At 58.3% G+C, this 174,200-nt stretch carries 156 protein-coding genes and 8 pseudogenes; 98 read left to right on the top strand and 66 right to left on the bottom strand.

The window, feature by feature from the left end:
* Window positions 1-186: 186 nt before the first annotated feature.
* The 3 genes and pseudogenes from dnaE2 to AC1DV9_RS24640 form a co-directional block, all read left to right on the top strand.
* Window positions 187-715 (top strand): annotated as a pseudogene (gene dnaE2, locus AC1DV9_RS24650) (error-prone DNA polymerase); the annotation flags it as partial.
* Window positions 716-963: 248 nt separating this feature from the next.
* The gene (locus AC1DV9_RS24645; RefSeq protein ID WP_112386889.1) at window positions 964-1,272 is read left to right on the top strand and encodes a type II toxin-antitoxin system TacA family antitoxin; all 309 of its coding nucleotides are present in this window, start codon (window positions 964-966) and stop codon (window positions 1,270-1,272) included.
* Entirely contained in the window at window positions 1,272-1,814 is a 543-nt protein-coding gene (locus AC1DV9_RS24640; RefSeq protein ID WP_112386888.1) for a GNAT family N-acetyltransferase, read from the top strand. The genes AC1DV9_RS24645 and AC1DV9_RS24640 overlap by 1 nt, the downstream gene beginning before the upstream one ends.
* 586 nt (window positions 1,815-2,400) lie before the next feature.
* Here AC1DV9_RS24640 and AC1DV9_RS24635 read toward each other — a convergent pair.
* The 6 genes from AC1DV9_RS24635 to AC1DV9_RS24610 form a co-directional block, all read right to left on the bottom strand.
* Window positions 2,401-2,802 (bottom strand): carboxymuconolactone decarboxylase family protein, encoded by a 402-nt coding sequence (locus AC1DV9_RS24635; protein WP_112446034.1) that lies wholly within the window; start codon window positions 2,800-2,802, stop codon window positions 2,401-2,403.
* A gap of 18 nt (window positions 2,803-2,820) precedes the next feature.
* Window positions 2,821-4,329, bottom strand: a complete 1,509-nt coding sequence (locus tag AC1DV9_RS24630) for a sugar ABC transporter ATP-binding protein (protein WP_477950363.1) — start codon at window positions 4,327-4,329, stop codon at window positions 2,821-2,823.
* Window position 4,330: 1 nt separating this feature from the next.
* A complete protein-coding gene (locus AC1DV9_RS24625; protein WP_477950362.1) occupies window positions 4,331-5,380 on the bottom strand; it encodes an NHL repeat-containing protein in 1,050 nt (349 codons plus the stop codon).
* Window positions 5,377-7,500 carry an ABC transporter permease gene (locus AC1DV9_RS24620; protein ID WP_477950361.1) on the bottom strand — a complete coding sequence of 708 codons (2,124 nt, stop codon included), beginning with the start codon at window positions 7,498-7,500 and terminating at the stop codon, window positions 5,377-5,379. Before AC1DV9_RS24620 ends, AC1DV9_RS24625 begins: the two co-directional genes overlap by 4 nt.
* A 73-nt stretch (window positions 7,501-7,573) precedes the next feature.
* Complete coding sequence (locus tag AC1DV9_RS24615; RefSeq protein ID WP_310300345.1) at window positions 7,574-8,590, bottom strand: sugar ABC transporter substrate-binding protein; 1,017 nt, start codon at window positions 8,588-8,590, stop codon at window positions 7,574-7,576.
* Window positions 8,591-8,639: 49 nt separating this feature from the next.
* A complete protein-coding gene (locus AC1DV9_RS24610; protein WP_310300348.1) occupies window positions 8,640-9,623 on the bottom strand; it encodes an ABC transporter permease in 984 nt (327 codons plus the stop codon).
* Between the two features lie 423 nt (window positions 9,624-10,046).
* On the opposite strand from AC1DV9_RS24610, the gene AC1DV9_RS24605 reads away from it, so the two are divergent.
* The 7 genes from AC1DV9_RS24605 (at window position 10,047) to AC1DV9_RS24575 (ending at window position 15,929) form a co-directional block, all read left to right on the top strand.
* Window positions 10,047-10,943: a MurR/RpiR family transcriptional regulator gene (locus tag AC1DV9_RS24605; protein ID WP_477950360.1), complete on the top strand. Its 897-nt coding sequence runs from the start codon at window positions 10,047-10,049 to the stop codon at window positions 10,941-10,943.
* A complete protein-coding gene (locus tag AC1DV9_RS24600; protein ID WP_442208284.1) occupies window positions 10,936-11,580 on the top strand; it encodes a cysteine hydrolase family protein in 645 nt (214 codons plus the stop codon). The genes AC1DV9_RS24605 and AC1DV9_RS24600 overlap by 8 nt, the downstream gene beginning before the upstream one ends.
* Window positions 11,577-12,896, top strand: coding sequence for a glutamine synthetase family protein (locus tag AC1DV9_RS24595; RefSeq protein ID WP_477950359.1), 1,320 nt, complete (start codon window positions 11,577-11,579; stop codon window positions 12,894-12,896). Before AC1DV9_RS24600 ends, AC1DV9_RS24595 begins: the two co-directional genes overlap by 4 nt.
* Window positions 12,893-13,642, top strand: a complete 750-nt coding sequence (locus AC1DV9_RS24590; RefSeq protein WP_442208286.1) for an N-formylglutamate amidohydrolase — start codon at window positions 12,893-12,895, stop codon at window positions 13,640-13,642. The genes AC1DV9_RS24595 and AC1DV9_RS24590 overlap by 4 nt, the downstream gene beginning before the upstream one ends.
* Window positions 13,643-14,072: 430 nt before the next feature.
* Window positions 14,073-15,095 (top strand): ribosome small subunit-dependent GTPase A, encoded by a 1,023-nt coding sequence (rsgA, locus tag AC1DV9_RS24585; RefSeq protein WP_442208288.1) that lies wholly within the window; start codon window positions 14,073-14,075, stop codon window positions 15,093-15,095.
* Between the two features lie 320 nt (window positions 15,096-15,415).
* Window positions 15,416-15,610, top strand: coding sequence for an MlrC C-terminal domain-containing protein (locus tag AC1DV9_RS24580; RefSeq protein ID WP_442208290.1), 195 nt, complete (start codon window positions 15,416-15,418; stop codon window positions 15,608-15,610).
* 97 nt (window positions 15,611-15,707) lie between these two features.
* A complete protein-coding gene (locus AC1DV9_RS24575; protein ID WP_112540874.1) occupies window positions 15,708-15,929 on the top strand; it encodes a hypothetical protein in 222 nt (73 codons plus the stop codon).
* Between the two features lie 196 nt (window positions 15,930-16,125).
* Here the strand turns inward: AC1DV9_RS24575 and dhaL (AC1DV9_RS24570) are convergent, their stop codons facing one another.
* The 10 genes from dhaL (AC1DV9_RS24570) to AC1DV9_RS24525 form a co-directional block, all read right to left on the bottom strand.
* Window positions 16,126-16,767 carry a dihydroxyacetone kinase subunit DhaL gene (gene dhaL / locus AC1DV9_RS24570; RefSeq protein ID WP_477950358.1) on the bottom strand — a complete coding sequence of 214 codons (642 nt, stop codon included), beginning with the start codon at window positions 16,765-16,767 and terminating at the stop codon, window positions 16,126-16,128.
* A 55-nt stretch (window positions 16,768-16,822) separates the two neighbouring features.
* Window positions 16,823-18,847 carry a bifunctional sugar-binding transcriptional regulator/dihydroxyacetone kinase subunit DhaK gene (locus tag AC1DV9_RS24565; RefSeq protein WP_112386895.1) on the bottom strand — a complete coding sequence of 675 codons (2,025 nt, stop codon included), beginning with the start codon at window positions 18,845-18,847 and terminating at the stop codon, window positions 16,823-16,825.
* A gap of 201 nt (window positions 18,848-19,048) precedes the next feature.
* Window positions 19,049-19,696 carry a dihydroxyacetone kinase subunit DhaL gene (dhaL, locus tag AC1DV9_RS24560; protein WP_477950357.1) on the bottom strand — a complete coding sequence of 216 codons (648 nt, stop codon included), beginning with the start codon at window positions 19,694-19,696 and terminating at the stop codon, window positions 19,049-19,051.
* A gap of 11 nt (window positions 19,697-19,707) precedes the next feature.
* Window positions 19,708-20,700 (bottom strand): dihydroxyacetone kinase subunit DhaK, encoded by a 993-nt coding sequence (locus tag AC1DV9_RS24555; protein WP_442208294.1) that lies wholly within the window; start codon window positions 20,698-20,700, stop codon window positions 19,708-19,710.
* 33 nt (window positions 20,701-20,733) lie between these two features.
* Window positions 20,734-21,507: an SDR family oxidoreductase gene (locus AC1DV9_RS24550; protein ID WP_477950356.1), complete on the bottom strand. Its 774-nt coding sequence runs from the start codon at window positions 21,505-21,507 to the stop codon at window positions 20,734-20,736.
* Between the two features lie 62 nt (window positions 21,508-21,569).
* Entirely contained in the window at window positions 21,570-22,556 is a 987-nt protein-coding gene (locus tag AC1DV9_RS24545) for a substrate-binding domain-containing protein (protein WP_112386871.1), read from the bottom strand.
* Window positions 22,557-22,639: 83 nt separating this feature from the next.
* Entirely contained in the window at window positions 22,640-23,644 is a 1,005-nt protein-coding gene (locus AC1DV9_RS24540) for an ABC transporter permease (RefSeq protein WP_112386870.1), read from the bottom strand.
* A gap of 54 nt (window positions 23,645-23,698) precedes the next feature.
* Window positions 23,699-25,177: a sugar ABC transporter ATP-binding protein gene (locus AC1DV9_RS24535; RefSeq protein ID WP_477950355.1), complete on the bottom strand. Its 1,479-nt coding sequence runs from the start codon at window positions 25,175-25,177 to the stop codon at window positions 23,699-23,701.
* A 333-nt stretch (window positions 25,178-25,510) separates the two neighbouring features.
* Entirely contained in the window at window positions 25,511-25,927 is a 417-nt protein-coding gene (locus tag AC1DV9_RS24530; protein WP_112446046.1) for a helix-turn-helix domain-containing protein, read from the bottom strand.
* A complete protein-coding gene (locus tag AC1DV9_RS24525) occupies window positions 25,863-26,096 on the bottom strand; it encodes a BrnA antitoxin family protein (RefSeq protein ID WP_112386867.1) in 234 nt (77 codons plus the stop codon). Before AC1DV9_RS24525 ends, AC1DV9_RS24530 begins: the two co-directional genes overlap by 65 nt.
* Window positions 26,097-26,217: 121 nt before the next feature.
* Here AC1DV9_RS24525 and AC1DV9_RS24520 point away from each other — a divergent pair, with 121 nt between their 5' ends.
* The 3 genes and pseudogenes from AC1DV9_RS24520 to AC1DV9_RS24510 all read left to right on the top strand — a co-directional run.
* Window positions 26,218-26,475 carry a hypothetical protein gene (locus AC1DV9_RS24520; protein ID WP_477950354.1) on the top strand — a complete coding sequence of 86 codons (258 nt, stop codon included), beginning with the start codon at window positions 26,218-26,220 and terminating at the stop codon, window positions 26,473-26,475.
* 221 nt (window positions 26,476-26,696) lie between these two features.
* Window positions 26,697-27,032 carry a helix-turn-helix domain-containing protein gene (locus AC1DV9_RS24515; RefSeq protein ID WP_477950353.1) on the top strand — a complete coding sequence of 112 codons (336 nt, stop codon included), beginning with the start codon at window positions 26,697-26,699 and terminating at the stop codon, window positions 27,030-27,032.
* Window positions 27,025-27,198 (top strand): annotated as a pseudogene (locus AC1DV9_RS24510) (type II toxin-antitoxin system HipA family toxin); the annotation flags it as partial. The gene AC1DV9_RS24515 and the pseudogene AC1DV9_RS24510, both read left to right, overlap by 8 nt.
* 87 nt (window positions 27,199-27,285) lie before the next feature.
* On the opposite strand, the pseudogene AC1DV9_RS24505 reads toward AC1DV9_RS24510, so the two are convergent.
* Window positions 27,286-28,251: pseudogene (locus tag AC1DV9_RS24505) on the bottom strand (AraC family transcriptional regulator).
* 77 nt (window positions 28,252-28,328) lie between these two features.
* Between AC1DV9_RS24505 and AC1DV9_RS24500 the strand changes: the two are divergent.
* The 7 genes and pseudogenes from AC1DV9_RS24500 to AC1DV9_RS24470 all read left to right on the top strand — a co-directional run bounded on the left by AC1DV9_RS24500 (window position 28,329) and on the right by AC1DV9_RS24470 (window position 34,213).
* Entirely contained in the window at window positions 28,329-28,982 is a 654-nt protein-coding gene (locus AC1DV9_RS24500) for an SDR family NAD(P)-dependent oxidoreductase (RefSeq protein WP_477950352.1), read from the top strand.
* Window positions 28,983-29,196: 214 nt separating this feature from the next.
* A complete protein-coding gene (locus AC1DV9_RS24495; RefSeq protein ID WP_477950374.1) occupies window positions 29,197-30,294 on the top strand; it encodes a nucleotidyltransferase family protein in 1,098 nt (365 codons plus the stop codon).
* Between the two features lie 153 nt (window positions 30,295-30,447).
* On the top strand, window positions 30,448-31,311 hold the full coding sequence (locus tag AC1DV9_RS24490) for an SDR family oxidoreductase (RefSeq protein ID WP_477950351.1): 864 nt from the start codon (window positions 30,448-30,450) through the stop codon (window positions 31,309-31,311).
* On the top strand, window positions 31,308-32,195 hold the full coding sequence (locus AC1DV9_RS24485) for a TIGR02587 family membrane protein (RefSeq protein WP_477950350.1): 888 nt from the start codon (window positions 31,308-31,310) through the stop codon (window positions 32,193-32,195). Before AC1DV9_RS24490 ends, AC1DV9_RS24485 begins: the two co-directional genes overlap by 4 nt.
* 7 nt (window positions 32,196-32,202) lie before the next feature.
* Window positions 32,203-32,613: a hypothetical protein gene (locus AC1DV9_RS24480; protein WP_477950349.1), complete on the top strand. Its 411-nt coding sequence runs from the start codon at window positions 32,203-32,205 to the stop codon at window positions 32,611-32,613.
* A 308-nt stretch (window positions 32,614-32,921) separates the two neighbouring features.
* Window positions 32,922-33,393, top strand: a pseudogene (locus AC1DV9_RS24475) (SDR family oxidoreductase); the annotation flags it as partial.
* 28 nt (window positions 33,394-33,421) lie between these two features.
* Window positions 33,422-34,213: an SDR family NAD(P)-dependent oxidoreductase gene (locus AC1DV9_RS24470; protein WP_112386861.1), complete on the top strand. Its 792-nt coding sequence runs from the start codon at window positions 33,422-33,424 to the stop codon at window positions 34,211-34,213.
* A 57-nt stretch (window positions 34,214-34,270) separates the two neighbouring features.
* Here AC1DV9_RS24470 and AC1DV9_RS24465 read toward each other — a convergent pair whose 3' ends face one another.
* From AC1DV9_RS24465 to AC1DV9_RS24440, 6 genes are all read right to left on the bottom strand, one after another.
* Window positions 34,271-34,639: a hypothetical protein gene (locus AC1DV9_RS24465; protein ID WP_477950348.1), complete on the bottom strand. Its 369-nt coding sequence runs from the start codon at window positions 34,637-34,639 to the stop codon at window positions 34,271-34,273.
* 136 nt (window positions 34,640-34,775) lie between these two features.
* Entirely contained in the window at window positions 34,776-34,898 is a 123-nt protein-coding gene (locus AC1DV9_RS24460; protein WP_310300418.1) for a hypothetical protein, read from the bottom strand.
* Window positions 34,899-35,869: 971 nt separating this feature from the next.
* A complete protein-coding gene (locus AC1DV9_RS24455; protein WP_310300420.1) occupies window positions 35,870-37,033 on the bottom strand; it encodes a zinc-dependent alcohol dehydrogenase in 1,164 nt (387 codons plus the stop codon).
* Window positions 37,034-37,076: 43 nt separating this feature from the next.
* Entirely contained in the window at window positions 37,077-37,952 is an 876-nt protein-coding gene (locus tag AC1DV9_RS24450; protein ID WP_442208303.1) for an SDR family oxidoreductase, read from the bottom strand.
* A 168-nt stretch (window positions 37,953-38,120) separates the two neighbouring features.
* Entirely contained in the window at window positions 38,121-38,648 is a 528-nt protein-coding gene (locus AC1DV9_RS24445; protein ID WP_477950347.1) for a DUF4142 domain-containing protein, read from the bottom strand.
* An 11-nt stretch (window positions 38,649-38,659) separates the two neighbouring features.
* The gene (locus tag AC1DV9_RS24440; RefSeq protein WP_310300430.1) at window positions 38,660-39,709 is read right to left on the bottom strand and encodes an alpha/beta hydrolase; all 1,050 of its coding nucleotides are present in this window, start codon (window positions 39,707-39,709) and stop codon (window positions 38,660-38,662) included.
* Window positions 39,710-40,081: 372 nt separating this feature from the next.
* On the opposite strand from AC1DV9_RS24440, the gene AC1DV9_RS24435 reads away from it, so the two are divergent.
* From AC1DV9_RS24435 to katE, 7 genes are all read left to right on the top strand, one after another.
* Window positions 40,082-41,158 carry a catalase family protein gene (locus AC1DV9_RS24435; RefSeq protein ID WP_477950346.1) on the top strand — a complete coding sequence of 359 codons (1,077 nt, stop codon included), beginning with the start codon at window positions 40,082-40,084 and terminating at the stop codon, window positions 41,156-41,158.
* A 77-nt stretch (window positions 41,159-41,235) separates the two neighbouring features.
* Entirely contained in the window at window positions 41,236-43,629 is a 2,394-nt protein-coding gene (locus AC1DV9_RS24430; RefSeq protein WP_477950345.1) for an FdhF/YdeP family oxidoreductase, read from the top strand.
* Window positions 43,626-44,894 carry a cation:proton antiporter gene (locus AC1DV9_RS24425; protein ID WP_477950344.1) on the top strand — a complete coding sequence of 423 codons (1,269 nt, stop codon included), beginning with the start codon at window positions 43,626-43,628 and terminating at the stop codon, window positions 44,892-44,894. The genes AC1DV9_RS24430 and AC1DV9_RS24425 overlap by 4 nt, the downstream gene beginning before the upstream one ends.
* 16 nt (window positions 44,895-44,910) lie before the next feature.
* A complete protein-coding gene (locus tag AC1DV9_RS24420; protein WP_112386852.1) occupies window positions 44,911-45,786 on the top strand; it encodes an alpha/beta fold hydrolase in 876 nt (291 codons plus the stop codon).
* A gap of 66 nt (window positions 45,787-45,852) precedes the next feature.
* The gene (locus tag AC1DV9_RS24415; RefSeq protein ID WP_477950343.1) at window positions 45,853-46,101 is read left to right on the top strand and encodes a hypothetical protein; all 249 of its coding nucleotides are present in this window, start codon (window positions 45,853-45,855) and stop codon (window positions 46,099-46,101) included.
* A 464-nt stretch (window positions 46,102-46,565) separates the two neighbouring features.
* Window positions 46,566-47,069 (top strand): YciE/YciF ferroxidase family protein, encoded by a 504-nt coding sequence (locus AC1DV9_RS24410; RefSeq protein WP_477950342.1) that lies wholly within the window; start codon window positions 46,566-46,568, stop codon window positions 47,067-47,069.
* Window positions 47,070-47,156: 87 nt separating this feature from the next.
* On the top strand, window positions 47,157-49,307 hold the full coding sequence (gene katE / locus AC1DV9_RS24405) for a catalase (protein ID WP_477950341.1): 2,151 nt from the start codon (window positions 47,157-47,159) through the stop codon (window positions 49,305-49,307).
* A gap of 59 nt (window positions 49,308-49,366) precedes the next feature.
* On the opposite strand, the gene AC1DV9_RS24400 is transcribed toward katE, so the two are convergent.
* Complete coding sequence (locus tag AC1DV9_RS24400) at window positions 49,367-49,534, bottom strand: hypothetical protein (RefSeq protein WP_477950340.1); 168 nt, start codon at window positions 49,532-49,534, stop codon at window positions 49,367-49,369.
* Window positions 49,535-50,060: 526 nt separating this feature from the next.
* Between AC1DV9_RS24400 and AC1DV9_RS24395 the strand changes: the two genes are divergently transcribed.
* The 3 genes from AC1DV9_RS24395 (at window position 50,061) to AC1DV9_RS24385 (ending at window position 52,345) form a co-directional block, all read left to right on the top strand.
* Entirely contained in the window at window positions 50,061-50,414 is a 354-nt protein-coding gene (locus tag AC1DV9_RS24395) for a response regulator (RefSeq protein WP_477950339.1), read from the top strand.
* A 530-nt stretch (window positions 50,415-50,944) separates the two neighbouring features.
* On the top strand, window positions 50,945-51,172 hold the full coding sequence (locus AC1DV9_RS24390; protein WP_442208311.1) for a DUF6894 family protein: 228 nt from the start codon (window positions 50,945-50,947) through the stop codon (window positions 51,170-51,172).
* Window positions 51,173-51,721: 549 nt separating this feature from the next.
* Window positions 51,722-52,345 (top strand): hypothetical protein, encoded by a 624-nt coding sequence (locus tag AC1DV9_RS24385; protein ID WP_477950373.1) that lies wholly within the window; start codon window positions 51,722-51,724, stop codon window positions 52,343-52,345.
* A 20-nt stretch (window positions 52,346-52,365) separates the two neighbouring features.
* Here AC1DV9_RS24385 and AC1DV9_RS24380 read toward each other — a convergent pair whose 3' ends face one another.
* Window positions 52,366-53,118: a sulfite exporter TauE/SafE family protein gene (locus tag AC1DV9_RS24380; RefSeq protein ID WP_477950338.1), complete on the bottom strand. Its 753-nt coding sequence runs from the start codon at window positions 53,116-53,118 to the stop codon at window positions 52,366-52,368.
* Window positions 53,119-53,593: 475 nt separating this feature from the next.
* The gene (locus AC1DV9_RS24375; RefSeq protein WP_112446052.1) at window positions 53,594-53,857 is read right to left on the bottom strand and encodes a hypothetical protein; all 264 of its coding nucleotides are present in this window, start codon (window positions 53,855-53,857) and stop codon (window positions 53,594-53,596) included.
* Between the two features lie 353 nt (window positions 53,858-54,210).
* On the opposite strand from AC1DV9_RS24375, the gene AC1DV9_RS24370 reads away from it, so the two are divergent.
* A complete protein-coding gene (locus AC1DV9_RS24370; protein WP_112386845.1) occupies window positions 54,211-54,414 on the top strand; it encodes a cold-shock protein in 204 nt (67 codons plus the stop codon).
* A 190-nt stretch (window positions 54,415-54,604) separates the two neighbouring features.
* Complete coding sequence (locus AC1DV9_RS24365) at window positions 54,605-55,054, top strand: hypothetical protein (protein ID WP_112386844.1); 450 nt, start codon at window positions 54,605-54,607, stop codon at window positions 55,052-55,054.
* A 31-nt stretch (window positions 55,055-55,085) separates the two neighbouring features.
* Here AC1DV9_RS24365 and AC1DV9_RS24360 read toward each other — a convergent pair.
* The 4 genes and pseudogenes from AC1DV9_RS24360 to AC1DV9_RS24345 all read right to left on the bottom strand — a co-directional run bounded on the left by AC1DV9_RS24360 (window position 55,086) and on the right by AC1DV9_RS24345 (window position 57,124).
* Window positions 55,086-55,781, bottom strand: a pseudogene (locus AC1DV9_RS24360) (SDR family oxidoreductase).
* Between the two features lie 217 nt (window positions 55,782-55,998).
* The gene (locus AC1DV9_RS24355; RefSeq protein WP_477950337.1) at window positions 55,999-56,637 is read right to left on the bottom strand and encodes a glutathione S-transferase family protein; all 639 of its coding nucleotides are present in this window, start codon (window positions 56,635-56,637) and stop codon (window positions 55,999-56,001) included.
* Window positions 56,638-56,717: 80 nt separating this feature from the next.
* Entirely contained in the window at window positions 56,718-56,945 is a 228-nt protein-coding gene (locus AC1DV9_RS24350) for a hypothetical protein (RefSeq protein ID WP_477950336.1), read from the bottom strand.
* Window positions 56,942-57,124 (bottom strand): hypothetical protein, encoded by a 183-nt coding sequence (locus tag AC1DV9_RS24345; RefSeq protein WP_477950372.1) that lies wholly within the window; start codon window positions 57,122-57,124, stop codon window positions 56,942-56,944. Before AC1DV9_RS24345 ends, AC1DV9_RS24350 begins: the two co-directional genes overlap by 4 nt.
* A 527-nt stretch (window positions 57,125-57,651) precedes the next feature.
* Here AC1DV9_RS24345 and AC1DV9_RS24340 point away from each other — a divergent pair.
* Window positions 57,652-57,753: pseudogene (locus tag AC1DV9_RS24340) on the top strand (pyridoxamine 5'-phosphate oxidase family protein); the annotation flags it as partial.
* A gap of 138 nt (window positions 57,754-57,891) precedes the next feature.
* Here the strand turns inward: AC1DV9_RS24340 and AC1DV9_RS24335 are convergent.
* The 4 genes from AC1DV9_RS24335 to AC1DV9_RS24320 form a co-directional block, all read right to left on the bottom strand.
* On the bottom strand, window positions 57,892-58,227 hold the full coding sequence (locus AC1DV9_RS24335) for a hypothetical protein (RefSeq protein ID WP_477950335.1): 336 nt from the start codon (window positions 58,225-58,227) through the stop codon (window positions 57,892-57,894).
* A gap of 561 nt (window positions 58,228-58,788) precedes the next feature.
* Complete coding sequence (locus tag AC1DV9_RS24330) at window positions 58,789-61,074, bottom strand: xanthine dehydrogenase family protein molybdopterin-binding subunit (RefSeq protein WP_477950334.1); 2,286 nt, start codon at window positions 61,072-61,074, stop codon at window positions 58,789-58,791.
* Entirely contained in the window at window positions 61,071-62,060 is a 990-nt protein-coding gene (locus AC1DV9_RS24325; protein ID WP_112386838.1) for an FAD binding domain-containing protein, read from the bottom strand. Before AC1DV9_RS24325 ends, AC1DV9_RS24330 begins: the two co-directional genes overlap by 4 nt.
* The gene (locus AC1DV9_RS24320; RefSeq protein ID WP_112386837.1) at window positions 62,057-62,590 is read right to left on the bottom strand and encodes a 2Fe-2S iron-sulfur cluster-binding protein; all 534 of its coding nucleotides are present in this window, start codon (window positions 62,588-62,590) and stop codon (window positions 62,057-62,059) included. The genes AC1DV9_RS24325 and AC1DV9_RS24320 overlap by 4 nt, the downstream gene beginning before the upstream one ends.
* A gap of 846 nt (window positions 62,591-63,436) precedes the next feature.
* Here AC1DV9_RS24320 and AC1DV9_RS24315 point away from each other — a divergent pair.
* The 5 genes from AC1DV9_RS24315 to AC1DV9_RS24295 all read left to right on the top strand — a co-directional run bounded on the left by AC1DV9_RS24315 (window position 63,437) and on the right by AC1DV9_RS24295 (window position 66,359).
* The gene (locus AC1DV9_RS24315) at window positions 63,437-63,619 is read left to right on the top strand and encodes a hypothetical protein (RefSeq protein WP_112446054.1); all 183 of its coding nucleotides are present in this window, start codon (window positions 63,437-63,439) and stop codon (window positions 63,617-63,619) included.
* A 174-nt stretch (window positions 63,620-63,793) separates the two neighbouring features.
* The gene (locus AC1DV9_RS24310) at window positions 63,794-63,982 is read left to right on the top strand and encodes a hypothetical protein (RefSeq protein WP_112386836.1); all 189 of its coding nucleotides are present in this window, start codon (window positions 63,794-63,796) and stop codon (window positions 63,980-63,982) included.
* Between the two features lie 229 nt (window positions 63,983-64,211).
* Window positions 64,212-64,421 (top strand): hypothetical protein, encoded by a 210-nt coding sequence (locus AC1DV9_RS24305; protein ID WP_112386835.1) that lies wholly within the window; start codon window positions 64,212-64,214, stop codon window positions 64,419-64,421.
* Window positions 64,422-64,710: 289 nt separating this feature from the next.
* Complete coding sequence (locus AC1DV9_RS24300; RefSeq protein WP_112386834.1) at window positions 64,711-65,067, top strand: hypothetical protein; 357 nt, start codon at window positions 64,711-64,713, stop codon at window positions 65,065-65,067.
* Between the two features lie 959 nt (window positions 65,068-66,026).
* Window positions 66,027-66,359: a sunset domain-containing protein gene (locus AC1DV9_RS24295; RefSeq protein ID WP_310300487.1), complete on the top strand. Its 333-nt coding sequence runs from the start codon at window positions 66,027-66,029 to the stop codon at window positions 66,357-66,359.
* A 198-nt stretch (window positions 66,360-66,557) separates the two neighbouring features.
* On the opposite strand, the gene AC1DV9_RS24290 is transcribed toward AC1DV9_RS24295, so the two are convergent.
* A complete protein-coding gene (locus AC1DV9_RS24290) occupies window positions 66,558-66,851 on the bottom strand; it encodes a DUF982 domain-containing protein (protein ID WP_112386831.1) in 294 nt (97 codons plus the stop codon).
* A gap of 1,188 nt (window positions 66,852-68,039) precedes the next feature.
* Here AC1DV9_RS24290 and AC1DV9_RS24285 point away from each other — a divergent pair.
* From AC1DV9_RS24285 to AC1DV9_RS24265, 5 genes are all read left to right on the top strand, one after another.
* Complete coding sequence (locus AC1DV9_RS24285; protein WP_477950333.1) at window positions 68,040-68,765, top strand: Crp/Fnr family transcriptional regulator; 726 nt, start codon at window positions 68,040-68,042, stop codon at window positions 68,763-68,765.
* 78 nt (window positions 68,766-68,843) lie between these two features.
* Entirely contained in the window at window positions 68,844-69,071 is a 228-nt protein-coding gene (locus AC1DV9_RS24280) for a DUF6894 family protein (RefSeq protein WP_112386830.1), read from the top strand.
* A gap of 422 nt (window positions 69,072-69,493) precedes the next feature.
* Entirely contained in the window at window positions 69,494-69,931 is a 438-nt protein-coding gene (locus AC1DV9_RS24275) for a DUF2231 domain-containing protein (RefSeq protein WP_112518308.1), read from the top strand.
* A 34-nt stretch (window positions 69,932-69,965) separates the two neighbouring features.
* On the top strand, window positions 69,966-71,270 hold the full coding sequence (locus AC1DV9_RS24270; protein WP_477950371.1) for a PQQ-dependent sugar dehydrogenase: 1,305 nt from the start codon (window positions 69,966-69,968) through the stop codon (window positions 71,268-71,270).
* A 120-nt stretch (window positions 71,271-71,390) separates the two neighbouring features.
* A complete protein-coding gene (locus tag AC1DV9_RS24265; RefSeq protein ID WP_310300502.1) occupies window positions 71,391-72,575 on the top strand; it encodes a low temperature requirement protein A in 1,185 nt (394 codons plus the stop codon).
* 692 nt (window positions 72,576-73,267) lie between these two features.
* Here AC1DV9_RS24265 and AC1DV9_RS24260 read toward each other — a convergent pair.
* The 4 genes from AC1DV9_RS24260 to AC1DV9_RS24245 all read right to left on the bottom strand — a co-directional run bounded on the left by AC1DV9_RS24260 (window position 73,268) and on the right by AC1DV9_RS24245 (window position 77,836).
* Window positions 73,268-74,467 (bottom strand): mandelate racemase/muconate lactonizing enzyme family protein, encoded by a 1,200-nt coding sequence (locus tag AC1DV9_RS24260; RefSeq protein WP_477950332.1) that lies wholly within the window; start codon window positions 74,465-74,467, stop codon window positions 73,268-73,270.
* 17 nt (window positions 74,468-74,484) lie between these two features.
* Window positions 74,485-75,846 (bottom strand): mandelate racemase/muconate lactonizing enzyme family protein, encoded by a 1,362-nt coding sequence (locus AC1DV9_RS24255; protein ID WP_477950331.1) that lies wholly within the window; start codon window positions 75,844-75,846, stop codon window positions 74,485-74,487.
* 66 nt (window positions 75,847-75,912) lie between these two features.
* Entirely contained in the window at window positions 75,913-77,079 is a 1,167-nt protein-coding gene (locus AC1DV9_RS24250; RefSeq protein WP_477950330.1) for a mandelate racemase/muconate lactonizing enzyme family protein, read from the bottom strand.
* Between the two features lie 46 nt (window positions 77,080-77,125).
* A complete protein-coding gene (locus tag AC1DV9_RS24245) occupies window positions 77,126-77,836 on the bottom strand; it encodes a GntR family transcriptional regulator (protein WP_477950329.1) in 711 nt (236 codons plus the stop codon).
* A gap of 204 nt (window positions 77,837-78,040) precedes the next feature.
* Here AC1DV9_RS24245 and AC1DV9_RS24240 point away from each other — a divergent pair, with 204 nt between their 5' ends.
* The 12 genes from AC1DV9_RS24240 (at window position 78,041) to AC1DV9_RS24185 (ending at window position 93,632) form a co-directional block, all read left to right on the top strand.
* Entirely contained in the window at window positions 78,041-79,519 is a 1,479-nt protein-coding gene (locus AC1DV9_RS24240) for an ABC transporter substrate-binding protein (protein ID WP_477950328.1), read from the top strand.
* Window positions 79,520-79,594: 75 nt separating this feature from the next.
* Window positions 79,595-80,554 carry a carbohydrate ABC transporter permease gene (locus AC1DV9_RS24235; RefSeq protein WP_477950327.1) on the top strand — a complete coding sequence of 320 codons (960 nt, stop codon included), beginning with the start codon at window positions 79,595-79,597 and terminating at the stop codon, window positions 80,552-80,554.
* Entirely contained in the window at window positions 80,551-81,441 is an 891-nt protein-coding gene (locus AC1DV9_RS24230) for a carbohydrate ABC transporter permease (protein ID WP_477950326.1), read from the top strand. Before AC1DV9_RS24235 ends, AC1DV9_RS24230 begins: the two co-directional genes overlap by 4 nt.
* Before the next feature lie 10 nt (window positions 81,442-81,451).
* Window positions 81,452-82,549, top strand: coding sequence for an ABC transporter ATP-binding protein (locus AC1DV9_RS24225; protein WP_477950325.1), 1,098 nt, complete (start codon window positions 81,452-81,454; stop codon window positions 82,547-82,549).
* Between the two features lie 30 nt (window positions 82,550-82,579).
* Window positions 82,580-83,743 (top strand): mandelate racemase/muconate lactonizing enzyme family protein, encoded by a 1,164-nt coding sequence (locus AC1DV9_RS24220; RefSeq protein ID WP_112386819.1) that lies wholly within the window; start codon window positions 82,580-82,582, stop codon window positions 83,741-83,743.
* 23 nt (window positions 83,744-83,766) lie between these two features.
* A complete protein-coding gene (locus tag AC1DV9_RS24215; protein ID WP_477950324.1) occupies window positions 83,767-84,513 on the top strand; it encodes a ribonuclease activity regulator RraA in 747 nt (248 codons plus the stop codon).
* A 225-nt stretch (window positions 84,514-84,738) separates the two neighbouring features.
* Entirely contained in the window at window positions 84,739-86,445 is a 1,707-nt protein-coding gene (locus tag AC1DV9_RS24210) for an adenylate/guanylate cyclase domain-containing protein (protein ID WP_477950323.1), read from the top strand.
* Between the two features lie 570 nt (window positions 86,446-87,015).
* Window positions 87,016-87,516 carry a hypothetical protein gene (locus AC1DV9_RS24205; protein WP_477950370.1) on the top strand — a complete coding sequence of 167 codons (501 nt, stop codon included), beginning with the start codon at window positions 87,016-87,018 and terminating at the stop codon, window positions 87,514-87,516.
* 82 nt (window positions 87,517-87,598) lie between these two features.
* Complete coding sequence (locus AC1DV9_RS24200; RefSeq protein WP_477950322.1) at window positions 87,599-88,756, top strand: efflux RND transporter periplasmic adaptor subunit; 1,158 nt, start codon at window positions 87,599-87,601, stop codon at window positions 88,754-88,756.
* A complete protein-coding gene (locus AC1DV9_RS24195; protein ID WP_477950321.1) occupies window positions 88,756-91,893 on the top strand; it encodes an efflux RND transporter permease subunit in 3,138 nt (1,045 codons plus the stop codon). Before AC1DV9_RS24200 ends, AC1DV9_RS24195 begins: the two co-directional genes overlap by 1 nt.
* A 21-nt stretch (window positions 91,894-91,914) precedes the next feature.
* Entirely contained in the window at window positions 91,915-93,168 is a 1,254-nt protein-coding gene (locus tag AC1DV9_RS24190) for an arsenic transporter (RefSeq protein ID WP_477950320.1), read from the top strand.
* A gap of 164 nt (window positions 93,169-93,332) precedes the next feature.
* On the top strand, window positions 93,333-93,632 hold the full coding sequence (locus tag AC1DV9_RS24185; RefSeq protein WP_112386813.1) for a PRC-barrel domain-containing protein: 300 nt from the start codon (window positions 93,333-93,335) through the stop codon (window positions 93,630-93,632).
* Window positions 93,633-94,557: 925 nt separating this feature from the next.
* On the opposite strand, the gene AC1DV9_RS24180 is transcribed toward AC1DV9_RS24185, so the two are convergent.
* From AC1DV9_RS24180 to AC1DV9_RS24160, 5 genes are all read right to left on the bottom strand, one after another.
* Window positions 94,558-94,989, bottom strand: coding sequence for a hypothetical protein (locus AC1DV9_RS24180; RefSeq protein WP_477950369.1), 432 nt, complete (start codon window positions 94,987-94,989; stop codon window positions 94,558-94,560).
* 92 nt (window positions 94,990-95,081) lie between these two features.
* Complete coding sequence (locus tag AC1DV9_RS24175; protein WP_112386811.1) at window positions 95,082-95,333, bottom strand: hypothetical protein; 252 nt, start codon at window positions 95,331-95,333, stop codon at window positions 95,082-95,084.
* Between the two features lie 726 nt (window positions 95,334-96,059).
* On the bottom strand, window positions 96,060-96,458 hold the full coding sequence (locus AC1DV9_RS24170; RefSeq protein ID WP_477950319.1) for a response regulator: 399 nt from the start codon (window positions 96,456-96,458) through the stop codon (window positions 96,060-96,062).
* 345 nt (window positions 96,459-96,803) lie between these two features.
* Window positions 96,804-97,172: a hypothetical protein gene (locus AC1DV9_RS24165; protein WP_477950318.1), complete on the bottom strand. Its 369-nt coding sequence runs from the start codon at window positions 97,170-97,172 to the stop codon at window positions 96,804-96,806.
* 149 nt (window positions 97,173-97,321) lie between these two features.
* A complete protein-coding gene (locus AC1DV9_RS24160; RefSeq protein WP_112515438.1) occupies window positions 97,322-97,861 on the bottom strand; it encodes a Pycsar system effector family protein in 540 nt (179 codons plus the stop codon).
* A gap of 112 nt (window positions 97,862-97,973) precedes the next feature.
* Here AC1DV9_RS24160 and AC1DV9_RS24155 point away from each other — a divergent pair, with 112 nt between their 5' ends.
* Both AC1DV9_RS24155 and AC1DV9_RS24150 read left to right on the top strand, forming a co-directional pair.
* Window positions 97,974-101,621 (top strand): FecR domain-containing protein, encoded by a 3,648-nt coding sequence (locus tag AC1DV9_RS24155; RefSeq protein WP_477950317.1) that lies wholly within the window; start codon window positions 97,974-97,976, stop codon window positions 101,619-101,621.
* Entirely contained in the window at window positions 101,621-103,600 is a 1,980-nt protein-coding gene (locus tag AC1DV9_RS24150; RefSeq protein WP_477950316.1) for a CHASE2 domain-containing protein, read from the top strand. Before AC1DV9_RS24155 ends, AC1DV9_RS24150 begins: the two co-directional genes overlap by 1 nt.
* Window positions 103,601-104,124: 524 nt before the next feature.
* On the opposite strand, the gene AC1DV9_RS24145 is transcribed toward AC1DV9_RS24150, so the two are convergent.
* Complete coding sequence (locus AC1DV9_RS24145; protein WP_477950315.1) at window positions 104,125-104,361, bottom strand: hypothetical protein; 237 nt, start codon at window positions 104,359-104,361, stop codon at window positions 104,125-104,127.
* A 634-nt stretch (window positions 104,362-104,995) separates the two neighbouring features.
* On the opposite strand from AC1DV9_RS24145, the gene AC1DV9_RS24140 reads away from it, so the two are divergent.
* From AC1DV9_RS24140 to AC1DV9_RS24105, 8 genes are all read left to right on the top strand, one after another.
* The gene (locus AC1DV9_RS24140) at window positions 104,996-106,933 is read left to right on the top strand and encodes a methyl-accepting chemotaxis protein (protein WP_477950314.1); all 1,938 of its coding nucleotides are present in this window, start codon (window positions 104,996-104,998) and stop codon (window positions 106,931-106,933) included.
* Window positions 106,934-106,937: 4 nt separating this feature from the next.
* Window positions 106,938-108,371: a chemotaxis protein CheW gene (locus AC1DV9_RS24135; RefSeq protein ID WP_477950313.1), complete on the top strand. Its 1,434-nt coding sequence runs from the start codon at window positions 106,938-106,940 to the stop codon at window positions 108,369-108,371.
* Window positions 108,372-108,373: 2 nt separating this feature from the next.
* Window positions 108,374-109,459 (top strand): protein-glutamate methylesterase/protein-glutamine glutaminase, encoded by a 1,086-nt coding sequence (locus AC1DV9_RS24130; RefSeq protein WP_477950312.1) that lies wholly within the window; start codon window positions 108,374-108,376, stop codon window positions 109,457-109,459.
* Window positions 109,459-110,325, top strand: a complete 867-nt coding sequence (locus AC1DV9_RS24125; protein WP_477950311.1) for a CheR family methyltransferase — start codon at window positions 109,459-109,461, stop codon at window positions 110,323-110,325. The genes AC1DV9_RS24130 and AC1DV9_RS24125 overlap by 1 nt, the downstream gene beginning before the upstream one ends.
* On the top strand, window positions 110,326-112,284 hold the full coding sequence (locus AC1DV9_RS24120) for a chemotaxis protein CheA (protein ID WP_477950310.1): 1,959 nt from the start codon (window positions 110,326-110,328) through the stop codon (window positions 112,282-112,284). It abuts the gene before it with no gap.
* A 346-nt stretch (window positions 112,285-112,630) separates the two neighbouring features.
* On the top strand, window positions 112,631-113,014 hold the full coding sequence (locus tag AC1DV9_RS24115) for a response regulator (protein ID WP_112386799.1): 384 nt from the start codon (window positions 112,631-112,633) through the stop codon (window positions 113,012-113,014).
* Window positions 113,011-113,649: a chemotaxis protein CheX gene (locus AC1DV9_RS24110; protein ID WP_477950309.1), complete on the top strand. Its 639-nt coding sequence runs from the start codon at window positions 113,011-113,013 to the stop codon at window positions 113,647-113,649. Before AC1DV9_RS24115 ends, AC1DV9_RS24110 begins: the two co-directional genes overlap by 4 nt.
* A 30-nt stretch (window positions 113,650-113,679) precedes the next feature.
* Window positions 113,680-116,040 carry a PAS domain-containing protein gene (locus tag AC1DV9_RS24105; protein WP_477950308.1) on the top strand — a complete coding sequence of 787 codons (2,361 nt, stop codon included), beginning with the start codon at window positions 113,680-113,682 and terminating at the stop codon, window positions 116,038-116,040.
* A 160-nt stretch (window positions 116,041-116,200) separates the two neighbouring features.
* Here AC1DV9_RS24105 and lov read toward each other — a convergent pair whose 3' ends face one another.
* Window positions 116,201-117,247 (bottom strand): blue-light-activated histidine kinase, encoded by a 1,047-nt coding sequence (lov, locus tag AC1DV9_RS24100; RefSeq protein ID WP_477950307.1) that lies wholly within the window; start codon window positions 117,245-117,247, stop codon window positions 116,201-116,203.
* A gap of 119 nt (window positions 117,248-117,366) precedes the next feature.
* On the bottom strand, window positions 117,367-117,537 hold the full coding sequence (locus AC1DV9_RS24095; protein ID WP_162698876.1) for a hypothetical protein: 171 nt from the start codon (window positions 117,535-117,537) through the stop codon (window positions 117,367-117,369).
* A gap of 257 nt (window positions 117,538-117,794) precedes the next feature.
* On the opposite strand from AC1DV9_RS24095, the gene AC1DV9_RS24090 reads away from it, so the two are divergent.
* The 8 genes from AC1DV9_RS24090 (at window position 117,795) to AC1DV9_RS24055 (ending at window position 130,751) form a co-directional block, all read left to right on the top strand.
* Window positions 117,795-118,943, top strand: coding sequence for a glycosyltransferase family 4 protein (locus AC1DV9_RS24090; protein ID WP_477950306.1), 1,149 nt, complete (start codon window positions 117,795-117,797; stop codon window positions 118,941-118,943).
* Between the two features lie 185 nt (window positions 118,944-119,128).
* The gene (gene glf / locus AC1DV9_RS24085; RefSeq protein ID WP_477950305.1) at window positions 119,129-121,360 is read left to right on the top strand and encodes a UDP-galactopyranose mutase; all 2,232 of its coding nucleotides are present in this window, start codon (window positions 119,129-119,131) and stop codon (window positions 121,358-121,360) included.
* Complete coding sequence (locus tag AC1DV9_RS24080; RefSeq protein WP_477950368.1) at window positions 121,353-124,592, top strand: glycosyltransferase; 3,240 nt, start codon at window positions 121,353-121,355, stop codon at window positions 124,590-124,592. Before glf ends, AC1DV9_RS24080 begins: the two co-directional genes overlap by 8 nt.
* Window positions 124,589-126,886 carry a glycosyltransferase family 4 protein gene (locus AC1DV9_RS24075; RefSeq protein ID WP_477950304.1) on the top strand — a complete coding sequence of 766 codons (2,298 nt, stop codon included), beginning with the start codon at window positions 124,589-124,591 and terminating at the stop codon, window positions 126,884-126,886. Before AC1DV9_RS24080 ends, AC1DV9_RS24075 begins: the two co-directional genes overlap by 4 nt.
* A 484-nt stretch (window positions 126,887-127,370) precedes the next feature.
* A complete protein-coding gene (locus AC1DV9_RS24070; RefSeq protein ID WP_112386791.1) occupies window positions 127,371-127,547 on the top strand; it encodes a DUF4167 domain-containing protein in 177 nt (58 codons plus the stop codon).
* Window positions 127,544-128,590, top strand: coding sequence for a fatty acid desaturase (locus AC1DV9_RS24065; protein ID WP_477950303.1), 1,047 nt, complete (start codon window positions 127,544-127,546; stop codon window positions 128,588-128,590). Before AC1DV9_RS24070 ends, AC1DV9_RS24065 begins: the two co-directional genes overlap by 4 nt.
* Window positions 128,591-128,687: 97 nt before the next feature.
* Complete coding sequence (locus AC1DV9_RS24060; protein WP_310300589.1) at window positions 128,688-129,788, top strand: extracellular catalytic domain type 1 short-chain-length polyhydroxyalkanoate depolymerase; 1,101 nt, start codon at window positions 128,688-128,690, stop codon at window positions 129,786-129,788.
* 87 nt (window positions 129,789-129,875) lie between these two features.
* Window positions 129,876-130,751, top strand: coding sequence for a transglutaminase family protein (locus tag AC1DV9_RS24055; protein ID WP_477950302.1), 876 nt, complete (start codon window positions 129,876-129,878; stop codon window positions 130,749-130,751).
* Between the two features lie 426 nt (window positions 130,752-131,177).
* Here the strand turns inward: AC1DV9_RS24055 and AC1DV9_RS24050 are convergent, their stop codons facing one another.
* From AC1DV9_RS24050 to AC1DV9_RS24035, 4 genes and pseudogenes are all read right to left on the bottom strand, one after another.
* The gene (locus AC1DV9_RS24050; protein WP_112386787.1) at window positions 131,178-131,453 is read right to left on the bottom strand and encodes a hypothetical protein; all 276 of its coding nucleotides are present in this window, start codon (window positions 131,451-131,453) and stop codon (window positions 131,178-131,180) included.
* A gap of 81 nt (window positions 131,454-131,534) precedes the next feature.
* Window positions 131,535-131,891, bottom strand: coding sequence for a DUF6481 family protein (locus tag AC1DV9_RS24045; protein WP_477950301.1), 357 nt, complete (start codon window positions 131,889-131,891; stop codon window positions 131,535-131,537).
* A 31-nt stretch (window positions 131,892-131,922) separates the two neighbouring features.
* Window positions 131,923-132,148 (bottom strand): annotated as a pseudogene (locus AC1DV9_RS24040) (hypothetical protein).
* Window positions 132,149-132,278: 130 nt separating this feature from the next.
* Complete coding sequence (locus AC1DV9_RS24035) at window positions 132,279-132,488, bottom strand: cold-shock protein (protein WP_037135461.1); 210 nt, start codon at window positions 132,486-132,488, stop codon at window positions 132,279-132,281.
* Between the two features lie 464 nt (window positions 132,489-132,952).
* Between AC1DV9_RS24035 and AC1DV9_RS24030 the strand changes: the two genes are divergently transcribed.
* From AC1DV9_RS24030 to AC1DV9_RS24015, 4 genes are all read left to right on the top strand, one after another.
* The gene (locus AC1DV9_RS24030; RefSeq protein ID WP_162698873.1) at window positions 132,953-133,129 is read left to right on the top strand and encodes a hypothetical protein; all 177 of its coding nucleotides are present in this window, start codon (window positions 132,953-132,955) and stop codon (window positions 133,127-133,129) included.
* A gap of 264 nt (window positions 133,130-133,393) precedes the next feature.
* Window positions 133,394-133,636 carry a DUF6894 family protein gene (locus AC1DV9_RS24025; RefSeq protein ID WP_477950300.1) on the top strand — a complete coding sequence of 81 codons (243 nt, stop codon included), beginning with the start codon at window positions 133,394-133,396 and terminating at the stop codon, window positions 133,634-133,636.
* Between the two features lie 521 nt (window positions 133,637-134,157).
* Entirely contained in the window at window positions 134,158-134,322 is a 165-nt protein-coding gene (locus tag AC1DV9_RS24020; RefSeq protein ID WP_477950299.1) for a hypothetical protein, read from the top strand.
* Window positions 134,323-134,370: 48 nt separating this feature from the next.
* On the top strand, window positions 134,371-134,841 hold the full coding sequence (locus AC1DV9_RS24015) for a pyridoxamine 5'-phosphate oxidase family protein (RefSeq protein WP_477950298.1): 471 nt from the start codon (window positions 134,371-134,373) through the stop codon (window positions 134,839-134,841).
* Window positions 134,842-135,530: 689 nt separating this feature from the next.
* Here AC1DV9_RS24015 and AC1DV9_RS24010 read toward each other — a convergent pair.
* From AC1DV9_RS24010 to AC1DV9_RS23995, 4 genes are all read right to left on the bottom strand, one after another.
* A complete protein-coding gene (locus AC1DV9_RS24010; RefSeq protein ID WP_477950297.1) occupies window positions 135,531-135,947 on the bottom strand; it encodes an organic hydroperoxide resistance protein in 417 nt (138 codons plus the stop codon).
* A gap of 157 nt (window positions 135,948-136,104) precedes the next feature.
* The gene (locus tag AC1DV9_RS24005) at window positions 136,105-137,430 is read right to left on the bottom strand and encodes an ATP-binding protein (RefSeq protein ID WP_477950296.1); all 1,326 of its coding nucleotides are present in this window, start codon (window positions 137,428-137,430) and stop codon (window positions 136,105-136,107) included.
* Entirely contained in the window at window positions 137,427-138,167 is a 741-nt protein-coding gene (locus tag AC1DV9_RS24000) for a response regulator (protein ID WP_112515398.1), read from the bottom strand. The genes AC1DV9_RS24005 and AC1DV9_RS24000 overlap by 4 nt, the downstream gene beginning before the upstream one ends.
* Before the next feature lie 118 nt (window positions 138,168-138,285).
* On the bottom strand, window positions 138,286-139,320 hold the full coding sequence (locus AC1DV9_RS23995) for an alpha/beta fold hydrolase (protein ID WP_477950295.1): 1,035 nt from the start codon (window positions 139,318-139,320) through the stop codon (window positions 138,286-138,288).
* Window positions 139,321-139,641: 321 nt separating this feature from the next.
* Here AC1DV9_RS23995 and AC1DV9_RS23990 point away from each other — a divergent pair, with 321 nt between their 5' ends.
* From AC1DV9_RS23990 to AC1DV9_RS23980, 3 genes are read left to right on the top strand one after another with little or no spacing between them, the layout of a single operon-like run.
* Entirely contained in the window at window positions 139,642-141,417 is a 1,776-nt protein-coding gene (locus AC1DV9_RS23990; RefSeq protein WP_477950367.1) for a cytochrome c biogenesis protein DipZ, read from the top strand.
* Between the two features lie 36 nt (window positions 141,418-141,453).
* On the top strand, window positions 141,454-142,215 hold the full coding sequence (locus AC1DV9_RS23985) for an alpha/beta fold hydrolase (protein ID WP_477950294.1): 762 nt from the start codon (window positions 141,454-141,456) through the stop codon (window positions 142,213-142,215).
* A gap of 56 nt (window positions 142,216-142,271) precedes the next feature.
* Window positions 142,272-142,670 carry a cupin domain-containing protein gene (locus tag AC1DV9_RS23980; RefSeq protein ID WP_477950293.1) on the top strand — a complete coding sequence of 133 codons (399 nt, stop codon included), beginning with the start codon at window positions 142,272-142,274 and terminating at the stop codon, window positions 142,668-142,670.
* 323 nt (window positions 142,671-142,993) lie between these two features.
* Here the strand turns inward: AC1DV9_RS23980 and AC1DV9_RS23975 are convergent, their stop codons facing one another.
* Complete coding sequence (locus AC1DV9_RS23975; protein WP_477950292.1) at window positions 142,994-143,767, bottom strand: SDR family oxidoreductase; 774 nt, start codon at window positions 143,765-143,767, stop codon at window positions 142,994-142,996.
* A gap of 88 nt (window positions 143,768-143,855) precedes the next feature.
* Between AC1DV9_RS23975 and AC1DV9_RS23970 the strand changes: the two genes are divergently transcribed.
* The 4 genes from AC1DV9_RS23970 to AC1DV9_RS23955 all read left to right on the top strand — a co-directional run bounded on the left by AC1DV9_RS23970 (window position 143,856) and on the right by AC1DV9_RS23955 (window position 147,265).
* The gene (locus AC1DV9_RS23970; RefSeq protein ID WP_112386772.1) at window positions 143,856-144,488 is read left to right on the top strand and encodes a TetR/AcrR family transcriptional regulator; all 633 of its coding nucleotides are present in this window, start codon (window positions 143,856-143,858) and stop codon (window positions 144,486-144,488) included.
* Window positions 144,485-145,009, top strand: coding sequence for a 2'-5' RNA ligase family protein (locus tag AC1DV9_RS23965; RefSeq protein WP_477950291.1), 525 nt, complete (start codon window positions 144,485-144,487; stop codon window positions 145,007-145,009). Before AC1DV9_RS23970 ends, AC1DV9_RS23965 begins: the two co-directional genes overlap by 4 nt.
* Before the next feature lie 298 nt (window positions 145,010-145,307).
* Window positions 145,308-146,096 (top strand): alpha/beta fold hydrolase, encoded by a 789-nt coding sequence (locus AC1DV9_RS23960; protein WP_477950290.1) that lies wholly within the window; start codon window positions 145,308-145,310, stop codon window positions 146,094-146,096.
* A gap of 8 nt (window positions 146,097-146,104) precedes the next feature.
* Complete coding sequence (locus AC1DV9_RS23955; RefSeq protein WP_477950289.1) at window positions 146,105-147,265, top strand: PAS domain-containing sensor histidine kinase; 1,161 nt, start codon at window positions 146,105-146,107, stop codon at window positions 147,263-147,265.
* A 66-nt stretch (window positions 147,266-147,331) separates the two neighbouring features.
* Here AC1DV9_RS23955 and AC1DV9_RS23950 read toward each other — a convergent pair whose 3' ends face one another.
* Window positions 147,332-147,835: a YciE/YciF ferroxidase family protein gene (locus AC1DV9_RS23950; protein WP_112515389.1), complete on the bottom strand. Its 504-nt coding sequence runs from the start codon at window positions 147,833-147,835 to the stop codon at window positions 147,332-147,334.
* Window positions 147,836-149,224: 1,389 nt separating this feature from the next.
* Between AC1DV9_RS23950 and AC1DV9_RS23945 the strand changes: the two genes are divergently transcribed.
* Complete coding sequence (locus AC1DV9_RS23945; protein WP_310300624.1) at window positions 149,225-149,473, top strand: DUF6894 family protein; 249 nt, start codon at window positions 149,225-149,227, stop codon at window positions 149,471-149,473.
* A 411-nt stretch (window positions 149,474-149,884) separates the two neighbouring features.
* On the opposite strand, the gene AC1DV9_RS23940 is transcribed toward AC1DV9_RS23945, so the two are convergent.
* Together AC1DV9_RS23940 and AC1DV9_RS23935 are read right to left on the bottom strand one after the other, a co-directional pair.
* Window positions 149,885-150,082 carry a DUF2934 domain-containing protein gene (locus tag AC1DV9_RS23940; RefSeq protein WP_112390616.1) on the bottom strand — a complete coding sequence of 66 codons (198 nt, stop codon included), beginning with the start codon at window positions 150,080-150,082 and terminating at the stop codon, window positions 149,885-149,887.
* A gap of 85 nt (window positions 150,083-150,167) precedes the next feature.
* Window positions 150,168-150,686, bottom strand: coding sequence for a hypothetical protein (locus tag AC1DV9_RS23935; RefSeq protein ID WP_112390617.1), 519 nt, complete (start codon window positions 150,684-150,686; stop codon window positions 150,168-150,170).
* Between the two features lie 536 nt (window positions 150,687-151,222).
* Between AC1DV9_RS23935 and AC1DV9_RS23930 the strand changes: the two genes are divergently transcribed.
* The 7 genes from AC1DV9_RS23930 to AC1DV9_RS23900 all read left to right on the top strand — a co-directional run bounded on the left by AC1DV9_RS23930 (window position 151,223) and on the right by AC1DV9_RS23900 (window position 159,594).
* On the top strand, window positions 151,223-151,372 hold the full coding sequence (locus AC1DV9_RS23930; protein ID WP_162698781.1) for a hypothetical protein: 150 nt from the start codon (window positions 151,223-151,225) through the stop codon (window positions 151,370-151,372).
* Between the two features lie 333 nt (window positions 151,373-151,705).
* Window positions 151,706-154,834: a type II toxin-antitoxin system ParD family antitoxin gene (locus AC1DV9_RS23925; RefSeq protein ID WP_112444608.1), complete on the top strand. Its 3,129-nt coding sequence runs from the start codon at window positions 151,706-151,708 to the stop codon at window positions 154,832-154,834.
* A 38-nt stretch (window positions 154,835-154,872) separates the two neighbouring features.
* Entirely contained in the window at window positions 154,873-156,381 is a 1,509-nt protein-coding gene (locus AC1DV9_RS23920) for a helix-turn-helix transcriptional regulator (protein WP_477950288.1), read from the top strand.
* A gap of 281 nt (window positions 156,382-156,662) precedes the next feature.
* Window positions 156,663-156,932, top strand: a complete 270-nt coding sequence (locus tag AC1DV9_RS23915; protein ID WP_477950287.1) for a BON domain-containing protein — start codon at window positions 156,663-156,665, stop codon at window positions 156,930-156,932.
* Between the two features lie 123 nt (window positions 156,933-157,055).
* Window positions 157,056-157,271, top strand: a complete 216-nt coding sequence (locus AC1DV9_RS23910) for a CsbD family protein (protein WP_477950286.1) — start codon at window positions 157,056-157,058, stop codon at window positions 157,269-157,271.
* Window positions 157,272-157,335: 64 nt separating this feature from the next.
* Window positions 157,336-158,238, top strand: a complete 903-nt coding sequence (locus tag AC1DV9_RS23905; protein WP_477950285.1) for a PhnA-like protein — start codon at window positions 157,336-157,338, stop codon at window positions 158,236-158,238.
* 195 nt (window positions 158,239-158,433) lie between these two features.
* Complete coding sequence (locus tag AC1DV9_RS23900) at window positions 158,434-159,594, top strand: GAF domain-containing protein (RefSeq protein WP_477950284.1); 1,161 nt, start codon at window positions 158,434-158,436, stop codon at window positions 159,592-159,594.
* A gap of 17 nt (window positions 159,595-159,611) precedes the next feature.
* On the opposite strand, the gene AC1DV9_RS23895 is transcribed toward AC1DV9_RS23900, so the two are convergent.
* Window positions 159,612-160,613, bottom strand: a complete 1,002-nt coding sequence (locus AC1DV9_RS23895; protein WP_112390624.1) for a sensor histidine kinase — start codon at window positions 160,611-160,613, stop codon at window positions 159,612-159,614.
* Between the two features lie 162 nt (window positions 160,614-160,775).
* On the opposite strand from AC1DV9_RS23895, the gene AC1DV9_RS23890 reads away from it, so the two are divergent.
* Entirely contained in the window at window positions 160,776-163,880 is a 3,105-nt protein-coding gene (locus AC1DV9_RS23890; protein ID WP_477950366.1) for a hybrid sensor histidine kinase/response regulator, read from the top strand.
* A 532-nt stretch (window positions 163,881-164,412) separates the two neighbouring features.
* On the opposite strand, the gene AC1DV9_RS23885 is transcribed toward AC1DV9_RS23890, so the two are convergent.
* The 3 genes from AC1DV9_RS23885 to AC1DV9_RS23875 form a co-directional block, all read right to left on the bottom strand.
* A complete protein-coding gene (locus AC1DV9_RS23885) occupies window positions 164,413-164,967 on the bottom strand; it encodes a fasciclin domain-containing protein (protein ID WP_477950283.1) in 555 nt (184 codons plus the stop codon).
* Window positions 164,968-165,102: 135 nt separating this feature from the next.
* Window positions 165,103-165,768 carry a ChrR family anti-sigma-E factor gene (locus tag AC1DV9_RS23880; protein ID WP_477950365.1) on the bottom strand — a complete coding sequence of 222 codons (666 nt, stop codon included), beginning with the start codon at window positions 165,766-165,768 and terminating at the stop codon, window positions 165,103-165,105.
* Window positions 165,765-166,286 (bottom strand): sigma-70 family RNA polymerase sigma factor, encoded by a 522-nt coding sequence (locus AC1DV9_RS23875; RefSeq protein WP_477950282.1) that lies wholly within the window; start codon window positions 166,284-166,286, stop codon window positions 165,765-165,767. Before AC1DV9_RS23875 ends, AC1DV9_RS23880 begins: the two co-directional genes overlap by 4 nt.
* 236 nt (window positions 166,287-166,522) lie before the next feature.
* Between AC1DV9_RS23875 and folE the strand changes: the two genes are divergently transcribed.
* The 4 genes from folE (at window position 166,523) to AC1DV9_RS23855 (ending at window position 170,002) form a co-directional block, all read left to right on the top strand.
* Window positions 166,523-167,125 carry a GTP cyclohydrolase I FolE gene (folE, locus tag AC1DV9_RS23870; RefSeq protein WP_477950281.1) on the top strand — a complete coding sequence of 201 codons (603 nt, stop codon included), beginning with the start codon at window positions 166,523-166,525 and terminating at the stop codon, window positions 167,123-167,125.
* Between the two features lie 4 nt (window positions 167,126-167,129).
* Complete coding sequence (locus AC1DV9_RS23865; RefSeq protein WP_477950280.1) at window positions 167,130-168,677, top strand: cryptochrome/photolyase family protein; 1,548 nt, start codon at window positions 167,130-167,132, stop codon at window positions 168,675-168,677.
* A gap of 22 nt (window positions 168,678-168,699) precedes the next feature.
* Window positions 168,700-169,392 (top strand): SDR family NAD(P)-dependent oxidoreductase, encoded by a 693-nt coding sequence (locus AC1DV9_RS23860; protein WP_477950364.1) that lies wholly within the window; start codon window positions 168,700-168,702, stop codon window positions 169,390-169,392.
* Between the two features lie 64 nt (window positions 169,393-169,456).
* Window positions 169,457-170,002, top strand: a complete 546-nt coding sequence (locus AC1DV9_RS23855) for a response regulator transcription factor (protein WP_477950279.1) — start codon at window positions 169,457-169,459, stop codon at window positions 170,000-170,002.
* Between the two features lie 614 nt (window positions 170,003-170,616).
* Here AC1DV9_RS23855 and AC1DV9_RS23850 read toward each other — a convergent pair.
* Window positions 170,617-171,150 carry a DUF992 domain-containing protein gene (locus AC1DV9_RS23850; protein WP_477950278.1) on the bottom strand — a complete coding sequence of 178 codons (534 nt, stop codon included), beginning with the start codon at window positions 171,148-171,150 and terminating at the stop codon, window positions 170,617-170,619.
* 901 nt (window positions 171,151-172,051) lie between these two features.
* Here AC1DV9_RS23850 and AC1DV9_RS23845 point away from each other — a divergent pair.
* Entirely contained in the window at window positions 172,052-172,219 is a 168-nt protein-coding gene (locus AC1DV9_RS23845; RefSeq protein WP_112390632.1) for a Thivi_2564 family membrane protein, read from the top strand.
* 750 nt (window positions 172,220-172,969) lie between these two features.
* Here AC1DV9_RS23845 and AC1DV9_RS23840 read toward each other — a convergent pair.
* Both AC1DV9_RS23840 and AC1DV9_RS23835 read right to left on the bottom strand, forming a co-directional pair.
* Window positions 172,970-173,710, bottom strand: a complete 741-nt coding sequence (locus tag AC1DV9_RS23840) for an outer membrane protein (protein ID WP_477950277.1) — start codon at window positions 173,708-173,710, stop codon at window positions 172,970-172,972.
* Window positions 173,711-174,065: 355 nt separating this feature from the next.
* Window positions 174,066-174,200 (bottom strand): annotated as a pseudogene (locus tag AC1DV9_RS23835) (IS5/IS1182 family transposase); the annotation flags it as partial.

The following is a 174,200-nucleotide window of genomic DNA, read 5'->3' as shown; positions in this document are numbered from 1 at the left end:
ACATGACGACTCCGAACATAAATGGCCTCGACCACGATGCACGTCGCTTGTCTTGCTTCCCAATGCTGACGTTCAGCTAGCATCCCAAGAGGCGACGACTGTCGCATCTCTAACTAGCCTATATGTCGCATCTCTAAAATGCCGCTACAACATCGTATCGCATAATCAACATTATGGAACTCACTGCAGCAGGAGCCGGCGGTGGCACGTCGGGAGATGACGGATGGCCATAACGTTATCTAGGATTGCAGCGATACCGGGCTGCCCCTGCGGCAACATCCGATTGCCTTCCTCCGCGAGGATCTTTCGGCGCGCAACATGATCACCTGCGCCGATGCGGTGAGCGCTCGCGACGTGCGATGGGTCTATACGACCGGCCTTGTCCTCGTGCGCCAAAAGCCGGGATCCGCAAAAGGCTTCATGTTCATCACCATCGAGGACGAAACCGGCCCGCCAACCCTGTCGTCTGGCCGACGCTGTTCGAGAAGCGCTGGCAGGTCGGTCATCTCGTTGCCCATCAGCTGTTCGACCTGTCTGGCGATCTCGACCTCGCCGATCGCGACGAGGCCTTCAGATTGCCGGCCGGCCGCGGCGACGCTTTTGCTGAGGGCCGGATCCGCGGGATACACCGAAGCCGGTCATCGCTCCGCGCGATATGTTCGTTCCGGACCTTCATATCGACACACTGAAGATCAAGGCGCGGAATTTTCACTGATAGCGGTGCGGTTGCGTGAATTAAGGACCCCTGCTGTTTTTCACGATTGCTGAACGTTGAAGTCGATGGTTCTGTTTCTTCGACGACAACAGCAGCGCTGCCGGAACAGCCGATCAAAAGAATCATGGACGCAGTTCGATCGTCATTGTACGTATGTATGACGTACAATGATCCATCTGCTAACTTGACGTGTACGTCGTTTAGACGTACATACATAATGACACTATTATCCTGACCAGGAGGCGATGATGGTTGCTTTCAAAGATATGACCGCAGAGATCGATGAGCCAAGCGACGCACGTATGGGCTTTCGTACGAAGGCGCGGATCAAGACAGCAATCCAACGTGCTGCTGCGCTGTCCGGTGTGGACGATTCGGCTTTTACCATCAACGCGGCTTATCAAGCGGCTATGACCACGATTGCCGCTCATGAACGGACCCTTTTGCAGCCGGCCGATCATGCTGCCTTTTTTGCGGCGCTGGACAATCCGCCAGAGCCGACAGATAGCCTTAAGGCAGCTTTCAAGCGCCATAGCGCGACTGTCGTCTCAAAATAATGCCGCAGAGTGAGGCACCAAAGCCGATCATCGAGCCGTTCGATCCTTCGAAGCACGATCGGGCGGCGTTTTCTTGCGGGATTGAGCAGGTCGATAACTTTTTCCAGAAGACGGCAAACAAGCTTCAAAAGAGCGACAATCTTCGTGTTTTCGTGATGACTCGAGACGGAGGCCTAGTGATGGGCTTCTACGCCATCAACAACCATGCCGTAGACTATACCGAGCTTCCGAAGAAGTTTGCCCGTGACCGCCCCGGACACGGCTCAATTCCGGCCGCCTACATCTCGATGATCGGTCGCGACCTGAAATTCGCGGGCAGCGGTTACGGCGGCGATTTGCTGATCGACTGTCTCATGAGAATAGCGCGGATCTCCGATGAGATAGGGACGGCTATCGTCATGCTCGATGTCCTTGATTGCGGTGATGCAGCGCGAACCGAGAGGCGGGTGAAGCTTTACAAGCGATACGGCTTTCAGCCCTTGGCCACCAACGCGATGCGGATGTTCCTCGCCGTCGCAACGATCAAGAAGATGTTCGACTAACGCCCTGCCGCTCAGACGTCCTTCGACGATTTTCCCGTAAAGATTCAATGCCAGTTTATAATGTGAGGCAGGGCGCCCGAACCGCCGCGTCGTAAACCCGGAGCACCATGCCACGCTAGTGCTACCTGATTTCGTTGCGCTCATTCTCCATGCTGGCAAAAGCTGCTGTCGCCGTAGCGTCGGCTGACCGAAAAGCTGGTTTGCACCGCTATCGATTGCCTGTGAGTGCCTCTACTTCCTGAAGGTATTCCTCAGCCTGTCTGGCCAGATCGGCAAAGAAATCCTTGGCGACGGCGGAAGCCGAATAAACGGCCGGTTCGGCGCCCAGCCGGATAGGCGATCTCACGTTCGAGCGTGAGGATCGTCTCGTCGCGCAGGTGGTGAAGAATGCCGAAGGTCTCGATATCGTTCCAAAGCGTCGAACACCAACAAACGCATCCGACGCTTCATGCCCGGGGACACGGATCTTGCCAATGTCACCCAGCAACGGTTGACCGACTTGGGGCGAAGCCTTTGCTGCCTATTTGCGGGAAAGTGGCTGATGCCCTACCCTCAAGGCGGCCATAATGCGCTTGGGTTAGCTTCTCTAGAGAAACGCCTCATCGACCGGAATTTGCATCGCGGTGACAAGATGATTTGTTTGCCCTGCGAGCCCTATCACCGCCAGCAGTTCCGCATGCTGAGCTTCAGTCATGCCACGCGCCTTCGCTGCGGCCGTGTGCGAATGGACGCAATAGGAACAGCCATTTGCGGTAGAGACCGCTATGTAGATCATCTCGCGCGTCAGCGGATCGAGGACGCCTTCGACAGCCATGACGGCCTTGAGGCTTTCCCAAGTGCGCTTCAGCAAGGGCGGATCATTGGCGAGGCCACGCCAGAAGTTGTTGATGAAATCCGACTTCCGGGTCGCCCGGATATCGTCGAAAACGGCCTTCGCAGCCGGGATCACTTCGATTTCGGCATCGGTCAGGAGTTTCACGGTCGCCATTGTCGTTCCTTTCGCTCGTCAGTGGACGGCAGCGTACATGATCTTTGCCTCGGTGGAATCGCCTGGCGAAAATTCCTCGACGATCCGGCCCTGCCTGCAGACAAGGATGCGGTCCGACAGGTTCATGATCTCTGGCAGATAGGATGAAATCACCACGACCGCCAATCCGCGATCGGCGAGCTCATTGATGATCTGATGGATTTCAGCGATGGCGCCGACATCGACGCCGCGGGTCGGCTCGTCAAAGATCACCACCCGCGGCTCCTGAACGAGACCCTTGCCAATCACGACTTTCTGCTGGTTGCCGCCTGACAGTTCAACGACGCGCGCGTTGTCGTTGATCGCGCGGATGTTCAGCTTGCTCGTCCACTCGACGGCAAGCTTGTGCATCTCGCTCATGCTGATGATGCTGCTCTTCTCGCGGTCGGCGGACAGAAGACCGCCGAAGATATTCTCGGCAATCGACATCGTTTCGAAAAAACCCTCGCTCTTTCGATCCTCGGTGACGTAGACGATGCCGTCCTTCACCGCCTCGCGGGGAACGTAATAGCGGACGGGCTTGTCATCGAGCTCGACAGAGCCGCCGCGCTTGAAGTCGCGCTTGTAGATGCCGGAGACGACCTTGAAGGTTTCGGTCCGGCCCGATCCGATAAGCCCGAAGACGCCGGTGATCTGTCCTTCGAAAATCGAGAACGAGTTGTTGCGCACAACATTGCTCATCGACAGGTCCTGAACCGAGAGCACCTTCTTGCCGGGCTTACGGATGGTGGATGAATCACGCTTGCGATAAAGCTCTCCGGTGAGCGTTCTGCCGACCATCGCCGCGATGATCTTTTCCCGGTCGAACTCCGACGTGTCTCCCGATGCGACGAGTTCACCATCACGAAGGATGGTGATGCGATCGGCGATCGCCAACGCTTCCTCGAGCGCATGGCTGATGAAGACGATCGACACTCCCCTCGCCTTCAACCGCCTCACGAGTGCAAAAAAGTGGCGCTTCTCTTCAGGGGTCAGCGTTGCGGTCGGCTCGTCGAAAATGATGATCTCGGCATTGTGGTGAACGGCGCGGGCAATCTCGACCATCTGCTTCTTGGCGGCACCCAGGGTTTCGACCATAGCTGTCGGATCGACAGGGAAGTTGAGTGACTGCAAAAACTGCTGAGCGGAGATGTAGATGCCGCGCAGGCGGTTCAGAAAGCCTTCCGTCCCCAGATAGAGATTTTGTGCCACCGTCATGGACGGTACGAGACTGGTCTCCTGGAAGACCATTGCGATGCCGGCGTCCAGCGCCTGGTACGGCGAGCCGTAGCTGACCTCCTTGCCATGGTGGGTCATGGTACCGGACGTCCGTTCGACGACACCGGCGATGATCTTCGCCAGCGTCGACTTGCCGGCGCCGTTTTCGCCCAGCAGCGCGTGGACTTCGCCCTTGCGCAAATCGAAGCTGACATTCTTGACCGCGGGAACGCCGCGATACTCCTTGGTGACGTTCTCCAGGTGGACGATGATCTCGTTTGCTGCCGCCATTCTATCTGACCTCCGCCACATCCATGGATACGAGCATGCCGGCGCCCTTGCAGGTGATGAATAGCCTGCCCTCGTGTTCGGCAACGCTGGTGGTGCCGTGCCTGATGCCATCGGCGCGGCTGTGCAGGCTTGATAGCGGTTGCAGCCGGGCATCAAGCTTGACGACCAGACCGTAGGAGCGGCTCGGTGACCAAGGCTTGTGGATTCCCATGGTCTTGATGCCGCCGCACTGCAGCGGCTCGAGAAAACTCGTTCCCGATGAGAGCGATGGCGCGATCCAGAATTCGGGCGGGACGCTTGCCATCATGTCTTCACGATACCGCTGCTCCTGAAGAACAAATTCGATCAGGCGGTTACGCGGAGCAAAGATCGAGAGCCACGCTCCCCCATCGGCGGCCTGAGAAAGCCGCGCTGGGTATCCGGGAAGATTGTCGACCACTGTCTCTATGGGGCCTGATGCCGAGATCCTGACGATCCGGTGATGCCAGGCTTCGCTGACGGCAACGCCATCGGAATTTGCCAGAAGCCCATAGGGGAATGCCAGGCCGCCGGCGACCTTGCGCGGCGCCCGGCTGCCGGGTTCGATCTTCCAGACGCTTCCTGAGCGCCCTTTTGACATGAGATCCCGTGCCCATTGATCCGGCGCGATGCGATCTGCACCATTTGCCAGCCACAATGCCCCATCGGGGGCGAAGGCAAGCGCGGTGATGCACCTGATCTCTTTAGGGAGCGGCAGCGCTTCGCGATCGAGAACGAGTGAGCCGGACACTAGAGCGATCGCCAGCGTCCCCGACGCCGACGCCGCCGTTGCGCAGATTTCCGCATCGAACTCCTGCAACACTTCTTGTTGCCCTGTGGACAAGATAGAAAGCAGTTTTCGTCCGGACGAGACGACGAGCCGGCCATCGTGCACGAGCGCATTGTCGACGTCAGGAAGTGTCGCGATCAGCGGCGCATCGTCGAGCGCCTGGTTCGGACGAAATGCACCGTCGAGCGGCGGGATGGTCACGGCCTTGCCGCGAAACAGATCGAGGATCGGATCGAAAATCATCGGGCGCTCCCCCAATAGGAGGACGGCCCGGTCCATGTCTGACTGCCGGTCGAAAGCTTGTAGCGGCCGACTCGGTTATTCAGGATGCCCCCGACGTATAGATAGCCCTTGTGTTCGCGCATCGACGTGACCATCGGGTGCGAGACGCCGGAAAGATCGGCCATGGCATCGCGGATGGTTCCGGTCTCGTCGAATTTGACGATGCCGCCGGTGTTGATGTTCGGAAACAGCCAGTCATCTTGAGGGAGACGCCGGGTCATGCGCTTGCGCATGCCTGGGTGGCGAAGCGACAAATCAAAGCTTGGTGTTCGCATGCCGAGCCAGGCCATCCAATAGGTGCCGTCCGAGGCGCGGTTGATATTGTCGGGATAGCCGGGCATGTCGGCGATCACGCATTCGGCGGTGCCCGCCTTCGGCCCGTCCAGCCAGTAGCGGTGAACACGACATGCCCAGCTTTCGGCAAAGAAGATCGACTTGCCATCATGGGCGACGCAGACGCCGTTGGTGTAGCGATATCCATCCAGCAGGGTCTTGGTCTTGCCGGTCTTCGGATCGTAGACCAGCAGGCGGCCTGTCGCACGGTTTTCGATCGAGTCCAGCGCCCAGTCGTGGGCGTCGTAGCGTTTCGTCGAGTCGGTGAAGTAGATCCGGCCGTCGGGCGCGATGTCGCAGTCGTTCGGGTCGCGCAGCCGCGCGTCGTCGACGACGGAAGTCCATGACCGCGATGTCTCGGCCGTGAGCTTGGTCACCGTGCGGTCCGGCGCGATCGAATAGAGACCCATCGCACCGACGCAGCTGATCAGGTTGCGGTCCTTGTCGAAGGCCAGCCCCAGCGGGAAGCCACCGACATGGGCAAACACTTCCGAGCGCTGGTAATCAGGCGCGAAGAAGCGGACGATCTCGCCGTGACGCGTGCCGCAATAGAGATTGTCGTCATCATCAAGGATGACATCCTCGGGACCTTCGAGCTCGCCAAGGCCGATATATTGCGTCTGCGACAACCGGTCGTCCAGCGCATAGGGCGTGCCCGAACCGGGGACGGCGGATTGCGCTTCCCCCATGCGCAGGTAGACGGGAGCGACATAGACTTCGTTCAAGACCTTGTGACGGTTCTTCAGCCATCTGATATCGATCGTGACGGCGACTGCCAGCATCAGGCCGAGTACCATCTGGTTGGTGCCGGTTCCGTAACCCAGCCGGATAAGACCGTTGGTCATGACGAGGACGATGATTGCGCCCATCAGGCCCTTGATGACCGACCCTCTTCCGCCGCCAAGACTATTGCCGCCGACGACCGCCGCCGTAAGCGCCAGAATCTCGAGGTTGAGGCCCGTGCCGGGCCCTGCCCCGCTCAGCCGGCAGGCAATCAGGAAGCCTGCGATCGAGGAGCAAAGCCCAGAGAATACATAGGTCAGGAACACGGTCCGCTTGACCTTGATGCCGGCATTATGCGCCGAGCGGCGCGAGCCGCCGACGGCGAGAATATGCCAGCCTGGGCGCGACCGCGTCAGGGCAATATGCGTCAGGACGATGAAGACGATCGCCGTCAGGACGGACACAGATATGCCGAGCACCGTGCCATCGCCGACGAAATCCCAGACGTCGGACATGGCCGAGGACATCTGGATCTGGGCGGCGAAATTGACGACGAGGATGTCGTAGACCGCTCTGCCGATGATGAAGGTCACCAGCGTCGTCAGAAATGCCCGGAGCCTGAGAAAACCGACCAGGTATCCGTTGATCGCACCGAAGGCGACACCCGTCGCGATTGAGGCCAGCAGGGCGACCAAGACGGGCTGCTCGAATATGAAGAAGGTGGAGACGGCCGCAAAGCAGGACAGCGCAAAAATCGAACCGACCGAAAGATCGATCCCGCCTCCCAGCATGACGACGGTCAACCCGGTGACGACGATCGAGAACTCGCCGAGCTGGCGGGTCGAATCCTGAAGCGAATTGATCTTGAAGAAACCCGGGATTGCCGAGCCAAATCCGGCGACGACGATCACCAGGGCAAGAAATGGTATCGCATTGTCGGTCCAGCGCTTGGTCAGGATCTCGCCGGCGAGGTGATCCGGGATCAAATTGTATCGCCACGCCTGCAAGCGTTCTCTGAATGTCATGTGTATGGACCGGATAAGATGGGGAAGACGTGCGAAGCCCCTCGGCCGAGGGGCTCCATTTGCAGACAGGTGCTTACTTCGCAGCTGTCTTCAGTGCCTTGAGGTCCCAGCAGCTGTCGGGCTTCAGGTCCGCCTTGGTCGTCGCCTTCTCCAGGGTGTAGATATAAGCCTTGGAGGTGCCGGCAGGCTGGCCGCTCTGCAACAGGAATTTGATGATGGCGTTGATGTCGCGCGACTGGTGATGAAGTTCGGTCATCACGACAGCGCCGTAGGTGCCGTTTTCCAGATTATCGCAGTCGGCAGCCTTTTCACCGCCGCCGGTGGTGACGAGGAACACCTTGTCCTGCAGCTTGGCGTCGCGAATGGCTGCAGCTGCACCCGAGGCGTCGCCATCCCAGAAATCGATGATGCCGCAAATATCGGGGTGCTGCTGGAGCATCGTCGTGGTGACGTTGCGGGAGGTCGTCGCATCCCAGTTGGAATCGGGTTTCGCGACCACCTGGAAATCCGGGTTCTTCGCCAGAACCTTGGTGATGCCTGCATATTGGTAGAGGCTGGAGGCATTGACCTGGTCGCCCTGGACGAGGCCGATCTTCTTCGAGGAATTGGGCCCGCAGCCCTTGATCACCGCTTCGGCTTCCAGCTGGCCAAGGCGGTCCCAATCGCTGCCGACGAAAGCGTCAGCGGCGAAGTTTGCAGGATTGTCGATCAGGATGACGTATGTACCGGCGGCTTGCGCCTTCTTGAGCAGACGCGCGTAGGAGTTCAGGTCCGGCGAATGGACGATGAGGACATCCGGCCGGGTGTCCGAGGAGATCGCCTCGGTGATCGCCTGAGCGCCGGCCTCGACGCTCCAGTTGGGGTCGCGGGTCTCGAACACGCCGCCGAAGGCCTCAACTTCGGTCTGGAGATAATGCGCCCAGCCCTGCGCGAGGTCGAAGCCCATGGCCATCGGAACGAGCATCACCCGCTTGCCATTGAGGGCCTGGGAATAAGCTGCCGGACCCGGATCTTCCTGCGCTGGAGCGGCGGTTACGAAAACCGACAGCGACAAAGTCGCTGCGGCAAAGAGTGCCTTCACGTATTTCATGGGGTCCCCCGATGAGTTGACGGATGAATTCGTTCGTCCCGCGCCACGTTCAGATGTCCCCCTGCTGGGCCGTCTGCTCGTCACGCGGATTGAGAAGCCCGTCGATTACGATGGCGACGAGCAGGATCGTGGATTTGATCAGGTTCTGGTAGATCAGCGGGATGTCGATGATGGTCATCGCGTTCAGCATGATGCCGATCAGCGCCGACCCGAACAGCACGTTGCGAACGCTCCCCTTTCCCCCCGAAAGGCCGATCCCGCCAATCACCGCGACCAGCACGATGTCATAGAGGAGCGTCGAGTTGACGACGCGCGTATTGATCGAGTGAAGGCTGGCGGCCGTCAGCAGGCCGGCAAGAAACGCGACGAGCGCGGAGAGGACGTAACGAAAGACCAGCATCGGCCGGACGGGCATGCCCGCGTTGCGGGCGGCGACCGGATTGTCCCCGGCATAATACACGTAGCGTCCCCATTTGGTGTAGCGAAGGAACAGGAAGATAACGAACGCGAGAGCGGCGAAAATGAAGACCTCGATCGGGATGTCGAGAAAGCGCAGGCCGCCCAACAGCTGCAGCCAGTTGTCGGGCGGAACCGGCACGGCATCCTGGGCGATCAGCTGCGAGCGCACGAAGCCGAAGACGAACGAACCGCTGGCAAGGGTGACGAAGATCGCCGGCACATCGGCATAAGCGACCAGAAAGCCGTTTAGCAGGCCGATACCGACGACCCCTGCGAGCACAAGGGCGAGCGCTTGCCAGCCGGAGCTTCCATCGTTGAGCAGCTGGAGATACCACGCGACGGACATCGCCATGACGGCGACGGCCGACAGATCGATGCCACGCCCGATGATGACGACGGCCATTCCAAGCGCCAGGATGCCGAGCACGGATACCGAGCGGATGATCGAGACGACGTTTTCGGCCGTGAAGAAACCAGGCAGAGTAGCCGACGCCACGATAAAGATGATGACGGCGATCGCGGCCACGATCGTCTCCTGGCTCAACGCCGTCAGATGCAGTCCGCTACGTTTCATTCCACGTCCCCAAATCACGCGAAGCCTGCCGGTGCGCGGGAAGATCGTCAAAGTTTGAAGCCCCCAAATACAGCCGGAGTTGGAGAAGGAATTTCGACGCAAAGATGCTTTCGCGCGAAATCAAATTCTCGGCGCTCCTCCACGCCAATGCGCGGAGCGGTGCATGCTGTACGGTGCTATTCGACTTGTTCCCACGCAGTCTGTTGCTGCGTTGCGAGAACGTTAGGCCTCTGCCCGCCGCGATGTCAATATCATTTCATGATGCGATGAAGCGCAAAGGCTTGAAATGAGATCGACAAGAAACGGGGACGGCGCCGCAGAAAGGACAATCTGAAAAATTCCTTTCACATTTTGCCATTTTACTGTATTTCGCAGATTGAACTTCAGGGGGAAGCAGCCGTGACGGACGTCAGGACATTGCTGTTGGATCAAAAGCTGGTGCTGACGCCGTCGGAAGAACGGATCGTGCAGATTCTGCTGGCCGACTATCCGGCGTCCGGCCTTGGTACGGCCGGAAATCTCGCCAAAAAGGCAGGCGTCAGCGATGCGACTGTCGTTCGTCTTGCGGTCAAGCTTGGCTTTGAGGGTTTTCCCGATTTGCAGAAGCGGTTGCTGTCGGAAGTCGAGGCCCGTCTCCATTCTCCATTGCTGATGATGGAGGCAAAGAGGCACGATGGCGCGGTCCAGGGCATTGCAGAGGCCTATCTTCACGCTGTCTCCGAGACCATCGACAAGACGATCGGCGCGACGCCCAGCAATACCTATGATAAGGTCGGCAAGATCATCATGGCGGCCAAGGGACGCGTCGGCCTGGTCGGCGGCCGCTTCAGCCGCCACATCGCCGGAATGCTGTCCGGATATCTGTCGCAGTTTCGGCCGAACGTGCAGGATATCGGCACGCTTTCCGCACAGTCGTTCGACATTCTGGTCGACTATGGCAAGCGCGATGTGCTGATCGCCTTCGACTACAGGCGATATCAGAACGACGTCATCGCCTTTGCCTCGCAGGCCGCCGATCGCGGAACATCCGTCATCCTGTTTACCGATCAGTGGCTCTCGCCGATTGCGGAACATGCCGAAGTCACGATCATCTGTCCTCTGGACGTCCCTTCGCCCTACGACACGCTGGCACCGGCCGTGGCCCAGATCGAGGCACTGGTAGCACAAATTCTCGCCTCGCTCGACGATGCGACGCGCAGGCGCGTTGAAAGCCTCGAAGCTGTGCGTGCCTACAATGCCGTCACGCTCGATGGCGCCGACAATGTCAGCTCCACCCAACCCGGCCCCAAGCGCACGAAAGGTACCACAAGCGATGCCTAGCCCACTTCTGAGGCGGGATGCCCCTTACGTCCCAGGCGAAACGGCGATCTTGCTCGTCGACATGCAGCGCATCTGGCTGGAACCGGGGCTCGATCCCGATCATCCGGAGCGTGGTCCCGATCACTATTTCTACCGCCAGACGGCATCGGTCACCATTCCGAACAACGAGCGCCTGCTTGCAGCGGCAAGAGCGAACGGCATCGAGGTGTTGCACACGATCATCCAGAGCCTGACGGATGATGGCCGTGACAGATCGCTCGATCACAAGCTGACGCCAATCCATATCCCGCCAAGCAGCCCTGAGGGCTTTCCTCCTGAAAATCTCGGCCCGAGGAATGACGAGATCCTCATCCCGAAGACGTCGTCCGGCGTCTTCAACTCGACCAACATCGACTACGTTCTCAAGAATCTCGGTATCCGCTACCTGATCATCTCTGGCATCATGACCGACCAATGCGTCGACATGGCCGTCAGAGACGCGGCAGATCGCGGTTACTACGTGACCTGCGTATCCGACGCCTGCGCCGCCGCGTCCCAGGAACGCCATGACATCGCCTTGAAGGCATTCGGTGGCTATTGCTGGGTCACCGACACCGATACGGTCGTCAACCGCCTGGCTGCGAGGTCGGCTGCATGACCGGCGCCGGGGCTCTGACCGGGATCGTCACGACCGACATTGCTGCGGTGACCCGGGGCCGCTTTGTCGCCAGCAGCGCGTTTGAAAAGATGCTTACGGGCGGCGTCGGCTGGCTGCAGGCGAACCTTTCGCTGACGCCGTTCAACGTCATTGCGCATCCCAATCCGTGGGGCTCTTCGGGCGATCTGCGATTGCTGCCGGACGCGACAGCCCGATTCCGCACCGCAAAGACCGGCGCGGACACGCCATTCGATATGGTGCCGGGCAACCTTGTGGAACTGGACGGCCAGCCCTGGGCATGCTGCACCAGAACCATCCTGGCCAATGCTCTCGATGACCTGAAGGCACAGACCGGACTGACGATCGTTGCCGCTTTCGAACACGAGTTCAAACTGCTGGACGCCGGCCTGCCACGCGAACATGTGATGTCCTTTGCCGGCTTGCGGCGCGTGGATGGCTTCGCCTCGCAGGTGATGGAGGCGCTCGACGAAGCCGGTCTCAAACCTGAAGTCATCATCTCGGAATATGGGGAAGACCAGTTCGAGGTGACGAATGCACCGTCAAACGGACTTGCAGCCGCCGACCGTGCCGTCGCTCTGCGAGAGATCATCCGCGAAATCGCCCGTAACCGCGGCTGGAAGGCGTCATTTGCCCCGAAGACATCGCCGTCATCGGTCGGAAACGGTGTCCATATTCATTTCAGTCTCGTCGGGGCCGATGGACAACCGGCCTCCTATGACGCTTCAGGGCCATCGGGACTGTCGGAAGCGGCTGGCGCCTTCTGCGCCGGCATCCTCAAGCATCTTCCAGCGATCACCGCATTAACGGCGTCGAGCGTCTCCTCCTACTATCGTCTGAAGCCGCACAACTGGAGCTCTTCCTACACTTGGCTCGGCGACAAGGACCGGGAAGCGACCCTCAGGATATGCCCGACGGTGACGATCGGCGGCAACGATCCGGCGAAAAGCTTCAACGTCGAATATCGTGCTGCCGACGCGACGGCAAATCCCTATCTGGCGCTGGCGGCCATTGTTCGCGCCGGTCTGGAAGGCCTGAAGGCGCGGCTGCCCTGTCCGCCCGTTCACTCCGGCGACCCCGACGAACTGATGGAAGCAGACCGCGCAGAGCTGGGTCTTCGACGGCTCCCGGAAACGCTTGAGGACGCCCTCAATGCACTGCAAGGCGATCAGGTCGTCACCTCATGGTTCCCGAAGATATTTCTGGACACTTTTGCGGGAATGAAGGCGTTCGAAATCAAGTCGCTTGAAGGCCTCGACGAGGAGGCGATCTGCGCCAGCTACAGGGCGGTCTATTGAACAGCCGCACATCAGATTTTCACGCGTGGCCAGATCCGGTCGAGGTGCTCAACGCCGAAGGCCAGTCCGAGATCGTGCTGATTTGCGAGCACGCCTCGAATTACATTCCGGAGGTGTTTGACGGCCTCGGGTTACCGCCCGAAGACCTGGTTCGCCATATCGCCTGGGATATCGGAGCAGAAGCCGTAAGCCGCGCGCTTTCATTGCATCTCGACGCCCCGTGTTTCATCGGCAAGTATTCGCGGCTTCTCATCGACCTCAACAGGCCGCCCGGAAGCCCGACAAGCATTCCCGAGCGATCCGAAGCAACCGATATTCCCGGCAATTTCCTGCTTGGGGCCGAAGACAGGCAACTCAGAACAGAAAGAATATTCACGCCGTTCCAGGCCGCAATTTCGCGGCATCTCGACCTGCGCCAGCAGCAAGGACGGCCAACGAAGATCATTGCGATCCATTCGTTCACCCCAGTGTTCCTGGGAGAGCAGCGTCCCTGGCACGCCGGCATCCTGTTTGGTAAGTCGTTCGGACTGGGACGGCAGATCATCGACCGCCTGACGGAGATCACCAAGTTGAGGATAGGAGCGAATGTCCCCTACGTGATCGAACGGATCAGCGACTACGCCATCCCTGTCCATGGCGAAGACCGGGGGCTGGATGCCGTGCTGGTCGAGATCCGCCAAGACCTGATCGGATCCGCCGATGGTCAATCGCGCTGGGCAACCTATCTCGCCGGGGCTTTGAGCTGAAACCGGCGTGTTGCCGACCCTTGGACAGCCGGGTCATGTGAGTGCCTGGCAGAGCGCTTACTTGAAATGTTCATCTTCGTTGCCGCGATGATTGATCGCATTTTGTGTCAGCAAGTGGTAGATGACAGCCGACGGGGCATGAGCTGTTGTGTATCATTCTCAAAACTGTGAAACGGTACTGGAGAACTTTTTGGGTTGGAAAACACCGAAGTTTGAATACGTGAACGGTTATAAGATCGTTGAAATTGATGGGCCTGCCTTCAAGGTCTATGACGGTGACCGTCAGCTTGGGGAGGATTTCCCCTATCCCGGCGAGGCTGCAGCTTACGCAACCTCTCTGCCAAAGCGGGATCAGCCACGCCGTTAGGCGATAAACCGCGAAACAGCATTGAGAAACGAATGTGACAACCTTACCCGATGCGGTGCAAGATTGACCAGCTTCCCCCTTTCGTCACCGCTTAAACTGCTTGGGTGGTCTGAGTTCTTCGCGAAACAGGTCCAGCCCGGCGAGGCGGACTTGATCCCCAGACGGATTGCTTCAGTTCACCGCGCACGTCTTGAGGCAATCGACGTCACTGGACCGGCCGGAATTGAACTTCCAGCCCACGCCAACACCGCTGAATATGCGGTGGGCGACTGGATTCTTGCCGATCCCCTGACCGGTATGCTTGTCCGCCGTCTCGATCGGAAGAGTGTCTTTCAACGATGCCCGGAAGGTGGACGTGGCCAGCAACTTGTTGCCGCCAACATCGACACGCTGTTCATCGTCACCTCCTGCAATGCGGATTTCAATCTCGCCCGGCTGGAACGCTACCTGATCATGGCGATCCAAGCCGGCAGTAGCCCGGTGATTGTACTGACAAAGGCCGACGTCACTGAAGACGCCGGCAGGTTCATGGCGGAAGCCGGGGCGCTACAACGGGATGTGCCTGTCGTCGCCCTGAACGGGCGCTCTGCCGATGCAGTGTCGCAGTTGAGACCTTGGTGCGGCGCAGGTCAGACCGTCGCGCTGGTGGGATCCTCCGGTGTCGGAAAATCGACGCTTGTGAACACAATGACGGGGTCGGAATCTGACGCGAAGCAAAAGACGGGCGCGATCCGGGAATATGATTCACAGGGCCGGCACACGACCACGGCTCGATCCCTGCACGCAATTTCAGGCGGCGGCTGGGTCATTGATACGCCAGGAATAAGAACACTTTACGTAAGCGATGTTGCCGACGGCATAGATACACTCTTTGCTGAAATCACCGAGCTGGCGCCGCTTTGCCGTTTTCGCGACTGCACCCATGCCCATGAACCCGGATGCGCCGTCCAGGCAGCTGTTGCAAGTGGCGCCCTGTCCGCCGATCGCTTGGAACGCTGGCGCAGCCTGCTTGCGGAAAACCGTGAGCGAACACCTGTCGTGAGCGGACCACGCGGCAACAAGATCGTTCGCAAGAAGAAATATTGAACGCTTGTGTGGGCGGCAATCGCGGGCGTCGCGTAAGCGGCGTTGGCAGGACCCGGCCTCGATTCGTATTTCGGCGGCTGCAGGGCAAAAGTTTATCAGCGCATCTTTCCCACCGTCATGCCCCGCCGGCACGGCTTATTTCTCGGCAGGGCCACGCAAGATCGGCAGCAGCAGATAATCGTTCCGGTTGGGATCGAAGGCAACGATCTCCAGACCGCACGAAAATGCCTCCTGCAGACCACCGCGTAGCGAAAGGAGATCGGAATCGTCAAACGTGCTGTTAACGGCAGGTGGCACGCGAACTCGCGTGCATTGGTCCCATGGCCGTCCCGCGGCGCGACCCTGCATCGCTGAAATTCCTGGTATTGAAGTCGATGCAGCATTTCCGCGCCGCCTTCGAGCCACTCGCCGGCCAGGTCGTCGTCTGCTACAGCGGCGCTCTGGCCACGCCGCGCGCGGAGTTGCGGCCCTACGTCAATGTAAAGCGGCCGATCTGGCCGCTGGATCGCACCTGAAGCCTCATCGCTCTCGAAGCAATGTGAAGCCATAGCGCGACAATTGCTGCAGTTTCCTCTACGTTCCCGCCGGAGATGAAGCGGGCAGAGAGTTGAGATGGGCCGATTTGAAGATACCGAAGCCGCAATAACCGAACGGCTCCGTGCGATGAAAGGAAATCCGGATGTGACGATCAACCTTTTCGAACTCGGGGTTCCCTTGAATGCAGCGGGGTTTACGCAGGATGAGATCACGGCGGTGCTCGAAGCCCTGGAGCAGGACCGTATCGTTGAGTTTGCACCTGGCAACAGGCTTCGGCTGATTAAGCCGCTGCCCTGACATCGTGCTGGTGCGTCCGAACCGGCGACAATCTTGCTCTGGCCCGCTTTCCTCTGCAATCGGTCATTTGGCGTATGTTCTCGCGCAAGCCCGTCGCACAAAGCCCTTTGCCTCCAGCCGCTGAAGCTGTGTTCCCGGTCCAATCGGATGGAGCATTGCTATCGGATGTCACGCGACAAATGCCGCTCTGATCAACTCAATCCGCGAATACTTCCATCATCGCTTTCAAAACCAGAACCGCAGAAGCCGCGCCCGGGTCGACATGGCCGAGGGATCGCTCGCCAAGCCGCGCCGCTCGTCCGCGCACCGCCACCATTGAACGTGTGGCCTCCGCCCCACCCTCGCCTGCCACCACCACGTCACGCCACAGTTCCCTTACCCCGCTTTTGCGCACGAGTGCTGCACGAGCCGCCTCGGCGGCCGGAATCCAGGCGTCAAGCATCGTCTTGTCGCCACGCTGGCCCTTCCCGCGTTCCTGTATGCCAAGCGTTATCGCCTCCAACATGGCGACTTGGCCCGCAGCGTCCAGAGACTGCCCGCCTTCCAGTGCCTTTGCGGAACGTAAAAACGCTGTCGCATAAAGAGGGCCTGTCGAGGCGCCGACGGCGTTGAGAAACACCGATGCTGCGGTTGTCATCACAACCGACGGCGGCATCTCGTCGAGATCGGACCGTGCCAATTCACCAGCGACGGCGCCAAAGCCAAGAGACATCGTTATCCCATGGTCGGCATCGCCAATCGCGCCGTCAAGCTCGGTGAGGTAGTCTTTTTCTGCCGCGATCAAGCTGGATATCCGATTGAACATCCGGTTGAGCCTGCGCGCATCGTTCTCTGCCATTGTTTCCCTCCCATGTGCACAAGACGCCCGATGATGAGGCCGGTGCATGCCGATCTTACGTTATCTTCAGCACCGCGGTGTCGCAGGGATGGTGCAAGAGTTCCGTCAGTTCCTGATCCAGCTCCATGATCGAGATGGACGCCCCGACCATGTCGAGCGACGTACAGTAGTGCCCGACCCAATTGGCTTCGATCGCAATGCCCTTGGCACTCAACCGCTGCTCGACACGTCTGAACAGGATATAGAGCTCCATCATCGGCGTCCCGCCGAACGAGTTGACGAGCACGGCGACGCGGCTGCCTTTGGCCGCCCTCATCTCCAGGAATATCCGATCCATCACCCTGTCGACGATCTCATCGGCGCTGATCATCTTTTCGCGAATGACGCCCGGCTCCCCATGGATGCCCATGCCGAACTCGATATCTTCGGCGCCGATCTCGAAATTGGGCCGTTGCGTCTGCGGCATGGAGCATGGCTCAAGCGCCACGCCGACCGTATAGGTCTGTAAATTCGCCTTGCGGGTCACGGCTTCGCAGGCATTGAGCGGCAGACCGCGATCGCAGGCCGCACCAGCTATCTTGAAGGTGAAAAAATTGCCCGCCACGCCGCGCCGCCCATCCCGGTCTTCGATCGGCGAAGAGGTGATGTCGTCGGTGGTAAGAACCGTTCGCACGGGAATTCCCGCAGCCTCTGCCATCTCCGCCGCCATTTCAAAATTCATCACATCGCCGGCGTAGTTGCCATAAACGAAAAGAACGCCGGCGCCGCCGGATGCAGCTTTCGCGCAATGCAGGATGGGTATGGGAGGCGGTGACGAGAAGATGTTGCCGATCGCGACGGCATCCGCCAAACCTTTGCCGACATAGCCCAGGAATCCCGGCTCATGTCCGGATCCACCACCGATGACCAGCCCTACCTTGCCCGGTCTTGGTCCGTCGCGCGCAACCAGCGCGCGGTGCGATTTTTCGATCGGCGAAAGATACTTGCGATGGGCGCGCACCACGCCATCCAGCATCTCTTCGACGACATTGTCGGGATCGTTGAGAAATTTCTTCACGCGCGTTCGCGCGGCCGGCGGTAGAGGCGTCTGGCTTTCCGGCCGCAGGCGCTGGGGCGATCGCTGATCGATATCGGTCACGCCATCGGCGTTGAGAATGCCGCGGCCGGTCGCCGCGTCGGTAATCAGCACGTTGACATAGCCGCCGCGCAACGCCGCAAGAATGGACGGCACCTTGTCGAAGCCGCCGGCGGCGGCAATGCGCAGATCGATGTTCTTCAGCATCTCAAGTGAAATGCCGATCGTTCTGTCGTCGAGCGGTCCTGCGATCGCGCGGCCTTGGCCGTCGATAAAGCGGCCCGCCACAACTCCGACAGCGCCCTTGGCTAGATAATCCTGCAGTGGAACAGATTCGAAGAAGCCACTGGTATGAATGGTGGAATTGGGGCGCAGCGACGAAATGCCAAAAAGCGCCTTGTTGGCACCAGCAAGAGCACCGAATTGGCTCTCGATCAGCGGCTCTTGCATAAACGACTCCCGCACGGCGTTCGCCGAGACGATGGCGGGTGCGGAGATGTTGATCAGCTTGCCGTTGACGGCGGTGGCCAGCGCCGCGGCGCAGAGTTCAGGCGTATAGGCGAAGCTTGCGCGCGTGCCGCCCGTTGCCTGCACAACGGTGACATCCTGCAATCCTGGAACCTCGGCGCGCTCGCTGATCGCCAGCACCGTGCGGCCCCACGACACTGCGACGGTATCGCCCGATTTGATCAATCGATGTAGCGCTTGGCCGCCGGCAACGCCGATCCTGTCGATCAGCGGCCTGGCGGTGTCCTCGCTCGGAACGACGAGGCAGTCGGCAAGGCCAAAATGCCGCTTGAGCGCTTGCGCAACGGTGAGCGATGCAAGCCGTGCCGGTTCGATAGCAATGTTGACGATGCCGCGATCACGTGCGTCGGCGAGATAGCTGTTCACCGTTGCGCGGGATATGCCCATCACCTCGGCGATATCGCCTTGAGTTAATCCGTCTTCGTAGTAGAGCCAGCATGCCCAGACATAGGGGTCGTCGCCGTAGCGCAACGGCATGGCGTCCGGCGCCTGTGCGAGGTCGTTCTTGCCTGCGCCTGCTTTTCGCGCCTGCTGGGTCTTAACCGCTGCCACTCTGGAATGAACTCCCGCTTAGATCTGCCGGGAAGATGCCGCCAATACCAACGCATTGCAACCGCGCGGCGCGCGGCCCGCCGCCAGGGGACGAGGCCGCGCTGTCTTGGGAGACAAACCGTCTGATCAGCCGCCCTCAAGCCGGCTGGCAACGCCGATTGAAATTTCGTTAAGTATGAGGGCGCAGGAGGTCGCGCCCGCATCCAGAACGCCGCGAGAGCGTTCGCCCAGGCGGCTGGCGCGGCCGATCTTGGCGACCAGATCGATCGTCGAATCGCGCCCCTTTTCGGCTGCTTCCGCCAAAGCCGCGAGCGCATCGGCGAAAGACTTTCCGGATGCTGTCGCCTCGTCGAAAGCATTGACCGCCGGGACAAAGGCATCAATCAGCGTCTTGTCCCCGACTTTGGCCGAGCCGATCGACTGAATGCCATCCAGGCCAGCATGCAGCATCTGGCTGAATAGCTTGGCATCGACGATATCCCTGCCCTCGATCGTCTCACCGAATTCGGTGAACATGACGCCATAGAGCGGGCCCATTGAGCCGCCGATTTCGGTCATCAGCAACGTGCCCAGCGTCTCGAACGCGCCACTGAGCGATGAGTCCTGCCCTTTCAGACGCTCGGCCGCCATGCCGAACCCCTTGGCCATGTTGACCCCATGGTCGCCGTCGCCAATTTTGCCATCGATCTCGCTGAGATAAGCCCGGTTTTCAACGATACGGCCGGCCACTGAAAGAACGATGGCGCCCGCCGAGGCATTCTTGAAACTTTGCATGTCAGCGTTCCCTAGAGCAAGATTGTGCAGGACGTTTCGAGGTCGAGCAGCGGCTTCGTCTCGTCATCGAGAGCAAAGACCGTCAGCGTCGCGCCGACCATCTCAAGCGACGTGAAGTAATTGCCGACATAGGTTTTGTAGACAACGAGACCTCGGCCGCTGATCTCGCTCTCGATCGTGTCGTTGAGAATGTAGAGTTCATTGAGCGGCGTGGCGCCCAGGCCAGAGACAAGAACAGCAACCTCGGTGCCTTCCGGAAGATTGTGATCGTCGAGCACGATCTTGCACATGTCCTTGGCCACCTCGACCGCAGTCTTGAGCGGCTCGACGCGCACGCCAGGCTCGCCGTGGTGGCCGATGCCGACTTCCATCGTACCCGGCTCGATCTGGAAATTCGGATGACCGACGGCCGGCAGGGTGCAAGGACCGAGACCGACGCCGATCGAGCGGCAATTGTCGATCGCCTTCTGCGCCGCGGCGCGAACCTCTTCGAGGCTGCCGCCCTTGGTGGCCTTGGCACTGCCGATCTTCCACATGAAGATCTCGCCCGCAACGCCCCGGCGCTTTTCGCGTTCGGACAGCGGTGCCGAGCAGACGTCGTCATTGGCAACGACGGTCGCGACCTCGATGCCGTCCTTGGCGGCAAGTTTGGTCGCCATCTTCACGTTCATATTGTCGCCAGCATAGTTTCCATAGAGGCAGACGACGCCCGCGCCGCCATTGGCTTCGCGAATTGCATCGTGGAAGCTCTTGGCGGTCGGCGACGAGAACAGCTCGCCCACGGCGACGGCGTCCAGCATGTTCTTGCCAGTGTAGCCCATGAAACCGGGCTCGTGGCCAGAACCGCCACCCGTGATCACGCCAACCTTGCCTTTCACAGGCGCGTTCTTGGCGACGACAACACGCGGGTTTTCGGCAAGCCGCACGATATCGGAGTGGGCCTTGATGAAGCCCTTGACTGTATCCTCGACGACGAGATCGGGATTGTTGACGAACCGCTGCATGGGATCTCCTTAAAAATGTCCTGGCGCTCCGGCTCAGAGAATGGTGTAGCCGCCGTCGATCAGAAGATCGGCGCCGTTGATCATGTTCGCGCCGTCCGAAACCAGAAAGACGGCAGCGGCAGCGATTTCCTCGGGATAAGCGAAGCGGCCGGTGGGGATCCGCTTCTTGGCGGCCTCCCCCTTTTCGCCCGCCCAGGCCTTCTTGCCGAGTTCGGTCAGGACCACAGTTGGCGAGATAGTGTTGACGGTTATGCCGTACTTGCCCCATTCGGCGGCAAAGGTCTTCGACATACCGATGACGCCGAATTTCGAGGCGCAATAAGCCACGTGCTCTTCAATGGCCACGGTGCCAGCCTGCGACGCAAGATTGATGATCTTGCCGCCTTTACCGGCGGCGATCATGGCGCGGCCGGCAGCCTGCGTGACAAGAAAGCTGCCCTTGAGATTGATGTTGATCGTCTTGTCCCAATAGTCGAGCGACAGGTCTTCAGCAGGCGCCAGGAACACGACGCCGGCGCTGTTGACGGCAATGTCTACCTGGCCGAAAGCGGCGACCACGTCGGATATGGCGCGATTGACGGAATCAGGCTGCGAGACATCACAGACGAAGAATTTAGCCCCATGACCAAGCGAAGCCGCCTTGGCGCTTGCGATATCGGCATTGATATCCAGGACAGCGACCGTCGCGCCCTTTGCAGTCAATGCATCGGATATCGCCGAGCCGATCCCGGACGCGGCACCCGTGACGACAGCGATCTTGCCGGTCAGGGGGAAATTGAGGTCAATCTGGGGAGAAGTGTCTGTCATCTCTTCAAGCCTTTGCGATGTGGATGCCGGGGCGGCGCGACGCCGCCCCGGCGGTGCATTTTTTACTTGCGGGATTCGAGCAGCTTGTCGGCATTTTCCTTGGTGACCGGCGTCCACGGGACGAGGTAGTCCTTGGATGCGCCCTCTTCCCACTTCATGTCAGGATACTGGGTCCAGATCGCCGATTCCGGCTTGGCGTCCTTGTTCGCAGCCTTGATGGCCACGTCGAGAGCACCCTGTGCCTGTGCGTTGGCGTCCTGCAGGATCGATGCCATCTCGCCACGCTTGACGGCATTGATCGCATCGGTAACGCCATCGACGCCAGCGATCGCGAAGTCTTCGACCTTCAGGTTGGCGGCCTTGATCGCTTCAATAGCGCCGAGCGCCATTTCGTCGTTCTGGCCGATGACGCCGTTGATCTGGCCGGGATGCGATGTCAGCCAGTTCTCCATCAGGGTCTGGGCTTCCGCACGCGACCAATTGGCTGTCTGCTTTTCGAGAACCTTGACGTCAGGGCACGCCTTCAGCGCCTTCTCGTTGCCTTCGAGGCGCTGGATCTGACCGGACTGGCCGATCGGGCCCTCGAGGATGACGAGGTTACCCTTGCAACCCATCTTGTCGAGAACGGCCTTGGCTTCCAGTTCACCGGCCTCGACGTCGTTCGATCCGACGTAGGAGGTCAGGAGATCGGAGTTGACGCGGGCGTTGGACCCGACGACCGGGATGCCGGCATCGTGGGCGGCCTGAACAGCTGCGGCACCCGCCTCGACGTCCATCGGCACAAAGATGATCGCGTCGAACTTCTGGGTGATCATGGTGTTGAACTGTTCCTGCTGGACCAGCGCATCATAGCGGCCGTCGAATACCGTCAGCTCCACCTGGCCGCTCTTGACCGCCGGATGCTGCTTCAGCGCGGCCGACCAGATCTGCATGAATTCGGCATTGAGGCCGTAAGTCGTTGCACCGATCTTCAGCTTCTTGTCCTGCGCCATCGCCGGCGCGGCAAGGATTGCAGCGCTAGCGACGAGGGCGAGCATCAGTTTCTTCATGTTTTTCTCCTCCTTAGAGATATCCGTCGCCGTTATGACGCGCGGTTGGTCGACGGACCGCGGATGCGATCCGAATGATGAGGTCAGAGACCTTGATTTCGCTTCTGATCCAGCATGACGGCGCCGACGATAAGCGCGCCCTTGAGCACCTGCTGGTAGTAGGATTGGATACCGAGCAGATCGAGACCGTTGTTCATGACGCCGATGATCAGCGCCCCGATCAGCGTTCCCGTCACCCGGCCAACACCGCCCGAGAGGCTGGTGCCGCCAATGACGACGGCCGCTATGGCATCGAGCTCGTAGGCGATACCGGCTTGCGGCAGCGCAGATCCCGTGCGGGCCGAGAGCATCATTCCGGCGAGACCGGCGAGCGAGCCCGAGATGCAGTAGACCGTGAAACGGATGCGGGTGACGTTGATGCCGGAGGTGATCGCCGCATGCGGATTGCCGCCGACCGCGTAGATGTAGCGGCCAAAGCGGGTGCGAGTCAGAACCCACCAGGACACGATGAAGACGACGGCCAGGATCACCACCGGCATCGGCACGCCGAGAATGTTTCCGGTACCTATCCAGCGGAACTCGGGGATCAGCGCCGGGACAGGCTTGCCGCCACCATAGATCAGCGTCATGCCGCGTGCTGCCGACAACATGCCGAGCGTGGCGACGAAGGCCGGGACGGCAAAGCGCGAGACGATGAAGCCGACGACAGCGCCACAGGCCAGACCGACCGCGATACCGGCAATCAATGCGACGATGGCAGGGTACGGGGCACCCGCAATGCCGGCCGTTGCCGACGTCGTGACGAAGCTGGCGCTGATGATGCCGGCAAGCGCCACCACCGAACCGACCGACAGATCGATACCACGCGTCAGGATGACGAAGGTCATGCCGATCGCCAGCACGCCGTTGATGGATGTCTGCAGCAGCACGTTCGAGATGTTGCCGGCCGTCAGGAAGTACTCGTTCGACACCGACAGGATCACGGACAAGAGCAGGAAGGCGAGGAAGATGCCATATTCCTGGATGAGCAGCCTGCGGCGATCCGAGTTGAACCAGCCCGTCGTTGGTTTGTTATCTGTAAGGGACACTGTTTCTACCCTCTTCCCATGCCGATCCGTATTGAGAAATTCGCGGCGCACCTGTTACGTCGACAGATGCACCAGCGCTTGCGCGTCGGTTTCCACCCGCGGGTAGACGCCCGCCGAGCGGCCGTTGCGCATCACGAGAATGCGGTCGGACATGCCGAGCACCTCGTCTATCTCCGATGAAATCATCACCACCGTGCCTCCCGTGGCTGCGAATTCGCAGATGATCCGGTAGATTTCGCGCTTGGCGCCGACATCGACGCCGCGCGTCGGTTCGTCGAGCAGAAGCACCTTCGGGTTGCGCAGGAACCACTTGCCCAGCACGACCTTCTGCTGGTTGCCGCCTGATAGTCCCGAGACCGCCATGGTGTCGCGTGCGGTCTTGATGCCGAAACGCTCGATCATCTGCTGGCTGGCCGCCTGCTCGCGGCCGCGGCGCATGACGAAAGCCGGGCTGAACTCCGGCAGGCTGGCAAGCGCGATGTTGCCCCTGACGCTATCGACGAGATTGAGCCCTGTCAGCTTGCGATCTTCGGTGACGAGGGCAAGCCCTTGCTCCATGGCCTCGACAGGCTTGCTGACGGTGATCGCCTTGCCATCGAGCCTGATCTCGCCCCTATCCATCCGGTCGAGACCGAAGAGGCAGTTGAAGATCTCCGATCTGCCGGACCCCATCAGCCCATAGATGCCGAAAATCTCGCCCTTCTTCACGGAGAACGATACGTCCTCGACCTTGCCGCTCGCCGTCAACCCTACGACCTCGAACCCCGTGACATCGGTGGGCGTGTTGGTCTTGATATATTCCTCGCCGAGTTCACGGCCGACGATCATCCGGATCAGTCCCGCGCGATCAATATCGGCAAGGTCACCCGCACCGATATACGAACCGTCACGGAACACGGTGTAGGCGTCGGCGATCTGGAAAATCTCCGACAGACGGTGCGAGACGTAGACCACGCCCTTGCCCCCGGCCTTCAACCGTTCGATCGTCTTGAAGAGTTGCTGTGCTTCCTTTTCGCCGATCGCTGAGGTCGGCTCGTCCATGAAGATCACTTCAGCGTCATGGCTCAACGCCTTGGCGATTTCGACCAGCTGCATCTGCGCAACAGAGAGATTCATCATGAACTGCGTCGGGCGGATGTTGAACTCGAGTTGCTCCAGCAGCCGCTGCGCATTCTGGTTCATGGTCTTGAAGTCGATGCCGCCGAAACGTCCTGACGGCTCACGGCCGAGATAGATGTTTTCGGCGACCGTCATGTGCGGCACCGGACTGAGCTCCTGCTCAATGATCGCGATGCCTGATGCCAAAGCCGCCGCCGGACCGGAGAATTCCACGTCCACACCCCGTCGCCGGATAGATCCCGCGTCGCGCTTGTGGATACCCATCAAAATCTTGAGGAAGGTGGATTTTCCGGCGCCATTGCCACCGCATAGCGCATGCACGGATCCAGCCTTGAGCTGAAACCGGCCGTCGCGAAGCGCCGCGACGCCATTGAAGGACTTTGCCAGCCCTTCGACTTCCAGAAGATGTTCCACCCAAGTTCCTCCCGCGATCGGGCCATCTCACGATGGACCAATCATGCATCACGCTCCATCTCCAATGGAGCGATTTTTACAAGTGTCAAATACATTTCGACAAATGTCAATCAAGCAATTTACCTTGTGCATATCCCTTGAAGACGAGCGGAGGCGGCGTCCTCCCCTTTCAGGTAAGGCCGGCTGAGAGAACCGCATTTGCTGACGAGTTGCCGTAATTTCACGGCTGCGGACTACATGATGAGTGCAATCACATACGCTTGCGGAGAAGCTAGCGTCGTCTGACTGAGATCAAACATCGATCGGTGAATACAAAGATCAGAACAGCCGCCTTCAGCCTTTTCGGGGTCGCCCGCTCTCCAAACTGCGCGCGATAGAACTCTGGGCCGGCGTGGAACGCGCCTGCCGTGGCGACAGGCCGCACAGGGTCTTGAACGCCCGGCTGAAGGCGGCCCCGGAATCGTAGCCGACGTGGCAGCCGATATTGCCGATGCGCAGGTTCGATTTACGCAACAGGTTGGAAGCGACAGCCAGCCTCCAGCCGTGCACGTATCGCAACGGAGACTCGCCAACAGAAGCGCATTCGACGCGCCTGATCCGTGCATAGGTCAGGGCTGCTGGCGCCGTCCAGCCGTCTATTGTCACCCTGACACGGACGGTAGGCCCATCATACCGGAAACCGATGTCATCGGCTGGCTTCCATGGTCTCGCGCAGCGCCGCGTTGATGCGGTCCTGCCAGCCGGGGCCATCTTCCTGGAAGAAGGCGAGCACGTCGGTGTCGATCCTGATCGATACCGGTTCCCGGGTGGAGGGGATTGCCTGCCGTTCTACAGGTGCAGCCGGGGCCTTGGTGGCGGGCTTAAACAGGGCTTCAGCAGCATCGAGCGGATTGGCCGGCCTGCGGGGTGTGCGGTTCATGGATTTCCTTTAAATTTGTTGCGTAGAAGGGCTCGCTCACCGAGACACTCGGTCATGAGCATGAAATATCAGACGATACGTCTAGGCGCAGTCGCGAAGCGCACGATAGGACAGATGTAGCATGGATCGGCTGGGTTCCGCCGTGTTTTCCGTGCGGGCAGGGAAGAAAACCGGAGAGATTGTAGGCGGCCCCTGCAGCAGAAAACGAGACAACTCGTCGAAGAAGACGGGAACAGCCGATCCGTGCATCCTGAGGAGCCGTCTGCTGGCCAAGGACGCCAGTTTCTGCGCGGATTTTGCGCAGGCTTATGGCATGGACGCTCTCGAGTGCGAGATGCGATTGCCGATCAATGATTGTCCGGCGCTTTCGACCGGATAGCGGCGCGCTCGCGTCGGGAGTGGTCACTGAAACAGGCGGCCGCGTGTAGACAATATCGCCGTCGCGAAAGTTCGAACATTCATACTCCTGTTGATTGGAAGTCGGGTAGTTAATAGGATACGAGCGCCGCTCATCCGCCAGTCGCGCGACGAAACATCCCTCTGGAGCAATTGTAAGCTTCGTGCTACATATCTAGCCGATTTGTAGTGCGAAGGTTGCAAATGCCAACACCTCATAACCCTCCTGCCGCTGTGCGGCGCGCGCTGCGCAAGTTGGGCGCGGACATCCACGACGCACGCCGACGTCGCCGCCTCCCTATGGCGGTGGTAGCCGAACGTGCCTTCACCTCACGCTCAACGCTTCAAAAGATCGAGGCCGGCGACACCAATGTGAGCATTGGCATCTATGCAGGCGTCCTCCAGGCACTCGGCCTGCTGGACGGGCTGAGCCAAGTCGCCGACATTAGTAACGACAGCGTCGGCCAGGCTCTGGCAAGTGCGGAGTTGCCCAAGCACGCTCACCCGAAGCGATCGCCAAGACCGTCACGCGATGGCTGACTTTGAAATTCACCTCGACCTTCACGGCCACACACGTCCGATCGGACTGGCGCGAAGCGATCGCGTCCGTGGTACCGAAACTATCTTGTTTGAGTATGATCGTGCTTGGCTTGAGGACTCCGACCGCTTCTCGCTTGAGCCAGCTCTAGCTCTGAGCCGCGGAGCGCACCGCGGTAGGACCGAACGCGAGCGTTTCTGTCGTCGGTTCTGGCCTAGCGCAATGTTTGGTACCGGCTTATGGCGCGCGCCATGCCTAGGGACGCATGCTACCCTCACCGAGATGCTGGCGGATCCACTTAAGCTCCTGAGATGCTGTTCTGCCGAAATGCCGTTTGAAATCGCGGCTGAACTGCGCGGCGCTGATATAGCCGAAAAAACGAGCCACTTCGGCAATCGTGCGGTCCGGTCGCGTCAACATCAACCGTGCCTCGTGAAGACGTATAGCCTTCAAGTATTGGATCGGTCTTGATCCCGTCAGGGCTTTGAAATGCGCGTGATAGGAGGCGATGCTCATTCCTGCTCCGCTGGCCAACTGCAGCGTCGAGACCTCTGAACGATAGGCATCGCGCAGCCGAACGAGGCTCCGTATGATTTTCCCGACAGGACCTTTTTGCCTTGTCGCCGCGAGCATTGTTTCACCTTGCGGACCCACCAGAACCCGGTAGTGAAGCTCCCTGAGAAGCGAGGCCCCGAGGACCGACGCTTCCACCGGATCGGAAAGCGCCATTAGAAGGCGCATCAACAAATCCTCGATCTGCGGCTCTAGCCTGCTCGATACCAGCCCCTTCGGCTGCCCCACGGCTTGGGCTTCCCGCTTGTTGTCAAGCTGCGCGGCGATCTCCGTCGCAAGCAGCATATCAAAGTCGACATGGACGGCGAGGAGAGGCTATTCCGGAGAGGCCGTCGATTGCATTCGGAAGGGAACGGGAAGCGAAACGGCCAGATAGTGATCTTCATCATAGATATAGACTTGGCCATCGAGGATGCCCTGCTTGCGCCCTTGCAGCACGAACACTGCGCCGGGCCTGTAGAGAACGGGAACGTCATCAAGCATCGCCTCGGCGCGAAGAAGCCGCACGCTATCAAGAGCCGTCAGGTTGTAGCCCTGACGCGTCGCCAGGCTCGACGCGAGATCAACGAGCTTCGATCTTTGATCTTTGATCTTTGATCTTTGATCGGAATTACGGCCGTCATTTGTAGGATTTGGCAAGAGAGGCATAGTTTCAACAATCGATCAGCGGTAATCTCAGTAATATTTGTCAATTGCCACGCTCATTCAAGGAGAGGATTTCGGCTATGTCAAAGACATTCTTCATCACCGGTGCCAATTCGGGCTTCGGTTTTGCCATTTCCGCAGTACATCTTGACCTCAACGACCCACAATCCCTGCAGGACGCAGCGCGCGATCTCGGTGAACGCTTCCCCACGCTCAATGTGGTGATCGCCAATGCCGGAATCTCGCGGACCGAAGATATGACGTCCGGCACATGGAATGTCTCATCGTCGGTGGACATGATCCAGACTAACATTGTCGGCGTGATTAGCACTGTTGCGGCTTTCCTGCCTGTTCTGAAGGCCCAGCGGAATGCCACCATCATGGCAACCAGCTCTGCTCTCGCCTTCCTGCCGCGGGCAGATTTTGCCACCTACTGCGCCAGCAAGGCCTTCCTGCATTCATGGCTGACGTCGTTGCGTCATCAGCTGCGGAAGTTGCCGATCGAGGTTCTCGAACCTTCCCCGCCCTATGTGCGGACGGAGTTGACCGGCCTTTCTCAAGCAGCCAATCCGCGCGCCATGCCGCTCGCCTCTTACATCTGCGAGGTCATGTCCATGCTTGAAAACGGACAGCACCCGCGTGGCGAGCTGCTCCTGGAGCGGGATCAATCCCGCCGCTTGGCCGAGCGTGACGGGACGTTCGACAGCATCTTCGCGGCCATGAATCCAGCCTGAGCTTGTCCGGGCGAGGCATATCCAAATGTAACAAGGCGCACAGTCACAACGCGCGTCTTGTGCACGCCATCGCAGGTTGTACGCGGGCAAGTTATAATGTTCCTGCCGAATCATTATAACCCCTCCGTTGACTTCTCGTATTGGCGCTATAATGTTTTTGTCAGAAAATTATAACTCCGGTTCGGTGCTGAGAAGGCTACAAGCAGGAACGGCGATGTCGAAAATCAAACAAGTCGATATTAGCTACCGGACAATGTTCGCAGAGCTCGTCGAGCGCTCGCTCGATGCCCAATTCCAGGCAGACTTTCCCTTGGAGGGCCGGTTCGTGACCGTACCGGTCAAGGATCGCAATTACTGGTACTTCGACCTGCCCACTCCTGGCGGCAAAGACAAGCGAAGCTATGTCGGCCCGCACCACGATGAAGCGATCACCGCCCGAGTGAATGCCCACATGGAACTAAAGGGTTCGATTCGTGACCGGAGGCGAATGGTAAGCACATTGCGCCGCGCTGGTCTTCCAGGCCCCGATCCGTTTGCCGGAGACGTCACGCAGGCGCTTGCAAATGCAGGGTTATTCCGCCTGCGCGCAGTTCTGACAGGGTCCGTCGCTTTCAGCGCCTATGCAGGCATTCTCGGCGTTCGCTTACCATCCTCGGCCATGCAGACCGGCGATGCTGACTTTGCACAGGACTTCGCGATTTCGGCGGAGGTGGGCGACAGCCTGCTTCCCGTCCTGGAAATCCTCCGGTCAATCGATAGCGGCTTTCGCCCGGTTCCCCACCAGGGGGACAAGGCCACGGTTATCGCCTTCCAGAATGCGAGGGGATACCGGGTGGAATTTCTCACCGGCAATCGCGGATCAGCCGAACACACGGGCAAGCCCTCGCCGATGCCCGCTCTTGGCGGCGCTTCCGCAGAAAATCTAAGGTTTCTCGACTACCTCATCTACGAACCGGTGCGCACCGTTCTCCTGCATCGAGAGGGTGTGAATGTGCTGGTTCCTGCTCCGGAGCGTTTTGCTGTCCATAAGCTCATCGTCGCTTCGCGGAGGCTCGGAGATGCGCTGGGGCGAGCAAAGGCCGACAAGGACCTGTCTCAGGCGGCCCTGCTGTTTGAGGCACTCGTTGAAACGCGACAGGGCGACGTTGTTGCAGATGCCTGGCAAGAGGCGTGGGATCGCGGCGCAGCCTGGAAAGAAGGCATCTCCAAAGGCTTTCTCAGGCTACCTGAAAACGGCGTCGCCGCTTTAAGAGCCGCGCTCGGCCCGCAGCAGCTCGAAGGCGTCATGAGTGGTGATAGTCCCTCCCCGTGACATACGATCGCATCGAAGGCCCGGTCGAACGCACGCATGTCGCCGTTGGTCGACAATGGCTGCGCGAGCCCAAACTCCGCTGATACCTCTCGATGGATTGTGGAACCAAGCCCTATCCGGTCCGTTCTCTCACCTAAAGGAGAGGACACAACCATGCCGGAAACCAATCGCCCAATACCGCCGCAACCTGAGCAGCAGCAACCGCCGCCTGGGCTGACAAGATTGATGAAGCCCGCGCCGGATCACGGCGAGGAGAGCTACAAAGGCAACGGCAGGCTCAAGGGAAAGGTAGCGCTGATTACGGGCGCAGATTCCGGCATCGGTCGTGCCGTGGCGATCGCCTTTGCGCGTGAAGGCGCCGATGTCCTGATCTCATATCTCAGCGAAGACGAAGATGCCGTGGAAACGGCGAGATGGGTCGAAGAAGCTGGTAGCCGTGCCTTGGCCGTTGCCGGCGACATCACCTCAGAAAGTCACTGCATTGCTCTCGTCGAACGAACCGTCAGGGAGTTCGGAGGAATCGATATTCTTGTCAACAACGCAGCCTTCCAGCGCACCTACGCTGCAATCGGCGACATCACCGAGGAAGAATGGGACGAGACTTTTCGCACGAACATATATGCCCCTTTCTTCCTCGCCAAGGCTGCCGTGCCTCACATGAAGCCTGGCGCCAGCATCATCAACACCACGTCCATCCAATCGCGCCAACCCTCCTCCCATCTTCTGGCCTATGCCTCCACCAAAGGCGCGGTTTCGAACTTCACCGCGGGCCTTGCCGAAATGTTGGCGGGAAAAGGCATACGCGTAAACGCGGTCGCCCCCGGCCCGATCTGGACGCCACTTATCCCTTCGACCATGCCGCCGGATAAGACCAAAGATTTCGGCAAAAAGACGCTGATTGGCCGCGCTGGTCAACCGGCCGAACTCGCCGGGGCATATGTGTTGCTGGCCTCGGCTGAGGGTAGCTATATGACCGGCGCCATTATTCCGGTCACGGGCGGCGAGATCATGATTTGAGCGCGGCACCGTCGTCAGAAAAGCTCAGGGGCAAAACCCAGCCGAAATTCGACAGTCTAGAGTTCGCCGCTGGAATAGCGCGCGGTTTTGCAGGCGCACTGCTTTTTGCCCTGCCGATGCTGATGACTATGGAGATGTGGGAACTCGGGTTCTACATGGACCGCACGAGACTGCTGCTTCTCCTCGTCATCAATATCCCGCTGCTCATCTTTCTGTCTGACCGCATTGGCTTCGAGACAACGTCTACCTGGAGCGAAGCGGTCCGAGACGCGAGCATCGCCTACGGCCTTGGCATCGTCTGCAGTGCTCTTATCTTGTCCGCAATGGGCATCCTCCGGAATGACCAGTCTGCGCACGAGGTCATCGGCATGATTGCCATCCAGGCAGTGCCGTCGAGCATCGGAGCAATGCTGGGGCGCAGCCAGCTTGGCGGGCAGTCCGATGAGATTGATGATCACGGTGACGGAGATGACTCGGTGGATAGCCGGGAGACGAGCTATGCAGGCGAACTGTTCTTGATGGCTGTCGGCGCCCTTTTCCTCGCGCTTAACGTGGCGCCGACCGAGGAAATGATCCTCCTCTCCTACAAAATGTCGCCCTGGCACGCATTGGCTATCATCGTGGCGTCTCTGGCGATAATGCATGGCTTCGTCTACACCCTGTCGTTCCACGGAAGCCATGACCTTGCCGAGGGGACGCCTGGGTGGCACGCCTTTGTCCGCTTCACCCTGCCAGGCTATGTCATCGCTCTCGCTATCAGCGGCTTTTGTCTGTGGACGTTTCACCGGATCGACGACACTTCTACGACACAGGCGTTGATGACAACTGTGATCTTGAGTTTCCCGGGCGCTATTGGCGCGGCTGCTGCGCGGCTGATTTTATGAGGCAGGCATGACCAAGATATCGAGATCTTCAAACATCGAAAATGCCGAACCGCATTGGATTGAATGGTTGACCGGCCTCGTCTCGGCAGCCCTCGTGATCGTGCTCATTACCTGGATCGGCAAGGACGCGCTGATGGATAGAGACAGCTCTCCTGACCTTGAGGCGGCTGTCGTCCGGACGGAACAACGCAGCACCGGCTATCAGGTTTTGTTCGAAATGAGCAACAAGGCGAGCGCAACCGCCGCCGACGTGACGGTACGAGGTGAACTACAGGACGGAAAAGCCATCATCGAGAGTGTCGAAACCGTACTCGCCTATGTTCCAGGCCGGTCTAAAACGAGGGGCGGTTTGATTTTCGAGAATAACCCTGCCGGAAAGACGGTAGTTGTCAAAGCCTCGGCCTACAACGAGCCGTAAAGCTGGTCACGCGGCGAGTTCGATTGCTTTCAGCTGAGTCCCAGGGCTGAACGCGGGACTGATGTTTGCGGGGTTCGGGGCATTGACGCGTGCGATAATCGAACCGATCGATATCACTCACGGATGCCGGCATCAGCTGGTCGCGCCAACGCCTTTACGAATCAATCTTGCTTGCCAGGAAGCGTTTTGCCAGCGCTACGGCGTTGCGCCAACCACAAGCGGTGGGTAATCTAAAAGGATAGCGCCCCCGCACGATCAGGTCGATCAACGCTCTAAAGACGTGGCACGAAGGGATCGACTGGCCCCCCGGTCCGGTCGAAAGCTGGTCGGAAGCAGACTTCGACAAGTCGTTCGCAACGAACGTAAAGGGTCCTTACTTCCTCATCCAGGCGCTTCTGCCGATCTTCTCGAAAGGCGACCTCGGTCGTGTTAAATACTTCGATCAACGCCCATATCGGCATGTCGAACTCGAGCGTTTACTCGCTAACCAAGGGCGCGCTTCTGATGTTGGCAAAGACGCTGTCGGGCGAGCTGGTCGGCCGCGGCATTCGGCTTAACGCCGTCAGGCCCGGCCCTATCGCGACACCGCTTTACGCAAAGCTCGGCATGTCGGAAGCGGAAATGAAGACAATGGCCGAAGGCGTGCAGAAGCAGATCCCGGTCGGTCGTTTCGGAGACGTGTCGGAGGTTGCAAAGACCGTGGTCTTCTTCGCATCCGACGAAGCCTCCTATATCGTCGGCAGCGAGCTCGTCATCGACGGCGGCATGAGCAATCTTTAACCGGCATCCAACTTCACAGGAGCAGAACATGCTAATCGATCTCAAAGGCAAGACCGCCCTGGTGACGGGGTCCACGGAGGGCATAGGCTACGCCGTCGCCCGTCAGCTCGCCAGAGCCGGCGCGGACGTGGTTGTCAACGGCAGGTCCGAAGACAAGACCGAGAAAGCGGCAGGACGGCTGAGAAGCGAAGGCGCCAAGGGCATTGTCACGGGGGTGGCGGCTGATCTCGCCACCGCCGAAGGGTGCGCAAAACTCGTGGTAAAGGTGCCGCTGGTCGACATCCTCGTCAACAATGCCGGCATCTTCCAGCCAAGCGATTTCTTCGACACCACGGACGAGGTCTGGGACCGTCACTGGCAGGTGAACGTCATGTCTGCTGTCCGGCTGTCCCGCGCCTATCTCCCAGGCATGCAAGAAGCAAACTGGGGCCGCGTCGTCTTCATCGCATCGGAATCCGGCTTCAACATTCCGGTGGAAATGATCCACTACGGCGTCAGCAAGACGGCCGACATCGCTGTCGCGCGCGGGCTTGCCAAACGAATGGCAGGCACTGGAGTTACCGTAAACTCGGTTCTCCCTGGTCCAACTCTTTCAGAGGGCGTCGAAGCAATGCTTGCCGCTGAGCGCGAAAAGACCGGAAAGTCGATTGAGGAAGTCGCTGCTGACTTCGTCAAGCAGCACCGGAGCAGCTCCCTCATTCAGCGCGCGGCCAGCGTCGAGGAGATCGCAAATATCGTGACGTATCTGTCCTCGCCATTGGCATCAGCCACGACTGGGGCTTCGGTGCGCGTGGACGGCGGCCTTATCGACACGCTCTGAAGATCAGACAAGCCGAAGCCAACCAGGGCCTCTGCGAACAGCACAGGCTTCCTCTCGTCATGAAATCGCCACGTCCCTACCGTGGAACTCGTCGCGAAAATCCTGTGCTCGCTTTTCGTCGGGCGCGGTGACGATGACGAACCGGCGGCCGGCCTCCGGCGTCTCCTGGTGCGCAAGATCGATCATCCAGATCGTGTTCGCCGACCTTTGGGTCATTTCGATGAGTTTCTCCATGACGGGGTCGTCTTCGTCCTCGATACCGAAGGTTGTCTCATAGGCGAAGGTTTCCTGCGCGGGAGAACCCCTAATCTGCTCCCGCAGCCAGTCCCAAAGGTTTTCGAAGTCAACCGGGAACGGAGAAAACTCCATGTTCACCTGGACAACATCTCGGGCAAAGACGACCTCGCCATCGTAGAAGGCATGCATTCCCAGGAAATATTCGGAAAGCTTTCTGAAAGGGCCTCGCGCAGCGTCTTGAGGTTAGAGGTTGTCTGGAACATTAAGGTCTCCCTGGCAAAGGTCTGGGATTGGCCGCGGCGAAATGCCGAGTAGCTTGCATAATCTATCGTCGCGTGATGTCGTACGGCCTCGGATAGGAAGCCTCGTGGCGGGAAGGCAGCAAATTGGCGGCAAGGACTGCCAGCATGAGCACGATGATCGAAGTGGCGATCAGAACGACCTTCATCAGGAATCTCCTATACCAATAGAACCGTCGTAAGGCTCGCTGGTTCCAACACCCCGCGCGCCGTGTCGCCTTTGCCTGTCTGATCGAGGAACTTGGTCTTGCTGCCGGAGTTCTCCTTCAGAATTCAGAAGGAGACCTGCAATGATCACGAAATCGATCCCCAATTCCGACGAGCTTCTCCCGAGGACCTTGAACAAAGACAGGCAGGACGAAGCAATTCCTCACTCAAGCATAGACGACCGCCGTGCTCCGCCCGTGAACATGGGCACCAGCCGCGTAGCCGGAGACGGCTTGACCGAGGCCGATTCGAAGACTGGCCGTGCAGATCCCAAGAGTCGTATCCCCGCCCCGCAGACGGCCAACCGGGAGTGAAACAATCACGGACTGAAGCCGTTGCTTGAACATCGACGAGCTGCAGTCCGACGACGAGATTTCGCCGTAGCCGGACGGTGCGAGCGCGGTCGAGACAAGAAGAAAGAGCGGAAGTTCGAAATCGCCAGAGCCACACATCTTCCACTGCGACCGGCGACATCCAAATAGAAGATTTGACGGTATCCCAACACCGGCCGAAAAATTTTCGCTCTCCAGAGCGGCCACGGCCTTCCTGACCGCTCTGCTCCACCTGTAGTGGTGACGGAAGAGCAGGCCCTACGGATCTGCGCGTACTTGGACGGCGACCAGGAACGCAAGGACGACGCCGACTTTCTCGAGAGGCAGCTCGCGCGGCCGAAACACGGTTAAGCCTGATGCCCTGTACGTTCTCCTCGTCAGCGTATTCGCCTTCGAACTCGCTCAGCGCGGTTAGCCGTGCAAACGAGGGAAACCATACACGGAGCAGGCAAAAAACAGCTTTCCGAAGCGCAGGGGAGGAGCGCGCTCAGGGCGCCAGCTATGCTGACGAAGCTCGACAACCAGGGCGTACGCGCCGACGAACGATGGCCTCCAACACTGGAGTGGGAAAGATCGGCAGTTTAACCGTTTGGCCGAATGACAACCTTAACGCAGCCGTCTTGCTTATCACGAAAGGTTTTGTAGGCATCCGGCCCCTCTTCAAGACCGATGCGATGCGTAATCAGGAAGGACGGGTCGATTTTTCCGTCGATGATCAGCTTCATTAGCGGTTCGAGATAGCGTTGCACATGGGTCTGGCCGGTCTTCAGTGTCAGGCCCTTAGCAACGAGTGCGCCGAGCGGTGCGGGCACGGCCGGTCCTACGAAGACACCCGGGAGCGACACGGTGCCGCCTGGACGGCACGCGAGGATCGCTTGGCTCAAGGCGTAAGGCCGCTCCGTTGATGTCAGTTTGGTCTGCAGGCTCTCCATCATTCCACCGGCGCCGTGGCTCTCCAGCCCGACTGCCTCGATCACGGCGTCCGGCCCCTGCCCACCCGTCATCTCGACGATTTTTTGCTGAAGGTCGTCGTCCGTGTAATCGAGCGTTTCGGCACCCGCCTGACGCGCCAGCGCCAGACGCTCGGGCACGGTGTCGACCGCAATGACGCGTTCGGCGCCCAGGAGGAACGCCGATTTGATTGCAAAGAGGCCGACGGGACCGCATCCGAAAACGGCGACCGTCTGCCCCGGTTGAATGTCGCAATTTTCCGCCGCCATGTAGCCGGTCGGGAAGATATCGGAGAGGAAGAGAACCTGCTCATCACTTAAACCGTCTGGCACCTTGATAGGGCCGACATCGGCAAAGGGCACGCGCAGATATTGCGCCTGCCCGCCGGGGAACCGGCCGTACATGTCGGAATAGCCGAAAAGCCCTGCAGTCGGATAACCGATCTGCTCGGCCTGTTTAGCGCCGGACGGATTCGACCGCTGGCACAACGAAAACAGGCTGCGTTGGCACATCGAGCACTCGCCGCAGGAAATCGTGAAGGGAACGACGACGCGGTCGCCAACCTTGAGTTTGGAATTGCCGCGACCGACCTCGACGACCTCGCCCATCGTCTCGTGGCCCATAACGTCGCCTGCATGCATGCCTGGAACGAAACCGCCGTACAGGTGCAGGTCGGAGCCGCAGATGGCGCAGCTCGTCACCTTGATGATCGCATCGCGCTCGTTCTGGATAATCGGATCGTCGACTTCTTCACAACGGATGTCTCCGCTACCGTGCCAGGTTAAAGCCTTCATGTCGTTCTCCTCTGCGCGTTTTTCTTGGATCATCGTTTAGGATTTAGGGCTGGCCGCCACCGCCGGCCGCGCCATACACCTGCCCTGTTGCGTAACTGGCCGAGGGATCGGCAAGCTGAACGTAAATCGAGGCGAGTTCGGCCGGCTGGCCTGGACGACCCATCGGCGTCTTGCCACCGAACTGTTCCAGTTTTTCCATCGTCGCGCCGCCGGCCACTTGCAGCGGTGTCCAGATCGGTCCCGGCGCCACGCCGTTGACCCGGATGCCCTTCGGCCCGAGCTGCTTGGCCATCGACTTTGTGAAGTTCATGCCGGCAGCCTTGGTCATCGCGTAGTCGACCAAGTCCTCGGAGGGGTCGTATGCCTGCTCAGACGTCGTGATAATGATGGCCGAACCAGGCTGCAAATGTTTGAGCGCGGCCTTCGTCAGCCAGAACATCGCGTAGATGTTGGTCTTGATCGTCGCGTCGAAGGCATCGGAAGTGATCTCCGACAACATTCCCGCCTGCTGCTGGCGTCCCGCGTTGCTGACGAAGATATCAAGACCGCCCAGCCCCTTCACCGCATCCTCGATAAGCTTCTCGCAGAAAGCCTGATCGCGAAGGTCGCCAGGCAATGCCACGCCCTTTCGTCCTTCTTTTTCAATGAGCGCGATAACTTCCTTGGCGTCGAACTCTTCGTCAGGAAGATAGTTGATGGCAACATCCGCGCCTTCGCGGGCATAAGCAATCGCAGCCGCCCGGCCCATTCCGGAATCGCCGCCGGTGATCAACGCCTTGCGCCCGGCGAGCCTACCCGAGCCTTTATAACTTGTCTCGCCGTGATCCGGTTTTGGGTCCATCTTGCCGGCAAGGCCCGGAAAAGGCTGCGACTGGCGCTGGAAAGGCGGCTTCGGATATTTCGTGGTCGGGTCTTCCATGGATGTTGATTCCTTCGATCGGGCTTGCGATTGCGCCGGGAGCGCGGCGGCGGCAAAAGTAGCGGTCGTCGCCGCAAGAACTGACCGGCGCGTCAAATGGAGAATGCTCTTCATTGTTTTCCCATGCAGACCACAGACAACGGATTGCCGCCCGCGGTCTGGGAACGTTCAGTGCGCGGCCACGAGCTTCATTACGTGCATCTTGTGCATCTCGAGCTTAGGCAGCGTCTCTGCCGCAAATTGCTTGACGGCAGCATCGTCCCCGCCCTTCGCGTAGGTCGCGAAGAGTGTCACCGCATCCATGTGCGCGGACGCCTGCATCTCTATGTAAAGCGCCTGGAAATCTTCGCCCGAGGCACCCTTTAGGGTGTCAAGCATGGCCTGGTGTTTCGGCGCGAGCACCGGCGGCTCGTCACCGAGCTTGGCGGCTTTCTTCAGACCTTCGGCCGCTCTTGTATGATCTGCGATCATCTGCTTGGCGAAGTCTTTGACGTCGCCATCCCTCGCCTTTTCCTCGGCGAGCTTGCTGGATTCGATCTCGAAGGCATTGGCACTCGTGACGACCTTCACGAAGGAGCCCTTGTCGACGTTCATCGGAGCAGCGACGGTGTCGGCGCTTTTTGGCATGGCAGCGAAACTCGCGGTGGACATCAGCAGGGAGAACGCAACGAGCGAGGCAGAAATCATCTTTTTCATGTCGGCATTCCTTACTTGGCCTTGTCAAATGCGGCGGTCAGATCGGCAACGGCCATGTCCATGGCCTGCTTTGCCTGCGGCACCACCTTGGCCATGCCGAAGAACTCGTGGGTGACGCCATCGAACGTCTTGATGTCGACCGAGACGCCAGCGTCCTTGAGCTTTGCGGCATAGGTCTCGCCGTCGGACCGCAGCGGATCGATCTGCGCCAGGATCACGGTCGCCGGCGCGACGCCGGCAAGGTCCGAGCGTCCGTTGAGATTGATGCGGGGATCCCTGGCGTCGTCCATCGACGTGACGGTGTTCTTGACGAACCACTCCATGTCGGCCTTGCCGAGCGGCTTGGCGTTGGCGTTTTCCTTGTAGGAGGGCGTGTCCATGTCGTTGCCCGCCACCGGATAGACCAGAAGTTGGTGGACCGGGTTCTTGGTCTTCATCTCCTTCGCCATCAGCGCAACGTTGGCGGCAAGATTGCCGCCAGCGCTTTCGCCAGCGACTGCGATCTTGTCGGCGTTACCATTCAGTTCATGAATGTTCTCGACAACCCATTTGTAGGCGGTCCAAGCGTCTTTATGGGCTGCCGGAAACTTGTATTCCGGTGCATGGCGATATTCGACCGATACGACGATCGCGTGGGCGCCGAGCGAAAGCGCACGCGGCGCGCCGTCATAGACATTGACGTCGGCGACGACCCAGCCGCCCCCGTGATAGTAAACCACAACCGGAAACGGCCCTTCCCCGCCTGGAATATAGACGCGCGCGGCCAAGCCGCCTTGCTCCGACGGTATCGCGATATCCTTGGTGGTCACCTGCGCTTCGGGATTGGATGATACGCGCTTGTCCCACTGGACGGCGCGCGCGGCGTCGGCCGGGCTCGCCTGCATACGAGCTTCCGGCACGGTTAAGGTCGAAAACGGCTTTGAGCCGAGGGCAGCCAGCTTATCGAGCACGGCCTGCATCTCCGGCGCAGGCTTCGGAGCATCCTGGGCAAATACGGGGGCGGCGGTTGCCAGCAGCGTGCCAAAAAGCAGCGCCGTCTTTCGGGCGGTACGAGGGGTCATTGATTGGTTTCCGATTAAAAGACGTCACCCAACCTCGGCGAAAGCCCATTGTTCCCTTCAGCCTGAATAAAGGATCGGGTGGTCCTGATGAACCGGGTCCGTCCACCTTTATACGCCCGCGATCTATCCCCAAGACCGGGAGACCATGCCAGCTCGCCGCGGAGTTCAGGAGAAGTCCGCGAGACGCTCGCCGTCCGTCTCCGTCGACCGTCAAAAGCTCTGCTTCTCCAGATTTCTTTCCACCTGCCGAAGGGGACGTATCCGGAAACAGCGCGCCATCGAGCGGACGACGTTTTTCAAAGGATGTCAGGCATTGTGGAACATCTCGCCGTTCCCGAACTTTTAGCACTCTCGCGCCCGCAAGGAGTTCCCATGCCTTTCAACCCGCCAATCCTTTATACGCCAGAGGTCGAAACCTTTGACGGCGACGAGCAGCAAACCGTCTCGGAGCTCAACGAGACGTTCGATATCATTTTGAACAAGACCGCCGCGGATTACGGACATGCCGTGCGGTCTGTGCATGCGAAGGCTCATGGCATCCTTGAAGGCACGATGACGGTCAAGGGGGGGCTGCCGCCGGAGCTAGCGCAGGGCCTGTTTGCGAACCCTGGTGCCTACAAGACCTACATGCGCATCTCAACGAATGCCGGCGACATCCTCCCAGATGACATCTCGCTGCCGCGCGGACTTGCTCTGAAGGTCGTCGAGGTTCCAGGCGCACGACTGCCAGATGCGGAGGGAGCGACCCAGGACTTCGTCATGGTCAACGGGCCGGTCTTCCAGGCAAAGAATGCAAAGAAGTTCCTCAGCAGTCTGAAAATACTCGCCAAGACGACAGACCGCATGGAAGGCACGAAGGAGGTCCTGTCCAACGTATTGCAGGGCGTGAATGCGACGTTGCAGGCCGTGGGCCTGTCGAGCCCGACAGTGCGATCGATGGGTGGGGCGCCCGACGTCGATCCTCTTGGCGAGACCTACTATAGCGTGACACCGTTCCGCTATGGGGACTATATCGCCAAGTTCAGCATTCGCCCGGTCTCGAAGGACCTGACCGAATTGACCGGCAAGGAGATCGACACGAAAGACCAGCCGGATGCTATTCGCGAGACGGTACAAGTAGAGATGCGGCATCTATCCGGAGAGTGGGAGTTTTGTGTCCAGCTCTGTCGCGATCTTGAAAAACAACCCGTCGAGGATCCGACGGTTCAGTGGGACGAGGACGAAGCCCCATTCGTGGCGGTAGCGACCATACATGCAGTGCCGCAGGACAGCTGGTCTAAAACCAATGTGCAGAAGGTCGACGAAGAAATGAGGTTCAGTGTCTGGACGGGCCTTGCTGCACACGAGCCGCTTGGAAACATCAACCGGGCCCGCAAGGCGACCTATGAGCATTCGGCGAAGTTCCGCGCGGGCTTCAACAGGTGCCCAATCCACGAACCTGCCTCCTGATCGTGCATCCCGCCGTCGGCCGGCGCCGCTTTTCAGGCGGTGCCTTTTCGCATTGAGACGCACCAAGGATAAGCTTCATGGCCGACAACATTCCAAACCCCAACTCAGAAGGTCCGTCCGGTGGCTGGGGCTCGCTGAAAGGTATAGCCAGTACCTATGGCGAAAGCTTGCCCACGCCCGCCGCGCTTGAGACCCTTGCACGCCAGAACAAGCCGGGCGGTTTCATGTGCGTCTCCTGCGCCTGGCCGAAGCCCGTCAACTATCATCCCTTCGAGTTTTGCGAAAACGGAGCGAAGGCGACACTATGGGAGCTGACGTCGCATCGCTGCACGCCCGATTTCTGGAACGACCACACGGTTGGCGAGCTTCGGCAGTGGAAAGATCACGATCTGGAGATGACGGGTCGCTTGACGCATCCCCTTCGCTACGAAGCCGGCACCGACCGCTATGTCGAAGTGACATGGGATGAAGCCTTCGTAGGCATCGCGACCATTCTCAACCGGCTGGAGAAGGAGAGTGTCGTATTCTACTCGTCCGGCCATGCCGGGCTGGAGGCTTCTTATCTCTACGCGCTGCTTGCCCGTTCATATGGCAACAACAATCTGCCGCAGAGTTCCAACATGTGCCATGAGACGACATCCGTCGGCCTGAACAAGGTTATCGGATCTCCTGTGGGTACCGTCGTCTGGGAAGATCTCGAGAAGGCCGATGCGTTTTTCTTCTTCGGGCAGAATCCAGGATCAAACAGTCCGCGCTTCCTGCATCCGCTCCAGGACGCAAAGCGGCGAGGCGCCCGAATCGTCACGTTCAATCCGGTTCTGGAACAGGGCCTAATCTCCTTCGTCAACCCGCAGAACCCGATCGACATGCTGACAGGAAACGAAACGCAGATCTCCGATCAGTATCATCAGGTCAAGGCGGGCGGCGACATCGCCGCCATCCTCGGCATTTGCAAGCATATTATCGAAGCCGATGACCTCGCTGTAGCGGACCACAAGCCGCGTATTGTCGACTTCGAATTCATCGAGGAGCACACGACGGGCTTCGATCAGTTCGTCGAAATGGTGCGGGAAACACCGTGGCCAGACATCGAACGCGAGAGCGGGCTTACCGAGGTCGCGCTGCGCGATGCCGGCGACGTCTATATCGGCGCTAAAAGCGTAATTGGCGTCTACGGGATGGGTCTTACCCAGCATGCGCAGGGCGCCTTGAACGTTGCGATGGTCGTGAACCTTCTGCTGCTTCGCGGAAACATAGGCCGTGAAGGCGCCGGCTGTTGTCCGGTGCGCGGCCATTCGAACGTCCAGGGCCAGCGCACTGTCGGCATCGCCGAAAAAACCAAGCTGATCCCGATGGACAAGCTCAAGGAGCTGTTCGATTTCGATCCCCCGATGAAGGACGGAATGACGATCGTCGACGCAGTGAAGGGCCTCATGGATGGCACCGTCAAGGCCTTCGTCAGTCTTGGGGGAAACCTCGTTCGCGCCGTTCCCGACCAGTTGGAAATGGAACGGGTATGGGCCGCTCAGGAACTGACGGTCATGGTTTCCACGAAGCTCAATCGCAGCCATCTCTTCCCGGCGAAGACAGCCTATATTCTCCCCTGCCTGTCTCGTACCGAAATCGACAGGCAAGTATCGGGAAACCAATCTGTCACCACCGAGGACAGCTTTTCCCATATTAGCGGCAGTACGGGCAAGCGCACACCGGCGTCAAAATGCCTGCGAAGCGAGCTTGCCATTGTCGCCGGCATCGCCAAGGCGACGCTCGAACCCGGTCCAAGGCTGCGCTGGGACGACTGGATAGCGGACTACAGCCTCGTTCGTGACCTTATCGAGAAGACCTATCCAGAAGACTTCAGGGACTATAATGCCCGCATGTTTCAGGCGGGCGGCTTCTATCGTGGAAACGACGCCCATGAACGCGTTTGGAACACACCGGAGCAAAAGGCCGTCTTCACGAAACCGGATCGATTGAACGCGCTGTCATTCGCGCCCGCCGAAGGTCGCTTCCGGCTCGTAACGCTCCGGTCAAACGACCAGTTTAACACGACGATCTACGGTTACTCTGATCGGTTCCGCGGCATTGAGGGCACCCGCGATGTCGTCCTCATGTGCAAGGCAGACATAGCGTCGGCAGGCCTCTTCGAAGGGCAGCGGGTCACGCTGGTGAGCGATTTTTCAGACGGCAAACATCGGGAGTTGGCCGGCCTCGAAGTGCGGGCGCATGCCCTACCGATCGGAACGATCGCCTCATATTACCCCGAGAGCAACGTGCTTAACGCGATCGATCACCATGACGAACTGTCCAAGACCCCGGCATCGAAAGCTATTCCCGTCCGGATCGTGTCGGGGCACCGTAACGCTTTCGGGTCTCGGGAAATCGAGACTGCGATGGAGCGGCCAGTATTTGTGTCTGGTGACCGGGAGCTCAAGAGGGAAGCTTTTCAACGAGAGGGAAGCGTTGATTGAATGCTTATGTCGTCACTCTCCTGATTTTCGGCGCCGTCGTGCTGTTGACCGTCTGGCTACCAATGGCCTTGAGCCGGCTGCCGTTGTCACTGCCGATCTGCTGCCTCGCCATCGGCATGCTGCTGGCCTGGTCGCCCTTTACGCCTCTTCCCGCGATTAACCCTCTCGAAAATATAAAATGGGCCGAGCACCTCACGGAATTCGTGCTGATCGTCGCTCTGATGGGTGCCGGCCTCAAGATTGATCGACCGCTGGGCCTGCTTCGGTGGTCGGCGACGTGGCGGCTTCTCGGTATCGCGATGCCGCTCTCGATCGGAGCGATCGCTCTTGTCGGCTGGAGCGTACTTGGCCTGGGTTTGGCTTCCTCCATTCTTCTCGGTGCCGCCCTCGCCCCGACCGATCCCGTTCTCGCCTCCGACGTACAGGTGGGGCCGCCGCAGACCGGCGAGGAGGATTCCATCCGCTTCTCGCTAACATCTGAAGCCGGTCTTAACGACGGCCTCAGCTTTCCTTTCGTCATGGCCGCAATCGCCATCGCCGGTGAGCAGCCGGGCGGCGGGTTCGGGTGGCTCCCGCATTGGTTTGCCTTTGACGTCGTCTGGAAACTAGCCGCCGGTGTGGCAATGGGATGGGTGGTTGGGAGGCTTCTCGGTTATCTGACCTTCCGGATGCCGGAGGCTGGCCGCATTGCCAGAACGGGGGACGGGCTGGCGGCATTGGGCTTCACCTGTATCGCCTATGGCGCGACCGAAATCGTACATGGTTATGGGTTCGTGGCAGTCTTTGTGGCCGCCCTGACCCTTCGCGGCGTCGAGCGCAAGAGCGAGTATCACGGGCATCTGCACGATTTCGGCGAGCAGATCGAGCGATTGCTGATGATGGTGCTGCTTGTGTGCTTCGGCTCGATACTCGCTGAGGGTTCGCTTCTGTCGCATACCGACTGGCGAATTGTCATGGTCGCAGTTCTCGTGCTCGCCGTCGTCAGACCGGTCGCTGCATGGGTGAGCTTGATCGGCTGCCGGCTGCCATGGGCGGACAAGTTGATCGTTTCCGTCTTCGGCATCCGAGGCCTTGGTTCGATCTATTATCTCGCCTACGCGTCCGGCAAGGCGAAGTTCGAAAACGTGGAGACGGTCTGGGCGACAGTGTTCGTCATCATCCTGCTGTCAGTCGTCATGCATGGCGCGACGGTAACTCCGGTCATGCGCTGGATTGATCGCCGCCGCGGCCTAAATCCTTCGAAATCGACAGCGATCTCCAGTTAGCACCAGGAGCGAAGCTATGCCGCACGTCCGAACGCAAGACCTCGATATCACCTTCTTCGAGACGGGAGCACAGCACGGAAAACCTGTGCTCCTTCTTCATGGTTGGCCGGACGACCCCACAACATGGAACGGGGTCGCAGAGCGCTTGAAGGATCGAAATCTAAGGTTTGTCATTCCGTATCTGCGCGGCTTCGGCCCCACGACCTTCCGCAGCGACAGCGCGCTCAGGACCGCGAACGGCGGCATCCTCGCCATGGATGCGATTGCACTGATGGACGGGCTCGGCATCGAGCGGTTCTCGGTGGTCGGTCACGACTGGGGATCGCATATCGCCGAATGCCTGGCGATCGGCTGGCCCGACCGTGTCGAGAGGATTGCCCAGCTTTCGTCGACGCCGCGCATGGGCGGTCTGCGGACGCCGCCGTTCCGGCAGTCCCAGCTCTACTGGTATCAATGGTTCATGGCGACGAAACGAGGGGCCGAAGCTATCGCCAAAGATCCTAAGGGGTTCGCCCGCATCCAGTGGGAAAACTGGGCGCCCCAAGGCTGGTTCGACGAGGCGACTTTCGGGGCAGTCGCGAAATCGTTCGAGAACTTAGACTGGGTGGCGATCACGCTTCACAGCTATCGGGTTCGCTGGGAAGAGGCAGAACCCGATCCGCGCAGCCTGTGGCTCGAGCAGAGAGTGAAGGAGACAGAGTCCCTGTCGCTTCCGGCGATCTTCATTCAGGGCAAAGAAGATGGTGTCACCCCAGCTGTGATGTCGGAAGCCGTCCACCAGAAATTCTCAGGACCTTTCCAACGCATTCTCCTTCAGAACGTCGGACACTTTCCGCAGCGCGAGGATCCGGAAACGGTCGCGCGAGAACTCGTGGTCTTTCTGGAAGGTTAGCGCCGCCTGCGTGGTCGCTTGCGGAACTTTGCTTCACGCGCTCATTGGGGCAATTGGAGAAATCATATGTTTGCGATTCTGACTGCCCTCATCGCATTCATGTTTGTGGGGGCTCGTCGCAATGACTTTGAGAGAGCTAGACACGAAACGGTCGAACTGAAGGCGAGAGCGTTTCGCAGGTCCCGCCAGCAGTCGATGACGAAGAGTTCTATCTCGCTTTACAGCCCTCAGCGCTTCCTGGAACTTCGGTGGACCTGCGCGGTTTCATTCGAAGTAGCCATTCCACCGGCGATCCCGGCCGTTTACAAGATTTGAAGCAGTGTCTGGATATCGCGCTGAAACACCTGAACGAGACGTCGAGAGCATCCGCCACGGAGAAGCGTGCTGAACTCATTGCGTAGGCGGTGAAAGCGGCGTAGGACATGATGAGGTCCGGTCTATAGTCGCGGACGCAGCTGATCTTCGCACCCAAGACGTCGGATTTCTAGCACCCACGCTTGGGGTCGTTCCGCCGTCTTCCGTGTAGCGCATCCGGCTCGCCTCCGGACCGCAAGTTGAAAGCTCTTACGCTCAACACATCATCGTTGGACTGAGCGATGACGGCTACAGACTGCGCAACAAGACTCCGTCAAATTTGGCGACTGCTCACGGCCGCTCCTTCTTTGTCCGATATTGGACGGGGAACAAACCAGTTGCGCGGAGGTTAGCTTCGCGTCTCTCACCTAGGATCAGAACGCAAACGAGATCGGCTGAGAGCGAGTAAAACAACGGAGAATATCATGGCAACGACCAAGACACTCGACGACCTATTTCTCGACACGCTCAAGGATATCTATTTTGCAGAAAAGCAGGTCTTGAAGGCTCTGCCGAAGATGGCCCGCGCCGCGCAATCGGAAGAAGGCAAGGCTGGATTTCTGCAGCATCATGACGAGACACAGGGCCAGATCGAGCGGCTCGAACAAGTATTCGAAATTCTCGGCAAGCCGGCCCGCGGCAAGACCTGCGAAGCGATCCAAGGCATTCTTGCCGAGGGTGAGGAGATCATGGAGGAGTTCAAGGGCTCTCCTGCTCTCGACGCCGGACTCATCTCGTCGGCGCAGGCGGTCGAGCATTATGAGATCGCGCGTTACGGCACGCTCATTGCCTGGGCGAAACAGCTGGGCTTGACGGACGCCGTTCCACTCCTCGAAGCCACGCTTTCCGAGGAAGAAGCCACCGACCAGAAGCTGACACAGCTAGCCGAAAAGCAGGCCAACGCCGCCGGTAAAACCAAGGCCGCATAAGATCGCGACCTGTCAAGCAAAAGGCCGCCCGGAGGGCGGCCTTTTCGCAGTTATCCGAATTAAGATCAAGTTCAAGGGGATACTAACATGGCCAAACGCCCAGCGAAACCCACATCCCTTCCTTCGTCTGACGAAGTCGTCAAGATCCACGACCAGCAGCTTCATCGAGGCACTGGAGGCGAACTTCACCAGTTTGCCGAGGATGGCCAGGACATCCTAACCACGTCGCAGGGCGCGCCCGTCGCCGACGATCAGAATTCACTACGCGTCGGTCCACGCGGGCCGCTTCTCGTTGACGACTTCCATTTCCGCGAGAAGATTTTCCACTTCGACCACGAACGGATCCCCGAGCGTGTTGTACACGCTCGGGGCTACGGCGCCCACGGCTTCTTCGAGACGTACGAATCCTTGGCGGACGTCACACGCGCGGACGTATTCCAGCGTGCTGGCGAAAAGACGCCCGTCTTCGTGCGATTTTCAACAGTCGCCGGCAACAAAGGATCCGCTGATCTTGCGCGCGACGTTCGGGGCTTTGCGGTGAAGATGTATACGAAGGAGGGCAATTGGGACCTAGTCGGCAATAACATCCCGGTCTTCTTCATCCAGGATGCGATCAAGTTCCCAGACCTCATCCATGCCGCCAAGCAGGAGCCGGACCGCGCCTTCCCCCAGGCCCAAACCGCGCACGACAACTTTTGGGATTTCATCAGTTTGACGCCCGAAAGTATGAACATGGTCATGTGGATCATGTCGGACCGAACCATCCCACGGTCGCTCCGCTTCATGGAGGGGTTCGGCGTCCATACCTTCAGGTTCGTCAACGCCGAGGACAAATCGACCTTCGTCAAGTTTCATTGGAAGCCGAAGCTCGGCCTGCAGTCCGTTGCGTGGAACGAGGCCGTCAAGATCAACGGCGCTGACCCGGACTTCCATCGACGCGATCTTTGGAATGCAATCCAGTCTGGCAACTTCCCGGAATGGGAACTCGCGGTTCAGCTCTTCGATCAGGACTTCGCGGACAACTTCGATTTCGATGTGCTTGACCCGACGAAGATCATTCCTGAGGAAATCCTGCCGGTTAGGCCGATCGGGCGGATGGTTCTCGACCGGATGCCGGACAACTTTTTCGCCGAGACCGAGCAGGTCGCGTTCATGACGCAGAACGTGCCACCGGGCATCGACTTCAGCAACGACCCGCTGCTGCAAGGCCGGAACTTCTCCTACCTCGACACTCAGTTGAAGCGTCTGGGCGGTCCAAACTTTACACATCTGCCAATTAATGCGCCGAAATGTCCCATGCACAACTTTCAGCAGGACGGCCACATGGCGATGCGCAATCCCGTCGGCAGGGCGAACTACCAACCGAACTCGCATGGGGAAGGCCCCCGTGAATCGCCGTCCCGCGGATATCGGCACTTTCCTGCTGACGAACAGGGTCAGAAGGCGCGGCTACGTCCTGAGAGCTTTGCGGACCACTATAGCCAGGCCCGGCAATTCTTCATCAGCCAGACCGGGGCGGAACAGCGCCATATTGCGTCGGCGTTGACATTCGAACTGAGCAAGGTCGAATCGTTGGCGATCCGTGAGAGAATGGTGTCGCACCTTTTGAACATCGACGAGACGCTGGCGACGACGGTCGCGCAGAAGCTTGGCTTTCAATCGATGCCGAAACCGGCGGATGCCGCCATGCCGACAAGGCAGGATCTTGAAGCTTCCCCTGCGCTGAGCATCGTCGAACGCGGACCGATGCGGTTCGAAGGGCGCAAACTCGGAATTATGATTGCCGACGGCGTCGATGCGAAGCTGCTGAAAGCGTTGACGAAGGCAGTCGCAGCCCAAAAAGCCGTCATCGAGTTGATCGCTCCAAAGGTGGGCGGCGTCACGGCCGACGACGGGAGCTCCATAGAGGTGAACCATATGATCGACGGGGGGCCGTCGGTACTTTTCGATGCAGTCGTGATTTTAACGTCGCATCAGGCAATCGACGACCTTGTCAAAGAAGCGGCCGCCCGCGACTTCGTCGCAGACGCCTTCCAGCACTGCAAGTACATCGGCTACGACCAATCTGCCATGCCGCTCCTGGAAAAAGCTGGAATTTCCGGTCAGCTTGACGAGGGAACGATTCAGTTATCAGATAGCAAGGACATAGAAGCGTTTGTTGAGAAACTCGGCAAGCTGCGTGTATGGGGCCGCGAGCCTTCAGTGAAGCTCGGCAAGGCATCGCCGCCAATCGCCTGATTCAGTTCGGGCGCGGAGTGTTCCGCGCCCGTTAATCTTCTCGGATAAAGGGTTTGATGTCACTTCGAGTTCTTGTGGCTCTGTGCGGCGGCTTTGACGTGCTGCTCATGCGAGCCGCCCTGTTTGCCAGACGAGCTTGCGCTTTTCGTCGTCGATGATGCGCTCTTACCCGAGTTCGATTTGGACCCGCTCTTGGAATGCGAAGTGTCGGTGCCAGTGGATGCCATTATCATTTTCCTCCTTAAGAGATCCTCATGATCTCGAAAGCTTAACTTCCACTTTCCGATCGTGTTCCGAATGGTTTTCAAAAATCGTGATTTCCTTCGTATCAACCAACCCGGACCTTGAGGTCGGGCGGAGCAGGTGGATCGAATAATGGGCCTTTTATTTTCCAAGTAGCGTTGCGACCTGCGCCAGACCGCTGCCGGACAGGTCGGTGATAGGTCGAATATCGGGCGGACGGCTGCAGCCTCGGCATGCGCTGTTTTCAAAGGTATCCTGCCCGGATCATTCAGCAATGATAGGACCTGTCATCGTCGCAGACGCAGGAGACAACAATGGAGACGAGCTTTCCAAAGTTTCGGGGCGCTTTGGGTGACCACAGGCGGCCAGTTGGAAAGCGCGCGGCTCTCAGAATGTTGCAGACGGTCGTCAAATGTACGGCATCGCACGCAACGTGCCGCACGAGTGACAAATCGGCGGCTTTCGGGTAGCGATTGAGACTGCCCAAGAGGGAAAACCATGGCTACAATAATGCTGCTCGAGGACCAGCCCTTCATCGCGCTCGACATTGAAATGCTGCTTGGCGAGTATGGCCACGATCACGTGACCTTTTCCACATGTGCAGATGCGAAGGAATGGCTGAACGACAACACTCCATCGACCGCGATCGTTGATCCACGGCTGTCGGACGGGCTGTGCGCAGAGGTTGTCAGAATCCTTGTTGAGAGAGGCACACCGTTCATCGTCTATTCTGGCGAGGCGGAGTCCCTACCGGAGATCGAACCGGCCTTCGCCGAGGGGGAACAACTTTCGAAACCGTGCGAACCCGAGTTCCTTGTGGCTGCGGTTGCCCGCGCCTTGAAAGATCGGCCTGGCCAGGTCTAAACGCCGTCCCAGCCGTCAACAGATGTCGTCGCGATACCGGCGGCAAGCCTATTCAAAAGAGCCACTCGGATGTGCGGGTGCATGCGAAGGAGAGAGCAATCGTTAGCTATAGGCTTGGCACTTCGCGATTCCTTTAAAAGAAATGCCCTCGATTCGAGAGGGAGGGAACCGAGGGCTGAGTCTCGACAGGCTATCGTGAGGGGTTTCGATCGGGGCCCCGATTGGGAACGAGGTTTCCGTGTCGCTATAAAAACCTTGATCAAACAAGTTGGTTCCGCACATGTTGCGCGAAACCGTCTATCGTCGTGAGACGGTACCGGACGAACGAAGTGGTGCGAAGTCTGGAGAGCTCGCCGGAGAGGACGTGCTCAGCATACAACTGCTCGCTCGAATGCATGATCGCCGACCGTCTCCTCAGAACCGCCGACTTGTAATATTGTTAAAAGGGGCCGAACACCGGCTTAACCGTATCAAGGCCACAAGTTGCTGTTATTTTTGGAACGAATGCGGTTTCTCTTGGTTCTAAGCAAATGCGCTACTACTTCCATATCCACGAAGATGCAGTCTATATCGAAGACGTGGAAGGCATCGACTTACCGGGCGGTGGGGAAGCCCGCAATGAAGCCGTCAAGGCTGCAAGGGAGATGGTTGCCGAGCTTGTTTTAAGCGGCGAACCTATCGACGGAAAGACATTTGAGGTCCGCGACGAAGGCGGCACCCTCATCGCGACAGTACCCTTTTTGTCGGTCATAAAGTGAGAACTTGAAACTCAGCTTCGATCGGATGGGCTGATTAGGTCGGCCCACCGGTCATTGGCTGTGGGGCGGATCCGCCTTATTGATCCTGCGGTTCCGTGCGCATGCCATCTGAAGTCCGTAAAGTGTCGGACGCGACCACCGAGCCACAGGGTTCACAACGACTGGTCACAGCCTCTTAACCCATGCTCCAAGACTTCCGCAGATCGAAAATCGCTCCGGCGCCGCAGGGGTCGCGCGCCGGCCGCCAAGCACTCGCGAACCCAGTCCCGGCTGCCCCGTGTTTCGTGGCTCCGCCCATATCATGCGTCAGTCATTCAACGGATGACGCGTCGTTGGTGCAGGGTGCCTGCGTAGATGCAATTCCTGATCCGCCGGCGTGCTGTTTCTAAGGCGATCGCGCTGTGCCGACTGTAATTTTCCACGGTGCATGGAGGATTGACCTGGCAGTTCGATCCTTCGCGATGACCCGCGCGACAGAATTGTGGCTTTGGCAGGTTGAGCGACACTCGCCTCGTTGACGAAGAGCGCGCGGCAACCCATTTCATCACCATGCGGAAAGAACAGAAGAATGATGTCGAACTCCTGAAGACATGGCGACTCGTGCCGGCAGCGACGATGGGATCGACGGTTCGTGCGAAAGGCATTCTCATGGAGCTTCGCGCCAGGGTGCCAGCGCCGGCGAAGAAGTCGCTTGACCTTGATGGAGGCGAAATCACTCTGGTGATGCCTGCCAGCCAGAAGGCCGAGTTTCATGCGATATCGGCGATCGTCGCCAATCTACTCGACGGCATTGAGCGATTGCCGGTGATCCCGCGCGAGATCCAGGACATCTTGACGATCACGACCAGCGAACGCCATCGCTGGCTGGCGGACGGCCGCCTGCCGAGCGCAGGTACGCGAACCGTCCGGCTGAATGGCAGGGCACGCCGGATCACCTTCCACGTGTTCGATCCCAAGGTGGTCGAGGACATTCTGGACCGGAGTGTGGTGGACGAATGGCGCGATGAAGACGCGATTGCCAAAGCCGAAAACCGGCGGCGCGCCGCATATCAGGCGAAGCTGACGCGATCGCTCAAAAAGAGTAAGCCCGCTAAGGTCAGGACCATGGCTGACGCCGACGCTTCAAAATTGGATGGCTGGGACGAGTTCGGACGCGACGGTTTCTTGAAATAGGTCTGGCTATGCGCCAGCTTCTAGGAAAAATAGGCCCGGGCAAAAAACAGCGCCGTTGTCGCCACCGCGAGCGCAATCGTGAGGGCCCGGACCGAGGAAGCTGGCAATTTCAAGCCAACATGTGCACCTGCCCAGCCGCCGAGAAGCGCCCCCGTCAACATGGGAAGGCATTGGAACCAGGCAATCGCCCCGGCGGCGACGAAAACAATGACAGCGACTGCGTTTGCAGCAGTCACCATCAACATCCGCATCGGGTTTAGTTCCTTGATCTCGCCTCCGCCGAAAATACTCCAGGTGGCCAGCATCATCATGCCGACCGCTCCACCAAAATAGCCGCCATAGACGCCGAGAAGGAATTGAATTGGGACGATGGCCGCGGTTCGGGCTGAAGCGCGGCTGCGGAAGGCCGCACTGATGCGCCGACCGAAGACAAGCATGCCCGTAGCAATCAAAAGCAGCCATGGCAGTATGGCGTCGAAGACACGGGAAGGCGTCAATAGCAGCAGCATGCTGCCGCAGAGTCCGCCAAGAACGGTTGCAAGCACAATTGGCAAAACCGGCACGCCGCAGACTTTGCCGAACCCGTCGCGATACACCCAAGAGCTCGCCAACCCACCCGGGAAAAGAGAAAATGTGCTCGTCGCGTTGGCCGCGACAGACGGCACGCCGACGGAGATCAACGCCGGCAGGGACACGAAGGACCCACCACCTGCCAAGGCGTTCATGCTGCCTGCCAGCATCCCTGCGAGCAACAGGAGCAATATATCATTCATTGGGACTGCCGGGATTCGCATTTGACCGCATCACTGACGATCTAACATTGTCAGCGCGTCGAAGCGAGGCTGCGTGGGTGTTATTGGCTGGAGAGCACTAGCCGACGCTATAACCGCCATCGACAGGCAACGTCACACCCGTGACAAAGGCCGCAGCCGGCGAGCACAAAACAAGATTGGACCCACCAGATCGTCGGCTGTGCCCCAGCGCTTGAGAGTTGAGCGGCTGGCAATCGCGGCATGCGCGTCAACGTGTTGCCCCTGGCTACCACCAAACCGACATGACGAGACCGCTCTGGTCCGTTCCGAACAGCGAGGAGACGTCCCCGGCCCTGTTTGAGAGCCAGTGCTTTCGTGAGCCAGAGACGATGCCGTCCTGGCCGCGTGTGACGACGCCCTCGCGGGCAATGTAGCTGCACCGTGTATCACTGCCGGCTGAGCCGAAATGGTTGAACGCGAGCAAACGGAGGTTTCCCTATTCGGCTACTCTCAATGCTTCGCCGAACTTCGCAGCGAGACGGCGGCAGTCCTTACAATTGAGTACGATGCCTGCCAGTGCGACCGAAGCCTCGTGCTCGTCGCATTTCAAAGTTTCGAGGCCAGCGAGATGATGGATAGCATTGCCGAGGAGCATATTGCAGGGTGCGCCTTCAACGTTTGATCCGGTGGCCTTATGTGTCAAGACGCCGCTGACAGTAGCGAGCCAGTCACGCCGCGAAAATATGAGTTCATCATCCATTTCAGTCTCCGAAACTAATGAAGCATACCGTGCCCTTTTCGAAAAACGCGGCGGATCGCCCAACAGTTCCAGGGGCTGCATATGTTCCCAGTCAAACCATTGCGTTCGCAATTGGCGCCCAGGAACGTGGATGAAGACTGAGCCCTCCGCATCAGTGGACAGATCCTCAGGCAAGAAAACATGTGACGGACAAAAAACTCACTGGGAGCAGGCCTCTTCCTGATGACAGCGTTCCCGCTGGGGATCAATTTGAAGGTCCTGCCCGCCGAGTGCGACAGGAAGGTTGCGGACTGGCTGGCAGCTGCTTAAGGTCGGCAGCGGTAGTTAAGGCCGCAATTCTCACGAGGATAAACATGGCAACTGGCACAGTGAAATTCTTCAATCAGGAAAAAGGTTTCGGCTTCATCACCCCCGATGCCGGCGGACCTGATGTCTTCGTTCATGTCAGCGCGCTCGGTGGTCAGGGATCACTGCGCGACGGCGACAAGGTCAGCTATGACGTTGGCCAGGATCGCAAGACTGGAAAATCCAAGGCTGAGAATGTCAGACCTGCCTAAGCTTTTGCGCCCCGGCCTCTGTGGCCGGGGTGTTTCGGCTGCTGCGGGCACCGAATCGCAGTAACAAGCGACGATAATCTCCCCTCCAGACTGACCGATCATCCATCGCCCGGTGAAACCGCGCATCAGCACGGAACCGTTAGGACCTCCCGTCGTTACGACTGACACACCAGCACGATGGAGATCATTAATGTCGAATGTATCGAGAGCAGGCGGAGAAGATCCCAACAATGCGACCAGTCAGGTCCGCTTCGGAAGGTCTGTCGAGAGCAAAGCTCAGATTGATGATGCGGCTGCGGCCGGTGCCGACTTTGGTGGCGAAACCCTGAATCTTTACAGGCTGGAGCCAATCGCGGCGCCGACCGATCCCAGATGGGTCAATTCGCCTGGCCATGGGACTGTTGTTGTTGCTGCGCGCAGCTCAGGAGACGCCCGTATCGTTGCGACCAGCCGCGAGCTCGACTTCATGGAGATCGACTCAGCTCCGGCCGAGGGCGTGACGACGACGAATGCCAGCTCATTTCGCGACGACAAGCTTTATTCGGTGACCGAGATCGACCACGGACGCACTGATCTTGAGCGTGGCTTGGTCGATGGCAAGATTTCGGTCGATACGATACGGCCAACGCAGGACGACTAAGGCCGAACGGCTAAAACCGCCGTAGCCGTCTTCACCGGAGAAGTCCCTGACCTCCGTCGACAAATAGCGGCGAGCCGGTTATGTGCCTCGCGCTAGCGGTCAGCAGAAAATGGATAGCGCCAGCTGCATCAGCGCTTTTCCTGGCTCGCCTTTCGTGAGAGCAACGCTACCTTCCGGCCACACGACGGGGACCTCCACATCCTCGCGGTGCCTGATATGCGTCGAGGCTGATATTTCGGTAGCGATCGCGCCCGGACAAAGAACGTTGATCGGATTGAATGACGGCCGAGTTCGAGTGCCAGCTGCTGAGCCATCGCGACCTGGGCGCCTTTTGTCGCGCTGTAAGCAATCGCACCGGGTGAGGTGAAAGTGCGAACGCCGCTAAATGGAGGACACGATGAGATCGCACCTCCTCCCGCCACCTTCAGTAGTGGAACAAACACATGCAGCGTGAGGTACGTGCCGCGCAGGTTGACGCGAACGATCCTGTCCCACTCGTTCGGCATCAGATCGTCAATTGGAGCCCACACCCCATTAATGCTGGCGTTGTCGACAATGGCATCCAGGCGGCCGACCCTGGCCAAAAGGGCCGCGCGAGCACCTCCAATCTCTTCGTCCGACGACGATATCCGCACAGAAAGTGAGGCAACGGTCACTGGAAAATTTCGAGCGGACCGCTTCCCTAACTATCGGAATCGACCAGTGCCAGATCGAAGTCGGTCGCCATCCTGAACGCCGTCGCCAATACTATTCCAGATGCGGTCCCTGTAACCAAAGCGACAGGCCTGGCAATGATCTTCAGACCCCACCTGTAGAGACATGTGCGCGATGGCGACCTTAGTTTCGACGATATGCCTTTCGTCAGCCTCGTCGAACGACAATGCGCCGCTGACAATCCTTGTTCCCGTACAGCTTGCGACAGTTGTCCGAGATAACATCTTCGATCACTGTGCAAACCTGTAAGGCCCGCCCTTTTCGAGAGCCCGGATATAGGCCGGGCGAGCATGAATGCGTTTGAGCCACTCGGCGATTGCAGGCCGGGAACCGCTCAGGCGGGCATTCTTGGCTGCAGCCTCAAGAGGAAAGCTCATCATGACGTCGGCGGCCGAAATGCTCTCGCCAGCGAACCAGGGCCGCGTCGAGAGCTCAGTTTCGATATAGTCGAGGTGCACGTCGAGCATAGGGCGAAGCCTTTTAAAGGCGACCTTTCCCAGAAGCGGTACACGGGACACTGCAAGGAGCGCAAACAGCACCGGCATGACAGAACCCTCGGCATAGTGGAGAAACATGCGGTAGCGAAGCAGGCCGGAGGGGCCTTCCGGCGGGCCCATCTGGCCGTCAGCTTTTGCGACCAGGTATTCGCAGATCGCCGCGGTCTCGGTCAGTATGGGTTGTGTGTCCCCGTGGCCGGCATCTTCAATCACGGGCGACTTTCCGAGCGGATGAACGCGCTTCAGTTCATCCGGAGCACTCATGTCGGCATTGCGCCTGTAGTGACGGACGTCGTATTCGAGGCCGAGCTCCTCCAACAGCCAGATCATACGTTGGGATCGGCTGTTATTGAGATGGTGTAAAATGATCATTGAACCTCCGGCGGGCCGCGTCCATATGCGGTCGCGCGCTGTTACGAACAGTACAGGTGTACGGATCAGTGCAAGACCGACTAGCTAAACAGCATGGCGCCATCGCCGCCCGCGTTGTCGTTGAACGGCAAGCCGCGAATACGCCACGCTTGGCGCAAAATGTCCTGCAGTTCTTCAACGGAAAACTCATCGAAATTTGCCCAGAGCTGAACAGCAAGCGACCTCAGATCTACGGTCGTTTCAGGCTCGGTTTCCGCGGCCACGGCGAGAGCTTCCACCTCGAGCTGGAGGTCGGCATTCTCGGTCATAGTGCAACGCCGGTAACCGGATCAATGCTTGGACGTTCGCTCTCGTCCTTGCTGCCTGCAGGCTGCACCGTGGCAGGCGCCAGTGATTCCTTGTCGGCATTGTGGGGCTTCTTGGGAACCGGCTTTACATCGCGCGGGCGTCGTTGCTCGGGTGTAGCATTGGTGTCATTCGTGGCCATCATATCCTCCTAAAAAGGGCCGTTATGCCCGCTTTACCTGCCAGATTCATTTCTCTTGATTGCCTTAAGGGGGCAGCTTCACCACTTTTCTGAAGCTTTGCCAATCCGATCTCCAGCACCTGATTCATTTCACGTTTGAGGCCGCGTCAATGGTTACCTGACGTAACGGTGGCGACATCGCGGTAAGGGTGCTGCAGCGGCGTTATGCGCCTATCGCTACACCCGCGATGAAGACAGATGGATCTCGACGTCGTACCGCTGCTTAACCGCGTGCTGATCTCGCTATCGTCGAGCTTTGCGAGCCGATGGCCGGCAAGCGTCATGTCCGCAGCTGCGAATTTGTAGGTAGAGTTGCCATTGATTTCCTTTGACAGGAAACCCTGCCTGCAAGGTATTGTTCCAGCTTCCCGCACCGCATTGGGAACCTTACCGACAGGCGAGGTTCGGGAGGCTTCGGCCGCGCTGGGCGCTTCTTTCGCACAATAATATGCAGGAGAAGAAAAATGTCGACCATGACACTTTAGGATCTGTTCAATCATCTGAGAAAGATAGACTTTTGCCTGCTATGCACCGCTGGGTCGAGGGCGATGGCCCCTCGCCCCATGAGCAATAGTAACGGCGATGTTGATGAGATCGTCCCTGCGCAGAAGTGACACCGGCCTATCGCTACAACCGCCGCATACAAATCGGAGGACGCCCTTAAAACCGCCTCTCCTGCGGCCTTTAGCATTTCGCTTGGACCGGCGAGCATCATGAGAGCTCTCTGCCTATCCGCGGCCACCGGATCGTGAGTGCTGCAAAAGCGTGGAAACGATCATAGTGAGCGCAAATACCGAAATCGTTTTCAGCACGGGATAGGAGGCCCTCGGGCCGCTTGCGCTTCTGCTTGTGCTTCGGCCTTGGATGATCGCCAAACGTGAGCGAAGGTTCGTAGCTTCACTTTTCAGCCATGCGAGCTCCTTTTCCGCTGCAGTTTTGGCTTCCGCAATATGCTCCGTGCCCGATATTTCAGATTCTGCGCGAGCTTCCTCCATTTCGAGCGCGTAGCGATCGAGCTCAGACTTGACGACGCGCGCATTCGTCCGTGTATGTGTTCCTGCCATAGGATCCTCCTGTCGTTCCAATAACAACGCACAGGATCTCCAAAAGATGCCTTCTTACGGAGGTCTTCGTCTGCAATGACGGGCCAAGGCATTTCCTGTCATTTTTTCGTCCGCCGATGCGCGCCTCAACGTGTTAACTGCTGGTACCGGCTGAGCGCCGTGGCCTGTAAACGTCGGGGTTGAACGAAGCATGGCCGGCGCGGGAAGCGGCTCGCGGACGTATAATACCAATGCGGTAAGAGCCCGGTCTGCGAGGTCATTCAGACAAGATCTGGAGCGTTCAGGCGCCGGGCTTGTCAAGGTCGCCGACAACAGCAACGATTGCTGCGGCGGCGCGGATGCAGCAATCGCTTCCAGTAGATGGCGCAGTAAATCACCCCGTGATCGAACGGGAGAAGCTCGTCAGCTGCCAACTGATCCAATCTTTACTATCACTCGCTAATTCGTTTCACGCCGCTCGCCGAAACACCAATCTGCAACCCAACTGGGTAAAACAAGGGAGCCGTTAGCGGCAGCCTGCCCGATCGGCGATGGGCACTTCGCCGCCTAGGAAACATTCGTTCAGAGGAGCTTGTCTAATGTGATCGGCAGGTCACGGATCCTCTTGCCCGTCGCGTTATAGACAGCATTGGCGATGGCCGCCCCTACCCCAGTTATTCCGATCTCGCCTATACCGCGCGCTCCCATTGGCGCTTGAGGGTCGGCCTCGTCGAGGTAAATGACGTCGATCTGAGGAACGTCCATTTGCACTGGAACATGGTATTCAGCCAGCGAAGCATTCACAATGCGACCTGTACGCTCGTCAAAATTAGTCTCCTCCGTCAGGGCAAGCCCTATTCCCATGATGATGCCGCCCTTGAACTGGCTGGTCGCCATCTTGCCATTGAGTATATGGCCAGCGTCGAACGAGCCCAGAAACCGCCGGACCCTGGTCTCGCCAGTAATCTGATTGACACCGACCTCACAGAACTGCGCCCCATAGGAATGCATGGAAAAGGCTTCCATTTCGGCAGGCGGCGGTGCTTCGGCCTGACAGACAAGCTCTGTGCGTCCCGCCCGGAGCAGGATCGACTGATAGGTTTCAAAGCGGCTCTGATCCTGCACGTGACCAAGGCCGGAATTGCGTGCTTCCACGTCTGCAAACGACAGGCCTGCAAGGGGAGAGTCGTTGCCGGCGAGTTTAAGCAGCTCCTCGATGAACACTTCGGAGGCGGCAATGATCGCGCCTCCTATCGATGCCGTCTGCGTCGAGCCTCCCGCGATGACGCCGCGCGGAAGATGGCTGTCTCCGTATTCGAAGCTCACCTTGTCGAGTGGCACGCCCAGACGCGCCGAGATGTGTTGAGCCTGGGCGGTCGCGGTGCCCATGCCCATGTCGTGAACGGCTGTCGAGACCGCAACGGAACCATCTTCTGTCAGTTTGATGCGCGCTGCCCCCCCTGGAAAGCGGTGATACGGGTAGGTCGCAGTCGCGCATCCCAAGCCGATAAGCCACTCGCCATCGCGCACCTGTCCCGGTTTCCGGTTACGGTGGCGCCAGCCGAACCTCTCGGCGCCCCGCTCGTAAGCTTCGACCAACATGCGCGAGGAGAACGGCTTCCCGCTCGTCGGGTCAGTTTCTGGCTCAATCCTCCGCCGCAACTCGATTGGGTCGATCCCCAATTTGTCGGCGAGCTCATCCAGTGCACATTCGAGGGCGAAGGTTCCAACGGATTCGCCGGGCGCTCGCATGAAGGTATTGGCGAGCATGTCCATATCCGCCACCTCCTGGGCAAGCCGGAAGCTTCCCGCAGCATAAAGGTGGCGTGCCGGAAAGGTGAATTGTTCCGGGCAGGAATTGTGCGGTGTCATGGCGACGATGCCAGTGTGGATGAGAGCGCCAAGCTTCCCCGTTTCGTCGGCCCCGAGGGCGACGCGCTGCTCAGTCACCGTGCGTCCGCCCACGACACGGAAGACACCTTCGCGCGATAGCATAATACGCACCGGGCGGCTGGCGAGCTTTGCAGCCGCGCAGGCGAGGATCTGATGATCCCAAAGGCATTTGCCCCCGAATCCGCCACCGACGAAGGGCGAAGTAAGATGGACGTTTGCCGGATCGATCCCGAAGATCTCTGCAAGCTGGCCGGTCGTGAGGTCGATAAGCTGGCTGGCGTCATGGACACGGAGGTTATCGCCGCTCCAGGCCACTGTTGCCGCATGAAGCTCGATGGCGTTATGATTGTGACGCGGCGTCCGGTAGAGGTTGTCGACCTGGACTGCGGCGGCTCGCAATGCGCTCTCGGCATCGCCGATCTCAAGAACGGGCGGCTGGCCAAGGAGGGTTTCGAGCTGACGCGGATTTGCCTTGGCCTCGGCGAAGGATGTCACGGCCGGTAAGAGATCATAGTCGGCGTCGATCAGCGAAGCGGCATAATCTGCCGCTTCTTGCGTTTCGCCCAGAACTAACGCAATCGGCTGGCCGTTCCAGTGGATCTCGTCAGTCTGCATTACCGGCAGGTCGCTGGCGCCAGCCGCATTGGGTGACGACATCATCAATGACGGCGCTTTCATGCGCGGTGCATTGCGATAGGTCATGACCAGGATGACGCCGGGCGCTTTTTCCGCATCGCCGACATGGAGCTGCGATATGCGTGCGCGGGCCACCGTGCTGAAAGCCAGGGCCGCGTAGCAGATATTGTCATAGGGAAACTCGGCAGCAAAGCGTGCCGCGCCCTGCACCTTCAGCGGTCCATCGATACGCGATACGGGTTGGCCAAGGGCGCCGTGTTTTCGAAGGAGCGGATCGCGGGTAACGGCGGGTTGCCAGTATCCGGGCTTCTGCGGTTTTGTATCCTGACCAGCGCTCATTTTTCCTCTCCCATCAATTCTTCAAGCACGACGGTGATCAGGCGCTTCGCCAGTTCGATCTTGAAACCGTTGTCCCTGAGCCCGACCGCTGCGGCGAGTTCGGCTTCCGCGGCGCGGCGAAAAGCGTCGGATCCGGCCGGATTACCTTTCAGGCTCGCCTCGGCGATGGCGGCGCGCCAGGGCTTGTGAGCAACGCCCCCGAGAGCAAGACGCACATCGCGCACGACACCGGCGTTATCGACATCGAGGGCGGCAGCAACGGAAACCAGCGCGAAGGCGTAACTTGCCCGGTCCCGAACCTTTCTGTAGGTCGAACGTCGACCAAAACCGAGCGGCGGTATTTCGACTGCCGTAATCAATTCGCCCGGAAGCAGTTCGGTTTCCACCTCAGGGTGGTCACCTGGCAGCCGATGCAGCGACTCCAGAGGCAGCATTCGTGTACCGAGAGGTCCGCCGAGATGAACGGTCGCATCCAGTGCAGCAAGCGCGACACACATGTCGGACGGATGGGTCGCCACGCAGGCAGGCGAAGCGCCCAGTATCGCATGATAGCGATTGAAGCCATCGCGCGCATCGCAGCCGGCACCCGGGACGCGCTTGTTGCAGCTTGCCGCGTTGTCGTAGAAATACCGGCAGCGCGTCCGCTGCAGAATGTTGCCCCCGACGGTCGCCATATTGCGGATTTGGGCGCTGGCGCCGGAAAGGATCGAGCGCGCCAAGAACGGATATCTGTCGCGAACGTGCGCGTTGGCCGCGAGCGCCGAGTTTTTGGCCGCCGCCCCGACGAAGAGACTGCCGTCAGCACGCATCTCGATCCGGTCATCAAGCCCGGTCACGTCGATCAGCACATCAGGTTGCTCGACGGTTTCGCGCATGAGATCAATGAGGTTCGTGCCGCCGCCGAGGTACTTTGCCCGACCGTTCGTCTTGGCGAGCGCAATGGCGCTCGCAGTATTGCCAGGCTGCTCGTAGGTGAAGATGTTCATGCGCGGACCCCCTCTCCGATTGTAGGGTGATTGCCGGCGGAAAGGGTCTCGGAAATCGCCTCGACGATCCCGTTGTAGGCGCCGCATCGACAGAGGTTGCCACTCATCCGCTCGCGAATTTCCGTCTGATCGAGAGCGATGCGCGGCGACGTCAGATCCTTTGTAACGGCACTCGGCATGCCCCGCTCAATCTCGCTTGCCATGCCGATGGCGGAACAGAGCTGACCGGGAGTGCAATAGCCGCATTGAAACCCGTCATGATCGACGAATGCCTGCTGCAGCGGATTGAGATGTCCGTCTTGAGCCAACCCCTCGACAGTGACGATCTTGCGGCCCTGATACTGCACCGCCAAGGCAAGGCAGGAGTTAATGCGCTCGCCTTCAACAAGCACGGTGCATGCGCCGCAGGCGCCCTGGTCGCATCCCTTTTTCGTGCCTGTTCGTCCGAGGCAGTTTCTGAGCAGATCGAGGAGCGACGTCCGGATGTCTGCCTCGACATCGATCTGTTCTCCGTTGACAATGAAATGCATAGGCTCATCTCCCTTGTGCCGGATTCGGTCGACCCCCGCTGGTACAAGCTAGGGGGAACGCTGCCCGTTTCAAACGCCATCAGCCAATCTTCGTTCAATTTCAGCCGCAGCCTCAAAAAAATCCTAGGTAAAGCAATTCCATCTTCGAGGGAGGAGAACAGACCTCAACAGCCTTGTTTCGATTAGCTCCGCGCTGCTGATCTCACAAACTGTGGAAATCTGAAGCTTTAGCCTGATCGTGCCGCAGCACGTCAATGACAGCGGGAAAGACGGACGGCAGGAATTTGAAGGGGGATCTATGGGGAGAAAATAACAACGATAAGATTACGGCAGATCATGGCCTGACGAAGGCTCAGAGCAAGGCAATAGTCGAGGCCGCCAGGGCATGGTGCGCCGACGGCTTTAGCGTAAGACGAACACCGACCTGCCCGAAAGACAACACGTTCGTCCCAAAATCGAGTGGATTAGCGACGGGGCACGGTTGCACCTAGCGGGCCAAGCCGTCGATGCCAAGACGTTGGAACTCTGCGAGCGTGGCCCCTACGAGGTGTGGCCAGCGCGCCAGACCTCGGGGCAAGGAGGACATTGAAGGGCGGAGGCCTGAACACGGGTGAACGGCGGTGTCGCATTTCCTGCACAGCGTTCCCGCCGCCAGAGAATGTTGCGCGCTCACTGTTAAAATTGCTGATCGGCTGATTAAAATCATAAAGTTCGCGTTCACGGTTGCTATGAATCCCGGCATCCGAAATTACGCCGAAGCGGAATGCGTGGCGATCGCGCACGGGCTAAGCGCGGAACTATCCAAGCGACCAGGGATTTAATCAGGCCGATGAAAGGAATTGCGAGATGAATAAGGACACGAAGGCCCAGCAGGCAATAGAGGAGACTGGAAAGAAGCCGGTCAATGGGGTGGATAATCCGCCAGCCGGACCCCATGACAAACCGCATCTTCAGGATGAAACCAAGACGCCTGGAGCAGGTTCGTTACCCGATAAGGGGGATGAGAGCGTGTCACCGGGTAGTGGGTGAACTAGCATACGAACTTATGCCGCTGGTCGTACTCGCCTCGGCCTGTTGACGTGGCCCTTAGATGCCGACCGGCAACTATCTTACGGCTATCCACTACCGATTAATCAACTGTACGGTATAGGACGCTTGCCGACCCGCGCTTGCCGCTTTCTGACGGCGGCCTAGCTCGATGGCATGTCCAAACAAGATCCAGAACACATCCGACGCCGGAACACCTTAACGGCACAGGAACGCCGCGATCGCTTCGATACCACGAACGATCTGGCGATGGCGACCATCGGGGCGGAAATCGACGCGCGCCGCGAGAAAACCGAACGGCTGAAAGCTCAGCGTGAGGCTGCGGGCCGATCGTCTTCCGGCTGACAGTCTCGACTTCTTCTCGGTAACGGTTGGGGCAGCGAAACATTTCGCGGCTTCGATCAATATTGGAAGATGAGTGCAGGCGACGAGCAAGACACCCCGCAGTCCAGCGTCTCGGACAGCCGATCGATGCCGGCATGATCTTTGCTATGATAGGTGGTCGGTATGCAATTATAGGTCGGAGCAGGAACTGTTGATGCGCACGTGTGTTTCCTTGTGAAGGAGAAAGTTAATGACAAGCACATCACGGAAACTTGCAGAGGAATATGTGCGCTTAGGCGGACGCAGACTTGCGAATATCGACGACAACATCATTAGTGTCCGTTCCTGGGACAAGGACACTCCGGAGGCGGAGGCGTTCTGGAAGGAAAAGATATTAACGCTTAGCGAAATAGATCGGCACCAAGTTGAAGTACACCTGCCGTCCATCAGCGATCGTTGACGCTAGCCGTTCAAAATTTGAACTCAAGACAATTTACGTCGACGTATGACGCACGATGCCGGTCGCGGACTCACTGGATAGATCAACCTTCGACGGCCGGGCCGACCATCCCCACGGTTTAGATATTCAGGGCGGTCCATAATGTCGCCGGAGGAAATCCCACCGATCTAGCGGAAACCCGTACAGCATTGGTGCGATATCGGGAACCTTCAGGCAACGACTAGCTTAGGACATAGCGCCTTCCGATGTGGTGGCCGCGAAATTCCAGCTCGCTCGAAGGATGTTCAGAATGACGAGAAACGATGGCGACCAAAGAGATGTGACGGAAACCGCCACGCAAGCAAGGCAGGGAAACCGCGGCAGGCCAGTCCTGATCGTGCTGATCAGTGGTCTTGTGCTTGCGCTGATCGCCTGGGCTGGCCTCGGTATATGGGGCGAAAGCATTGACACGGATGCCAAACCAACGGCCTCGACATCGAACGATCCTATCAACACACAGCCATCCGGAGCAGGCACATTCGATAATAACGCGGCCGATGGCAGTGCACGTCCGCCGGAAAAAACAGACCGATCGCCGTCGCCTAGCGGCAGTGGGGGCGGGCCAACCCAGGTCACATCGCCATCGGGTACAGAGAAGATCCAGTAGGTCAAGGGATAGCGTCAGTGTGGTCCGTCTCATCGAATGGCGAGTGTCGCCTCACGGCATCTAGTTCTACCATCATTCTAGCTCCACCGAACATCGGATGGCTGCTTGATCGGGCTCTTAGTTGTCATGAACGAAGGCAGCGTCAGATCGCGCCGAGCGTCTTCCCACCGCGACAAGCATCACAAGCATCTGGTTCATTGCTTTGAGATCCCCAATGGTGGCAGTGCGAAGGTTGACGCCGTTCACTATCCCTGGCCTGTAAACGCAGGTGTGTTCTCTGACGTCTGCGTTGTAATCGCCTCAACACACTCCAATACGCACACCCGCCCCGCCTTAGAGCGGGCCTTTTTCTCGATCTTCAAGGCCGAAGCTAAAAGGGACGGCTTAACGGGAGCGCTCGGAATTGTTTTCGACGCTGGTCTCTCATTTGGGTCTGATGGGTGGCCCCGAAGCGTATAGTAAGCGCCCCTCGCTCACGAGGCGTGGCGGAAACGTTTCCTTATGGCCTCAGTGAGGCTTCCCGCGCCCGCCTAGTCCCTACCAACCATTGAAAGTTTCATTTTGCGCACTACTTATAGGTGATGAACAAATCAGCGACCAAAGCACAAGCCACCCATACGGAATCCATGTCGATCATCGCTGCACAGGATGCCGCTCGCGATAAGAAGACATCGCAGCTGCGGGAGTTGCGCTTAGCCCGCGACGCGGAGAGAGCCGCTACGGTCCTGCTTGAGCCCGTCAAGCCCGTTAAGCCTAGACGAAAGCGAACCGCCTAGTAGGTCGGTTGGTGCACCATCGCGGCAATGTGCTTGACCGGCCCGAGAGCTACCATCTAGCGCCGTAGCACTTCTGTGATTATGCCGCCCGAAGCTTGGCTTTTTAATCATATTGCCAACCTTCAGTTTACCCGGAGCTCAACTTTTCCTTGCGTTCCCGCATGGTCACGGCATCCTTCTGGAATGCCGACACACCGCTCATTTCCGCCCCCACGATACCGAGTGAAGCAGGCGCCACCGCTCTTCTCGATGAAGGCGTTCTATCTGGCTGTCATCGGCGCAGGCGTGATTGGTTACGGTGCCGTCGATGCGGTCAATCTTCTCAGCCCCACATCAGCGCTCAGTGGTGCTTGCAACATCAAGGGCAACATCAGCATCCAAAGCCGTGAACACATTTACCATGTGCCAGGCCAGGAATATTACGAAGAGACCAAGATTTATCCCCAGTATGGAGAACGGTGGTTCTGCTCAGAGGCCGAGGCGCGCGCGGCGGGCTGGAGACGCGCGCGCAGTTAGGCGCAAACCTAGGATCCCTTCGCGCAAATCACCGCCATGTCCACTACATAAAGCCTAGTGCGCCGTCCACGCTGCGATGAGGCCGCTATCGTTGCGTCCATATCCTATGACGAAGCTAGGCATCTCCTGATGTGAAAAGCCGCCACCTGAATGAAAGGGCGGCGGGGCGTGGAATTTGCGCTGTGTCTATGAAGGCGCCTACGAGCCGATGTTCCGATCACTCTGGCGCTTCGCAACAACGGGCACCTCTTCAATGTTTGCGAGCATGTGGTGCTTTATCAGGAACCGACGAAGGTTTTCCCTGAACGCTGGCAAAGGAAAGATACCTTGGGCCGCCATGCGGCAAGCCTTTTCAATAACCTCATAGGTGGCATCTCTTTGCTCTTCCGCCCATTCGTCGAGGAAGTCAAAGACATCTTCGAGGCTAGCGAGTTCCTGAATATAATGCCGCTTCCTCAGGAACAACGGAGCGTCAAACGAGGTGTTCGCCATGGCCATCTCCTTCCTCGTTGCGTGTTTGACGGCGCAAGATTTAGGAGAAGGCGGCGGAAAATCAAGACCTGTTTTAACGCACCTAATGGGTGGTGGGCCGCAGCGTTCTCGCTGGTCACAAGCGAGTTTGGCCATCAGGCTCATCTTCGCAAGACCGTATTTTTGCAACGGAAGGCGGCCCGATCTCTGAAACGAAAAAGACAACCCGAAGGCGGCCTTTTTTGGTGGTCGCTTCGTGCAAATCACCACAATATCCACTACGCACTGTAGAATGTTCACCGGGACAACACCCCGGATGAAAGCCCCGATGCACAGCCAAATCCTCTAAGGCGTCTTTCAGGTAATCCGCCAAGGTATGGCGAGCGCGTTTGGATATGCCAATCTCAGCTATCCGGCCCTCGCCTCCACATTGTCACCAGATCCTAGTGTCGGCGGCCGAAAAGATCGCGGCAGTTCTTGAGTAAGACATCCCGCGGCGGCCTGCAGTACGATGCCTTCCTTGCCAGCGCTGGAGCGTTCGGCACTTCCTGCAATCAATGGGGAGCACGCGAATGACTGATCGTCTTTCGAAATGCTTGGCTTGTAACGGTCGCGGCTACTTCCGCTGCGACTGCTGGCCGGGTGACTGCATCTGCGATAGGCGGTACACAATCGCACGACAGAGTAAAAGGGACATCGTTTTGGCAACAAAACGCTGTCGATCCTGAAGCTGCTGATGGACTGCGCGGAGGAAGCCGGATGGATCTCTGAACACCGGATCAAGGGCATACTTTAACCGCAGCGATGTCCCCCGGCGTGTCAAGGGTATTATCGTGACGCTGGCATAAGGAAATTACGATGATCGAAATTTGCCGATGGTCCACCTTCTTCGCGTTGGGCGCAGATTGCAACGCCGCGAAACTGGAACATTTGTCGCAGCCTGCTGTTTACTCGTTGAATATCTGCTGTGTTCAAGCAGAACAGTGGAAATATTAGGATGTTCGTTGATTGCGAAGCACGTCAGATGCAACCCGTATCGATCGCCGCCGGAAAAGACAGTCGGGCTTCGCTGGTTGCGCCGTCGCGCTCCTAAAGGTCAACGGGCCGTTTTCCGGGTCACCGGCGGAAGAAGCGGTGGCTTTTTGAGACAATGCGTCTTGCTAACATTAAGCCGCGTTCGTTCGTCGATAACGCCTTGAGGAGTTTGAATTGACCTTTCGCCAGGACAAAGTCGGCAACCGGATGCTCGCCGCATTGATGCCCGCGGACTTCACGCTTCTGCAACCGTATCTTGAGAAGGTTAAGCTGCCTGCACATTTCGAGATCGCCCGGCCGCGCAGCAGACTTGAGTATCTTTACTTTCCGGAGTCGGGCATCGGCGCGGTGATGACCGTTTCACCGAATGACAGGTCGGCGGAGGCAGGGATGTTCGGATCGGAAGGTTTTGTTCCAACTTCGACGATCATCGGCGATGACATCGTCCCCTACTTGATTGAGATGCATGTTGCTGGCCTGGGTTACCGTGTTCCAATCAAAGTAATGCGGGAGTTGACGGCAAGGAGTTCCTCACTGCAGATCCCGTTCATCAAGTACATGCATGTGTTCGCAACACAGGTCGCCTATACGGCGCTCGCAAATGCCCGCTATAGGATCGAGCAGCGCCTAGCGAGGTGGATCTTGATGTGTCACGACCGTCTCCGCTCAGACGAACTCGATATCACGCACGAATATATCGCTTTCATGCTTGGGACACGTCGCCCAAGTGTGACGACGGCGTTGCACGTGCTTGAGGGCGAGCGGCTGATCCGCTCAAATCGTGGCTTGATCATTGTCCTCGATCGGAAAGGCTTGGAGGAATTCGCTGCTGGATCCTATGGTATCCCTGAACAGGAATTCGAAAGGCTGATCGGCCGCGCGCATAGGGAAACCGAATAATACTCGGAACAATCTGAAGCGCACATCATTCGGAAAAGAGATTTTTCCAAGAAAAGACACTGACCCGCGGAGCAGAACATGCGCTATTTTTTTAATATTCGAGATGGCGAAACATTTATTGCAGATCCGGAAGGTAGTGACCTCGGTTCGCTTGAAGCCGCGATCGATGAGGCAAAAGCAAATGCGCGGGAAATGATTGCCGAGCGCTTGAGGACCGGTGCCGCCCTTCGAGACCAGGTGTTTGAATTGACGAATGAGTCAGGTGACATTGTTGCCCGCATTGACTTCAAAGATGTTCTGCATTGATCGGTACCGCTTAAACACCGGATGGATCAGGTTCTTAAATCGACCTCGCAAGGCCACAGAGCGGCTTCCCGTTCAATGGCAGTGCGTTTGCGCGGTGATGAGGCCCCGGCACATTGCTCCGTGGAACCTATCATCGGATAGTAGCAAATTGCGGCCGATCGCCAAGATCTTATTGCACCTTGAAAAATGACTTCTCGCAGCACGCGCTGCGGCCAGTGAACTATAAATTTTGCCTGATAAAGAAATGTCTGGCTTGGTTTGCGTCCTGCGAGATCCGGGCTGTAACATCCCCCACGCGAAACAGCGTGTCTATGTGGCCGTAGCTAACTTGCGTGCTGGCTTCTCGGTTCGATGACGGGCGGGAACAATTGCGACCGGTGGTGGTTTGTGAAGAACGCGAAGACGTTCCTCAGGATAGACCCATGATCCCCGTAGAAGCCTCCATCCCCATCTACAAACCATCCCTTCGCTCAATCCCTCTTCATTTTTCAGCGGCGTGCTTCATTGGTGCGTTGTTCACTGACACTGCGTATTGGCAGACGGCAGAAATGACCTGGGCGAATTTCTCTGCATGGCTTCTGGCAGCCGGGCTGGTCACCGGCGGTGTTGCCCTCCTTGCCGGTCTTGTTGATCTCGCGCGTGGTCGGTTTCGCTTCGCCGGGCTCGCCTCAGCGCTCTACGTTCTTGGTGGCATCGCGATTTTCGCTATTTCATTTGTAAACGCGCTGATTCATAGCCGCGATGCCTGGACGTCGGTCGTTCCCCTCGGTCTAGCTTTGTCGATCGTGGCGTTTGTGCTCATCGTCGTGGTTTCGATTTGCGGCTCCATCACCGAGCGGCGGATCGCCAGAGGATATTGATATGATGGCGCGCCAACGTTCCCGCCTCTTTGTTATGGCAACACTTTTCGCCTCGACTGCCCTTTTGGTTTCCGCCTGCAGCGACAATGAGCCCGATCCAAACGCAGAGATCGGGCCAGATCCAAAGCTTCCCGATCAATCCCAATATCTGATTCCGCCAATGCATATAGCCAAGGTCGTAGGATGGAAGGACGGCAAAGTGCCGACTGTCGCGAGCGGTCTTGAAGTAAAGGCGCTTGCCTCCGGATTACAGCATCCGCGCTCAGTGTATACGTTGCCCAACGGTGATATATTGGCGGTGGAGTCAGTGGCGCCTCCCGAGGCGTCAGCGAAGCGTCCAAAAGACTTGATCATGGGTATAGTTCAGTCGTTCGCGACTGGAGGAACCGGAAGCAGCGGCAAAAGCAACCGCATCACACTGCTGAGAGACGCCGATGGCGATGGGACGGCCGAAATTCAAGACGTTTTCCTCGATCATTTGAACTCGCCCTTCGGCGTAGTTCTTGTCGGAAACGATCTATATGTCGCCAATACCGACGCGGTTGTGCGCTATGCCTATACGCCGGGCGAGACAAAAATTACCGAGCCTGGCACGGTACTAACAGATCTTCCTGGAGGGCCAATCGACCATCACTGGACAAAAAGCATGACGGCGAGCGCGGACGGTTCGCTGCTTTACGTGGGTGTCGGCTCAAACAGTAACATTACGGAAAACGGCATCCAGGCGGAGAAAGACCGGGCAGCGATCTGGGAAATCGATCGGCAGACGGGAATGCACCGCGTTTTCGCAAGCGGTTTGCGCAATCCAAATGGGCTGAGCATCGAACCGCAGACAAAGGCTCTCTGGACGGTGGTCAACGAGCGTGACGAGCTCGGACCAAACTTGGTGCCTGATTACATGACTTCCGTCAGAGAGGGCGGCTTTTATGGCTGGCCCTACAGTTACTACGGCCAGCACGTCGATCCGCGCGTCATGCCGCAACGGCCTGACCTCGTCGCCAAAGCGATTGTCCCCGATTATGCGCTCAGTTCCCACGTCGCCCCACTCGGCATGGCGTTTTCTAACGGCACGAGCTTGCCTGAAGAATATCGAAGCGGCGCCTTTGTCGGCGAGCATGGCAGCTGGAACCGCAATGCGTTCAACGGCTACAAGGTGATATTCGTGCCATTTTCAGAGGGAAGGCCCAGTGGCGCGCCGAAGGATGTGGTGTCCGGGTTCTTGAACGATCAGGAACAGGCGCAAGGCCGGCCGGTCGGCGTGACGCTCGATAAAACCGGCGCTTTACTCATTGCCGACGATGTCGGAAACAAGGTGTGGCGAGTGACGGCCAAGCCTTGAAGCGCGTCACTGGTTTGCGAGGGCAAGAGTTGCCCACATTGGCGTTTCGCTGCGACCAAAGGAGAACCACATAACAATGAGGGCCGCTGGCAACGCTAACCCTGGTCGATGGACATCTCAATGAAGGCGAGAAAATCTGGCCGGGCCTGGCTCCGTGACAAGGACGCGGAAAAGTCGAAAGCAAGCTTCCCAGAACTGTTTTTCGATCTCGTCTTTGTATTCGGGCTGATCCAGTTGTCCCACACTCTTGCGGAGGATTTCACCTCAGCGACCGCAGGAGAAGCCCTACTGCTCATCCTGGCGATCTGGTGGCTTTGGATCAATACGACCTGGGTCACAAACCTTCTAAATACCGACAGCGAGCCTGTCCGCTTACTTTTGTTCGCGCTCATGTTTGCGGGTATTCTCTTGGCTATCGCCCTTCCTGAAGCTTTCGGTGACCATCCTCTGCCATTTGCCGTCATTTACGTTGGCATGCAGATCGGAAGGTCACTTTTTGCATGGTTCGCATTTCGCCGTCATGATCCCAAGTCGGCTTCCACCTTCCTTCGCATCACCGTTTGGGCATGCGCTGCCGGAACGCTCTGGATCGGAGGCGGGCTGGCTTCATTCGAATGGCGGCTGTCCATCTGGAGCATTGCTCTGGGGCTGGAATATAGTGCGCCATTGTTGCGGTTTCGCTTTCCAGGCCTGGGAGGATCCGAAAAGGAAACGCTGCACCTGAACGGTGAGCACCTTGCTGAGCGCTGCGCTTTGTTCGTCATCATCTGCCTCGGCGAGACCATTTTGACAACCGGGCGTAACGCTGCCGAACACATGGGCACAGATTTAACTTTTTTGGTATTTTGTGGGGCCTTTCTAACCACAGTCGCCATGTGGTGGATTTATTTTCACCAGGGCCAAGAAGAGGCCGCGGAAAAGGCCGAGGTGACATCCAAGCCGGAAGCTGTGGCGCACAATCTTTTCACCTACGGTCATCTGCCGATCGTCGCCGGCATCATATTGACAGCGGTTGGCGAAGACTTTGCGCTCTCGCACCCTCACGAGCAAGCTGACCTGAGGGCCACTGCAGCAATCGCCGGGGGGCCATTCCTGTTCCTATGTGGAAACATTTGGCTAAAACTGGCCGCGGCGGAGCGGATACCGTTTTCGCATGCCGCAGGCCTCGTTGGACTTCTGGCAATCGCAATCGCTACGCCGCTGCTGCCGCTCTACGGTATGAACATCGCCGCCACGGCGGCACTGCTCGCCACAGGCGCTTGGGAGTATGCTGCGCTTCGCCGGCCATCTGCGCAATCGGCATAAAAACCGCCTCGCGCTGCGCAACGCCCGTGCGATGAGCAAAGAGATCCGTGGCGTTAGAGCGGAAGCCGCGATCGCTTGTCCGCGGGCTTGGTGACTTCCAGTGGGCAGGCTCCCGAGCGTCGGTAGGGCAATGGCTGCCACAATGGCGCGATGAAATTGCGGCACCTTGCAATGGGGCAGGATCTTGTTCAACCTTGCATTTTAAATCCCGCAAAAGTGGTTCTGCGCTCAGAACGAACTGTATGTCCCGCAAGCTAAGGTCATCTTCTGCAGGCCTTTAAGTCGCCCTTCAGGGCACGAAATAGCGCACTATAGTGCGGCTTGTGACAGTTGTTTGATTGCGTTTTTGGCTTTCCAGGTTTGAATTGACACTTTGACCATCAGACGTGGGCAGCAAAATCAACAAATGAATCAACAGCAGCCTAGAGCGACCTTACGCGCTCGCAAGACATATCGGTGACCACAGCAAGTCGGGCACTCAAGGACGGCCAGAGCTGAACGCGGAGATCATCGATCAAAACGCGCTGCTGAAAAGACTTGGTTATCGGCCCAGCACGTGCGATGTCCAACCTTCGCACGGGTCGATCGCAGTCAATCGCGTGGACGCCAACTTGCGCCCGCACTTCGTTTGAAGTTCTCCGCGATGGCGATCTCTTTGCTACGAAACGAGCTTCCACGTCAGGCGAGGACGTTCAGGCGAAAAAATCCGCATCCTCTTCCATAAGATATTTCTTAGCACGCTCAGCATCTATATCGACGCCCAGGCCCGGAGCCTCTAACACGTCCACCATGCTGTCCTTTACGATCTTCGGCGGCAGGCCAATGACCAGATCCTCCCACCAGGCGTCGGAGGCGCTTGGATATTCGAATGCGACATAATTTGCCGGCAAGGTGGCGCAGACATTGATCAGCGCTCCTAGGCCCAAAAGGCCGTTGGCAGTGCCATGCGGCGCCATCAGGATCGAGTGCATGTACGCATGCTCGGCAACCCATTTGAGTTCGGCAATGCCGCCAATGTCAGCTGGATCCGGCCCGATGACGCGCACTGCCTGCGTCTCGATCAATTCCTTGAAATTGTGCCGCAGGTAAATTTGCTCACCGGTATGGATCGGTGTCGAGGTGGAGGTGGTCAGTTCGCGATAGGCCTGGGGATTGACCCAGGGAACATAGTCCCCGGTCAACATATCCTCGAGCCACATCAAATTGTACTTCTCCACCGCTCGCGCGAACTTAATCGCATCCGGCAGCATCCAGCCCGGCCCGCAGTCGAGCGCTAGACTGACCTTATCGCCCAGCACCTCCTTCATCGCGATCACGCAGTCGAGCATGTGGTTGAAGCCGCGCTCGCTGATTACGCCCTGATCCATTGCGCCGTGATAGCCAGCCTTCTTCTGCGTTACGCCGTAGTGGAAGTCCTCGATGCTGTCTTTCATATTCGAATGGAACGAGATCCCTTGCTTCACCATAAAGAAGTTCTGCGGCTGCTCCATCATCCATTTGACGTCGGCAGCGTAATCCTCCGGCCGATCGCCGGTGCGCTTCTGGCGGATAGAGCCATTGTAGACGCGCACCTTGTCGCGTACCTTGCCACCGAGCAGCTTGTAAACGGGGACGCTCGCCGCCTTGCCGGCAATATCCCACAACGCATGCTCTATTGCGCTGACCGCAGCCCCATATGGCTTGAAAGACCCGCGTTGGCGGATTTTCAGCATCACTCTTTCGACGTCGGTCGGGTCTTCGCCAATCAGCGCATCGCGGAAATGCAGCACAAACGGTTTTAGGTAGGACTTCGTGAATTCGACTTCGCCAAGCCCATAGAGGCCCTCATCCGTCACGACACGGACGATAGGGTGTTTGCCGATAACGGCGCAGCGCAGATCGGTGATCTTCATCTTCGTTCCTCCTCGCTTCAGCTCCAGGTACGATCCCAGGAATACTCGTTGTCCCAGCGGTCGGTAGGCTCCCAAATCCCGGCAACGCCCGGCTGCAGATGACGTGAGATGACTTCATCGACGACGTCGTCTATCCCCAGGCCCGGCTTGTCCGGTACGGTGATGAAGCCATCTTTGACGAGAGGCTTTGGGAGGCCGGTGACGATGTCGTCCCACCAGTCGACATCGGCCGAATGATATTCGAGCGCCATGAAATTCTCGGTCGCGGTCGCAACATGGGCAGCCGCCATCGCGGCGATGGGGCTCTCCGCCATGTGGATTGCCATCGCGACACCGTATTCCTGTGCCATATCGGCGATTTTCTTGGTTTCCAGTATCCCCCCACTGGTCAGCAGATCCGGATGGATAACGGAGACGCCGCCGCCGTCGAGAAGCGGCTTGAACCCCTCCTTCAGGTAGATGTCCTCGCCGGTACAGATCGGGACGGTGGTCGAATCCTGCAGCTGACGATATTGCTGCGCATATTGCCAGGGGATCACGTCTTCGAGCCAGGCCGGGACATATTTCTCGATCCGCCTGGCGAGGCGAATGCCGTTCTGCATCGAAATATGGCCAATATGGTCGATTGCCAGCGGGATATTCATGCCGATGACGTCACGAACTTCGGCGATGTACTGCTCAAGCAGGTCAAGGCCCTTGTCTGTAAAGTGGAGGCCGGTGAACGGGTGCTGAACGTTGTGCAGATCGTAGGCGGCATTGCGCAGACGGCGCTCATCGATGGTTTTCAGCGGCCCACGCACCGGGCTTTTGCGGTATCCCTCGAGCGATCCTGCGGGAAACACGACAGCTCCTGGCACATCAGCAATCTGCATCAGCCCGAGATCCATCTTCAGGAATGTGAAACCGAGTTCCATGCGCTGCTTCAGGCGCTTTCCGGTCTCCGTGCCGCTCGGCACGGTGGCGTCGGTATCGCAATAGACGCGCACCTGCTCGCGAAATCGTCCGCCAAGCATCTGGTAGACCGGAACGCCATAGGCCTTGCCGGCAAGATCCCACAAAGCAATTTCAACCGCCGACACGCCACCGCCCTGGCGCCCGTGTCCGCCAAACTGCTTGATACGCCGGAACAGGCGATCGATGTCGCAGGGGTTCTCGCCTAGCAAGCGGCTTTTCAGCATAAGAGCGTAGGTCGCGCTGGCCCCGTCTCTGACCTCGCCGAACCCGACAATTCCCTGGTTCGTATAGATCTTGAGGAGGGCGGAGGTGAACGGGGCACCGTCGATCTCGGCGACGCGCATATCCGTGATGCGAAGTTCGGACGGTTTTGAATTCAAGTTTACCCGATTGAGCGCTTCTTCCGCTCCATCTACCTCTCGCATGATTTGATTCCTCGTTCTAGTCGATAGGGCTTGTCGCCGCACGGCCGACACAGCCGAAAACGTCGGTCAATCCAATTCAATCTCGTGGTCTTGAAGGTAGTCGCGGTTCATCTCGACGCCGAGGCCTGGCTTTTGGCTAAGCTTCAGGTTGCCGTTCGACACATCGAGGGGGCGGTCAATGAGATGATCATATTTGCCCAGGTTCCATTCCGACGTCTCAAGCTTGTAGAAGTTCGGGACGGTCATCATCACCTGCGCGCCCGCAACCACGTTGATCGGGCCGGCGGCATCATGCGGGGAGACAGGGATATAATAGGCCTCGCACAGCGCCGAGATCTTTTTGAGCTCGGTAATGCCGCCGGTCCAGGTGACATCTGGCATGATGTAGTCGGCGAGCTTGTTTTCGAGAACGGGAACGAAATCCCACTTTGTGTGACCACGCTCCCCCCATGAAATTGCAGCACTTACCTTTTCCCGGACCTGTTTGAGCGCGTTTAGACTTTCGGGTGGGCAAGGCTCTTCGAACCAGTCGATCTGGCCTGCTTCTTCAAGACTGCGGCAAAGACGGATGGCGGTTGGGACATCGAACCGGCCGTGGGCGTCAATGAGAATGTCGACGTCCGGGCCTGCTGTCTCGCGGATCAGTTCCGTCAGCTCGGCGGCTTCGCGTTCGTCCCTGCGGGTCATGCTGCCGTCGAGATAGCCGTCCCGCTGTTCACGCGCGATTCCATCGGCAACGCGGCCCTGATGAGGGAAGGGATCGAACTTCAGTCCTGTGTGGCCGGAATCGACAATATCCCGAATTTCGCGGATGACAGCCTCTTTGCTGGTGAATTTCGCCTGGTTGGGATGGGTATAGAGGGCGATCTCGTCGCGCACAGGCCCGCCAAGTAACTCATAGATCGGCTTGCCGAGGACCTTGCCGCGGATATCCCACAGAGCGATGTCGATGGCGCTTACGCATTCGACCGCAGCGCCCCTGCTGCCCATGTATGTGAAGCTGCGGAATATTTTGTGCCACAGATATTCGATACGGGCAGGATCTTCGCCTCTGAGAGCCTGACCGATCTGGCGAAGGATTGTGCAGAGCGCTCGATTGGCGAGCTTAGTCGTGGTTGTTATTTCGCCCCAGCCACTCACTCCCTCGTCTGTCGTTACCTCCACGAAAAGGAATTCTCCCCAGTAAGACGCATCGGACTTGATGAGCCACGGCCGTACGCTTGTGATTTTCATCTGGGCTACCTTTGACTTGAACTGAGCAGATGTTTGCCGGCTTGTCCTATCCCGCGCGGGCCGCGCTACGTGCCCTCATATGTTCCAGGAGATGTCGGCCCGAACCCTCGACGTGCCGCGCAATGAGTTCGGCTGCCGCATCAGCATTTCCGGCCTTCACGAGCGCAATAAGTTCACGGTGTTCGCTGAGGATGGCTGCGCGCCGGGCGAGCGTGAAGTTGAAACGCCGGCCGACGGCTCTCAGAACTTCACGATGCTTCCACCAAAGCTCGGCGGCGTGGCGGTTATAATGTTTTTGATACATTACCGTGTGGAAAGCGGTATCCAGCTCACTGTGCTTGAATGTATCGCTGAAGTTGTTCTGCTCGATCAAACCCTGAATGCGCTCGAGTTCGGCGATGTCTTCCACGGTCGCCATGGTGACGAACCAGCGCGTCAGTGCCGGCTCGATCAACACGCCAATCTCGTAGACATCCCGAACGAAATCCTGATCTATTGGCCGCACACGCGCACCGCGGTTTGGCACGAAGGTAACGAAACCTTCGCCACGCAACAGCTGCAAGGCCTCGCGAACCGGATTGGTCGATGTGCCGTGGCGTCGGGCGAGATCGGTCGCGACCAGCCGCTCGTTTGCTGCAAGCCGACCCTCGATGATGTCATCTCTGATCAGTTTGTAGAGGGTGGCTCCCTCGCTCGATGCGCCATCTGCGTCGATGCCTTCAGGTGGCATGGCTTTGAACTCAGTCGTCTCGGTCAAAATGTTCCCCAATGAATACTCTACTTTTCCAATTATCATGCAAATCTCAGCCAAACAATGTACGATTTTGTCGATTGACATACATTCCTTGATCTGAAAACGTATAATCTGCGTCATGGGATACACTGGCTTGAGGAGGTCAGTCCCACGAGCGTGGACCGCCTGCCCTGAGCAGAGCGGCTTGGGAGAACCTGGAGGATACCTATGACGAGGATTTCACTCGGAGGTGCCGTCCTGCGCGGCACCGTCTCGACTGCTATGCTGGTGTCTATGCTGTCTACTTCCGCCCTTAGCGCGTCGGTGGACTTGAGCAAGTGGTCACCGGACTACGTTCGTTCTATTGCTGGCACACAGGACTTCGATACCGCGGCAGATTGCAGCAAGGTTACGCCCCTGGACTACAAAGGACGTCTGACGTTCTGGTACCAGGGTATCTTCGAAGGCGATCCAGACTCGCTGCGGCAATATTACAAGGATTTTTTTGCGACCTTCCGCAAGACCTACCCGAATATTCAGCTCGAGGAACAGGGGCTGACTTACAACGACCTGCTCGATAAATTCCGCACCGCACTGCTCGGTAATGCCGCTCCGATGGCGGTTCGCCTGCAGATCCTGGGAGGCGTCGAGTTTGCTGCCAAGGGCTATCTTCAGCCTCTGAAGCCAGAGGATGTCGGCTATTCAACGGATGATTTCTGGCCTGGCGCCATGAAGGCCGTCAGCTGGGACGGTGTGCCCTACGGCATTCCGACCAATAACGAAACGATGGCCTTCATCTGGAATGCCGACATATTCAAAAGAGCTGGCCTCGACCCCGACAAGGCTCCAGCAACCTGGGACGATGTCGTCAACTATTCCAAGCAGATCCACGACAAGCTTGGAATCTCGGGCTACGGCCTCGTGGCTCGCAAGAACGCCGGCAATACGCCTTACCGCTTTATGCCGCAGCTTTGGGCCTATGGCGGAGGTGTCTTTGACGAGGCATCCAAGGATCCGACCTACAAAGAGGTTGAACTTGCCAGCCCTCAAAGCAAGGCCGCATTGCAGGCTTCCTATGACATGTATGTTCGTGACAAATCCGTACCTGTCTCAGCTCTTACAAACCAGCAGGCAGACAATCAGCCGCTTTTCCTGGCTGGCCAGCTTGGTATGATGGTTTCTCATCCGTCTGACTACGACGTCATGCTGGATCTGCAAAAGAAGGCGACCGCTACGGATAAGGAGAAGGCGCAGACGGTCATCGACAATATGCGTTACGGACTCATTCCGACCGGCCCCGACGGCAAGCGTGCCGTTGTCTTTGGCGGTTCAAACATTCATATCCTCAAACCCGAATACGTGGAAGGAGGCAAGGTGGACGAACTAGCCGCGAAGGCTATCGTCTGCATGTGGTCCAGCCCTGAATGGTCCTTGAAGTTGGCCTATGTCGGCTCGAACCCAGGCAACCTCAACGGCTTCAAGACCAAGTGGATGAAGGACCGTCTGGACAAGATCAAATTCCTTGACGTCACCACATCGATGCTGCCGTTTGGCATTCCGTTCCCCGCACTACCGCAGTCTCCCGAGATCATGAACATCATCGTACCGGACATGCTGCAGAACGCTTTGACTGGTGCGATGACGGTCGACCAGGCAGCCGACGATGCCGCCAAGAAAGTTAAAGAAATAATGGACGGTGGGCTCTAGCCCAGATCCGACGATCTAACCGGCTGCTGAGAAACCCGCAGCCGGCTTTGTCTCAAAGGATGAGGGCCTAGCGTAGTGGCGATCTTGACTGGAAAGGCAGACGTTTCCCGGCCGCTTGAACAATACAGGCCCGGTTTGTTGCGAAAGATCTGGGACCATCGTGCTGACTACGCATACGTTCTGCCGTCGATCGCAGTGATGCTCATCGTGATAGCATACCCGATCTACTATACGATCGAGCTGTCGTTCTTTAACACGCCGCCAGGACTACAGCTCAAAGACAAGATTTTCGTCGGCCTCGACAACTACACCGCCATCCTTAAAAGTCCGGTGTTTTGGACTGTGACCAAAAACACCCTCATCTGGACCGTCGGGTCAACTTTCATCTCCTTCGTTCTTGGGTTCGCCTGTGCTTTGGCGCTCCATCGTGACTTCGCCGGCCGTGCAATCCTGCGAGCCATCCTGATCATCCCCTGGGTCATCAGTGCAGTCGCCGCATCCTACATCTGGAAGTGGATCTACCATTCGGACTTTGGTGTGATCGGCGCGGTATTGGTCGGCGTAGGCCTTGCCGACCGGCCACCCAATTTCATCGACAGTGTCGATACGGTGCTGCCCTCGCTTATCGTCGTCAACATCTGGAGAGAGTTCCCGTTTGCCATGATCATGATGATGGCTGGCCTACAAACAGTGCCCGATCAATTGCTGCGTGCGGCGAAAGTTGACGGCGCCAATGCCTGGCAGCGGTTCTGGCACGTCACCTTCCCGCATGTCAGAAATGTCTCCACGGTAACGATCCTGCTCTTGGCGGTGGCCAACTTCAATTCCTTCATCATCCCATGGATCATGACGGGCGGGGGACCATCGAACGCATCGCACATCTGGATCACGCATATCTATGAACTCGCGTTCGGACGCCAGCGATGGGGTGTGGCATCGGCCTACTCGGTCCTGCTGTTCTTGATCCTGATGTCTTTCGGCTACTTCTATGTTCGCGCGCTAAGCGCCAATGGGCAAAAGGAAGGAAGCGAATGAGCACAATTCCCGAGACCGCGCAGACCAGGCAGGCACGCCGCCGCACAACCATCGACGGATGGCGGTGGGGCGGCCGGGTGTTCCTGCTCCTCATGCTGCTCTACACAGCTTTGCCGATGGTCTGGATGCTGCTGACGTCAATCAAATCTGGTTTTGCCGCAATGCAGTTCCCGCCCCAATGGTGGCCGGACCAACCCACTCTTGCCAGCTACCAAAAGCTGCTTGATCCGCAAAACAGCGTCGGCCAAGACTTCCTGCGTTTCTTTTGGAACAGCCTGTTCGTGTCCACGGCGACTACAATAATGTCGGTTGTCGTGGCGGTACCGGCTGCCTACGCGTTTTCCCGCTTCACCTTCCCGGGACGGAACTTCCTGTTTTTCGCTGTCTTGCTTCGCAATATGTTCCCGGCAGTCATCTTCCTCGTGCCGCTGTTTATTCTCATGCGCGCATTAGGGCTGGTGAACACCCATGGGTCCCTCGTCCTGACCTACCTTACATTTGGCTTGCCGCTCGCAATCTGGCTCCTCAAAGGCTTCTACGACAATATTCCGATCCAACTGGAGCAGGCCGCACGCATTGACGGGGCGACCCGTTTCCAGGCCTTCGTGCTGATTGTCGTGCCACTCTCAACGCCTGGGATCATCGCTACAGCGATCTATTCGTTTATCGGCGCATGGAACGAATACATTTATGCCTACACGTTCTTGTCGAAGAATGAACAGTTGACCCTACCCGTTGGCATCCAGCGTTTCTTCTCGGAGAACACCACCGACTTTCCCGGTCTCATGGCGGCCAGCTTCATCATGAGCGTACCGGTCGTCGTCCTGTTTCTGCTTCTGCAACGATACTTCGTACGCGCCCTCACCGAAGGCGCAGTCAAGCATTAGGGAGTTGCTCGTGGCCCATGTGGTCCTCAAAGATCTGATCAAGAATTATGGCAGCTTCAATGCTGTGAAGAGCGTCTCGCTGACTGTTAACGACGGCGAGTTCGTGGCACTCGTCGGCCCGTCAGGCTGCGGCAAGACGACAACGCTCAACTTAGTGGCGGGGCTGACGTCTGTGACGTCTGGCGATATTGTCATCGGCGACCGGGTGGTCAATGATCTCGACCCCAAGGACAGGGACATCGCGATGGTGTTCCAGAACTACGCTCTCTATCCTCAGAAGTCGGTCTATAAAAACCTGGCCTTCCCGCTGCAGATGCGCAAACTGCCAAAGGACGAGATCGACAGGAAAGTCAGGGAAGCTGCACGCGTCCTGGACATGACGCAGTTGCTTGAGCGCAAGCCGCGGGAGCTTTCGGGCGGCCAACAGCAGCGCGTGGCGCTCGGCCGCGCCCTCGTACGCGATCCGGCCGTGTTCCTGATGGACGAGCCGCTCTCCAATCTCGACGCGAAGCTCCGCGTGCAGATGCGTTCGGAGATCAAGCGTTTTCACCAAGATCTGAAAGCCACAATCATCTACGTGACGCACGATCAGCTTGAAGCGGTGACGATGGCCGACCGGATGGCGGTGATGAACGGTGGCTATCTGCAGCAATACGATACGCCGGCACAAGTCTTTGCCAATCCGGTGAACATGTTCGTGGCAAGCTTCGTCGGCAGTCCGGCGATGAGCCTCGTTCCGCTGGAAGCATCCACCGCAGGAGGCAATACGGTCTTGACCAGCGCGGAAGGTTGGCGACTGGAACTTTCGCCGGAGAATGCCCGGAAGGTCGCCAAAGCGACATCCAAGAAGGTCGTGCTCGGTGCGCGTCATTCGACCATCAAACTGCATAAGACTGCGACCCCAGGTACGGTCCCCGCCAAAGCCTACACGGTTGAACCGACAGGAGACGTCACTTTCGTACAGGCCTTCCTGTCCGGCGCTATCGTCAATATCAGCGTGCCGCCAGCCGTTGTCGTCGCACCAGATGAACCGATCTGGCTAGAGTTCGATCAGGAGCGGATCCACTTGTTCGACGGCGAAACAGAAATGGCTCTCAAGGCAGATTGAGATGACGCGCATGCGCAACACGAGGCGCCGATGACGACGAAACTTAAAATCACGGCGATCAAGCCATATCCGATCTGGGTCGGCATCCGCAATCAGATGCTGGTCAAAGTCGAAACAGATTGCGGGATCTTCGGGTGGGGCGAGAGCGGCTTAAGCGGACGAGAGCAAGCAGTTGCGGGCGCAATCGAACATTATCGCGAATTCCTGATCGGCCGCGATCCGATGCAGATAGGGCGGATATGGCAAGAGCTTTATCGCAGCCAGTATTTCGAAGGCGGGCGCGTTTTGCAGGCAGCGATTTCCGCGATCGATATTGCCCTCCATGACATCAAGGGTAAGGCGCTGGGCGTACCGGTCTACGACCTTCTGGGTGGCAAACAGCGCGAGCGCATACCGACCTTTGCCTCTACCGGCGATGAGGCGGAGGGCGATGCTGCGATTGACCGTGCGAGCGAGCTGCGCGAACAGGGTTGGCAGGCGATCCGCTTCTTTCCGGCCGGACAAAGCAACCGCGAGGTCTTCGAACCACGAGAGTCGATTGGCGCGACTGCGGCGGTGCTGAACAAGGCCCGCGAGGTTCTGGGCGACAACGTCGTCCTCGGCATCGACTATCATCACCGGCTATCGGTTGCGGAAGCTGCAAGCTTCTGCAGCAAGCTCGGGAGTGGCGTACTGGATTTTCTTGAGGAGCCAATCAGGGATGAGACCCCAAGCGCATATGAATCCTTGCGCAAGATGACCAACATTCCATTTGCCATAGGGGAAGAGTTCGCCAGCAAATGGCAGTTTCTACCCTTCATCGAGCAAGATCTTCACCAGTTCAACCGGATCGACGTCTGCAATGTCGGCGGCCTTACCGAAGCTATGAAGGTCGCCGGTTGGAGTGAGGCGCATTATGTCGATCTGATGCCGCACAATCCGCTTGGTCCTGTATGCACGGCCGCGACGATCCATTTTGCGGCTGCTGTAGCTAACTTTGCTTGGTTGGAGACCAGAGCTCCTGAGACGAAACTTGGCTTTGATAACTCTGACTTCTTTCCCGTGCAGCCGAGGCTCGACGGGACCGACTACCCGGTCAACGCCCTGCCTGGGCTCGGCGTTGAGGTAAACGAGGATGCAATTGCGGCACAAAGCTTCCGCTTCTGGGAAGCCCCTCACCTCAGGCGCCGTGATGGTTCCGTCACCAACTGGTAATCCACTCAACATTGGAGCTTGTCATGACGCAGACGCCCGACATTACGCGACCGCCCAAGGAATTGATCGATGCATTAAAGGAGATTGGCGCGGCGACGATTGCCGGCACACTCGGGCATATGGGGTTTCGCAATCCGCACATGGTCGGTCCCACTTCACAGAGGCGAGGCAAGTCGATCGTCGGACCGGCACTGACGCTCCAGTTCATGCCCCAGCGGCCGGATCTCTTTAGCGAAGGAGAGTATGCTGATCCTGAAACGCAGCTGCATCGCCACGTCCTCTACCACGTCCAGGAAGGCGATGTCGTCGTCGTCGATGCACGTGGCGACATGAGCTCCGGCGTCTTCGGCGACATGATGTCGACCTATTTCAAAGGCCGCGGCGGTGCTGGCATCGTCATCGACGGATGCATGAGAGACAGGCCCAATGTCGAAAAGCTGGATCTTTCCCTGTGGCTTCGCGGCTGGACGCCAAATTATCACGTCCAGACGAGCATCTACCCTAACGCTGTCAATGTTCCGATTGCCTGTGGCGGTGTCACGGTAATTCCAGGTGACATCATCGTGGCTGATGATGACGGCGTGGTGGTGCTTCCCGTCGCGATGGCCCGCAAGGTTATCGAAGAATCGCAAACGCATCACGACTGGGAAGAATTTTCGCGGATGAAACTCATGCAGGGCGGATCTCTGCAACGCTATTATCCACTGCACGACGATGCCCGCAGTGAATACGAGGAATGGAGCAGGACCAATCCGCCTGGAAGAAGGTAGGCGATGGGCGGGACGGGTATCCAATGGTCTGTGTGATACCTGTGCGATCTCCAAGAAACGAGATATGGGCTTTCTTTATAACTCGATGTCTAGCCTGGTGAACCGAGACCTCCAAAGGCGCAGATCTCTATTCGCTGGTCTGCGAAACGATCGTATTTTTCGGCTTGTTGACTGATCTGCGGGTGAACAGTACCTTACGAGGCAGGTCGTTAGGCTTGTCTTCATATGACAGATCAATCTCTTCAACGCCGCCTTGCTGCCATTGTCGTTGCTGACGTGGTAGGATATTCGGGCCTTATGGAAGCCGATGAAGCCGCAACCTTGGCGAACGTCAGGGAGCTGCGCTTTGGAATTATCGAGCCTGCTGCGACGCGCCACAAAGGTCGCATCTTCAAGGTTCTGGGCGACGGATTCCTGATCGAGTTCGGTAGCGCAATGGATGCGGTCAAAGCAGCGTTGGAAATTCAACGAGCCACCCTTGCTGTTGAGGATCTCGGAGACCGGCGCCTCCTCTTGCGGATAGGCGTGAACCTGGGGGATGTCATCGACGACGGTTCAGATCTGCTTGGCGACGGGGTAAATGTCGCGGCGCGCCTTCAAACGGCGGCCGCACCGGGCGGCATTTGCATTTCAGCTGACGTTCATGGCGAGATCGCCGGCAGCATCGACGAGCGGTTCTTTGACGCAGGCCAATGCCACCTGAAGAACCTTATCCGCCCGGTCCACGTCTGGCACTGGCCAGATCAGTTGCAAAGCATCTTACCGCTGCCCGATGGCCCCTCAATCGCGGTACTGCCTTTCACCAATATAACCGGGGATGAAGCGGACGGCTATTTTGTCGACGGCTTGACAGAGGATCTGATCACCGACCTCTCTCGAAGGCCTGGACTGTTCGTCATCGCGCGCAGCTCGGTGTTCGCTTACAAGGGCAAGCGGATCGACGTGCGGGTGGTGGCCCAGGACCTCGGCATCCGCTTTGTCCTGGAAGGGAGCGCGAGACGCTCAGCGGGCCGTGTTCGCATCAATGCGCAGTTGTTCGATGCCCGTGCCGGCCAGCACCTGTGGGCTGATCGCTTTGACAGGACGATGGAAGATGTCTTCGAGCTACAGGACGAAGTTAACGCCAAGATTGTTGAGGCGCTTGTCGGACGCCTGGCTGTGCCGATACAACGTAATCGGCCGAAGCACTTTGAGGCGTACAATCTTTGTGTGCGCGCTCGCAGTCTGACGGAAGAATCGCCGCATACCGCGCGCGAGGCCTATATGCTTCTGCAACGTGCAGTTGAGCTTGAGCCATCATATGCCGAGGCACTTGGGCTGCTCGCCTATAATCGGTGGCTCGCCTGGACTCATTTTGGAGAATCGGAAGATCTCAATCGCCGGACAGCGACGACGTTCGCGCAGAGAGCAGTCAGCCTAGATCCAAACGATGCCGGGTGCCGTTATGTTCTGGGGACCATTTTAGCTTACGAGCGGCGATGGGAGGAATCAGAGGCGGCCTTCGCCAAGGCCTTGGAGCTGGATTCCAACCATGCTGATACCTGGGCTGCGATGTCGGACATGTCAGTTCTCGACGGCAGGGTCGCCGACGGACTAGCACAGATCGAGAAGGCCCTGCGGCTCAATCCACATCCACCCTGCTGGTATCTTTGTCATCTTGGACAGGCCCAATACGCTGCCCGCAATTATGACGGGGCGAAGGCCACTCTCCGCCGGGATGAAACCTACCGAACCAACTCACGTAAATTTCTTGCTGCCTCGCTTGCACAATTGGACGACCTAGAAGAGGCTCGTCGCGAGGCAGAGCTGTTCTTGATCGCCCACCCCCATTTCACGATCAACCATTGGCTCAGTTCCCAACCGCTGCGTGATCCATCTGTAGGAGACCATTTTGTCGACGGTTTCCGCAAGGCAGGCCTTCCGGAGGGATGACAGAAGAGTTGAACAACTCCACTAACAATGCAATCTTGTCTCCACGGACACCGAGTTAACGTGCCCAGGCGGCATACTTGCGCGAGTCCGCGGAGGCCGTCGCTGTTTCGAATTGAACAAGTCCGGCGAACTTCCTGAGCGCCGGTCCGTTCGCACCCAAGAACGTTGCGGCAACACATCACTGTGACGGCTTGAGCAGGCCAGAGGATGCCGGAAATTCAACGGTCGCTGCCAGTCCTCCACCTTCCCTCTGCTTGAGATGAAGCGGTCCGCCGAAGAGCCCGACAAGCTCCCCGTGCTATCGAAAGGCCGAAACCGTGTCCGGGGAAGTCTCATCCAGCCGCACGCCAGGTGAGACCGCCTCGGGGCCAAAGCCAGCGTCGATGCCCGGCCCATCATCCGTCGTCTTCGACCAGCAATATGCGCATCGTGAACCCAGTTTCTCTGATGTCTTTGTGAGAACTAGGGCGCGTTTGCTTAACTGAAACTGAACCGCGACGTTCAGCCTGCGTCGATCTGGACACGCCTACCATCCTCCAGTCAAAACGAACTGGAGACAGCATCATGTCCATGGAAAACGACGCTCCCGACACCTCGCCTGAGCGGCAGGCCCGCAGGGGCAGCCCGCGCCGGCCGGCAACGCATCTGGCGGCTTTTGGAATTGCGGCCTTTGCGGTTCTTGCAATCGGTGCGGCCGGCGGTGCCGCGGCAATGAAATTCACCCGGCCCGGCATCGAGCTTGCACCCTTGACGCCCACCTCGATCTCCAGCCTCAAGGACGATTGGGGCGTGGTGACGCTCAAAGGCAAGGTCACGGAGATCTACGGTAACAAGTTCATCGTTCAAGACGAAACCGGCAAGGCCTTGATCGAGACCGGTCCGGCCGGCGATGACGGCAAGCTCGTTGCTGTCGGCGAACCCATCAGTGTCCAGGGCCGCTTCGACGACGGGTTCCTGCATGCGAGCTACGTCATTCATCAGGATGGCAAAACCGACGCCCTTCGCCCGCCGCCTGGACCTCCCCCGCACGGCGAGCCGATCGCCGATTTGTTGCGCAAGATAAAGCCCTAAAGCTTCCAAAACGACGCCTGGCGCGCCGTTGAACCAAAATCTTCGGCGCGCGTTATCTGGCGGATTTCCGGGAGTGGCACGCATGATCAAACCTATTGTTCAATTGCTTGCCTCTCCTGGCAAGTCCGTCTTCTTCACGGCATGCGTCGTTACGGCGGCCTTTCAAGGCGGTTCAGCAATCGCAGCCGATGCCGCCGCAGTGCCGGTAACCGCAATCGCTGCGCGGACGGGAACGATCGACCGCGTTATCAATGGCATCGGAACCGTTGCACCCCTGCAGTCTGTGACGGTCAGGCCCAGGATCGACGGGCAAGTCGTCGACATCTCCTTTGCTGAAGGGCAGATGGTGCAAAAAGGCAGTGTTCTTCTGAAGCTGGACGATCGCGAATTGATTTCCGCTCTCGCGTCTGCAAAGGCGAAAAAGGCCCAGGACGAGGCGCAGCTAAACAGTGCCCGGACAGACGCACAGCGGTATGCGGCACTCGCCGAGAAGGGCGTTGCGTCGGCTTCGACGCTTGAGCAAAAGACCGCGTCGAGTCAACAATATGCGGCGGCCGTCCAATATGACGACGCGCTTATCAAAAGCGCGGAAACCCAGCTCGGGTTTGCCACGATCACCGCCCCCTTTGAAGGACGCACCGGATTCAAGCAGGTCGATGTCGGCAGCGTCGTAAACGCGAGCTCCACGACTGGCATCGTGACGATCACGCAGATGGATCCGATCGGGGTATCGTTCGGGGCGCCGGGCGACAAGTTTGGCGAGATCAGGGACGCTCTGAATCAGGGTATAGCAGAGGTCAAACTGACGAGCACCGACGGCAGCCGCACACTTGCCACCGGGAAACTGACCACTCTCGACAACTCCGTCGATGCCTCGAACGGCTCGATCCATCTCAAGGCGACATTCGACAATGCGAAGGCGGTGCTCTGGCCCGGTCTGCCCGTCGCAACAACGCTGACGGTCGAGAAACGCACTGGTGTCATTGTTCCTGACAAGGCGCTCGCCCGCGGTCGCGACGGACTCTACGCCTACGTCGTCGGCGCCGGCGGAAAAGCCGTCCGCCGCTCGGTCAAGACCGCCTTCGTCACCGATGCGATGGCGCTGGTTACAGAAGGCATCGGCGACGGCGATCAGGTCGTCATGGACGGTCAGTCACGCATCGGCGACGGCGCGTTGGTTTCGGTCACCCCATGGACCGGCTCCCCGGCAGGTGAGCTCGCAGACAAGGCAACGCCATAATGATCGATCGCGAGCGTAAGCCCGGAGAACCAGCAGGATTTTTCGATTTCTTTATCGTTCATCCGGTCGCGACCGGGCTGATCATGTGCGGCATCTTCCTTCTCGGGGCCATCTGTTATCCGTTTATGCCGGTCTCGGCTTTGCCGCAGATCGACTTCCCGACGATCCAGATCGCAGCAAACCTTCCCGGCGCCTCGCCTGAGACCATGGCTGCGAGCGTCGCCCAGCCGATCGAAGACGCGTTGTCGCGCGTCAGCGGCATATCCGAAATGACCTCGAACAGTTCGCTCGGCACGACCTCGATCACGGTGCAGTTTGGACTCGACCATGATATCCAGACGGCCGCAAGCGACGTTCAGACGGCAATTAGCGAAGCGGCTGGTCAGCTTCCGAAGGACATGACGTCTCTGCCCACGGTGCATAAGGCGAACCCCGCCGACGCACCCATCATGCAACTGTCGGCAAGCTCCGATGTTCTGACCTTGCCTGAACTGGATGAGTTTATCGAACGCAATGTGGCATCCAAGATCGGTCAGGTATCGGGTGTCGCTTTCGTAAACATCGGCGGCAAGCAGAAGCCCGCGATCCGGATCGCGGTCGATCCCGGGCGGCTGGCGCAGGCGGATATCACACTCGAGGACGTGCGAACGGCGATCGGCAATCTCAATCTCAGCGCGCCCAAGGGAAACATCGACGATCCGACCAGGACCTTTCCGATCTACACGAATGACCAGATCGGTAGCAGCGCGCAGTGGAACGACGCAGTCATCGCGTATAGCAGCGGCGGTCCCGTTCGTATCCGCGATATCGGTCAGGCGGTCGACGGCGCCGAAGACAACAAGATGGCGCATTGGACCAATGGCGAGCGCGGTATCGCGCTCGACGTCTTCCGTCAGCCGGGCGCAAACGTCATTGCTGTCGTAAACGCCGTGAAGGAACAGCTCCCGGCGCTTCAGGCGTCACTGCCCAAGTCGATCAAGCTCGAGCTCGTCACTGATCGCACGACAACGATCAGGGCATCAGTCAATGATGTTCAATTCACGCTGATGCTGACGATTGGTCTGGTCGTCGTGGTGATATTCCTTTTCCTGCGAAACCTCCGCGCGACGATCATTCCGGTGCTGACGCTGCCGATTGCGCTCGTCGGTGCGTTGGCGCCGATGTGGGTGCTCGGTTTCAGTCTCGACAACCTGTCTCTCATGGCGCTCGTCGTGGCTGTCGGATTTGTCGTCGATGATGCGATCGTCATGCTGGAAAACATCACCCGCCATATCGAAGACGGCGTCGATCCCAGGGATGCCGCCCGCAGAGGGGCGCGTGAGATCGGTTTTACCATCGTCTCGATCAGCCTGTCGCTGATCGCTGTTCTCATCCCGGTCCTATTGATGGGCGGCATCGTTGGACGCCTGTTTCGCGAATTTGCGATCACCTTGACGGTCGCGATCGTCATTTCCGCCATCGTGTCGCTGACGTTGACCCCGATGCTGGCTTCCAAGCTGATCCGCCCGATCGATGAACGCCAACGGGGGCGGTTCTACCGCCTCGGAGAAGCGTTCTTCGATCGCCTCACGTCGCTTTATATCGCGAGCCTGAGACCGGTGATCCGCCATAGGATATTGACGCTTGGCGTCTTCATCGCGACGATCGCCGGAACAGCTTATCTGTTCATTGTTATCTCCAAGGGCTTCTTTCCGGAGCAAGATACAGGTTTCATTGGCGGGCTATCGCAAGCCTCTCCGGATATTTCCTTCTCGGAGATGTCAAAACTGCAGGAGCGGGTTAGCGCCATCATCCTGAAGGATCCGGCGGTCTACAGCGTGTTCATGGACATCGGCGGCGGCAATGGCGGCAACGCGCTCAATCAGGGCCACGTGAACATTACACTGAACCCATTGGAAAGCCGGGACGCGAGCGCCAGGCAAGTCATCGAACGACTCGGCCAGGCTTTGAATGCGCAGCAAGGCATCAAGCTTTTCATGCAGTCCGCCCAGGATATCAATATCGGCGCGCGGCCTGCCAAGACCCAATATCAGTTCACCCTTCAGGACGCCGATATCGAGGAGCTTGGTACCTGGGCATCGAAGGTTACCAGCCGCCTTCAAGGCGTCTCGCAACTGCGGGATGTTGGCAGCGACCAGCAAGCTGAAGCGCCCAATCTGTCGATCAAGATCGATCGCGCCGCAGCAACGCTTTACGGGGTTTTGCCCTCCGGCATCGACGACACGCTTTACGATGCCTTCGGTCAGCGGCAGGTCGCGTCCTACTCGACGCAAACGGATACGTTCCGGGTGATCCTCGAAGTTCTTCCCAACCTGCAGCGCGACATTGCAACGCTGGACCGGCTTTCCATTCGTGCCAGCAACGGCACCTTGGTTCCGCTTTCCGTGGTGGCGAAGTGGTCGACGGACGGCGTCTCACCCGTCTCCATATCGCACCAGGGTCAGTCGCCCGCGGTCACGATCTCGTTCAACCTTGCCCCGAATGTCGCGCTTGGCGAAGCGACGCAGGCAATCGAAACGGCATTGGCCGACATGCATCCGCCGGCTTCGCTGCAGACAGGTTTCTCCGGAAGCGCCAAGGCTTTCAAGGATTCGCTCGGAACCGTCCCCTTGCTGATCCTGGCGTCGCTCGTCGTTGTCTACATCATTCTCGGCGTCTTGTACGAAAGCCTCATCCATCCGTTGACGATCCTCTCGACGTTGCCATCAGCGGGTCTTGGGGCATTGCTTGCACTCAAACTGGCAGGTTTCGACTTCGGCCTCGTCGCAATGATAGGGGTCATCCTGCTGATCGGCATCGTCAAGAAGAATGGCATCATGCTAGTGGATTTCGCGATCCAGGCAGAGCGGGAAGAAGGTCTCGGAAGCGAGGACTCGATCGTCAAGGCAGCACAGATGCGGTTTCGTCCGATCCTGATGACCACGATGGCCGCATTGCTTGGAGGGTTGCCTCTTGCCATCGGTCACGGATCTGGCTCCGAATTGCGGCAGCCGCTCGGCTACGCAATTGTCGGGGGTCTCCTTGTGAGCCAGTTGCTCACCCTCTATACGACACCTGTCATCTATCTGCTGCTCGACAAGCTCCGCAAAAATCGTACAGAGACGGCGGGCAGTCAGAGCAGCGCCTCAGCCGCATAGCTTCCAAGCACGGGGACAGATATGAACACATCCTTCTACACCTGTGCCATCGCGAGCGTCACCGCCGCCGGTGTTGTTGTCCGGCCGTTTCGTCTGCCTGAGGCAATCTGGGCCGTTGGCGGAGCTTTGCTCATCCTTCTATCCGGCATCCTCAATCCTATGGAAGTCTGGGCCGGGGTGGCAAAGGGTACCGACGTCTATCTGTTTCTGATCGGCATGATGCTGCTATCCGAGCTTGCCCGGAAAGAAGGGCTGTTTGACTGGCTTGCAGCCATTGCCACGTCCTATGCAAGAGGATCGCCAACGCGGCTCTTCGCTCTTGTTTATGGTGTCGGCATTCTCGTCACCGCATTCCTGTCCAACGACGCGACGGCTGTTGTTCTCACGCCCGCTGTCTACGCCGCATGCCGCGCGGCAAAGGTCAGGGATCCGTTACCTTACCTGCTGATCTGTGCCTTTGTTGCCAATGCCGCAAGTTTCGTCTTGCCGATATCCAATCCTGCAAATCTGGTGATCTTCGCTGGCGGCGACATGCCATCGCTGTCTCGCTGGATGAGTACGTTCATGCTCCCGTCTATGGCTTCTATCGTCGTGACTTATCTGACGCTTTATTGGTCGCAACGCCGGACGCTCGTCGCTGACACCGTGGACACCGCGATCGCGCGCCCGCATCTCAGCATCTCTGCACAGCTTGCCGGATTTGGGTTGGTCGTCACAGCGGCCACTCTTCTGTGGGCCTCAGCGATGCATGTCAGCCTGGGGCGGCCTACGTTTATAGCCGGCACGATAACGACGCTGGCCGTGCTCGCCGTTATCCGGCAAAACCCAATCAACGTCTTACGCGATGTCAGTTGGGGCGTCATCCCTTTGGTCGGCGGATTGTTCGTCGTCGTTGAGGCGGTCAATCATACGGGCGTCGCTACCATACTTGCGGACCATCTCAGGACGCTCGGCGCGCATTCAGAAGTGCAAGCAACCGCAGTTGCAGGGACCGGTGTCGCCCTGCTTTCTAATCTCATCAACAATCTGCCTGCCGGTCTTTTCGCCGGAAGCGCTGTCCAGGCCGCGGAGGTCTCCGATCGCATCGCTGGCGCGGTGCTAATCGGCGTGGATCTCGGCCCAAACCTTTCGGTGACTGGTTCCCTTGCGACAATCCTTTGGCTGACGTCATTGCGCCGGGAGGGCATCGAAGTCAGCGCGCTATCGTTTCTGAAAATTGGCGGCGTCGTGATGTTCCCCGCACTGTTGTTGTCGCTTGCCGTTCTCTTGGCCTGATCGAGACGGGTCCCACCAACACCGTGCTGCAGTCGCATCTCTGAAAAAAATTTATGTTCAGATACTTGAAGAATGAATTCTCCGCTGGTCGCCAATCTTCAACTGATGCCGGAACATTTGGTCACCGATTTGATTATCCCTGCTCCACTAAGGAGGAAATAATCATGGACCATACAAACCACGTACGGCTGACGGCATCCGAGTTGACGCCCGCCGTTCTCGAAGGTGCCACGATCTACGGCGTCGATGATCATAAGGTCGGCAAGATCGATCACATCCATGCTGCTGGCGGCGCCGGCGGATCTGCAGTGATCGATGTTGGCGGGTTCCTCGGCATTGGCGCCAAGCCGGTCGCAGTTCCGATTTCGGATCTCGAGTTTATGCGTGACGAGGACGGCGATGTTCACGCCGTCACCAGTTGGACCAAGGATCAGCTCAAGCAAATGCCTGAACACCGAGACTGAGATCGTCTCGAACTGTTCTCCAGCACCGCAATTGGCGGTGCTGGAGAGATCGCACCCGATCTAACTGTATCTCGGGCCATGCTAGACAGTTCGGCGACTTGCCTCCGGCTTAGTGAGTTTGTATTTTCTTAACGGGCAAGTGACGGAGGCAGGCGCTAACGGTACGTCGAGTGGGCCTTACAGGCCGGGCGGGAGCCTGCCCCTATTGACGACTCTATAGCCAAGGAACCGCAAACCACGGACAAGCGCCAGTGGTCCCTCTTTTTCATCCACTCTAGTCTCTCCGATACCGTCCCAGTGTCGGCGCTGCCAGCTTTTGAACAAGGTCTCGAACGCTGCATAGTCAGCATCGGACATGGGAAATGGCTCCGGAAAATGCGCGACATAAATTTCGCCGGCATTCAATGGTTCCCATTCGATGACTATCGCTCTCAACGCGTTAATCTCCCGATTTTTGGTTGGGCGGCTAGCGAAGCTCACGCCGCAGATCTTCCAGAATCGGCCGCTCCCCGCTCAATATCTTGCACTTTGTCCTCTCGAGCGAATCCACCCGGCTAACTTCTGGAAAACTAGCCATCGTCCGAGACTTGTGTGGCTAACCAATCTCGCACTTTACACTATCTATATAGCAAGCTCGAGAGGCCAGTCTGCCTCGATCGTCCACGCCACTGCGCTTGGCGCCTGGTTGCAGGTACCCACCGAGCCAGGCGAAATCGCCCTTGATCGCTATGCCTTTACGGCCCTCCGAAACGGCGGCCTTAAGGGCACCCTCGCCAGCTTCGGCAATGCCTCTGCGGATCGGCCATGCCCTCTGTCGCAACGCGTCCAAAAGGGGCCAGCAGGATTAGCACGCCTCACCTGAGGTTCTTGATCTGCGGTGCGATATGAGGATCCCCCGCGCTCCGTACCGCCATCGTCGTCACAACTACTTTTGGCAGAGTTTGGACACGTTGCGTTGGAGACCCCGAAGCAGCGCCTGAGCGATTTCATCTTTTAAACCTTGGACGATATCGCCGAACGGGCCACTGGTGCGGATGATCTCGAACGAGCTTTCCGTGGTTTTGCAGGTGGATAGATCGAAATGCAGGCTGACATCAGCTGTTGCCGAAAACCCGCCTTGCACCAAAGTATTGTCTGATGTCTTGCAAGCCAAGGTTCCCCGGGCTTTTGCCTCGGCAAGGTTACCGTTCACGGACACGTCGAGTCTCTCGATCTTCACATAATCTAGCTTGTCGACGCCAACTTCAACGCTGATGCCAAACCTCGATGCGTTTACCTTAAGCGCCCGGCACGGCTGTGCGTCACCGATCGCTCGCTCCAGCACATTCTCTGCTGCGGCAGGACGCTGTGTAACCATCAGCGCTATTGCTGTAAACACTGCAAAGGCGCCCACCCATCCTGGCATCATTCTTTACCTTCCGCGAGGCTCGAGCCGTCCCGACCCGTGAGTTAATGGCTGCTGTAGAGCTCGGAGCGGAAATCCTCATCCGCTCTTTCGGGGAACAAGTGCCGCCGGGTCTGCCGCAGGCCGTCAGCTTGGCGTCGATGCTTCTCGACCACGTGATTTGTCACGTCAATAAGCGGGCCGCCATCTCGCTCAGCAATGCGGACCGTGCCTCCTTGAGAAAGAAAATCGCAAAACGCCTCGACCGATCTGAGGTGGGCCGTGAGCTCGACGTATCGGTGATCGTATTCTTTCATGACATCCTCCAGCGGAAAAGATCACAAGAGACTTCGGCGAGAAAATGGCTGCGCGCTGAGATTTGCGGTTAGGGGTTATCCAGCCGTTCAACCGTCTATGCATCAACCCTTGAACTTCCACCCGACTGGCTGCCAGCAACTGAAGGAGCTATCCAGCGTGATTGGCAGGTCGCATACTCGTTTGCAGGTGCCGATTTAGACCATCCCGATTCCGTCGAAGTGATCGTGTGACGCCGGATGCGTTGGGAGCGGGTGCTCCTTGTGTATTCATCAGCTCTCTCTAGGCAGATGCTGGAGATTGGGCATGCGAATCTCCATCCCAGCCGGGCTCTACGGTGATTGCCGCCGCCTCTCACAAATCTTTATGGCAATTCCTTAGGCTCGCCACGAACCGACAAGTACTGTTCCCTGAAAATCCTGAATGTTACGCGCCACAACTGCTAATCCGTGAACGAGCGCGGTGGCGACGGCGATCGCATCAGCTACATTGCGGCGATCAGGAATATGTAAGTGGGCCCACCGCGTAGGGATAGCGCCATCGGTCGGTATATCTCGCTCTGAAAACTCCGGCCGAACGCGGCTATCCATCCATGCTCACAAGTGTGGTCCCAGTGCGCAGTCTCGGGGTGGCATGCAGAGTATTTTCCACGCTCAAGTTCTAACATAATTTAACAGATTATTAATTCCCACCGGCTTGTTCAATGCCAATGCTCATACTCTGACGCTTCAGGAAACCTGTCTTCGCATTCCGCCTACCCTGCAATCAAGGATTGCCGTCATGTCGCCAACCATCGAGACAATGGTTTCCAGCCGATAGGGTTTTGCGATGAAGGTTGCTCCGCCAGGCAACTCGTCAGGGCGCAGGCAATGACCTCCTGAAGCGATGATCACTGGAACGGGCATGCTGGTCAACGAGATCATCCCGGCCAGATCGAGCCCGCTCAGTCCACCGGGCATATCAATGTCCGTAACGACGGCGTCGATCTTGCGCCGAGCGAGAGCCGCGATTGCCTCAAGGACATTTTCGGCTTCGACAACGTCGTAACCCTCATCCCTAAGGGTGTCTGCCAACATCATCCTGATGAGAAATTCGTCTTCAACGATGAGAACTGTGCGCTGATACATGTCAGTTTCGCTCCGTGGTCACGAGATGAACTCGCAGCGACCCGAATAGATCGTCTTTCAGACAGGAGTATTCGCAGACATATTTAATAAAATACGAATGAACCACGGCTCTATGCCGCGAACCAGATGCCGGAACGTTTATTGTCTGGTTGGTCAGCCTCGGTTGCTTCCAGAAACCTCATCGGCTGTTCAATATGCGGTCTAGTTCCTTCAACCGGGATAAAAGCAGCCCGGCTTCGGAGGCGAAGGCGGGCCAACGGCCCACGGTTGCTCGAAGCTCGTTGATGATCTCGTTCGCAATTCGTGCTGGTATCGAAGCTGCCTTGGCGATCAGCAGCGGCACGGCTAGAATGTCGGGCGCATATTCGAAATTGCTTCGCCTCTCGGTGCCGCTTCACGCCAAGTACCGAGCTTGCGCGACCGCCCCTCCAGATCAATCATCACAGCCATTTGTTGACAGGTTCGAATTTCACGATTGCGCGCCCTTTTCCTCAGTGGCCGGTCGATGACGTCATCAATGGTTCTGGGCGCCTGCGGGGGGAACAACTGGCCGAATTCGACTTCGGCACGAAGCACGAAAGCAATCTTGACCAGGGCTTCGATCGAGATCTTGCCAGCTTCCTCGAAAAGGCGCAGCGAACTATAGGATACGCCTGCTTTGGGAGCGAGATCGCGCTGCGTCGAACCTAGGACGAGAGCAGCCTCAACGATCATAGCGTGATGGAGCGGTATGGTCCTTCGATAGCGACGGCCATGGCCGATTTTTGGCCTACCATTGAACGGATGGTACGGGACCACTTCAGGAGACGCAGGTCACATTCGGCTTTAAGCAGTACGCTGGGGGACCGTCATACGCAGACATATCAGGCCGCGATAAGCAACATCACATAGGCGACTACAGTCACCATCAGTCCGCGGAAGGCGAGCGTCACGCAGCGGTACTTGCCGCGAGCGATCGCCGAGAGAATATCAGCGTTGTCGAGATACTCGGCAAAGAGGTAACGCTGGTCGTGGCGCGCAGCCGCTTCCCAGAAAAGCTGCCGGTGCTTGCCCCAGGTTCCCCAGAACATCGAAGTCGACTTGTTCACGTGACGAGGCAACACGACGAGTATCGCCGATAGAATCGAGAAGACCGATGCCGCAGCCAGAAGCCCGGAGAACAGCAGTGTCTTTGGATCGCCACCGACATAGCGCGTCCATGTAAAGACGGCCCTGACATCCCCCGAGCTAACGAGGAACGCAAGCATGAAGGTGAAGATGTAAGCCGCCTTCTGATCAGATATCTTGATCTGGTCGTAGAAGATATCGTTTATCTTCTTGATATGATCGAAATATTCCGATCCTATGTCATTCGTCGAAGGAAAACTTTCCATCAACTCAGTAGCACCTTCAAGATCGCTCACCCAAACATCTCCACCGTCAAGTGTCTCCCTGATATTACACTTAGCCGCCAAAGCAAGATGAGCGGTACAACTTCTATTGACTTTTCGCGACGGCGAGGACAAACGCTTTGCTATGAGGGGTAGCTTTACACATTCCATGTCCGCCATGATGGTGTTGACGGTGGCCGCATCCGTTGCTGCGCTGCCGGCCGGTGCCGAGCCGCTGTTTCGTGCCGAGCCGGCTGCCGGATCGGTGATCGACCGGAAGATGGGCGAGGAAGTCCGCTTCGTCGATCTTTCCAACTGGCAGGATGTCGATCTTCACCAGGATCTGCTTGGCGGCGACGTGCTGCGCACCAATGCGACCGGCCAGCTTGCCATACTGTTTGCAGACCGCACCCAGGTGCGCCTAGGCCGCAACTCGGCGCTCCAGGTAAAGCAGATGGCCCGGCAGGGCGACACCGTTCTCAACCTGCAATCCGGAACCATGTGGGCCCGCGCCCAGCGCGGCGGCACGGGGTTGACGGTGGAAACGCCGGCGGCGGCCGCCGCCATCCGCGGCACCGACTGGACATTGACGGTCAAGGGCGACCAGACTTCGCTGATCGTGCTCGAGGGCCAGGTCGAGCTGAAGAACGACTATGGCAGCGTGCAGGTAGCCGAAGGCGAAGGCGCGGTGGCGACGATTGGCCAAGCGCCACGCAAGCTCGTCATCGTCACGCCTGACGATCGCGAGCAGATGCTGTTCTACCTGACGCTGCGCAGCGGCTTCACCTTCATGCCGGCCTCGCCCCTGCCGGTGCAAACGATGCGCCGCGAACGCAGCCGTATCGAAGACAAGGCCGAGGAGGCGCGAAACGCCGAAGACTGGCTGACGCTGGCGGAAATACAGATATCGCTCGACGGCCGGCAGAAGGCGCTGAACTCGCTTGCGAGAGCGCGTGCCTTACGCTTGTCCGCAACACAACGCGCCCGTGCCGATCTCATTGAGGCGCTGATCGCAGGCGCCGAAAAGCGCTACAGCGAGGCGGCGAAACTGTTCGTGAGAGCCGAACGCGGCCTCGATCCGCTCCGCCGCAGCATCGCCGCCTATGGCGGCTACTACGCCCGCTCGCTGCAGGATCCATCCCGCAACGAACATCCACCGGCCAATGTCACCGGCCCCTACGCCGCCGTGATGAAAGCCTATACGGCAGGCTTCCTGGAAGATATTCCGGCTGCGATCGCAACGATGAAGGCGGCCGAAGCGCGCTATCCCGATGACTCGACGCTCCCTGCCCTGCGCGCGCAGCTGGCGCTGCTGATCAACGATCGCGTCCAGATGCAGGAGGCGATCGACAGGTCGCTTTCGATCGACCCGGACGATCCGAATGCGCTGCAGGCCCGCGCCCGCATGCGCGCCGATTATCAGGGCGATCTCGAGGGAGCACTGAGCGATCTGAATGCCGCGCTCAAGGTGGCCCCCGGCTCCTCCATGGCCTGGAACGACCTCGGCCTGCTGCAGAATGCCCGTGGTGCAGCGCGCGAAGCCGAAGCGGCGCTGAAACGTGCCATCGAACTCGACCGCGACGATCCGATCGGCCACGCCAATCTAGCGATCCTTTATCTCGACCAGTCGCGGATGAAGGAAGCAAAGCGCGAAATCGATCTGGCGCTCGCCGCCGACCCGGCCTTCGACATCGCCCTCCTGGCCCGCGGCCGCTACTATCTGCAGATGGGCGCGATGGACAAGGCGATCGACGACCTGCTGGCCTCCTCGACCGCCAATCCGGCGCATTCCCAGGCGCAGCTCATGCTCGCTGCCGGTCACTACGAAAAGGGCGACCGTGTTCTATCCGAACAAGCGCTCGACAATGCCGACAGACTGGACAGGAACGACCCGGTCATTTCCTCCTTCCGCACAGCCGTTGCCATCGACGACTACGACCCCGATGGCGCGCTGGACTACGCCCAGGAGTTCCTGCGGCGGTCGAAGGCGCGCGGCGGCCATTACGGCTCGCTCGGCGCCAATCAGGATGCCGGCTCAACGCTCAATAACGCCTTCCGCCTGCGCGGATTGAATGCTTGGGGCCGATATTACGGCGACGCGGTCTTCGATCCCTTCGCCGGCAGCGGCTACGTTGACCAGTCTATCCGCGGCAATATTCGCCCCTTCGCCACTACCGAGATCTTCGACGACGAGATCGATCTCTACAAGCTGAACTCCAACAGCTTTTCGGCGCTCTTGCAGGGCCTGCTTCTTGACCCGCACATGCTGTCCGGCCGCTCTCGATCGGCCAATCTACTACGCCGACCGTTCCTCGAAGGCTCGATCGGCGGCGGCGTGATCAACTCCTCCGGTGAAACCAAGCCGATTGGCGAGGCTGAACTGCAGGGCTTTGCCAACGAGCCGTTCCCGGTCAGCGGCTATCTGAACCTGAAATGGGAACAGACGCCTTACGGCGGTGACTATGGTTCATTCCTGACAACCCCTTTCGCTAGCCCCGGCAGCCTTGATGGGGATATCCGCAGCCTTTCCGGCAACGGCTATCTTACGGCAACGCCAAATCCGGACGACCGGTTCGTGCTTTACGCCAACCACTCCGACAGCAAGCTTGACCAGGCAATCGACTTTCCGGCTGCGGGCTATAACGAGAGCGGTGATATCGATACGAAATCCACAGCCGCGGGTATCGGCTGGAGCCATACGTTCGGCTATCGCAACGTCGTCAATGCCGCATTCTTCTACACCAGCACCGAGCAAAACGTAGAGCAGGAAGTCATCGCCCCACCGCCGCGCATCGCAGACAGTCTGCAGCGCAATTACGTCGCGGCAATCAACCATCTTTACGGCGTCGATGATCTGACCTGGCGCTACGGCATAGAGGGCGGGTTCGTCGATATTAAAGCCGACGATTCGCTGCTTGGGACATCGGTCGACGAGCGGATAGGAAGCGGCAAAGCCTACGTCGATCTGCTTCACGACATCACACCAAACCTAAAGGCGGAATACGCACTCTTCGGAACGGCCATAGACGGCGGCTCGACGGATGTGAAGCGGCTTGAGCCACGCCTGGGCATTGCCTGGGCGCCGCTCGACGGCCAATGGCTGCGCGCTGCTTTCATGCGGCAAAGCTATGATATGGGCTCCCCGACCTTGTCGCCGATCGGCGTCGTTGGCATTCAACCCAATCAACCTTATTCGGGCATCGACGGATACACCGATACGATCGCGCTTCAGTGGGACGCGCAATGGACTGAACGCTTGTTCACTAGCATCGAATACCAGCATCAGGAAATTCGTGACCTCGATTTGGCCTACCCGGTCGGCGGTCCATTTCTCCCCTATCTTCCGGGTGGCTTGACCATCAGCAAAGCAAATGTCGATCGCGTTAGCGCAACCGCAAACGTCGCCCTCCTTTATGGATTCGGTGTCTCAGCAACCGTGGCCTATTCTCATTCGAAGAACGAGGATGCTGGCAGCATCGGGTTTGACGAGGCGCTGCCTTACATTCCGGAGAGAAGCGGGCAACTCGCTCTGACCTGGGTCAATGAGGCCAACGTCAAGGCAACGCTTGCAGCGAACTATACCGGAGAGCGTCAAGGTGATGGCGGCATCCTCGGCCCCGAGGTGCTCGACGACTACTGGACCCTTAATGCCAACCTGATTTGGGAGCCGATCGACAAGCGCTTTGCCCTCGAAGCTTCGGCCTTCAATCTTCTTGACGAAGATTTCGAGGTGGCGCCTGGTGTTCCAGGCTGGGGCCGCGCGGTCAAGGGCAGCCTGAAGATCCGCTTCTGATGCCGGGCAGAAAGACACAATCCACCCGCCCAACCGGCTGGCCCGTCTCCAGCCGTCCGGTCAGACTAGCCGTCCTCGTACTGGTGACACTGGTGGCAATTTCGCTGCTCTCGCGTCTGCCGGCATGGTCGCTGCTGGAGCTCAGGAGCTTCGACTATCTCTCGACCGTCGATGATCCGCTGCCACCCGAGGAAGCGCCTGTGATCGTCGCGATCGACGAGCCGGCACTGGCGCAGATCAACGAACAATGGCCGTGGCCACGCAGTCTGCATGCCCGCCTGATCACCGCCCTGCGGGCTGCGGGCGCAAAGGCTGTCGGGCTTGATATCATCATGGCTGAACCCTCGTCGCCTGATAACGACGGCGCGGTGACCGCAGCTGTCGGCCCCGATGTCGTGTTGGCCGGCGACGAGACGCTGATCCAGGCGCCGCAGGCAGACCAGCTCATTCGCACCACGCCACTGCCTCAATTTACCGCTGCCGGCGCAAGAACCGGGATCGCCTCGATTGATCTCGGCGGCGACGGCATCTTCCGCACCATTCCGTCCTATAAGGACGGATTTGCCGTAACGCTGGCTGCTGCAGCTGGCAGGACGCCAATGAAGACGTCAAAAAATGCGATGATCCAGTCCTTCGGACCGTCTCGCAGCTATCCCACCGTGTCCTATTATCAGGCGCTTGACCCGCAGAATTTTCTGCCTCCGGATTTTTTCAAGGATCGCGTCGTCCTGGTCGGCCTCAGCCTACAAAATGCGCCTGAGATCGACAAAGGCGGCGCCGATACATTCGCGACGCCCTATACAGTGCACACCGGCAAGCTGGTCGCCGGAGTCGAAATCCAGGCGACGATCTACGACAACATCGTCCACGGTTTCTTCATCGAAAAAGCCGGACTACCACTCGTCGCCCTAGTGATCCTTGTGGCCGCCGTGCTTGCAGCTGCAAGCGTCCTTCGCTCGACCAGCTGGCTAGCGATGGCGGCGGCCATTACTGCCGTCTGCCTTTTCTCGGCCGCAAGTTTCGTAGGCATCCGCTTCGGCCATATCTTCGTTTCGCCGCTCGGCCCGTCAATCGCCTATATCGCCGTCGTCTTCGGCCAGGCGGCATTCGACTTCGCCGAGGAGCGGCGCAACAAGCTGCAGATCACCCGCGCCTTCTCGCAATATCTCTCGCCCGACCTCGTCAAGCGCCTCTCTGAAGACCCCTCGCAGCTTAAGCTCGGCGGCGAGCGGCGAACCCTTTCGATCCTGTTCTCCGATGTGCGCGGGTTCACGACCATCGCCGAGACGCTGAAGGACGATCCCGAACAGCTGACCGCGCTGATCAATCGGCTACTGACGCCACTATCTGAAGTGGTAATGAACCATGGCGGCACGATCGACAAATATATGGGCGACTGCATCATGGCCTTCTGGAACGCGCCGCTCGACGATCCCGATCACGCGATGCATGCCGTCGTCGCGTCGCTGGCCATGCAGGAGGAAATTGCCAAGCTGAATCTGGAGCTGGAGGCCGAATCCGAGGCCAGCGGCATGCAGCTGCATGTCCTCAAGATGGGCGTTGGCATCAACACTGGCGAATGCGTCGTCGGCAACATGGGCTCCACCCGCCGGTTCGACTATTCCTGCCTCGGCGACAGCGTCAATCTTGCCTCGCGCCTCGAAGGCGCCTCGAAGAATTATGGCGTTGCATTGCTGCTTGGCGAGACCACCGCATCCCTGGTGAGCGGCCGGTATACGATCGCAGAGCTCGACCGTGTCATCGTCAAGGGCAAGACGGTTCCCGCTCCCGTTTTCACCATCCTGCACCGTGCCGAGGACGACGCACTGGCGGCGCACGCCCAGTTTCTCCGGGCGAAATATGCGGGCGAATTGCGGGAAGACGATCCGCGCTTCGATGCAATGGCCGGGATGATACCGGAGCTATCGGGCTATTACACGATCATGCGCCATCATGAACGCACTGCACGCGACCGGTAGTCCCGCGCGCGCTTGATTATCGGCTAACGTGCCGCAGCGCCCGCATGTTACCAACAACCTAAACGATGCCGTGACGCTAGCAGCCCCGGCCCGTTTGGGCGGTCGACTCAAAGGAAAAACCCTCACGGCTGCAACCGCAAGGGTTCTGCTGCGGTTGAGGTCACAGCGCGTGGACGCGTCAGGAGGGCAATTCTAACGACGTCCACTGCTTACAACCACGATTGCATTCGATGGTTCCAACAAAAAAGCGCCACCTTTTACGGTGACGCTATAGTTGAGGATACAGGAAATCACTCGACAAAGACCGAGAGGTCATCACGACTGAGTACACTTGTGTGTCGAGTGATCAGGGTGAGAACAGTCTCACCCTCTGTATGTTCCTAGGGCTTTGAAAATAAATGGAGTTCGCGCCATCACGTTTTGCTAAGCCGACGAACACCTCCCCAGCTTCCAACATTCCCATATGATGAGGTCGGCGGGTATTGATGACGGCCAGATCACTTCTTAGCTTTGGGCGGTGGGACTTAGTCGAAGATAAGGATCCAGGCAAAGCTCCACGCTTCGATCGTACCGGAGCCGTGGAGAAAATGTGCCGCACCGTTCGCATCTTCGTCTTTCTGGAGGTGGTCGATCAGCGCCTTGGGCGAGGAAAGTCCTGGCAGGGTCATCAGAGAAAGGGAATGCTCGATTTCATCAACATCACCAAGCCCGACGACTGGCGGCGAACCCGGCGTCATTAATGTCCAACTGTACTGTTTCATTCCCCGCTCCCCAAGACCGAATAAGGCCCGCCCCTGTCACAGTGGTGAGCCTATAGCCTACAGCCGACCACGTCCCTTATGAAACTATTTACCCACCTCGAACCGTTTGCATGATTTGGCGTTTCCAAAGCAAATTACCCACTTCAATCTTGGGTGCGATCTCGGCATGGCCACTGACGCAAATCTTGTGTCGGTTAGTGAGGACGAGTTCCTAATCCGCATGAACCTTATGGAAGAGCTTGGAAACGGCGACCGCGGATGAAGCACCGGCGGTTCTGAATGACTGCCCAGATATCGAAGCGATCTTAGCTGGCATCGACATGCCTGGCTCTTCAAACGGCTTGGGGCTGGCCAAGGTCGTGCATGGCTCCCTTCCGGAATGGCGATCATGGTGACGTCGGGCTTCCTCAAGGTTCCCAGCAATGGCCTTCCGGCCAGAATTCCATTTCTGCCAAATCTTGTGACGTCAGTCACGTCATAAACCATATCCGCGAGCTGGTCCGTTAGCAGGGCAGGAGAGATTGCTTTACCAGGCCCTTTAAGCCATAAAAATCAAGTGAGTTAGCTGCCTTGTGCTTGCTCGGCGCCTTCCGTCGTGGGCGCGCATCCGAGGCCCAAAGACAACGGAAATCCTATGGCACTGGTCAAGACCTCCCAACTGGGCGCAAAGCCGGCCTCCAGCAAACTGGTAACATCCGCTCCGGCGGCAACCGCCGTTGGCGACAAATCGGCGGCCTCCCGCCGTTCTCAGGATCGCACCCGCGTTCGCCAGCAGAAGGCGGCCGAGCGCATTGGTGCTGCAACGGAAGAATTGTCGACCGGAGTCGCCGAGGCGGCAGCGGCAGCCGAGCAACTTCATCGCGCACTCGAGCAGATTGCTGCCGGCGCCGAAGAAGCAGCAGGGGCCGCCCATGAATCCCTCTCCGCAACTACGCAACTTTCATCAAGGTTCGGTGATGCCCGGTCCGAAGCCCAGACTGCACGGGCGCGGACCGAAAGGCTGCAGGCTTCAGTGCTGGAAGCCGCCGCACAGATCGACACATCGGTCACCGCCATCGACACGAACGCTTCGCGACAGATCGCATCCGTTGCCATCATCGAAAGACTTCAATCTCAGGCTGAGAAGATTGCCGCGACCACGGTCGCTGTTACCGATATCTCGGATCGCACTAACCTCTTGGCCTTGAATGCCGCGATCGAGGCCGCCCGCGCCGGTGGAGAAGGTCGGGGATTTGCAGTCGTTGCCGACGAAGTCCGTTTGCTGGCGGAAGTCGCCGAACGCAGTTCGCGTAACGTCAACCAGCATGCCGAGACCATTGTCGACGGGGTCCGTCGTATTACCGAGCGCATGAACGCTGCGGCGGCTAAGGCGCGGGAACAAACGGTATCGGGACGGGCGGTCGCCGAAGAACTGCACGCCGTCCGCTCGGGGCTGACCTCCTTGTCGCAGAGCAGCCAGACTATCCTCATCGCCGCTGTCGAGGCGGAGATGGCCACCCGCGAGGCGCAGAAAGGTGCCGAAACGGTGGCGGCAGCCGCAGAGCAACAGTCCGCGGCGGCCAGTGAGGCGCAACGCTCCGTCCTGCAGCAGAGTTCGGCGCTTGAGGAAAGCCAAAAGACCGCCCAATCGCTAGCCATCCTTGCCGACGAGCTCATGAATGAAGGGGGCCGGGCCTCACGGGCGGAAGAACTGAGTTTGGCCGCCGAGGAACTTTCCGCGACCGTCCAAGAGCTTTCCGGCGCCGCCAGCGAGATCCTGATCGCCGTCGAGCAGATAAGCCGCGGCGCTGAGGCCCAAGCGGCCGCCACGCAGCAGGCCAACGCCGCGATGGTCCAGATCGAAAAAAGCGCCTCACAGGCCCAGGTTAGTGCGGAAAACGCAAGCGAGCGAGCTCAGGAAATCAAGGCGTTGCTGGCAAGAAACAAAACGGGCCTGACGGGTCTTGCATCCGGCATCTCCGATGCCCTGACAGAAACCCGCAATGCACTGTCAGACCTTAATTTGCTCGGCGAAATCGGCTTCCAGATCGAACGCACCGTCGACCGGATGGTGCTTGTCGCCGTCCAGACCAACATGCTGGCCGTCAGCGGCTCGGTGGAAGCGGCGAGAGCCGGCGACGCGGGCCGCGGTTTTGCCGTGGTCTCTACCGATATCCGCAAGCTCGCCCAGGACGCAGCAGAAAATATCGATGGCGTGAAGGACATTGTCCGGTCGATCCAGATCCAGATCCTCGCGGTCCAGCGCGAGCTGGAAGCGATTATGGTGGCTTCCGAGGCGGAGATCGCCAAGAGCAAGCTGACCGTCGATCTTCTGTCCGTAGCAGAAGCCGATATCGAGACGACGGTGCGCGGCAATGCCACAATCCTGGAAGCCGCGCAGGCAATTCTCATTGCGGCCAAGCAGGTTCAGGTCGGCACGCAGCAGATCGCCTCCGTCGCCCAGGAGGCAAGCGCTGCCTCGGAACAGGCCGCCACCGCGGCACGGCAGCAGTCCCGCGGGGCAGAAGACCTGGCAGCGGCCGTCGAGGAGATCGCATCGCTGGCCGACGAACTCCAGATGTCTGGAAGCTGACACGATGGAAAGCTCCCCCCCGCAGGCGGACCTGCGACGCCGGCTTGCGTTCAGGGTCGGACAGAGACGCCACGAGATTGACGCGGATCGGGTTCTGGAAGTGGTCAGGGCCGGCCACATCACCCGGGTGCCGAACGGTCCAGCGGCCCTGAGTGGCATTGCCAGTCTGCGCGGCCGCCCGATACCTATCCTGTCGATGCGGCGGATCCTGAGCGGCGACGATAGCGCTTCCCCTCATGACGGCAAGATCATCGTCTATGATTACGGTGGAGCGGTTGGCCTGCTCGTCGATGACGTGCTCACGCTCTCGGAAGAAACCACCGCAGCACCACTCGAGGGCTTAAGCGGTCTTCTCGATGCCGCGTTCAAGACCACGCGGCGTGCGCAGGCGGGGCGAACGGGCTCTATCGCACGCGACGCAGGTAGCCAGGCGAGCGTGACTTTGACGCCGATCTTGTCGTTTCACGTCGCCGGCCAGCTTTACGGACTGGCGCTCAAGCACGTGAGAGAAGTGGCTATCATGCCGGACGACGTCGCGGTCGTTGCCAACGGACAGGGAGCGGTGATGGGGCTTATGTCCCTGCGCAATAGCCTCTTGCCTCTGGTGTCGCTCGCCTCGCTGATGGGCATGGAAATCACCCGATCGACAGCGGAAAATGCACGAGTCGTGGTTGTCCAGCGTGAGGGTGATCTGTTCGGTCTTGTCGTCAACGCGATGGACGTCATCTATCGCCTGCCCGACCAGGCCATCGATCCCGTGCCGGAAGTCCTGCAGCGTGGGCGCGGCGATGGCCAGATCGCGGCGATCGGCCGGATTGCGGATGGGGGACGACTGATCTCGATCCTGTCGCCGGAAAAGCTTTTCGCTCACGACGAGATCGCAAGGGTCATCGGCCAGAAAACGGGAGCCGCACCAATGAACACAGCGCCTGAAGCGGACGATGCAGTAGAACAAGTCCTGATCTTCCAGCTGGGCGAGGAAAACTTCGGCATTCCAATCGCCTCGGTGGACGAAGTCATCAGGGTGCCACTCGATGTCACTCGCATACCAGGAGCGCCTGCCTTCGTCATCGGGGTCATCAACCTGCGCGGCAGGGCCGTTCCCCTGATCGATCAGCGAAGCCGCTTCGACAGCCCGGCCTCAATGCAGACAGCCGCCGCGCGCGCCATCGTGGTGACGATCGGCAAGCTACAGGCCGGCTTCGTCGTCGATACCGTGTCGGAGGTCAAGGCCCTGCCGGCGGCGGCCGTTTCCGTAGCGCCCGAGTTTTCTTCCCAACAGACGGATGTCTTCGACCGCATCGCCCATATCGAGGCCGATGGCCGGATGGTACTGCTGGTCGATCCCCAGGAGCTTCTGACGAAGGCAGAGCGGGACGTGGTTGCCGCCATCACCGAAGGCAAGGCCGGCACCAGGGAAAAGACGGGCGGCACCTGACTATGATCCGTCTCCTCATCGTCGAAGATTCCGCCCTTATGCGGAAGCTGCTCGGCCAGATTTTCGGCACTGAGCCCGATTTCCAAATCGGGTTCGCCCGCGATGGCGATGAGGCGCTGAAGATCATCTCGGACTTTCGCCCTGACGTCGTAACGCTCGACATCCACATGCCACGGATGAACGGCCTGGAATGTCTCGACCGCATCATGCTTGAGCACCCTTGCCCGGTGGTGATGGTCTCCTCTCTCACCGGAGAAGGAGCGGAAGAGACTTTGGCGGCGCTCGAGATCGGTGCTGTCGATTTCATCGCAAAACCGAGCGGCGCCATTTCCCTTGGCATCGAGGAACTGGCGCCTCGCCTGGTCGAAAAGGTCCGCATCGCTGCTTCGGTGCGCATCCGGCGCAGCCGCCGGCTCGCAGAGCGCGTCCGTTTCGCCCGGTCCGTGCTGTCTGCACCGGTATCCGCTTCCAAGCTTCGCGACACCGCCTCTAGTCCCGTGACCCAAGACGCGGCGGGCCACGGGCTGGTGCTGGTCGGCACGTCGACAGGTGGCCCGCCGGCGCTGGATGCAGTGCTTACCCGTTTGCCGTCCGATTTTAAATGGCCGGTTGTGGTCGCGCAGCATATGCCTGCCTCCTTCACCGGGGCCCTTGCCAAGCGTCTCGATAGGATATGTGCGATGACCGTCACAGAAGTCACCCGGCCGATACGGCTGGATCCGGGCAATATCTACATCGCCAGGGGTGACGCCGACATCCTCATCTCTTCCCGCGCCGGAAATCTGGTCGCCATTGCGGCACCGAACAATCCCGAGTTCCGTTGGCATCCGAGCGTCGATCGCATGGTGCGCTCGGCCATGAAGCATGTTCCGGCAAGATCCTTGATCGGCGTGCTGATGACCGGCATGGGCAATGACGGCGCGGCGGCCATGGCCGATCTCAGATCAGCCGGCGGTTATACGATTGCCGAGGCCGAAGAGACCGCCGTCGTCTGGGGAATGCCGGGCGAGCTGGTGCAGCGAGGCGGGGCGAGCGAGGTGAAGCGGCTCGACCAGATCGGGCAACATCTGATGGATCAGGTCTGCTGATGGCCATGCCACCGATCACCTCGAAAGAATATGGGCTCGAGCCTCTGTCTGCGGCTGACCTCGGGGAAATCTGCGCCCTCATCTACAAGCGCAGCGGCATGGTGTTCGGTGAGACGAAGCGCTATTATATCGAGCGCCGCATTACGGATCTGTTGCGCCAGCGGCGGGCGCGATCCGTCAGGGACTACATTTCGATACTGCGCAGCGATTTCGGTGAATCCGAACTGCTGATCAACAGCTTCACAATTAACGAGACGTATTTCTATCGCGAATTGCACCAGCTCTCGTGCCTGAGCAATTCGATCCTTCCCGGCCTCATCCGCGCGAAGGGTCCCGGCGACCGGATCCGCATCTGGTCCATGCCCTGCTCCAGCGGCGAGGAACCCTATTCCATCGCGATCTGGCTGCTCGAAAACTGGCCGCTCGTGGATGCCTATAATATCGAGATCGTCGGGTCAGATATAGATACAGAGATCCTGCGCCGCGCGGTCGATGGCTATTTCGGCCAGCGGGCGCTCTCAAAGCTGTCCCCGGATCTTCTCGACCGCTATTTCGAACCAGAGCGGGATCAGCAGCGCCGGCTGATCGGCGATCTGAGGGAGTCCGTCACCTTTGCGAAGGGCAATATCATCGATCGCCAGAGCCTTACCGCGCTCGGTCGTTTTGACGTGATATTCTGCCGCAACCTGCTCATCTATTTTGACGAAGCGGCCCGCGAGACTGCAGCACGAAACATTCGCGAGATGTTGAATCCACGCGGCTATGTCTGCCTTGGCCATACGGAGTCTATGTCGAGAATGTCGAAGTCCTTCGACACGGTGCGCTTTCCCGATGCCATCGTTTATCGCGAGACGAGAGATATATAGATGGATGAATTGATCGAACAGTTCGCCATCGAGGCGCGCGAGCTCGTCCAGCAGGCCTCAGACGACCTGATGGCGCTGGAGGCCGACGCCGGCAATCGAGAACATCTGGAAAGCGCTTTCCGGGCAATCCATACGCTCAAGGGTTCCGTGGGCCTTTTCGACCTCGGCCCGATGAAGGACGTGCTGCATCACGCCGAAAACCTCCTGTCCCACGCGCGCGCCGGCATGATCGCGGTGGATGCGACCCTTGTCGATCCACTTCTGTCGGTGGTCGAATGGGTGGAAGACAGCATCGACGCGATCGTTGAAACCGGCCATCTGTCCGACGCCCAGGACAAACAAGCCTCCCGGCTTTTCGGTCTTTTGAAAGGCGAGATGACCGCGCGCGAAACCGTTGAGGCAATCCGTTCCTCGACGACAATACCGGAATGGGCGCTCTCACTTGCCGAACGCCTACCGTCCTCTGGCAGCCCAGGCACCGTGATCGCCATTCGCTACGAACCGCACCCTGAATGCTTTTTCAACGGCGACGATCCTCTGGCGACCATCTCGCGCCTGCCGGACCTCCAACATCTGTCACTCTCGCTTACAGAGCCGCCTCCGTCGCCGAAAAACTACGATCTTTTCCGCTGTAGCCTGGTGATCGAGGCCGTTTGCGGTGGGCCGCTGTCGAAGCTGGAACCAGAGTTCCGCCTGATCCCCGATCAGGTGAAGCTGGTAGAACTGCCCCGGCCGGGCGATCAGCGGACATCCGCCGCAATTGATAGATCGCCGCAACGCCTCACTGATCGCCAGACGACTATGCGGGTGGATTCGGCGCGAATCGACAGGCTCATCGAGATTGCCGGCGAGCTGGTCACTGCCAAGAACGGCCTCGTGCCACTCGCCGAGGAGGCGCAAAACCATGGTGAAGGCGCGCTTGCTAGACGCATCGGCTCCAGCCACGAGGAGATCGAACGGCTTGTGGCCTCGCTTTACAGCGCCGTCACCCAGGCCAGGATGATCCCCCTGGAGCAGACGTTCCGCCGTTTTCCGCGGCTGGTCCGCGAGACATCCACGAAGCTCGGCAAAGCACTCGATCTGGTGATCGAAGGCGAAACCGTCGAAGCCGACCGGGAAATCGTCGAAAACCTGTTCGAACCGCTGCTCCACCTCATTCGAAACGGGCTTGACCACGGTATCGAACACGACGGCGAACGCTTGCAATCGCGGAAGTCGGCGAGAGGGCGCATCCTCCTGCGCGCACGCCAGCGCGGCGACCAGGTCGAGATCGAAGTGACCGACGATGGCCGGGGTATGGACCCGGAGCGCATCCGCAAGACCGCCGTGGACAGGGGCCTGTTGACCGCAACCAGGGCGGCGTCCCTGCCCGACAGGGATGCGCTGCAGCTTGTCTTCGCGCCAGGTTTCTCGACCGCGTCGGCAGTATCCGACCTTTCGGGCCGCGGCGTCGGCCTCGACGTTGTGCAACGTTCCATCCACCGGCTCGGCGGTACACTTGACATGCAAACTGCGCTTGGATCGGGAACATCCTTTACGCTCAGGCTCCCGATCAGCTTCTCGATGACCCAACTGATGGTCGTCGAAGTGGGAGGCGAACGTTACGGCATCCCCATTTCCGACATAGTTGAGACCCAGAGACTGCCGCTGCGGGCCGTTCAGCCGATCAGGGCCGGCCGCGCATTCATCCTGCGAGATCGCACCATCCCCTTGCTTTATCTCGCCGACCTGCTTCAGATCCCGCAGACCGGCGCAGCGTCTGCGGACCTGAAGGTTCTCGTGGTTCGGGCCGGGGAAGACCAAATCGGCGTGGTGGTCGATGCAATTGCAGAACGGGCCGAAACCCTGACGCGGCCGCTATCCGGTTTCCTTCAGGGAGTGACGGGGATAGCTGGTACCACCCTACTCGGCGACGGCAGGGTCCTGCTCGTGCTCGATCTGGAGGAGCTGATACAATGACTATAAGCGTCGATGACAAGGCAATTCGATTGGAAGGTCAATGTGGCGTCGAGGAAGTCGAGACACTGGTGGACTACATGGATCGCCATCCCGACCTACATATAGACCTGAGCGCCGCGACAACGATCCACACTTCCCTTTTGCAAGCATTGATGGTTTTCCAGCCAACTCTTATGAGCCCCCCTGTATCATCCTTGATATCAGATAGTGTGCTACGAGAAATTTACGCTTGTTGCAGGCAATCCGGCCAGTAATAGGCTATCCAACGAGCGAATGCTCCTGCACAAACATACGTGTTACAGGTCATAAGTATGCATAGGTTCGCAATGATATGTCGGGGAATGAAATGACTGTTACAGTCCTGGTCGTGGATGATAGCAAACTGGCTCGCATTGTCGCGGGCAAGGCGATTGCCGCCTTGCAGCCCGATTGGACGCGTGTCGAAGCCGGCAGTGCTGCGGATGCCTTGACGCTCGTGGGCTCCCAGCATATCGACGTGGCGATACTGGATTTCAATATGCCGGATAAAGATGGCCTTGAGCTGGCATCGGAGCTGCGGTCCGCCCACCCGCACATGCCGATCGCGGTGATTACCGCGAACGTCCAGGACGAAATTGTCGCTCGCGTGCGTGCCCTTAACGCCACATTCGTCGCCAAGCCGGTAACACAGGACGCGCTCAGCCCTTTCATTGCAGGAGCCGCTCTTCGGCTCAAGAAAGCCGGCACATGACGGACGATACGATCGACCTCAACGAACTCGAGCGCGACGCGCTAACCGAACTCGTGAATATCGGCGTCAGCCGCGCGGCCGCAAGCCTGCGCAAGATGGTCGAAAAAGAAGTCATCCTTTCGGTGCCATCGGTCGAGATCGTTACCAGGAAATCCGCCGCGTCCCTGATCGGCCAACGGGAAAGCGAAGCTCTCATAGCCGTGCAGCAGCAGTTCGAAGGCCCGTTCTCTGGCCGGGCGCTGCTGATCTTCCCGCAAAGCAACGGCCTGTCGCTCGTGCGCGCCATCGTTGGCGATGAAATGGAAGAGGCAGAGGTTCTCGAGATGGAAGACGAGGCGCTCGCCGAGACCGGCAACGTCATACTCAACGGCTGTCTCGGCTCCATGGCGAACATGCTGCAGCACAGCTTGAAAATGTCGCTCCCAGATGTGCTGCGCGGCGACAGCACCCTGTTCTTCGAGGTTCACAACAGAAGCGGCGAAGGAAGTTTCGTGCTATTCCTGTACATTAACTTTTCTGTTCGGGAACGCGATATCCGCGGCTACATCGCGATGATCATGGACTTGCCGTCCATGGAGAAGCTGAAGCAGCTCATTGGCGACTTTATCGACCGTGTAATGACGGATACCGAGTAGCACAAACCCGAATTAGTATTGGCGAACTTCATGACAAATAGTGCCGATAACCCGGTGATCGACCGTGAACGTTCGCATATGGACGCGGCACAACGACGTCTGCAGCTGGTTCTGGAAGCAGCTGGCGCGACTTGCAGCTGGGAATGGGATATTGCCGAAAAGCGCCTTATGGCAGACGCGCGTTTTGCCGCCATAACCGACCAGGACCCAGTCGCGCTGGCCGAAGGCGTGGCGACCGACGGGTTCTTCGCCTCCATCCATCCCGACGACCTGAAGCGCGTGAAAATTGCTGTTGCGGGGATTCTGGCCGGCTCGGAGGTCTTTTCCAAGGAATATAGGCTGCTGCGCAACGATGGTGGTTATCGCTGGGTCCGTGCCAGCGGACGGGCGATCCGCAACGCAGACGACGAGCCGGTAAAGTTCGTTGGCACTCTTGTCGACATCACCGAACAGAAGCGCAGCGACGAGCAACTTCGCATCGCCCAGTCTGCAGGCGGCATCGGTACTTTCGAATATATCGTCGGCTACGGCACGATCCGCGTCTCGGAACAGTTCTGTCGACTGTTCGGCCTACATCCGACAAAAATATTACCGGTCAAGACCCTCAACGACCTCATTTATCCCGGCGACAAACCTATTATTGATCTCAGCGATCCCAATAGTCTTCAGAGCGAACATAACATCGAGTTTCGGGTCGCGCGCGCCGACGACGGAGAAGAGCGCTGGCTCGCACGCCGCGGCGAATATGTGGAGAACATCGAGACCAGCGGCCGGCGCTACGTCGGCGTCATCTTTGATATAACCGATGCCAGGAAAACGCAGGAAAGTCTGCGGCATGCCAACGAGAAGCTTGCCGAGATAGCGCGTGACAGCATTCGTGAGCGGGACCGCGTCTGGAAAAACTCGCGAGACCTTCTCGTCGTAATCGATGCGAATGGGGTGTTCAGGGATGTCAGCCCGTCCTGGCGGGACATTCTCGGTCACATACCGGGTGAGGTCATCGGCAAAAGAGTACTCGACTTCGTCTGGGCGGAGGACCGTGACCAGACGCAGCCCGACCTAAAGAGGGCCTCAGAGAACACCCATACAGCGCTTGAAGTGCGACTCACCCATCACGATGGTTCGCCTCGGGTGATTTCTTGGATGACCTCCCGCGAAGACGACCGCATCTACGCATATGGTCGCGATGTCACGCTCGACAAGCAACAGAAAGCGGTCCTTGAGGAAACGGAAGCCCAATTGCGGCAAGCTCAAAAAATGGAAGCTGTTGGTCAGCTCACTGGTGGTATCGCGCACGATTTCAATAACATGCTCACGGGGGTGATCGGCGCTCTATCCATCATCAAGAGACGGATTGCTGCCAAAAAAATCGATGATCTCGACAAGTTTATCGATGCAGCGACATCGTCCGCGCATCGCGCTGCATCACTCACTCATCGCCTACTTGCCTTTTCCCGCCGCCAGTCCCTTGATCGGCAACCTGTCGACGTAACGAAACTCGTTGTTTCCATGGAGGAGTTGTTTCGTCGGACCCTTGGGGAGCAGGTAAAACTGCAGATTATTCCGGCACCCGAGACCTGGAACGCGATCACCGATGCCAACCAGCTCGAGAGCGCTATCCTCAATCTGGTCATCAATGCCCGCGATGCGATGCCGGATGGTGGTCAGTTGACCATTGAGACTGCAAATGTTGGTTTCACCAAGGCCGACCTCGCCCACGGCGAGACCTTGGAACCCGGGAATTACGTCGTGATCGCCGTGAGTGACACCGGCACGGGCATGTCGCAAGCGACGATTGATAAGGCATTTGATCCCTTTTTCACGACAAAGCCGATCGGACAGGGTACGGGTCTCGGTTTGTCGATGATCTATGGCTTTGCGCAGCAATCGGGGGGCCATGCCCGCATTTATAGCGAAATCGGTATCGGCACGACGATCAAGCTGTACCTTCCGGGAGGAACGGCAACCGAAGCAGGGGCGCCCACCCAACAGAAACCCGCAATTTCCCTGCCGCGCGGCGACGGGGAAACCGTCCTTGTTATCGAGGATGATGACTCCGTTCGCATGCTCGTCGTCGACGTACTCAAGGAGCTCGGGTACCGCGTGATTGAAACAGTTGACGGCAACCAAGCCCTGCCCGTGATCGAAGGGTCTGAACGTATCGATTTGCTGGTTTCGGACGTTGGCCTTCCGGGATTGAACGGGCGCCAAATCGCGGAAATCGCCGTCGCCGCGCGTCCCGGTCTGAAAGTTCTATTCATCACCGGCTACGCCGCAGCCGCCGCCGCCAGAGCTGAATTTCTCGGCCCTGGTATGGAGATGATCACAAAACCCTTTGCGATTGATGATCTTGCCCAGAAAGTGAGAATGATGCTGACGGTTATCGGCTGAGATGCCTACCTGACGTCCACACTCGCTTCCATCGTAATGGCTGGCAGAGTCGGATCGACGAAGTGATTCCGTGGAGGGAAAGCGTTCGCAAACCTTTCCGCCGACCAGACTGCGCCTCCGTCTGCAACAGCTCGCTCTTCGTCAGTCCCGACAGCAGGTGTCAAGGTTTGGATCTGAGACTGGCGCCGACACGGTTCAGCGACGGCAGCTCGACCCTGACGTGAAGGTCCTGGTCGCGCCACTCCCGGCTTATTTTGCCACCAAGTTGCTTCTCCAGCACGGCACCAAGCAAAACAGTGCCGAAGCCCTTCCGGGGCGTAGCGCCGTTCTTGATGCCCTGCTCGCGCCACTCAATCGTCAGCCCGTTGTCCGCCTGTCGCCAGGTGACAGTCAGGCTTCCCTCAGGATGCGAGAGCGCTCCATGCACCGCAGCGTTTGCGACAAGCTCATGAATTGCCAGTCCGAGTGGCTGAACCGAAGGCGCTGGGATCATGACCGACGGACCGCTGATCTCGACAGCTTTAGCCCCGTAGGCACTGATCTGCAGCGATATGATGTCGTGGAGCGAGGCCTCCTGCCAGCCATTCTCGGCGAGCAGCATGTGGGTTCTGGCAAGCGCCTGAACCCGCTGCTGAACGGACGCGGCATAGGCAGCGGCGTTGTCGGATCGTGTCAGGCGCACGATGCTATCGACGATGGCAAGCACGTTCTTCGTTCTGTGGTCCACCTCCAGCAGCAAACGGTGCTCAGCCTCTTCGAGGGTCTGGACCTTCCGATATTCGGTGACGTCGATCTGGGACGCAAAATAATAGGCAAGACGACCGTCGTCGTCCCTGATGGGGCTGAGATGAAGCTGGTTCCAAAAGGCACTTCCGTCCTTCCTATAGTTGAGGATTTCGACTGTGCCCTCGCGCTCAGCGCCGATGATGGCCCGTATCTGGGCGACAGACTCTCTCGATGTGTTCTCTCCCTGCAGAAGCCGACAGTTCCGTCCCACGAGATCTTGCGCGTCATAGCCGGTGAGGTGAAGGAAAGCTTCGTTTGCAAGAACAAGTGGGTAGTCGGGCTGACGGGCATCCGCGACCACAATAGGCATCCGCGTTCGCTGAAACGCGAATGCAGCGAGCTCCTTGTGATCGACCATCCCTTGTGTGGAGGCCGCGGCCGGCTTGTCCCCATGAATGTCTGACGGCTTGGCTTCGATCACGGCTCACCCTGTGTGCTCACTGGATTGACACAACGTCGAAGCCAGACAAATGTTTCGCCGAACACGACATCGGGCAGCGTCTTGAGGTCCGAGACCGTTTGGAACATGCAAGTCTTCGGTTAAACGCTATAAGCAGGCTCTGCGGCACCGCAGGTCAGATCACTCGATCTATTTTCCGTGATGTCGTACGGCTTCGGATAGGAAGCTTCGTAACGGGGATGGCAGCAGGTTGCGGCAATGACGGCCATCATGAGCACGACGATCGAGATGGTGACCAAGACGATCCTCATCGGATTCTTCTGTTTCGTATGAACTACTGCGACGCTCGCGGGTTCCGCCATCACGCCTTATCCGCCCATTTACGGAAAGCTTGCGTTGTCACTGGAGCTCGAGCTTTTGAAGAAAAATTCGATCACAACGAATTCGATCAGCTCTTTAGTGTCACACACGTCCGCAGCAGCGACGTCTCGGAACTGGATCCTTCTCTCGAAGTTAAGTGGTAGTGCCGCCTCACAGACTACCGTGTCGACATCAATTAGGTATGTTTATGAAGCTGCGCCGTATCGTCATCATTAGCGACTATCAGGACGGAGCGTTGGGTGATGACGACATTCCGTCCGTAAACGCATATCGCCACCAATGGCTGAGTGGGTCGAGAGGCTGCTTCCCCAAGCCGGTCTCGGACTTTGGAGCCGTGACGGTCGATGGAGGATATCTCGAACGGTTACCGTTGGCCGCACTCAAGGACGGTCTTGTAGATTGCTGCGAAATCTGGACGCACTGGCGTGGCAATGCGCCGCCTCCAGACTGGACGACAGGTAGTCGATTTCTTACGCGCCGTGCGTTTCGCATGAACGGACCGGAAGCCCCATTCGCATCGAACGATATGCTCGGGCATATTGCGGCATTTGGGCCACCGGACATTCTGTGCGTGTGGGGCCTTGGTGTCTGCGAAGACATCATTCTTGCCTGCCAAGACAGCTTCAAGATCTACAATTCTATCGATGCACCGGCGCTTCGGGTGCCCTCGGAGGTGAGCCGTCATTTCGATCTCGTGTTGACCGGCGCCGAATGGCAGTCGGACGTGGTGAGGGACCGTCATCCGGCCATGCGAACGGAGGTTATGCCGGTCGGTCCGGAATTCGCCTCCGAGGTGACATTCCGCCCATTAAACATCCCGAAGACGCACGACATAATCTACGTGGCAGCCGCGCAGCACTACAAACGACACGATATCCTGTTCGACGCGCTCGCGCGGCTTCCAAGGTCGCTGCGCGCATTGTGCGTATCCGGCTACGGCGAACTCGTCCCGGAATTGCGCAACCACGCACAACGGCTGGGCATCGACGTCGAGTTCGCCGGACCGCCCGGAGTTCCCTTCGACGAGGTCAATCGCCTGATGAACCGGGCACGGATCGGCGTTGTCTGTGGTATAGACGACGGAGCGCCGGCAATCCTGACGGAATACATGCTGGCAGGCATTCCGGTTCTGGCCAACAGCGAGCTCTGCTGCGGGCTCCAGTACCTGACCCCGGAAACTGGTCGCACGGCGTCCGCGATGGACTTTCACGAGGGTATTCTCGACTTGCTTGAATGTGCAGACACGTTGCGTCCTCGCGTCGTTGTGCTCGCTCGCTGGACCTGGCCGCATAGCGCACGCAAACTCAGGCAATTGATCACAGGCACCGAAAACTGACGCCCATTTCGCCCGACGGAACTTTCGCAAGGAACCGAAGTTGGGGTTATGAAGTAACGAGGTGTTTGATGGACGTGTTGAATTCCACATTGCAGACGCCTGAACCCTGCGCTTCCCGTAACCCTCCCCTCGTTTGTTTTTCGCACCTTCGATGGGATTTCGTGCTGCAGAGACCGCAGCATCTGATGCAGAGATTTTCTCGCGACCGGGAGGTCTTCTTCTTCGAAGAATTCATCCCGACCGACCACCATCTCGCCTATCTGGAAATCCACCCTTTCGTGGATACCAACGTCAAGGCTGTCCGGCCGCGGATACCGCATTGGTGGAGCGAGGTTGAGCGGGAAAAGGCGCTCGGTGAGCTTCTTGACGAGTTGATTGCGCTAGGCGGCTCACGCCGCCCGGTCCTTTGGTTCTACACACCTATGATGTTCAGCTTCGCTGGACATGTGGATGCCGAAGCAGTGATCTACGATTGCATGGACGAACTGGCCAATTTCAAGTTCGCGCCGCCCCGGTTGAAGGAAACGGAAGATGCGCTGATCGCGCGCGCTGATGCCGTCTTCACTGGCGGCGCCAGTCTCTACGAGGCGAAGAAGCACCGGCACGACAACATCCATGCCTTCCCGTCCAGCGTCGACGCGCATCATTTCCGCAGAGCCCGCGAGGTACAGGGGGACCCGGCAGATCAGGCCGCGATCCCGCATCCCCGGCTCGGCTATTATGGCGTGATCGACGAGCGGCTCGACCTCGATCTGATCCGCGAGACGGCAAATGCCCGGCCGGATCACTCGTTCGTTTTCATCGGTCCGGTAGTCAAGATTTCGCCCGAAGATCTGCCAAAGGCAGCGAACATTTATTATCTCGGGCAGAAATCCTATAAGGATCTCCCGGCCTACCTATCCGGTTGGCAGGCGGCCATAATGCCTTTTGCGCTGAACGAGGCAACCCGCTTCATTAGTCCCACCAAGACACCCGAATATCTTGCGGCTGGACGGCCGGTGGTGAGCACCCGCATTACAGACGTAGAACGCAGCTACGGCGATGTCGAGGGCGTTTTCCTAGCCGATGGCGCTGTCGCGTTTGCGCGAGCCTGCGACGCCGCGCTGACGCTTTCGCGTTCAGGTGACGCATGGAGGAAGGCAGCGGATGTCACACTTGCCAGTTCGTCCTGGGATGCCACCTTTCGCTCGATGTCACATTTCGTCGAGCAGGCGGTTGCTGACAGAAACCCGCCTGCCGTTTCGAGAGACGCATCGTTCGCGTTTCACCGCAGTTCGGTTCGTCGGGGCTACGACTACCTGGTAGTTGGCGCCGGCTTTGCCGGATCGGTGATGGCCGAACGCCTCGCTTGTGACGGCCGTTCGGTCCTTGTCTGCGATCGGCGGCCGCATATCGCTGGAAATGCCTATGATCATCGCGATGAGGCGGGCATACTCGTGCACAAATACGGCCCGCATATTTTCCATACCAATAGCGAGGACGTGTTCGCCTATCTTTCCCGGTTCACCGCCTGGCGGGGCTATGAGCATAGAGTGCTGGCGCAGGTTGGCGATCTGAGGCTGCCCATTCCCATCAACCGCACGACGCTGAACGGGCTGTTCGGCCTCAACCTCTCGAACGAGACAGAGGCTGCGCAGTTTCTGGCAAGCCGCGCCGAACCCTGCGACCCGATCCGCACATCGCGAGACGTCGTTGTGTCGCAGGTTGGCGGCGAGCTATACAGGACCTTCTTCGAGGGCTATACGCGCAAGCAATGGGGTCTTGACCCTTCCGAACTCGACCGTTCCGTCACGGCACGGATTTCGACCCGCACCAGCGACGACGACCGTTACTTCCTTGACATGTTTCAAGCGATGCCGCGCGACGGATATACCCGGATGTTCGAGCGCATGCTTGACCACCAGAACATCACGGTCTTGCTCGATACGGACTACGCCGACTTGCGTAACGACGCCTTGGCGAAACACACGATCTTTACCGGTCCGATCGACGAATACTACGATTTCTGCTTCGGGCACCTGCCCTATCGCAGCCTCGAATTTCGGCACGAAACGCATGACGCACGACGACTTTTGCCCGTCGGCGTAGTCAACTATCCTTCTGAAGACGTGCCTTACACACGCATAACCGAATACAAGCATCTGACCGGTCAGGTTCATCCCAAAACGAGCATCAGCTACGAGTTCGCATGCGCCGAAGGCGACCCCTACTATCCGATCCCCAGATTTGAGAACCAGGCACTTTACCGGCAGTACGAAGCCCTTGCGCGGGTGCAGAGCGACGTCACGTTCGTGGGCAGGCTTGGCACCTATAAATACTACAACATGGACCAGGTTGTCGGACAGGCCCTTGCGACGCACCGGCGCTTACAGAAGCGGCTGGGACATAGCGTCATGGCGGATTCGCAGCTTGACTAAAAAAGCACACATCGTTCTGGCGACGGATAGTCTCGACCCGTCGGGAATGGGCGAGCACATGCTCGCACTTGCGCGCGGCTGCGCTCCCGAGTGGGATGTGACGATTGCCCTGATCGGGGAGGATCGCAACGGTCTACTGCCCCGCGCCGCGCGTTTCGGCATTAGGATACGGCTTGCCCGCGATGAAGAGGATTTCGCAGACTGGCTCTCTCAGGCCGGTAGCGATCTCCTGCATGTTCATGCTGGAATAGGGTGGGAGGGACTTAATCTCAGCGCAGTCGGCGCGGCAAATGGCACTCCGGTCATCCGCACCGAACACCTGCCCTATCTTCTGACCGACGATCGGCAACAAGAGGACTATCGCCTTGCGTCGCGGAACATCTCCCATCACATCGTCGTCTCCGACGCTTCGCTAGCCAGCTACGAGGCACACATCGCAACGGACCGACTGACGGTGATCCGCAATGGCATCTATGCGCGTGAGCCAATCGCAGCAGCGATGGAACGGACACGAAACCTCGCATCCGACAATGCGCCTGTTCTGCTGACCGTAGCACGACTGACCGCGCAAAAGGATCATGCGACATTGCTGCGCGCCTTGCCGCAAGTCTTGAGGCGGCATCCCTCCACCATGCTTCTGCTGGCAGGATCGGGCGAGGAACAGGAGACCCTCAAGGCGCTTGCCCAAAGTCTCGGCGTAGCCGCCCATATCCGTTTTCTGGGCCAGCGTGCAGATGTCGCTGAGCTCGTTGCAGGCAGCGATCTCTTCGTCCTGCCGTCACTGTTCGAAGGGCTGCCGCTCGTCGTGCTGGAAGCGATGTCGCTTGGTACGCCTGTGGTCGCGACGCGTATTGGCGGTACCCTGGAAGCGCTCGGCGAAGAACACCCGTTTTTTGCAGCGCCAGGCGATGTCCAGTCGCTAGCCGATACAATCATTTTGGCGCTTGCCGATCCGATTCGGCTGGCTGGCGTCGGCGCCGCCGCGGGAGAACGCTTCCGACAGCTCTTTTCTGCCGATCGGATGGCGGCAGAAACCGGCGCGATTTACGGCCGCTTTGCAGGAAAATCAGGCCCAACGCAAAAGGATCTCTCAATGCAAAAGACACGTCTGGCCTTTATCGGCGTCGGCGGGATCGCACAACGACACCTCGACATCATCGCCGGCTTTGACGACGTCGAACTGGTCGGCTTTGCGGATCCCGATCTTGGCCGGGCAGATGCGGCCGCGATGCGTTTTGGCGCCAAAGCCTTCTCCAATCATAAGGAGATGCTCGACGCGGTCAGTCCGGACGCCGTGTATGTCTGCGTCCCGCCCTTTGCCCATGGCGAACCGGAACGCGCGCTCGTCGAGCGGGGAATTCCGTTCTTCGTCGAAAAACCGGTGGCGCTCGATTTGGCAATCGCGGAGGAGATTTCGGCGGCGGTGAGCGCTCGGGGTCTGATTACCGGCGTCGGCTATCATTGGCGCTATCTGGACATCGTCGACGAAGCGCGCGGCTTGTTGAAGGACAATCCGGCGCAACTTTTGTCCGGCTACTGGCTGGATTCCACTCCGCCGCCGAAATGGTGGTGGAAGGAAGATAAGTCGGGCGGACAGATGGTGGAGCAGACGACCCATCTTCTCGATCTTGCGCGATTTCTGGTGGGCGAAGTCACCGAAGTTTACGGGCGTGCCGGGCATCTCGACCGGACCGACTTTCCAGATCTCGACGTGCCAACGGTGACGACTGCCAACCTAACGTTCGAAACCGGTGTCGTTGCAAACATTGCCTCCACCTGCCTGCTCGGATGGAACCATCGCGTTGGTCTGCACATCTTCGCAAACCAGTTGGCGATCGAGTTGACCGACCGTGAGATCATGGTGGATGTCGGCCGAGGACGTCCGGTGCGCGGGGCCGATGGCGACCCGGTGTGGCGCGAGGACCGAGATTTCATCGACGCAGTGCGCGGCGGCGAAAACCGAATACGTTGTCCCTATGCGGAAGCGCTGACGACGCATCGGCTGGCACTTGCCGTGGTGTCCTCGGCAAAATCAGGTCAGGTCGTCAGGCTCCATCCGCCGAGCACGCAAAGACCGAACCCGGCTCCCCTGCAGTTCCAGCGACGCCCAGAACCGCCGCCGCTCGAACTGGCGCCGGGGCACAGGACAATCTGCTCGCTTGGCGTCGAGGCACCGGGCCGCCCGTATTTCTTCGAATATGATGAAGGGCCGCCAGCGAATGGCGAGGTTCGCCTCGACACTCTCTACACCGGCCTCTCAGCAGGGACCGAACTGACCTTTCTCAAAAACACCAATCCCTATTTTCGATCGCGTTTCGATGGGGAGCGCGGCGCTTTCATCGAGAACGAGGCGGCCCTTCACTTCCCGGTGCCGTTTCTCGGCTATATGGAAGTTGCGCGCGTATCGGAATCGCGCGCACACGGCTTCTCAGACGGGGATGTGGTTGCCACGACCTATGCCCACAAGTCCGGGCACACCGCCAACCCGTTCAATGACCTTCTGGTGCCGATGCCGACGGACATAGATCCACTGCTCGGCGTGCTTGTCGCGCAGATGGGTCCAATCTGCGCCAACGGCATATTGCATGCCGACGCTGAGGCTTTCGGAGGCCAAGTGCCCTTCCTCGGCGCCGGCGTGAAGGATCGCCCGGTCATCGTCATCGGCGGCGGTACGGTGGGGCTAATGACGGCGCTGTTTGCCCGCGCGCTCGGTGCCTCGGACGTGCTCGTGACGGACCCTTCCGAGTTCCGCCGCGGCAAGGCGGAGGCGATGGGACTGATGGCTATGACGGAGGATCAGGCCTGGCAGCATGCCAAGGCGCGTTGGCATGACGGTGCGATGGGCCGGGGCGCCGACTTGGTATTCCAGACCCGGGCGCAGTCCGCGAGCCTGCATACCGCGCTAAAGGCCCTGCGACCGCAGGGCACGGTGATCGACCTCGCCTTCTACCAACGCGGCGCCGAGGCGCTCCGACTTGGGGAGGAGTTTCACCACAATGGCCTCACCATACGCTGTGCCCAGATCAACCGCGTGCCTCGTGGACTCGCACCGCTGTGGAACCGCCGACGGCTTGCGCTGGCAACTGTGGATCTTATCCGACGTGAGGGTGGCGCGATCCGCGAGCACATGATCACCCATGTCATTCCGATGACCGACGCGCCGGCCTTTTTAACCGACCTCATCGAAAACCGGCCGGATTTCCTGCAGGTCGTCTTCCAGATAGGCGAATGACAGAGGAAACCGCGCCGATCCGCATCCTGTTCGTATTTGCCTGGTTGGTGGTCGGCGGCGAGGAAACTGAGGTGCGGCTGCTGGCCGGAAATCTCGACCCGCGGCGCTTTCGCATCGACGTGGTCACCTGCTTCCGCAAGCCGGGCATGCCGGAGCAGACGCATGAACAACTGGCCGCGCTTGGCGTCGATGTCGATACGACACCCTACAAACTATCGTTCGAAGCTACCGTCGACTATCTGGCTGCCAAGATCCCTTGCTACGATATCGTGGTGTCATGCCAGAACGTCGCCGATATCTATCCGGCCCTGGAACGGCTGCACCTGCGCCCCCCGCTTGTCGAGCATGGCGGGCTCGTCTCGGAGGCCTTGGCCGGACCAAAACACCTGACGAACCGATATATCGGCGTCTGCCGTTCGATTCGTGACGCCGCGGCATCGCATATGCCGGGGCGTGAGCATCATGCGCTCGAGATCCCGTCCATGGTCGATCTGGCGAGTTTCGACCCGTCGTTCCGTGGGGCGACCCGGCGGGCGCTTGGGATAACCGACAATCAGATGCTGATCGGCTGGGTCGGCCGGCTCGACCCCAAGAAGAATGTCGAGGATTTTATCGAGGCTGCCGCCCTTGTCGGCCTGCGCGACAGCCGGGCCCGCTTTGTGATCGTCGGCGGCCCGGACGCCTTCATGCCGGAGTATGCTGACCGCCTTAAGGCGCTGGCACAGCAGCGTGGGCTGGCAGCGAAATTGCAGTTTCTCGGCGACCGGAAGGATGTTCCCGAGCTACTGTCTGCCTTCGACATCTTCGTCTGGCTTTCTCGCGGCGAAGGTATGCCGCATGTGATCGCCGAGGCCGGGGCCGCCTCTCTTCCAGTCATCGCAACGCCCGACAACGGCGCGCTGCAGCAGATCGAAGACGAGATTTCCGGTCTTTTTGTTTCTTACAGCGACCCTGAGGCAGTGGCGAAAAACATCGCCCGGCTGATCGATGACCCTGCACTGCGGCGGTCGCTCGGCGCTGCACTGCGGGATAGCGTCAAGGAGCGCTATGCCACGGAAGCTGTGGTCCCCCACTGGAGAAAACTGTTTTCCGACGTGCTAGCAGAAAGGGTGCCGTCGGGGCCAACCGGACTTTTTCAATCCTTCCTGCAGGGCGGATTCGAATGCTCGAGCCACCGGCTTCGTCCCCATAAGGACGAGAAGGTCGGCCGCCGGCTCGACATGCTTGCCGCGATCGGCCACGACCGCCATGCCGCCCAGGATTATCGTCAACTGGCGGAGTTCGGCATTCGTACGGTGCGCGACGGCTTTCGCTGGCACCTGATCGACCGGGCCGGTCACTACGACTGGTCAAGCATTAGGCCCATGTTGCAAGCGGCGCAAACGACCGGTACGCAGGTGATCTGGGACCTGCTCCATTATGGCTGGCCCGACGATTTGGACATCTGGTCACCGGGCTTCGCTGACCGTTTCGCACGCTTTGCGGGCGAATGTGCCAAAATTGTTCGGGAAGAATGCGACACGGTTCCGTTTTATTGTCCCGTCAACGAGATTTCTTTCTTCTCATGGGGGGGTGGCGACGCCGGGTACCTCAATCCCTTTGCTAACGGGCGTGGGTTCGAGCTGAAGGTGCAACTGGCACGCGCTGCGATCGCTGCCATGGAAGCGATCCTTGCCGCAGACGGCCGAGCGCGTTTCGTCCATTGCGATCCGGTGATAAACGTCATCACTGACCCATCTCGCCCATGGGAACGGGGCGTTGCCGAAAGTCATCGGCAATCACAATTTCAGGGGTGGGACCTGATCTCAGGCCGCCTCTGGCCGCAGATCGGCGGCCAGGAGCGCTATCTCGATGTCATCGGCGTTAATTACTACTTCAATAATCAGTGGATCCATGGCGGTCCGCCGATTGACATCGGTCATCCTCTTTATAAGCCGTTCAGCAATATCCTGATCGAGACCTATGCCCGCTATGGTAGGCCTTTGATAATCGCAGAAACGGGCATCGAGGGTGAACGACGCGCTGCGTGGTACAGCTATGTTTCTTCACAGGCGCGCTTGGCGATGAGAGCAGGCGTGCCATTGGAAGGGCTATGTCTTTATCCAATCGCCGATCATCCGGGATGGGACGACAATCGTATGTGTGAAAACGGGCTCCTGTCTGCAGAGGTGTCGATCGGAGGGCGGCAAGCCGATGCGGCGTTGTCTTCGGCTATCCGGCGAGTCGGGCCGATTTCGAACGCGATAGTAACGCAGGCGGCGAGGATAACAGGCCCGCCAGCAATCACTCACTGACCAATGTCTGGGTATAAAATTTGGTCACTGGCGCGGGAATTTTGGTAGGATATCCATGCTCGATGCCAAATCAGTCAGTCTGGGACGCGTGAGACCTTCGCCTCAGGAATCAATCCGCCAATTTCGACTGCGCGATAGTGACTTCCAAGGCGGGGCTTTGAACCGAGACGCTTTCAGAAACCGAAAAGTTAGGCCTTGTGTCTCGATCTGTTTAGTCGAGCCGCCTCACGAAACTTGAAGCGTGCCGCGCGCGGTTAGACACCTAGACAACATCAAACGGCCGCATTAACGCGATACATGGTGAGCGAACTGCGATGCCGCGCCGAGGCGGCGATGCCGATGACAAAGTAGCCCGCACTTAGCGGTCGAAGTTTCCCGAAATCATTACGTTTATGGAGCAAGCCTTGTAACGACTTGAATTATTTTTTTGAAATCACCAAGCCGAAATTCCCCTTCGTCGGCCAGCCGACCGGCACGCGCCAGCATGGATGCCACCGCAACAACCAATTCGCAGAGCCTGATGAGGCGATACGAGCAGTATATGCTTCTGGCGCGAGAGGCCGCCCAGACCGGTGACCGGATCGAGGCCGAGAACCTCTCTCAGCACGCGGAACACTTTTATCGCACGGCCGCCCTGCAGAGAGCTGGCCAGCCACAATGAACACGAAGCCAATGTACACCGCTCCTAAGAGCAGGGATGAAAAGGCCTGGCTTAAAATCCTTGCAAAATATCGCACGCCGCATGCGGGCCGGAGCGTATTTGAGCTGGCGGTCACAGCCATCCCGTTCGCCGCCTTCTGGACGCTGACCTGGTTGGCGGTCCATTACGGCTTCTGGTGGGGTTTGGTCCTGATCATGCCTGCAGCGGGATTTCTGCTACGGCTATTCATGATCCAGCACGATTGCGGCCACGGCTCCTTTTTCGCCCGGCGGCACTTCGATGACTGGACAGGCCGTGTTTTAGGCGTCCTTACCCTGACCCCGTATGATTACTGGCGCAGGGCGCACGCTGCGCATCACGCGTCAGCCGGCAATCTCGATGAGCGGGGCGTCGGAGACATCACCACTCTTACTGTGACGGAATATTATGAACGGTCTCGGTGGGGACGGGTCGGCTATCGCCTCTACCGGCATCCACTGGTGATGTTTGGCATAGGCCCGGCTTGGCTCTTCCTGTTTCAGCAGCGCCTGCCGATGGGCATGATGCGCAATGGCATGCTGCCATGGGTGTCGACGATGGCCACCAATATCGCAGTTGTCGCGATTGCCGCGCTCCTGATCTGGGTGATCGGCCCTGTCTCCTTTCTAATCGTCCACCTACCGATTGTCCTTTTTGCCGGTTCGATTGGCGTCTGGCTATTCTACGTGCAGCATCAATTCGAGGAGACACACTGGTCGAAAGAGCCGGAATGGCAGTTTCCAAAAGCCGCCCTGCACGGTGCTTCGTATGATCTGCCGCAACCTCTGCGCTGGCTGACTGGCAACATCGGCATCCACCACGTGCACCATCTCTCAAGCAAGGTCCCCTACTATCGCCTGCCGGAGGTCGTACAAAACCACCCGGAACTCGGCGAAATCGGCAGGATCACGCTTGGGCAAAGCCTCAGATGCGTGAAGCTAGTCCTGTGGGACGAAAGTAGTCGGCGGTTGATCTCCTTTCGTGAGGCAGCCGGTATCGCACGGGTCGCCGAGGAAACTCATTGAGATCTGCCCACAGAATACCTTTGCAGAAAAAATTGTGCGGCGCAGCATTCGCGCCCATATACGAACGAGTGTCCTATGATGGACAGAGGAGACGGACGTGATCCAGCAAAAGAATTCTCGCCAGCTGACCGAGCTGAAGAACTTCGGTTCGAACCCCGGCTTGCTCAAATGCTGGCTTTATCTGCCGACCATCCTTGCTCCCAAAACGCCGCTCGTTGTCGTCCTGCACGGATGCACGCAGAATGCGGCGACCTATGACCACGGTTCCGGCTGGTCAAAGCTGGCGGAAGAAAAAGGGTTTGCGGTCCTGTTTCCCGAGCAGCAGCGGGCGAACAACGCCAACCTGTGTTTCAACTGGTTTGAGCCGGGCGATATTCGGCGCGATGCGGGCGAGGCTCTGTCAATCCGTGAGATGATCGGCCACGTCGTTGTGTCGCACGGAATGGATCCTGACAAGGTCTCCATCACCGGACTGTCGGCCGGAGGCGCAATGGCGAACGTCATGCTGGCAGCCTATCCCGAATTGTTTGCGGCCGGCGCGATCATCGGCGGGCTCCCTTATGGGATCGCTTCAGGTGTGGGGCAGGCATTCGAGCGGATGCGAGGCCATAAAGCCCCGAGCGTCAGCCAGTTGCAATTGGCCTTGACGACCGCGGCAATCAAGCTGGGGGACTACCCACGTATCTCTGTGTGGCACGGAACACATGACCAGACGGTGAAGCCCGTCAACGCAGAGCAGATCGTCCAACAGTGGGCCGGCGTGCACCACGTCTCCGGCACACCTGATGTGATCGAAACGATCAATGGCCATAGTCGTAAGGTCTGGCTCGATGAACGCGGCAGGCAGGTCATCGAGGTCAATCTCATCACGGGCATGGCCCATGGTGTTCCTTTGTCATTTGCGGCTGAAGCTCCACTGGGAAATTCCGGGCCGTTTATGCTGGAGGCAGGTGTTTCGTCGACCGCACGTATTGCCAGGTCTTGGGGTCTTGCCGATGATGCTGATGTCGCCATCGCCGAAGGCGCATATCAGCGTGGCCCGGAGTTCACAGCCGCGCCCTCAGGCATTGAAGCTGTGATCGCCAAGGCAATGGCGTATGCAAAACCCGGCCCGGCTCGCGATGCCGCAGGTCGCGACGAACAAGGTGTTGGCAAGGTGATCAACGACGCGCTTCGTGCAGCCGGGCTGATGCGTTAATTGAACTGGCGCGGCGTGCAGAAGACAAGCTGTTGCCCCAGGTCAAGGGCGGGGGTTTTGCCGTCAACTTTCAGGGGTTCGCTCTTCATGCCGATGCTTGGTATTCGTCACCGTACTACCTACAATTTTCGACAGACCGTATCGTTGTCGACGCACCGCCTTATGCTCAGGCCGCGCGAGGGCCGCGAGCTCAGGCTGCTGAGCCATGAAATTTCCACTTCCCCCGAGGCTGAGCTAAGCTGGTCGCAAGACGTATTCGGCAATATAATCGCTTTAGCGACATTTCAGACGCCCAGCGACAGCCTTGTTGTGAACAGCTCGGCGACCGTGGATTTGAAGGCACCGGCGTGGCCCGTGTTCGACATCGCGGCTTCGGCGATCAACTATCCCTTCCTCTACCCAGAGAGCGATTGGACAGACCTTGGAGCGCTAACCGTTCAGCGCTATGACGATGCCGAGCACCGCCTCGCGACATGGGCGCGCGGCTTCGTCGCCGGCAGGCCTACGGATACATTGTCGCTCCTCAAGGATATCAGTCTGGGTATCGCATCGGCCATTGCCTACCAGAGCCGGGAAGAGGAAGGCACGCAAGCGCCGCTGATCACCCTTGATCGGCGTTGGGGCTCCTGCAGGGACCTTGCCGTGTTATTCGTGGAAACTGTCCGCAGCCTGGGCTTTGGCGCCCGGATCGTCTCAGGCTATCTGTTCGATCCGGACAGCTCCCTCACCGGTTCCACGGACTGTGGATCGACGCACGCCTGGGCAGAGGTCTTCCTTCCAGGCGCTGGCTGGATCACATTCGATCCGACGAACCGCAGTATGGGCAGCGCCAACCTGATCCCGGTCGCCGTGAGCCGCGACATCGCCCAGGCCGTTCCGGTTTCAGGGAGCTTCGCGGGCGCGGCGGACGCGTTTCGGTCGATGGACGTGACCATAGAAGTAAAAGCAATCGTCTCGGCATAGGCCAGGCGGCACGAGAACGATCGTATTGGCTTGGCTGATTTCGAGCCTCGCCCACCCTTCGCTCATGATGGAGACCGAAACCCTGGCCCATCTATTTGCTGACTGTCATGAACTGAGAGGCGGGGGATCGGTGCCTTCGTTTAGAGAAAGCAGCTCCTTTCGCGGCAGCAGCATTGCGATACCATCCAAGCGATCTAACGCGCGCCCTTCAAGCTCAGACGCTCCAATAGTGAAAGCACAATCACCGGCTCGGACGGCAATGGCGCGAAAGCCCGTACTTTATTTAGGCAAGGCGCATTTCATTTATTTAAGCTGACGAACTTAAGTATGCGCGTTTAATCACCGTGGGGACATTGAAAGGTGACCAGCTGCTGGCGGCGTGAAGCATTCGGCCCACACGCGTCCTCCATCGGCAGATAGGCTTTCTCAGGCGCGATCATAGGTGAACGACGTCAGCAGGGTCGTGACGAAGTTACTTGCCCGTTCCTTGACCAAGACTTCCGTCCATTCATCAGTGCCGCGCAGCCTGAGGTCAGAGTGGATGCTATCCACCGCTGCCTCCTCGATCCGTTTGATATGTGTCTTGAACGCTGCCTCGCCGCCAGAGTGATACATGTCACGGATGACCATCCGCAAAATTTCCTGGATCGCGATCTGCCAGGACGTGTTGATCGCCTGGAGCTCATTTTTATCCGGTACCATGGATGCTCCTATGGTGGTAGTGGTCTCACCTCGCCATCGAGATGAGCAAGGCGAAGGGCCAATCGATCGATGGCGGCGAAATTACGCTCGTCTTGCCTTCCGATTGGCGTAGCGCCGATCGCGTTCGGCCTTTCGCTCCGCTTCGTCATTGACGACCTTCGCTATGCGGTCGGCATCAGCAAGTGCAGCCGCATCCGCCGCAGTCTGCCGGTCTACTGCCTCGGTTGCGAGCCGGTGACGTTCTTCCACCATCAAGCGCTCACGTTGGAGACGGCGCATTTCCCGGGCAGAGGCAATCCCTGCCCGTTCTTCCCGTTTGGCGACCCTGGCGGGCATATCTGCGACCTGTGCGGCACGGTAGGCGTTAAGAAGGGCTTTTCTAGCATCCGCTGCTGCGTTGCGCCGGTCAACAAGGTCAGTGGTTTTAAGCTTCTTCAAATTTCATCCTCATAAGGTTGTTGCCCGTTGATCATTTAGATCTGGCGCGCTTCGCTAGAACACCGGAGGTCGCGCGCGGCGCGATCGTCCATTTCCCTCGCCAAGCGCGCTTCGCGAAGCCTCAATGTCTTCGCATCACGGGCCTTATCAGTGGACTGAACTTCTTCCACGGCCTTGTGCTTCGCAAGAAATTGCGTCTGGACGTTGCCAAAGGCGATTTCCGCCTGCTGGCGGGATCTGCTAAATCTCTCTGTCACATGGTTCCGATCACGTGCCCGATGGACGGGCGAAAAAGAAAAAGGCCAGGCAGAACGCCTGGCCTTGAATTGATAACGTGCCTCCGGCAATGCCAGTACATCCGTGGTCAAAGGGACAGCAGCTACCGAATTATGCGTTCTGCAGATTGCAGGCCGACATTTTGCCGGACTTGTTGTCACGCTCGAGCTCGAAGCCGATTTTCTGGCCTTCGACGAGTTCGCGCATTCCGGCGCGTTCGACGGCAGAGATGTGGACAAAAGCATCAGCGCCGCCGTTGTCAGGCTGAATGAAGCCGAAGCCCTTGGTGGAATTGAACCATTTTACTGTGCCTGTGGTCATGATGAACCCTTTCAAAGCATAGAGTAGGGACCGCGAAAGCAACGCTTCGCGGACGGTGATAACGACTATTTTTGAGAGGAAGTTCGCTTAGAACGCGGTGCCAATCGCGCAGTAGACAAAGTTCGGCAAGCAAAAGATCGATGAACACATCAATAGATTATTTTCCTACATGGGTCAACTAATCTTTTTCCGCTTAAAAATTATTTGCGTCCATACCAATCAAAAGAAAATGATTTTCTTGGAATTCTGCGCTTGATTGATCTGCATGATCTTTCCGAGCTGGCCTGATGGTTTCGATCATAGTGTCGAAGAGGAGGAGTTGCGCCGGGAATTAGCAGGGAGTTGGTCTCGCGAAATTCCGACGATGGGATCGTGTCCCAAGGAGTGGTGTAGCTGGATTTCATAGCCATCGGTGATTTCCGGTAGGGTCGGGTTGCTTATGACCACCCTTAGGGACACCATCGATGACCGACGACATGATGAACCTGCGCTCACTCGTTGAGAAGAGCGCTGATGCCGATTTGCTGCGCGAGATGATCGGCTTTGCTGCTTTCGATGGCGCGTTCGGACGTAGCCAAACATGGTGCGTCCTTTCACGTTGGGTCGGAAGCGGGGTCACTTCCAGTCGGAGCCTCCCGTGAAAGGTTGATCTCGATGGGGTGTTATGCGCCGGTTAAAGCACAAGCGCAACGTTCCATTCGTGATCACTTAAGTCTAGCTAATAGTGATCTTTGCTATGTCTGCAAATGTCCGATATCGGACATCTATTTTGCTGGAGCGGGAACATCGTCTCGCGCAGACAGTTCTTACCCCGACTGGCCCTCTATGCCTGTATCGCGGGGTCTTTCACTAGGGGCCTGCCTGAACCCTGAGCAGGCCCCTCTTTATCTCAGCGAGGTTGGCCTGTGCGCTACCATTTCCACATCCTGCATCTTGACCAAACAATTCAAGACGAAGACGGCAGAGATTTCACTGCATTTCTCGAAGCGCGCAATGCCGCCGAGAATAGTATCCATGGGCTCTTGGTCGATGCGCTGAGCACAGCGCGTCGCTGGACGATCAGCGGTATCCAGATATGCGCGGACCGCAGCGAGGTGGGCGTTGTACGGGTCGATGCTGTGATTGCAAAACTGTTTCGCGATAGATGATCAAGCACAACGGCCAAGTGGATCTCGCCTTGATCGCCGATTCAAATGAGTTGTTGCGTTCGCAGTGCACAAGCCTAGGGTAGTTCGGTCGGCAGCCACGTAATCGGGCACTGCCGCTTGAGAGCGCAGTGCTCCCGCCCCAACTTGGGGAGAAGGACAATGCTCCTTACTGATCGGCTAGATCACAACGGCAGATTTTCCTCCTATGATCTCGATCGCTTGAAACTCGAGTTCGAAAATTGGGAGATCCGGGCCTCTGAGTCAGCTCGGCAACAGCTAAGCGCAGACGGCTGGATGTTGATGTTTTGCGCGCTTGACACGTTTTCTCACCTCGACACCGGCACCTCGCCGGCACACACATTCATGCAGACTTCAGCTAAGCGGGGTACCGGCGGTGTCTCTTTGTTTGGTCGCGCGGGGCGGCAACGACGTTGCGAACGACCAAATTGGTTTGAATGAACATGAAGTGCGTTCGGTACAAACTAAGAAATCTGAGATTTGCGGAGGGCAAAGCCGCGAAAGTGGATGAGTGGCTAACCAAACAGGAAGTGATTGTTGCCAAGTCGCGCGGCAACGGCAAACCCGTTGACCTGGATAAAGAGTTGCTGCTGCGGCTCTACGACCTCAAGCGCCGCACCATCGATCGCTTGAAGCGAATCGAAGCGGCGCTAGACGCCAAGTCATAACGCCAGGGCAACACTGAGGCGCAACCTAACCAAGAGCGGGAGGTTATTATGGAACTGCGACGAATGACCGAAGAGGCGTGTATATCATTTCTCGAAAGGCACACCTTTGGACATCTCGGATGTCTGGGGGAAGACTACCCATATGTGATCCCCGTTCACTACGCATATGATGCCAACAAGGTTTTTATGTTCTCGATGGCGGGGAGGAAAATCGATTACCTGCGGCGCAGACCGCTTGCGAGCCTGCAAGTTGATGAATTGGCGAATGACAGAAATTGGACAAGCGTACTTGTTCAAGGCCACTTCGATGAACTGCCGGACACGCCCGAGCGGCACAATGAACGTATTCATGCGTGGGCCTTATTGCAGAAACGCCCATTCTGGTGGGAGCCCGGGACCTTCGAACTAAGCGCGGGAAAAGAAACGGCTAGCGGCGGTCCGATCTTCTTTAGCTTGTCGCTCGACGTGGTGTCCGGACGCCAGTCGAACGCGGCACCTGGGAGTGGGCACGTTGGATAGCAGCGTTTTCAAACCTGCGTAAGCCGCGCGAAGCCTCCATTAATTTGAAGGCTGGACAGAGTAGTCCTTCAAACATGGCCGCGGTTGGAAACGTGCCATCGGAAGTCTGGCTTCGATGGCGTGTCTTGTGCTGGTTCAATCTCGGGCGTTTATTCCCGGAACTTTAGGCCAGTGCGCGCAACCGTACCGACGCCGATGAAAATTCCCCGCCTTGATCTTGAGCCTGTCGATATGACCGTTGGAAGGAACATATCGCGTGGAGCGAAAACCGGCTTCATAGTATCTTGCGGATCCGGACCGTCACCATGGACGAACTGGTCACCGCGGCCGGCCGGCAATCTGAACGCCTCATCGCGATCCGCCAGGACGACCAGATCATTCTTTGAAAGGCGTACAGAAGCAGGAAACGTAAGTTCAAACCGAAAAGCCGCCGTGTCAAACGGCGGCTCTCTTTCGACGACGGATTCGCATCTGCAGTCCTTTCGTTCAAGTTCCGATGGACGCTTGTCCGCGCCGCGACCGGGCGCCGGTTACCAGTGGGATTGACCAGCAACCGCTACGACAGCAACAAGACCAGCCAACGGCGAGGGTTCTTGCGAGAGGACGTCATAAGCGCAGGGTGCAGCAAAGATGATAGCCGCCAATGTGCCCAACAGGATATGTTTCATCAAGATCTCCTGGGTGTCGGCTCAAACGACTGTCAGAGCAACGTTGATGTTGCCGCGTGTTGCCTTGGAATAGGGGCAGGTCTGATGAGCTTCGTCGACGATCAACCGAGCGAGCCCCGGCTCCAGACCTGGCAGGCTGATATTGAGGCGGGCCTGCAGAAAATAAGCATCGCCCGTCATGCCGAGATCGACTTCCGCATCAACGGCGGTATCGGTGGGAAGCCGGAGCTTGCGCTTGCCGGCGGCAAGGCCCATCGCGCCGATGAAGCAGGCCGACCATCCGGCTGCGAAGAGCTGTTCGGGATTGGTGCCCGCATGGATGCTGCCCGGAGGAGACAGCTTCACGACGAGCTGCTCATCGCTGCTGCGGGCTGAGCCATCGCGGCCGCCGGTGGTGCGGGTCTTGCCGGTATAGAGAACATTTTCAATCGTGATCATGGGAGCACTCCTTGGCTTGATGCCGCGATCTGCGACATCTGGTGACGGAGTGGTTTTGACCCTTTGATGTATCCCCTATATTTCTAAGATCGGCCGGACTGTATCAAAGCGTACTGTCGGCGGATCTCGACATTTTCGCATACAAAACAGAAAAAAATCAGTTGGCCCGAATGTTGACTTCGGCTGCCAAGCCTCCGCCGTCACGATTGTATATCCGGACGGAACCGCCGATTGCAGCCGCCAGCTGCTGGGCGATGGCCAAGCCGAGCCCTGTGCCGCCAGTCTCGCGATTGCGGGACTGCTCCAGCCGGAAAAACGGCTGCATGGCGGCTTCCAGCATGGCCTCCGGGATACCGGGACCACGATCCATCACCGTGATGGCAATCTCACCCTCGTTCTTCCGCTCGACGCTGATTTCGGCGCTACCTGCAAATTTCAACGCATTGTCGATAAAGTTCGTGAGAATGCGGCGAAGGGCATGCGGTTTGGTCGATGCAATGCCCTGCACGAGACCGGCAACGCTAACGGCCTTGTCCATGTCCTGATAATCGTAGGCGATGCTGTCGATAAAGGACGAGAGATCGATGCGCGAAAATTTCTCGCCATTGCCATGCGCACTGCGGGCGTAGGCGATCCCATCCTGCACGAGCCGCTCGATTTCACCCAGATCACGGACCAGTTTGTCCCTCTCGGGGGAATCCTCGGCCATGTCGGCGCGCAGTCGCATACGCGTGATCGGCGTCTGCAGGTCGTGCGATATCGCCGCAAGGATCTGCACCCGCTCTTCGAGGTAGTGGGAAATCCTTTCACGCATGGCGTTGAACGCGCGTGCCGCATGCGCCACTTCGCTCGGCCCCCGCTCGCTGAGCGGTGGTCCCTTCTTGTTGGGATCAAGCGCGTCGGCGGCGGCCGCGAGCGCAGCCAGCGGGCGGATCGCCTGACGCACGGCGACCCACGTGCAAAGCACCAGGAGCATCATCTGAATGGCAAAGACATAGGGCAGCCATGCCGCGAGCGGCATCGGAGGCCGCGGCGTAACATCGATCGTCAAAGGACTTCCGTCGCTCAGTGTCAGATGCGCCTGCAGACGGCTGATATCGCCGGGGATCGATTCCATGCGGATCGGATAGGTGCCGCCGATCGCCTCCTGGATTCGACCGCCGATTTCCTTACCCTTGCTAGAATTGTCCGGCACGCCCTGTAGTCCCGGCCCAAGCTCAAAACGATAGTTGCCGCGGCTTAGTCGGTCGAGCAGGTCGGCGCGCTGATCCGCCGGCAAGCGGTCGAGAACAGCAATTGAGGTTGCGACGTCGCTTTCCAGTGTGCCAAGCATGACGGCCTTGGCCGACATGGAACGCTCGACGAACAGGACCGTGAACGACAGGCCATAGGCAACAGCCAGGCCCAGCAACAAAATAACGAAAAGCCGAGCCCGCAGGGTGCTCGGCCAAAATCCGGAGCGAATAGCAACAGCTGCGCTCATGATCTGGCCTCTTCTATCGCCACCGGAACAGCAAAGACATAACCTTCGCTGCGCACCGTCTTGATATAGGTCGGCTCACGCGCATCATCCCCCAGCCGCTGGCGAACGCGGCTGACAAGCAGATCGATCGAGCGGTCGAAGAGTTCGGCGTCGCGGCCTTGGGTCAGGTTTAACAGCTGATCGCGGTTAAGCACCCGTTGCGGATGATCGATGAAGACGCGCAGTAGCCGGTATTCGGCGCCGCTCAACGCAATCTCCGTCCCGTCCTTGTCGAGAAGGTGCCTTCCGACCGTGTCGAGGCGCCAGTCGCCGAAACGGAGCCACTGTCCGGCCTCCGAAATCTGCAGGTTCGGCGGCAGCGCACGGGTGCGGCGCAGCACAGCTTTAATGCGCGCCAGAAGTTCGCGCGCCGCAAACGGTTTCGGCAAATAGTCGTCGGCGCCCATTTCGAGACCGATGATCCTGTCCATTTCGTCGCTACGAGCCGTCAGCATCAAGATCGGCGTCGCCTTGTGCTTGCCGGCGCGCAACTCGCGGCAAAGCACGAGCCCGTCATCGCCTGGCATCATGACATCGAGCACTATCAGATCGACCGTGTTGCCTTCCAGAAAACTGCGCATCTGGCGTCCATCGGCCGCGACGGACGTACGAAGTCCGCTCTTCGTCAGATAGCTCGAAACCAACTCGCGGATTTCACGATCGTCATCAACGATCAGGATGTGGTCGATATGCTCCATGTTCGAACTTCCGGGTCCTTCTATCGGTCAGGCGAATGGCAGACTCGCCGCTTTCTCTTTTGACTCTGAATCGGCAGCCGCGAAACAGACAATTCTGTTCCGGCTGTCAGGACAGGTTTTAGAAACGATCGACGTCCAGAATGGCCTGGGCAAAGGCCTGTGGTGCTTCTTGCGGCAGATTGTGGCCGATGCCGCCCGATATGGTGCGATGCTCGTATCTACCGGTGAACTTTTTGGCGTATGCCGCAGGGTCCGGATGCGGCGCGCCGTTGGCGTCGCCCTCCATGGTGATCGTCGGTACGGTGATGACCGGGAAAGCAGCAAGCCTCTTTTCGAGTTCATCATACTTCCGCTCGCCATCGACGAGGCCAAGCCGCCAGCGGTAATTGTGGATGGTGATGGCAACATGGTCGTGGTTTTCGAAGGCCTTGGCCGAGCGATCGAAGGTCGCGTCGTCAAAATCCCACTGCGGCGAGGCGAGCTTCCAGATCAGCTTGGCAAAATCGTGCGTATTCGCGGCATAACCTTCGCGGCCACGCTCGGTGGCGAAATAGAACTGATACCACCACGACAGTTCGGCCCGCGGCGACAACGGCTTCTTGTTGGCCTCCTGGCTACCGATCAGATAGCCGCTGACGGAAACCAGCGCCTTGCAGCGTTCCGGCCAGATCGCAGCCAGGATATCGGCGGTGCGGCCGCCCCAATCGTAACCGCCGATGACGGCGCGCTCGACCTTCAGCGCATCCATAAAGGCAATGATATCGGTGGCTATTGCGGCCTGCTGGCCGTTGCGCGGTGTATCGGCAGAGATGAATTCGGTTGTGCCATAACCACGCAAATAGGGGATCAGCACGCGGTAGCCGGCATCGGCAAGGATGGGCGCTACATCACCGAAGCTGTAGATATCATAGGGCCAGCCATGCAGCAGCAGCACGACCGCGCCATTGGCGGGACCGACCTCGGCGTAGCCGACATTGAGCTCGCCGGCCTTGATCTGCTTCAACGCCGCGAAAGATGCATGCGAACCGGCCTTGACGGCCGGTGCGGCTGCCTGGGCGGCAGCAGCGCTGCTAAGGCCGAATTCGACCGCTGCCATTGTCATTGCGGCAAGACCAAAGAAGTGACGGCGCTGAAGATTGATTTCGCTGGACATTGTCTCTCTCCGTTTCGAGTTAGTGACATGGAGAAAACAACCGGCATGTATCCCGAGTGTTTCGGATATCCGCTATTATTGCGTATGGATGTAGCCTCCGGCCTGCGAGATACATTCTGATACAGTTGGCTGCCCCCTCAAACGGAATCTGCTCCATCTGCTTCAGCAGGGCTGCAGACAGGCGCTCTTCCTACACTTCGGTACATATTGCCTCCGAACCGGACACATCCGAGATACATCGCCTCGATCAGATTGGCGTAGTTGCTGGTCGGGCCACATCGCCGTCCAGAGCCCGATCACCCGGTTTCAAAGGAAACGATGATGACACTTCTTATCATTGCCTATCTCGGAGGGGTTCTGACCATATTCAGTCCCTGTATCCTCCCCATCCTGCCTTTCGTCTTCGCCCGCGCCGGGCAGCCTTTCGTGCGCAGTACGCTGCCGATGCTCATCGGTATGGCCACCACCTTTGCGTTTGTGGCGACCCTTGCAGCCGTCGGCGGAAGCTGGGCAATCAATGCCAATGAATATGGTCGCCTCGCCGCGCTCATCCTGCTTGCGATCTTAGGCTTAAGCCTGATTTCGCCGCGTATCGCCAGCTTGATGACCCAACCGGTCGTCGGTTTTGGCAACCGCCTGCTAAATGCTTCCGGCAAGCCCGGTGCTGCGCCGACCACCGCAAGCGCGCTGATCCTCGGCGTCGCGACCGGACTTCTCTGGGCGCCCTGCGCTGGCCCGATTCTCGGTCTCGTGCTGACTGGTGCTGCCCTCCAGGGCGCCAATCTGCAGACAAGCCTCCTGCTGCTCGCCTACGCAACCGGCGCCGCCACTTCGCTGGCAATCGCGCTTTCCGTCGGTGGAAAAATCTTTGCCGGATTGAAGAAATCGCTCGTCGTCAGCGAACGTATTCGCCAGGGCCTGGGCGCCGCCGTCATCGCCGGTGTCGCCGTCATCGCACTTGGCCTCGACACGGGGCTGCTTTCGCGGCTCTCCTATGCCAGCAACGCGTCTTTTGAACAAGCGGTCCTGGACAGGCTGAATGTTGAGCCAACCGATGGCATTCCGCCGGAGGTTGCGAGCAACGACAAGTCGATCGGTCTTGCCGATGCGACCAAACCGTTCCGCAGTGATTTGCCTGTTGAAGGCCCCGCACCCTCGCTGGACGACGCCGTCGAATGGCTGAACTCGCCGCCGCTAACGACGGAGCAGCTTCGCGGTAAGGTCGTGCTCGTCGATTTCTGGACCTATTCCTGCATCAACTGCATCCGTACCACGCCGTACGTTCGGGCCTGGGCCAACAAGTACAAGGACCAGGGTCTGGTTGTCATCGGCGTACATGCCCCGGAATTCGCCTTCGAGAAGAAAATCGACAATGTCAAAAGGGCCGTCGGCGATTTCCAGATCAACTATCCGGTCGCAATCGACAACGACTACAGAATCTGGCGCGCATTCGCCAACAGCTATTGGCCGGCTCACTACCTGATCGATGCCAAGGGCCAGATCCGGTACCATCACTTCGGCGAAGGCAATTACGGCCAGACCGAACAGGCAATCCAGGGACTGCTGCACGAGGCTGGCAGTGAAATGGCCGAAAGCGCGCCGGTTGCACCTGACGCAAAAGGTGTGGAGGCCAGTGCGGACCTGAAACATGTCCGCTCGGGTGAAACCTACATCGGCTATCAACAGGCCACCAGCTTTGCCTCGAACGAGAGAATGCGTGCGGATGCCAGCAGGGACTATTCGGTCACCGAACCGGGTCTTAACCAGTGGGGTCTTTCCGGTAAATGGACCGTCGGCGCCGAAAAGGCGACCCTCGATCGGGCGGGCGGCAGTATCACCTATCATTTCAGCGCCCGCGACCTGCACCTCGTGCTCGGCCCAGGGGCAGATGGAAAGCCGGTCCGATTTCGAGTGACGGTTGACGGCAAGGCGCCCGAAGCCAACCGCGGCAGCGATATCGATGCGGATGGAAATGGCACGGTAACCACGACGAAGCTCTACCAACTGGTGCGCCAGACCGGCGAAGTGGACGCGCGCACCTTCGAGATCCGCTTCCTCGACCCCGGCGTCCAAGCCTACGCCTTTACCTTCGGTTGAATCCCTCACCTAACCTAAAAAGACAGGAGCACCACCATGAAACGCAACTATCTCTCCACCCTCGCCCTTGCTTTCGTCACCAGCGCCATTGCCTTCGTGGCCCAAGCGGCCGAAGTGAAGAACATCGTCATCGTCCACGGCGCTCTCGCCGATGGTTCTGGCTGGCGCCAAGCAACCGAAATCCTCGAAAGGCGCGGCTTCAATGTCACGATCGTGCAGGAGCCGATCACTTCGCTCGCCGACGATGTCGCCGCAACCAACCGGGTCCTCGACCTCCAAGACGGCCCGACACTGCTCGTCGGCCACAGCTATGGCGGTATGGTCATCACCGAAGCCGGCAACAGCCCTCATGTCGCGGGTCTCGTCTATATCGCGGCCTTCCAGCCGGACAGGGGCGAAAGCCTTATCAGTCTCGCGAGCTCCAAGCCGGCCGGCGGTATGAATATCCGCGAGACGAAGGACGGCAAATATCTCTTTCTCGATCCAGCCGCCTTCGCCAACGACTTCGCTGCCGACCTGCCGAAGGACGAGGCCGCCTTCCTGGCAAAATCACAGGTCTTCGCATCCAAGGACGCCTTCTCCGCAAAGGTCGGCGATCCCGCATGGAAGACCAAGAAAAGCTGGACGGTTGTCGCCACCCAAGACCGCTCGATCAATCCTGATCTCGAACGGGACATGGCAAAGCGCGCCGGAAGCCATGTGACGGAGATCCAGGCAAGCCATGCCGTGTTCGCATCGCAGCCTGAAAAGGTTGCCGAGGTTATCGAAGCCGCGGCGCGGCAGATTGGCGGCCAATGAACAACAGCACTCGCGACATCCCTCAACCTTCAACATAATTAAAAAAGGAGATAGCCATGAAAAAATCAACTGCAACGGTCGCCGTCCTATTGTTCGCAAGCATTGGAGCGGCATCATCGCCTGCGTTCGCCGTAGAGCCCTTGCGACGCACCGATCTTATTAAAAACGACATCGATGTGCCTGGCCACGAGGTCGTGCAGGTTCGTGTCGATTTCTCGCCCGGGGTGTTGGCCGCCAGGCATTCCCATCCCGGTGAAGAAATTGCTTTTGTGATCGAAGGAACTCTCGAATACACATTAGACGGGCGCGCGCCGGTCATCCTCTCTGCCGGTCAGTCGCTGTTCATCCCGAGCGGCGTTGTACATTCAGCTCGAAACGTCGGCACCGGCAAAGCATCAGAGCTCGCAACCTATATTGTGGAAGACGGAAAGACCCTTGTGGTTCAGTCAAGGTGAGAAGCTGCGCCGAATGCGCGGGAGCTTTGGCTTCCCGCGCATTCGACGAGATGCGTTGGCTATATCCGGCAGTTTCAGGAAGCGAACAGTCGTTCACCCACTTGCAGTACCTGTTTCTGCGACAAAAGCGAATATCGGGTATGCCGACATTCACTCGTACGCGTAATCGCACCAATCTTCACGACTTGCTGAAGGTCACTTGTCGCTAAGCGCGGCCTGGTCTAACGGGCAGACGGGGCGCGGGCTTTTCGGCATTTCGTTGGGAATACGCCCCATGGCGACTCCTCTGATGGCCTGAAGAGATCGCGAAGTCTTTGGATCAATTAGATCCGGGCGCCACCCGTGGCATCAATGATCTGCCCGGTCGTCCACCGGGCATCGTTCGATGCGAGGAAAGCGATCACATCTGCAATGTCGTCAGGACGGCCGACACGCGAGAAGACCGACAGTGCCTCGGCGCCGGCGCGGGCATCCGGCGACGCCAGCCATTCGGCATTCATGTCCGTTTCGGTAACCCCTGGCATGACCGCATTGACGGTGATCCCGCGGACCGCGAAGTCGGGCGCCAGTGCGAGCGTCAGGGTCTCCAGCGCGCCTTTGGAAGCAGCATAGGCCGGGTGGGTGGGTGCTGCGATCCGGGTGAACCCTGTGGAGACGTTGATGATGCGGCCATTGTTGCGAATATGATCGGCTACCGCCTGGATCAGGAAGAATGGCGCCTTGTAGTTGATAGTCATCACCTCGTCGAAGACAACCTCGCTAGTCTGTTTCAACGGGACCGCAGGCGCAATGCCCGCATTGTTGACTAGAATATCGAGCCCGACCGATCCCGTTTGCGCACGCGCCGCGTCGCTGAACTGTGTCCAGAGGCTGTCGGCCGCCTCCTTGCCCTGGCGCAGATCAGCCTTTACCGCGACGGCCTTGACGCCCAGTTCCTCGATTTCCCGCACGGTGGCTTTGGCCGCATCCGGATTGGCGGTGTAGTGCACACCGATCAGCGCGGCACCTTCCTTTGCAAAAGCGAGCGCGACCGCTCGTCCGATCCCCCGTGAGCTTCCGGTGATAAGCGCAATCTTGTCTGCGAGTTTCCTAGACATGATCTACTCCGTTGCCAATTAAAATAGTGATCGCTATATTAAGGGTGGAAGCACATCTGTCAACAATTAAATAGGGACCACTATTTTAATGGAGCCGGTTCGTAAACGAGGAAGGCCCCGCGTGCTCGATCGCGACACCGGGCTCGACATCGCGGCACGCCTGTTCTGGGAACGAGGCTACGAAGGGACGTCGACCGCCGACCTGACCAAAGCAATGGGGATCAACCCGCCGACGCTCTATTCAACCTTCGGTTCGAAAGAGGAATTGTATCGACAGGCGCTGGATTTCAGCATCGCCCGCGAAAGCGGTTGCCGAGGGGAAATCCTGGCATCCGCCCTGCCCGCTTATGAGGCACTCGGTCGCTACCTTTACAATATTGCCGATGGCGACACCCAGCCGGACAAGCCCGCGGGCTGCATGGTCTCCACCGCAGTTCTGCAGCATGCGGAAGAAAATGCCTCGGTCGCTCGAATGACGGCAGCCCTTCGAGAGGCATCGATGCAGGTTCTAAAAGCCCGCTTCGATCGCGCCGTCAGCGAGGGCGAACTGCCAGCCGGGACTGATACCGACACGCTGGCACGCTTCTATGGAGCGATCATTCAGGGCATGTCGGCCCAAGCCTGCGATGGTGCTTGCAACGCGCTTCTGAAACGGCTGATCGACGTCGCCCTGACAGCCTGGCCCGGGAAACGCACGACCGTCACCGGAAGCTTGGATTGAAGACCCGTCAGCCACTTATTGTCACCGCGAGGATAGCCGAGAGGGATATCGAGCCGTTCGATCGCCTTCGGCAGAGGCATTTTCCCCCGGACCGCAATGTTGTCGGCGCGCATCTGACAGTGTTTCACAGGCTGCCAGGCGAGTATCGTGACAGGATCTGTAAAGCGCTTACTAACGTTGCGGCACAGGCGAGAGTAACGACAGCGACGGTCAGCAGCCTCCGACACCTCGGCGCAGGCGTCGCCTTCGTCGTCACATGCCCAGAGTTGGAGGACATCCGAGCAGGACTGAAGGCCGAGTTCGTCGCGTGGCTGGGCTCGCAGGACGTTCAGACCTGGCGGCCGCATATCACAATCCAGAACAAGGCGCCGAGAGCAACCGCCGACGCGCTCTATCGCGACCTGACCACGAGTTTAGAACCCCACACCATTGAAATCCTCGGCCTCGATCTGTGGAACTATCTTGGGGGGCCGTGGGAGCATTTGAAATTTTTGCCTTTCGACACGCGGCCTTTGGGATAAGGGCAAAACGGCATATTGCCAATCATGCCCGGAACCGGGCGAAAAACTCTTAAATGTCAGGTGGGCGAATGGCTCTCCGGCTTCAGTCAACGCGACCGGAATCACTGGTCCCTCGGGCGTGTGGGCATCACGGAAGCGATCGCGTCAACCGAGTGGCTCAAGTGTTCTAAGCTCCTCTTGAAGGGATGTGAACCTTCAACCCGTGCTTCCTTGACAAAACTTGGGTGGGGGTTAGGTTCGAAACGCTCGAAATCCCGAGTTATTTGAGACACGCTAGACAGGGTAACCAGAGGGAACCATGTCAGTCGTTGTCCGCAACAACGTACATATCCAAGGTAACGGCACGCGGACGATTGTCTTCGCCCACGGGTTCGGATGCGATCAAAACATGTGGAGGTTCGTTGCCCCCGCGTTCGAGTCTGGCTTCAAGACCCTACTTTTCGATCATGTCGGGGCGGGTCACTCAGATCTCTCCGCCTACGATCCGGCAAAGTATTCGAGTTTGTCCGGTTACGCTGATGACGTCGTCGAGATCGGCCGGGAGATAGGACTTTCCAACGCGGTATTCGTCGGCCATTCCGTGAGCGCGATGATCGGCGTGCTTGCATCGCTGAAAGCGCCTGACCTTTTCGAGAGCCTCATCCTTGTGGGCCTATCCCCGCGGTACATCGACGACGCCGAATACGTTGGTGGCTTTGGGCCTGCGGAGATCGAAGAGCTATTGGAATTCCTGGATGACAATCACATGGGATGGTCCGAGGCAATGGCGCCTGCGATCATGGGCAACCCAGACCGACCAGAGTTGGGCGAGGAACTGACGAACAGCTTCTGTCGAACCGATCCGGAGATCGCCAAGGCGTTTGCCCGCGTCACCTTCACTTCCGACAATCGCGCCGACCTTCCGAATGTAACGGCCCGGACAATCGTACTTCAAAGCCGCGATGACATCGTCGCTTCCGAAGGCGTCGGTCGTTATGTGCATGAACACGTACCGGGCAGCCAGATTGTTCTTTTGGACGCAACTGGACACTGCCCAAACCTGAGCGCGCCTCGCGAAGTGATCGCCGCGATCCGTGACTTCCTTTGAGAACCTTGATGGATTCTGACCGCGACACGCAGACGGAAGATCTGGAAGACCTCTACGAAAACGCGCCCTGCGGGTATCTCTCGCTCGGGCCGGATGGCCGTATCATCAAGTCCAACAAGACGTTATCGAGGTGGTTGGGTATTCCGGCGCAAGATCTCCTCGGAAAACGCATGCGCGACCTGCTGAACACAGCCGGCCGCATATTCTACGAAACCCACTTTGCGCCACTTCTTCGACTGCAGGGTCATTTCGACGAGGTCGCGCTCGATCTCAAACTGCAGGATGGGAGCAGGTTTCCCGTCATCGCAAACGCAACGGAAAAGCGCAACGCCGACAACGAGCTTCTCTTTACCCGTGTGATGCTCTTTCGGGCAACCGAGCGGAGGCGCTACGAACGCCAGCTCGTCGATGCCCGTGCGGCGGCCGATGCCGCGGGCGCAGAAATGCAGATAGAACTCGACATTGAGCACAGGAATGCCGAACTCAGAGAACAGTTTATTGCCGTTCTAGGCCACGACCTTCGAAATCCGCTCGCATCGATCAGCGCCGCAAGTCGCCTTCTTCGAAGGGAAACGGCGACGGCAAAGGCAACCACGCTACTCGACCTCATGCAGGGTAGCGTCCAGAGGATGTCCGATCTCATCGACAACGTGCTTGATTTCGCGCGGGGTCGCCTCGGAGGCGGAATAGGTCTGCAGATCAGGCCGGAAGAGCTTGCCCCGATCATTCTCCACGTTGTCGACGAACTCCGTTCCAGCGATCCTGATCGCATCATTGAGGCCGACATCAATCTCGATCAGCCTGTCGCTTGCGATGGAGGACGAATAGGCCAAATGGTATCCAACCTGGTCGGGAACTCAATCACCTATGGACAGGTTGACGCACCAATCAGGATATCCGCTGGCGTGAGCGGTGAGAACTTTCAGATCTGGGTAGCAAACCAGGGCACGCCGATTCCCAAGGACGTGCAGGCAAGCCTTTTTGAGCCATTCATCCGCGGGGAGGCTAGCGGCAATCGTCAGGGGCTGGGCCTCGGCCTTCATATCGCATCGGAAATCGCTCGCGCCCACGGTGGGAGGCTGGACGTTGCGTCTGATGCCATCGAGACCCGCTTCACCTTCACGATGCCGCTTGCGCAGATCGCCGACGACAATGTCGGCGTCCGATAGGAACTAAGACTGCTACCCGTCTGCACGGGGTTGTGGCTCGGCCGCCCGCAAACGGCCGAGTGTTGGTCAGGCTGCCTTTTCGGCGTTCTGGTTGACCACAGAGGTGGCGATCGATGTGAGCGCAAGGTCGGTGGCCTGTTCTTCGTCGAGCGTCGTCTGCAGCAGCTTGGCTGCGTCCTTCATCCCAAGCTCTAGCGCCCATGTGCGCAACGTGCCGTAGCGCGACATTTCGTAATGCTCGACTGCCTGTGCAGCGGCGAGAAGGCCGGCGTCAAGAGCTGGTGTGCCGGCATACTCCTCCATGACCTCAGAACCTTCCTTGACGATGCCCATCATGGCATCGCAGGTCTTCTGTTCCGGCTTCTTTCCGATGATCTTGAAGACCTCCTCGAGACGTTCGATATGAACCTTGGTCTCTCCCAGGTGCTTGACGAAGGCGCCCTTAAGCTGCTTGCTCTGGGCTGCCTCCTCCATCTTGGGAAGCGTGGCGACGATCTTGTGTTCGGCGAAATAGACGTCTTTCAGGGTGTCGTGAAAGAGGACGTCAAGCGTTTTGGATTCCTTGGCCATGATAGCTCCTTGGGGTTCTGTATCTCTATTGGGAATGCACCGCTTCGTCAGGGTGGCGGTCGATAAGGCTGTGATCGCGCATCGAAGGCGCCGAGCGAACATCATGCGATGGGTCGGAGAGACTTTTTTCGATCGCGACTATCACGACCGTGACGTATGAACCGACCCCGAGAGGTTAAGTTCCACGCATGACCGCACTTATCGACCTCACCCAGATTAGACTCCGTCCTTCCCGCGCCATCCAGGAGCACGCGCAGACCTTTGGCCTTCGTACATCGGAAGCCAGACGGATCCTTGCCTTTTGACATAGCCGGCCAGATTGAGGCGCCTGCAGGAGTTAGAGGCGTCAAGGCGATCACAATCGCGGATGGGATGGTGGAAAAGGTCCCATGGGCTGGCTCGCAATGCAGCAGCGCCGCCAAGGACAGGAGCGGCGCACGGCTCGACGCCGGGAAATCATATCCGTTGCTCGTCCCGGCGAATGCTCCAGTGAAAGATTTCGGGCCACCACGGTCGACAACGCGACAACTCGCTGCTTGAGCATACCCTGATTGGAGGGGATAGATTGATGAGCCTCAATCGATCCGGCGCGGTCGTCATTGACGAGCGGGCAAACAGGGCTCGCTTCCCTTCATGGAGGAATCGTCGCAACGTATGTCACCTATCGTGCGGACGTGAATGCGTGAACACTGTATAGAATTATACCGTGCCAATCAAAAAAGATCATTGGATTCTTTGACTTACCTAACGTAGGTTCCGTCCATATCCATGATACGTTCATGGTAATCCCTTAGATGCATTAGCAACTGCACACTTTGCAGTGCAGCTGCTCTCAACTTCTCGGAACTAGAGCTTTCCCTCCACCGTTTTGTCCGTTACCGTGCATATAGACCGATTGCGACATTTGTTTAGAGGTCATTGTGCGCTCTACAAAAGCCCGCTGATGACCTGAACTAAGTTGAAATACGATGAGTGTCACTGCCATCGTATGGGATCGTCCGCTGTTAGCCCTGAACCAACCGAGCCTGCGGCGGACGGTCCTTTAAAGAAGAGAGCCCCACGACTGTCGCCGCGACAGTTCTCTGATGGGGTCATCACAGGCGGCAGTGGCTTCCTTAATCACCCAATCGCCGTGCGAACTTAGGCCGCTTTGCGGCTCGCTCGTATCGCTGCATCAATTGCCATTTGGATCAGGTAGACGACAAACGGTTGGTTCGTTAACTGCGCGAGTTTCTTCGCTGCGTTCAAATGATCTACGAGGTGACTTGCTAACATCGACTCCTCCATGAGTAGGCATATTACTGTTTGCTCACGAACCTTAACGCGCAATTACGGATAGGGTTTCTGTCCTATAGCGTGCGAACCACTGAAAACGCGGAACTATTCTGTTTGGGTTTGCATTCCAACGCGATGAGGTATTATTTTGATATTCGGGAGGGTGATAACCTCGAAGAAGACGTTGAGGGCATAGACTTGCCTTCATCTGATGCCGCCCACAGTGAAGCGCTTGCTGCAGCTCGTGACATGGTGGCTGAGTACGTTCGCCATGCAGTGCCGATTGACGGCATGACATTTGTGATCCGCGACGAGCGCGGTGAGGTCGTCGGTGAAGTGCCATTAATGGCAGTGGTGAAATGACTACGGTTTACCGAAAAGGCGGCTTTTGTTTCGCGGCGCTAGGTAAGGCTTGCCACTCCCCTACCCTACGTCGCGAAACCTCCTGCTGCCTACCACTTCATCCGGAACAGTCGAAACATTGCACGGCACTACTGGTTCGCGGAAATTGAGGTTTACTCTCTCAGAGATGAAGAAGCCCATCTATGATCTTATGAGTCCGCCAGATCGGCGGCGCGTTCTCCGTGGCCGGCAGCAGAGCGATATGCGGCGAAGGCTTCGCGGCACTTCCCTTTCGTTACAGACATCACGATGGGGGTCAAGACGCGCGGTAGAAACCTCTACAAGTTTCTCCTTGCCGGCTGGAAAAAACAACACAGCGCTGACACGGCATGACGGACTAGCCTCTCACGCGTCGCTGGCCAGAAGAAAGTCTCAGGATTTCCCGTCTGCCTGGGGACCATCTTCCTGGGGAGTGCGCCAGGACCCTTGATCAAGAGATGGAGCAGCTTGGCCGGCCATCTCTTTTATCGCAAGAGCCCAGTGCTCCAGAGCTTTTCCGGTGGGGCACCCCTCGCGCTCCCATATGGCATAGGCGCGAGCTCGAAGCTGATCGTCATGGGACCGCTGCATGGCGTGTTCCTTATGTTGAACTTGATGAAGTCGTCTTGCGGCGTGCGGCGCGTTCGAGGGCTCATGACAAAAGCTTTCTCGAGCCTCAGTTTCGGCGAAGCTCAATTCGGCTGGTTATGACCGGCTTGCCTGTCTTCGAATCCGTATCAATGGTGGTAAGACGCATTCCGGATGAGCCGATTTTTTCGATAGTCATCTGCGCTTTCCTGTCGCCGTTAACCTCCTTCGCCCAGGTGATGCCGAGGTTGATGGTGTCGCCAGAACGTTGCCCACCGAGACCGGCCGTTCCCGTGCCCGCGCCGACATAAGAGCCGGAGTAACGGCCACCGTTCGCCTTGAGGTTTGCGGATATGACCCGCGAGAAGATGGCAAGGCTGGTGCACTTGCCACCGAGGGCTAATGAATTGGTGCTGGTGTCGGACCTGAAGCGGCAGGTGACATTTATGGTCGGGGCGTTGACACGCACCTTGACGGTTCCTTTGCCGCTCCAGTTTCCAGAAAGAGATTTCAAAAAGGGCGCCTCATCGGCATGGGCAACACTGCCTGACAAAAGGACGAGCAGTGTGATCGCAGTCGCTAAGGACTGGGTGAGGTGTCGATGCATGGAAATTCTCTTTCGTACCGCGTCCGATGCTAGGTCGGCATGTGCTGGTAACAGAGGAAGGTACGAACGCAAACCTTCTCACCACGTCTTTGTTCCCTGCAGAAGACTCCACCTGCGAATTTCTACAGGAGCGGGTCTGCATTTCCTGGGCATCGCACGCGTTCAACTCGTCGGCTAGCTCCTTCGCATCGACCTTGCTCAGTTGAACGAAATCTCTGCCGTTGGTTGCCGCTGGAAGTCCCGTCGTCGTGTCTACGATCTTCCAAGCCCCGGCATGATCCTCGCTCACAGCGCCATGTATGGTGGGACTGGACGTTCCAAAGTTGAGGGTTCCGGTTCCATGCCGACCATACGCTCATGATTCAGTGCATAACGATTTCATCGCTTCGTACGATAGGACGTAGTGACCGCAGTCTTGCTTCAAACCAACGCGAGCGACACCTACGCAGCCTTGTCAACGCCGTGCCAGAATAGGCGATGAAACTGAGGGAACTATACCGCCCCTTGGTTGTTCGCTGTGCAACGAGGATGAAGCTATGACCTATAAGAACCCCGACCCGACCAGCGACGCGGCACGAACCGACCCCAACACGGCGGATGAAGCCCGTGAGAAATTGAAGGACCAGGCAGAAAAAGGCTTGCGAGACGCCAGAGAAAAACCTTCGAAAGACGGGCCGAAAACGTAAAATGTCTAGGTTCAAAGACGTCTCAGCACGCCATGCTCCAATAGATGGCCGCATATTAAGAGCGAAGACGAATCCACGGGTTATAGCTGTCCTGTGGAGCATCTACGTTGGTATAGCGGGTCTGATATTGATCGGTACGGTGGTCTCGGAAGTCCGGTGATGGACTGGATGGAGAGGGCGATTTGTTCGGCTATCGGTCAGGTGCCAGTCATCCCGCTGCTCCAGGAAATCGCTCCTAAATCAGCCCTATAGAGCGGGGATCTGGCAAGTCAGTTTTATACCAATCCGCAAAATTTCCTGGACCGTGACATCAGTTGACACAGTCAGTTCGCAATGGCACGTACAGCCATGATCAATCGTCAATCCCGCAACGTTTCACTTACGCCCGAACTTGAGGGTTTCATCAACCAATGTCTCGCATCCGGCAACTTTGCCAATGCCAGCGAGGTCGTGCGCGCGGGCCTTCGCGCCCTTAGGGACGTGGATGGAAAGCCGAAGCCAACCCCTGCTACCGGCTGGCCCATTGGCGGCGGGGAATGTGGCAACCTCATCCGATCCAAGAACTGGGCCAATCATATCCTTGGTGCGGTTGAGGAATGGTCTGCGGAATTACGGGCGACAGTCGCCAATATTGTAAATTCACCGGTCGCCAAGGTGCTCATGTGGGGCGCTGATCACATCATGCTTTACAACGATGCCTACCGGGAGATCGCAGGGGAGCGTCATCCGATGGCATTGGGCACGCCCGTTGCAACCGCCTTTCCCGAGGTCTGGGACTGGAACCAGGCGATTCTGCAAGTCGGCCTGAACGGCAAAACCGTGGTTCATCGTGATCAACCGATCGTTTTTCAACGACCGGATGGTCCTCAGACAATGATGCTCGACCTGTTCTACACGCCTGTCTACGACGCAAACGGTTCGGTGGGCGGGGTTATGTGCACGATCGTCGATAACAGTGCGAAGGTTACCGCGGAGACCAAGCTTGCTGCACGCGAGGCCGAGCTGCGTCGGGTCACAGACGCCGTTCCAATGCTGATCTCCTACGTGGATCGCGACCACATCTATCGCTTTGCAAACGCCGCTTACCGAGACTGGTTTGATATCGATCCGCAGTCGATGGTCGGACAGCACGTAGAAAGTATGATAGGCAAGCAGGCTTACGCCGACCGAAAAGCCTCGATCGATCGTGGATTATCGGGCGAGACATTTTCAGCTGAAACGACTATGCCGCGTGCCGACGGTACAGTGCGGCGCCTGGAAGTGCGGTATGTACCGCATGTCGAGCCCGATGGTTCGATACCGGGCGTCCATATTCTCGGCATCGATGTGGAGGAGCGTGCGACCCGCGAGGCCGCCATCGCATTCAGCAATGGGCGCTTCCGCACCGCCATGGACGCGGTCCACGGGATCCTATGGACCAATAGCGCCGATGGCCGCATGGTCGGGGAACAACCCGGATGGGCCGCCCTCACCGGGCAGACGCAGGATGAGTATCAGGGATACGGCTGGTCGAGGGCGGTCCACCCGGACGATTCTGCTGGAAGTGTGGAGGCCTGGCAGCGGGCGGTCGCGACGAAGACCATGTTTTTATACGAGCACCGGGTGCGCAGGCATGATGGCGCTTGGCGCCAGTTTGCGGTACGCGCCCTGCCTATTCTCGACAAGACCGGCGAGATCGTCGAATGGGTCGGCGTGCACACCGACATCACGCATCAAAGGGCAGCCGAAGCTGCGCTGCGGGAGCAGGCAGATACATTGGCGCAGCAGGTCCGGCATCGCGAACGAGCTGAGGATCAACTACGGCAGCTGAACGAAACGCTTGAGGCCCGCGTTATCGCGGAAATCGCCGAGCGCCGGCAGGCGGAAGTCAAGCTTGCGCAATCTCAGAAGATGGAGACCGTTGGCAAACTGACGGGCGGCGTGGCTCACGACTTCAACAATTTGCTGCAGGTGGTATCGGGAAATCTTGCACTGCTTGCGAAAGACATCGCCGGCAATGAGCGTGCCGAGAAACGCGTGTCGAACGCAATGGCGGGTGTCAGCCGCGGCGCCAAGCTCGCAAGCCAGCTCCTTGCCTTTGGTCGGCGTCAGGCACTTGAGCCCAAGGTCGTGAACATCAGCCGCTTCGTACAAGGCATGGACGACATGCTGCGCCGGGCGATTGGCGAGGCTGTCGAGGTCGAAACCGTCGTGGCGGGTGGGCTGTGGAACACGTTTATCGATCCTGCCCAGATCGAGAATGCGCTCCTCAACCTCGCCATCAATGCGCGTGATGCGATGGACGGCCAGGGCAAGCTCACCATCGAACTGTCAAACGCGCATCTCGACGAGCTTTATGCGCGAACGCACGATGAAGTAACGCCCGGTCAATACGTGCTGCTGGCCGTCACAGATACGGGAACCGGCATGTCGCCGGAGATCATTGACAAGGTTTTCGAACCGTTCTTTTCGACGAAAGCCGAGGGCAAGGGTTCCGGCCTCGGGCTTTCGATGGTCTACGGCTTCGTCAAGCAATCAGGCGGTCATGTTAAGATCTATTCCGAAGTCGGTCACGGCACGACGATCAAGCTTTATCTTCCCAGAGCCCTCCAGGCCGAAGACATGGAAGTGAACGTCGACAACGGCCCGATAGCAGGTGGCACTGAAACCGTCCTCGTCGTCGAGGATGACGAAGAGGTGCGGGAGACCGTTGTCGCCCTCCTTGCAGACCTCGGCTATCGTGTGCTGAAGGCGGTCGATGCGGCCAGCGCGCTCAACGTGATCGATAGCGGCATACCCATCGACATCCTGTTCACGGATGTTGTCATGCCCGGCAATTTGAAAAGCCCTGAGCTGGCGCGCAAGGCCAAAGAGCGCCTCCCCGAGATCGCCGTGCTGTTCACATCGGGATATACCGAGAATTCCATCGTCCACGGCGGCAAGCTCGACGCCGGCGTCGAGCTTCTTTCGAAGCCGTACACCCGGGATGCCCTGGCAAAAAAGTTCAGGCACGTCATCAACAATCAGCGACAAAAGTCGGGTGCTGCGCCCTCCCCGGCTCCAAAAGCCCCTGAGACTTCGTTGCCCGAACCATCTGCACAGCTAACGATCATCCTGGTCGAAGACGATCCGCTGATCCGGATGAACACGTCCGATATCCTCAAGGAAGCAGGCCACATCGTGGTCGACGCGGGAAGCGCCGAGGAAGCTATGGCCGCGCTAGAAACGGTTCCCTTCGACGTCCTGGTCACGGACATCAGCCTTCCAGGCGCCTCGGGCAAGGTTCTTGCGGAGCGGGCGCGCACCTTGCGGCCTTGGTCGAGGATCATATTCGCGACCGGTGACGCCTCGGCCGTGCGGGCTTCCGACGGGGTCGTTCTCAGCAAGCCCTACGATGCCGAGCAACTCAACCGGGCGATCCTGCCAAGAGACGCAATCTCCAAGTCGCTTGACCAGGAAGACGAAGTGGACGCGACGAAATAGGTTTCACGGCGCGCGGCGTGACGTCCAAGGATCCTTTAATGAACGACAGACTCGAGCCTCCACGCATCAACCGGGGCAGCCTGCAGGAACTAATAGGCGGCCTCAGCGATGGCATCATACTCATTGATCAGGCGGGCGCGATTGCCTGGGCGAATGATGCGGCGATCGTCATGCATCGTGCAAACGCAATTGACGACCTCGGAAGGGATGCAGCGGGCTACCGACGTCGATTCACTTTGCGATATCGCAACAACCATCCGCTGGAAGAAGGACAGTACCCGCTCGAACGGCTGCTGGCCGGCGAGACGATCGACGATATGACGGTCGAAGTCTCGCCCAGCGATAACCTCGATCTGGTCTGGGTGCACACCGTTCGGAGCATGGTCATCTCCGACGCCGGGGGTAAAGCGGATGTGCTCGCGCTGATCTTGCGAGATGAAACTCCGCGCTTTGAAGCCGAGGAACGATTCGAACGGTCCTTCAACGCCAATCCCGCTCCAGGCCTTATCTGCCGCCTGGAGGACAATCGGTTCATTCGCGTCAATCAGGGCTTTCTTGAAATGACGGGTTTCAGCAAGGAGGACGTGATCGGCAAGACTGTCGACGCTGTCGGGTTGTTCTCAAACTGTGAAACTGGGGATGACGCGCTTCTGAAGCTCAGCGAAGGGCGGGTAATCCGCCACCGCGAGTCGCTAATTCCTCTCCCGGACGGTGGTGACCGGCTTGTGATTGTCGCCGGCGAGCCTATTTCCGTGGTCGAAGAGCCGTGTATGCTTTTTACCTTTGCGGACCTCGATGCCCGCAGGAAAGCCCAGAACGCCCTGCGTCAAAGCGAGGAGCGATTTTCGAAATCCTTCCGTCTATCGCCTGCGCCGGCCGCCATATCGCGCCTCGCCGATTTCGTTTTCACAGAGGCGAACGATGCCTTCCTGCAGATTTCGGGATATGGCCTCACAGAGGTCGTCGGCCGAACAGCCGCTGAACTTCACCTCTGGGAAGACGTGGCAGCCCGGCGGGCGCTGGAGCAAAAGCTGCGTGACAACATCTTCGTGCGTAACGAGCCGACACGCTTGAAGCAAAAAGACGGTGCAATGGCGGACTGTCTTGTGTCTGCGGAAAGGGTCGAGATCAACGACGAGCAATGCGTGATCTGGGCTCTTCAGGATGTGACCGAGCGCCGGCGTAGCGAGACGCAATTGGTCGAAGCGATCGAGAGCGTCATGGCGGACACTTCATGGTTCAGCCGCTCCATCGTCGAGCGGCTTGCGACACTCAAACAAGCGTCAACAGCGGTGCCCACGGCGACACTGATGGAGCTGAGTGACAGGGAGCGCGAGATTTTAGGTCTTATCTGCGTCGGACAAAGTGACGCCGATATGGCTCAAACCCTGCACCTGTCGAGGAACACGATCCGCAATCACGTCACCTCTCTTTATGGAAAGATCCGCGTCAATCGTCGCGCGGCAGCAGTGATATGGGCGCGAGAACGTGGCTTCACAGGCGCTGCCACTGGCAAGGCCTTAGATCACAAGAAGAAGAAAAAGTAATTTTACGACGTGTACCTGCTAAAAAGGTCGTTTGATACTAGGCGATCTAGTATTTTTCGCTCTGAAAATTCTCATGCTCCAGCGCTAGTTTCAAAGTCATGCCACCGGCTTTGCCGGGGTCGGATGATCGACGCACCATAGGTGAAAAGGGCTGCATGATGGATAAGTCGTCGGCAAAAATTCGGGCCGTAGGAAGACGCAGCGAGGCCCTCGGGCCGCGGCGCTGCACCGAATGGCTGATCGCCGTGGCAAGCTTCGGTTACTGATCCTTCCAGGAGGTTATGGAGATGCTTTTCTCATTTTATTCAGGTACGGCGACCATCTCCGCAGATTACTGTGGTGCGGGTGCAGCACTCAGCGCCCTGCTAGCTTACGCGCGTGGCCTCGAAGACTGCCAGATTGAAGTCGAAATCGCAGGCGGCGACATATTGCTCAACGGCGTGGCATCGTCAGAGAGGGCCGCGAGTGAAGCAGTGGCGATCGCCACCGACTTCGCGACGGGCACGGTCATCTGCAACCTGCAAGTGCGCCCGCCGAAACCGTCGATTTGATACTGGCCGATCGATACGCTGCCAGTTCAATGCAAAAGATAAACGCCTCCAAACCTACGTTGGAACAAAACGTTCCATCGCGAATTTAAGCAAACGGAAAAACGTAAGCGAAAGGAATACGTTATGAGCAGCACAGGTGATAAAGCATCAGGTCTTGCAAATGAAGCCATCGGCGACATCAAGCAGGGCGTCGGCAAGCTCGTCGGAAGCGAAAAGCTGCAAGCCGAAGGTAAGGTTCAGGAAATCAAGGGTGAGGCCCAGCAGGCTATGGGCGACGCCAAGGACGCAACCAAGAAGGGTGCCAATTCAGCTTCCGATTACATCAACAAGAAGCTCTAGCATCCCAACGAGGACACAGCCGTGACGGCTGTGTCCGTCCCACTTCCCGCACAGGAAAATCGTGATGATCGAACCCGTTGGTGTGTCCCACCGCGAAGTCATTCCTTATGCCGACGCTGCTGATGGCGCCTATTTCAACAAGATTTCGTGGGGCGCTATTTTTGCCGGCATAGTTCTTGCACTCGCGATGCAGTTTCTTCTCAACCTTCTGGGCGTCGGGATCGGCGCCGCCGTGATAGACCCCACAACCTCTGACAATCCGGCTGCGAGCACATTTTCGATTGTCAGTGCAATCTGGTTCGTCGCAGCCGGAATCTTCGCATCCTTTGTGGGTGGATATGTGTCTAGCCGGCTCTCCGGCCGCCCGAGTAGATCTACAGGTGGGTATCATGGTCTGACGACGTGGGCGGCCACGACAATTGTTGTACTATACCTTCTTACCACGTCGGTTGGTGCTGTTATCGGCGGCGCATTCAGTGGGATTGGGTCGTTGATCGGCGGCGTCGGACAGACTGCGACGACAGCCGTGACCGCTGCTACCCCGGTTGTTGCAAATGCAAGCAACCCGTTCGCGGACATTGAGCAGCAGATCCGATCCACAACGGGCGGCAACGATCCTCAGGCTCTGCGCGATGCGGCAGTGAGCGCCGTTCAGGCTGTTGTTTCAGGCGACCATGCCAAAGCCGACAACGCGCGTAATAGGGCTGCCGAGGCTCTAGCGCGGGCGCAGAGCATTCCTGTCGATCAGGCAAAGACCGAGATTGCGCAGTATGAGGCGCAATACAAGCAGTCGGTGGACACGGCAAAGCAGAAGGCGAGCGAAGCGGCGCAGAAGACAGCCACGGTCGTATCCGCCGGCGCGATACTGGCATTCATTGCCTTACTGCTCGGCGCAGCGGCCGCCTGGATCGGCGGATCCGCAGGAACTCAGAAAACAACTTTGCGTGCGGCAATCGAGCACCGGTAAACTCAGATCAGTAAGCTATGAGAATGGCGCCAGCTTGAAATCGATCGGCGCCATTCAGCATTTTACCAAGCTGTCCGACTTCGTTTCCAGCCTTTTGACTTGCTTCCGACGTGAGGGGTGTCTAGTTGGCTACAGGAACTGAAGAACCTGTCTTCAATACGGTGACCATCGGTTTCGACGATGCAAGGATGCGACTTGACCCGAACTCACGACACCCTGTCAAACCACGATACCGTCCCAACCTCGTTGGACATCGGACCAGACCGACTTAACGCGCTCTATCAGACCGAATTGATGGACAGTGGGCCAGAGGAACGCTTCGATCGCTTGACACGGCTCGTTGCTGCGACCTTGTCGGTCCCGGTGGCGCTCGTTTCATTGGTCGACACAAAGAGGCAGTTCTTCAAGAGTTCGTTTGGTCTTCCTGAACCCTGGAAGACCGATCGAGAAACACCTCTGACACATTCGTTTTGCCAGCATGTCGTTGCAAGAGCTGCTCCCCTCGTTATCGAAGATTCAACACTCGACCCTCTTGTTTGCGACAATCTTGCTATTCCGGATCTGAACGTGCGCGCGTACCTTGGCATCCCGCTTCTGGACCAAGATGGTCATGTCCTGGGTTCGCTTTGCGCCATTGATGCCGAGCCGCACAAATGGACGGCTCGTGAGCAAGAGATACTCGCTGATTTTGCCAAACTGGTGGAAGAGCAAATTTCCCTGCGAGAACGCGTCGCAAGACTGGCGCAGTTCGATGAGCAGCGTCTTCTGATCCAGGGCGAGTTGGCGCATCGTATCAAGAATATCTTCTCGGTCATATCCAGCCTGCTCCTCGTCTCGTCGAGGACCGAGAGCAATCTAGATGGATTTGTGCGCAGCGTCACTGGACGGATACAGGCGCTGAGCAGAGCCAACGATTTCATCATCGATTCGAGGCCTGAGGGGAACGGTGTTGCATGCGGTCTCGCGGGCTTGATGGAAGCCTTGCTAGCGCCTTTCAAACGGGATGAAAAGCAGGCTATCGTCTCTTGCCAGAACATCACCGTCGGCGAGAAGACCGCGGCTGCCCTCGCATTGGTAATCCACGAACTTGCAACTAATGCAGCCAAGTATGGCGCACTATCGACTGGCGATGGCTACATCCATTTGGAATGTAACAGCTTAGGTGACACGTTAAAGATCACTTGGCGGGAAATCGGCGGGCCACCGATCACGCAAAACCCGTCGAGGAAAGGTTTCGGGACCAGAATGGTGGCCCGGACCGTGGAAGCGCAGCTCATGGGAACGATCACGCGAGATTTCGCGAGCGATGGTTTGTTGGTCGCCCTCGAAATTCCGCTATCGGCCATCGGCAGGTAGTTTCTGGGCAGGCGAACTCACCCGGCAAGTCGGCTTGCCTTGAGGCGCAACGTCACCACCAAACCGTGTTCAACCCATTCGTAGTCGATCGCACCGCCCAGCTGTCCAGAGATGGTGCGCTGTAAAAGCTTGCTGCCATATCCTTCTGTGGTCGAACCAGTGTTGACCCCACTCTCCCGATGCTCGCTCCAGACGATCTCGAGATCTTCCTCACTCAGCGTCCCGGAGATATCGAGCAACCCCGTGTCATTCGACAATGCGCCGTACTTCAGCGAATTTGTCGCCAGTTCATGGATAACGAGGGCGAGGCTTGTCGCCGCCCTTTCCCCCAACCCCATACGCGGCACCGCCACGCGGATGCGACCGGCAAAGGCACCTACGTCGTCATAAGGCGCGAGCAGCACAGTGAACAGATCGCCCAGCAAGGCGGCGCTCCCCTGCCCGTCCGCTAGCGGGCGCACGAGTTCATGGGCCCGGCCGAGTGCGGTCAGGCGCTGCATCAACTGCAGAACCATTTCCTCCTTCGTTTCCGTCGAGCGGGACGTGATGTTTGTAAGACCTGCCGCCAGCGCCAACAGGTTTTTGACGCGATGGCTCATCTCTCCAGCGAGCAGTTCGTGACCTTCCTCCGCCTGTTTGCGGCCTGTCACATCGAGGAAAATTCCGGTCATCTTGTTGGTCGCTGCATCCCCTTCATTGCCCTGGCCTCGCGCGGAAATCCACCTGACATCCGATCCACCGGTCAGGATACGGAAATCGATCTCGAAGGCACCATCAATGGCTCGGGTCGCGACGAACGCCGCCCTTACCCGGTCCCGATCCGCAGGATGCACCTTAGCGGATAGATGCTCGAAGGTCAGGTCTTCCTCGACAGGGATATCCCACAGCTCGTATGCCTTCGCGTCCATGAAGAATGCGTCGTCATCGACAATCCAGGTCCACAGCGCCACGCCGGCAGACTTGACAGCACGCCTAAGCTCGTCGGCGCTCCAATCTGGCTGTGATTTCGCTTGGCTCATCGTAAATTTTCCACCAGATGCAAAAACTCGCCCCGATCCAGAACTAGCGGGCTGGACAAGTGTTATCAATAGCCTAAGTGGCGTCTGCGACCCTGCGATGGAAATGCTATGAACGTACAAGCCTCCAATCAATTGCACGATATTTTCGTTGGCAACGGCGAGATGGCGCAGATGATGCGTCGTCACGACTGGGCGAGCAGCTCGCTCGGCCTGCCGGAAAAATGGCCGGAAGCGCTCAAGGTCGCCATACGGCTCCTGCTGACATCCAAGTTTGAAATGTGGCTCGGATGGGGGCCAGACATCGCATTCTTCTACAACGATGCCTATCGGCCGACACTTGGGAACAAGCATCCGAATGCACTCGCCGTCCCGACAAAGATCCTCTGGTCGGAAATCTGGAACGATATCGAAGGACGCCTCGACACAGTTTACAAGGACGGCCAGTCAACATGGGACAAGGCGCTTCCTCTCCTGCTGGAGCGCAACGGCTACACCGAGGAGACCTATCACACATTCTCCTACAGCCCGCTCATTGGCGATAGCGGCAAGGTGGAAGGCGTCTTTTGCGCTGTTACGGAAGAGACCGAGAGGGTTATCAGCGAACGTCGTATGTCGACAATGCGTGCACTCGCTTCCGGGCTTGCGGCTGCGAACACGCAAGATGAGGTCTTCACGGCATCGCATTGCACCCTTTCGGAGAACCTGCGTGACCTCCCTTTCAGCGCGCTTTATGTTTTCGACGCAGATGGAAATGCGATACGGCAATGGGTTTGTGGCACGACCGACGGCGACGGTCTTTTGCCCGCGTGTATAAATCGCGGCAGTGACATCTGGAACCCTGAGCAAGCCTGGACGAAACAGGTCGCCGAGATGGTGGACCTTTCGGCGATCAGCAATGTCCCCTCTGGACCATGGCCCAAGCCGCCGTCTCAGGCCATGGTCCTGCCGCTGATCGGACAGGGCAACAACGGTCCAAAGGGGATCCTGATCAGCGGACTTAATCCGCATCGAATTGCAACCGACGAATACCTCGACTTCTTGAAATTGATCGCCGGCCAGATAACGTCTCGCTTGGCGAGTGCGGAAGCTTTCGAAACAGAGCGTAGGCGGGCGGCGGCTTTGGCCGAAGCGGCAGAAATGCGGGAAAGGGCGGCCGCTGCCCTTGAACAGCTGAACCGCCAGCTTGCCTCGGAAGTCGAACTTCGCACCACTGAACGGGATCGCATGCGCGGTTTGTTTCAGCAAGCCCCGAGCTTCATGTGTATTTTGAGCGGCCCTGATCACGTATTCGAGCTCGCCAACGATGCCTACCTACAACTCGTAGGAAACAGACCGCTCGTGGGCTTAAAGGTGAGAGACGCCTTGCCGGAAGTTGCCGGTCAAGGCTTCTTCGAATTACTAGACGGTGTTTACAAGACAGGGAGGCCGTACATCGGCCGTTATCTCCCGGTCATGCTACAGCGTGAGGGCGAGAAACCGGACCAGCGGTTCATGAACCTGATCTACCAGCCAATATTCGATCACGACGGGATGGTCACCGGAATTTTCGTCGATGGCTTCGATGTCACGCACCAGAAACGCGCCGAGGAGCAGCTCCACAGCCTCAATAACACCCTTGAGCAAAGGGTTGAGCAGCGCACCCAGGAACTGAGGACCGCTCTTCTCGATCTCGAAAAAGAAACGGTCGAGCGCGAGAATGCACAGGTCGCGTTGAGACAGGCACAGAAAATGGAGGCGCTGGGCAATCTCACAGGCGGCGTCGCACATGATTTCAACAATCTTCTCCAAGTCGTGAGTGGCAATCTCCAGCTCCTGTCGAAGGATGTAGACGGCAATCCTCGTGCTTTACAGCGGCTCGAAAATGCGCTGGCCGGTGTCGAGCGAGGCGCAAAACTTGCGTCGCAGCTTCTCGCATTTGGCCGGCGACAGCCGCTGGAGCCGAAGGTTATCAATGTTCGCAGATTGGTTCAGAACATGGACGACATGCTGCGGAGGGCGCTGGGTGAAGAAATCGAACTCGAAACAATTGTCTCAGGCGGCCTTTGGAACACTCTGATCGATCCCAGCCAGCTGGAGAATGCAATACTAAACCTGGCGATCAACGCACGAGACGCAATGGGTGGCCGAGGGCGTTTGACGATCGAGACGGCAAACTCCGTCCTCGATGAGGATTACGCGCGCGCACACGATGACGTGCGGCCAGGACAGTACGTCCTGGTTGCGGTAACCGATACCGGATCCGGCATTTTGCCCGAGATAATAGATCATGTGCTCGAACCATTTTTCAGCACGAAGTCGGACGGCAAGGGGACCGGTCTGGGACTTTCAATGGTCTATGGCTTTTTGAAGCAGTCCGGGGGGCATTTGAAAATCTACAGCGAAGTGGGCCATGGGACCACTATGAAGCTCTATATGCCACGCACGATGCAAGTCGAGGACACGCTGACAGATGCGAGCGCAATCCCGCCTACCGGAGGCACGGAGACCGTTCTTGTCGTCGAAGATGACGACGGTGTTCGTGATACTTCGGTGGCGCTGCTTAGCGACCTGGGGTACCGCGTCCTCAAGGCCCATGACGCACAGTCGGCGTTCGCTATTGTGAACAGCGGCATGAAAATCGACCTTTTGTTTACCGATGTAGTGATGCCAGGACCCATGCGCAGCGTAGAGCTCGCCCGAAAGGCAAAGGCGCTTCTTCCGGGTATGGCAGTCCTCTACACCTCGGGCTATACAGAGAATTCGATCGTCCACGGCGGCAGGCTGGACGCCGGAGTCGAGCTCCTGTCCAAGCCGTACACGCGCGAGGCACTGGCGCGCAAAGTGCGGCATGTCCTCGCCAATGCACAGCAACACCGGATCGCGTTGGAGCGTCTTGACCGTCAAGATCAGGCTAGCGAACCGATAGCTAGCGAAACCGGGACGGTCCTCGTGGTTGAGGATGAGCCGCTCATCCTGATGTCGACGGTCGATATGGTCGAAGAACTGGGCTACACGGTCCTTGAGGCAAGTTCGGCGGAAGTTGCGCTTTCGATATTTGAAACAGAAACGATCGATGTCCTATTTACCGATGTCGGATTGCCGGGTATGTCGGGCACCGACTTGGCCCGAACGATACGGGAGCGTCGGCCGGAAGTGCAGATCGTTTTTGCCAGCGGCGATAGCAATGCGAAGTCCATTTCGGGCTTGGAGGACGCACTTCAGCTGTCCAAACCGTTCGCACTGGAGCAACTGAAGGCTATTCTCGCCCAGGCGCGCTCTCGGAAATGACAACCTTATACTGCTTGGTGGCATACGAGTTTGCACCTATGCAGGATCAAATCAAAATCGCGTAGTCGGCCCGACACGAAGGCCGTGTCCGTGCGACGGTATGGTGCCATCATTTCTTACTTCAGTCAGATTGGCTAGAGCTTCCGCTGAGCTGTAAGGTTTCATGAGAAATCGGCCATCAGTTGGCAAGTCACTTTGCGAAACTCGCCGATCACCTGACGTGACTAGGATTGCGACTGGTGGCCAACCGGCTCGCATATGTCTGGCAAGATCAAGGCTGTCTTCAGAGCGCGGCATATCGGCATCCGTGAACACTTCCCTGATGTACGGCGTCACACCGAGGGTACGAACCGCCTCCAGTACATATCCAGCCTTGATCCCGTTGAAACCTGCATCGATCAGCGCAATCGTCCTTGAAACACGCCAAGGCTGTAGCGTCTAAAGCCTCCCAGCAAAGGGCGGACCGGAATCTCGCTCAGTCACAGCGATAAAAGGTTGCGAGGGCGCCTTCCAATGCGCCCTCGCGCTCTGTTCAGCTTTTGGGGAGCAGTACCTTGTCCACGACGTGGATGACACCGTTCGACTGCTTTACGTCAGCAATCGTGACGTCAGCAACGCCTCCAGACTCGTCTGTGAGCGTGATCTTGCCCATTGAAGCCTTTGCCTTAAGAACGCATCCTCCTACTGTCTTGATATCGTGCTCGCCGCCGTCCTTTTTGATCATTTGAGACAGCGCCTTCGACATCACGTCGGCGGCGACGACGTGACAGGTCAAGATCTTTGCAAGCTTGTCCTTGTTTTCGGGCTTCAGCAGAGTGTCGACGGTACCTTTCGGAAGTGCGTCAAACGCTTCATTGGTGGGAGCGAAAACCGTGAACGGCCCCTTGCCTTCCAACGTCTTTACCAGCCCGGCCGCTTTGACAGCAGCCACCAAGGTCGTATGGTCCTTGGAGTTAGCCGCGTTTTCAACGATGTTCTTGTTTTCGTACATGGCCGCCCCGCCGACCTCGGGGTTCTTAGCCTGTGCTACGCCAGCGGCAAGGATCAGTGACGCGCCGACGAACAGTGCTTTGGTCATGCTCTTCATGGGTTTCTCCTCTGATAATAATCCCGTTACAGGCATCGACGTTTACGAGGCGGATTCCGGCTGGATCGAAAATAGTTGCCACACAAGCGGAATAAAAACCGTTGCGTGATGGCCGCCCGTAACAGTTCCGCGCCGTCAGATTTTCAACAAAGGCTGGAGAAACCGCATAAGCTTGCTGGAAAATCTCAGCGGCGCATCTGTGACAGCGAGACAAATACAATTCTCATCATCCCCGGCGCGGGGTGTGTGAAGAATTTCCGTGTCCGCCATCTCGACGTCTCCACGGCGGAATGTGGAAATCTCGTCGGAGAACGAGCCAGCAAGCACTAGCGTAAGCTCCACACCCGTGTGTGTGTGCTCTGGCACAGGTTGTCCCTTCGGAATTCGCAACAGCCGCATGGTCGTCGTCTCGTCTCCCGTAGCAACGATCATCTGGGCTGCACCACCAGCTCCAAGCCGACGCCACACTAGTCCACCCGCGTGATCGACATACGATCTGAGTGGTTCCGGTAACAGGGTATCTCCAGCACCAGCAGACTGCCTGAACGGGATGACCTTATCGCTTTCTCCGGCATCAATCCGCGCTTTCAGCTGGTCCCAACTCCGCGCCACGACCTCGTCATCGCTGTCCGGCTTCTCGCTTTCCAGAAAATGGCCGCCTATCGCTTCATAGACGCCCAGACTGTTACGGCATGAAGGGCACAAAGCGAGATGGGTCGCGACGGCGACGCTCCACCCTTCGCTAAGCTTGCCAGCTGCATATCGCATCAGCATCTCATCGTCGATATGATGTCGGATCATCGGGTTGTATGCTGCAATACCCATCTTAGTTTCTCACAGGCCATTCGAATTCTTGACTTAACTGTCCCCAGCGGGATCCCTAGTGCAGAGGCTATCGCCGAGTGTGGCATTTCCTCGAAATATGACAGACGCAAGACTTCGAGATGCTCTTCCTTCAACTCACCAAGAGCGCGTGTCAGTGCCGCTGCGTCCTGCGCATTGACCAGCAGACGATCTGCAGGGAGGTCCGCTTCCCGAACAAATGCCGGATCATTTTCGTCAAACTCTGGCATGCGTCGGCGCAGGGAGTCGATGTAAAGATTTCGAGCAATCCTGAAAATCCATGTTGAGACCTGCGCCCGACTGGGATCGTACTGGTAGGCCTTACGCCAGACCAACAGCATCACCTCCTGCGACAGTTCGTCAGCCATCGTTGGATCTCTCGTCATTTTCCTCATGTGCGATCTGAGCCGCGGGAAAATGTAAGCGTAAATTTCCTCGAAGGCGTCCGCGTCGCGCAACTCTGCGACGGCGGCCATTAGCCTTGTCATCCTAATCTGAACTGTTTCAGGCCTCGCCTTTTCCATCATCTGATTCCCCGCATGCACGCGAGGCAATTGCTTCCTAACCGCTACTGAAAGCATGGTCGCCACTTTCTGGACGTTCTTCGGGGTTGTTACGGCGCAAATCTCCATTGGATCAATAAAATCTCGGACTCTCCGGTCGATCCAACTGGCAGTTCTTCGCGTAGCAGCGGGCGTAAGGAGATATGAAAATGGATCAGATCGAGACGGCACCCGCGCAGGAAGCACATCTTCCGACTGTGGAAGACGCTCAAAATGCGGTCCGAATCCTTCTCGCCTGGGCAGGCGACGACCACGAAAGGGAAGGCCTTCAAGACACCCCTGCGCGTATTGCACGAGCGTACCGGGAACTCTTCGCCGGGTACCGGGAACAGCCAGGCAATGTCCTCAGCACGACATTCGACGAGGTCGGTGGTTACAGCGATGCCGTGCTCGCGCGTGATATTCCGTTCTACTCGCTTTGCGAGCATCACATGCTGCCATTCCGCGGCGTCGCGCATGTGGCATATGTGCCAAGCAACTGTGTCGTCGGTCTTTCCAAAATTGCCCGCCTTGTCGAGCTGTATGCCCGGCGCCTGCAGATCCAGGAACGCATGACCAGTCAGATCGTGGACGCGCTGCAAGAGCGGCTGCAGCCGCAGGGTGTCGCCGTCCTTGTCGAGGCTGAGCACATGTGCATGTCGATGCGCGGCATCGCAAAAAGCGGATCCAAGACTCTTACAACAACGTTCAGGGGAGTTTTGCGAACGGACGCTTCACTCCAGGCGCGCTTTTTCAATGACCTGAGGGACTAGCGCCATGGGAGAAGCTCCCTCTGTCGGCACGATGGTCTTCATTCTCGGCGACCAGCTGTCTCACTCGATCTCCAGCCTGGAAGTGTTTGATCCGGACACTGATGTGATCCTCATGTGCGAAGTGATGGACGAGGCAACATACGTACGCCATCACAAGAAGAAGATAGCATTCATTTTCAGTGCAATGCGGCACTTCGCTCAGGAACTGCAAAACAAGGGTTTCCGCGTTCGATACGTCACGATCGACCATCCGCGCAACACGGGGTCATTTGACGGCGAGCTCCGACGGGCGATAGCAGACCTCTCTCCGACAAGAGTTCGACTGACCGAGCCTGGCGAATGGCGCGTGCTGGAAATGGTCAGCCGATCGCAATCCTCTGTCGAAGCGCCAATCGAGGTGATCGATGATAGCAGGTTTATATGCAGTCGATCGGAATTCGCCGACTGGGCTGCAGGGCGCGAGGACCTCGTCATGGAGTTCTTCTATCGCGAGATGCGGCGCAAGACTGGACTATTGATGAAGGGGGACCAGCCTGTCGGAGGACGATGGAACTTCGATGCAGAAAACAGAAAGCCCGCGCGCCCGGACATGTTTCGCGCAGAACGCCGTGCGATTGAAAATGACGCAATAACTTGCGAGGTCATCGAGCTCGTCGGCAAGCTCTTTCCCGATAATTTTGGCGAACTGCGCGACTTCCGCTTTGCGGTTAGCTCTGAAGACGCGTCACTCATTGCGGACGATTTCGTAGACGTCCACCTTTCAGAATTTGGCGCGACCCAGGACGCTATGCTGTCAGGAGATCCGGTTCTCAATCACTCGCTCCTGTCCTTCTACATCAATGTGGGGCTGGTCGACCCGCTTGACGTTTGCCGACGGGCAGAAAGGGCATACTTTGAGGGCAACGCGCCGCTGAACGCGGTGGAGGGTTTCATCAGACAGATCATAGGTTGGCGCGAATATATGCGCGGAATCTATTGGTTGAAGATGCCCGGATACGGCGATGCCAACTTCTTTGGCAATACACGACCGCTTCCCGACTTCTACTGGACGGGGATGACAGATATGAATTGCGTCGCGACGGTCGTCGGGGAAACCCGGTCGAACGCTTACGCGCATCACATCCAGCGTCTGATGGTCACTGGCAACTTCGCGCTGATCGCAGGTATCGATCCGAAGCAGGTGCATCAATGGTATCTCGAGGTCTATGCAGACGCCTATGAATGGGTCGAGATGCCCAACGTCATAGGAATGAGCCAGTTTGCCGACGGCGGCATCGTAGGCACGAAGCCGTACGCCGCCTCCGGAAATTACATTTCAAGAATGTCGGACTACTGCGACGGCTGCGGCTTCAATGTCAAAGAGCGGACGGGGCCTGCCGCCTGTCCATTCAATCACCTCTACTGGGACTTTCTCTCGCGCAACCGCAGCTTGCTGGCGGGCAATAGGCGTCTCGCGAGACAGTATGCGACCTGGGACCGGATGGACGGCGTCGTGCGCCGCGACATCGTCGAAACCGCCGCCCGGTTTTTAGCGGCTCTCCAAGGTTACTAAGGGAGGGATGGTCGTGACATCTATGAAATCCCTTCCTACTGGATATCGAGGCCTCGTCATCGGTGCATCGGGCGGCATTGGCGAAAGTCTGGTTGAGGCTCTGAGACATGATACGAGAGCTGGCGAGGTGGTTGGCCTATCTCGATCGGTTGACGGACTGGAGCTGGAAAGGGAATGGACGCTGCATGCGCACGCGACAAGACTGACAGGCAAGTCCTTTAACATGATCGTGTGCGCTACTGGGGCATTGACAATCGACACCCGGGGACCGGAAAAATCCATCAGGCAAATCGATCGCGACGCCATGCTGAAACAGTTCTCGACCAACGCGGTCGGACCCGCGCTGATACTCAAGCACTTCGTTCCACTGCTTGATAGGAAAGACCGCTCGCTCTTCGTCATTCTATCTGCAAGGGTCGGATCGATCGGCGACAACCGCCTGGGCGGATGGATCTCCTACCGCAGTTCTAAAGCAGCGTTGAATCAGATCGTGAAGACCACGTCGATCGAGCTTGCTAGGACACATCCGAAGTGTGTGATCGTCGCGGTTCACCCGGGCACAGTGGCTACAGCGCTTTCAGCTCCCTTCCGTAACGGACACCAGCCGTTTGAGCCATGGGAAGTATCGCGCCTTATCCTCAGGACCGTAGATAACCTTTCAGCCGAACAGAGTGGATCATTCATCGCCTACGACGGCAGCGAGATCGTCTGGTAGCAGCAATCGGCATGGGGAAGGGTGCAGGCGTGCTACGCATCGACCAAAATCAGCGAGGTCTTCCATGGACATTAAGCCCGACACGTCAGCTCGCTTTCTCATCGTCGACGATGACGAAATCTTTGCGCGAAGGCTTGCACTCGCATTGTCAACACGAGGTTTCCAAACAGAAACTGCAACCACCTTAAAGACTGCGTACGCCGCACTAGCAACCGGAAGATTTGACGTGCTGATAACCGACTTGCGCATCGCCGACGACAGTGGTCTTGAACTCGTCAAGGCCATGCAGCGTAAATTCCCGCAGTCAAAGATCCTAGTGCTTACCGGGTACGGCAGTGTTCCGGTCGCGGTGAGCGCCGTGAAACTCGGCGCAACTGAGTTTCTGAGCAAACCAGCGGACACTGATGAAATACTCGAGGTACTAGGCCTTCTTGAACGCAAACGCGACGAAGGAGATGCGACATTCTCTTCTCCGGATATGATGCGCTGGCACCACATCGTGAGCGTATATGAATCGACGGGGAAGAACGTCTCGAAAACAGCACGGCAGCTCAATATGCATCGGCGCACTCTGCAGCGTCTCCTTATTCGGGGAAAGCCGAAAACATGAAGCGCAGTTGAGATAATGGGATTGCTGTGAGATGAGGCTGATCGGAGCGCCAGGTTAATCGCAGATCGATGGGCTGCCGAGCCGCTAGCGGCGGGCTCTCACACTGAAACGACGTGGAGCTTTATGTCAAGGCATAGCCGGCCGCATCTCTTTTCGGAGCGGCCGGCGTCTGATGTTCAGACTATATGTCTCAACGTATCCACGGCGCGAATTTTCGAGTTATCAGTTATGGTGTCCGTCAAGCGTACACACAAACGCGACATTTTTCGATTATTCCGGCATGTCATGAGCCGGGATCAAGCAGCTTCACGATGCCGGGCGGACCATCATTCTGGATATGACCTGGCAACCGGATGCGATTGAGCGGGCAAGCTCCAGCGCGACGCCCTCGTCGGCGCGAGTCGACACGCATCCTTCGAGGACGACATAAGGTCCGAGAATAGACGCTGTGATCCGCGCGCCGGCAATTCGCCGATCCGCCGAGATCGCAGCCTCTACAGACGCTTTGGTACTGAGGCTCGAAAGACCAGCACCGTGGGAACCGGAATGCCGACTGTCGAATGCGTCGAAGTGCATGATCATTTGAAAGCGCCTTTCGGGTCAGTAAGGTTATGTCAGCCTCGGGTGTGGCTCGTAGCCTTGCGCAGCTTCAACTGCGAAATTCCGGCGGCGACGTTCAGTCCGGTGCCAGCTTCGGCGCTCAGCGGCTGAAGCGCAAAGTTTTTGGCATTGCCACCGACGAGCGCATTTGCGCCAAGACCCAATCCTACAGATGCGCTGGCAGAGGCGCCGACGTAAGTTCCGGCAAGGGCACCATCGCCGATGCGGGTCGGGGCCGTATTAACAACCAGCCAACTCATGTAGCGCTTGCCGGTGATACCTACATCGATCCCGAGCCTGCCGATCGATCCAGTGTAGCGCTCGACCTTTCCGGTACGTTGCTTGAACGAGCACTCAAGCGTACGGCTTGATCCGATGACGAGGCCGACCGCGCCGGCGACTTCGCAGGAGAGTGTCCCCAACCGCTCTTTGGGCTCCTGCGCGACAAGCTGCTTTGAGTGTTGCGGCGCATGATGCTTGGTGACCGCTCCCGCGGATCCTGCGAAAGCCAATGTAAATGCGGCGAACGTTGCGAGAGTACGTTTCATCTAAAGCTCCTGTGGATTTTGATCTATCGGCGCCGTAACGCGCCGAATGCGCAATAGTTCAATGTTTTGGCGCGCACCCAAAGATATATTCAGGATGAGCCAGGTGAGACAGCTGTGATCTCTCGCAGCCTTGGCGTTCAGCTTCCGAGTTGAGCGCACGTTCCTAGCTCATCTTTGGCCGCAGTGTGCAGGTGCAAAAGGTCCTTCCCCATGGCTTCTTTGTGGGTTGCATTTCGACGCTACTTCCATCCCAAACCTGGAACCTGAGACCGCGGGCGCGGCGGTACCCCAGCCCTGCTGACGTAAGCTTACACATTGGCTTCGTCGTCTCATCCTCGCACTCGATTAGACCGGCGTCGCAGGCAATGATGGCCGTCTTGAGTGTTGACCGTGAGATGAGACAGTCAAGGCTTTGAAATTGAGCGCCCGTTTCCCTGACCGAATTCCGACATCCAGTGGGAACCAAGATCGTTGACGTTGGTTATTCAGTTTCAAACGCATCCATCAAGTGGTGCATCTACTGTCCCCCTCGTTCTCCCTTACGCTGGGGTGCCCCTATTCGGATGATCCTCATGAAGTTGAATTTGGTCTTCTTGCTAATCGTGGTGGCACTCGCAGGCTGTACAAACCGAAGTCACTCAGGCACCATGAGCGACACCGAGCTCTCTCTTCGAAACACTCCTCAATACGGGCGCGCCATCGGGCCTCAGCTTGACGCCCAACGCGTGAGATGACACGTTCTAGTCGTCGATCGCTATTAAGGCGAAATGCCAATCGTGAGGCATGCCAAGTGCATGATTGTACATGGTGCCAGTGATGTCCTCCCTCACCCTCAGTTCGTCGATCAACCAAGCTGCTAAGGGGATTCCTGGAAGCTGACATCGATGAATGGCGCCGTTAAATGGGTGCATCTGTTTTAATCGGAATTCGGATCACGTTTCTTGTTATTATTCTCGTACTGTACCTGGTCCAGCGTTTGCGCATAGACGGCCGAATGCGCCAAATCGTTCAGATCATCGTTATCATTATCGGCATCGTATCGCTCCTGAAGTACCTCGCGGTCTGGTAGCGCCGGGAATCGTTGTCAACATTGCATATGGTTATCTCTATCTAACGGTCTCGTAGCCATATACCGCTGGCCCATCAGGCATCAGCTCGTCGATCTCGCGTCGGCGGGCTTTTAATTTCTCAAATCCACTTCGGACGAACTGCATCGTCAATTAAGCTGACGAAGCTAAGCAACTCATGGAAACAATCGTCTTCACTCTGGGTGTCATGTTGGAAAACATCATGCCGGCATCGCGGAGGCATACGGAGAAGCAAGAGAACTATTTGCCTCAATTCCTTGGGAAGACGGAGGCGCGGAGCTCTACGCACACCCGCTAGCAGCGTTGTCCGTTGTCCTCGCCGTCTATCGCGTTGGAACGCAACAACAGTCCAGCTGACGGCTAGGCGGTAAGCGCCCGTTTTCGGGACGCGGGGAGCTTGAGACAAAGCGCCTCAACCTCGTTTATATTTCTCCCCGAGCACATAGTTCACTAGTGGTGTCGGCTGGAACCAGGTCCTGGCACGCCCTCTGCACGGTGTAAACTTTATCGCTACTTACGCAAAGCGGGCCAGCCGTCAGTCGAAGGACCGCGATGTCATCGTGAGCTGCATCTGCTCGACACGACGTATATCTTTCACGCTTTGATCGTCCATCGACCCGCGCATTCATCAACGATCTCGCAGCTGTGTTGGATGCCGCCCACACCAAATGTAAACACTCGTGCAGTGGCGTGAGCGGGAGTTTTCTCCGGTACAGGGTGGCTTGGCTGGCTTAGAAGCTCTTCCGGAAACCGAACGTAACAGCATCGCTCCGGAAATCGGTAGTGGAAGACGTTCCATCTCGAGCTGTGAAGTCGAAGTTGTCCGCAGCCGTGAACCTGTACCCGATATCGAGCGTCGTGTTGTCGAATAGCGAGACGTTCGAAAACAAGCCAAGTCCCTGCAAATTGATGCCAACCCCGGCATCGAGGTGATATGCAAAGGCCGTGTCGCTGTCATCCATCAATGTTCCGACACCCCCGACGCCTTGCTTGCGCAGATCCAGGTTTATGAAGCCGACGCCGCCGCCGACATATGGGGTAATAGCGCTCAAAGCCCCGTCGGTAGCGAGCGGAACATCGATGTACCCGTTGACATAACCCTGAAATGTCCTTGCATCGCCGTATGAGTTGATGCCACCCAACCCGACGCCGCCGACGCTATGTTCGTCGACGCTGGCAGTGCCATAACCTAGTTCAAGCTCGAGTCGGGGGGATACAAAACCATAAGATCCGAAGTCATAGCCTGCACGAAGTGCGCTGTAATAGCCAACATCGTAGTCCGTTCTGACCGTCCCGCCGGCGAAATCGAAACTTGTGTCGTCCAGAAAATTCACGGAACTCAGCGAACCGATGTAAAATCCAGAGGTCGACTGAACCGAAACGGCCTGCTCAGCGGGCGCAACCAAATCCGCAGCGAAAACCGAAGACGTTGAAGAAACCATAACGGCGAAAAGTGCGGCTGAAAATTTCATGGTAGACCTGCGCTCCATGCCATCGAAAAAATCGATAGCTCCTGATGCAACAACTAGGTGAGACGCGGTCCCCGACCAGATCACCGAGGTTAAGTGTTCGTCCTTCAGAAGTGGCCGTGACAAAAAGGCAACGCTGAATACGCCGGGACGCGACGTTCTCTGCCGCACTTTTGTGCAGGAAGACCACTGCAACGATACCCAAACGATCCCGCCGGCTGAATCTCGATGGTCTGGTCGGGGAGCGATGTCCACGCTGAGGATGACAGAGGGAGAGATTGCTGTCGGCCGCTGGCTACTGAGGCTGCGACAGCGCCCTCCTCACAGTTGCAGCAGTAGTGCAAGCTAGGGCGTAGACTCATAACGACCTGATCCAGATGCGGGTGGCGAGTAGTTTTACGGCTGCTAGGAAGTTTTGGGGGTCCTTGTCATATCGAGTGGCAATCCCTCTGAACTGCTTGAGCTTGTTGAAGAAGCGTTCGACGAGGTTTCG

It is taken from the genome of Rhizobium sp. 01L410 (assembly GCF_056400165.1).
This window is presented reverse-complemented; position numbering and strand designations above follow the sequence as displayed.

What these genes read in the sequence shown, in the direction of transcription:
- AC1DV9_RS24140 (WP_477950314.1), top strand. Translation starts at nt 104,996, where the DNA reads ATGGCACTGGTCAAGACCTCCCAACTGGGCGCAAAGCCGGCCTCCAGC.
- AC1DV9_RS24190 (WP_477950320.1), top strand. Translation starts at nt 91,915, where the DNA reads ATGAACACATCCTTCTACACCTGTGCCATCGCGAGCGTCACCGCCGCC.
- AC1DV9_RS24070 (WP_112386791.1), top strand. Translation starts at nt 127,371, where the DNA reads ATGGATGCCACCGCAACAACCAATTCGCAGAGCCTGATGAGGCGATAC.
- AC1DV9_RS24120 (WP_477950310.1), top strand. Translation starts at nt 110,326, where the DNA reads ATGGATGAATTGATCGAACAGTTCGCCATCGAGGCGCGCGAGCTCGTC.
- AC1DV9_RS23980 (WP_477950293.1), top strand. Translation starts at nt 142,272, where the DNA reads ATGAAAAAATCAACTGCAACGGTCGCCGTCCTATTGTTCGCAAGCATT.
- AC1DV9_RS24415 (WP_477950343.1), top strand. Translation starts at nt 45,853, where the DNA reads ATGTTTGCGATTCTGACTGCCCTCATCGCATTCATGTTTGTGGGGGCT.
- AC1DV9_RS24420 (WP_112386852.1), top strand. Translation starts at nt 44,911, where the DNA reads ATGCCGCACGTCCGAACGCAAGACCTCGATATCACCTTCTTCGAGACG.
- AC1DV9_RS24305 (WP_112386835.1), top strand. Translation starts at nt 64,212, where the DNA reads ATGACAAGCACATCACGGAAACTTGCAGAGGAATATGTGCGCTTAGGC.
- AC1DV9_RS24645 (WP_112386889.1), top strand. Translation starts at nt 964, where the DNA reads ATGGTTGCTTTCAAAGATATGACCGCAGAGATCGATGAGCCAAGCGAC.
- AC1DV9_RS24495 (WP_477950374.1), top strand. Translation starts at nt 29,197, where the DNA reads ATGTCGAAAATCAAACAAGTCGATATTAGCTACCGGACAATGTTCGCA.
- AC1DV9_RS24430 (WP_477950345.1), top strand. Translation starts at nt 41,236, where the DNA reads ATGGCCGACAACATTCCAAACCCCAACTCAGAAGGTCCGTCCGGTGGC.
- AC1DV9_RS24375 (WP_112446052.1), bottom strand. Translation starts at nt 53,857, where the DNA reads ATGGATGATGAACTCATATTTTCGCGGCGTGACTGGCTCGCTACTGTC.
- AC1DV9_RS24335 (WP_477950335.1), bottom strand. Translation starts at nt 58,227, where the DNA reads ATGGCAGGAACACATACACGGACGAATGCGCGCGTCGTCAAGTCTGAG.
- AC1DV9_RS24090 (WP_477950306.1), top strand. Translation starts at nt 117,795, where the DNA reads ATGAAGCTGCGCCGTATCGTCATCATTAGCGACTATCAGGACGGAGCG.
- glf (WP_477950305.1), top strand. Translation starts at nt 119,129, where the DNA reads ATGCAGAGATTTTCTCGCGACCGGGAGGTCTTCTTCTTCGAAGAATTC.
- AC1DV9_RS24635 (WP_112446034.1), bottom strand. Translation starts at nt 2,802, where the DNA reads ATGGCGACCGTGAAACTCCTGACCGATGCCGAAATCGAAGTGATCCCG.
- AC1DV9_RS24325 (WP_112386838.1), bottom strand. Translation starts at nt 62,060, where the DNA reads ATGAACATCTTCACCTACGAGCAGCCTGGCAATACTGCGAGCGCCATT.
- AC1DV9_RS24280 (WP_112386830.1), top strand. Translation starts at nt 68,844, where the DNA reads ATGCGCTATTTTTTTAATATTCGAGATGGCGAAACATTTATTGCAGAT.
- AC1DV9_RS24400 (WP_477950340.1), bottom strand. Translation starts at nt 49,534, where the DNA reads ATGGCATCCACTGGCACCGACACTTCGCATTCCAAGAGCGGGTCCAAA.
- AC1DV9_RS24390 (WP_442208311.1), top strand. Translation starts at nt 50,945, where the DNA reads ATGCGCTACTACTTCCATATCCACGAAGATGCAGTCTATATCGAAGAC.
- AC1DV9_RS24200 (WP_477950322.1), top strand. Translation starts at nt 87,599, where the DNA reads ATGATCAAACCTATTGTTCAATTGCTTGCCTCTCCTGGCAAGTCCGTC.
- AC1DV9_RS23970 (WP_112386772.1), top strand. Translation starts at nt 143,856, where the DNA reads ATGGAGCCGGTTCGTAAACGAGGAAGGCCCCGCGTGCTCGATCGCGAC.
- AC1DV9_RS24145 (WP_477950315.1), bottom strand. Translation starts at nt 104,361, where the DNA reads ATGAAACAGTACAGTTGGACATTAATGACGCCGGGTTCGCCGCCAGTC.
- AC1DV9_RS24365 (WP_112386844.1), top strand. Translation starts at nt 54,605, where the DNA reads ATGTCGAATGTATCGAGAGCAGGCGGAGAAGATCCCAACAATGCGACC.
- AC1DV9_RS24470 (WP_112386861.1), top strand. Translation starts at nt 33,422, where the DNA reads ATGCTAATCGATCTCAAAGGCAAGACCGCCCTGGTGACGGGGTCCACG.
- AC1DV9_RS24250 (WP_477950330.1), bottom strand. Translation starts at nt 77,079, where the DNA reads ATGAAAATCACAAGCGTACGGCCGTGGCTCATCAAGTCCGATGCGTCT.
- AC1DV9_RS23850 (WP_477950278.1), bottom strand. Translation starts at nt 171,150, where the DNA reads ATGAAACGTACTCTCGCAACGTTCGCCGCATTTACATTGGCTTTCGCA.
- AC1DV9_RS24035 (WP_037135461.1), bottom strand. Translation starts at nt 132,488, where the DNA reads ATGACCACAGGCACAGTAAAATGGTTCAATTCCACCAAGGGCTTCGGC.
- AC1DV9_RS24115 (WP_112386799.1), top strand. Translation starts at nt 112,631, where the DNA reads ATGACTGTTACAGTCCTGGTCGTGGATGATAGCAAACTGGCTCGCATT.
- AC1DV9_RS23960 (WP_477950290.1), top strand. Translation starts at nt 145,308, where the DNA reads ATGTCAGTCGTTGTCCGCAACAACGTACATATCCAAGGTAACGGCACG.
- AC1DV9_RS24435 (WP_477950346.1), top strand. Translation starts at nt 40,082, where the DNA reads ATGCCTTTCAACCCGCCAATCCTTTATACGCCAGAGGTCGAAACCTTT.
- AC1DV9_RS24465 (WP_477950348.1), bottom strand. Translation starts at nt 34,639, where the DNA reads ATGCATGCCTTCTACGATGGCGAGGTCGTCTTTGCCCGAGATGTTGTC.
- dhaL (WP_477950358.1), bottom strand. Translation starts at nt 16,767, where the DNA reads ATGGCAGAGAACGATGCGCGCAGGCTCAACCGGATGTTCAATCGGATA.
- AC1DV9_RS23975 (WP_477950292.1), bottom strand. Translation starts at nt 143,767, where the DNA reads ATGTCTAGGAAACTCGCAGACAAGATTGCGCTTATCACCGGAAGCTCA.
- AC1DV9_RS23885 (WP_477950283.1), bottom strand. Translation starts at nt 164,967, where the DNA reads ATGAAGAGCATGACCAAAGCACTGTTCGTCGGCGCGTCACTGATCCTT.
- AC1DV9_RS24545 (WP_112386871.1), bottom strand. Translation starts at nt 22,556, where the DNA reads ATGAAGAAACTGATGCTCGCCCTCGTCGCTAGCGCTGCAATCCTTGCC.
- AC1DV9_RS24135 (WP_477950313.1), top strand. Translation starts at nt 106,938, where the DNA reads ATGGAAAGCTCCCCCCCGCAGGCGGACCTGCGACGCCGGCTTGCGTTC.
- AC1DV9_RS24580 (WP_442208290.1), top strand. Translation starts at nt 15,416, where the DNA reads ATGGCCGTCCCGCGGCGCGACCCTGCATCGCTGAAATTCCTGGTATTG.
- AC1DV9_RS23930 (WP_162698781.1), top strand. Translation starts at nt 151,223, where the DNA reads ATGACCTATAAGAACCCCGACCCGACCAGCGACGCGGCACGAACCGAC.
- AC1DV9_RS24500 (WP_477950352.1), top strand. Translation starts at nt 28,329, where the DNA reads ATGTCAAAGACATTCTTCATCACCGGTGCCAATTCGGGCTTCGGTTTT.
- folE (WP_477950281.1), top strand. Translation starts at nt 166,523, where the DNA reads ATGGATCAGATCGAGACGGCACCCGCGCAGGAAGCACATCTTCCGACT.
- AC1DV9_RS24165 (WP_477950318.1), bottom strand. Translation starts at nt 97,172, where the DNA reads ATGATCGTTGAGGCTGCTCTCGTCCTAGGTTCGACGCAGCGCGATCTC.
- AC1DV9_RS24010 (WP_477950297.1), bottom strand. Translation starts at nt 135,947, where the DNA reads ATGATCACGATTGAAAATGTTCTCTATACCGGCAAGACCCGCACCACC.
- AC1DV9_RS24575 (WP_112540874.1), top strand. Translation starts at nt 15,708, where the DNA reads ATGGGCCGATTTGAAGATACCGAAGCCGCAATAACCGAACGGCTCCGT.
- AC1DV9_RS24610 (WP_310300348.1), bottom strand. Translation starts at nt 9,623, where the DNA reads ATGAAACGTAGCGGACTGCATCTGACGGCGTTGAGCCAGGAGACGATC.
- AC1DV9_RS24595 (WP_477950359.1), top strand. Translation starts at nt 11,577, where the DNA reads ATGACCGGCGCCGGGGCTCTGACCGGGATCGTCACGACCGACATTGCT.
- AC1DV9_RS24110 (WP_477950309.1), top strand. Translation starts at nt 113,011, where the DNA reads ATGACGGACGATACGATCGACCTCAACGAACTCGAGCGCGACGCGCTA.
- AC1DV9_RS24260 (WP_477950332.1), bottom strand. Translation starts at nt 74,467, where the DNA reads ATGAAGATCACCGATCTGCGCTGCGCCGTTATCGGCAAACACCCTATC.
- AC1DV9_RS24345 (WP_477950372.1), bottom strand. Translation starts at nt 57,124, where the DNA reads ATGGCCACGAATGACACCAATGCTACACCCGAGCAACGACGCCCGCGC.
- AC1DV9_RS24215 (WP_477950324.1), top strand. Translation starts at nt 83,767, where the DNA reads ATGACGCAGACGCCCGACATTACGCGACCGCCCAAGGAATTGATCGAT.
- AC1DV9_RS24265 (WP_310300502.1), top strand. Translation starts at nt 71,391, where the DNA reads ATGAAGGCGAGAAAATCTGGCCGGGCCTGGCTCCGTGACAAGGACGCG.
- AC1DV9_RS24320 (WP_112386837.1), bottom strand. Translation starts at nt 62,590, where the DNA reads ATGCATTTCATTGTCAACGGAGAACAGATCGATGTCGAGGCAGACATC.
- AC1DV9_RS24195 (WP_477950321.1), top strand. Translation starts at nt 88,756, where the DNA reads ATGATCGATCGCGAGCGTAAGCCCGGAGAACCAGCAGGATTTTTCGAT.
- AC1DV9_RS24600 (WP_442208284.1), top strand. Translation starts at nt 10,936, where the DNA reads ATGCCTAGCCCACTTCTGAGGCGGGATGCCCCTTACGTCCCAGGCGAA.
- AC1DV9_RS24355 (WP_477950337.1), bottom strand. Translation starts at nt 56,637, where the DNA reads ATGATCATTTTACACCATCTCAATAACAGCCGATCCCAACGTATGATC.
- AC1DV9_RS23880 (WP_477950365.1), bottom strand. Translation starts at nt 165,768, where the DNA reads ATGATCCGACATCATATCGACGATGAGATGCTGATGCGATATGCAGCT.
- AC1DV9_RS24620 (WP_477950361.1), bottom strand. Translation starts at nt 7,500, where the DNA reads ATGACATTCAGAGAACGCTTGCAGGCGTGGCGATACAATTTGATCCCG.
- AC1DV9_RS23935 (WP_112390617.1), bottom strand. Translation starts at nt 150,686, where the DNA reads ATGCATCGACACCTCACCCAGTCCTTAGCGACTGCGATCACACTGCTC.
- AC1DV9_RS23990 (WP_477950367.1), top strand. Translation starts at nt 139,642, where the DNA reads ATGACACTTCTTATCATTGCCTATCTCGGAGGGGTTCTGACCATATTC.
- AC1DV9_RS23955 (WP_477950289.1), top strand. Translation starts at nt 146,105, where the DNA reads ATGGATTCTGACCGCGACACGCAGACGGAAGATCTGGAAGACCTCTAC.
- AC1DV9_RS24130 (WP_477950312.1), top strand. Translation starts at nt 108,374, where the DNA reads ATGATCCGTCTCCTCATCGTCGAAGATTCCGCCCTTATGCGGAAGCTG.
- AC1DV9_RS24550 (WP_477950356.1), bottom strand. Translation starts at nt 21,507, where the DNA reads ATGACAGACACTTCTCCCCAGATTGACCTCAATTTCCCCCTGACCGGC.
- AC1DV9_RS24210 (WP_477950323.1), top strand. Translation starts at nt 84,739, where the DNA reads ATGACAGATCAATCTCTTCAACGCCGCCTTGCTGCCATTGTCGTTGCT.
- AC1DV9_RS24445 (WP_477950347.1), bottom strand. Translation starts at nt 38,648, where the DNA reads ATGAAAAAGATGATTTCTGCCTCGCTCGTTGCGTTCTCCCTGCTGATG.
- AC1DV9_RS24015 (WP_477950298.1), top strand. Translation starts at nt 134,371, where the DNA reads ATGGAACTGCGACGAATGACCGAAGAGGCGTGTATATCATTTCTCGAA.
- AC1DV9_RS23875 (WP_477950282.1), bottom strand. Translation starts at nt 166,286, where the DNA reads ATGGCCGCCGTCGCAGAGTTGCGCGACGCGGACGCCTTCGAGGAAATT.
- AC1DV9_RS24410 (WP_477950342.1), top strand. Translation starts at nt 46,566, where the DNA reads ATGGCAACGACCAAGACACTCGACGACCTATTTCTCGACACGCTCAAG.
- AC1DV9_RS23950 (WP_112515389.1), bottom strand. Translation starts at nt 147,835, where the DNA reads ATGGCCAAGGAATCCAAAACGCTTGACGTCCTCTTTCACGACACCCTG.
- AC1DV9_RS24220 (WP_112386819.1), top strand. Translation starts at nt 82,580, where the DNA reads ATGACGACGAAACTTAAAATCACGGCGATCAAGCCATATCCGATCTGG.
- AC1DV9_RS24055 (WP_477950302.1), top strand. Translation starts at nt 129,876, where the DNA reads ATGCCGATGCTTGGTATTCGTCACCGTACTACCTACAATTTTCGACAG.
- AC1DV9_RS24050 (WP_112386787.1), bottom strand. Translation starts at nt 131,453, where the DNA reads ATGGTACCGGATAAAAATGAGCTCCAGGCGATCAACACGTCCTGGCAG.
- AC1DV9_RS23910 (WP_477950286.1), top strand. Translation starts at nt 157,056, where the DNA reads ATGAGCAGCACAGGTGATAAAGCATCAGGTCTTGCAAATGAAGCCATC.
- AC1DV9_RS23920 (WP_477950288.1), top strand. Translation starts at nt 154,873, where the DNA reads ATGAACGACAGACTCGAGCCTCCACGCATCAACCGGGGCAGCCTGCAG.
- AC1DV9_RS24180 (WP_477950369.1), bottom strand. Translation starts at nt 94,989, where the DNA reads ATGGTTACACAGCGTCCTGCCGCAGCAGAGAATGTGCTGGAGCGAGCG.
- AC1DV9_RS23895 (WP_112390624.1), bottom strand. Translation starts at nt 160,613, where the DNA reads ATGAGCCAAGCGAAATCACAGCCAGATTGGAGCGCCGACGAGCTTAGG.
- AC1DV9_RS24065 (WP_477950303.1), top strand. Translation starts at nt 127,544, where the DNA reads ATGAACACGAAGCCAATGTACACCGCTCCTAAGAGCAGGGATGAAAAG.
- AC1DV9_RS23925 (WP_112444608.1), top strand. Translation starts at nt 151,706, where the DNA reads ATGGCACGTACAGCCATGATCAATCGTCAATCCCGCAACGTTTCACTT.
- AC1DV9_RS23985 (WP_477950294.1), top strand. Translation starts at nt 141,454, where the DNA reads ATGAAACGCAACTATCTCTCCACCCTCGCCCTTGCTTTCGTCACCAGC.
- AC1DV9_RS24155 (WP_477950317.1), top strand. Translation starts at nt 97,974, where the DNA reads ATGAGGGGTAGCTTTACACATTCCATGTCCGCCATGATGGTGTTGACG.
- AC1DV9_RS24295 (WP_310300487.1), top strand. Translation starts at nt 66,027, where the DNA reads ATGCCGACACACCGCTCATTTCCGCCCCCACGATACCGAGTGAAGCAG.
- AC1DV9_RS24315 (WP_112446054.1), top strand. Translation starts at nt 63,437, where the DNA reads ATGAATAAGGACACGAAGGCCCAGCAGGCAATAGAGGAGACTGGAAAG.
- AC1DV9_RS24450 (WP_442208303.1), bottom strand. Translation starts at nt 37,952, where the DNA reads ATGGAAGACCCGACCACGAAATATCCGAAGCCGCCTTTCCAGCGCCAG.
- AC1DV9_RS23840 (WP_477950277.1), bottom strand. Translation starts at nt 173,710, where the DNA reads ATGAAATTTTCAGCCGCACTTTTCGCCGTTATGGTTTCTTCAACGTCT.
- AC1DV9_RS23995 (WP_477950295.1), bottom strand. Translation starts at nt 139,320, where the DNA reads ATGTCCAGCGAAATCAATCTTCAGCGCCGTCACTTCTTTGGTCTTGCC.
- AC1DV9_RS24005 (WP_477950296.1), bottom strand. Translation starts at nt 137,430, where the DNA reads ATGAGCGCAGCTGTTGCTATTCGCTCCGGATTTTGGCCGAGCACCCTG.
- AC1DV9_RS24640 (WP_112386888.1), top strand. Translation starts at nt 1,272, where the DNA reads ATGCCGCAGAGTGAGGCACCAAAGCCGATCATCGAGCCGTTCGATCCT.
- AC1DV9_RS23860 (WP_477950364.1), top strand. Translation starts at nt 168,700, where the DNA reads ATGAAATCCCTTCCTACTGGATATCGAGGCCTCGTCATCGGTGCATCG.
- AC1DV9_RS24460 (WP_310300418.1), bottom strand. Translation starts at nt 34,898, where the DNA reads ATGAAGGTCGTTCTGATCGCCACTTCGATCATCGTGCTCATGCTGGCA.
- AC1DV9_RS24395 (WP_477950339.1), top strand. Translation starts at nt 50,061, where the DNA reads ATGCTGCTCGAGGACCAGCCCTTCATCGCGCTCGACATTGAAATGCTG.
- AC1DV9_RS24125 (WP_477950311.1), top strand. Translation starts at nt 109,459, where the DNA reads ATGGCCATGCCACCGATCACCTCGAAAGAATATGGGCTCGAGCCTCTG.
- AC1DV9_RS23890 (WP_477950366.1), top strand. Translation starts at nt 160,776, where the DNA reads ATGGCGCAGATGATGCGTCGTCACGACTGGGCGAGCAGCTCGCTCGGC.
- AC1DV9_RS24455 (WP_310300420.1), bottom strand. Translation starts at nt 37,033, where the DNA reads ATGAAGGCTTTAACCTGGCACGGTAGCGGAGACATCCGTTGTGAAGAA.
- AC1DV9_RS24185 (WP_112386813.1), top strand. Translation starts at nt 93,333, where the DNA reads ATGGACCATACAAACCACGTACGGCTGACGGCATCCGAGTTGACGCCC.
- AC1DV9_RS24440 (WP_310300430.1), bottom strand. Translation starts at nt 39,709, where the DNA reads ATGACCCCTCGTACCGCCCGAAAGACGGCGCTGCTTTTTGGCACGCTG.
- AC1DV9_RS24525 (WP_112386867.1), bottom strand. Translation starts at nt 26,096, where the DNA reads ATGAACCGCACACCCCGCAGGCCGGCCAATCCGCTCGATGCTGCTGAA.
- AC1DV9_RS24230 (WP_477950326.1), top strand. Translation starts at nt 80,551, where the DNA reads ATGAGCACAATTCCCGAGACCGCGCAGACCAGGCAGGCACGCCGCCGC.
- AC1DV9_RS24075 (WP_477950304.1), top strand. Translation starts at nt 124,589, where the DNA reads ATGACAGAGGAAACCGCGCCGATCCGCATCCTGTTCGTATTTGCCTGG.
- AC1DV9_RS24000 (WP_112515398.1), bottom strand. Translation starts at nt 138,167, where the DNA reads ATGGAGCATATCGACCACATCCTGATCGTTGATGACGATCGTGAAATC.
- AC1DV9_RS23855 (WP_477950279.1), top strand. Translation starts at nt 169,457, where the DNA reads ATGGACATTAAGCCCGACACGTCAGCTCGCTTTCTCATCGTCGACGAT.
- AC1DV9_RS24030 (WP_162698873.1), top strand. Translation starts at nt 132,953, where the DNA reads ATGACCGACGACATGATGAACCTGCGCTCACTCGTTGAGAAGAGCGCT.
- AC1DV9_RS24615 (WP_310300345.1), bottom strand. Translation starts at nt 8,590, where the DNA reads ATGAAATACGTGAAGGCACTCTTTGCCGCAGCGACTTTGTCGCTGTCG.
- AC1DV9_RS24350 (WP_477950336.1), bottom strand. Translation starts at nt 56,945, where the DNA reads ATGACCGAGAATGCCGACCTCCAGCTCGAGGTGGAAGCTCTCGCCGTG.
- AC1DV9_RS24515 (WP_477950353.1), top strand. Translation starts at nt 26,697, where the DNA reads ATGCCAACACCTCATAACCCTCCTGCCGCTGTGCGGCGCGCGCTGCGC.
- AC1DV9_RS23865 (WP_477950280.1), top strand. Translation starts at nt 167,130, where the DNA reads ATGGGAGAAGCTCCCTCTGTCGGCACGATGGTCTTCATTCTCGGCGAC.
- AC1DV9_RS24105 (WP_477950308.1), top strand. Translation starts at nt 113,680, where the DNA reads ATGACAAATAGTGCCGATAACCCGGTGATCGACCGTGAACGTTCGCAT.
- AC1DV9_RS24255 (WP_477950331.1), bottom strand. Translation starts at nt 75,846, where the DNA reads ATGCGAGAGGTAGATGGAGCGGAAGAAGCGCTCAATCGGGTAAACTTG.
- AC1DV9_RS23905 (WP_477950285.1), top strand. Translation starts at nt 157,336, where the DNA reads ATGATCGAACCCGTTGGTGTGTCCCACCGCGAAGTCATTCCTTATGCC.
- AC1DV9_RS24310 (WP_112386836.1), top strand. Translation starts at nt 63,794, where the DNA reads ATGTCCAAACAAGATCCAGAACACATCCGACGCCGGAACACCTTAACG.
- AC1DV9_RS24205 (WP_477950370.1), top strand. Translation starts at nt 87,016, where the DNA reads ATGGAAAACGACGCTCCCGACACCTCGCCTGAGCGGCAGGCCCGCAGG.
- AC1DV9_RS24300 (WP_112386834.1), top strand. Translation starts at nt 64,711, where the DNA reads ATGACGAGAAACGATGGCGACCAAAGAGATGTGACGGAAACCGCCACG.
- AC1DV9_RS24530 (WP_112446046.1), bottom strand. Translation starts at nt 25,927, where the DNA reads ATGGCCCCGGCTGGCAGGACCGCATCAACGCGGCGCTGCGCGAGACCA.
- AC1DV9_RS24150 (WP_477950316.1), top strand. Translation starts at nt 101,621, where the DNA reads ATGCCGGGCAGAAAGACACAATCCACCCGCCCAACCGGCTGGCCCGTC.
- AC1DV9_RS24170 (WP_477950319.1), bottom strand. Translation starts at nt 96,458, where the DNA reads ATGTATCAGCGCACAGTTCTCATCGTTGAAGACGAATTTCTCATCAGG.
- AC1DV9_RS24565 (WP_112386895.1), bottom strand. Translation starts at nt 18,847, where the DNA reads ATGCCGTTGCGCTACGGCGACGACCCCTATGTCTGGGCATGCTGGCTC.
- dhaL (WP_477950357.1), bottom strand. Translation starts at nt 19,696, where the DNA reads ATGCAAAGTTTCAAGAATGCCTCGGCGGGCGCCATCGTTCTTTCAGTG.
- AC1DV9_RS24490 (WP_477950351.1), top strand. Translation starts at nt 30,448, where the DNA reads ATGCCGGAAACCAATCGCCCAATACCGCCGCAACCTGAGCAGCAGCAA.
- AC1DV9_RS24380 (WP_477950338.1), bottom strand. Translation starts at nt 53,118, where the DNA reads ATGAATGATATATTGCTCCTGTTGCTCGCAGGGATGCTGGCAGGCAGC.
- AC1DV9_RS24555 (WP_442208294.1), bottom strand. Translation starts at nt 20,700, where the DNA reads ATGCAGCGGTTCGTCAACAATCCCGATCTCGTCGTCGAGGATACAGTC.
- AC1DV9_RS24095 (WP_162698876.1), bottom strand. Translation starts at nt 117,537, where the DNA reads ATGAGGATCGTCTTGGTCACCATCTCGATCGTCGTGCTCATGATGGCC.
- AC1DV9_RS24290 (WP_112386831.1), bottom strand. Translation starts at nt 66,851, where the DNA reads ATGGCGAACACCTCGTTTGACGCTCCGTTGTTCCTGAGGAAGCGGCAT.
- AC1DV9_RS24520 (WP_477950354.1), top strand. Translation starts at nt 26,218, where the DNA reads ATGGATCGGCTGGGTTCCGCCGTGTTTTCCGTGCGGGCAGGGAAGAAA.
- AC1DV9_RS24480 (WP_477950349.1), top strand. Translation starts at nt 32,203, where the DNA reads ATGACCAAGATATCGAGATCTTCAAACATCGAAAATGCCGAACCGCAT.
- AC1DV9_RS24370 (WP_112386845.1), top strand. Translation starts at nt 54,211, where the DNA reads ATGGCAACTGGCACAGTGAAATTCTTCAATCAGGAAAAAGGTTTCGGC.
- AC1DV9_RS23915 (WP_477950287.1), top strand. Translation starts at nt 156,663, where the DNA reads ATGGAGATGCTTTTCTCATTTTATTCAGGTACGGCGACCATCTCCGCA.
- AC1DV9_RS24275 (WP_112518308.1), top strand. Translation starts at nt 69,494, where the DNA reads ATGATCCCCGTAGAAGCCTCCATCCCCATCTACAAACCATCCCTTCGC.
- AC1DV9_RS24270 (WP_477950371.1), top strand. Translation starts at nt 69,966, where the DNA reads ATGGCAACACTTTTCGCCTCGACTGCCCTTTTGGTTTCCGCCTGCAGC.
- AC1DV9_RS24330 (WP_477950334.1), bottom strand. Translation starts at nt 61,074, where the DNA reads ATGAGCGCTGGTCAGGATACAAAACCGCAGAAGCCCGGATACTGGCAA.
- AC1DV9_RS24625 (WP_477950362.1), bottom strand. Translation starts at nt 5,380, where the DNA reads ATGATTTTCGATCCGATCCTCGATCTGTTTCGCGGCAAGGCCGTGACC.
- AC1DV9_RS24630 (WP_477950363.1), bottom strand. Translation starts at nt 4,329, where the DNA reads ATGGCGGCAGCAAACGAGATCATCGTCCACCTGGAGAACGTCACCAAG.
- katE (WP_477950341.1), top strand. Translation starts at nt 47,157, where the DNA reads ATGGCCAAACGCCCAGCGAAACCCACATCCCTTCCTTCGTCTGACGAA.
- AC1DV9_RS24175 (WP_112386811.1), bottom strand. Translation starts at nt 95,333, where the DNA reads ATGAAAGAATACGATCACCGATACGTCGAGCTCACGGCCCACCTCAGA.
- AC1DV9_RS23940 (WP_112390616.1), bottom strand. Translation starts at nt 150,082, where the DNA reads ATGCAGCGGTCCCATGACGATCAGCTTCGAGCTCGCGCCTATGCCATA.
- AC1DV9_RS24240 (WP_477950328.1), top strand. Translation starts at nt 78,041, where the DNA reads ATGACGAGGATTTCACTCGGAGGTGCCGTCCTGCGCGGCACCGTCTCG.
- AC1DV9_RS24385 (WP_477950373.1), top strand. Translation starts at nt 51,722, where the DNA reads ATGCGGAAAGAACAGAAGAATGATGTCGAACTCCTGAAGACATGGCGA.
- AC1DV9_RS23845 (WP_112390632.1), top strand. Translation starts at nt 172,052, where the DNA reads ATGGGTGCATCTGTTTTAATCGGAATTCGGATCACGTTTCTTGTTATT.